This is a genomic window from Rhizobium sp. USDA 4016 (genome assembly GCF_056279705.1).
Genome location: NZ_JBWCCY010000004.1, coordinates 105,001 through 334,072 on the forward strand (window position 1 = coordinate 105,001; position 229,072 = coordinate 334,072).

196 protein-coding genes, 2 tRNA genes, 2 rRNA genes and 7 pseudogenes (2 of these 207 running past the window's edge) are annotated in these 229,072 nt (G+C 60.1%); 116 read left to right on the forward strand and 91 right to left on the reverse strand.

Annotated features, from left to right (window positions below; all coding sequences use genetic code 11):
- The 3 genes from ACZ9DP_RS15795 to ACZ9DP_RS15805 all read left to right on the forward strand — a co-directional run.
- Window positions 1–1,832, forward strand: a 23S ribosomal RNA gene (locus ACZ9DP_RS15795) (it extends 1,109 nt beyond the left edge of the window).
- A 131-nt stretch (window positions 1,833–1,963) separates the two neighbouring features.
- A 5S ribosomal RNA gene (gene rrf, locus ACZ9DP_RS15800) occupies window positions 1,964–2,078 on the forward strand.
- 108 nt (window positions 2,079–2,186) lie between these two features.
- Window positions 2,187–2,263: transfer RNA gene (locus tag ACZ9DP_RS15805), tRNA-Met, on the forward strand.
- 134 nt (window positions 2,264–2,397) lie between these two features.
- On the opposite strand, the gene ACZ9DP_RS15810 is transcribed toward ACZ9DP_RS15805, so the two are convergent.
- Both ACZ9DP_RS15810 and ACZ9DP_RS15815 read right to left on the reverse strand, forming a co-directional pair.
- Window positions 2,398–3,636 (reverse strand): recombinase family protein, encoded by a 1,239-nt coding sequence (locus ACZ9DP_RS15810; protein WP_476202850.1) that lies wholly within the window; start codon window positions 3,634–3,636, stop codon window positions 2,398–2,400.
- Between the two features lie 223 nt (window positions 3,637–3,859).
- Complete coding sequence (locus ACZ9DP_RS15815) at window positions 3,860–4,762, reverse strand: LysR family transcriptional regulator (RefSeq protein ID WP_476202852.1); 903 nt, start codon at window positions 4,760–4,762, stop codon at window positions 3,860–3,862.
- A gap of 109 nt (window positions 4,763–4,871) precedes the next feature.
- Between ACZ9DP_RS15815 and ACZ9DP_RS15820 the strand changes: the two genes are divergently transcribed.
- The 6 genes and pseudogenes from ACZ9DP_RS15820 (at window position 4,872) to ACZ9DP_RS15845 (ending at window position 9,482) form a co-directional block, all read left to right on the forward strand.
- Window positions 4,872–5,954, forward strand: coding sequence for a 4-oxalomesaconate tautomerase (locus tag ACZ9DP_RS15820; protein ID WP_476202853.1), 1,083 nt, complete (start codon window positions 4,872–4,874; stop codon window positions 5,952–5,954).
- Window positions 5,955–6,001: 47 nt separating this feature from the next.
- Window positions 6,002–7,003, forward strand: a complete 1,002-nt coding sequence (locus ACZ9DP_RS15825; RefSeq protein WP_476202855.1) for an ABC transporter substrate-binding protein — start codon at window positions 6,002–6,004, stop codon at window positions 7,001–7,003.
- Window positions 7,004–7,078: 75 nt separating this feature from the next.
- Window positions 7,079–7,850, forward strand: a pseudogene (locus ACZ9DP_RS15830) (ABC transporter ATP-binding protein).
- Window positions 7,834–8,610, forward strand: a complete 777-nt coding sequence (locus tag ACZ9DP_RS15835; protein WP_476202856.1) for an ABC transporter permease — start codon at window positions 7,834–7,836, stop codon at window positions 8,608–8,610. The pseudogene ACZ9DP_RS15830 and the gene ACZ9DP_RS15835 overlap by 17 nt, the downstream one beginning before the upstream one ends.
- 207 nt (window positions 8,611–8,817) lie before the next feature.
- Complete coding sequence (locus ACZ9DP_RS15840) at window positions 8,818–9,237, forward strand: putative toxin-antitoxin system toxin component, PIN family (RefSeq protein WP_372419779.1); 420 nt, start codon at window positions 8,818–8,820, stop codon at window positions 9,235–9,237.
- The gene (locus ACZ9DP_RS15845) at window positions 9,234–9,482 is read left to right on the forward strand and encodes a toxin-antitoxin system HicB family antitoxin (RefSeq protein ID WP_476202857.1); all 249 of its coding nucleotides are present in this window, start codon (window positions 9,234–9,236) and stop codon (window positions 9,480–9,482) included. The genes ACZ9DP_RS15840 and ACZ9DP_RS15845 overlap by 4 nt, the downstream gene beginning before the upstream one ends.
- On the opposite strand, the gene ACZ9DP_RS15850 is transcribed toward ACZ9DP_RS15845, so the two are convergent.
- Window positions 9,394–9,675, reverse strand: a complete 282-nt coding sequence (locus tag ACZ9DP_RS15850; protein WP_476205382.1) for a recombinase family protein — start codon at window positions 9,673–9,675, stop codon at window positions 9,394–9,396. The two genes, ACZ9DP_RS15845 and ACZ9DP_RS15850, sit on opposite strands and share 89 nt — an antisense overlap.
- A 297-nt stretch (window positions 9,676–9,972) precedes the next feature.
- Here ACZ9DP_RS15850 and ACZ9DP_RS15855 point away from each other — a divergent pair, with 297 nt between their 5' ends.
- The gene (locus ACZ9DP_RS15855) at window positions 9,973–11,424 is read left to right on the forward strand and encodes a DUF6880 family protein (protein ID WP_476202858.1); all 1,452 of its coding nucleotides are present in this window, start codon (window positions 9,973–9,975) and stop codon (window positions 11,422–11,424) included.
- A gap of 592 nt (window positions 11,425–12,016) precedes the next feature.
- Here ACZ9DP_RS15855 and ACZ9DP_RS15860 read toward each other — a convergent pair.
- Complete coding sequence (locus ACZ9DP_RS15860; RefSeq protein WP_476205383.1) at window positions 12,017–13,015, reverse strand: LacI family DNA-binding transcriptional regulator; 999 nt, start codon at window positions 13,013–13,015, stop codon at window positions 12,017–12,019.
- A 227-nt stretch (window positions 13,016–13,242) separates the two neighbouring features.
- On the opposite strand from ACZ9DP_RS15860, the gene ACZ9DP_RS15865 reads away from it, so the two are divergent.
- From ACZ9DP_RS15865 to ACZ9DP_RS15890, 6 genes are all read left to right on the forward strand, one after another.
- Complete coding sequence (locus ACZ9DP_RS15865; RefSeq protein WP_476202860.1) at window positions 13,243–14,559, forward strand: MFS transporter; 1,317 nt, start codon at window positions 13,243–13,245, stop codon at window positions 14,557–14,559.
- An 85-nt stretch (window positions 14,560–14,644) separates the two neighbouring features.
- The gene (gene ltnD, locus ACZ9DP_RS15870; protein ID WP_074069792.1) at window positions 14,645–15,580 is read left to right on the forward strand and encodes an L-threonate dehydrogenase; all 936 of its coding nucleotides are present in this window, start codon (window positions 14,645–14,647) and stop codon (window positions 15,578–15,580) included.
- Window positions 15,581–15,591: 11 nt separating this feature from the next.
- Window positions 15,592–16,368, forward strand: coding sequence for a 2-oxo-tetronate isomerase (otnI, locus tag ACZ9DP_RS15875; RefSeq protein ID WP_476202862.1), 777 nt, complete (start codon window positions 15,592–15,594; stop codon window positions 16,366–16,368).
- Window positions 16,369–16,371: 3 nt separating this feature from the next.
- Entirely contained in the window at window positions 16,372–17,652 is a 1,281-nt protein-coding gene (gene otnK, locus ACZ9DP_RS15880) for a 3-oxo-tetronate kinase (protein ID WP_476202863.1), read from the forward strand.
- A 338-nt stretch (window positions 17,653–17,990) separates the two neighbouring features.
- Entirely contained in the window at window positions 17,991–18,311 is a 321-nt protein-coding gene (locus ACZ9DP_RS15885) for a hypothetical protein (protein ID WP_074069789.1), read from the forward strand.
- An 11-nt stretch (window positions 18,312–18,322) separates the two neighbouring features.
- The gene (locus ACZ9DP_RS15890) at window positions 18,323–18,652 is read left to right on the forward strand and encodes a hypothetical protein (protein WP_283069681.1); all 330 of its coding nucleotides are present in this window, start codon (window positions 18,323–18,325) and stop codon (window positions 18,650–18,652) included.
- Window positions 18,653–18,706: 54 nt separating this feature from the next.
- On the opposite strand, the gene ACZ9DP_RS15895 is transcribed toward ACZ9DP_RS15890, so the two are convergent.
- Window positions 18,707–19,342 carry a response regulator transcription factor gene (locus ACZ9DP_RS15895; protein ID WP_074070446.1) on the reverse strand — a complete coding sequence of 212 codons (636 nt, stop codon included), beginning with the start codon at window positions 19,340–19,342 and terminating at the stop codon, window positions 18,707–18,709.
- 441 nt (window positions 19,343–19,783) lie between these two features.
- Here ACZ9DP_RS15895 and ACZ9DP_RS15900 point away from each other — a divergent pair, with 441 nt between their 5' ends.
- Entirely contained in the window at window positions 19,784–20,176 is a 393-nt protein-coding gene (locus ACZ9DP_RS15900; protein ID WP_476202864.1) for a response regulator transcription factor, read from the forward strand.
- Window positions 20,177–20,243: 67 nt separating this feature from the next.
- Here the strand turns inward: ACZ9DP_RS15900 and ACZ9DP_RS15905 are convergent, their stop codons facing one another.
- From ACZ9DP_RS15905 to ACZ9DP_RS15915, 3 genes and pseudogenes are all read right to left on the reverse strand, one after another.
- Window positions 20,244–23,393: a PAS domain S-box protein gene (locus ACZ9DP_RS15905; RefSeq protein ID WP_476202866.1), complete on the reverse strand. Its 3,150-nt coding sequence runs from the start codon at window positions 23,391–23,393 to the stop codon at window positions 20,244–20,246.
- A 175-nt stretch (window positions 23,394–23,568) separates the two neighbouring features.
- Window positions 23,569–23,929: pseudogene (locus tag ACZ9DP_RS15910) on the reverse strand (ISNCY family transposase); the annotation flags it as partial.
- A 44-nt stretch (window positions 23,930–23,973) separates the two neighbouring features.
- The gene (locus ACZ9DP_RS15915) at window positions 23,974–24,885 is read right to left on the reverse strand and encodes a helix-turn-helix domain-containing protein (RefSeq protein WP_074069785.1); all 912 of its coding nucleotides are present in this window, start codon (window positions 24,883–24,885) and stop codon (window positions 23,974–23,976) included.
- Between the two features lie 86 nt (window positions 24,886–24,971).
- On the opposite strand from ACZ9DP_RS15915, the gene ACZ9DP_RS15920 reads away from it, so the two are divergent.
- The 12 genes from ACZ9DP_RS15920 (at window position 24,972) to ACZ9DP_RS15975 (ending at window position 38,891) form a co-directional block, all read left to right on the forward strand.
- Entirely contained in the window at window positions 24,972–26,246 is a 1,275-nt protein-coding gene (locus ACZ9DP_RS15920; RefSeq protein WP_074069784.1) for an ABC transporter substrate-binding protein, read from the forward strand.
- Window positions 26,247–26,320: 74 nt separating this feature from the next.
- Window positions 26,321–27,181 (forward strand): carbohydrate ABC transporter permease, encoded by an 861-nt coding sequence (locus ACZ9DP_RS15925; protein ID WP_092587031.1) that lies wholly within the window; start codon window positions 26,321–26,323, stop codon window positions 27,179–27,181.
- Window positions 27,178–28,020 (forward strand): carbohydrate ABC transporter permease, encoded by an 843-nt coding sequence (locus ACZ9DP_RS15930; protein ID WP_022716007.1) that lies wholly within the window; start codon window positions 27,178–27,180, stop codon window positions 28,018–28,020. The genes ACZ9DP_RS15925 and ACZ9DP_RS15930 overlap by 4 nt, the downstream gene beginning before the upstream one ends.
- Window positions 28,021–28,033: 13 nt before the next feature.
- The gene (locus ACZ9DP_RS15935) at window positions 28,034–29,119 is read left to right on the forward strand and encodes an ABC transporter ATP-binding protein (RefSeq protein ID WP_194728279.1); all 1,086 of its coding nucleotides are present in this window, start codon (window positions 28,034–28,036) and stop codon (window positions 29,117–29,119) included.
- Window positions 29,120–29,161: 42 nt separating this feature from the next.
- On the forward strand, window positions 29,162–31,165 hold the full coding sequence (locus tag ACZ9DP_RS15940) for an aldo/keto reductase (RefSeq protein WP_476202868.1): 2,004 nt from the start codon (window positions 29,162–29,164) through the stop codon (window positions 31,163–31,165).
- Between the two features lie 203 nt (window positions 31,166–31,368).
- A complete protein-coding gene (gene glpD / locus ACZ9DP_RS15945) occupies window positions 31,369–32,886 on the forward strand; it encodes a glycerol-3-phosphate dehydrogenase (RefSeq protein ID WP_476202870.1) in 1,518 nt (505 codons plus the stop codon).
- 42 nt (window positions 32,887–32,928) lie between these two features.
- Window positions 32,929–34,008, forward strand: a complete 1,080-nt coding sequence (locus ACZ9DP_RS15950; protein WP_074069778.1) for an ABC transporter ATP-binding protein — start codon at window positions 32,929–32,931, stop codon at window positions 34,006–34,008.
- Window positions 34,009–34,017: 9 nt separating this feature from the next.
- The gene (locus ACZ9DP_RS15955; protein ID WP_476202872.1) at window positions 34,018–35,088 is read left to right on the forward strand and encodes an ABC transporter ATP-binding protein; all 1,071 of its coding nucleotides are present in this window, start codon (window positions 34,018–34,020) and stop codon (window positions 35,086–35,088) included.
- A 2-nt stretch (window positions 35,089–35,090) separates the two neighbouring features.
- A complete protein-coding gene (locus ACZ9DP_RS15960; protein ID WP_074069776.1) occupies window positions 35,091–35,957 on the forward strand; it encodes a carbohydrate ABC transporter permease in 867 nt (288 codons plus the stop codon).
- Between the two features lie 10 nt (window positions 35,958–35,967).
- On the forward strand, window positions 35,968–36,795 hold the full coding sequence (locus ACZ9DP_RS15965) for a carbohydrate ABC transporter permease (RefSeq protein ID WP_074069775.1): 828 nt from the start codon (window positions 35,968–35,970) through the stop codon (window positions 36,793–36,795).
- Window positions 36,796–36,806: 11 nt separating this feature from the next.
- On the forward strand, window positions 36,807–37,088 hold the full coding sequence (locus ACZ9DP_RS15970; protein WP_476202874.1) for a DUF2160 domain-containing protein: 282 nt from the start codon (window positions 36,807–36,809) through the stop codon (window positions 37,086–37,088).
- Window positions 37,089–37,166: 78 nt separating this feature from the next.
- Window positions 37,167–38,891, forward strand: a complete 1,725-nt coding sequence (locus tag ACZ9DP_RS15975; RefSeq protein ID WP_039846210.1) for an ABC transporter substrate-binding protein — start codon at window positions 37,167–37,169, stop codon at window positions 38,889–38,891.
- Window positions 38,892–39,005: 114 nt separating this feature from the next.
- Here the strand turns inward: ACZ9DP_RS15975 and ACZ9DP_RS15980 are convergent.
- Window positions 39,006–39,769, reverse strand: a pseudogene (locus ACZ9DP_RS15980) (TIM barrel protein).
- A 191-nt stretch (window positions 39,770–39,960) separates the two neighbouring features.
- Between ACZ9DP_RS15980 and ACZ9DP_RS15985 the strand changes: the two are divergent.
- A complete protein-coding gene (locus ACZ9DP_RS15985; protein ID WP_074069773.1) occupies window positions 39,961–41,496 on the forward strand; it encodes a phospholipase D-like domain-containing protein in 1,536 nt (511 codons plus the stop codon).
- On the opposite strand, the gene ACZ9DP_RS15990 is transcribed toward ACZ9DP_RS15985, so the two are convergent.
- Window positions 41,446–42,417, reverse strand: a complete 972-nt coding sequence (locus ACZ9DP_RS15990) for a lysylphosphatidylglycerol synthase domain-containing protein (protein WP_194728272.1) — start codon at window positions 42,415–42,417, stop codon at window positions 41,446–41,448. The two genes, ACZ9DP_RS15985 and ACZ9DP_RS15990, sit on opposite strands and share 51 nt — an antisense overlap.
- Before the next feature lie 65 nt (window positions 42,418–42,482).
- On the opposite strand from ACZ9DP_RS15990, the gene ACZ9DP_RS15995 reads away from it, so the two are divergent.
- From ACZ9DP_RS15995 to ACZ9DP_RS16015, 5 genes are all read left to right on the forward strand, one after another.
- Window positions 42,483–43,271, forward strand: a complete 789-nt coding sequence (locus ACZ9DP_RS15995) for an endonuclease/exonuclease/phosphatase family protein (RefSeq protein WP_194728271.1) — start codon at window positions 42,483–42,485, stop codon at window positions 43,269–43,271.
- A gap of 226 nt (window positions 43,272–43,497) precedes the next feature.
- Entirely contained in the window at window positions 43,498–44,742 is a 1,245-nt protein-coding gene (locus ACZ9DP_RS16000; RefSeq protein WP_372413973.1) for an ABC transporter substrate-binding protein, read from the forward strand.
- A gap of 85 nt (window positions 44,743–44,827) precedes the next feature.
- Window positions 44,828–45,709: a carbohydrate ABC transporter permease gene (locus tag ACZ9DP_RS16005; RefSeq protein ID WP_476202875.1), complete on the forward strand. Its 882-nt coding sequence runs from the start codon at window positions 44,828–44,830 to the stop codon at window positions 45,707–45,709.
- A complete protein-coding gene (locus tag ACZ9DP_RS16010) occupies window positions 45,706–46,587 on the forward strand; it encodes a carbohydrate ABC transporter permease (RefSeq protein WP_239596795.1) in 882 nt (293 codons plus the stop codon). The genes ACZ9DP_RS16005 and ACZ9DP_RS16010 overlap by 4 nt, the downstream gene beginning before the upstream one ends.
- Window positions 46,588–46,591: 4 nt before the next feature.
- The gene (locus ACZ9DP_RS16015; RefSeq protein ID WP_476202876.1) at window positions 46,592–47,707 is read left to right on the forward strand and encodes an ABC transporter ATP-binding protein; all 1,116 of its coding nucleotides are present in this window, start codon (window positions 46,592–46,594) and stop codon (window positions 47,705–47,707) included.
- A 6-nt stretch (window positions 47,708–47,713) separates the two neighbouring features.
- Here the strand turns inward: ACZ9DP_RS16015 and ACZ9DP_RS16020 are convergent, their stop codons facing one another.
- The 4 genes from ACZ9DP_RS16020 to ACZ9DP_RS16035 form a co-directional block, all read right to left on the reverse strand.
- Window positions 47,714–49,957 carry a glycoside hydrolase family 2 protein gene (locus ACZ9DP_RS16020; RefSeq protein WP_476202877.1) on the reverse strand — a complete coding sequence of 748 codons (2,244 nt, stop codon included), beginning with the start codon at window positions 49,955–49,957 and terminating at the stop codon, window positions 47,714–47,716.
- A 50-nt stretch (window positions 49,958–50,007) separates the two neighbouring features.
- The gene (locus tag ACZ9DP_RS16025; protein WP_476202878.1) at window positions 50,008–50,919 is read right to left on the reverse strand and encodes an SMP-30/gluconolactonase/LRE family protein; all 912 of its coding nucleotides are present in this window, start codon (window positions 50,917–50,919) and stop codon (window positions 50,008–50,010) included.
- Between the two features lie 100 nt (window positions 50,920–51,019).
- Window positions 51,020–51,841 (reverse strand): SDR family oxidoreductase, encoded by an 822-nt coding sequence (locus ACZ9DP_RS16030; RefSeq protein WP_476202879.1) that lies wholly within the window; start codon window positions 51,839–51,841, stop codon window positions 51,020–51,022.
- Window positions 51,842–52,037: 196 nt separating this feature from the next.
- Window positions 52,038–53,225: a phytanoyl-CoA dioxygenase family protein gene (locus tag ACZ9DP_RS16035; protein ID WP_476202880.1), complete on the reverse strand. Its 1,188-nt coding sequence runs from the start codon at window positions 53,223–53,225 to the stop codon at window positions 52,038–52,040.
- A gap of 92 nt (window positions 53,226–53,317) precedes the next feature.
- Between ACZ9DP_RS16035 and ACZ9DP_RS16040 the strand changes: the two genes are divergently transcribed.
- Together ACZ9DP_RS16040 and ACZ9DP_RS16045 are read left to right on the forward strand one after the other, a co-directional pair.
- Window positions 53,318–54,340, forward strand: coding sequence for a LacI family DNA-binding transcriptional regulator (locus ACZ9DP_RS16040; protein ID WP_239596807.1), 1,023 nt, complete (start codon window positions 53,318–53,320; stop codon window positions 54,338–54,340).
- A 60-nt stretch (window positions 54,341–54,400) separates the two neighbouring features.
- Window positions 54,401–55,618: an adenylate/guanylate cyclase domain-containing protein gene (locus ACZ9DP_RS16045; protein WP_239596809.1), complete on the forward strand. Its 1,218-nt coding sequence runs from the start codon at window positions 54,401–54,403 to the stop codon at window positions 55,616–55,618.
- 2 nt (window positions 55,619–55,620) lie between these two features.
- Here ACZ9DP_RS16045 and ACZ9DP_RS16050 read toward each other — a convergent pair whose 3' ends face one another.
- The 4 genes from ACZ9DP_RS16050 to ACZ9DP_RS16065 all read right to left on the reverse strand — a co-directional run bounded on the left by ACZ9DP_RS16050 (window position 55,621) and on the right by ACZ9DP_RS16065 (window position 58,955).
- Window positions 55,621–56,400: an SDR family oxidoreductase gene (locus ACZ9DP_RS16050; RefSeq protein WP_022715983.1), complete on the reverse strand. Its 780-nt coding sequence runs from the start codon at window positions 56,398–56,400 to the stop codon at window positions 55,621–55,623.
- A gap of 92 nt (window positions 56,401–56,492) precedes the next feature.
- A complete protein-coding gene (locus tag ACZ9DP_RS16055; RefSeq protein ID WP_022715982.1) occupies window positions 56,493–56,891 on the reverse strand; it encodes a DoxX family protein in 399 nt (132 codons plus the stop codon).
- A gap of 100 nt (window positions 56,892–56,991) precedes the next feature.
- Window positions 56,992–58,140 carry a galactonate dehydratase gene (dgoD, locus tag ACZ9DP_RS16060; protein ID WP_074069761.1) on the reverse strand — a complete coding sequence of 383 codons (1,149 nt, stop codon included), beginning with the start codon at window positions 58,138–58,140 and terminating at the stop codon, window positions 56,992–56,994.
- Between the two features lie 56 nt (window positions 58,141–58,196).
- Window positions 58,197–58,955 (reverse strand): FadR/GntR family transcriptional regulator, encoded by a 759-nt coding sequence (locus ACZ9DP_RS16065; protein ID WP_476202881.1) that lies wholly within the window; start codon window positions 58,953–58,955, stop codon window positions 58,197–58,199.
- 294 nt (window positions 58,956–59,249) lie between these two features.
- Between ACZ9DP_RS16065 and ACZ9DP_RS16070 the strand changes: the two genes are divergently transcribed.
- The 4 genes from ACZ9DP_RS16070 to ACZ9DP_RS16085 all read left to right on the forward strand — a co-directional run bounded on the left by ACZ9DP_RS16070 (window position 59,250) and on the right by ACZ9DP_RS16085 (window position 64,792).
- Window positions 59,250–59,681 carry an OsmC family protein gene (locus ACZ9DP_RS16070; protein ID WP_074069759.1) on the forward strand — a complete coding sequence of 144 codons (432 nt, stop codon included), beginning with the start codon at window positions 59,250–59,252 and terminating at the stop codon, window positions 59,679–59,681.
- Window positions 59,682–59,826: 145 nt separating this feature from the next.
- Window positions 59,827–60,432, forward strand: coding sequence for a TetR/AcrR family transcriptional regulator (locus ACZ9DP_RS16075; RefSeq protein ID WP_476202882.1), 606 nt, complete (start codon window positions 59,827–59,829; stop codon window positions 60,430–60,432).
- 49 nt (window positions 60,433–60,481) lie between these two features.
- Window positions 60,482–61,618, forward strand: coding sequence for an efflux RND transporter periplasmic adaptor subunit (locus tag ACZ9DP_RS16080; protein ID WP_194728259.1), 1,137 nt, complete (start codon window positions 60,482–60,484; stop codon window positions 61,616–61,618).
- Window positions 61,619–61,645: 27 nt separating this feature from the next.
- The gene (locus tag ACZ9DP_RS16085) at window positions 61,646–64,792 is read left to right on the forward strand and encodes an efflux RND transporter permease subunit (RefSeq protein ID WP_476202883.1); all 3,147 of its coding nucleotides are present in this window, start codon (window positions 61,646–61,648) and stop codon (window positions 64,790–64,792) included.
- Window positions 64,793–64,853: 61 nt separating this feature from the next.
- Here the strand turns inward: ACZ9DP_RS16085 and ACZ9DP_RS16090 are convergent, their stop codons facing one another.
- Genes ACZ9DP_RS16090 through ACZ9DP_RS16100 form a run of 3 tightly spaced genes read right to left on the reverse strand, consistent with a single transcriptional unit; the run spans window position 64,854 to window position 67,815 of the window.
- Window positions 64,854–65,765 carry an ROK family protein gene (locus ACZ9DP_RS16090; protein ID WP_283069645.1) on the reverse strand — a complete coding sequence of 304 codons (912 nt, stop codon included), beginning with the start codon at window positions 65,763–65,765 and terminating at the stop codon, window positions 64,854–64,856.
- A gap of 59 nt (window positions 65,766–65,824) precedes the next feature.
- Complete coding sequence (locus ACZ9DP_RS16095) at window positions 65,825–67,159, reverse strand: sensor histidine kinase (RefSeq protein WP_476202884.1); 1,335 nt, start codon at window positions 67,157–67,159, stop codon at window positions 65,825–65,827.
- Window positions 67,156–67,815 carry a response regulator gene (locus tag ACZ9DP_RS16100; protein ID WP_074069754.1) on the reverse strand — a complete coding sequence of 220 codons (660 nt, stop codon included), beginning with the start codon at window positions 67,813–67,815 and terminating at the stop codon, window positions 67,156–67,158. Before ACZ9DP_RS16100 ends, ACZ9DP_RS16095 begins: the two co-directional genes overlap by 4 nt.
- A 264-nt stretch (window positions 67,816–68,079) precedes the next feature.
- Here ACZ9DP_RS16100 and ACZ9DP_RS16105 point away from each other — a divergent pair, with 264 nt between their 5' ends.
- From ACZ9DP_RS16105 to ACZ9DP_RS16145, 9 genes are all read left to right on the forward strand, one after another.
- A complete protein-coding gene (locus ACZ9DP_RS16105) occupies window positions 68,080–68,658 on the forward strand; it encodes an exopolysaccharide biosynthesis protein (protein ID WP_239596821.1) in 579 nt (192 codons plus the stop codon).
- Window positions 68,659–68,797: 139 nt separating this feature from the next.
- Window positions 68,798–69,751 carry a sugar-binding transcriptional regulator gene (locus tag ACZ9DP_RS16110; protein ID WP_476202885.1) on the forward strand — a complete coding sequence of 318 codons (954 nt, stop codon included), beginning with the start codon at window positions 68,798–68,800 and terminating at the stop codon, window positions 69,749–69,751.
- Between the two features lie 142 nt (window positions 69,752–69,893).
- Window positions 69,894–71,204 (forward strand): ABC transporter substrate-binding protein, encoded by a 1,311-nt coding sequence (locus tag ACZ9DP_RS16115; RefSeq protein ID WP_476202886.1) that lies wholly within the window; start codon window positions 69,894–69,896, stop codon window positions 71,202–71,204.
- Window positions 71,205–71,336: 132 nt separating this feature from the next.
- On the forward strand, window positions 71,337–72,209 hold the full coding sequence (locus tag ACZ9DP_RS16120) for a carbohydrate ABC transporter permease (protein WP_028739754.1): 873 nt from the start codon (window positions 71,337–71,339) through the stop codon (window positions 72,207–72,209).
- Between the two features lies 1 nt (window position 72,210).
- Window positions 72,211–73,041: a carbohydrate ABC transporter permease gene (locus tag ACZ9DP_RS16125; protein WP_476202887.1), complete on the forward strand. Its 831-nt coding sequence runs from the start codon at window positions 72,211–72,213 to the stop codon at window positions 73,039–73,041.
- A gap of 18 nt (window positions 73,042–73,059) precedes the next feature.
- Window positions 73,060–74,058, forward strand: a complete 999-nt coding sequence (locus tag ACZ9DP_RS16130; RefSeq protein WP_074069751.1) for an ABC transporter ATP-binding protein — start codon at window positions 73,060–73,062, stop codon at window positions 74,056–74,058.
- 102 nt (window positions 74,059–74,160) lie between these two features.
- Window positions 74,161–75,642, forward strand: coding sequence for a mannitol dehydrogenase family protein (locus ACZ9DP_RS16135; protein WP_194728254.1), 1,482 nt, complete (start codon window positions 74,161–74,163; stop codon window positions 75,640–75,642).
- A gap of 93 nt (window positions 75,643–75,735) precedes the next feature.
- Complete coding sequence (locus ACZ9DP_RS16140) at window positions 75,736–76,425, forward strand: HAD family hydrolase (RefSeq protein WP_074069749.1); 690 nt, start codon at window positions 75,736–75,738, stop codon at window positions 76,423–76,425.
- Window positions 76,425–78,008: an FGGY-family carbohydrate kinase gene (locus tag ACZ9DP_RS16145; RefSeq protein ID WP_476202888.1), complete on the forward strand. Its 1,584-nt coding sequence runs from the start codon at window positions 76,425–76,427 to the stop codon at window positions 78,006–78,008. The genes ACZ9DP_RS16140 and ACZ9DP_RS16145 overlap by 1 nt, the downstream gene beginning before the upstream one ends.
- Here the strand turns inward: ACZ9DP_RS16145 and ACZ9DP_RS16150 are convergent.
- Window positions 78,005–78,859, reverse strand: coding sequence for a MurR/RpiR family transcriptional regulator (locus ACZ9DP_RS16150; protein ID WP_194728252.1), 855 nt, complete (start codon window positions 78,857–78,859; stop codon window positions 78,005–78,007). The genes ACZ9DP_RS16145 and ACZ9DP_RS16150 overlap by 4 nt on opposite strands.
- A 233-nt stretch (window positions 78,860–79,092) precedes the next feature.
- Here ACZ9DP_RS16150 and ACZ9DP_RS16155 point away from each other — a divergent pair, with 233 nt between their 5' ends.
- On the forward strand, window positions 79,093–79,806 hold the full coding sequence (locus tag ACZ9DP_RS16155) for a sulfate transporter family protein (RefSeq protein ID WP_074069746.1): 714 nt from the start codon (window positions 79,093–79,095) through the stop codon (window positions 79,804–79,806).
- 26 nt (window positions 79,807–79,832) lie between these two features.
- On the opposite strand, the gene nth is transcribed toward ACZ9DP_RS16155, so the two are convergent.
- Complete coding sequence (gene nth, locus ACZ9DP_RS16160) at window positions 79,833–80,636, reverse strand: endonuclease III (RefSeq protein ID WP_476202889.1); 804 nt, start codon at window positions 80,634–80,636, stop codon at window positions 79,833–79,835.
- On the opposite strand from nth, the gene ACZ9DP_RS16165 reads away from it, so the two are divergent.
- Together ACZ9DP_RS16165 and ACZ9DP_RS16170 are read left to right on the forward strand one after the other, a co-directional pair.
- Window positions 80,635–81,132: a DUF2244 domain-containing protein gene (locus tag ACZ9DP_RS16165; RefSeq protein WP_476202890.1), complete on the forward strand. Its 498-nt coding sequence runs from the start codon at window positions 80,635–80,637 to the stop codon at window positions 81,130–81,132. The two genes, nth and ACZ9DP_RS16165, sit on opposite strands and share 2 nt — an antisense overlap.
- Before the next feature lie 69 nt (window positions 81,133–81,201).
- Complete coding sequence (locus ACZ9DP_RS16170) at window positions 81,202–82,074, forward strand: methylated-DNA--[protein]-cysteine S-methyltransferase (RefSeq protein ID WP_476202891.1); 873 nt, start codon at window positions 81,202–81,204, stop codon at window positions 82,072–82,074.
- On the opposite strand, the gene ACZ9DP_RS16175 is transcribed toward ACZ9DP_RS16170, so the two are convergent.
- Window positions 82,065–83,051: a sugar-binding transcriptional regulator gene (locus ACZ9DP_RS16175; RefSeq protein WP_194728250.1), complete on the reverse strand. Its 987-nt coding sequence runs from the start codon at window positions 83,049–83,051 to the stop codon at window positions 82,065–82,067. The genes ACZ9DP_RS16170 and ACZ9DP_RS16175 overlap by 10 nt on opposite strands.
- A gap of 323 nt (window positions 83,052–83,374) precedes the next feature.
- Between ACZ9DP_RS16175 and tal the strand changes: the two genes are divergently transcribed.
- Window positions 83,375–84,340: a transaldolase gene (tal, locus tag ACZ9DP_RS16180; RefSeq protein ID WP_074069742.1), complete on the forward strand. Its 966-nt coding sequence runs from the start codon at window positions 83,375–83,377 to the stop codon at window positions 84,338–84,340.
- Window positions 84,341–84,433: 93 nt separating this feature from the next.
- A complete protein-coding gene (locus ACZ9DP_RS16185; protein WP_476202892.1) occupies window positions 84,434–85,102 on the forward strand; it encodes a DUF1345 domain-containing protein in 669 nt (222 codons plus the stop codon).
- Between the two features lie 16 nt (window positions 85,103–85,118).
- Here the strand turns inward: ACZ9DP_RS16185 and ACZ9DP_RS16190 are convergent, their stop codons facing one another.
- From ACZ9DP_RS16190 to ACZ9DP_RS16220, 7 genes are all read right to left on the reverse strand, one after another.
- Window positions 85,119–85,292: a DUF1328 domain-containing protein gene (locus ACZ9DP_RS16190; protein WP_022715956.1), complete on the reverse strand. Its 174-nt coding sequence runs from the start codon at window positions 85,290–85,292 to the stop codon at window positions 85,119–85,121.
- 110 nt (window positions 85,293–85,402) lie between these two features.
- On the reverse strand, window positions 85,403–86,830 hold the full coding sequence (locus tag ACZ9DP_RS16195; protein WP_476202893.1) for a gamma-aminobutyraldehyde dehydrogenase: 1,428 nt from the start codon (window positions 86,828–86,830) through the stop codon (window positions 85,403–85,405).
- A gap of 13 nt (window positions 86,831–86,843) precedes the next feature.
- Window positions 86,844–87,659: an ABC transporter permease gene (locus tag ACZ9DP_RS16200; protein ID WP_074069739.1), complete on the reverse strand. Its 816-nt coding sequence runs from the start codon at window positions 87,657–87,659 to the stop codon at window positions 86,844–86,846.
- Complete coding sequence (locus tag ACZ9DP_RS16205; protein WP_239596842.1) at window positions 87,649–88,617, reverse strand: ABC transporter permease; 969 nt, start codon at window positions 88,615–88,617, stop codon at window positions 87,649–87,651. The genes ACZ9DP_RS16200 and ACZ9DP_RS16205 overlap by 11 nt, the downstream gene beginning before the upstream one ends.
- Window positions 88,614–89,600 (reverse strand): ABC transporter ATP-binding protein, encoded by a 987-nt coding sequence (locus ACZ9DP_RS16210; RefSeq protein ID WP_239596844.1) that lies wholly within the window; start codon window positions 89,598–89,600, stop codon window positions 88,614–88,616. Before ACZ9DP_RS16210 ends, ACZ9DP_RS16205 begins: the two co-directional genes overlap by 4 nt.
- A 195-nt stretch (window positions 89,601–89,795) precedes the next feature.
- A complete protein-coding gene (locus tag ACZ9DP_RS16215) occupies window positions 89,796–90,956 on the reverse strand; it encodes an ABC transporter substrate-binding protein (RefSeq protein WP_074070440.1) in 1,161 nt (386 codons plus the stop codon).
- A 120-nt stretch (window positions 90,957–91,076) separates the two neighbouring features.
- Window positions 91,077–91,985 carry a LysR family transcriptional regulator gene (locus ACZ9DP_RS16220; protein WP_239596845.1) on the reverse strand — a complete coding sequence of 303 codons (909 nt, stop codon included), beginning with the start codon at window positions 91,983–91,985 and terminating at the stop codon, window positions 91,077–91,079.
- Between the two features lie 180 nt (window positions 91,986–92,165).
- Between ACZ9DP_RS16220 and ACZ9DP_RS16225 the strand changes: the two genes are divergently transcribed.
- A complete protein-coding gene (locus ACZ9DP_RS16225) occupies window positions 92,166–92,855 on the forward strand; it encodes a hypothetical protein (protein ID WP_372432607.1) in 690 nt (229 codons plus the stop codon).
- Window positions 92,856–92,909: 54 nt separating this feature from the next.
- On the opposite strand, the gene lysS is transcribed toward ACZ9DP_RS16225, so the two are convergent.
- The 6 genes from lysS to ACZ9DP_RS16255 form a co-directional block, all read right to left on the reverse strand.
- Window positions 92,910–94,406: a lysine--tRNA ligase gene (gene lysS, locus ACZ9DP_RS16230; protein ID WP_455873905.1), complete on the reverse strand. Its 1,497-nt coding sequence runs from the start codon at window positions 94,404–94,406 to the stop codon at window positions 92,910–92,912.
- A gap of 16 nt (window positions 94,407–94,422) precedes the next feature.
- Window positions 94,423–95,880, reverse strand: a complete 1,458-nt coding sequence (gltX, locus tag ACZ9DP_RS16235) for a glutamate--tRNA ligase (protein ID WP_476202894.1) — start codon at window positions 95,878–95,880, stop codon at window positions 94,423–94,425.
- Window positions 95,881–96,072: 192 nt separating this feature from the next.
- The gene (locus tag ACZ9DP_RS16240) at window positions 96,073–97,842 is read right to left on the reverse strand and encodes an SLC13 family permease (RefSeq protein WP_476202895.1); all 1,770 of its coding nucleotides are present in this window, start codon (window positions 97,840–97,842) and stop codon (window positions 96,073–96,075) included.
- A gap of 308 nt (window positions 97,843–98,150) precedes the next feature.
- Window positions 98,151–98,900 (reverse strand): TerC family protein, encoded by a 750-nt coding sequence (locus tag ACZ9DP_RS16245; protein ID WP_194728242.1) that lies wholly within the window; start codon window positions 98,898–98,900, stop codon window positions 98,151–98,153.
- Between the two features lie 100 nt (window positions 98,901–99,000).
- On the reverse strand, window positions 99,001–99,840 hold the full coding sequence (locus ACZ9DP_RS16250) for a GyrI-like domain-containing protein (protein ID WP_476202896.1): 840 nt from the start codon (window positions 99,838–99,840) through the stop codon (window positions 99,001–99,003).
- A 103-nt stretch (window positions 99,841–99,943) separates the two neighbouring features.
- Entirely contained in the window at window positions 99,944–100,618 is a 675-nt protein-coding gene (locus tag ACZ9DP_RS16255) for a TetR/AcrR family transcriptional regulator (RefSeq protein ID WP_239596858.1), read from the reverse strand.
- A 149-nt stretch (window positions 100,619–100,767) separates the two neighbouring features.
- Between ACZ9DP_RS16255 and ACZ9DP_RS16260 the strand changes: the two genes are divergently transcribed.
- From ACZ9DP_RS16260 to xylA, 5 genes are all read left to right on the forward strand, one after another.
- Window positions 100,768–101,982, forward strand: coding sequence for an HlyD family secretion protein (locus ACZ9DP_RS16260; protein WP_476202897.1), 1,215 nt, complete (start codon window positions 100,768–100,770; stop codon window positions 101,980–101,982).
- A 21-nt stretch (window positions 101,983–102,003) separates the two neighbouring features.
- Entirely contained in the window at window positions 102,004–103,593 is a 1,590-nt protein-coding gene (locus ACZ9DP_RS16265; protein ID WP_283069616.1) for a DHA2 family efflux MFS transporter permease subunit, read from the forward strand.
- 131 nt (window positions 103,594–103,724) lie between these two features.
- Complete coding sequence (locus tag ACZ9DP_RS16270; RefSeq protein WP_476202898.1) at window positions 103,725–104,750, forward strand: LacI family DNA-binding transcriptional regulator; 1,026 nt, start codon at window positions 103,725–103,727, stop codon at window positions 104,748–104,750.
- 16 nt (window positions 104,751–104,766) lie between these two features.
- Window positions 104,767–106,221: a xylulokinase gene (gene xylB, locus ACZ9DP_RS16275; protein WP_283069614.1), complete on the forward strand. Its 1,455-nt coding sequence runs from the start codon at window positions 104,767–104,769 to the stop codon at window positions 106,219–106,221.
- A 156-nt stretch (window positions 106,222–106,377) separates the two neighbouring features.
- Window positions 106,378–107,688: a xylose isomerase gene (gene xylA, locus ACZ9DP_RS16280; protein WP_074069723.1), complete on the forward strand. Its 1,311-nt coding sequence runs from the start codon at window positions 106,378–106,380 to the stop codon at window positions 107,686–107,688.
- A gap of 46 nt (window positions 107,689–107,734) precedes the next feature.
- Here the strand turns inward: xylA and ACZ9DP_RS16285 are convergent, their stop codons facing one another.
- Entirely contained in the window at window positions 107,735–108,766 is a 1,032-nt protein-coding gene (locus tag ACZ9DP_RS16285) for a LacI family DNA-binding transcriptional regulator (protein WP_074069722.1), read from the reverse strand.
- A gap of 169 nt (window positions 108,767–108,935) precedes the next feature.
- On the opposite strand from ACZ9DP_RS16285, the pseudogene ACZ9DP_RS16290 reads away from it, so the two are divergent.
- From ACZ9DP_RS16290 to ACZ9DP_RS16335, 10 genes and pseudogenes are all read left to right on the forward strand, one after another.
- A pseudogene (locus ACZ9DP_RS16290) lies at window positions 108,936–110,460 on the forward strand (sugar ABC transporter ATP-binding protein).
- A 73-nt stretch (window positions 110,461–110,533) separates the two neighbouring features.
- Window positions 110,534–111,544, forward strand: coding sequence for an ABC transporter permease (locus ACZ9DP_RS16295; protein WP_074069720.1), 1,011 nt, complete (start codon window positions 110,534–110,536; stop codon window positions 111,542–111,544).
- A 68-nt stretch (window positions 111,545–111,612) separates the two neighbouring features.
- Window positions 111,613–112,563 (forward strand): substrate-binding domain-containing protein, encoded by a 951-nt coding sequence (locus tag ACZ9DP_RS16300; RefSeq protein WP_194728235.1) that lies wholly within the window; start codon window positions 111,613–111,615, stop codon window positions 112,561–112,563.
- A gap of 240 nt (window positions 112,564–112,803) precedes the next feature.
- Window positions 112,804–113,856, forward strand: a complete 1,053-nt coding sequence (locus tag ACZ9DP_RS16305; protein WP_194728234.1) for a sugar phosphate isomerase/epimerase family protein — start codon at window positions 112,804–112,806, stop codon at window positions 113,854–113,856.
- A 165-nt stretch (window positions 113,857–114,021) separates the two neighbouring features.
- Window positions 114,022–115,209: a Gfo/Idh/MocA family protein gene (locus tag ACZ9DP_RS16310; protein WP_476202899.1), complete on the forward strand. Its 1,188-nt coding sequence runs from the start codon at window positions 114,022–114,024 to the stop codon at window positions 115,207–115,209.
- A gap of 295 nt (window positions 115,210–115,504) precedes the next feature.
- Window positions 115,505–116,878 (forward strand): GH1 family beta-glucosidase, encoded by a 1,374-nt coding sequence (locus ACZ9DP_RS16315; protein WP_372432601.1) that lies wholly within the window; start codon window positions 115,505–115,507, stop codon window positions 116,876–116,878.
- Between the two features lie 438 nt (window positions 116,879–117,316).
- A complete protein-coding gene (locus ACZ9DP_RS16320) occupies window positions 117,317–118,390 on the forward strand; it encodes a methionine ABC transporter ATP-binding protein (RefSeq protein ID WP_476202900.1) in 1,074 nt (357 codons plus the stop codon).
- Entirely contained in the window at window positions 118,380–119,045 is a 666-nt protein-coding gene (locus ACZ9DP_RS16325; protein WP_476202901.1) for a methionine ABC transporter permease, read from the forward strand. Before ACZ9DP_RS16320 ends, ACZ9DP_RS16325 begins: the two co-directional genes overlap by 11 nt.
- A gap of 34 nt (window positions 119,046–119,079) precedes the next feature.
- Entirely contained in the window at window positions 119,080–119,856 is a 777-nt protein-coding gene (locus tag ACZ9DP_RS16330; protein WP_074069713.1) for a MetQ/NlpA family ABC transporter substrate-binding protein, read from the forward strand.
- Between the two features lie 171 nt (window positions 119,857–120,027).
- Window positions 120,028–122,235: a bifunctional diguanylate cyclase/phosphodiesterase gene (locus ACZ9DP_RS16335; protein ID WP_476202903.1), complete on the forward strand. Its 2,208-nt coding sequence runs from the start codon at window positions 120,028–120,030 to the stop codon at window positions 122,233–122,235.
- 2 nt (window positions 122,236–122,237) lie between these two features.
- Here the strand turns inward: ACZ9DP_RS16335 and trhO are convergent, their stop codons facing one another.
- From trhO to ACZ9DP_RS16350, 3 genes are all read right to left on the reverse strand, one after another.
- A complete protein-coding gene (trhO, locus tag ACZ9DP_RS16340; RefSeq protein ID WP_476202905.1) occupies window positions 122,238–123,167 on the reverse strand; it encodes an oxygen-dependent tRNA uridine(34) hydroxylase TrhO in 930 nt (309 codons plus the stop codon).
- 80 nt (window positions 123,168–123,247) lie between these two features.
- Window positions 123,248–124,156 (reverse strand): CHAD domain-containing protein, encoded by a 909-nt coding sequence (locus tag ACZ9DP_RS16345; protein ID WP_476202906.1) that lies wholly within the window; start codon window positions 124,154–124,156, stop codon window positions 123,248–123,250.
- Window positions 124,134–124,622 (reverse strand): CYTH domain-containing protein, encoded by a 489-nt coding sequence (locus ACZ9DP_RS16350; protein WP_039846143.1) that lies wholly within the window; start codon window positions 124,620–124,622, stop codon window positions 124,134–124,136. The genes ACZ9DP_RS16345 and ACZ9DP_RS16350 overlap by 23 nt, the downstream gene beginning before the upstream one ends.
- 151 nt (window positions 124,623–124,773) lie before the next feature.
- Here ACZ9DP_RS16350 and ACZ9DP_RS16355 point away from each other — a divergent pair, with 151 nt between their 5' ends.
- The 4 genes from ACZ9DP_RS16355 (at window position 124,774) to ACZ9DP_RS16370 (ending at window position 127,194) form a co-directional block, all read left to right on the forward strand.
- Entirely contained in the window at window positions 124,774–125,412 is a 639-nt protein-coding gene (locus ACZ9DP_RS16355; protein ID WP_476202907.1) for a 2-dehydro-3-deoxy-phosphogluconate aldolase, read from the forward strand.
- Window positions 125,413–125,514: 102 nt separating this feature from the next.
- Window positions 125,515–126,234 (forward strand): tellurite resistance TerB family protein, encoded by a 720-nt coding sequence (locus tag ACZ9DP_RS16360; RefSeq protein WP_239596888.1) that lies wholly within the window; start codon window positions 125,515–125,517, stop codon window positions 126,232–126,234.
- A gap of 64 nt (window positions 126,235–126,298) precedes the next feature.
- Window positions 126,299–126,991 carry a GNAT family N-acetyltransferase gene (locus ACZ9DP_RS16365; protein ID WP_476202908.1) on the forward strand — a complete coding sequence of 231 codons (693 nt, stop codon included), beginning with the start codon at window positions 126,299–126,301 and terminating at the stop codon, window positions 126,989–126,991.
- Window positions 126,988–127,194: a hypothetical protein gene (locus ACZ9DP_RS16370; RefSeq protein ID WP_194728223.1), complete on the forward strand. Its 207-nt coding sequence runs from the start codon at window positions 126,988–126,990 to the stop codon at window positions 127,192–127,194. Before ACZ9DP_RS16365 ends, ACZ9DP_RS16370 begins: the two co-directional genes overlap by 4 nt.
- A gap of 4 nt (window positions 127,195–127,198) precedes the next feature.
- Here the strand turns inward: ACZ9DP_RS16370 and ACZ9DP_RS16375 are convergent, their stop codons facing one another.
- From ACZ9DP_RS16375 to ACZ9DP_RS16385, 3 genes are all read right to left on the reverse strand, one after another.
- Window positions 127,199–128,272, reverse strand: a complete 1,074-nt coding sequence (locus ACZ9DP_RS16375) for a nickel/cobalt transporter (RefSeq protein WP_476202909.1) — start codon at window positions 128,270–128,272, stop codon at window positions 127,199–127,201.
- Complete coding sequence (locus ACZ9DP_RS16380; RefSeq protein ID WP_194728221.1) at window positions 128,266–128,907, reverse strand: DUF1007 family protein; 642 nt, start codon at window positions 128,905–128,907, stop codon at window positions 128,266–128,268. The genes ACZ9DP_RS16375 and ACZ9DP_RS16380 overlap by 7 nt, the downstream gene beginning before the upstream one ends.
- Before the next feature lie 102 nt (window positions 128,908–129,009).
- On the reverse strand, window positions 129,010–129,903 hold the full coding sequence (locus tag ACZ9DP_RS16385) for a LysR family transcriptional regulator (protein WP_022715917.1): 894 nt from the start codon (window positions 129,901–129,903) through the stop codon (window positions 129,010–129,012).
- Window positions 129,904–130,427: 524 nt separating this feature from the next.
- Here ACZ9DP_RS16385 and odc2 point away from each other — a divergent pair.
- Window positions 130,428–131,561, forward strand: a complete 1,134-nt coding sequence (odc2, locus tag ACZ9DP_RS16390) for an ornithine/lysine decarboxylase (protein ID WP_028739747.1) — start codon at window positions 130,428–130,430, stop codon at window positions 131,559–131,561.
- 88 nt (window positions 131,562–131,649) lie between these two features.
- Window positions 131,650–132,240 (forward strand): GNAT family N-acetyltransferase, encoded by a 591-nt coding sequence (locus ACZ9DP_RS16395; RefSeq protein ID WP_194728219.1) that lies wholly within the window; start codon window positions 131,650–131,652, stop codon window positions 132,238–132,240.
- Between the two features lie 40 nt (window positions 132,241–132,280).
- Here the strand turns inward: ACZ9DP_RS16395 and ACZ9DP_RS16400 are convergent, their stop codons facing one another.
- Window positions 132,281–133,237, reverse strand: a complete 957-nt coding sequence (locus tag ACZ9DP_RS16400; RefSeq protein WP_476202911.1) for an NAD-dependent epimerase/dehydratase family protein — start codon at window positions 133,235–133,237, stop codon at window positions 132,281–132,283.
- Window positions 133,238–133,388: 151 nt separating this feature from the next.
- Between ACZ9DP_RS16400 and ACZ9DP_RS16405 the strand changes: the two genes are divergently transcribed.
- A complete protein-coding gene (locus ACZ9DP_RS16405; protein WP_476205384.1) occupies window positions 133,389–134,399 on the forward strand; it encodes a serine hydrolase domain-containing protein in 1,011 nt (336 codons plus the stop codon).
- A 53-nt stretch (window positions 134,400–134,452) separates the two neighbouring features.
- Here the strand turns inward: ACZ9DP_RS16405 and ACZ9DP_RS16410 are convergent, their stop codons facing one another.
- The 3 genes from ACZ9DP_RS16410 to ACZ9DP_RS16420 all read right to left on the reverse strand — a co-directional run bounded on the left by ACZ9DP_RS16410 (window position 134,453) and on the right by ACZ9DP_RS16420 (window position 137,463).
- Window positions 134,453–135,442 (reverse strand): WD40 repeat domain-containing protein, encoded by a 990-nt coding sequence (locus ACZ9DP_RS16410; protein ID WP_074070437.1) that lies wholly within the window; start codon window positions 135,440–135,442, stop codon window positions 134,453–134,455.
- Complete coding sequence (locus ACZ9DP_RS16415) at window positions 135,442–136,548, reverse strand: CobW family GTP-binding protein (RefSeq protein WP_476202913.1); 1,107 nt, start codon at window positions 136,546–136,548, stop codon at window positions 135,442–135,444. Before ACZ9DP_RS16415 ends, ACZ9DP_RS16410 begins: the two co-directional genes overlap by 1 nt.
- 123 nt (window positions 136,549–136,671) lie before the next feature.
- Window positions 136,672–137,463 carry a creatininase family protein gene (locus ACZ9DP_RS16420; protein WP_476202914.1) on the reverse strand — a complete coding sequence of 264 codons (792 nt, stop codon included), beginning with the start codon at window positions 137,461–137,463 and terminating at the stop codon, window positions 136,672–136,674.
- Between the two features lie 87 nt (window positions 137,464–137,550).
- On the opposite strand from ACZ9DP_RS16420, the gene ACZ9DP_RS16425 reads away from it, so the two are divergent.
- The 3 genes from ACZ9DP_RS16425 to ACZ9DP_RS16435 all read left to right on the forward strand — a co-directional run bounded on the left by ACZ9DP_RS16425 (window position 137,551) and on the right by ACZ9DP_RS16435 (window position 140,181).
- A complete protein-coding gene (locus ACZ9DP_RS16425) occupies window positions 137,551–138,063 on the forward strand; it encodes a MarR family winged helix-turn-helix transcriptional regulator (protein ID WP_194728216.1) in 513 nt (170 codons plus the stop codon).
- Window positions 138,064–138,185: 122 nt separating this feature from the next.
- On the forward strand, window positions 138,186–139,208 hold the full coding sequence (locus ACZ9DP_RS16430; RefSeq protein WP_022715909.1) for a LacI family DNA-binding transcriptional regulator: 1,023 nt from the start codon (window positions 138,186–138,188) through the stop codon (window positions 139,206–139,208).
- Window positions 139,209–139,224: 16 nt separating this feature from the next.
- Window positions 139,225–140,181 carry a 2-hydroxyacid dehydrogenase gene (locus tag ACZ9DP_RS16435; protein ID WP_074069700.1) on the forward strand — a complete coding sequence of 319 codons (957 nt, stop codon included), beginning with the start codon at window positions 139,225–139,227 and terminating at the stop codon, window positions 140,179–140,181.
- 5 nt (window positions 140,182–140,186) lie between these two features.
- On the opposite strand, the gene ACZ9DP_RS16440 is transcribed toward ACZ9DP_RS16435, so the two are convergent.
- Both ACZ9DP_RS16440 and ACZ9DP_RS16445 read right to left on the reverse strand, forming a co-directional pair.
- Entirely contained in the window at window positions 140,187–140,699 is a 513-nt protein-coding gene (locus ACZ9DP_RS16440) for a GNAT family N-acetyltransferase (protein WP_246763243.1), read from the reverse strand.
- A 37-nt stretch (window positions 140,700–140,736) separates the two neighbouring features.
- A complete protein-coding gene (locus ACZ9DP_RS16445) occupies window positions 140,737–141,510 on the reverse strand; it encodes a gamma-glutamyl-gamma-aminobutyrate hydrolase family protein (protein ID WP_283069588.1) in 774 nt (257 codons plus the stop codon).
- 293 nt (window positions 141,511–141,803) lie between these two features.
- On the opposite strand from ACZ9DP_RS16445, the gene ACZ9DP_RS16450 reads away from it, so the two are divergent.
- Complete coding sequence (locus tag ACZ9DP_RS16450; RefSeq protein WP_476202916.1) at window positions 141,804–142,910, forward strand: TRAP transporter substrate-binding protein; 1,107 nt, start codon at window positions 141,804–141,806, stop codon at window positions 142,908–142,910.
- An 80-nt stretch (window positions 142,911–142,990) separates the two neighbouring features.
- Here the strand turns inward: ACZ9DP_RS16450 and ACZ9DP_RS16455 are convergent, their stop codons facing one another.
- Together ACZ9DP_RS16455 and ACZ9DP_RS16460 are read right to left on the reverse strand one after the other, a co-directional pair.
- Window positions 142,991–144,553 carry a TRAP transporter large permease gene (locus tag ACZ9DP_RS16455; RefSeq protein ID WP_476202917.1) on the reverse strand — a complete coding sequence of 521 codons (1,563 nt, stop codon included), beginning with the start codon at window positions 144,551–144,553 and terminating at the stop codon, window positions 142,991–142,993.
- Window positions 144,554–144,574: 21 nt separating this feature from the next.
- Window positions 144,575–145,114, reverse strand: coding sequence for a TRAP transporter small permease subunit (locus ACZ9DP_RS16460; RefSeq protein ID WP_476202919.1), 540 nt, complete (start codon window positions 145,112–145,114; stop codon window positions 144,575–144,577).
- 320 nt (window positions 145,115–145,434) lie between these two features.
- On the opposite strand from ACZ9DP_RS16460, the gene ACZ9DP_RS16465 reads away from it, so the two are divergent.
- The 6 genes from ACZ9DP_RS16465 (at window position 145,435) to ACZ9DP_RS16490 (ending at window position 152,026) form a co-directional block, all read left to right on the forward strand.
- Complete coding sequence (locus ACZ9DP_RS16465; RefSeq protein ID WP_476202920.1) at window positions 145,435–147,738, forward strand: putative bifunctional diguanylate cyclase/phosphodiesterase; 2,304 nt, start codon at window positions 145,435–145,437, stop codon at window positions 147,736–147,738.
- 143 nt (window positions 147,739–147,881) lie between these two features.
- Complete coding sequence (locus ACZ9DP_RS16470; protein ID WP_239596906.1) at window positions 147,882–148,634, forward strand: N-acyl amino acid synthase FeeM domain-containing protein; 753 nt, start codon at window positions 147,882–147,884, stop codon at window positions 148,632–148,634.
- Between the two features lie 118 nt (window positions 148,635–148,752).
- Window positions 148,753–148,977 (forward strand): aa3-type cytochrome c oxidase subunit IV, encoded by a 225-nt coding sequence (locus tag ACZ9DP_RS16475; protein WP_074062505.1) that lies wholly within the window; start codon window positions 148,753–148,755, stop codon window positions 148,975–148,977.
- Window positions 148,978–149,075: 98 nt separating this feature from the next.
- Window positions 149,076–150,233, forward strand: a complete 1,158-nt coding sequence (locus tag ACZ9DP_RS16480; RefSeq protein ID WP_476202922.1) for a Re/Si-specific NAD(P)(+) transhydrogenase subunit alpha — start codon at window positions 149,076–149,078, stop codon at window positions 150,231–150,233.
- Window positions 150,223–150,621: a proton-translocating transhydrogenase family protein gene (locus tag ACZ9DP_RS16485; RefSeq protein ID WP_022715897.1), complete on the forward strand. Its 399-nt coding sequence runs from the start codon at window positions 150,223–150,225 to the stop codon at window positions 150,619–150,621. The genes ACZ9DP_RS16480 and ACZ9DP_RS16485 overlap by 11 nt, the downstream gene beginning before the upstream one ends.
- A gap of 10 nt (window positions 150,622–150,631) precedes the next feature.
- Window positions 150,632–152,026 carry an NAD(P)(+) transhydrogenase (Re/Si-specific) subunit beta gene (locus tag ACZ9DP_RS16490; protein ID WP_476202923.1) on the forward strand — a complete coding sequence of 465 codons (1,395 nt, stop codon included), beginning with the start codon at window positions 150,632–150,634 and terminating at the stop codon, window positions 152,024–152,026.
- Window positions 152,027–152,124: 98 nt separating this feature from the next.
- On the opposite strand, the gene ACZ9DP_RS16495 is transcribed toward ACZ9DP_RS16490, so the two are convergent.
- The 6 genes from ACZ9DP_RS16495 to rpsU (ACZ9DP_RS16520) all read right to left on the reverse strand — a co-directional run bounded on the left by ACZ9DP_RS16495 (window position 152,125) and on the right by rpsU (ACZ9DP_RS16520) (window position 158,303).
- On the reverse strand, window positions 152,125–152,592 hold the full coding sequence (locus tag ACZ9DP_RS16495; protein ID WP_476202925.1) for a DUF992 domain-containing protein: 468 nt from the start codon (window positions 152,590–152,592) through the stop codon (window positions 152,125–152,127).
- 264 nt (window positions 152,593–152,856) lie between these two features.
- Window positions 152,857–153,924, reverse strand: a complete 1,068-nt coding sequence (locus tag ACZ9DP_RS16500) for an IS110 family RNA-guided transposase (protein WP_476199890.1) — start codon at window positions 153,922–153,924, stop codon at window positions 152,857–152,859.
- A gap of 189 nt (window positions 153,925–154,113) precedes the next feature.
- Window positions 154,114–155,772, reverse strand: coding sequence for a sensor histidine kinase (locus tag ACZ9DP_RS16505; RefSeq protein WP_074070434.1), 1,659 nt, complete (start codon window positions 155,770–155,772; stop codon window positions 154,114–154,116).
- A gap of 218 nt (window positions 155,773–155,990) precedes the next feature.
- Entirely contained in the window at window positions 155,991–157,055 is a 1,065-nt protein-coding gene (locus ACZ9DP_RS16510) for an NAD(P)/FAD-dependent oxidoreductase (protein ID WP_476202927.1), read from the reverse strand.
- 27 nt (window positions 157,056–157,082) lie between these two features.
- On the reverse strand, window positions 157,083–157,952 hold the full coding sequence (locus tag ACZ9DP_RS16515; protein WP_194728209.1) for a tetratricopeptide repeat protein: 870 nt from the start codon (window positions 157,950–157,952) through the stop codon (window positions 157,083–157,085).
- Window positions 157,953–158,090: 138 nt separating this feature from the next.
- Complete coding sequence (rpsU, locus tag ACZ9DP_RS16520; RefSeq protein WP_003585885.1) at window positions 158,091–158,303, reverse strand: 30S ribosomal protein S21; 213 nt, start codon at window positions 158,301–158,303, stop codon at window positions 158,091–158,093.
- Window positions 158,304–158,670: 367 nt separating this feature from the next.
- Here rpsU (ACZ9DP_RS16520) and ACZ9DP_RS16525 point away from each other — a divergent pair, with 367 nt between their 5' ends.
- The 5 genes from ACZ9DP_RS16525 (at window position 158,671) to ACZ9DP_RS16545 (ending at window position 162,215) form a co-directional block, all read left to right on the forward strand.
- Complete coding sequence (locus tag ACZ9DP_RS16525; RefSeq protein WP_028739741.1) at window positions 158,671–158,880, forward strand: cold-shock protein; 210 nt, start codon at window positions 158,671–158,673, stop codon at window positions 158,878–158,880.
- A gap of 107 nt (window positions 158,881–158,987) precedes the next feature.
- Complete coding sequence (locus ACZ9DP_RS16530) at window positions 158,988–159,290, forward strand: cold-shock protein (protein ID WP_194728208.1); 303 nt, start codon at window positions 158,988–158,990, stop codon at window positions 159,288–159,290.
- A gap of 52 nt (window positions 159,291–159,342) precedes the next feature.
- On the forward strand, window positions 159,343–159,579 hold the full coding sequence (gene rpsU, locus ACZ9DP_RS16535; RefSeq protein ID WP_022715889.1) for a 30S ribosomal protein S21: 237 nt from the start codon (window positions 159,343–159,345) through the stop codon (window positions 159,577–159,579).
- 53 nt (window positions 159,580–159,632) lie between these two features.
- Complete coding sequence (locus tag ACZ9DP_RS16540) at window positions 159,633–159,863, forward strand: hypothetical protein (protein WP_039846116.1); 231 nt, start codon at window positions 159,633–159,635, stop codon at window positions 159,861–159,863.
- A 180-nt stretch (window positions 159,864–160,043) separates the two neighbouring features.
- Window positions 160,044–162,215, forward strand: coding sequence for a CHASE2 domain-containing protein (locus ACZ9DP_RS16545; protein WP_476202929.1), 2,172 nt, complete (start codon window positions 160,044–160,046; stop codon window positions 162,213–162,215).
- Window positions 162,216–162,219: 4 nt separating this feature from the next.
- Here the strand turns inward: ACZ9DP_RS16545 and ACZ9DP_RS16550 are convergent, their stop codons facing one another.
- Window positions 162,220–163,209, reverse strand: coding sequence for a FecR family protein (locus ACZ9DP_RS16550; RefSeq protein WP_476202930.1), 990 nt, complete (start codon window positions 163,207–163,209; stop codon window positions 162,220–162,222).
- 245 nt (window positions 163,210–163,454) lie between these two features.
- On the opposite strand from ACZ9DP_RS16550, the gene ACZ9DP_RS16555 reads away from it, so the two are divergent.
- Genes ACZ9DP_RS16555 through ACZ9DP_RS16570 form a run of 4 tightly spaced genes read left to right on the forward strand, consistent with a single transcriptional unit; the run spans window position 163,455 to window position 168,607 of the window.
- Entirely contained in the window at window positions 163,455–164,708 is a 1,254-nt protein-coding gene (locus ACZ9DP_RS16555; protein ID WP_476202931.1) for a sarcosine oxidase subunit beta family protein, read from the forward strand.
- 26 nt (window positions 164,709–164,734) lie between these two features.
- Window positions 164,735–165,076, forward strand: coding sequence for a sarcosine oxidase subunit delta (locus tag ACZ9DP_RS16560; protein WP_074069685.1), 342 nt, complete (start codon window positions 164,735–164,737; stop codon window positions 165,074–165,076).
- Window positions 165,073–168,066, forward strand: coding sequence for a sarcosine oxidase subunit alpha (locus ACZ9DP_RS16565; protein WP_194728205.1), 2,994 nt, complete (start codon window positions 165,073–165,075; stop codon window positions 168,064–168,066). Before ACZ9DP_RS16560 ends, ACZ9DP_RS16565 begins: the two co-directional genes overlap by 4 nt.
- Window positions 168,059–168,607: a sarcosine oxidase subunit gamma gene (locus ACZ9DP_RS16570; protein ID WP_074069683.1), complete on the forward strand. Its 549-nt coding sequence runs from the start codon at window positions 168,059–168,061 to the stop codon at window positions 168,605–168,607. The genes ACZ9DP_RS16565 and ACZ9DP_RS16570 overlap by 8 nt, the downstream gene beginning before the upstream one ends.
- 58 nt (window positions 168,608–168,665) lie before the next feature.
- On the opposite strand, the pseudogene ACZ9DP_RS16575 reads toward ACZ9DP_RS16570, so the two are convergent.
- The 15 genes and pseudogenes from ACZ9DP_RS16575 to ACZ9DP_RS16645 all read right to left on the reverse strand — a co-directional run.
- Window positions 168,666–168,824: pseudogene (locus tag ACZ9DP_RS16575) on the reverse strand (HIT family protein); the annotation flags it as partial.
- Between the two features lie 88 nt (window positions 168,825–168,912).
- Window positions 168,913–169,401, reverse strand: coding sequence for a MaoC family dehydratase (locus ACZ9DP_RS16580; protein WP_476202932.1), 489 nt, complete (start codon window positions 169,399–169,401; stop codon window positions 168,913–168,915).
- Between the two features lie 89 nt (window positions 169,402–169,490).
- Window positions 169,491–171,474: pseudogene (gene glgX, locus ACZ9DP_RS16585) on the reverse strand (glycogen debranching protein GlgX).
- A gap of 10 nt (window positions 171,475–171,484) precedes the next feature.
- Complete coding sequence (locus ACZ9DP_RS16590; protein WP_476202934.1) at window positions 171,485–173,116, reverse strand: alpha-D-glucose phosphate-specific phosphoglucomutase; 1,632 nt, start codon at window positions 173,114–173,116, stop codon at window positions 171,485–171,487.
- Window positions 173,117–173,121: 5 nt separating this feature from the next.
- A complete protein-coding gene (gene glgA / locus ACZ9DP_RS16595) occupies window positions 173,122–174,564 on the reverse strand; it encodes a glycogen synthase GlgA (protein ID WP_476202935.1) in 1,443 nt (480 codons plus the stop codon).
- A 4-nt stretch (window positions 174,565–174,568) separates the two neighbouring features.
- Window positions 174,569–175,831 (reverse strand): glucose-1-phosphate adenylyltransferase, encoded by a 1,263-nt coding sequence (gene glgC / locus ACZ9DP_RS16600; RefSeq protein ID WP_074069678.1) that lies wholly within the window; start codon window positions 175,829–175,831, stop codon window positions 174,569–174,571.
- Between the two features lie 22 nt (window positions 175,832–175,853).
- The gene (gene glgB, locus ACZ9DP_RS16605; RefSeq protein ID WP_283069558.1) at window positions 175,854–178,061 is read right to left on the reverse strand and encodes a 1,4-alpha-glucan branching protein GlgB; all 2,208 of its coding nucleotides are present in this window, start codon (window positions 178,059–178,061) and stop codon (window positions 175,854–175,856) included.
- On the reverse strand, window positions 178,058–180,520 hold the full coding sequence (locus ACZ9DP_RS16610; RefSeq protein WP_074070433.1) for a glycogen/starch/alpha-glucan phosphorylase: 2,463 nt from the start codon (window positions 180,518–180,520) through the stop codon (window positions 178,058–178,060). The genes glgB and ACZ9DP_RS16610 overlap by 4 nt, the downstream gene beginning before the upstream one ends.
- A 327-nt stretch (window positions 180,521–180,847) precedes the next feature.
- The gene (locus ACZ9DP_RS16615; RefSeq protein ID WP_476202936.1) at window positions 180,848–181,990 is read right to left on the reverse strand and encodes a pilus assembly protein TadG-related protein; all 1,143 of its coding nucleotides are present in this window, start codon (window positions 181,988–181,990) and stop codon (window positions 180,848–180,850) included.
- Between the two features lie 378 nt (window positions 181,991–182,368).
- Complete coding sequence (locus ACZ9DP_RS16620) at window positions 182,369–183,256, reverse strand: transglutaminase family protein (RefSeq protein ID WP_476202938.1); 888 nt, start codon at window positions 183,254–183,256, stop codon at window positions 182,369–182,371.
- Complete coding sequence (locus ACZ9DP_RS16625; RefSeq protein WP_476202939.1) at window positions 183,253–185,673, reverse strand: circularly permuted type 2 ATP-grasp protein; 2,421 nt, start codon at window positions 185,671–185,673, stop codon at window positions 183,253–183,255. Before ACZ9DP_RS16625 ends, ACZ9DP_RS16620 begins: the two co-directional genes overlap by 4 nt.
- Before the next feature lie 14 nt (window positions 185,674–185,687).
- Window positions 185,688–189,011, reverse strand: coding sequence for a transglutaminase family protein (locus ACZ9DP_RS16630; protein ID WP_372414093.1), 3,324 nt, complete (start codon window positions 189,009–189,011; stop codon window positions 185,688–185,690).
- Between the two features lie 110 nt (window positions 189,012–189,121).
- Window positions 189,122–190,504 carry a sensor histidine kinase gene (locus ACZ9DP_RS16635; RefSeq protein WP_074069673.1) on the reverse strand — a complete coding sequence of 461 codons (1,383 nt, stop codon included), beginning with the start codon at window positions 190,502–190,504 and terminating at the stop codon, window positions 189,122–189,124.
- Complete coding sequence (locus ACZ9DP_RS16640) at window positions 190,501–191,178, reverse strand: response regulator (protein ID WP_039846099.1); 678 nt, start codon at window positions 191,176–191,178, stop codon at window positions 190,501–190,503. The genes ACZ9DP_RS16635 and ACZ9DP_RS16640 overlap by 4 nt, the downstream gene beginning before the upstream one ends.
- 116 nt (window positions 191,179–191,294) lie before the next feature.
- Window positions 191,295–193,163: an adenylate/guanylate cyclase domain-containing protein gene (locus tag ACZ9DP_RS16645; protein WP_476202940.1), complete on the reverse strand. Its 1,869-nt coding sequence runs from the start codon at window positions 193,161–193,163 to the stop codon at window positions 191,295–191,297.
- Window positions 193,164–193,303: 140 nt separating this feature from the next.
- On the opposite strand from ACZ9DP_RS16645, the gene ACZ9DP_RS16650 reads away from it, so the two are divergent.
- From ACZ9DP_RS16650 to ACZ9DP_RS16670, 5 genes are all read left to right on the forward strand, one after another.
- Window positions 193,304–194,350, forward strand: a complete 1,047-nt coding sequence (locus ACZ9DP_RS16650) for an ABC transporter substrate-binding protein (RefSeq protein ID WP_074070431.1) — start codon at window positions 193,304–193,306, stop codon at window positions 194,348–194,350.
- Window positions 194,351–194,659: 309 nt separating this feature from the next.
- Window positions 194,660–195,604, forward strand: a complete 945-nt coding sequence (locus ACZ9DP_RS16655; protein WP_074069670.1) for a Bug family tripartite tricarboxylate transporter substrate binding protein — start codon at window positions 194,660–194,662, stop codon at window positions 195,602–195,604.
- Complete coding sequence (locus ACZ9DP_RS16660) at window positions 195,601–196,092, forward strand: tripartite tricarboxylate transporter TctB family protein (protein WP_368359007.1); 492 nt, start codon at window positions 195,601–195,603, stop codon at window positions 196,090–196,092. Before ACZ9DP_RS16655 ends, ACZ9DP_RS16660 begins: the two co-directional genes overlap by 4 nt.
- An 11-nt stretch (window positions 196,093–196,103) precedes the next feature.
- The gene (locus tag ACZ9DP_RS16665) at window positions 196,104–197,621 is read left to right on the forward strand and encodes a tripartite tricarboxylate transporter permease (RefSeq protein WP_039846994.1); all 1,518 of its coding nucleotides are present in this window, start codon (window positions 196,104–196,106) and stop codon (window positions 197,619–197,621) included.
- A gap of 158 nt (window positions 197,622–197,779) precedes the next feature.
- Window positions 197,780–197,950: a hypothetical protein gene (locus ACZ9DP_RS16670; RefSeq protein WP_166677317.1), complete on the forward strand. Its 171-nt coding sequence runs from the start codon at window positions 197,780–197,782 to the stop codon at window positions 197,948–197,950.
- A 104-nt stretch (window positions 197,951–198,054) separates the two neighbouring features.
- Here ACZ9DP_RS16670 and ACZ9DP_RS16675 read toward each other — a convergent pair.
- Window positions 198,055–199,177, reverse strand: a pseudogene (locus ACZ9DP_RS16675) (DUF475 domain-containing protein).
- A 405-nt stretch (window positions 199,178–199,582) separates the two neighbouring features.
- Between ACZ9DP_RS16675 and ACZ9DP_RS16680 the strand changes: the two are divergent.
- Both ACZ9DP_RS16680 and ACZ9DP_RS16685 read left to right on the forward strand, forming a co-directional pair.
- A complete protein-coding gene (locus ACZ9DP_RS16680) occupies window positions 199,583–199,819 on the forward strand; it encodes a hypothetical protein (RefSeq protein WP_074069668.1) in 237 nt (78 codons plus the stop codon).
- Window positions 199,820–199,890: 71 nt separating this feature from the next.
- On the forward strand, window positions 199,891–200,073 hold the full coding sequence (locus tag ACZ9DP_RS16685) for a hypothetical protein (RefSeq protein ID WP_074069667.1): 183 nt from the start codon (window positions 199,891–199,893) through the stop codon (window positions 200,071–200,073).
- Window positions 200,074–200,113: 40 nt separating this feature from the next.
- Here ACZ9DP_RS16685 and ACZ9DP_RS16690 read toward each other — a convergent pair whose 3' ends face one another.
- The gene (locus tag ACZ9DP_RS16690; RefSeq protein ID WP_476202943.1) at window positions 200,114–200,632 is read right to left on the reverse strand and encodes an MgtC/SapB family protein; all 519 of its coding nucleotides are present in this window, start codon (window positions 200,630–200,632) and stop codon (window positions 200,114–200,116) included.
- A 149-nt stretch (window positions 200,633–200,781) separates the two neighbouring features.
- On the opposite strand from ACZ9DP_RS16690, the gene ACZ9DP_RS16695 reads away from it, so the two are divergent.
- Window positions 200,782–201,480 (forward strand): hypothetical protein, encoded by a 699-nt coding sequence (locus tag ACZ9DP_RS16695; RefSeq protein ID WP_194728192.1) that lies wholly within the window; start codon window positions 200,782–200,784, stop codon window positions 201,478–201,480.
- A gap of 3 nt (window positions 201,481–201,483) precedes the next feature.
- Here the strand turns inward: ACZ9DP_RS16695 and ACZ9DP_RS16700 are convergent, their stop codons facing one another.
- Both ACZ9DP_RS16700 and ACZ9DP_RS16705 read right to left on the reverse strand, forming a co-directional pair.
- A complete protein-coding gene (locus ACZ9DP_RS16700) occupies window positions 201,484–201,960 on the reverse strand; it encodes a hypothetical protein (protein WP_476202945.1) in 477 nt (158 codons plus the stop codon).
- 191 nt (window positions 201,961–202,151) lie between these two features.
- Window positions 202,152–202,349 carry a CrpP-related protein gene (locus ACZ9DP_RS16705; protein WP_074069666.1) on the reverse strand — a complete coding sequence of 66 codons (198 nt, stop codon included), beginning with the start codon at window positions 202,347–202,349 and terminating at the stop codon, window positions 202,152–202,154.
- A gap of 315 nt (window positions 202,350–202,664) precedes the next feature.
- On the opposite strand from ACZ9DP_RS16705, the gene ACZ9DP_RS16710 reads away from it, so the two are divergent.
- Window positions 202,665–202,799 (forward strand): hypothetical protein, encoded by a 135-nt coding sequence (locus tag ACZ9DP_RS16710; protein WP_022715855.1) that lies wholly within the window; start codon window positions 202,665–202,667, stop codon window positions 202,797–202,799.
- A 146-nt stretch (window positions 202,800–202,945) separates the two neighbouring features.
- Here the strand turns inward: ACZ9DP_RS16710 and ACZ9DP_RS16715 are convergent.
- Together ACZ9DP_RS16715 and cpdR1 are read right to left on the reverse strand one after the other, a co-directional pair.
- Window positions 202,946–203,020, reverse strand: a tRNA-Val gene (locus ACZ9DP_RS16715).
- Between the two features lie 84 nt (window positions 203,021–203,104).
- Entirely contained in the window at window positions 203,105–203,467 is a 363-nt protein-coding gene (gene cpdR1 / locus ACZ9DP_RS16720) for a response regulator CpdR1 (protein ID WP_003542883.1), read from the reverse strand.
- 190 nt (window positions 203,468–203,657) lie between these two features.
- Here cpdR1 and ACZ9DP_RS16725 point away from each other — a divergent pair, with 190 nt between their 5' ends.
- Together ACZ9DP_RS16725 and hisN are read left to right on the forward strand one after the other, a co-directional pair.
- Window positions 203,658–204,539 carry an N-formylglutamate amidohydrolase gene (locus tag ACZ9DP_RS16725; RefSeq protein ID WP_022715854.1) on the forward strand — a complete coding sequence of 294 codons (882 nt, stop codon included), beginning with the start codon at window positions 203,658–203,660 and terminating at the stop codon, window positions 204,537–204,539.
- Between the two features lie 250 nt (window positions 204,540–204,789).
- Complete coding sequence (gene hisN / locus ACZ9DP_RS16730; protein WP_239596958.1) at window positions 204,790–205,563, forward strand: histidinol-phosphatase; 774 nt, start codon at window positions 204,790–204,792, stop codon at window positions 205,561–205,563.
- A 12-nt stretch (window positions 205,564–205,575) separates the two neighbouring features.
- Here the strand turns inward: hisN and ACZ9DP_RS16735 are convergent, their stop codons facing one another.
- Window positions 205,576–206,550, reverse strand: coding sequence for an alpha/beta fold hydrolase (locus ACZ9DP_RS16735; protein WP_476202947.1), 975 nt, complete (start codon window positions 206,548–206,550; stop codon window positions 205,576–205,578).
- A 403-nt stretch (window positions 206,551–206,953) separates the two neighbouring features.
- Between ACZ9DP_RS16735 and ACZ9DP_RS16740 the strand changes: the two genes are divergently transcribed.
- Window positions 206,954–207,421 carry an Hsp20 family protein gene (locus ACZ9DP_RS16740; protein WP_074069662.1) on the forward strand — a complete coding sequence of 156 codons (468 nt, stop codon included), beginning with the start codon at window positions 206,954–206,956 and terminating at the stop codon, window positions 207,419–207,421.
- A 69-nt stretch (window positions 207,422–207,490) separates the two neighbouring features.
- Here ACZ9DP_RS16740 and ACZ9DP_RS16745 read toward each other — a convergent pair whose 3' ends face one another.
- A complete protein-coding gene (locus tag ACZ9DP_RS16745) occupies window positions 207,491–208,495 on the reverse strand; it encodes a bile acid:sodium symporter family protein (protein WP_476202948.1) in 1,005 nt (334 codons plus the stop codon).
- A 93-nt stretch (window positions 208,496–208,588) separates the two neighbouring features.
- Between ACZ9DP_RS16745 and ACZ9DP_RS16750 the strand changes: the two genes are divergently transcribed.
- Complete coding sequence (locus ACZ9DP_RS16750) at window positions 208,589–209,452, forward strand: LysR family transcriptional regulator (RefSeq protein WP_239596962.1); 864 nt, start codon at window positions 208,589–208,591, stop codon at window positions 209,450–209,452.
- 58 nt (window positions 209,453–209,510) lie between these two features.
- Here the strand turns inward: ACZ9DP_RS16750 and ACZ9DP_RS16755 are convergent, their stop codons facing one another.
- Entirely contained in the window at window positions 209,511–209,999 is a 489-nt protein-coding gene (locus tag ACZ9DP_RS16755) for a BA14K family protein (RefSeq protein WP_239596965.1), read from the reverse strand.
- A gap of 211 nt (window positions 210,000–210,210) precedes the next feature.
- Here ACZ9DP_RS16755 and ACZ9DP_RS16760 point away from each other — a divergent pair, with 211 nt between their 5' ends.
- On the forward strand, window positions 210,211–210,339 hold the full coding sequence (locus tag ACZ9DP_RS16760) for a hypothetical protein (RefSeq protein ID WP_267285075.1): 129 nt from the start codon (window positions 210,211–210,213) through the stop codon (window positions 210,337–210,339).
- Window positions 210,340–210,352: 13 nt separating this feature from the next.
- Here the strand turns inward: ACZ9DP_RS16760 and ACZ9DP_RS16765 are convergent, their stop codons facing one another.
- Window positions 210,353–211,405, reverse strand: a complete 1,053-nt coding sequence (locus ACZ9DP_RS16765; RefSeq protein ID WP_476202950.1) for a threonine aldolase family protein — start codon at window positions 211,403–211,405, stop codon at window positions 210,353–210,355.
- Window positions 211,406–211,929: 524 nt separating this feature from the next.
- Here ACZ9DP_RS16765 and gltB point away from each other — a divergent pair.
- From gltB to ACZ9DP_RS16780, 3 genes are all read left to right on the forward strand, one after another.
- A complete protein-coding gene (gene gltB / locus ACZ9DP_RS16770; protein WP_476202952.1) occupies window positions 211,930–216,651 on the forward strand; it encodes a glutamate synthase large subunit in 4,722 nt (1,573 codons plus the stop codon).
- A 64-nt stretch (window positions 216,652–216,715) separates the two neighbouring features.
- Window positions 216,716–216,889: a hypothetical protein gene (locus tag ACZ9DP_RS16775; RefSeq protein ID WP_156886478.1), complete on the forward strand. Its 174-nt coding sequence runs from the start codon at window positions 216,716–216,718 to the stop codon at window positions 216,887–216,889.
- A gap of 19 nt (window positions 216,890–216,908) precedes the next feature.
- Window positions 216,909–218,363 carry a glutamate synthase subunit beta gene (locus ACZ9DP_RS16780; protein WP_476202953.1) on the forward strand — a complete coding sequence of 485 codons (1,455 nt, stop codon included), beginning with the start codon at window positions 216,909–216,911 and terminating at the stop codon, window positions 218,361–218,363.
- 188 nt (window positions 218,364–218,551) lie between these two features.
- Here ACZ9DP_RS16780 and ACZ9DP_RS16785 read toward each other — a convergent pair whose 3' ends face one another.
- Window positions 218,552–219,763 carry an SGNH/GDSL hydrolase family protein gene (locus ACZ9DP_RS16785; protein WP_194730238.1) on the reverse strand — a complete coding sequence of 404 codons (1,212 nt, stop codon included), beginning with the start codon at window positions 219,761–219,763 and terminating at the stop codon, window positions 218,552–218,554.
- A gap of 88 nt (window positions 219,764–219,851) precedes the next feature.
- Window positions 219,852–221,075 carry a lytic murein transglycosylase gene (locus tag ACZ9DP_RS16790; protein WP_194728184.1) on the reverse strand — a complete coding sequence of 408 codons (1,224 nt, stop codon included), beginning with the start codon at window positions 221,073–221,075 and terminating at the stop codon, window positions 219,852–219,854.
- Window positions 221,076–221,278: 203 nt separating this feature from the next.
- On the opposite strand from ACZ9DP_RS16790, the gene galU reads away from it, so the two are divergent.
- The gene (galU, locus tag ACZ9DP_RS16795; protein WP_194728183.1) at window positions 221,279–222,166 is read left to right on the forward strand and encodes a UTP--glucose-1-phosphate uridylyltransferase GalU; all 888 of its coding nucleotides are present in this window, start codon (window positions 221,279–221,281) and stop codon (window positions 222,164–222,166) included.
- 2 nt (window positions 222,167–222,168) lie between these two features.
- On the opposite strand, the gene ACZ9DP_RS16800 is transcribed toward galU, so the two are convergent.
- Window positions 222,169–223,743: an outer membrane beta-barrel protein gene (locus ACZ9DP_RS16800; RefSeq protein WP_476202954.1), complete on the reverse strand. Its 1,575-nt coding sequence runs from the start codon at window positions 223,741–223,743 to the stop codon at window positions 222,169–222,171.
- A gap of 145 nt (window positions 223,744–223,888) precedes the next feature.
- Here ACZ9DP_RS16800 and ACZ9DP_RS16805 point away from each other — a divergent pair, with 145 nt between their 5' ends.
- Window positions 223,889–224,881 carry a KpsF/GutQ family sugar-phosphate isomerase gene (locus tag ACZ9DP_RS16805; protein ID WP_074069652.1) on the forward strand — a complete coding sequence of 331 codons (993 nt, stop codon included), beginning with the start codon at window positions 223,889–223,891 and terminating at the stop codon, window positions 224,879–224,881.
- On the opposite strand, the gene ACZ9DP_RS16810 is transcribed toward ACZ9DP_RS16805, so the two are convergent.
- The 4 genes from ACZ9DP_RS16810 to ACZ9DP_RS16825 all read right to left on the reverse strand — a co-directional run.
- A complete protein-coding gene (locus ACZ9DP_RS16810) occupies window positions 224,882–225,337 on the reverse strand; it encodes an NfeD family protein (RefSeq protein WP_074069651.1) in 456 nt (151 codons plus the stop codon). It abuts the gene before it with no gap.
- 3 nt (window positions 225,338–225,340) lie between these two features.
- Window positions 225,341–226,351 carry an SPFH domain-containing protein gene (locus ACZ9DP_RS16815; RefSeq protein ID WP_074069650.1) on the reverse strand — a complete coding sequence of 337 codons (1,011 nt, stop codon included), beginning with the start codon at window positions 226,349–226,351 and terminating at the stop codon, window positions 225,341–225,343.
- Window positions 226,352–226,475: 124 nt separating this feature from the next.
- Window positions 226,476–227,510 carry a ferrochelatase gene (gene hemH, locus ACZ9DP_RS16820; RefSeq protein WP_476202957.1) on the reverse strand — a complete coding sequence of 345 codons (1,035 nt, stop codon included), beginning with the start codon at window positions 227,508–227,510 and terminating at the stop codon, window positions 226,476–226,478.
- 123 nt (window positions 227,511–227,633) lie between these two features.
- Window positions 227,634–229,072, reverse strand: partial view of a 5'-nucleotidase C-terminal domain-containing protein gene (locus ACZ9DP_RS16825; protein WP_476202958.1) — the 3' portion only. Its footprint extends 421 nt past the window's final position; the window shows 1,439 of its 1,860 coding nt (coding positions 422–1,860); its start codon lies off the right edge, out of view; the stop codon is at window positions 227,634–227,636.

A 229,072-nucleotide genomic window follows, 5' to 3' on the forward strand; every position in this document is an offset into this window, starting at 1 on the left:
ACTACTCGGCAGACACACGGCGGGTGCTAACGTCCGTCGTGAAAAGGGCAACAACCCTGACCTCCAGCTAAGGTCCCCAAGTCATGGCTAAGTGGGAAAGGATGTGAGGATCCCAAAACAACCAGGATGTTGGCTTAGAAGCAGCCATCATTTAAAGAAAGCGTAACAGCTCACTGGTCTAAATAAGGGTCTTTGCGCCGAAAATGTAACGGGGCTGAAGCCATGCACCGAAGCTGAGGATGTGTAGCAATACACGTGGTAGCGGAGCGTTCCGTAAGCCTGTGAAGGGACAGTCGTGAGACATCCTGGAGGTATCGGAAGTGCGAATGTTGACATGAGTAACGATAAAGAGGGTGAGAGACCCTCTCGCCGAAAGACCAAGGGTTCCTGCTTAAAGTTAATCTGAGCAGGGTTAGCCGGCCCCTAAGACGAGGCGGACACGCGTAGTCGATGGGAACCACGTTAATATTCGTGGGCCTGGTGGTAGTGACGGATTGCTCAACTTGTAAGGTCTTATTGGATTGACCTTGCAGGGACGCGGTTCCAGGAAACAGCTCCACCGTATAGACCGTACCCGAAACCGACACAGGTGGTCAGGTAGAGTATACCAAGGCGCTTGAGAGAACTATGTTGAAGGAACTCGGCAAATTGCACGCGTAACTTCGGAAGAAGCGTGACCCCATTTTGGGCAACCAGGATGGGGTGGCACAGACCAGGGGGTAGCGACTGTTTATCAAAAACACAGGGCTCTGCGAAGTAGCAATACGACGTATAGGGTCTGACGCCTGCCCGGTGCTGGAAGGTTAAAGGGAGAGGTGCAAGCTTTGAACTGAAGCCCCAGTAAACGGCGGCCGTAACTATAACGGTCCTAAGGTAGCGAAATTCCTTGTCGGGTAAGTTCCGACCTGCACGAATGGCGTAACGACTTCCCCGCTGTCTCCAACATAGACTCAGTGAAATTGAATTCCCCGTGAAGATGCGGGGTTCCTGCGGTCAGACGGAAAGACCCCGTGCACCTTTACTATAGCTTTACACTGGCATTCGTGTCGGCATGTGTAGGATAGGTGGTAGGCTTTGAAGCGGGGACGCCAGTTTCCGTGGAGCCATCCTTGAAATACCACCCTTATCGTCATGGATGTCTAACCGCGGTCCGTTATCCGGATCCGGGACAGTGTATGGTGGGTAGTTTGACTGGGGCGGTCGCCTCCGAAAGAGTAACGGAGGCGCGCGATGGTGGGCTCAGACCGGTCGGAAATCGGTCGTCGAGTGCAATGGCATAAGCCCGCCTGACTGCGAGACTGACAAGTCGAGCAGAGACGAAAGTCGGTCATAGTGATCCGGTGGTCCCGCGTGGAAGGGCCATCGCTCAACGGATAAAAGGTACGCCGGGGATAACAGGCTGATGACCCCCAAGAGTCCATATCGACGGGGTTGTTTGGCACCTCGATGTCGGCTCATCGCATCCTGGGGCTGGAGCAGGTCCCAAGGGTTTGGCTGTTCGCCAATTAAAGCGGTACGTGAGCTGGGTTCAGAACGTCGTGAGACAGTTCGGTCCCTATCTGCCGTGGGTGTAGGAATATTGACAGGATCTGTCCCTAGTACGAGAGGACCGGGATGGACATATCTCTGGTGGACCTGTTGTCCTGCCAAGGGCATAGCAGGGTAGCTACATATGGAAGGGATAACCGCTGAAGGCATCTAAGCGGGAAACCCACCTGAAAACGAGTGTTCCCTATCAGAGCCGTGGAAGACGACCACGTTGATAGGCCGGGTGTGGAAGTGCAGCAATGCATGAAGCTTACCGGTACTAATAGCTCGATCGGCTTGATCGTTCTCATTGACAATGCTCATCAAAATGAGCCAGGCGATAAGAAGCAGCATACAAGCGCTTCCCCGCCAATGACGTGTTCAACAAAACGAAGTGAAAACTTCACCAGCTTCTCAAATCGTTGCGCTTCGCTGACCTGGTGGTTATGGCGGGGTGGCTGCACCCGTTCCCTTTCCGAACACGGCCGTGAAACGCCCCAGCGCCCATGGTACTTCGTCTCAAGACGCGGGAGAGTCGGTCGCCGCCAGGTCTGCAAAACGCAACAGCAAAATCACAATCTTCTCAACACAAAACAACGGCCATAGGCCGATATAAACCGGCCGCAACAACAGCGGTCCGTTCCGCTTCAAAACAATAACGCGGGGTGGAGCAGCCCGGTAGCTCGTCAGGCTCATAACCTGAAGGCCGCAGGTTCAAATCCTGCCCCCGCAACCAAAGCTTACGACAAATTCAATGGGCTTCGAGGAAACTCGGAGCCCTTTTTGCGTTCGGAATCTCCCAACACACGGCCAGCACAAACCCCGGTCAGCGATGCATACACCCCATCTGGCGATGGCAGGTCAGCCGCTTTATCCGTGACTAAGCGATCCATGAACTACCGCAGGTTGTGATCCTCTATGTCTGCTACCGTGCCTGGCCATAGAGCCTGGGGCGATCGCCCCAGGCCGTTCTTGTAAGATGATGGCTGGCCGGGGTGGTTGCCCCCAATAAGATGGGAAAGCTGCGATGAACTGCTGCTCCATCAGATCCAAGACCTCCATCGACGCCATGATGTTGGCGATCGAGCCGTGGACCTGCAAGGATGCCGGCTGGTGGCCCGGCGTCTTGCCGATCGCGACGGTCTGGATGAGATCACGCACGATCGGCATCAGCCGTTGCTTGGCGTGTTCGTCGGAATTGTTGCGGGCGAGGAAGAGCAGCTTGCGGATAGCAATCTCGACGTTGGCCGGATTGAACTGCGTCTTCAGCTTCGTGATCTTCTCCTGAAAATCCTCCGCCGGCGCTTCGGCGCTGGCGAGTTCCAGCACCAGCTTCTCCCGCGTTACCTCCAGTTCGTCGAGCTGGTCGTCCAGGATGGCAAGGCGTGGCCGGCCTTCAGCATGGCGGTCGTGGATTTGCTGCATCAGGCTCTTCTGGGTTGCCTTGATCGTCGCAAGCTCGGCGTTCAACGCATCTTTGCGGGAAGGCGCACGCTTCAACATGCCGACTTCATGCGCGATCATCATCTCCGAAATCCGGTCGAAGATATCGAGAGAGTAGAAGGCGACGGGGATGCAGTTCAGCACCCGTTCCTCCAGGTCCTGGCGCTTGATGGTTTTGGTGTTGCTGCAGCATTCGCCGTCAAGCTCGTCGATCGGCAGCCGCTTGCGATGGTTGGTGCAGCTATAGCGGTCCTTGCCGGAGATTGCGTAAGGGCCTCCGCATTCCGCGCATTCCAGCATGCGGCTCAACAGATATTCCGGGCGCTGCGTCGCATTCAGCCGGTTACTCTGCCCGAAATCAAACAGATCACCGATCTCCTTTTGCCGGCTCTTCACGCGCTGCCACAGTTCGTCAGGGACAATGCGCATGGACGGTACATCACTCAGCACCCACTCGTTTGCATCGTTGACGCGGGCAGTTCTGCGCTCGGTGTCCGGGTTCTTGCGATAGTTGCGCTTGTTCCAGACCATGCGGCCGATGTAGCTCTCGGTGTTGAGGATGCCGGTGCCACGGCTGACATCGCCGCGAATGGCCGTGTCGCGCCATTTTTTTCCACGTGGACCGGTAACGCCTTCATTGTTCAACAGATGCGTATAGAGCGGCAATCAAGATGATACGCTCCCCGACAACCGCGACACCAGAGTCTCATCCAGATTGTCGCGCTGATCTCATCCAGATTGCCGCTCTATACAGGCGGCGATCTGGCAATGTCCAATCTGTCATTCGCCGCCGTCACAGACGCCCACCCGCTGGCCGGCATCGTATGGTCGATTCACCGACCATCAGTCGCGAGCCGCGGAAGCAGCGTGTGAGCTAAAAAGTGCGGGCTCAGTTTCTTTCGGCCCACGTCCCAATCAACATGGTCATGAAACGTTCGGCTGCCGGCGAAAGCGTCCCACCGCGACGGCGCACAATGCCGATCGTTCGCGAGATTTGAGGATTGCCAATAGGTCTCGTGACGAGGAACGGGTGCTCTTCCTGTGGTGTAGCGAGTTTCGGCAGAACCGAAATTCCAAGCCCCGCTTCCACCAAACCAAGCGATGTCGAGAGATGCGTGACTTCATAGGACCAGCGCAGTTTCAGGTTCGATTTCGCCAATGCTGCGTCAAGAAGCGTACGGTTGCCGCTCGACCGGTGAACTGTGATCAGTTGATAGGGCGCCAGGTCATCCCATTCAAGATCGCTCTTCGCCGTCAGCGGATGATCCTTGCGTGCCGCCAGCACGAATGGATCTTCGATGAGCCTGTCGAAGATGAGGTCGGGATCTGAAAAGCCCATGATATTGATGCCGAACTCGACTTCCCCACGGGCGACGGCCTGCAGACCGTCGGTGGCCGGCAGATCGAGAATGCGAAAACGAATATTCGGATACTCGGCGCTGAATTGCTTAATGACGGTCGGCAAAAAATAGAAAGCAGCCGTTGGCAGACATGCGATCGTCACAAGGCCGCTGCGCTGAGATCCGACATCGCGCACCGCAAACAGCGACGTGTCGAACTCCTCAAGCATTCGTCGCACCAACGGGATCAGCTCCGCGCCAAGGGCGGTTGTCGAGACATGACGCGTGGTGCGCTCGAGCAAAGGCGCCCCGATTGCCAACTCCAGCTTCTGAATTCGACGGCTGAGTGCGGGCTGTGACAGATTGAGCGCTTCGGCAGAGCGATGGAAGTTTTCCAATTCGACGACCGATAGAAACGCGCGCAGATCCAATATCTCGCAATTAATGCTCACGACGCATCATTCCCTCTGATATTCGCATTTCACATATCAATCGTTTTGCCGCTTACTGCAACAAAGAAGCTGATTGATATTTAAATCACATCAGTATGCGGACACAACCATGAACGACCTGATTTCCATTCCCTGTGTTCTGATGCGAGGCGGCACCTCCAAAGGACCGTTCTTTCTCGCATCCGATCTTCCATCGGATTCGCGTCAACGCGATCAGATCCTGCTTTCGGTCATGGGGTCTGGTCATCCTCTGCAGATTGACGGTATCGGCGGCGGCAACCCCGTCACCAGCAAGGTTGCCATCGTCGGCCCGGCAACCGTGTCCGATGCCGATGTGGATTATCTGTTCGCCCAGGTCCGCATCGATCAGCAGTTCGTGGATACCTCACCTAACTGTGGAAATATGCTGGCGGCCGTCGGGCCGTTCGCGATCGAGGCCGGCCTGGTCAAGGCGGCGACGGGCGTAACCCGCGTGCGCATTCACAACGTCAATACCGGTAAACTCATCGAAGCGGAGGTTCCGACCCCTGATGGCCGCGTCGCCTATATGGGAGATGCCTCGATCGACGGCGTGCCCGGCAATGCTGCGCCGATCGCGCTGACCTTCATGGATGCTGCCGGGGCACGCACCGGCAAGCTTTTTCCCACCGGCAACCCGCGAGACAGGATTGACGGCATCGACGTCACCTGCATCGATTGCGCGATGCCGATGATGCTGCTCGAGGCCGCCGCGCTCGGTGTGACGGGCAATGAATCGGCTGCCGAGCTCAATGCCAACGGGGCAATGCTGTATCGTCTCGAAACGCTACGGCTTGAGGCAGGCCGGCGCATGGGCATGGGTGATGTCAGAAACCAGGTGACGCCAAAGCCGGTGCTGATCTCCAGGCCCAACAACGGCGGCGATCTCGGCGTACGCTATTTCATGCCGCACCAGTGCCACCCTTCTCTCGCAACGACCGGTGCGGTCGGCATCGCCACAGCCTGCATTAGCGACGGAACCGTCGCCTCGCAACTGATCGGCGACCGCAAGCCGCCGGTCGTCCTCGTTCTGGAACATCCAAGCGGTCGTTTGGAAGTAAAACTGGATACCCGCGACGGCAAGACAGTTGCCGGAATCCTGCGGACGGCCCGACGCCTCTTCGAGGGCCGGGTCTTTGCAAAACCTATCGTGCAAATGGTTTGCGCGGCATAATCGAAAGTGGTTGCCGGGAGGGCGCCACGCATCAGGGAGGAATACACATGCGTAAACTCATACTCGCCCTTGCGGCAACGGTCGCCTTCGCCGGTTCGGCTTTTGCGGAACCCGTCCGCATCAGCGTCGGGTCCTACAACCTCAACAACCTGCCCTTCCCGGTCGCAGCTGGCCTAGGTCTCTACGAGAAGGAAGGTCTTGAGGTGACCGTCGAAAACTTCGCATCTGGCGGCTCCAAGACGCTGCAGGCGCTTGTTGCCGGCTCCACGGATATCGCCGTCGGCTTCTACGACCATACGATCCAGATGCAGTCGCAGAACAAGGCGGTCGTCGGCTTTGTCCAGCTTGCGCGCAATTCTGGCCTGGTTCTGGCCGGCGGGAAAAACTCATCCTTCGATCCGACCAAACCGGAAACGATCAAGGGCGCGAAGATCGGCATCACCGCACCGGGATCATCTTCCGACTTCTTCGTGCGCTACTACCTGCAGCGCAACAATCTTTCGGCCGACGACATCTCGCTGATCGGCGTCGGTTCCGGCGCGGCCGCAGTCGCGGCGCTCGAGCAAGGGAAAGTCGATCTTCTGGTCAACTACGATCCCGCGGCGACCTTTATCGAGGCCAAGGGTGTCGGCAAGATTTTGATCGACGCCCGCAGCGGCGAGGGTGCCAAGGAGATCTATGGCGGAATTTATCCGACCTCCGTCCTCTATGCGACGCAGGCCTATATCGATGAAAACCCGGAAACCATCCAGAAGGTCACGAACGCGACGGTCAAGGCACTGGCATGGATGAACACACATAGCGCTGAAGAGATCGTCGAAAAACTGCCGAAAGAATTTATCTCCGGCGACCGGGACACCTATGTGAAGGCCGTCCAGAATGCCAAACCGATTTTCTCGGTGGACGGCAAATTCAGCGAGACCGACACGCAGACGCCGTTGGCTGTTCTCAAGAGCTTCAACGAAAAGGTTGCTGCCGCAACAATCGATCTTTCCAAAACCTACACGAACGCTTTCGTGGACAAGGTAACGGATAAGACCACCAACTGATCCTAGGAGGAGGCCATGTCTTTGGCTGTCGTAAACCCCATGCCTATCCCGACGGGACAGCAAAACGCAAAGTCGATGGTATCGATCGACGCCGTGACAATGTCGTTTGGTTCCTATGTCGCGGTGCAGGACGTCAACCTGGCGGTTGCCGATGGCGAGTTTCTCGCCATCGTCGGCCCGACCGGTTGCGGCAAGAGCACCATTTTGAACGCGATCGCAGGTCTTCTGAAACCCGCGAGCGGAACGGTGACGATCGACGGCACGCCGGTAAAGGGCGTCCAGAACGACATCGGCTATCTCTTCCAACAGGACGCGCTGCTCCCGTGGAAGACATCCATTGAGAATGTCGAGCTCGGACTGATGTTCAGGGGTGTTGCAGCCACTGAGCGCCGCGAGCGTTCGATGAGCTGGCTTGCCAAGGTGGGGCTGAAGGGCTTCGAACACCGCTATCCGCATCAACTATCCGGCGGCCAGCGGAAACGTGTCCAGATGGCGCAAAGCCCTCATTGCCGGTCCCAAAGTGATCCTGATGGACGAGCCCTTCTCCGCGCTCGACATCCACACGCGGCACCTCATGCAGAATGAGTTGCTGCGCCTTTGGCAGGAAGAACGTCGCGCCGTGGTCATGATCACGCACGACCTTGAAGAGGCAATCGCGCTGGGAGACCGCGTCGCCATTCTGGCCGCCGGCCCTCGTTCGAGAGTCATCGAAAGTTTCCCGGTGGATCTCGAGCGGCCACGGGATGTGGCTGAGATCAAACTCGATCCACGCTTTATGGATTTGTATCGCAATATCTGGGCTTCCCTGCGCGGCGAAGTGGAGAAAAGCTATGAACGTCGTGACTGAACGCATTATCCAGCTCGGTATGCTGGTTTTTATCCTCGGCGGCTGGCAGCTCGGCGTGACCGCCGGCTTCATCGATGTCTTCTTCTTTCCAGCCCCGCTGGATATCTTCAACCAAATCGTCAGCTGGATTGTCGACCCCGGCTTCTATCGTCATGTGTCAATCACACTGACGGAGACTGTGCTGGGTTATATCATCGGTACCGGATTGGGCGTCGCGGCAGGCGTTTGGCTCGGTCTCAGCCGCAGCGCGGCGCGGATTCTGGACCCCTTCATCAAGGGTCTGAACGCCATTCCGCGCGTCGTGCTTGCACCGATTTTCGTGCTTTGGCTCGGACTCGGCCTATGGTCGAAGGTGGCGCTTGCCGTAACGCTTGTTTTCTTCATCACCTTCTTCAACGCCATGCAGGGCGTCCGCGAAGTCAATCCGGTGGTTCTCGCAAACGCAAGAATCCTCGGAGCCAAACGTTCCGATCTGTTGCGGCACGTCTATTTTCCGGCGGCGGCAAGCTGGATCCTGTCCTCCCTTCGCACGTCTGTCGGCTTCGCAGTGGTCGGCGCCATCATCGGCGAATATCTCGGCTCCTCTGCAGGGCTCGGTTATCTGATCGCGCAAGCGGAAGGTAACTTCGACGCGGTCGGCGTGTTTGCCGGCATCATCATCCTGGCCATGTTCGTACTCATCATCGACCGAATTCTCGATGTTCTGGAAAGCCGACTCATCAAGTGGAGACCGAACGCCGCGGAAGAAAGAGCGGCGTAGCTAACCGATTCAAGTATCATGTGGTTGGTATGGGGTGCCGCCGTCGGCACCCCGCTCTTTTTCGGCCTTAGGCAGATGGCGCGCGAGAACTTTGCAGTCCGCATTGCCGCCAACGATAATCGGACAGAAGCGCGGCGGATGACGATGTATAACGGGAACCATCATGCAAACATTGACATCCTATGAGATGTCTATAAGTTGCCTGTCATGCGACTTGTTCTGGATACCAATGTGATCGTGGCGGCGTTTCGCAGCCGCAATGGAGCGAGCAACTTGCTTCTGCGTTTCGCTGATCAAGGACTGGTGACACCACTTTGTTCGACAGCGCTGTTTCTGGAGTATGAGGCTGTGCTGAGTCGACTCGGAACCCGGCAGGCGACTGGCCACAGCCTTGAGGATGTCGCTTCGGTGATGAGCGCGCTTGCCGCCATTTCTGAGGGCGTCGATATTTCGTTTCGAACGCGCCCGATGCTGGCCGATGTCGCAGATGAAATGGTGCTTGAGGCTGCCTTGAACGGACAGGCCGAGGCCATCGTGACGCATAATGTCAAGGATTTCCGCCCGGCGCTCGGGCTGGGCGTCACCGTGATAACACCGGGAGAGATCGTCAGGAGACTGAACACATGACGCAGGCCCAACGCTACAAATATCCGCTGCAACTGCCGCAGTCGCTCAAGGAGACGGCGGCACGTCTCGCCATGGAGGACGGCGTGTCGCTCAATCAGTGGATCGTTTCGGCGGTCGCGCAGAAGATCGGGGCCGTGGAGACGGCGAGCGAATTCCTCAAGGCGCGTGCAGGCAAGCGTGGTGCTCTGACAAGCTTGCTGGACACAGCGCCGGATGTGCCGCCGCTGCCGGAGGACACCATTTGATACGATGAGCTACCGGAATGAGTCTGCGCGTTTGAACAGGCCCGGCAATATCCTCCTGGTCGCTCGACAGCCGGTCCATTGCCTCGGCGAGGATCAGGTCGAAGCGGCTGCGTGTGGAGTCTGCGATCAGCGCCTGGATACCAGGACGGAGAAGGGAGGCGCCGGAGATCGCGTGATCGGTATATTCCTCGATAACGCGCTAGCCCTGCTTATCGGCATGAAGCCGGCACATGCGAAGTTGGGAATATCCGGCGGTGTTCGGAGTAGCCAGGCGTGCAACAGAAGGGGTGTTGCGCGACATCGGTGGCGATAGCATAGCGAAATAGCCTGCGAAATGCGCGAGCGGTTCGCGCTTGCGGATATACAGCGTCAACGTGCCGAGAAAGCCATGCCGAAAATGATCCGGTTTCTATTCTCGCTTGCTCCGACAGCGTACCATCTGGCAGAAGACGACTGACATTGATGTCCGATTTGCCGGAACCCATCTCCCATGGCGCGTAAATCTGCAATTTCCATCGATACGCTAACAGAGCTTGGAGCCGAAAAGCTTGCACGGCTGGTGCTGGATGAGGCTGAACGCGACGCCTCGTTCCGCAAACTGGTGTCGGCCGCGCTTGCCGCCCGGAAGGGTCCGGAGGCGATTGCGAAACTCGTGGATCGCAGGCTCGGTGGGCTGGAAAGGGCGCGGGGCTTCATCGACTGGGACAAGGCGCGAACTTTTCGCGACGACCTGGCGGCGACGGTTGTAACCATCTCGGGCGAACTGGGTGAAGCGTCACCCGCCATGGCCATCGACCGACTGTTACGGTTCATCGCCACGCACGAACGGGTGTTTGAGCGGATCGACGATTCCTACGGCCATGTGCAGGACGTCTATCATCAGGCGATCGCGGAGCTCGGCCAATTGACACCGAAGCTGGAAGAAGAGATCGGTCTGCTGCCGGAGAGAATCGTGGAGGCGCTGGGTGACAGCAGCCACGGCTATCTGGTCGATGTGGCGCATGAGGTGGTAGACCATCTGCCGAAGGAGGTCTTGCGCAAGTGGGATGCCGATCTGGCAGTCCTTCAACAGGAGCAGGAAGCGAAGGATGCGAAATCGAAAGACCGCTATGTCTTCTCGAACGCCTCGCAATACCGGGATATAAGGCAACTCATTGCTCACGTGCTCGGCGATCTGGACGGGTTGATCGCGCTTGAGGAAAAGAAGCATCCGAACTTGCAGGATACGATCGGCATGGCGGAACGCCTGCTGGAGGCGGGCAGGGCGCAAGAAGCGTTCGGGTGGGTTCGACGTGAGAAAACCGGTGGACTGAAATATGTGTCGGCGTCCGATCTGGCAGACGGCATGATGCCGCAAGAGGCGACCTCATCGGAGCGGGTGAGCCTTGAGGCGAGGATACTGGAAGCGATTGGCGAAAAGGATGCGGCCCAAACGCTGCGATGGTCGGCGTTCGAGACATCGCTGAATGCCGGTACGTTGCGGGAATATATCGCCGCCCTGCCGGACTTCGAGGAGTTCTCGGCGCTCGACCGGGCTTTCGCCCTTGTTCTCGCGTCGAAACATACCTATCGGGCGCTGGCGTTTCTGGTGGAGTGGTCGAGGCTCGACCTCGCCGCGAAACTGGTGATCGAACGCCGAAATGAATGGGATGGAGGACAGTATTACATGCTACCGCCGGTGGCCGACGCCCTGCAGCACGATCACCCTCTGGCCGCCGTCGTCCTCTATCGCGCGCTTCTCAACGATATTCTCTCTCGCGCTCGCTCGAAGGCCTATCCACATGCGGCGCGTTATCTAAAGAAACTGGATGCGCTTGCCGCCAGTTCAGACGCCGAGGCCACTACCGTCAGCGGGATATCTTCCCATACTTATTATAGTGCCGGTCTGCAAAAGTCCCATGGTCGAAAATCCGGCTTCTGGGCGCTCGTGAAACGAAACTGAAGTTCTCATTGCTCCTGTTCACAAGAATGCACTTCAACAGAAGTTATCCTTGCGTCCGGCCGCTTCGCCATGGCCGAAGGTGGACTTGGCTTACAGCTTGTGCCGTGAAGAAAGGAGCCCATTCGCGAGGGTGAGCACTAAAAGGCGCGCGGCTATCGCTGGTCGACCGCTCCGACGGCGGCCCGCAATCCTGGTACGTGGAATTGCCGGAAAGAAGCCCGGCGCGGAACTCCATTTCTCGACCTACACCATGTCTAAAGTGCCAGCTTCGTATGCGGCGCTCGGCCAATCGCAGGAATCGTTGGTTGTGAGCCCCCGCAACCAAAGCTTACGACAAATTCAATGGGCTTCGAGGAAACTCGGAGCCCTTTTTGCGTTCGGAATTCCCTCAAGCAAAAGCTAGCATAAAAAGCATAAATCCCCGGTCAGCGATGCATTCACCCATACACCCCGTCTAGCGATCGCAGGTCAGCGGTTTATCCGTGACTAAGCGATTCCAGGAATTAGATCAGGTTGTGAAGTTCTATGTCTGCTACCGTGTCTAGTCATAGGCCAGAAGCACCGACGTATATTTTGCCCGCCAGACGTCAAGTCAGGCGGTTGCCCCTTCGATCAGCTCAAATCCGAGATCGATGACCTGGGATGGCGCATTATTGACGACAAGCTGTGCGGCCACCTTTCCGGTCTCAACGCGCGGGGTGCGGATGGTCGAGAGCGGTTGCGGCGTTGCTCGGCCGATATCGAGACCGTTATAGCCGAAAATGGCAAGCTGCGAGGGGATCGATATTCCCCTTGCGAGACAATGAAAATAACCACCAAGCGCCATGTCGTCGTTCGAAAAATACACCGCATCGAGATCTGCGGTCCGGGCGAGCAAGCGTTCCAGCCCCAGTCTGCCGTTCTCCACGGATGATCCCCCCGCGAGAATTTCGCGATCGGCGAGGGTCGCATCGCTAGCGGCGAGCGCTTCGCAGAAGCCGGAAAACCGCTTGCCGGCGCGGGTATCGCGGTTCAGGTCGTGACCGACATAGCCGATGTGGCGATAGCCCCGCTTTAGCAGGAAAGCAGCACTTTCCCGTCCGGCAGCACGGTTGGAAAAACCGACCGCCATGTCGAGAGCATCACCGTCCAGATCGAGCAGTTCCACGATCCGGCAACCGCTCGCGCGCAATCTCTTTACGGTTCCGTCAGTGTGCTCGTATCCCGCCACCATGACTGCCGCCGGCCGCCAGGCGAGCATCGCGGCGGTCAGGGCTTCCTCCTTCTCCGGATCATAGTCGCTGACGGAGAAAACCGCCTGGTATCGGTTTTCCTCCAGAATGGTGCTGGCGCCTCTCAGGACGTCGGGGAAGACGATGTTTGAAAGCGATGGGACGACGAAGGCAACAAGACGCGAACCGGTGGAGGCGAGAGTTCCCGCGATCCGGTTCGGTACATAACCCAGCCGCTCGACCGCTGCCATGACCCGGTCCCGCGTCTTGTCGGAAAAGGAACCGTGGTTGCGCAGCACGCGTGATACAGTGCTCTCGCCGACCCCGGCCGCTTCTGCGACCTCGGCAAGCGTCACTGTAGCCTGATGTTTGAATTCCACGGTCATGCTTGAATCCAACCCTGGCGGCTACCTCAGTGGCGGGCGATGAGAATCCACCATGCCACCATTTTTCACCGCTTTCACCAAGAAGCAAGTTCCTTTTTGGCAGCGCTGCCAATTTCCCTATTGGCAGCGCTGCCAAAATGGTCTAAATAAAATGGCAGCGCTGCCAACATCCCGGCCGGCGTACCGCGGAAGGAGATTTGCGGTAACCCTTGGAGGAAATCATGACGCTGCAAACGCAGGCGCCAGTCGATGGCGTGTACCCCGCACAGGCGGTGGAGGATCGTGCATATGGCAAGGTATTCTGGCGAATCGTCCCTTTTTTGATGCTGTGCTACGTGGTCGCGTATCTCGACCGCGTCAATGTCGGCTTCGCGAAGCTCCAGATGGCGAGTGAACTCGGCCTGTCGGAAGCGGCCTATGGCATCGGCGCAGGCATTTTCTTCATCGGGTATTTTCTGTTTGAAGTGCCCAGCAACGTCATCATGAACAAGGTTGGCGCGCGGGTGTGGATGGCCCGTATCATGGTCACCTGGGGCCTCGTTTCCGCCGCTTTCATGTTCACCTCGTCGGAAACCGTCTTCTATATCCTGCGTTTCCTTCTGGGCGTTGCCGAGGCGGGATTTTTTCCCGGCATAATCTTGTACCTGACGTCCTGGTATCCGGCGCACCGCCGCGCCAAGATCATTACCACGTTCATGTCCGCGATCCCGATATCCGCCATCTTCGGTAATCCGCTTTCGGGCCTGCTGATGGACAGCTTCCACGGAACGCACGGTCTTTCCGGCTGGCAATGGATGTTCCTCATCGAAGCCATTCCGGCCATCCTTTTCGGCGTCGCCACGTACTTCTACCTCGATGATACGATCCGTGCCGCCAAATGGCTGGACGAAGATGAAAAGGCGGTGCTGACGGCCAATATCGAAGCGGAGAACCGAGCCAAGGTCTCGAGCCCCCACAGCATTGCTGGAACACTGACGGACCGCCGCGTCTGGTTGATGTGCCTTATCTATTTCTGCTTCGTGCTCGGGCAGTACGGACTGAATTTCTGGATGCCGTCCATTGTGAAGGCCTCGGGCGTAACCGGAAATCTGAATATCGGCCTGATTTCCGCGATCCCCTACATCTGCGCTTTCGTTGTCATGCTGGCGCTCGGACGCTCCTCCGACAGGTTGCGGGAGCGGCGGTGGCACCTCGTCATTCCCGCCCTCATTGCGGCCGGCGGTTTTGTCGCAGCAGCGACGGCTGCAAGCACGACAGTCGCCATTGCCTGCCTCTCGCTCGCCACCGCAGGCGCCATCAGTTGCGCACCCCTCTTCTGGTCCCTTCCGACGGCGTTTCTCGTCGGTACGGGTGCGGCCGCCGGCATTGCCTGGATCAATTCGGTCGGAAACCTCGCCGGATTTCTCGGGCCGTTTCTGGTGGGTTATCTGAAGGACCTCACCGGCAGCAACAGCACGGGCATGTATTTCCTGGCTGCAGCGCTCGTCGTCGGCTCGCTGGCCGTGCTGGCGGTTCCCGGAAAAACCGTCAATCGCTAAACCTTCCAAGCTGCCGCCCTCCGGAGATCTACGGCTCGAAGGGGGGCGCGCCCGCTAGATTTTCAAAAACCTGGAGAATATCGTCATGGCATCGCATGCTGAAAATCTGGGACAGACGGTCGCTGCCGTGATCGGCCTCGGCTCCATGGGGGCCGGCATGGCCCGGTCGATGAAGCGCGCGGGCCTCGACGTCGTCGGCTATGACATCGCTCCTGCCGCCATCGATCGCTTCGTCGCGGATGGCGGGCGTGGCGCGGCCACGCCCGCCGACGCGGTTCGGGGCGCTGACATCATCGTTTCAGTCGTCGTAAACGGCGCGCAGACCGCGGCCCTATTGTTTGGTGCCGAAGGTGTCGCAAGCCTAATGAAACCAGGAGCCGTATTCATTTCTTCGGCGACAATGGATCCTGCCGTCGCGCGAGACCTGGCACACCAGGTGGAAGCCATCGGCCTACACTACCTCGACGCGCCAATTTCCGGCGGCGCGGCAAAAGCGTCGAGCGGCGAACTGACGATCATGGCGTCCGGCTCCAGGCTTGCCTTCGAAGCGGCTCGCCCGGCCCTCGATGCCATGGCCGCCAAGGTCTATGAACTTGGCGATGCGGCTGGCACAGGGGCAGCCTTCAAGATGATCAACCAACTCCTTGCCGGCGTGCACATCGCAGCTGCGTGCGAAGCGATCGCCTTCGCTGCCAAGCAAGGCCTCGATCTCGATAAGGTCTACGAGGTGATCACGGCGTCGGCCGGCAATTCGTGGATGTTCGAAAACCGGATCCCGCATGTGCTGGCGGGAGATTATACGCCGCTCAGCGCCATCGAGATTTTCGTCAAGGATCTCGGCATCGTTCAAGACATGGCGCGTTCGGAGCGTTATCCGGTACCGTTGGTGGCGGCCGCCTTGCAGATGTACCTTGCCGCTTCAGGTGCCGGTATGGGCCGTGACGACGATTCCTCGCTCGCCCGGCTCTATGCCCAGCTCTCAGGTGCGAAATTGCCTGGCACAGTCAAAGAGTCGCGATAAAGGAGGTAGGTATGCCCATTTTCGCGGCCAACCTGACGATGATGTTTAACGAATGGTCGTTCCTCGATCGCTTCAATGCTGCAGCGGATGCCGGATTTGCCGCCGTCGAATATCTTTTTCCCTATGAAGCCCCGCCGGACGCGATCGCCGAACGGCTAACCCGCAACAACCTGCGGCAGGCACTGTTCAATCTGCCGCCGGGTGATTGGATAGCGGGCGAGCGTGGTATCGCAGCTCTTCCTGGGCGGTTCGACGAATTGAAGTCTGACGTGGAACAGGCACTGGACTATGCGGCGGCGACCGGCGCAAAGCGGCTGCATCTGATGGCAGGGCTTGTCGAGCCCTCTGATACAGAGGCCGCAACCTGCTATCGGCATTCCGTGGCCTACACTGCGGCGCGGCTCGGAGAGAACGGTATCGATCTGTTGATTGAGCCCATCAACGGACGAAACATGCCGGGATATTTCCTCAATGATTTCGGTGCCGCTGAGCGGTTCATCACCGACCTCGGCCTGCCCAATCTAAAGCTTCAGTTCGACGTCTATCACCGCCAGATCCTGCATGGCGACGTGGTCATGGGGTTGCGCCGGCTGCTGCCGATGACCGGCCATATCCAGGTTGCTAGCGTGCCGTCGCGCAATGAGCCGGACGGGGAGGAGCTAAACTACCCCTATTTGTTCGAGGAAATTGACCGGCTCGGTTACGGCGGCTTTGTAGGCTGCGAATATATCCCCCGGGGCCAGACGCTGGACGGCCTCGACTGGTTCAGACCTTTTGCAAGGAGCTAGCGGATGACCATCCTGCTCGGATCGATCGCCGACGATTACACCGGCGCGTCAGACCTTGCCAACACGCTAACGAAGAACGGTCTTCGCACCGTGCAGACCGTCGGCATTCCCGACCCGTCGCTGGTGCTGCCGGATGTCGACGCAGTCGTCGTCTCCATGAAAATTCGCTCCGTCGCGGCCGCTGACGCCGTGGCTGCGGCGACGGAGGCCGAACGATGGCTGCGCAAGCGCGGGGCGGCCCATGTGCTTTACAAGGTTTGCTCGACCTTCGATTCGACCGATGCCGGCAATATCGGTCCGGTGACGGAGGCGCTGAACAATGCTGCCGGCGGCGGCACGGTGCTGGTTACGCCCGCCTTTCCGGAAACTGGACGCACCGTCTATCTCGGTCACCTCTTTGTCGGCGGGCAACCGCTGAACGAAAGCCCGCTAAAGGATCACCCCCTCAATCCAATGCATGATGCCAATTTGGTGCGCGTCATGGCCCGGCAGTCGCGCGGTGCGGTCGATATCGTCGATCTGGCAACGGTCTCGGCCGGAGCCGGTGCGGTAAAGGCGCGGCTTGAGGCTCTGCGCGCCGCGGGCGCGACCGCCGCGATCGCGGATGCGATCTTCGAACACGATCTTGAAACGCTCGGCGAGGTGGCGCTCCAGACACCGGTGTCTACCGGCGCATCGGGCCTCGGTCTTGGTCTCGCCCGCGCCCTTACGCGCTCAGGCCGGGTATCCTCCACGACCGCAGCAACTGCTGACGCCATGCGCCCCGTGGGCGGGCTTGCCGCGATCGTTGCCGGCAGCTGCTCCAGCGCAACGCTCCGGCAGCTAGACGTCGCCGAACGGTCGTTGCCCGTTCTGCGGCTCGATCCGGAAAAACTGCTTGCCGGCCCCGAGGAGATGTCCGCGGCGATTTCCTGGGCCGGAGAGCGCATTTCCGCCGGCCCCGTCGTCGTCGCAGCGAGCGCGTCGACGGAAACCGTTTCCCGGCTGCAATCGCAATACGGACGGGACGCCTCGGGCCACGCGATCGAAACCGCGACGTCGATCATTGCCGAGGAACTTGTGACAAGAGGCGTGCGGCGCCTGGTGATCGCCGGCGGCGAAACCTCCGGCGCAGCGGTCGACAGGCTCGCCATTCCAGCATTTCTGATCGGCCTGGAAATCGCGCCTGGTGTACCGGTGTTGCGAACGGTCGGCAATAAGCAGGGCGACATGCTTCTTGCTCTGAAATCCGGAAACTTCGGAGGCGAGGATTTCTTCACGGCTGCGCTAGCAATGATGCACTGACCTTGGTCATCGGGTCGAGGACTTCCATCGACGTCGGTTCTTGGGGGGTACTATCTAGTCCCGCGTAAAAGCGCACCTAGACCCTCGTATAAGTCATCCCTTCCTCGTTGGTATCTGATCCTTCCTCCTGATCAATAGGCAGGTCCGACAACGTGCTGCTATCGTCAGTATGCATTCTCCCCCGGGGCCGTTTCCCAAAGCGCCATGAATGGACGGGCGGCACATCGGGGAGGCGGAGCCGCCCGAAAAGACGGAAATGCTATTTCACAGCGGCTCAATCTTTCGAATGGGAAGCTTCGAAACCGAAGCTGGTTCAATTCACCATCGAGGTGCGGATCATGAGCAAGGCAGCAGCTATTTTCTTTGCAGTCGTGATCGCTGCTCCGGCAGTGGCGCATGATGCGACGCCAACGGCGGCACAGCCGCACGGATGGACATATCCGTTTTCGTGCTGCAGCGGGATGGATTGCCGCGAGATCCACGATCAATTGGTCCTCGAAGGCCCCCGCGGATATGTCATCAAGCTCACTGGGGAGCTCATAACGCCACTGGATACTCGCATCAAGAACAGTCCGGACGGGCAGTTTCACCAATGCACGGTGGCCGGCGAGCCCACGGGTCGCACCATTTGCCTGTTCGTTCCTCCGCGCTCCTTTTAAGGATTGTCACCATGACACAAGACCTCAACCGCATCGAAATCGATCTGCAGCGCATGTCAGAAGGCTGGACGATAGCATCAGGTTATCCGATCCAGATGCCGCGAGACTATCCATTAGTGCCGAATTTGGACCCTGAAGCGCATTTGATGAGGTTTTCCGTCATGCCGCGCGAAACAATCGCGCCTCTCGGGGGGCAAGCTTTGCAATCCCGGACATCTGCATTTACCCTGTACGCGACTGGGACGCGGTTCGGTCTTTTGTGCTACTCGCTCGGGCTTGTCCGCCTTGTAGAGGACTTTGAGGAGCTTTGCCTTTCGCAGCATTCCGTGACGATACATTAAGGTCAAGCGGTGCCCTCCAAGGACTCTTTTGTCGGGAGGATTGGCCGGGCGGACCTAAGAGCCTTGCGGCTTTCCTGGCTCGAGCTTCAGCTTGTCCGCCATGAGGGCGAGTTCGGGCAAGGACTTGGCACGCATCTTCTGCATGACCTGGCTGCGATGAACCTTTACGGTAATTTCGCTCACGCCCAGATCGGCGGCGATCTGTTTATTTAGCCGACCAATCACCACCATAGCCATCACCTCGCGCTCCCGCGGGGTCAGGCTATCAAAACTCGCACGCAACTTCGCCAACGCTTTTTCATTCTCAATCCAAGCGCGGTCGCGCGCCAGGCCGACGTGAACGGCGTCGAGTAGATCCTGCTCGCGGAACGGTTTCGTCAGGAACTCAATCGCGCCCCCTTTCATCGCCTGGACGGACATGGGAATGTCGCCATGCCCGGTGATGAAGACGATCGGCAGCTGAATATTTCTCCGCGATAACTCTCGTTGAAATTCAAGACCGCTTTGTCCCGGCAGCCGCACATCCAGCACGAGGCAGGTCGGCCCGTTGGGTCGTCCAGACTTGAGGAAGTCGTCCACAGAGGCGAGGAGTTTCACGTCGAAACCGACGGATCGCAGCAGGCTGCCAAGCGCCTCGCGGATCGCCGGATCATCATCGATGACGATGGCGGTTGCTGGCACCTCCCTCATGTCAGCGCACCTCAGGGGGAGCCGGCTCTTGCGGACACGCGGTGTCTGCACCCGCTGCTGCGGCATCGGGGCGAGCCCAACCGACAGAGTGGCGATGCCGCAATGAGAACACTCCCCTCTCTCCTCAGCCGGTGCCGAACCGAAGCTTTCTCGCACATCAGAATGCGCCCTAATTCCCTCAGCCACAAGGCCAGTTATGATGGGATCGGGCTGCCGGCTAAGGCGTTGCACCTCCTGCCATCGCCCGCACGCCAAGCCGGCAGCCAGCTGGACCAAAAACTCATCCTGGCGAGATCGGCTCTTCGCGACGACAAGTCGTAAACAATCTATACCATCGTATAGCTCCCTATGCCTTTGTCGCCCCTGCAGGCTGATGTATCTTACAGCCGCGACCACACCTAGATTTCTGCAATAACGCCTATCGCGAATTTGGAGGCAGCAGTGCCAACGAAGAAGCCTCTAATTGCGATCGTCGATGATGACCAGTCGATGCGCGAGGCCACCAAGGGACTCATGAGGTCGCTGGGATTTGATGCCGAGGCTTTTTCATCCGCCGATGATTTCTTGAAATTCCCCCATCTAAACCGCACGGCCTGCCTGGTAACGGACATCCATATGCCCGGAATGAGTGGGCTTGATCTGCACCGCAGCCTCGTTGCGTTGGGCGAGAGCATTCCGACCGTTCTGATCACTGCCTATCCGAACGAGAATGTGCACGCGCGTGGGTTGGGTCCGGACATTGTCGGCTATCTGGCAAAGCCGTTTGGCGAGCAGGATCTGCTGAAGTGCATCCGTTCTGCGCTAGCGCGCGGTAGCGAGGGCGACAATGATTGATGAGGGGCTGCAGACGCCAGGCTGCACGTCGACGGTGATGCATGAGGTGTCGCCAGGACCCGCCACCTCACACTGCCGGCGTTAGGCCGGGGTGCTCGCCAGGAGCGCTCTCGTCCGGGGCTGAAGGCAGGGTGAATTGAAACACAGCTCCCCAAGGCTCATTCGGCCTGGCCCACAGCCGCCCCCCGTGCGCCTCGATGATCGACCGGCAGATGGCCAAGCCCATGCCCAGACCCTCTGCCTTCGTCGTGTAAAACGCCTCGAACACCCGCTCCACACTCTGCGGTTCCAATCCGACGCCGGTGTCCTGCACTTCGACCAGCACGGCCCCGGATGCGTCGAGTATGGACCTGATCAGCAGCTTGCGTGGCCGGTCCGCGATCGTCTTCATCGCCTCGACGCCGTTCATCACCAGGTTTAGGATTACCTGCTGCAATTGCACCCGGTCGCCCGCAACGCGCGGGAGGTCGTTAGCCAACTCGGTCCGTAGCAGGATCCGATGGCGGCGTATCTCACCTTGGACGAGGGCTACCGAATCTTCGACGAGGCCGTTCAGGTCCACCTGCGCCGTGACAGTGGCTGTCTTCTTCAGGAGCGCGCGCACCCGGCCGATGACTTCGCCGGCCCGGTGCCCGTCACGGACGATGCGCGTCACCGTCTCCCGCGCCTCGTCGAGGTTGGGGGGCTGGCTGGCGAGCCAATGCAGGGCGGCGTTGGCGTTGGCGACCACGGCGGCGAGCGGCTGGTTAACCTCGTGGGCGATGGAGGAGGTCAGGGCGCCCATCGTCGTCACGCGCGCGACATGCGCGAGCTCGGCCTGCGCCTTCTGCAGGGCCTCCTCGGCCCGCTTGCGATCTTCAATGTCGACGAGAAACCCATACCATTTGAGAATGTTTCGGTGCTCATCGTGCAGCGGCACGGCATTTTCAAACCACCAGCGATATTCGCCGTCGGCCGCCCGACGGATCCGCACCTCAACCTCGAACGGGTGGCCCGTGGTCAAGGAGGCACGCCACCTGGACATATACTGCTCAAGGTCGTCGGGGTGAAATCGGGCTTCCGCGCCCCAGCTCGCTCTTGCCGTTGCGTCCAGGGACAAGCCTGTGAACTCCTGCCAACGCCGATTGATGAAATCGACACGGCCGTCGGGCAAGGCGGTCCACACCATCGCCGGAACTGTCTCGATGACCTCGCGAAGCTCTTCTTCACTCCGCCGGGCGGCCTCTTCGGCGCGCTTGCGCTCGGTGATGTCCTCGCACACGATCAGGATGACAGGTCGCTTCTTGATCACCATCGCTCGGGCCGTCTCGCGGACCCAGAGCATCGAGCCGTCCTTGCGTATCTTGCGCAGTTCCCAGCTCATGGCTCGGCCGAGATGTTCGAGACAGGCGGCCGCATGCCTCTGGACGGTTTCTCGGTCTGCCTCGTGAAAGATGTCCTGTACGGGTCGGTTGATCAGTTCGTCGACCGTGTACCCAAGCTGCTCCGCCCCAAAGGGATTCACAGACACGACGGTGCCACTCGCGTCCACCATGAAGTACATCGTCGGATTGTTCTCGAATACGGCTCTCCACTGCTCCTCGCTGTCCCGCAGCGCTTCTTCCACCCGCTTGCGCTCGGTAACGTCCTGGATCGTACCAAACATGCTGTGCGGCCGTCCCGACGCGTCCCTTGTTAGATCGCCCTGGCTGTGAACGATGCGCAGCTCGCCGCTGGGCCGGACGATGCGGTACTCCAAGTCGTAGCGAGATTCGCCACGCACGGCCTCTGCCGCGGCCTTGCTCCAGCTCGAGCGATCCTCTGGATGGATCCGCTCAACCGCTTCGGCAAGACTGACCACCGTGTCTGCGCGCGGCGTCAGCCCAAAGATGCGGTATGTCTCGTCTGACCAGGTAAGACAGTCTGTGCCGAGGTCACGTTCCCAATAGCCGACATGGGCAACGTGTTGCGCTTCTGCGAAGTTGGCCTCGCTTCGACGCAGGCCCTCCAATGTCTCCTTGAGACGGAAGGTCATGAGAGCGAACGCCTGGGCAAGCAGGCCGACCTCATCGTTTCGACGAACCTTGGGCACGTCTCGCCATTCGCCGTTTGCAATCGCGTGCGCCGCCTGCGTCAAGGCAGTCAGCGGCCGCAACGTGCGACCGACCAGCCCTAGTCCGAGGACCCCGAAGACAGCGACGATGACCGTTCCGACGCCTATCGAGAGATAGGCCGCACGATATACAGGCATCAGGAAATCCGAAGCTGGCACCGCTGAGATGATGGTCCAGTTAAGCGCGCCGGTGACAGCGGCGCGATCGACAGCCGCATAGATCCTGCCGCCCTCGGGGTCACTGAAGGAAAACACGTGCGGTCCGGGTGACGAGGACCCGGCGATGCCAGGGTACCGACGAAGGTAGCGGGCGGTTTCGCGAACGATGGGATCGGTCGCCTCTGATGCCTGCAGGCGCAGGTGCCCGCCGTCGGCGCCGATGGTGACGGGTGATACTCCTCCCGACGCGCCAATCAAATGTCCGGTGGCATCGATGATGAAAGCCCTGCCGTTGTCGCCGATTTCGAGCGTCTGCAAGAACCTGGAAAGCTGAGTGAGGATGAGATCGATCCCGCACACCCCGACGAAGTTGCGGTTCTTGTTGAAGACCGGGACGGAGAGCGAGATGCCCAAGATCGGCTCGGCCACACCGAGATAGGGCTCGGTCCAGTATCGCTTGCCCGTCTCCTTGGCCTGCGCGTACCAAATCCTCCGGCGTGCATCGATCGCGCCTTCCGACTTCCGCAATCGGCCGATCCTGCCGCTTGGCAGTGCTTCGAACTCGCGCACGACGCCTGCGCGAAATTTATCGGTGATCAGAAACACGACGCTTGAATCTGCCAATCGCCCGACCGAAACCATCCCGCCGGCCTCGTTGCCGAAAAACATCCAGTCGACATCGGGTTCCTCGGCCAGCAATGCATGGAGCTCCTGTGCGACAGCATCTGGGTCGCCGGGCGATAGGTCGTGACGAACAAGACCATTGGCCAACCGGGAAACCGCTTTGTCGGCGCCGCGCACCAAATGACCGACGTCGCGATGCACAGCATGCGTCACCTCTCGGATCAGGCGCTCGGACATGATCGAGACGATGACGTTTCCCGTCCAGATCCATAGACCGGCCAGGACTAGACTTAAAACGAGAACGACGCCGGCGACGGCGAGGATTAAGTGATTCCGTAACATGATCGCCGAGTTCCCCAGACGGCCAGATGAATATTATGTGTTCCTTATATTGCTCCTATGGCTGGGCGCTCGCAATCCGGGTCTCGCTGATCTGGCCTGGCGCGGGCCGGGGATGGTTCAGGGTTGGCTCAAGGCGGGTCAGATCTATCCCGGCATGCCGGTTGAGACCTCTACGAGCCACCAGCACCCGGTTGATCTCTTCAAGGGTTTGTGGCCGGATCGCGCTGATCGTCTTGTGTAGGACAGACTTCCTCGGGCTCCGCCCCCACGGCTGTCGGGCAAAAGCCCGGAACGGGGCGGACACTTCCACATGGAACGCCAACTCCTGACAACTCAACTGGCGATGCTTGAGCAATGCGCAGCGCGGCACTGCCTCGGCCGACATCCCCCAATGGGTGGTCTCCTTGAGACCATGCCGGGCGTAGTTCCCGCGTCACCAGCCCGGGCAGATCGCGATGCTCATCCGACCATTGCGACATCGCCTTCAATTCACGACCGATCTCCTGTTCGGGCTTTACGCCCGGCAATATCGTGATTCTTCACACCGTTTTAGAAGTTTATGTTTATGGACGGAACCAGTCTAGCTTGCCGGTGCGCCGCTGGATGTGGCGAGGCGAATGTCTCTTCGGAAGTCCGACGGAGACATGCCGGCGATGTGGCGGAAGGATTTGTTGAAGGCGCTGATGGAGCCGAAACCGCTGTCCATCGCCACCTGAAGCACATTGGTATCGTCGGCCATCAGCAATGCCTGGGCGCGGGAGAGGCGCAGCAGATTGAGATATTTGCTGAGCGTCATTCCAGTCGATTTCTTGAAGACGTTCATTGCATATTTCGGATGCAGGTCCGCCGCCCGGGCGATATCGACGGTGTCGATGTCCTCCATGAAATTGGCGGCGATGAAATCGCACATCCTGACTATGCTGCGTGACGGTTGCGCATGGGGCTGATCGGCATCCGTTCCACCGTAGCCGACCACCGTCATCGAATAGGGTTCGAATGCGATGCGCTCGATACGGAGCAGCAACTCGTCGACGGCATGCTGCGCCTTTGCCGGATTGCCCGAATTCGCGTAGCGGAACCAGCGGGAAAAGTTCTCTTTGTCCGCGGCATCGGTGGCAGACGTCAACAGCGTCGAGCCCTTCATCAGGCGGCTGGAGATTTCAGCGGGCAGGCGGAGGCGGAAGAAATAGACAAGCGGCAAATGGGCACCTGCGTAGAGCGAATCTTCCGAGGATTCATCCATCTGATGCGGCTGGCCGCCCCAGAAGAGGCACATGTCGCCAGCCTTTAGCGTCATTTCGTGATCGTTCATGCGGTAATGCACAGTGCCCCGCATGATGTAATTCACCTCCACCTGCGCATGCCAGTGCGGCATCGCCATCACCGGTGGATGAGCATGAAACAGCTGCAGCTCTGTCGGCGAGCCTTCGATGCTGCTTGCGCCCGGTTGATAGATGGCTCTGCTGGCAACCTTACTTTCCGCCAAATTGATATTCCCTTTTTAGGAGACAGCGGCTCCCTTACAGATAACTTAGCCACGTTCGCTAAAGGACGGCAATTGAAAAGGGAGGATTTTCAATGCGCTTCAAACTTATCGGTGCGACCGCTGCGGTCGCACTGCTTTCTTCCGGTTCCGCATTCGCGCAGTCGGGCAATCTCACCATCTGGAGCTGGAACGTCGCGGCATCGGCGCTGAAATCCACGCTCGAAGGCTTCAACAAGCAATATCCCGATATCAAGGTCACGGTCGAAGACCTCGGGAACAGCCAAGTCTTCGACAAGACACTTGCCGGCTGCGCAGCCGGCGGCGACGGCCTGCCGGACATCGTGACGATCGAAAATTTCGAGGCGGAAATCTTCTGGAACCGCTTCCCGGACTGCTTCGCCAACCTGAAGGATCTCGGCTATACGGCGGAAATCCAGGCGAAATTCCCGGACTTCAAACGCACCGAGCTGGAGGTGGATGACGTCGCCTATGCGATGCCGTGGGATTCCGGCCCGGTCGCCGTCTTTTACCGCCGCGATTTCTATGAAAAGGCCGGCGTCGATCCGGCAACGATCAAGAATTGGGACGATTTCATCGCCGCCGGTAAGAAGATTTCCGAAGCCAATCCCGGCGTCGTCATGGCCCAGGCGGATTTCAACGGCGATAGCGAATGGTTCCGGATGATCGCCAACGAGCAGGGCTGCGGCTATTTCTCCACCGACGGCCAGACGATCACGATCAACCGGCCGGCCTGCGTCGCGACCCTCGAAAAGGTCAAGCAGATGAAGGACGCCGGTACGCTGACAGCCGCCATCTGGGACCAGAAAATCCAGGCCAATACCGCCGGCAAGGTCGCAAGCCAGATGTATGGCGGCTGGTACGAGGGCACGATACGCTCAGGCTCGCCGGACCTTTCCGGCAAATGGGGCGTCTACATGATGCCGAGCCTCACGGCTGACGGCCCGCATGCCGCAAACCTCGGCGGTTCGTCGCTCGCCATCAACGCCAATTCCGAAAACAAGGAAGCGGCCTGGGCCTATCTGAACTATGCGCTGGCAACCAATGAGGGCCAGGTCACGATGCTGAAGTCCTTCGGCCTCGTCCCTTCGCTGCTGTCGGCGGTCCAGGATCCTTTCGTCAACGAGCCGCTGCCTTACTGGGGCGGGCAGAAGGTCTGGGCAGATATCCTTTCGACGCTGCCGAAGATCGTGCCGAGCCGCGGGACGGCGTTTCAGAGCGATGCGGACGCGATCTACAAGGCAGCGCAGACGAAGTATTTCGCGGGCGGTTATCCGGATGCGAAAGCTGCACTTGACGATGCGGCCAACCAGATCGCCTCGGCGACCGGCCTTCCGATCGCAGAATGAGCAACCGGCCGGGCGCCTGGCGCGCCCGGCATTCACCTACAAGGTGGCTCGTTTCGCTTGTGAGGAGGAAATAAATGCCGTTCAGGACCCGGAGCGCCTATGCGTTCCTTGCGCCCTATCTGCTGGTCTTCGCGACCTTCTGGGTCTGGCCGATCATCAACTCGTTCTTGATTTCGTTCCAGAATACGCGCGTCAATCCCTGGAAATTCAGCCTTGCGTCGAATTGGGGGCGCCTTTTCGGCGATCCGGCTTTCTATAACGCGCTCTACAACACGCTGATCATCCTGGTCATCCAGGTACCGGTGATGATTGCGCTTGCAACCGTCATGGCGGTGCTCTTAAATTCGCCGCTGCTGAAGGCGCGGCCTCTTTTCCGCTTCGCCTTCTTCGCGCCCGTCGTCGTCGGCGAGGTCGCCTATGCCGCCGTCTTCCGGCTGATGTTCAGCATCGACTTCGGCATCGTCAACAAGCTGATCGGTTCGGTCGGCATCGCTCCCGTTTCCTGGTTCGACAATGCGAACGCGGCGATGGCCCTCGTCATAATCGCCGTTACCTGGCGCTGGGCCGGCTATAACGCGATCATCATCTTAGCCGGCTTGCAGTCGATCCCTGAGGATGTCTACGAGGCTGCGACGCTCGATCGCGTCAGCAAGGTACAGCAGTTCTTTCACATCACCCTGCCGCTCCTGAAGCCGATCGTCCTCTTCTGCGTGGTGCTGTCGGTGATCGGCACGATGCAGCTTTTCACCGAACCCTTCCTCATTACCAATCGCGGCGGCCCCGGCGGGGGCACGGAAACGCTCGGCCTGCTTCTTTACCGGCAGGGCTTCACATCGCTGAATTTCGGCTACGCGTCGGCGATCGCCTACACGATAGCCGCATTGGCGATTGCGATTTCGCTTTTCAATCTCTGGGTGGGGAGGGAGCCGAAATGAAGTCGAGGTCCAAGTCGCAGTCCCTCTTGATGCGCAAGATTGCGCTGCATATCGTGCTGACGCCGCTTGCCATCATCTGGCTCTTTCCGCTCTGGATGATGTTCGTCTTCTCGACCATGCCGGACAATGGCATTTTCAGCCCGGACATCGTGCTCTGGCCGTCGACGAATTTCGTTGAGAATTTCAGGAACCTGGAGGCCGATACGAATTTTCTTCGGGCGATGTTCATCTCGATCACCGTCGCGGTCATCTACACCTTCTTGTCGGTGCTCCTGACATCGATGGCCGGCTGGGCGCTTGCCCGCTATCGATTCGCCGGCCGCTCCGTCGTCACAGCCATCATTCTCGGCACGATCACCCTGCCTTTCGCCGTCGTCGTGATCCCGCAATTCATCATGGTGGCGCGTGAATTCAAGCTGGCGAATACCTGGGTGGCGCTGATCGTCCCGCCGCTCTTCAATTCGCTGGGCGTGCTCTTCATGCGCCAGTCCTTCTCGATGATGCCGAACGAGCTCTTCGATGCCGCCCGCGTCGAAGGCGTCAAGGAGTGGCAGATCTTCCTGCGCATCGCCTTGCCGCTTGCCCGTCCGACAATGGCGGCGCTCTCGATCATTCTCTTCCTGGCATCCTGGAACAACTATCTCTGGCCGCTGCTCATCAATTCCAGGCCCGGAATGATGACGGCGCCGGTGGCTCTTGGAACGCTGATCGGCCTCACCAAGGTCTCCTGGGGCGGCATCATGGCGGGTGCGATGTTGCTGACCGCGCCGATCCTCGTCGTCTTCGTGCTGTTGCAGCGCCACTTCATCGCCGGCATCGCGGCCGGCGCAATCAAATAATAGGGGAGGCCGCATGGCGGAGCTTTCACTCAGGAATGTTGTAAAACGCTTTGGCGCCTTCGGCGTGATCCATGGCGCCAATCTCGACGTGAAGGACGGCGAGTTCGTCGTCTTCGTCGGCCCTTCGGGCTGTGGAAAATCCACCCTGCTTAGGATGATCGCCGGCCTCGAAGATATCTCGGAGGGCGAGATCACGATCGGCGGCAGGGTCGTCAACAATGTCGAGCCCGCCGACCGCGGCATCGCGATGGTTTTCCAGTCCTATGCGCTCTACCCGCATATGACGGTAGCAGACAACCTCTCTTTCGGCCTGCGCATGAACGGCAACCCGAAAGAGGATACCGAGAAACGGGTGCGCCACGCCGCCGAGATCCTGCAGATCAAGGAATTGATGGAACGCCGCCCCAAGCAACTCTCCGGTGGCCAGCGCCAGCGTGTTGCGATCGGCCGCGCCATCGTTCGCGAGCCCGAGGTCTTCCTCTTCGATGAACCGCTCTCGAACCTCGATGCAGAACTGCGCGTGCAGATGCGGGTGGAAATCTCCAGGCTGCACAAGCAGCTCGGCGCGACGATGATCTATGTCACGCACGATCAGACGGAGGCAATGACGCTTGCTGACAAAATCGTCGTGCTGCGTGCCGGCAACATCGAGCAGATCGGCGCGCCGCTCGATCTTTACGACGATCCGGCTAACCAGTTCGTCGCCGGTTTCGTCGGTTCGCCGAAGATGAATTTTCTGGCGGCAGAGGTTGTTGAACGCGATGCATCGAACGTGACAGTCGCCTTGGCGGGCGACAGGAACGTCCGCCTGACGCTGCCGGTTTTGGCGGCAACCGAAAAAGGGGCGCAAGTAACGCTCGGCGTGCGGCCCGAGCATTTTGCCGACCAGGGCAGTGGCGACGCCGACCTCACTGTCGCGGTCGATGTTGCCGAACACCTCGGCAATACCAGCTACATCTATGCGACCGCTGCGGGCGGCCAGCCACTCATCATCGAACGTCCGGAATCCCGTTCTGCAGCTGATCGCGACACGCTCACCGTCGCGCTATCGGCAAAACGCACCTTCCTGTTCGACAGCGCAGGCAATCGCTTGCGCTGACGAAATCCGCTCCCAAGACGAAGATACGAAAGAGGAATAGTCATGAGTTCAGAGCAACCGATCCGCTGGGGCATCATCGGCCCCGGCACCATCGCCCGCACCTTTGCAGACGGCATTGCCCATTCGCGTACGGGTAAACTGGTGGCGATCGCGAGCCGCAATCCGGAAAAGCCCGGCCTTGGCGATGGCTTTCCCGGCGCCCGCATCGTTAAAGGCTATGACGCGCTGCTGACCGATCCGGAGATCGACGCCGTCTATATAGCCACCCCGCATACCGGTCATGCCGAGTGGGCGATCAAGGCGATTCGCGCTGGCAAGCATGTGCTGGTGGAAAAGCCGATTGCGCTTTCGGCCTTCGATGCGGATGCGATCTACCATGAAGCGCGCAAGGCCGGTGTCTTTGCTGGCGAGGGCTTCATGTACCGCCTGCATCCCCAGACGGCGAAGATCGTCGAACTGGTGAAAAGCGGCGTGATCGGCACGGTGCGCATCATCCGCTCAAGCTTCGGTTTCAACATGGGCGGCTTCAAGCCCGAGCATCGATTGTTCGCCAACGATACGGCAGGCGGCGGCATTCTGGATGTCGGTGGCTACCCCGTCTCGATGGCGCGGCTGATCGCCGGCGCGGTTGAAGGCAAGCCGTTCCTCGAGCCGGAGAAGGTTTTTGGCGTGGCGCACCTCGGACAGTCCGGCGTAGACGAATGGGCCTCCGCCGTCTTGAAATTCCAAAACGGCATCATTGCCGAAGTCTCCTGCTCCATCATGGCCCAGCAGGACAATACGCTTCGCGTCATCGGCTCCGAAGGCCGCATCGAGATCAAGGATTTCTGGTTCGCCTCAGGTCACAAGGGCGGCGTTGGCACGATCGAGATTTTCAAGGGAGCCGAGCAGGAAACGATCGAGGTCAAGGAAGACCGCTGGCTCTATTCCTTCGAAGTCGACGCGGCTGGAGATGCAATCCGCGCCGGCGAGAAGGAATTCGCTTCGCCGGGCATGAGTTGGGCCGATTCCACCGGCAATCTTCGCGTTCTCGACAAATGGCGGGCCTCTGTCGGCCTCGAATTTGGTGTCGAGAAGGCGTCAAAGCGAACCACGAATATTGCGGGCGGAGCAGTCCGGCCTGGCAGCAGCATTCCGCAGCGCCAGATACCAGGCATCTCTAAACCGGCCTCCGTCGTAACGCTTGGATTCGAGTTCTTTCCGGACTTTGCGGCCGCCTCGCTGACGCTCGATGCCTTCTACGAGGCGGGCGGCAACGTCTTCGACACGGCCTATGTTTACGGAAGCGGCAAGACGGAGAGTATCTTCGGCGATTGGCACACAAGCCGCAATGTTTCGCGTGACGAGATCGTGCTGATCGGCAAGGGGGCGCATTCGCCGCTCTGCTACCCGGACATGATCGCCAAGCAACTCGATCAGTCGCTCGAGCGGTTGAAGACGGACTATGTCGACATCTACTTCATGCATCGGGACAATACCGGTATTCCGGTGGGAGAGTTCGTCGATGCCATGGATGCCGAAGTCAATCGCGGCCGCATCCGCGGGATTTTCGGCGGCTCGAACTGGACCCGTGAGCGGATGGACGAGGCAATGGCCTATGCGGCAAAGACCGGCAAGAAAGCGCCTGCGGCGCTTTCCAATAACTTTTCGCTGGCCGAAATGCTCGATCCGATCTGGGCTGGATGCGTCGCGGCCTCGGACGACGAATGGAAGAAGTGGCTGAACGAACAGCAGATTCCGAACTTCGCATGGTCCAGCCAGGGCCGCGGCTTCTTCACCGACCGGGCAGGACGCGACAAGCACGACGATGAGGAAATCGTCCGCTGCTGGTATTCCGATCGCAATTTCGGACGCCGCGACCGCGCGAATGAACTGGCAAATAAGCTCGGCCGAAACCCGATCCATATCGCGCTCGCCTATGTGATCGCCCAGCCGTTCCCAGTCATTCCGCTGATCGGCCCGCGCACGATCGCCGAACTGGAAGATAGTCTTTCGGCCCTCGACATCGAGCTTACGCCCGAACAGGTAAAGTGGCTGGAGGGCTAGGAAATCAGCCTGGTTCATGCCGGGTTTCCTACACTCTCATCCGCTTCATAATACGCCGCTACCTGATCGGGTAGCGGCTTTTTCTTATCCTGCCTTGATGCGAGAAACATTCGTTTGACACGCGAATGGTTTTCGTTTTTACTTCAGAAACTTTCGATTTGTGCTGTTGTGCAAATCGACGACGGCGCACGGGGAGGGGTAAAGTGGGCCAAACACATCACGACCTTTTCGTGATTGGCGGCGGGATCAACGGCTGCGGCATTTGCCGGGATGCTGCTGGACGCGGCTATTCGGTGGCGCTGGCGGAGATGGGCGACTTTGCCTCTGGCACGTCGTCTGGGGCGACGAAGCTGATCCATGGGGGCTTGCGCTATCTGGAGCATTACGAGTTCCGGCTGGTGCGCGAATCGCTGATGGAGCGCGAGGTGCTGTGGGCGATGTCGCCGCACATCATCTGGCCGCTGCGCTTCGTGCTGCCCTATCACAAGGGCGGCATCCGGCCGGCCTGGCTGATCAGGCTGGGGCTGTTTTTCTACGACCATCTTGGCGGCCGCAGGCTTTTGCCGCCGACCGCCGTGCTGAACCTGCGCCGCGATCCGGCGGGCCGGCCGCTGAAGCCGGTGTTTGCCAAGGCCTTCGAATATTCCGACGGCTGGGTCGACGATGCCCGGCTGGTGGTGCTCAACGCCCGCGATGCCGCCGACCGCGGTGCGCTGATCATGCCGCGCACCAAGGTGGTGGCGGCGCGGCGCGACAACGGTCTGTGGGAAATCGACAGCTGCGATATGCTGACCGGCGAAAGGCGCCGGCATCAGGCCCGCATGCTGGTCAATGCCGCCGGTCCCTGGGTCGACCAGGTGCTGCGTGCAGCCCTTGGCGAGACCGAGGCCCGCCATGTGCGCTTGGTGCAGGGCAGCCACATCGTCGTCAAGAAGAAGTTCGAGGGGCCGCGCGCCTATTTCTTCCAGAACCCCGACAACCGCATCATCTTCGCCATCCCCTATGAGGACGACTTCACGCTGATCGGCACCACCGACCGCGACTATAGCGGCGATCCCAAGGACGTGCGCATCTCTGCGGAGGAGACCGGCTATCTCTGCGCCGCCGCCAGCGAATATTTCAACGCGCCGGTAACCCCGGACGACATCGTCTGGAGCTATTCGGCGGTGCGGCCGCTCTATGACGACGGCGCCTCGAAGGCACAGGAGGCGACGCGCGACTATGTGCTGCAGCTCGAAGGCAAAGGTGGCGAGGCGCCGCTACTCAATGTCTTCGGCGGCAAGCTGACCACCTACCGGCGGCTGTCGGAGCATGCGCTGGAAAAGATCGGCGAGGCAATCGGCAAGAAGGGCGGCCCGTGGACGGCGAGGAGCCATCTGCCGGGCGGCGATTTCCCGGTCAAGGGCTATGCGGCCGAGGTGAGCAAGCTGAAAGCGGACTATCCGTTCCTTGCCGAGGCCCATGCCCGCCGGCTGGTGCGCCGCTACGGCACGCGCGCCGCAAGCCTGCTCGCAGAGGCCAAATCTATCGCTGATCTCGGCCAGTGCTTCGGTTCCGATCTCTACGAGGCCGAGGTCCGCTATCTCGTCCGCAACGAATGGGCCATCACCGCTCAAGACATCCTGTGGCGAAGGACCAAGAACGGGCTATATCTGCAATTGGATGAAGTACAGAAATTGGAGGAGTACATGGCCGCGATCCCTGCGCAACTTGCGGGATGAAGCGCCATGTCGTCCCCGTCGTGAGGAGGCACGGGAACCGGAATGCTTGAATTGCGGAATGCCGCTAAGATGGTGGGTGGTGAATACCATATTCACCCGACCGATCTGACACTTGAAAGGGGTACGCTGAACGTCCTGCTGGGACCGACGCTTTCCGGCAAGACGTCGTTGATGCGCCTCATGGCTGGACTTGACCGTCCAACCAGCGGCTCCATCCATTTCGATGGCGCCGATGTGACCGGCGTGCCGGTGCAGAAGCGCAATGTCGCGATGGTCTACCAGCAATTCATCAATTACCCCGCATTTACCGTCTATGAGAATATCGCCTCGCCGCTCAGGATCGCTGGCCGGGACGCGAAGACGATCGATGTGGAAGTGCGCAAGGCGGCAGAACTCCTGAAGCTGACACCTTATCTCGAGCGTACTCCGCTCAACCTGTCGGGCGGGCAGCAGCAGCGGACTGCGCTTGCGCGCGCCCTTGTCAAGAATGCAGGTCTGGTGCTGCTCGACGAACCGCTTGCCAATCTCGACTACAAGCTGCGCGAGGAACTGCGCCAGGAACTGCCGCGGATATTTTCCCAGTCGGGCGCGATTTTCGTCTATGCGACGACGGAACCTTCGGAAGCCTTGCTGCTCGGCGGCAATACCGCGACCCTCGATCAGGGAAGCGTGACGCAATTCGGTCCGACGATTTCCGTCTATCGCCGGCCCGCCGATCTGGTGACGGCCAAGACCTTTGCCGACCCACCGCTGAATTTCATTTCGGTTTCGAAAGCAGGCGCGAGCTTTCAGCATAATGGCCTAATCGGTATTCCGGTGCCGGCACATCTTGCGGCAATCGCGGACGGTCCGGTCACCATCGCGTTTCATCCGCATCATCTTGCGCTGGAACCACAGACCGCTGATGCGCCCAAGCTTCGCGCCAGAACGCAGATTTCCGAAATCACCGGCTCCGAGAGCTTCGTGCATCTGGATTACGAAGGGGTGCGCTGGGTTATGCTAGCGCACGGCATTCATGATATCGAGCCGGATACGGATGTCGACGTATTCCTGGACACGCGTCATCTGATGGCGTTCGGCGAGAACGGCCGCGCCATCGCCGCCACGCGGCTAGCGGCATAGGGGGACAGAATGGCACGGATCACGCTCGACCATATCCGCCACGCCTACGGACCCAATCCGAAGACGGACAAGGACTATGCCCTGAAGGAAGTCGATCATGAGTGGACCGACGGCGGCGCATATGCGCTTCTTGGTCCGTCAGGATGCGGAAAGACAACGCTTCTCAACATCATCTCCGGTCTGCTGCAGCCTTCGCACGGGCGCATCCTGTTCGGCGGCCAGGACGTAACGATGCTATCGACGCAAGCCCGCAACATCGCGCAGGTTTTCCAGTTCCCCGTCATCTACGACACGATGACGGTCTACGACAATCTCGCTTTTCCGCTTCGCAACCGGGGTGTTTCGGAGGCCGACGTCGATCGGCGCGTTCGCGAAATTCTCGAGATGATCGATCTTGCGGACTGGGCCAAGCGCAAGGCGCAACGGCTTACGGCCGATCAGAAACAGAAAATTTCGCTTGGCCGCGGTCTGGTGCGAAACGACGTCAACGCCATTCTCTTCGATGAACCGCTGACCGTTATCGATCCGCACATGAAATGGGTGCTGCGGTCGCAGCTGAAGCGGCTGCACAAGCAGTTCGGTTTCACGATGGTCTATGTGACCCACGACCAGACGGAGGCGCTGACCTTCGCCGAGAAGGTCGTCGTCATGTATGAGGGAGAAATCGTGCAGATCGGCACGCCGGCGGAACTATTCGAACGCCCGAGCCACACGTTTGTGGGTTATTTCATTGGCTCGCCGGGGATGAATGTCATGCCGGCGGAAGTTGCCGGCAATACCGTCAAGGTTGGCAGTGAGACGATCAATCTCGGCTACGCGCCGAAAACGAATGGTGCGGCCAAGATCGAACTTGGCATCCGTCCCGAATTCATCCGCCTCGGCCGTGAAGGCATGCCCGTCTCGATTTCGAAGGTCGAGGATATCGGCAGGCAAAAGATCGTTCGCGCGCGGTTTGCGGATCAGCCGATCGCCATCGTCGTGCGGGAAGATGTGGAAATTCCAGCGGATGCGCGCGTCAGCTTCGATCCGGATGCGATCAGCATCTACGCCGGTTCGTGGCGGGTCGGCAGGGAGGGCTGATCATGGAAAAGACCTGGAACAACAAGGCCTGGTTTCTCGTCCTGCCGGTATTGCTGCTCGTCGCGTTTTCGGCGGCCATTCCGCTGATGACGGTCGTGAACTATTCCGTTCAGGACACCTTCGGCAACAACGAGTTCTTTTGGGCCGGCACCGACTGGTTCGACGACATCCTGCATTCCGACCGCTTCTGGGAAGCCCTGCAACGAAACCTGCTGTTCTCCTTCATCATCCTGGCGCTTGAAATCCCGCTTGGCATCTTCATCGCGCTCAACATGCCCAAAAAAGGCATTGGCGTTCCCGTCTGCCTCGTGCTGATGTCGCTTCCCCTCCTCATCCCGTGGAATGTGGTCGGCACGATCTGGCAGGTCTTCGGCCGTGTCGATATCGGCTTGCTCGGCCACAGCCTGGAAGCGATGGGGCTCGACTACAACTATGTCCGCGACCCTATCGATGCGTGGATCACGATCATCATCATGGATGTTTGGCATTGGACGAGCCTTGTCGTGCTGCTCTGCTATGCCGGTCTCGTTTCGATCCCGGAGGCGTACTATCAAGCTGCGAAGATAGACGGCGCTTCGCGCTGGTCCGTCTTCCGCTATATCCAGTTGCCGAAGATGAAGCGCGTGCTGCTGATTGCGGTGCTCCTGCGCTTCATGGACAGCTTCATGATCTATACCGAACCCTTCGTTGTCACCGGCGGCGGACCGGGCAATTCCACGACATTCCTTTCCATCGATCTCGTGAAGATGGCGGTCGGCCAGTTCGACCTCGGACCTGCAGCCGCCATGTCGATCGTCTACTTCCTGATCATCCTGCTGCTCTCGTGGATATTCTACACGGTCATGACCAGCAGCGACGCGAATTCATGAGGAGAGGGTCATGGAAACCACGATGAAATACAAACCCGCCGGCAACTTCTCCTGGGTCGTCTCGACGATCTATATCGTCTTTCTGCTGCTGCCGATCTATTGGCTGATCAATATGAGCTTCAAGGAGAATGCCGAGATCACCGGCGCCTTCTCGCTCTGGCCGCAGAACCCGACACTCAGGAACTACAGGGTGATCTTCACCGATCCCTCCTGGTACAATGGCTATATCAATTCCATCATCTACGTCGTGATGAACACGGTGATCTCGGTGCTTGCAGCGCTCCCGGCGGCCTACGCCTTCTCGCGCTACCGGTTTCTCGGCGACAAACACCTGTTTTTCTGGCTGCTGACGAACAGGATGGCACCGCCGGCCGTCTTCGCGCTTCCTTTCTTCCAGCTCTATTCGGCGTTCGGCCTCATCGACACGCATGTTGCCGTTGCTCTGGCGCACTGCCTTTTCAACGTGCCGCTGGCGGTGTGGATCCTCGAAGGCTTCATGTCGGGTGTGCCGAAGGAAATCGACGAGACTGCGTATATCGACGGCTATTCGTTCCCGCGCTTCTTCGTGAAGATCTTCATGCCGCTGATCGCAAGCGGCATCGGCGTCGCAGCCTTCTTCTGCTTCATGTTTTCGTGGGTCGAACTGCTTCTTGCCCGCACGCTGACGACCACGGCTGCAAAGCCGATCTCGGCGATCATGACGCGCACCGTTTCGGCGGCCGGCATGGATTGGGGCGTGCTGGCTGCTGCCGGCGTGCTGACGATCGTGCCGGGCGCGCTCGTCATTTATTTCGTCAGGAACTATATCGCCAAGGGCTTTGCTCTTGGACGCGTTTGAGGGAGATTGATATGAACTTTTCCTGGATGGCGTGGACGCTGCCCACGGCACTGTTCTTCCTGACGATCCTCGTGCTGCTGATCTGCATGAGCGTGTGGGAATATTTCGCGCCCGGGGGCTCGCCGCGGGTCGGCGTGCTGCGTTTCGAAACGACGCGCGGTGACCGGCTTTTCATTTCGCTGCTCGGTGCAGCATTCATTCATCTCGCATGGCTGGGCCTTGTCGGGCCCAACCTGTGGTGGGCTCTTGCCCTCGCCGTAGTCTACGCCATTGGTGTGTTCCGCTACGTGTGACGGCAGGGTAATACAGATGGCCGGGGGACTGGCCGCCTGAGACGTGAAGACTGCAATCGCAAACCCTGGGAGGATATTATGCGACGGCATTTACTAGCGACAACAGCAGGCATCTTGCTGGCCATGGCGGGCTCCGCCTATGCCGGCATGGATGAGGCGAAAGCCTTTCTGGACAAGGAAGTCGGCGATCTCTCGACGATTTCCCGTGCGGACCAGGAAAAGGAAATGCAGTGGTTCGTCGATGCGGCAAAGCCTTTCGCCGGCATGGACATCAAGGTTGTCTCCGAAACGATCACAACGCACGAATATGAATCGAAGGTGCTGGCACCAGCCTTTACCGCCATCACCGGCATCAAGATCGCCCACGATCTGATCGGCGAAGGCGACGTCGTTGAAAAACTGCAGACGCAGATGCAGTCAGGCGAAAACATCTACGACGCCTACATCAACGACTCGGACCTCATCGGTACGCACTGGCGCTATCAGCAGGCACGCAGTCTGACCGACTTCATGGCGAACGAGGGGAAGGACGTCACCAATCCCAACCTCGACATCGACGACTTCATCGGCAAGTCCTTCACGACGGCGCCGGACGGCAAGCTCTATCAGCTGCCCGACCAGCAGTTCGCGAACCTCTACTGGTTCCGCTACGACTGGTTCAACGACGAGAAGAACAAGGCAGACTTCAAGGCGAAGTACGGCTACGACCTCGGCGTGCCGGTCAACTGGTCGGCCTATGAGGACATCGCTGAATTCTTCACCGGACGTGAGGTCGGTGGTAAGAAGGTCTATGGCCACATGGACTACGGCAAGAAGGATCCGTCGCTCGGCTGGCGCTTCACCGACGCCTGGCTCTCCATGGCCGGCAACGGCGACAAAGGCATTCCGAATGGCAAGCCGGTTGACGAATGGGGCATCAAGGTAGACGAGAACTCGCGTCCAGTCGGCTCTTGCGTCGCACGCGGCGGCGACACCAACGGTCCTGCAGCCGTCTATTCGATCCAGAAGTATCTGGATTGGATGAAGGCCTACGCTCCGGCGGCAGCCCAGGGCATGACCTTCTCCGAATCTGGCCCGGTTCCGTCGCAGGGTGAGATCGCCCAGCAGATGTTTACGTACACGGCCTTCACCGCCGACTTCGTGAAGCAGGGCCTGCCGGTCGTGAACGAGGACGGCACGCCGAAGTGGCGCTTCGCCCCGTCGCCGCACGGCGTCTACTGGAAGGACGGCATGAAGCTCGGGTACCAGGATGCCGGCTCCTGGACGCTGATGAAGTCGACCCCGGACGATCGTGCCAAGGCCGCCTGGCTCTATGCTCAGTTCGTCACGTCGAAGACGGTCGACGTGAAGAAGAGCCACGTCGGGCTGACGTTCATTCGCGAGTCCACCATTCGTGACAAGAGCTTCACCGAACGCGCTCCGAAGCTCGGCGGTCTGGTCGAGTTCTATCGCTCGCCCGCCCGCGTGCAGTGGTCGCCGACGGGCACCAACGTGCCGGACTATCCGAAGCTCGCACAACTCTGGTGGCAGGCGATCGGCGATGCCTCGTCGGGCGCGAAGACCCCCCAGGAAGCCATGGATTCGCTTTGCGCCGAGCAGGAAAAGGTACTGCAGCGCCTGGAACGCGCCGGCGTCCAGGGCGATGTCGGCCCGAAGCTCGCCGAAGAGCAGGATCTCGAATACTGGAACAAGGATGCCGTCGCAAAGGGCAACCTCGCTCCGCAATTGAAGGTCGAGAACGAGAAAGAGAAGCCGGTAACGGTCAATTACGACGAACTGGTCAAGAGCTGGCAGTCGAACTGATCGTCATCGGGGCGGGTCGGAAGAAACGAGGCTTCCGGCCCGCCCTGCAATGGCCGCCGCGACCCGTATGCTTCGATATGCGCGGCGTCATCGCGGCTTGCCAGCGGATCTCTATCAAAGCACGCCAATCGCATTTCTGACCGCCATAACGCCTTGCGTAAGCGGCCGATACTCCATTCCAACGCGTCCTGCGTATCCTCTGTCAAACAGCCAGTCGAGGCGGTGCGCCAGATCGATGCGGCCCGAGCCGGGTTCGTTGCGACCCGGGTGGTCTGCGACGTGTACATGAAACACGCGCGAAATCCGGTCGCCGATCACATCCTCCGTTCGCTCATCATCACCGCCGAATGGTAGATATCGTAGACGATCCCGATTTCGGGGCGATCGATCTCGTCAGCGATTTCGAGGCCTTCGCGGGTGGATTCCAGAAAATAACCGATATGGTCGATGCGGGTGTTCAGTGGCTCGACGCCGAGGCGCACACCCGTGCCCCTCAGGACATCGGCGCCGGCGCGCAGCGCAGCCGTCAGCGCAAGGCGCTGCTCCTGGCGCGAGCGGCCGGGGAGATCGTCACCTGCCTGTGCAATGAGGATAGGAGCGGCGAGCCTCTGGGCGACCTTTATCGAAGCAGCCAGTCCTTCCAGCCACTTTTGCTTGTTGGTGGCATCTGTCAACGGAATCATCGGCTCTGTCACGATGCTGGATACGGCGAGGCCGGTCTGCTTGAGGGCAGCGCAAATCGCGCCGAGATCCTTGTCCGTCCAACGCCAGAACTCGATTGCCGGCAAACCGGCCTTCCTGGCGCGGTAGATGCGGTCTTCGAAACGGTCACCGGGTTCGGCGAACAGCCATTCGATGCAGGCTGAGTATTGGCGCATGATGGTCCCTCCCTGGTGCCTTAGTAACGCGTCAAATGCCTGCAGGCGGCAATGCGGATTTAACGGCTTCCATCGGTCGAGCAGATTGCGGCGGCATCAAGAAAAACAACCGGTGCTTTTGCTCCATCCGGGAACAAGCCGCGTATTTCGGGCGTTTCCAGCGCATAAAATTCAAGGGCGCTGGATAGCGAATGACCGATTTTCGAGCCGTATCCGATAAACGTAAGACAGCCAAAGCAATTGATTATATCACGACGGTCGCGCGCCGGCGCCGTACCGCTCTTCCGGTCATTCCGGGCGGCATTATCCGCAACGGACGAAACGTCTGGCGAACTGGCAAAGCGGACAAGGCGGCTTTTCTGGTTGACGGCGCTGCCTATTTCGCAGCGCTTGATGAGGTTCTGCGGCAGGCAAGACATTCGATCTGGATCATCGGCTGGGATTTCAATCCCGATATCCGGCTGAGGCCACATCAAAGCTCGGAAACGCTCGGCGAACTTCTGCTGGCGCTTGCCGATAAAAATCCATGGCTGCAGATCCGGATTTTGATCTGGGGCATGGGGCCGGTCTATTCCGGCAAATCCTTGAAGCTTTTCAAGGAAAACGGCTTCTCCACACATCCGCAGATCAGCCTGCGTTTCGATCTGCGCCATCCTCTGCGTGGCTGCCACCATCAGAAACTGGTTTCCATCGATGACAGCATCGGTTTCCTCGGCGGTGTAGATTTGACCGCCCGGCGCTGGGATGAGCCTGATCATCGGGCCGACAATCCGCTTCGAAAGGCTCCGGACGGTGTGCCATACGATCCTGTGCATGATATGCAGTCGATGGTCTCAGGCAGCGCTGCGCGGCTGATCGGCGACGTGTGCCGCCGGCGGTGGAAGCAGGCGACCGGCAAGCTGGTCGAAGTAACTCCGCAGGGCGGCGTGTCATGGCCGCATACGCTCCCGCCGGAAATGGAGAATGTGACGGCGGCGATTGCACTCACCGAGCCAGGATGGATCGGCAAACGCGGGCGGTTTGAAGCCTTTCGGCTGACGCGCGATGCCATTAATGCGGCAAGGAAATACATCTATATCGAGACCCAATATCTTGCCTCCTTCGGAGTGGCGCGGGTCATCGCGAAACGCCTCAAGGAGGCAGATGGCCCGGAGATTGCTGTTCTGGTTACGAAGAGTTCACACGGACTGATCGAAAAGCTGGCAATGGGCCACAACCGCGACCGGCTGATCCGCAGGCTGAAGCGCATCGATCGCTATGACCGGCTGCGCGTGATGTACCCGGTGGTCCCGGACGGGAAGGGGGGCGAGCAGGAGGTTGGCATCCATTCGAAGCTTATCATCGTCGACGACCGTTTCATTCGCATCGGCTCTTCGAATCTCAACAATCGTTCGGAGGGACTCGATACGGAATGCGACCTGGCGATCGAGGCGGAAAGTGCTGCTCACCGGCGGGCGATTACGTCGTTTCGCCACCGGCTGATTGCCGAGCATCTCGATGCGACGAGCGAAGCTGTCAAAGAAATGGAGACGGCGAAGCGGTCCTTGCTCAATGCCATAGAGGCGCTGAACATCCGCAAGCGCGGCCTTCGCCACTTTGCGATCGATATCGCGAAAGGCGAGACATCGCCGATGATCGGAACTGCTTTCGTGGACCCCCGGCGACCTTACCGGCCGCTACAGAAGCTGCGTCTGCGCATGAGCCGACTGTTGAGAGCGATCTTTTGACGGTATCTGCTTTGGTTTCGGAATGACGACTTCGCTGATCGCGAAGACCGGCAGGCCGATCAGCAGCGGAATCAGAAAATAAATCACCCTGAAGGCCACCAGTGCCCCTATCGAGGCGGCGCCGGGCAGGACATAGCTGACCGTGGCCTCGATGACGCCTAGACCGCCAGGCACGTGGGTAACGAGGACAGCGATATTGGCGAGCACGTATGCCGTGGCCGTCTGCACGTAGCTCGCCTGGCCTTGTACGGCGAGCATCTGATGCAGGCAGGCTGCGACGAAGATGAAATTCACCGTGCCGATGACGACCTGGCCCAATGCGAGCTTCAGGCGGGGCATTTCGAACGACCATTTCCAAAGATGCAGCGGCATGCGGACGATGGCGGACAGAATGACATAGACTACGGGCAGACTGAGACAGGCGCAGCCAAGCGCGAACAGACTGGCCGGGCCGAGTTTCAGGAGATTTGCGGCATCCTGCGGATTGATGATGAGGGCGATGCCCGCAAGGGCCGAAAGGCCGATGCCTACGGTCACGCCGCAAAACAGGATGACCTTTGCAACTTCTTCGGCATTCAAGCCCCAGCGAGAATAGAAGCGGTAGCGCACAGCGCCGCTGCTCAGCGCTGCAAAGCCAAGATTATGGCCGATCGAGAGGCTGGTGAACGAGGCAATGGCGGCCCTCGGATAGCTCAGCGGCCTGCCGGCGTAGCGCAGCGCCAGCCAGTCGAAGCCGGTCAGGCAGAGGTAGGAGGCGGCCGCAAAGCCGAGGCCTCCGAGAATGCGGGCTCCCGGTATCGTGCGGATCGATTCCAAGACGTCGCTCAAGGTGTAACGGCTGAAGACCCTGTAGAGAAGATAGGCCGCAAGCATCAGGCAGAGAACCAGAGCTACATTGATAAGCACGCGCTTGATGGACATCAATGCCCCGTTTCGTTGGAGTTCCGGAGATGGAACGAAACAGGCTGAAAGCAAGTTCCCCCGGGATGAGCACATTCTCCTCCGTTCTGCCGGAATCGACCGGCAGCGAGCTGAAAATCCTGACCTACAATGTGCATAGCTGCATCGGCACCGACCGGCGGATCGAACCAGCGCGCATCGCCGATGTGATCGCGCAAACCGGCGCGGACATCATTGCGCTGCAGGAACTGGATGTCGGCCGCAAGCGCACGGGCGGTATCGACCAGGCACATGCGATCGCTTCGCTCTTGAAGATGCAGGCCCACTTTCATCCGGCGCTGCATGTCGAGGAGGAGCAGTACGGCGATGCCATCCTGACAGCCATGCCGACCCGGTTGATGAAAGCCGGGCCGTTACCCTCCGTAGGCGAGATGCGGGGGGCGATATGGGTGCAGATCGAAATGGCTGGAATTCATCTGAACTTGCTGAATACGCATCTTGGCCTGCGCGGCATCGATCGGATGCGGCAGGTGACGACGCTGCTCGGCAGGGAATGGATTGGAAGCCAGAAATTCCAGGCGGCTCCCGCGATCATCTGCGGCGATCTCAATGCTGTCCCGTCATCGCCGGCTTACAAAATGCTGGCGCGGCATTTCCGCGATACGCAGCTGCTCGCCGCGCGGCGTCCCCGCCCGACCTATCCCTCCCGGCTGCCGATCCTGCGGATCGACCATATTTTCGTATCGGACGGGATTGGCGTGACATCTGCGACGGTCACCGCGACACCGCTCGTGCGCCGGGCCTCGGATCACCTGCCGCTGCTGGCTACCATATTGCCGGGTGCGGCAATCACGCGAAGGGAAATCTCGTTTTAAGCGGTCACTGGAAGCGCCTGCCGAAGTTAAATATTTTCAATAATTTATACAATAAAGGTCGATTTTTCTCACGAGTCGAGAAAGACTTGACGCCGCTCGTTTTATAACGCTTTAAATTATCAACCGCGACTGGGAGAGTTGCGGGGCATGTTTGCCGCTTCGACTGCGGGAGACATCGGCGGACGAGGAGGGTCTCGCCGCTTTACTTGCGAACGGGAGGAATATCATGCGCAAGTTTTTGGGCTCGGCAGCCGTTGCTGCCGTGATGATGGCAGGTACGGCAGCCTACGCGGCCGAGAACGTGGAAGTCCTGCATTGGTGGACGTCCGGCGGCGAAGCCGCGGCTCTCGACGTTCTGAAGAAGGACCTCGAGTCCAAAGACATCTCCTGGACCGACATGCCGGTGGCGGGTGGCGGCGGCACCGAAGCAATGACCGTGCTGCGTGCCCGTGTTACCTCCGGCAACCCGCCGACCGCTGTCCAGATGCTCGGTTTCGACATTCTCGACTGGGCCAAGGAAGGTGCCCTCGGCAACCTCGACGATATTGCTTCCAAGGAAGGCTGGGACAAGGTCGTTCCGACCGCTCTGCAGAACTTCTCCAAATATGACGGCCATTGGATCGCCGCACCGGTCAACGTGCACTCGACCAACTGGGTCTGGATCAACAAGGCGGCCCTCGATAAGGCCGGCGGCAAGGAGCCGGCAAACTGGGATGAGCTGGTCGCTCTTCTCGACAAGTTCAAGGCACAGGGTATTACGCCGATCGGCCACGGCGGTCAGCCGTGGCAGGATGCGACTATCTTCGACGCCGTTGTCCTTTCGCTCGGCAACGACTTCTACAAGAAGGCCTTCATTGATCTTGATCCGGAAACGCTCGGCAGCGACAAGATGAAGGAAGCCTTCGATCGCATGACCAAGCTCCGCACCTATGTTGACGACAACTTCTCTGGCCGCGACTGGAACCTTGCTTCCGGCATGGTCATCGAAGGCAAGGCAGGGCTGCAGTTCATGGGCGACTGGGCAAAGGGTGAATTCCTGAAGGCCAAGCAGGAGCCAGGCAAGGACTTCGTCTGCATGCGTTTCCCGGGCACGCAGGGCTCGGTGACCTTCAACTCCGACCAGTTCGCGATGTTCAAGGTTTCTGCCGACAAGGTTCCGGCCCAGCTTGTGATGGCTTCGGCTATCGAAAGCCCGACCTTCCAGTCGGCCTTCAACGTCGTCAAGGGTTCTGTTCCGGCTCGTACCGACGTTCCGGACACGGATTTCGACGCCTGCGGCAAGAAGGCGATCAAGGATCTCGCCGAGGCCAACACCAACGGTACGCTGATGGGCTCCATGGCTCACGGCCATGCCAATCCGGCTGCTGTGAAGAATGCGATCTACGATGTCGTTACCCGTCAGTTCAATGGTGAACTGTCGTCGGACGAAGCTGTCAAGGAACTTGCCGCTGCCGTTGCCGCTGCGAAGTAACCGGCATTAGCAGATCCTCACGGCCCGGAACGGCAACGCTCCGGGCCTCTCTTCCAGACAGACGTATCGACGGTGATGCCCGACCATGAACAGTCGCAACCGATTGCAGGATATATTGCCGAGACTGGTGCTCGCGCCGAGCTTCGTCATCGTCCTGATCTTCGTCTATGGCTTCATCGCTTATACCGGCTATCTTTCGCTGACCGACAGCAAGATGCTGCCTTCCTACAATCTCGTCGGGCTTATCAACTACGAGAGGCTCTGGGCGCTGCCGCACTGGTGGCGGGCGATCAGCAATCTCGCGATCTTCGCCTCGCTCTACATCGTCATCTGTTCGGTGCTTGGCCTGTTCCTAGCGATCCTGCTCGACCAGAAGATCCGCGGCGAAGGCTTTATCCGGCCGATCTACCTCTATCCCATGGCGCTTTCCTTCATCGTCACCGGCACGGCCTGGAAATGGTTCCTCGATCCCGGCATCGGACTTGAAAACACCATGCATCTCTGGGGTTGGGAGAGCTTCTCCTTCACCTGGATCAAGGATCGAAATTACGCGATCTACTGCGTCGTCATTGCTGCCGTCTGGCAGTCGTCCGGCTTCGTCATGGCGATGTTCCTCGCCGGCCTTCGCGGTGTCGACAACGAGATGATCAAGGCGGCGCAAGTGGATGGCGCCTCGCCGGTGACGATCTACCGACGGATCATCATTCCGCTGATGCGGCCGGTGTTTCTTTCGGCTTTCGTCGTGCTCGCGCATCTTGCGATCAAGGCCTACGACCTGATCGTGGCCCTGACTGGCGGAGGGCCGGGGCAGGCGACGGAGCTGCCCGCGACCTTCATGTATTCCTACACCTTCACCCGCAATTCGATGGGTATCGGCGCGTCTTCGGCGATCATCATGCTGGCGATGATCTTCTCTATCATCATTCCCTATCTCTATTCGGAAGTTCGCGGGGGCAACAGCAGATGAGCGCACCCAATCCGCAGAACGCGATGTCCCATGACAGGCTGACCCGAGCGCTGATCTACGCGGCGCTGATCCTCTTCGTCGTCTATTACCTGCTGCCGCTCTACGTGATGCTCGTCAATTCCTTTAAGCCGCTGGAGGAAATCCGCCAGGGCGGCATGCTGAACCTGCCGCAGGTTTGGACCGTCGAGCCTTGGATATCCGCCTGGTCGACGGCGCAGGTCGGCGTACAGCCGACGGGCCTCAGACCCTTCTTCATCAATTCGATCCTCATGGTCATACCGGCGGTCGCGATCTCCACGATCATGGGTGCGCTGAACGGCTATGTGCTCACCAAATGGCGCTTTCCAGGATCGAACATCTTCTTCGGGATGCTGCTGCTTTCCTGCTTTATCCCGTTTCAGATCGTGCTTATCCCGATGGCGCGCATCCTCGGCACACTGGGTCTTGCGGGCTCGATCTGGGGCCTGATCTTCGTTCATGTGATCTACGGCCTCGGCTTCACGACGCTCTATTTCCGCAACTATTACGAGGCATTTCCGACCGAGCTGGTGCGCGCGGCGCAGATCGACGGAGCGAGCTTCTTCCAAATCTTCCGGCGCATCCTGCTGCCGTCTTCGGCGCCGATCATTGTGGTATCCGTCATCTGGCAGTTCACCAATATCTGGAACGACTTCCTGTTCGGCGCGTCGTTTTCCGGACCGTATTCAACGCCGATGACGGTGGCTCTCAACAACCTCGTGTCGTCATCCACCGGCGTTAAGGAATACAATGTTCACTTCGCAGGCGCGATCCTCGCCGCCATGCCGACACTTGTCGTCTACATCGTCTCCGGCCGCTATTTCGTGCGTGGCCTGATGTCCGGCGCAGTCAAGGGATAGCCTCATGCCGTTTCTCAAAATCTCCAACCTGCGCAAATCCTACGGTTCGCTCGAGATCCTGAAGGACATCAATATAGAGATCGAGAAGGGAGGTTTCCTGGTGCTCGTCGGCCCGTCCGGTTGCGGCAAGTCCACGCTTCTCAATACGATCGCCGGTCTTGAGCCGATCACGTCCGGCGACATCGAGATCAACGGCCGCTCGGTCGAGGGATTGGCACCGTCTCAGCGCGACATTGCTATGGTGTTCCAATCCTACGCGCTCTATCCGAATATGACGGTCGCGGGGAATATCGCCTTCGGCATGGAAATCCGCAAAGTGCCGAAGGATGAGCGCGAAAAGGCGATCAAGGAAGTGGCCGACATGCTGCAGATCGGCCATCTGCTCGACCGCAAGCCAAGCCAGCTTTCGGGCGGTCAGCGCCAGCGCGTTGCGATGGGCCGTGCGCTCGTGCGCAATCCGCAGGTCTTTCTCTTCGACGAGCCGCTGTCGAACCTCGATGCGAAGCTGCGCGTCGATATGCGCACCGAGATCAAGCGCCTGCATCAGCGTATGAAAACGACGATCGTCTATGTCACGCACGACCAGATCGAGGCGATGACGCTGGCAACCAAGATCGCCGTACTGAAGGATGGCGTGCTGCAGCAGTTCGGCACACCCGCCGAAATCTACAATAGCCCGTCCAATATCTTCGTTGCCGACTTCATGGGATCGCCGGCGATGAATCTCCTCAACGCGACGCTGGAAAACAGCGCCGGCGGCCTGCAGGTTTCACTCGACCGGCCGAACGCCGAAGCCTTAAAGCTGCCGGTTCCGGCCGCAAGCAAGAGCCTCGCCTCCTATGCCGGCAAGAAGGTGATCTTCGGCATTCGCCCGGAAGCGCTGACCGATCCGGACGGCGCCGACCGCAAGGCAAAGTCGCTGGCGGAAGGCGACTGTGCGATCGAGGTGGTCGAGCCCGCAGGCTCGGACACTTTCGCCGTGACGAAGCTCGGCGGCAAGTCGGTCATTGCGCGGCTGCGCGCCGATGCCGGTATTCAGCCTGGTCAGAGCACGCGCCTTGCCTTCAATCTCGACAAGGCGGTGTTCTTCGATCCGGAGAGCCAGCTCCGGATCGCATAGCGTCCGTCAGACGGCCGTTACATGCAGGGTGACAGGTGCAAAGCGGGACGAGACTGCCTCGACCGTAATGTTGCCGGTGAGTCCGGTTGCTTCCAGCCAGAAACCAGCCGTGCCGCCCTGCAGCGGAATAGTGGAGGGGCCGACGATCTTGGCCGGACCATCGACGCGCAGTGTCACGCTGTCATGCAGAAAGGCAAGTCGCTGGCCATATTGGTCTATCACGCGAATGATGACGCGCGTCGTGTCGCGCTCGCGGGCTTTCAGCGATCCGCTGTCGGCCACCACGTCGAGCGTCGTCGGCAGCGGATCGGCAGCAAGCCGCAATCTGGCTACGGGCTGGCTGTCGATATAACCCGTAAACTCGCCGTCGAGCCACTCAAAACCCCACGTGCCAAGCTCATCGGCCGTGAAATGCCGATGGTCCAGCACGACGGGCGGGTGGGGTAGGTGCGAGAAATTTTCACGATCCGGACCGATGCGCTTGGTGATCGAGCCGTATTTCAGCTCGACCTCATCGCAGTTCGTAAGAATGATCAGAGGCAGAACGCCGCCGATGTTGCGCTCCCCGCGCGCCCAGAAGGTCACCGGCTTCATGACGATCTCGTCAGACGGATCGCACTGGCTGGAATAGGCATAGGCGGCGAATTTCGGCTCGCGGAACATGTCGAGCACACCGTGATAGCAGATGCGATCCCCGGAGCCGAAATCCTTATGGGTGTTGTAGTCGAACATGCACCAGCCGATCGCGCCGGCTATTTCCGGATCGCCGTAGGCGGCGTTCAGCACCTCAAGGTGACGACGCACATGCTCTGCCTGGCGCGCTTCCTGATCGTAGATCTTGGTCGGATGCATGTGGCCATTGAACTCGGTAATGAGGTACGGCACCTTGCGATCAAGACCGGTGTTTTCCTGCTGGCTGCGAAGCGCCGTGCGTGGGCGATTGGCGCCGGGCAGTTCTTCGTTGCCGAGGATGAAATCGTTCATCGTGTAGACGTCTTCGAGCAACTCGCTTTCCGTGATGTAGCGCACGCCGCCGGTCTTGCGGGTCGGGTCGAGCTCGCGAGCGAGCCGGTTGGTTTCGGCGTAGAAGTCGTGGCTATCCTGCGATTCGTTGATGCGCACGCCCCAGATGACGATCGACGGGTGGTTCCAGTCGCGTTCGATCATGCGGCGGACGTTGCGGATCGACTCCTGCTGCCATTCCACGTCGCCGATATGCTGCCAGCCGGGGATCTCCTCGAAAACCAGCAGACCGATGCGGTCGCACTGGTCCAAGAACCATTTCGACTGCGGATAGTGCGAGGTGCGGACGATATTGCACTTCAGCACCGATTTCATGATATCGGCATCACGCTCCTGCGCCGAGCGCCCGGCCGCGTAGCCGACATAAGGAAATGCCTGGTGGCGGTTCAGGCCGCGCAGTTTCAGCGGCTTGCCGTTGAGCAGAAAACCATCCGGCGTGAACTCGGCGGTGCGGAAGCCGAAATGCGACGACAGCCGATCCGAGCCGTGGCTGGTTTTCAGGTCGACGGTGATTTCATAGCGCGCGGGGCTGGAAATGTCCCAAAGCGAAATGTCCCTAAGGCTTTCGAAGGAAAGCGTCACGTCTTCGCCCGTCGTATCGCCGCTCGCGGTCGCGATGACGGTGCCGGATGTGTCCTTCAGCGAAGCCGTAACGGTGCCAAGAAAGGCGGCATTTTGCGGGTTGGCGAGATCGCAGCGGACGCGAACGGATTTGACGTCGGAGAGTACATTTGCGGTTTCGATCTTGAGGTTGCGGATCGAAACCGCGCCGGTGACTTTAAGCCAGGCATCGCGATAGATGCCGGCATAAGTGAGGTAATCGATACGGCCGCCGAAGGGCGGGATTGCGGGGTTCTCGCTGCCGTCAATCTTCACGGTGATCAGGTTGTCGCCCTTAACAAGCTTGCCGGTGAGGCGGGCCTCGAAGGGCGTGTAGCCGTCCTTATGAGCGATGATCTCTTCGCCGTTCAGATAGACGACGCTATCGGCCATGGCGCCATCGAAGACGATCGATACTTCGCGGCCTTCGAATTCGGGCAGCCAGCGCAAGACTTTCTGATAAGTAAAGGCGCGCTGATAGATCTTCTCGTCGAAATAGTTGAATGGCAGCTCGACGGCGGTGTGCGGCAGGCTGACGCTTGTCGTGCCGTCGAAAGCGTCGAGAAGCTGCTGGCCGAAGCCTTCGTGGAAACTCCAGGATTCATTGAACGAGACGACGGACCGCATCCCGGACTCCTCTTTAAAGCATGTCTGATTGGCGCGGCCGGCAAAGCCGCTTATGGATATTGTGCGCCATTCGTCGTCGTGTAGATTGAATAAAGCGACTGTGTTGCGGTGATAAACAGGCGGTTTTTCTTCTGGCCGCCGAAGGTGACGTTGGAGACGGTCTGCGGCACCTTGATCTTGCCGAGCAAGGTACCGTCCGGGGCGAAGCAATGCACGCCATCGGCGGCGCTGCTCCAGAGATTTCCGCTGATGTCGAAGCGGAAGCCATCCGGTATGCCGTTGTCGATTGAGCAGAAATAACGGCTATTGGCGAGCTTCTTGCCGTCGATGACGTCGAAGGCGCGGATATGGCGCGGCACGTCATGATCGGCAGAGCCCGAATCGGCAATGTAGAGCTGCTTTTCGTCGGAAGTGAAAGCAAGGCCGTTCGGCTGGATGAAGTCGGTAACCACCGCTTCGACGACGCCGCTCTGCGCGTCGATGCGGTAGACGTTGCGCGTCTCCTGTTCCGGCTCCGCCTTGTGGCCCTCGTAGTCCGATTTGATGCCGTAGCTCGGGTCCGTGAACCAGATCGAGCCGTCGGATGCGACGACGACGTCGTTTGGCGAGTTGAGACGCTTGCCCTGATAGCTGTCGGCCAGCACCGTGATCTTGCCGTCGGGCTCCGTACGCGTGACGCGACGGCCGCCGTGTTCGCAGGAGATCAGGCGCCCCTGACGATCACGGGTGTTGCCGTTGACGTAATTCGATGGCGAACGGAAGACCGAGACGCCGCCATCCGGCACCCAGCGCAGCATGCGCTCGTTCGGTATATCGCTCCAGATCAGGCAATTGAGATCAGAGAACCAGACAGGGCCTTCCGCCCAGCGGCAGCCGGTATAAAGTTCCTCCAGCCTGGCGCTTCCTGCAATCAGGCTGCGGAAGCGGTCGTCGCGAATCTCATAGAGGATATCTTCCGACACTGATTGGCTCCTCCCCAAAGCGATATGCGTTCTTCGTAAACATAAACGGCGATGCGTGCCAGAGCCCGGTGCGGCAAATGCGCCGGGCTCTGGCGATTTTTCAAAGGGCTGCCGCCGGATGCGGTGATCCGTCATATGCGCCCCATATCGACTGGTCGAAGCAGATGACCGAGCCAGTCATCAGGCCGGATTCGGCAGACGAGAGATAGGCGCAGGCGCGGGCAACTTCTTCCGGATCGACGAGGCGGCCGAAGGGCTGGCTTGCCGCGGCCTTCGCCAGCCAGTCGTCGGACGCGTCGTGATATTCTCTCTGGATGCGGTCCTCGCCCTCAGACGCCATCCAGCCGATATTGAGACCGTTGACGCGGATATGGTTTCGAAGCAGCGCATAGGCCGTGTTCTTCGTCAATGTTTCCAGCGCACCCTTCGATGCGCAATAGGCGGCGATAAAGGGCTGGCCGGCCTTGGCAGACATCGAGCCGATATTGACGATCGTGCCCTCGATTTTCTCGCGACGCATGACCTTGACGGTTTCCTGCATCAGAAAGAATGGCGCGCGGACATTGACGGCGAACATGGCGTCGAAGAGTTCCGGGCTTGTATCGAGGACCGTTCCGCGATCGGTAATCGCCGCTGCGTTCACCAGCGCATCGACGCGGCCGAAGGTCTGGTCGCAGACATGGACGACATTGCGCGCGTCCTCGACCTTGCCGAGATCGGCTTTGACATAGACGACCTTGGAGCCGGTTCTCGACGAGATCTCCTCCGCTTTCGCCTTGCCCTTCTGTTCATTGCGGCCGCAGATAACGATGCCTTTTGCGCCGCGTTCCGCAAAGAGCCGGGCGATCGTCGCGCCGAGCCCCTGCGTGCCGCCGGTGACGATCGCGATCTTGCCGTCGAGACGGCCATGGTCGGTGGTCATATGGTTCCTCCCTTGATGTGTGGCGATGATATGCGAATGGCCCCCCGTTGGGCGAGGGCTCGTTTGCTGTCAGTGCGGACGCTCGCCCCTCATCCGTCTGCCGGCACCTTCTCCTCGGTGGGCAGAAGAAACGTGTGGCGGCGATGGTTTGCCCGGAGGATCGGATGAAGGGTCGGCTTGCTCCAGCCTAACCTCCCTAGCTCAACTTCCTCTCCGCCTGTTCGGCCAGCGCCGTCACCAATGCCTGGTCGCTCCAGCCTTGCCTCAACGCCTCATGCATGAGCTGCGATTGCGTCTTCGGGGCAAGGCCGCCGAGGGGCGGGTCGCGGTCAAGATTGGTGGGGAAGGAGTATCCCTCGGCGCAAGCGGCGACGGCATTCGCGATTTCTGCGTCGGAGAGCCTGCCCTTCAGCGCCTTTAGAGCCGGGAACAACTTCGCGCTCATCCGTTCACGGTTTACCGTTTCCATCGCGCGGCCGAAGGCGGACGACACCTGCAGAAGATTGGCGACACGCCTGATATTTGCCGAGCGGTTGGTGCCGGCGGCATGGAAAAGGGCGGGATTGAAGAAGACCACATCGCCCTTTTCGAGCGGCAGCTGGACGTGGTTTTCCTCGAAATAGTCCTTGAACTCCTGCCGTTTCAACGCGAGGTAGCCGGGTACATAGGTCTGGCTGTGTGGCAGGAAGAGCGTCGGCCCGCTTTCGAGCGGCATGTCGCAATGCGCGACCGCGCCCTGCAACGTCAGGACTGGAGAAAGCCGGTGCACATGCGCCGGGAACTGCTCGATTACTTTCGAAGCCTGGAAGCCGAGGTGGTAGTCGCGGTGGGCGGATTGCGCTGCACCGCCCGGGTTTACGCGGTTGACCTGGGCCGTCATCTGGTAGCACGGTCCGAGCCAGGCTTCGCTGGCGATGGCGACAATGGCATTGCCGTAATATTTAGCGAAATTTGCCGGATCAGCGAGGCAATGCTTTTCCAGCGAATTCCAGATGCGGTCATTGGCGCCGGGCTTGGCGAAATGGTCGCCGCCGCCGGTCGAGGTGCGATGCTGCCCCTCGATAAGGTCATCGAAGATCCTGCTGGCCCGATCAATAACGCTCGTGTCCTCATAGGCGTGCTTGAAGACGACCACGCCCGGACCTTCGCCGAAAGCTTCGCATATCTCGGCGAGAACGGCGCGGCGGCCATGCGGATCGGCGATCGCGGCGGTAACCTTGCGGCTCTCGTAGATCAGCACGTTCTTGTCGATCCTGTCGGCCGTCGGATAGTCGGCGAGCAACGTGGTCTTCTCGGCGAGTGCACGAAAATCGCCGAGATCGCAGGCATCCTCGGTCAGCCAGACGCGATCGGCACGGAGTTTCTGTGGGTTATCGGTTTTCATCAGGCGGCTCCTCCATCTCTGATGATGGCACTATACGCCGAGGATGAGCGTGTTATAGATCAGAAATCCATCAAAAAACCATCAGTATGGGCATGGCGCATATATTCCTCGTCAAGGATATTGCCTTTCAAGCGGGGTTGAGCACCGCAACGGTCGATCGCGTCTTGAATGGACGAGGCGGCGTACGGCGCCAGACCGAGATGCGTGTCAGGGCTGCCATCGTTGAACTCGAGAAGCAGCAGACCGGCGCGGAGACCGCGGGACGAAAGTTCGCGATCGATATCGTCATGGAGACGCCGGACCGTTTCAGCACTGCCGTGCGGGCGGCGTTCGAGGCCGAGGTTGCGACGTTCCTGCCGACGGTTTTCCGCTGCCGCTTCCATTTTGCCGAGGTGATGAAGCCGGCCGAGCTGGTCCTGCTTCTCGACCGCATTCGGCTTCGCGGAACGCATGGGATCGTGCTGAAGGCGCCCGATGTCCCCGAGATCGTCGCGGCCGTAGCGCGCGCGGACGAAGCGGGCATTCCCGTTGTCACATTGGTGACGGACCTGCCGAATTCGCTGCGCGCCGCTTACGCGGGCGCGGACAACCGGGCAGCGGGAGAGACGGCTGCCTATCTGATTGGCGAGCGCTTTTCCGGCGCCCCCGGCCAGGTGCTGGTGACGTTGTCGAGCGGCCGCTTTCGTGGCGAAGAAGAGCGGGAAATCGGCTTTCGCCGCCTCATCCGGGACCGCTATCCGCAGATCGGCATTACAGAAATCAGCGAGGGACACGGAACCGATGCGGCGACCGGTACGCAGACGGCACGCGCCATCGCAGACGATCCGGCGATCAATGCCGTCTATTCGATCGGCGGCGGTAACAAGGCGGTTCTGGCGGCCTTCGAGGCGATGCAGCGGCGGATCCTGATCTTCGTCGCTCATGATCTCGATGCCGATAACCGGGCTCTGCTTGCTGCGCATAAGATCGGCTTCGTGCTGCATCACGACTTGCGCATGGACGCCCGCTCTGCCTTCCGGACCATCATCGGCCGCCAGCTTTCGGGCCATCCCGCGGCGCCTTCGCTGTCGACCGTCGAAATCGTAACACCTTACAATATGCCCGTACCCGGCTGAGTTTGTCTTTCCCTTGCCGGCGAAATCGGGGTACAGGTTTCAACAGTGAGGATCGGCGACATGGAATATAGCGACGTCGGAACGGTGGCCGCATGGCTGACGGAACAGGGACTGAAGGGTGCCTCCGAAGTCGAGCTGCTGACCGGCTTTTGCATTTCCTGCCGCGAATTCGGCCTGCCGCTCGATCGCGGCATGGCGCTTATGGATACACTGCACCCGGTGCATGAGGGCCGTGCCTTCCGGTGGGACAGCCAGGAGGATATAGAGACCGAATTCGAATACGGTCCGACCGGCGAAGGCAGTGCGCGGGATAACTGGCAACGTTCGGCCTTCTACTATCTCTGGTCCGGCAAAGAGAGCGAGGTGCGCCGCCGCATCGGCTTCGGCGACCCGACGGATTTCGTCATGCTCGACGAGATGGCCGAAGCGGGCCACACCGATTTCGTCGCCATGGTACATCGCTTCGCCAAAGCTGGTACGATCGGCGAGATGGATTGCTTTTTCTCGCATTTTACGACCCGGCATCCGCAAGGCTTTTGCGACCACGACCTTGCCATCCTGCGCAAGCTGGTGCCGGTCCTGGCGCTGGCAATCAAGTGCATCGCGCTCGGCCGCATCGCGCGGACGATCGCCGAGGTCTATCTAGGCGAGGATGCAGCGAAGCAGGTGCTGGAGGGCAAGATCACGCGCGGCAAGTCCGAGCGAATTTCGGCGGCACTCTGGTTTTCGGATCTTCTGAATTACACCAAGATATCGGATAGCGCGCCGCCGGAAGAAATTCTGCCGCTGCTCAACGCATATAGCGAAGTGGTGATTTCCGCGATCCATGAGGCAGGTGGCGACGTGTTGAAGCTCATCGGCGACGGTGTGCTTGCGATTTTCAAGGATGAGGAGCAATCCGAAGCGTGCCGCGCGGCATTGCGTGCCGAAGGTCTGTTGCGCAAGAGGCTTTCGACGCTCAATCAAGAGCGCGCCGCCGATGGCAGGCCGACGACCGACGTCTATCTCGGCCTGCATATCGGCGATGTCTTCTACGGCAATATCGGCAGCCAGGAACGGCTGGACTTCACGGTCATTGGTCCGGCGGTCAACGAGGTCAGCCGCATCGCGTCGATATGCCGGTCGGTCGATCTCAACGTACTGATGTCATCGGATTTTGCAGCTGCTATTCCTGAGGCTCAGCGCAGCGGCCTCGCCTGCATCGGCCGTTATGCGCTGCGCGGCGTCAAGCGGCCGCAGCAGCTTTACACGCTGGAAACTGCGCGGCTCGGCGGCTGACCCTAGCGCAGCAGGCCTTGGCCGCCATCGATCCAGATCGGTGTGCCGGTGATGTGACGCGAGCGCTCTGTCGCAAGAAAGAGGATGGCTTCGGCGACATCCGCGCTATGCCCTGCCTCGCCGCCGCTGATCGGAATTTCGCCTTCCGGCCAGACGACCGGGATTTCCGTCTCCTCGCGGTGACGGCTTCGGGTATTGTCGCTGATATTGGTGTCGATGGCGCCCGGGCAGACGGCATTGACGCGGATTCCGTGCTTGCCGAGTTCCAGTGCCAGCTGCTGCACCATCGCCACCTGGCCGGCCTTCGTGACGGTATAGGCGGTCGCGCCAGGCGTCGTGAAGGTCCGCGTGCCGTTGATCGAGGAGACGACGATGATGGAGCCGCCGTTCGATTTCATATGCGGGACGGTGAGATGGAGGGTGAGGTAGGTACCGCGCAGGTTGACGGCCATGGTCTTGTCCCACTCCTCCGGCTTCAGGTCGTCGATCGGCGCCCAGACGCCATTGATGCCGGCATTGGCAACGACGATGTCGATGCCTCCGAACTTGCCGAGAAGCGTTGCAATTGCGTCGCGCATCAGGCCCTCGTCGCTGGTGTCGGCCGTCAGCGAGATCGCCTCCCCGCCTGCGGAGCGGATTTCGTCGCGGGTTTGTTTCGCCTCGCGGCCGGTGCGGCTCAAAACGGCAACCCTGGCGCCTTCTGCGGCGAGCTTCAGAGCGGTCGCCTTTCCGATGCCGGAACCCGCGCCGGTGACCAGTGCAGTTCTTCCCTGAAGTTCCATTTTCCCAATCCCTCGTTCGGTTTTGCGTTAGGGCAATGTTCGAATGGGGGGCATGGTTCCGGCGCGGGGGCGAAGTTATCTCGCTGGCGGCCCTAAAGCCTCACCAGGCTGCGGCGGATCGCCCACTTCTCCGGCCCGTGCACGGCGGCAAATAGAAGTCCCGCGAGGAAGCTGAAGTGGTCGATAAAGAAGCCGAATTCCGCCTGGTTATCCGTCCAGCGTGACGGGCCATGAAAGGCGAATGCCAGGAAGACGACATAAGTGCCGGCAAGCAGGCTTGCCTCCGTAAAGAAGACACCTGTTATCAAGGCTAGCGCCAAAGCCATCTCGAAGAAGGCCGCGACCCATGCCAGGAAGCCGGCCATCGGAAAACCGGCGGAGGCGATATAGGTTGACGTGGCGCCCATGTCGGCAAACTTGAAGCCAGCCGCCATGAAGAAGATGAAGCTGAAGATAATGCGTGCGACGATCACTGCGATTGCTCTGGTCATTTGAAATCTCCTCCTGTGAGCTTTCACTATGACGGATGGCGCGCGCTGCCTCCTACACGGTGCAACAAAAAGGGCCGCTCGACGCGACCCTTGTTGGTTCTCACCACTCGGCGAAGCTGCCGTCGGCATGACGCCAGATGGGATTGCGCCAGCGGTGGCCCTGCTTGGCGCGCTCGATGACATAGGCCTCATCGACCTCGACACCGAGACCCGGCCCTTGGGGAATGCTGACAAAGCCGTCGGCGTACTTGAAGACGTCCTTGTTGGAGATGTAGTCGAGGATATCGTTGCCCTGGTTGTAGTGAATGCCGAGGCTCTGTTCCTGGATGAAGGCGTTGTAGGAAACCGCATCGACCTGCAGGCATGCGGCAAGCGCGATCGGCCCGAGCGGGCAATGCGGGGCAAGCGCCACATCATAGGCTTCCGCCATCGCCGCGATCTTGCGGCACTCGGTGATGCCGCCGGCATGCGAAAGGTCCGGTTGGAGGATGTCGACATAGCCGTCGGAAAGCACCGACTTGAAATCCCAGCGCGAGTAGAGCCGCTCGCCCAACGCGATCGGCGTGGAGCAATGATTGGCGATCTCCTTCAGCGCTTCCCTGTTTTCGGAAAGCACTGGCTCTTCGATGAACATCAGCTTGTAGGGCTCGAGTTCCTTGGCCAGAACCTTTGCCATCGGCTTGTGGACACGGCCGTGGAAATCGACGCCGATGCCGATATGCGGGCCGATCGCCTCGCGGATGGTGGCGATGGTCTCGACGGCCTTTTCGACCTTCTCGTTGGTGTCGACGATCTGCATTTCCTCGCAGCCGTTGAGCTTGATCGCCTTGAAGCCGCGCGCGACGACCTCCTTGGCGTTGCGCGCGACGTCCGACGGGCGGTCGCCGCCGATCCAGCTGTAGACCTTGATCCGGTCGCGCACCTGGCCGCCGAGCAGCGAATGGATCGGCTGGCCAAGGGCCTTGCCCTTGATGTCCCAGAGCGCCTGGTCGATGCCGGAAAGCGCGCTCATGTGGATGGCGCCGCCGCGGTAGAAGCCGCCGCGATACATGACGTTCCAGTGGTCCTCGATGAGGAATGGATCCTTGCCGATCAGGTAGTCGGCAAGCTCGTGCACGCAGGCTTCCACGGTCAGAGCCCGGCCCTCGACCACCGGCTCGCCCCAGCCGACCACGCCCTCATCGGTCTCGACCTTCAAAAACAGCCAGCGCGGCGGAACGATATAGGTGGTCAGTTTCGTGATCTTCATGGGTTCAGGCCTCATTCTTCTCGTGTTGCTCTACGGGGCTCGGCCGCCATTTTCAGTCATGATTTGGTTCTGTTGGCCGCTTTCTTGACGGCGGCAAGATCGCGCACCGCAAGATCCAGCATCCGGTTGGCGCATTCGCGTGCCCTTTTACGGTCACGCATCCTGAGTGCCTCGACCAGTTCGCCGTGAACGGCAACTGCGTCCTCGCGGTTTTTAACCGCGACATTCGAGGCGTGCAGGGCATATTTCACCGCAGCGTGAATGGCGCTCGAAAGCCGCCGGAACACCTGGTTGTGGCTCGCGGTTAGCAGCACCGAATGGAACATGATGTCGGCATCGGTGAAGCTTTCCGGATCGTTGGCGCAATCGCGCATCTGTCGCCAGGCGCTGTCGAGATCGGCAATCTCCTGCGCCGTTGCGCGTGCGGCTGCGTATTCGGCGGCCGCAGGCTCGATGGTGCGCCGGGCTTCGAGGATGCAGCCGAGCAGGTCGGAATCCTCGATATGCGGTCCCATCCATTCGAGCACATCGGCATCGAGGATGTTCCAGTCGTCCTTGTCACAGACGGTCGTGCCGATACGCGGCTTGCCGCGCACGAGGCCTTTGGATTCCAGGATTTTCAGGGATTCGCGAACGACGGTGCGGCTGACGCCGTAGATTTCGCAGAGGTCGTTTTCGCGCGGCAGCGGCAGGCCTGCCGGATAACGGTCGGAACAGATATCCTGCGCGATCGAGGCCGTGACGTTTCGGCGCACGCGCGGGCGGCGCTCGGCGCGCGGGTTTTCGCCCTCACCCTGCTGCTCGATGGAGCCCACTGACCTCTCCGCCTCTCGCCTGCGAAGCAAACCGGATCCTACTGGAAATTCGGTTTGCTATGCGACGCCTCCTCGGCGCATGTGCACAATCCTATACTGCAATCATCATACAAAGGCAATTTCCTGGTATGATGATTTATCGCGCGGTCAGGCGGCCGCAGGTCTTCTTCGGGACAAGCTGTCGTCTTCTGCGGATAGAGCCTTATATTGCCGTTTGGGGAGGCTTTGGCCTCTCTGCGGCGGGAAGCGGCACAAGTCCTTTCCGGATGAGTCCAATCGAAACAGGAGGACGGCATGCAGATCAATCGTACAGGTTCGGCTCAATGGTCCGGCGGCCTCAGGGACGGCAAGGGACGGATATCGACACAGAGCGGCGCGTTGAAGGAGTATCCCTATGGTTTTTCGAGCCGCTTCGAAGGTATTCCAGGCACCAATCCGGAAGAACTGATCGGCGCGGCTCATGCCGGCTGCTTCACCATGGCGCTATCGTTGATTCTCAGCGATGCGGGGCTTACGGCCGAAGACATGGAGACTACGGCAAAGGTAACGCTCGAGAGCGTCGAAGGTGGCTTCGCGATCACCGCAATCCATTTGTCGCTGACCGGCAAGGTTCCCGGCGCCGACCAAGCGGCGTTCACTGAGCTCGCCAACAAGGCGAAGGCGGGGTGCCCGGTTTCCAAGGCGCTTTCCGCCGTGCCGATCACACTCGACGTCAAGTTGGACTGATTTCCGCAATGATTGAATTTAAATGCCGCGAGCCGATGCCGCGGCATTTTTTTGGCGGGGGCAGAATCTTGACAAATGATGCCTGATGTTTTACGACTGACGAAATTCAAAATTCGTCAGTCGTAAGTAAGGCTTCTGAAAACGCATGAATGACACCTCAGAAAACATGCTGGACAGTACCCGCCAGGAAAATGTGACGCGCATTCTGGATGCGGCAGAGCGGCTGTTCCGCCACTATGGCTACGGCAAAACGACGGTTGCCGATGTGGCGCGTGACCTCGGCATGTCGCCGGCCAATATCTACCGCTTCTTCGCCTCGAAAGTGGAAATCCACCAGGCGATCTGCGGCCGCATGCTGGCTGCCAGTTACAAGCAGGCCTACGACATCTGTCACCTGCCGATCAACGCCTCGGAGCGCCTGCGACGATTTGTGTATGGCCAGTATCAGATGACGCTCGACACCATGCTTGATGAACAGAAGGTGCACGAGATGGTCGTCGTCGCAATCGAACGCGACTGGCATGTCATCGAACGCCATATCGACAGCATTCATGAACTGATCGCCGGCGTGATCCGCGAAGGGATCGCAGCCGGGGAATTCGCCGAGCAAGATGCCGATGTTGCTTCACGCTGCTTCGGTGCGGCCACCGTGACGCTCTGCCACCCGCAGATGGTGGCGCAATGTCTTGCCAAGACCAACCGCGCGACGGTTGACGAACTCATCGAGTATTCGATCAAGGCATTGAAATAACAGCATGGCCAGGCCGTCAGAAACACACGAAACGATCAGGAGTGCGAAGATGGTTTCGCTCAAGACACGCAATCTGCCGTCCGTTTTCAGCTTCGCGTTTGTCGGCATCATCAGCCTCGGCCTTGCCGGCTGCAGCGAGGCGGAGAAGGCAGAGACGAAGGAAATCGTCCGCCCCGTCAAGGTCGTGGAGATTGCCATGGCCGGCGAAACGCGCGCCCTCGACTATTCCGGGGCTGTAAAAGCACGCATCGAGATGAATCTCGGGTTCCGTGTTGCGGGCAAGATCACGGAGCGGCTCGTCAATATCGGCGATCGGGTGAAGCCTGGGGATGTGCTCGCGCGCATCGACTCCACGGATTATCAGCTCGCGGTGAAGACGGCTGAAGCCAACTTGGCGGCGGCCGAGAAGGGCGTGCAGACGGCAGATCTCGCCAACAAGCGTGCCGGGCAGCTCTTCGACAAGAATGCCACGCCGAAATCGCAGCTCGAGCAGGCTTCGCTTTCCTATGACCAAGCTGTTTCGACGCGCGATGCTGCGATCTCATCTCTAGATCAGGCGAAGAACCAGGTAAGTTACACGGATCTGAAGGCCGATCAGAACGGCATCGTGACCGCAGTCAGTGCGGATACGGGTCAGGTCATCGCCTCCGGTGCGCCTGTCGTCGCCGTTGCCATCGATGGCGAGAAGGAAGTTCAGATCGCGGTGTCGGAAAACGATATTGCCGAATTCAAGCCGGGCAAGACGGTGAAGGCAACCTTCTGGTCGGATGACAAGCTGGTGCTCGACGGCAAGGTGCGCGAAGTTTCAGGCAGCGCCGATCAGCAGTCCCGGACCTTTTCCGTCCGCGTCAGCCTGCCAAATGATCAGCGTGTTCTGCTCGGTATGACGGCGACGATCGAGGCGGATGTTACGAATTCCGATCCCTATGTCGCGGTGCCGTTGAGCGCGCTTGCCGAGAAGGATGGGAAGAAGATCGTCTGGGTCGTCGACCGCGGCGCGGCAACCGTGCACGCGCGCCAAATCCACGTCGGTGATTTCACCGGCGACGGCGTCAACGTCACCGATGGCCTGAAGAGCGGGGATCTCGTTGTTGCTGCCGGAACGCAGTTCATGACCGAGAACCTGAAGGTCTCGGTGCCGGGCGATCAGTCGGCTTCCGCTGAGCCCGCCGGCACCGTTCAATAATTGCTGTCCAGGAGAGGGAATACTGTCATGGACAACTCGACCACCGAGAAACGCTCTTTCAATCTGTCGCGCTGGGCAATCGGTCATCCCAGCATTGCACGCTTCCTCTTCGGTTTGATCATCATCACCGGTGCGCTCGGACTGATGCGCATGGGGCAGAAGGAAGATCCGGATTTCACCTTCCGTGTCATGGTCGTGCAAGCTATGTGGCCGGGCGCCTCGATCCAGGAAATGGAGGATCAGGTCGTCAACAAGATCGAGCGCAAGCTGCAGGAAACGCCGCACCTCGATTTCGTTCGCTCTTACACCCGTGCCGGCAGCGCGATCATTACGCTGCAGGTCAAGGGCGACACGAACTCCGCGGAAGTGGCGGATGCCTTCTATCAGGTGCGCAAGAAGGTCGGCGATATTTCGAACGAGCTGCCGGAAGGCCTGCTCGGGCCCTATTTCAATGACGAATTCGGCGATACCTTCATCACACTTCATTCGATCAGCGGCGACGGCTACTCTTATCCGGAACTGAAGAAATTCGCGATCCAGGCGCGCGACATGCTGCTTTCGACGCGGGGCGTCGAGAAGGCCGTCATCATCGGTGACCAGCCGGAAAAGATCTACATCGACGTTTCCTCCAAGGCGCTTGCCGAACGAGGGCTTACGATCCTCGACCTGCAAAATGCCATCAAAGGCCAGAACACAGTCGATCCTGCCGGCTCTGTCGATACCGGGCTGCGTTCGGTGCGTATTTCCGTCGAAGGCGATGTGAAGAAGGCCGAGGATATTCGCGAACTACGCCTGCGTTCCGGCAACCAGGTGACGCGTCTCGGTGATATTGCCACCGTTACCTCCGGGCTCGAAGACCCCTATCAACGCAAATACCGTTTCAACGGGCACGAAAGCGTGCAGGTCGGCGTGGTCATGGCCAAAGGCTTCAAGGTCACTGATGTCGGCAAGGATGTCGAAGCGACCTATCAGCGCTTCGATGAATCTCTTCCCTACGGCGTTTCCGTCGACCAGATATCCAATCAGCCGGATGTCGTGACCGACGCCATCAGCGAATTCATGCATGCGCTTGGCGAAGCGCTTATCATCGTGCTGATCGTCTCGTTCCTATCGATCGGCTGGCGATCGGGCCTTGTCATCGCGATAGCGATTCCGCTTGTGCTGGCTGCGACCTTCGCCATCATGTACGAACTCGGCATCGACCTGCAGCGCATCTCGCTCGGCGCGCTCATTATTGCGCTTGGACTTTTGGTCGACGATGCGATGATCGTCGTCGAAATGATGGAACGAAAACTGGAAGAGGGCCTCGTGAAGATCGAGGCGGCGAGCTTCGCCTATTCCTCGACCGCCTTTCCGATGCTGACCGGTACGCTGATCACCACGGCAGGCTTCATTCCCGTCGGCTTTGCAGAATCGACGGCCGGCGAATATGTGCGCTCGCTCTTCTATGTGGTCGGCATCGCGCTCGTCGTCTCGTGGTTCGTCGCGGTCTATTTCACGCCGTGGCTGGGTTACATGATCCTCAAGCAGCGCAAGCACGCCGGCGAGCATCATGATGTCTTCGACACGCGCTTTTACCGCCGCCTGCGTACCACTGTCGCATGGGCTGTGCGCCATCGCATCATCGTGCTGGCTGCCACGCTCTTCACCTTTGCGACGAGTCTCTGGGCGTTCCAGTTCATTCCGCAGAACTTCTTCCCGCAATCCTCGCGTCCGGAAATTCTCGTCGATCTCTGGCTGCCGGAAGGCACCAGCATCAGGGAAGTCGAGACGCAGGCAAAGATGCTCGAAGCCAAGATGATGGATGACAAGGACAAGAAGTTCATCGCCACCTATATCGGCGAGGGCGCACCGCGCTTCTTCTTGCCGCTCGACCAGCAGCTTCGCAATCCAAACTTCGCGCAGCTCCTGATCATCGCAAATGACGAACCTGCTCGCGAGCGGCTGATCGTCAAGCTGCGTAGCATCCTTGCGGACGATTTTCCGTCGATCCGCGGCAAGGTCGACCGTCTCTTCCTCGGTCCGCCGACGGGCTGGCCCGTGCAAATGCGCGTCATGGGACCGGATCGCCAGGAGGTCCGCCATATCGCCGATCAGGTGAAGGCGAAGTTTGCCGAAAATCCGCAGCTCGGCGCCGTCCACGACGATTGGCTGGAGCCGGTGCCGGCCATGAAGCTGGTGATCGACCAGGACCGTGCCCGCGCCCTCGGCGTCACTTCGCAGCGCGTCCGCGAGACGCTGCAGACCGCCGTGTCCGGCACGTCGCTTGACGACTTCCGCGACGGCGAAGAGACGGTCTCGATCGTGGCCCGGGAGCCGGATTCCAGCCGTTCGCTGCTGTCGGCCGTCAATTCGGTCTATGTCCCGACCGACTTCGGAGGTTTTGTTCCGGTCTCGCAGGTCGCCAAGGTCGTCCCCGTCATGGAACAAGGCGTCGAATGGCGGCGTGACCGCCTGCCGACGATCACCGTCCGCGGGACGCTGCCAGATGGCATCCAGCCGAACGACGTGGCGATGAAGATGTATGCCGATATGCAGGGCCTGCGTGACAGCCTGCCTGCCGGCTACAAGATCGAAATCCAGGGCGGTGCGGAAGATGCGGCTGAAAGTCAGGCTTCGATCGCCGCCAAGGCGCCGATCATGCTCGTCGTCATCGTCCTGCTGCTGATGGCGCAGCTGCAGCATTTCGGCAAGGCGATGCTGGTGCTCGCGACCGGCCCGCTCGGCATCATCGGTGCCTCTGCCGCACTGCTGATCAGCGGCGCGCCCTTCGGCTTCGTCGCGATCCTCGGCGTGATTGCGCTGCTTGGCATCATCATCCGCAACTCGATCATCCTCGTCGATCAGATCGACCAGGATATCAAGGCGGGCATGGCCCGGCAGGAGGCGATCGTGGGTGCGGCCGTGCGCCGTTTCCGGCCGATCATGCTGACGGCGCTGACGGCAGTTCTCGCCCTTATCCCGATCTCCCGCGGTGTCTTCTGGGGTCCGCTCGCCTACGCGATGATGGGCGGCATTCTGGTTGCGACCGTGCTGACCATCCTCGTGCTACCAGCGGGTTATGCCCTCTTCTTCGGCCGCGAGCCGAAGACGAAGGACACGGAGAGCGAATATGCCAATGCCAACCAGGAAGAGGCGGATGACCATCATCCGCCGGCATTGGCAGCAGAGTGAAAATGGCGGGTGAAATCCCCGCCATTTTCATTTTCCAATCAACCCACTCGAAAAAATGCTCTCAAGCCGCTTCCGCTTTCAGGCCCAGAAGAGCCGCGCCGATGAGGCCCGGCTCTAAACGGCATTCGCTGCGCACGATCAGCGGCCGGTCGAACCTGCGCAGCGTGCGGCCTCTTACGGCCTTGTCGAGTTCGGCAAGCAGCGGCTCGACATTGGAAAGTCCGCCGCCGACCGGGACGATGGTCGCGCCGGTGATATTGACGGTGAGTGCCAAGGGCGAGGCGACGAGATCGGTATAGACGTCGATCGTGCTCGTCGCCTTTTCCTCACCCCGTTGCCATTGCGCGATGATTTCCTCGCTGGGGAAGTCGAGGTCGTGCAGCGTCTTGTGAAGCCGCTCGAGGCCGCGGGCGCCGCCGACTGTATCGACGCAGCCCTTTTGGCCGCAGCCGCAGGGAAGGGCTGGGATTTTCACGGGGGGATTGCCGGCTTCGCAGGCGAGGATCGGGCCGTGACCCCATTCGCCGGCAAAACCGCCCGAGGCGTTGACGAGCCTGCCGTCGGAAACGAGCCCGCCGCCGACGCCAGTGCCGAGGATCGCGCCGAAGACGATGCGGTGGCCGCGCCCGGCGCCAAGTTCAGCTTCGGCCATGGTGAAGCAATCGGCGTCGTTGGCAATCAGGACCGGAAAGCCAAGTTCGGCCTCCAGATCAGCCGCAAGGCTGCGGTTGTGAATGCACGGAATGTTGGCGCATGTCAGCCGTTGCGTGTCCGGATCGACGACGCCGGCAATTGAGAAGGCAAGGCACGAAGGTGTTTCGCTGGTCTCTGCTATGAAGCTGCGGATCGTCTCGGCGAAATCAGCAAAATCATCCTTGGGCGTCGGACGGCGACCCATAGGAACGATATCCGTTTCCGAGCGTGCGATACCGCCTTTGATCGCCGAACCGCCGATGTCGAGTGAGATGATCATGCTTGTCTGCCTCGAAAGTTTCCGCGTCTGCTCGCACCCTTCGGGTGGATTTGCAAGTCCTATGCCGGCAGGTTCACCTTCGCCTCGAAGCCGGAAGTCTCGTCGCTTGCCGGGGAGAGGAGTTCCAGCGTGCCGCCCATCTGTGAGACGATGCGGTCGGCGATCGCAAGGCCCAGGCCGGAACCGGATGCGCTGGTCGTGCCGCGCCGGAAGCGTTTCTTGAGGCCAGCAAGATCGGCTTCCGGGATCGCAGGGCCGCCATTGACGACACGGATGGTCCCGGCCTTATCCAGGCTGACCTTGGCGGGCCGATCCTGGTCGCCATGAAGCAGCGCGTTTTCGATGAGGTTGCGCATGACGATGCCGAAGGCATCCATGTCTGCATAACGGACAAGCTTTGCTCCGGCGTCGGGCACATAGTTGACGCGCCCCTTGGTGCGGCTGTCGCGCTCGTAGTCGCTGACGATCATCTCCAGCACCTTGCTGAGGTCGGCGGCTTTGTCGCTGGCACCGATGCCGGCTTCGGCGCGTGAAAGCTGCAGCAGTTTTTCGGCTAGGCGGCCGAGATCGACGAGCGAGCTTTCGACCTGCCGCGCCCGCGTCCTGGCGGCACCGGCCGACAGTTCTTCGGCCAAGCGCTGGGTCTGTGCCAGCGCGCCGGCAATCGGCGTGCGGAGCTCGTGAGCGCTGTTAGCGGTAAATTCGCGTTCCGCTTCGAGCGCCGACCGGAGACGGGCGAGCAGAAGATTGACCGAGCGAGCGATCGGCTTGATTTCTTTCGGCAGCTCGTCGCCTTCAATGGCCGCCATATTGCCGCTGTCCTTGGTGGCGATGTCCCGGCGTAGCGTTTCGATCGGCTTCAGCGCCCGGCCAAGGATGAGCCAGATGGCGAAGATACTCGCCGGGATCAGCACGATCAGTGGAAGCAGCAGCGTGACGGCGCTTTCGCGCACGGCTTCGCGACGATTGCCGAGGCGATCGGCGACCTGCATGAACAGGGCGCCGTCAGCGGTCGCTTCGGTATAGATGCGCTGGCGATCGTTGTTGTGAAAACCACGGGCGAGTGGCGCATCGAAAGGTTCAGGCGAAGCGTCATCGGAGCGAAGAACGACGTTTCCGAACTTGTCGCGTAGTTGATAGGTCAGATATTCGCGGCTGGCTGGCGTATTCAAAATTGCGACGCCGGAAGGGTCTGTTTCGGCGCGCTGGTTCAGGTCGTCGACGATCAGCGCCAAAAGGCGCTGGGCCGTCTCCTGCTGGGCGCTGTCGAAAAGCTCGTCGAATTCGTGCTGCATCACCTGGATGCCGAGCCCGATCGCGGCGAGCCAGAAGATGACCATAGCACTTGTGAGCGCCAGAATGAGCCGGCGCGTGATGCTCGGTTCGCGTCTCATGCTTCCGCCAGCGTGTAGCCGATGCCGCGGGCGGTCTTGATCCTGTCGCGACCGATCTTCTTGCGCAGCCGGCTGACATAGACCTCAACCGTATTGCTTTCGATCTCCGAGCCGAAGGCATAAAGGGCTTCCTCGATCCGGTCCTTCGGCACGATTGCGCCCGGACGGGCGATGAGCAGATCGAGCACGGCCCATTCGCGGCTGGTCAGCACGACCGGCTCGCCAGCGATGGCAAGCCTGTGCTGCGGCCGGTCGATCTCGATATCGGCAATGCGGATGATAGTCCTTGGATTGGCGTCGTAGCGGCGCGCGACAGCCATGATGCGGGCCTGCAATTCTCCGAGATCGAACGGCTTGACGAGGTAGTCGTCGGCGCCGGCGTTCAGGCCTTCGATGCGATCGGAAATCTGGTCGCGCGCAGTGAGAATTATTACCGGCATTGCCATACCGTCGTCACGCAACCGTTTCAGGAAATCGATCCCTCTGCCGTCGGGAAGCTGCAGATCAAGCAGGATCAGACCGTAGTCCACGGAGCCTGCAGCGGCCTCAGCATCGCCGATCGTACACATCCAGTCGATCGCGTGACCGGCCGCTGCAACGTGATCGCGCACCGCTTCCCCAATCATCTTGTCGTCTTCAACCAAAAGAATGCGCACGCAATCTCTCCTTGCCAAGAGCAGTAGCGCTGCTTTTTGCTAAGGGTCAAGCGAAGGGTGCCGGCGAAAAATCGCCATGCAATGGCCGTGATCCAGAACCCGCGCGGCCATGATGGCGGCGCATTCGACAGAGAAGATTCACATTGGGATGGTATCAGTCGCAGGCCGACGAGCCGGGATGCTATGACAATCGAGGAAATGGAGACATCACGCAGGCGTTTTATCAGGAGTCCGCGCCCGAGGGGGCGACGGCTTTCGGCCATCTTGAGGCAGCTTGCGGGTGACAGGAGCCGTGAGCGCATTTCGATCGGCGATCTTTTCGAGGTGATGGGCGACCGTGCGACCGGTGCGCTCATGCTGGTCTTCGCCATTCCCAATCTGGTGCCGACGCCGCCGGGAACCTCCGCAATCCTCGGCGCGCCGCTACTCTTTCTTGCAGCGCAGCTGACATTCGGGCTGAAGCCATGGTTACCGAAGGTAATTGCCGGCCGCTCGATGAAGCGCGAGGATTTCGAAGCGATCGTCTCGCGCATCCACCGTTGGCTCGCCTTTGCTGAGCGCATGCTGCAGCCGCGGCTTTCTTTCCTCGTCGAGCCGCCTGCCGAATACCTTGTGGGCTTTCTCTGCCTGGTGCTTGCGGTCATCCTGACGCTGCCGATCCCGCTCGGCAACATCCTGCCGGCTTTTACCATCTGCCTGTTTTCCTTCGGCATATTGGGCAAGGATGGTCTCTTTTCGGCGTTTGGAATGGTCATGGCCGGTATATCACTGACTGTCGTTGGCGGCGTGATCTACGGCCTTATCAAGGCTGCGATCTTCTTCGTCACAAACTGGTTTGCCTGAGCGAATATTCGCCCATACGGCCGTTGCATTTTCTCAATGCACTCGACTTTTGCTCAATTTTGTTCTGATCTGGCGCGGCACAGACTCAAAGATATTCGTCCGGCAGAAAGCCGGCCCATTTTACGCGCGGTAGACCTCGATGGCGAAAAGAACCGAGACACCTGGACGGCTGGACGACGCAGCGCGTGCGGGCTGGCTTTATTACGTGGCTGGGCGCACGCAGGACGAGATTGCGTCTGCGATGGGTATCTCGCGGCAATCAGCACAGCGCCTGGTGTCGCTGGCCGTCGCCGAAAAACTCATCAAAGTGCGGCTCGATCATCCGATTGCTGCCTGCCTCGAGCTCGCCAACCAGCTGCGCAAGAAATTCGACCTCAAGCATGTCGAGATCGTGCCGAGCGATCCGGGGTCTTCATCGAGGACGGTCGGCATTGCCGAAGCGGCGGCTGCTGAGATCGAGCGATGGCTCAAGCGGCCGGATCCGATCGTGCTCGCCGTTGGTACCGGCCGCACGCTGAAGGCTGCCGTCGATCAGCTGCCGACGATCGAATGTCCGAATCATCGCATCGTTTCGCTGACGGGCAACATCACGCCGGACGGTTCAGCCGCCTATTACAATGTCATCTTCAGCATGGCGGATGCAGTGAAGGCGCGGCACTTCCCGATGCCGCTGCCGGTGCTCGTCACTTCGGCCGAGGAGCGTGAATTGCTCCATGGCCAGCAACTGGTGCGCTACACGCTTGCGATCAGCGCCCAAGCCGATGTGACCTTCGTCGGTATTGGCGAACTGGGCATCGACGGCCCACTCTGCGTCGACGGCTTCCTGGAGAAGGACGAGATGATGGAGCTGATGCGCGAGGGGGCCGTCGGCGAAATCTGCGGCTGGATTTTCGACGAGGAGGGCAGGCTTCTCGATAATCCGATCAACGAGCGCGTCGCGTCGGCCTCGATTCCTTCACGCGAAACCTCGACAGTCATTGGAGTCGCCAAAGGCAAGCGCAAATTCAAGGCGATAAGGGCCGCAATTGTTGGCCGTCAAATCAATAGCCTGATCACCGATGAACAGACTGCCGATTTTTTGCTCACGTCTTGAGCAAAAAATCATATTTAAAATCAATCGGATAGCTTGTCATTTCGCTATTGCAGCAACGATTCCAATTGACATTCGACGCACTGTAGTGAGTAATTGCTCACGAGCAAAGCGAATGCTCATACCCATCTTCTGGGAGGAAGATATGACATTGAGAACTATTCTGCTGGGCGCCTGCTCAGCATTGGCGTTTGCGGGCATGGCTTCGGCTGAAACGCTGACGATCGCGACCGTCAACAACGGCGACATGATCCGGATGCAGAAGCTGACGGATGACTTCAAGGCGAAGAATCCCGACATCGACCTTGAATGGGTTACCCTCGAAGAGAACGTTCTGCGCCAGAAGGTCACGACTGACATCGCGACCAAGGGCGGCCAGTACGACGTTCTGACGATCGGCACTTATGAAGTCCCGATCTGGGCAAAGCAGAGCTGGCTCCTGCCGCTCGACAACCTGGGCGCCGACTATGACGCCGACGACCTGCTGCCGGCCATTCGCAGCGGCCTGACTGTAGACGGCAAGCTCTATGCGGCGCCGTTTTACGGTGAAAGCTCGATGGTCATGTATCGGAAAGACCTCTTCGAGGCCGCCGGTTTGAAGATGCCCGACGCGCCGACCTGGGACTTCATCGCCGACGCTGCGAAGAAGATCACCGACAAGGACAAGGAAATCTACGGCATCTGCCTGCGCGGCAAAGCCGGCTGGGGCGAAAACATGGCCTTCCTGACGGCGATGTCGAACTCCTTCGGCGCCCGCTGGTTCGATGAGAGCTGGAAACCCCAGTTCGACCAGCCGGAGTGGAAGGACACGCTCACCTTCTACGTCGACCTGATGAAGGAAGCCGGCCCTCCCGGCGCTTCGTCCAACGGCTTCAACGAAAACCTGGCGCTCTTCCAGACCGGCAAGTGCGGCATGTGGATCGACGCCACCGTGGCGGCCTCCTTCGTCAGCAACCCGAAGGAATCGACGGTTGCCGACAAGGTCGGTTTCGCACTGGCTCCGGACAAGGGTCTCGGCAAGCGTGGCAACTGGCTGTGGGCCTGGAGCCTTGCCATCCCGGCGAGCTCGCAGAAGGTCGAAGCAGCTGAGAAGTTCGTCGCCTGGGCAACGAGCAAGGACTACACCAAGCTCGTCGCCGAGAAGGAAGGCTGGCTGAACGCACCTCCCGGCACGCGTACCTCGCTCTATGAGAACGCGGAATACCAGAAGGCTGCGGCTTTCGCGAAGATGACGCTCGACTCCATCAATGCGGCTGACCCGACCAAGCCGACCGTAAAGCCGGTTCCCTATGTCGGCGTCCAGTTTGTGGCGATCCCGGAATTCCAGGGCATCGGCACGGCCGTCGGCCAGCAGTTCTCCGCGGCTCTCGCCGGCCAGGTCTCGGTCGACCAGGCGCTGCAGAGCGCGCAGCAACTGACGACCCGCGAAATGACCAAGGCTGGTTACATCAAATAATAACCTCCTGAGACGGTGGGATCGTTGACCTCCCACCCCTCTGGGCCGCCGAATGCCCGAATAGCGTCGGCGGCCCCTTTTTCTTAGCTGCCCTGCAGCCAGACGCCCCTCGAAACAGGATCGGTCATCGCCATGGCAACGTTACACACCCGCTCCGCAGCGCGAATGATGATCGCACCGTCCGTCGTGCTTCTCTTCGCGTGGATGATCGTCCCGCTTGCGATGACGATCTACTTCTCACTGTTGAACTACAACCTTCTCAGCCCGGGAATGGAGAGCTTCGTCGGCTTTCTGAACTACAGCTACTTCCTGTCCGATCCGGCCTTTTTCGCAGCACTCACCAATACGCTGCTTTTGGTGCTCGGCGTGCTGATCATCACCGTGGTCGGCGGTATCGCCTTCGCCTTGCTGCTCGACCAGGACATCTATGGCCAGGGCATCGTGCGCATCCTGGTGATTGCGCCGTTCTTCGTCATGCCGACGGTGGCAGCGCTTGTCTGGAAGAACATGTTCATGAACCCGGTCAACGGGCTCTTTGCGCATCTTGCCAAGGCGCTCGGACTGCAGCCCTATGACTGGCTGGCAAACGCACCGTTGTTCTCGATCATTCTGATCGTCGCCTGGCAGTGGCTGCCGTTTGCGACGCTGATCCTGCTCACCTCTCTGCAGTCGCTGGACGAGGAGCAGAAGGAAGCTGCCGAAATGGATGGCGCCGGCGCGATATCGAGATTCATCTATATCATTCTGCCGCATATGGCGCGCGCCATCACGGTGGTGATCCTGATCCAGACGATCTTCCTGCTCTCGGTCTTTGCCGAAATCCTGGTTACCACCAACGGCGGCCCGGGCACGCAGAGCACGAACCTGACCTACCTCGTCTATGCGCAGGCGCTTCTTCAGTTCGATATCGGCGGCGCTTCGGCGGGCGGGATCATTGCGGTCATCCTCGCCAACATCGTCGCGATCTTCCTTGTCCGCCTTGTCGGCAAGAATCTGGAGGCTTGAGATGGCTAGAAAAGTTACAACTCAACGCAAGGTGATCATGACGGCGATCGCCTGGACGCTGGCGATCCTGATCTTCTTCCCGATCCTGTGGACGTTTCTTACGAGCTTCAAGTCGGAGGCCGACGCAATTGCCTCGCCGCCGCAGTTCCTGTTCTTCCACTGGACGACGGAAAGCTATGCGGAGGTGCAGAGTCGGTCGAACTATCTCGGCCACTTCATGAATTCGGTGATCATTTCCTTCGGCTCGACGCTGATCGGCCTGATCATCGCGATCCCTGCCGCCTGGGCCATGGCATTCTCGCCGACCAAGCGGACCAAGGACGTGCTGATGTGGATGCTGTCGACGAAGATGATGCCGCCGGTCGGCGCGCTGATTCCGATCTACCTGATGTTCCGCAATTTCGGCCTGCTCGACAGCCGGACGGGGCTGGTGATCGTGCTGACGCTGATCAACTTGCCCATCATCGTCTGGATGCTCTACACCTACTTCAAGGAAATCCCTGGCGAAATTCTCGAGGCGGCGCGCATGGACGGTGCATCGCTTGCCAAGGAAATCATCTACGTGCTGACGCCGATGGCGATACCGGGCATTGCCTCGACGCTGCTTCTCAACATCATACTGGCCTGGAACGAAGCCTTCTGGACGCTGAACCTCAGCGCCTCGAGAGCCGCGCCGCTGACGGCATTCATCGCCTCCTACTCCAGCCCCGAAGGTCTGTTCTACGCCAAGCTTTCGGCAGCATCGACAATGGCAATCGCCCCGATCCTGATCCTCGGCTGGTTCTCACAAAAACAACTCGTCCGCGGCCTGACCTTCGGCGCGGTGAAATAAGACATCAGGGAGAGAAACATGGGCAGCATTACCCTTCAGAGCGTTTCGAAGGTCTTCGGCGAAGCCAAGGTCATCCCTTCGATCGATCTCGACATCCAGGACGGCGAATTCGTCGTCTTCGTCGGCCCGTCGGGCTGCGGCAAGTCCACGTTGCTCAGGCTGATCGCCGGGCTGGAGGACGTTTCCGGCGGCAAGATCGTCATCGACGGCAAGGACGCGACCGAAAAGGCGCCATCCGAGCGCGGGCTTGCGATGGTGTTCCAATCCTATGCGCTTTATCCGCATATGAGCGTGCGCAACAATATTGCCTTCCCATTGAAGATGGCCGGCATGGACAAGACCGAGATCGACAGGAAGGTAAGCGATGCCGCACGCGTCCTGAACCTGACGGATTATCTGGAGCGCAAGCCGCGCCAGCTTTCCGGCGGCCAGCGGCAGCGTGTCGCGATCGGTCGCGCCATCGTGCGCCAGCCATCGGCCTTCCTCTTCGACGAGCCGTTATCGAACCTCGATGCCGCACTTCGCGTCAACATGCGCATCGAAATCAGCGAACTGCACCAGCAACTGAAGACGACGATGGTTTACGTCACCCACGACCAGGTGGAAGCCATGACAATGGCCGACAAGATCGTCGTGTTGAACCGCGGCAACATCGAGCAGGTGGGCTCGCCGCTGGAGCTCTACAAGAGCCCGCGCAATCTCTTCGTTGCCGGTTTCATCGGCTCACCGAAGATGAATTTCATCACCGGTCAGAATGCGGCTGCGCTGAATGCGCATACGATCGGCGTGCGTCCGGAGCATGTGCTGCTTTCGACCGAAAGCGGCGACTGGAAGGGCAGGGTCATCGTCGCCGAGCATCTCGGCTCCGACACGTTCCTGCATATCGACGTCGATGGTATCGGCTCGATTACTGCACGCGGTGGCGGCGATTTCCCGGCGAAGGCCGGGGACACCGTCTACCTGACGCCGGACAAGACGCGCATCCATAAATTCAACGAGGGCGGTCTCGCCATCTGAGGCAAATGCCGGGCGGGGTGAGAATGCAGGCCGGTCAAGGCGTCCGGTTTGCTGAGAGCAGAGCGGCGGATCCGCTCCGCAAGACCTCAAGAGGACTGAAACATGACGTGCAAATTATCGCTGGCAACGCTTACCGATGCGGCTAAAACGGCCGAAATCCCGGCTTATGACCGAGCGTCGCTCACGGCCGGCATCGTGCACTTCGGCGTTGGCAATTTCCACCGCGCCCACCAGGCTATCTACCTCGATGACCTTTTCAACCAAGGACAGGATCACGACTGGGCCATCATCGGCGCAGGCATGCTGCCTTCCGACGCCGCGATGCGCGAGAAGCTTGCCGCGCAGGACTTCCTGACGACGGTCGTGGAGCAGGACAACAACAAGACGGCGGCGCGTGTCACGGGGCCGATGGTCGACATCCTGCCGGTCGGCGATTCCGGAGCCATCGTTGCCAAGCTCTCCGATCCTGCAATCCGCATTGTCTCGCTGACGATCACCGAGGGCGGATACTTCATCGACGCGTCCGGCAAATTCAATCCATCGCATCCGGCGATTGTTGCGGACGGAAAAAACCCGTCCGAGCCGAAAACCGTTTTCGGCCTTATCGTTGCCGGTCTCAAGGCACGCAAGGAGAAGGGCACCGTGCCCTTCACCGTTATGTCCTGCGACAACATTCCGCATAACGGTGCCGTCACCAGAAACGCCGTCTTGGGTATGGCGGAGCTTTCCGATCCGGCGTTTGCCGTGTGGATCAAGGCGAATGTCGCCTTCCCGAATGCCATGGTCGATCGCATTACGCCGGCAACAGGCCAGCGCGAGATCGATTTGCTGACGGATACTTTCGGTATTGAAGACAACTGGCCGGTCTATTGTGAAGAGTTCAAGCAATGGGTGCTGGAAGACAAGTTCACTGCCGGACGGCCAGCGCTCGATAAAGTCGGCGTCACCTTCGTGCCGGATGTCACGCCTTACGAGCATATGAAGATACGCATCCTCAATGGCGGCCATGCGGCGATCGCGTATCCGGCGGCGTTGATGGACATCCATTTCGTGCATGACGCGATGGAAGAGCCTCTGATCCGCGCCTTCCTCGCCAAGCTCGAAAACGACGAGATCATCCCGATCGTGCCGCCGGTGCCGAATACCTCGCTCAAGGATTATTTCGCGCTGATCGAACGCCGTCTTCTGAACCCGAAGATCGCCGACACGATCCCGCGCCTGGCGCAGGACGGTTCGAACCGTCAGCCGAAATTTATCCTGCCATCCACGCTCGACAATCTGCGCCAGGGCAAGGACGTCGTCGGCCTTTCGCTGGTTTCGGCTCTCTGGTGCCGTTACTTCGCGGGCACGACCGACAGCGGCAAGGAGATCGTTTTCAACGATGCTAGTGCCGATCGGCTCCATGCCGCCGCGCTGAAGGCAAAGGACGACCCGGCGGCGTTCCTCGTCTTCGACGACATTTTCGGCGAGGTGTCGCAATCCGAATTGTTCTGCAAGCGTTTTACGCATGCCCTGAAAACACTGTGGGAAAAGCGGACCCGCGCGACCTTGCAGCTCTATCTCGAGGGCAAGCTTGCAGTGTAGGAAATCAACATGGCGGCAATTCCTGCCGCCATTGATCCGGCTTGCGCATGCGCGAGCCGATAACGCGCCCGAACCGAACTCTGGTTGGTCTTCATGGCTGATTCTGAAACACGCCTGGTCATTTTCGATTGTGACGGTGTCCTCGTCGATAGCGAGCCGATCTCCGTCAGCGTGCTCGTCGAGGCGATGAACGACCTCGGAGTGCCGATCACCGAGGAAGAGGTCTATGGGCGCTTCCTCGGCAGGAGCCTCGCGACCGTCATCGAAACGATGAAGAGCGAATATCAGGTGTATGCCGGCGGCGAGTTTCTCGAGCGCATCCGCACCAATCTCTATGCGCGATTCAGGAAAGAACTGAGGCCGATCGAAGGCATAGGTGCGACGATCGAGGCGCTCGACATCCCTTGCTGCGTCGCTTCGTCGAGCCAGGTCGAGCGCATCAGGCTGTCGCTCACCGTCACCGGCCTTATCGACAAGCTACCGAACATCTTCAGCGCCTCGATGGTGAAGAATGGAAAGCCGGCGCCGGACCTCTTCCTGCATGCGGCCCGCGAAATGCACGTCGATCCGAAGAACTGCGTCGTAATCGAAGACAGCCCTGCCGGGATCGAGGCAGCCAAGGCCGCAGGCATGACGGTCTTTGCCTTTACCGGCGGCTCACATGCCAATTTTGCAGGTTATCGTGCCGAACTCGAGCGGCTTTCGCCGGAACGCGTATTTGACGCAATGCCGGATTTGATACACCTTATCCAGAAACAAAAGCTGGATGGGGCTCGCCCTTGATGCATGATCATGTGGTTGCGGTGGATGTCGGCACCGGCAGCGCGCGTGCCGGTGTGTTCGATGCCCGCGGTCGCCTGCTCGGAAAGGCCGAACATGCGATCATCATGAATAGGCCGCGTGAAAATCATGCCGAACATGATTCGGAAAACATCTGGTCTGCGGTCTGCATCGTCGTTCGCAAGGCGATGGAACAATCGGGCGCAGCTCCTGCGTCTGTCGGTGCGATCGGCTTCGACGGCACATGCTCGCTCGTCGTCCGCGATGTCGATGGTGGACAGATCAGCGTCTCGACCGGGGGCGAAAGGCGCTTCGACACGATCGTCTGGCTCGACCACAGGGCGTTGAACGAAGCTGATTTCTGCACGGCAACCGGCCATGCGGTTCTCGATCATTCCGGGCATTTCATGTCGCCGGAGATGGAGATACCAAAGCTGATGTGGCTGAAGAAGAAACTGCCTGGCACCTGGATGAATGCCGGTTATTTCTTCGATCTTGCCGACTTCATGACGTGGAAGGCGACGGGCTCGATTGCCCGTTCGCGCAGCACGCTGACGGCGAAGTGGAATTATCTGGCTCACAAGGAAACGGGCTGGCAGAAAGATTTTCTCGCGCAGATCGGTCTGGAAGACCTGCAGGAGCGCGGCTGTCTGCCCGACGACACAGCACCGGTCGGCACAAGCGTCGGCACGCTCACCCAGGAGGCTGCATCGGCACTCGGGCTGACGACGGATTGCCACGTTTCGGCGGGCCTGATCGACGCCTATGCGGGCGCGCTCGGCACGCTTGCCGGCTATGCGGCCGACCCAACGCAGCTTGAGCGTCAGTTGGCGCTCATTGCGGGAACCTCGAGCTGCATCATTTCGTTCTCCCGCGATCGAAAGCCAAGCCATGGCATGTGGGGACCTTACTACGAGGTCGTCTTTCAGGATTCGTGGCTTGTTGAAGCCGGTCAATCGGCGACGGGTGCGTTGCTCGAGCATATCGTGCGCATGCATGCTGCCGGGGGCGAGCCCACCGCCGCATTGCATCAGAAGATCGTCTCCCGCATTGCGCAATTGCGTGCCGAAGAAGGCGACGCGCTCGGCTCGCGCATCTTCGTGCTGCCGGATTTCCACGGTAACCGGTCGCCTCTTGCCGATCCGCACGCCGTCGGCACTATCAGCGGGCTGACGCTCGATACGTCATTCGACGGACTTTGCGCGCTCTACTGGCGTACGGCCGTCGGCATTGCGCTCGGCATCCGGCATATTCTCGAAAAGATGAAGGAATACGGTTATGTGCCGGACACGCTGCATGTTGCGGGCGGGCATGTGAAGAACCCCGTGCTGATGGAGCTTTATTCGGATGCGACAGGCTGCAGGGTCGTCGTTCCGAAGATGAACGAGGCGGTGTTGCTGGGCACCGCGATCGGGGCGTCTGTTGCCTGTGGCTTACATAAGGATCTCACGACGGCCGGCGTGGCGATGTATCCCGGGGGTGAAGAGCGTGCGCCGGATGCGACAAAGCAGGCTCTGTATGATCGCGAATACCGGCGGTTTCTCGCGATGTATCGCCATCGCGCCGAACTGGACGCGATAAGCTAGCGATTGCCGCTTTCTCCGAGAATGGTGCCGAATTCCGACATTCGCCGCCGGCGTTCGAGCGCCTCTTCGCCTGCCGCGGCAATGACCGATTCCGACAGACAGTCGAGAAGAGCGATCAACGGAGGAAGGTTGTCCTCGTCGGGCGAGCGGGCAGGCGGAAGCGCCAGCATGACGTTGGATTGGTCGGGCAGCCAGTCGCTGTTTTCCGTTGTGATCAGCACGACCTTGTAGCCATATCGCCGGGCGGTTCGCGCCAACAGACGCGCTTTGCCGAAGCGTCGGCAATCGATGATGATCAGGAGGGCGCCTTCGCCACTCGGGCGAGCGAAGAGTTCGGCGAAGCGGTTTGCCGAACCGTCCAGTGCGTGGACGCCATCGCGGGACCGTGTCAGACGGTGGGCGAAATGCGTTGCGAAGCCCGCGAGCCGTACATGCGTTGCAATGAAAACTTCGCGCGCCATGCCAATCATCGCGACGGCTTCGGCCCAGTGCGTCTGAGCGGTCAGATGGTAGATGTGGTGCAGTGCCTGGATCTGCTCGGTGACGAGCAAGGCAAGCGATTTTCCTTCCGAGGCATCGGTCTGCAACGCGTTGAGCGAATTTTGAAGTTGGACAGGAGAGGTGACTGCGGTTTCACGGAAATGGACTTTGACGCTGTCGAGACCCTGATAGCCGAGGGCGCGCAGAAAACGGCCAACCGTCATCGGGCTTAGATCGAGCCTGTCGGCCACGGAGGCAGCGGTCTCGAAGGGAAGGTCGTTCAGGTGCTCGGTAAAATACTTCGCAATTCTGCGCTCGGCCGGCGTGCCTGACTTCACATAGTGTCTGAGCTTCTGAACAAAGTCTTCCACATCAGCCTCCCTGACTTCCCAGAGGCAATTCGCGGATGCGCTATTGGCGAGACTTGCCGTTGCAACTATTTCCGGAAGCTGCGTCCTAGGCTCAAGTTTATATCGAATACTATAGACTATATATTAGTGTGTTATTTTAGACAAGTTTTCCATCGTTGCATGTAGTTTTATTTCGACTTGCCGTCGGGCGTTGAGATTCCTACATGCGCAGATATAACCTGGAGATGCGAAGAATGATCCTCGATGCCGCGCGCCTTGCGTTTTTCAACCTTTTTGCACGGGAAACCCGGTCTGTTTTCTGGAAGGTGCTGGGGCTTACGATCCTGGTTCTCATTGGGCTCTGGTTCGTGCTGCGAAGCCTGTTCATGACTTTGCTGTTTCCGTGGATCGCGGGCTTCTTTCCGGAAATTCCGGATTGGGCCGGCTGGCTGAGCTTCGTCTTTGTCATTCTCGCAAGCATCGGTCTTGCCTTAGGCCTGGCGCTGATGCTGTCGCCCGTGACGGCGTTGATTGCCGGCCTTTTTCTCGATGACGTGGCGGAAGTGGTGGAGAAGCGGGATTATCCCGAGGATACCCCGGGAACGGCGATGCCGATCGGCCCGGCAATCGCGAGTTCACTCAAGTTCCTGGGCGTGGTGATTGCCGGCAATATTGTCGCTCTCCTCCTGCTCTTCATCCCGGGCGTGAACCTGATTGCCTTCTTCCTGGTGAACGGTTATCTGCTCGGCCGGGAATTCTTCGAATTCGCCGCCATGCGCTTCCGTTCGCCGGAGGAGGCCCGGCTCTTCAGGGCAAAGCACGCTTCTACCGTCTTTCTCGGTGGTTTGGTGATCGCCGCTTTCCTGGCCATCCCCTTCCTCAATCTGCTGACGCCGCTTTTTGCGGCGGGCATGATGGTTCATCTCTACAAGCTGATTTCCCAACGGGATCTCGGTTTTCACCGGTAATCAGTTTGAGGAGGCCGAAGGTTCGGCTATTCGACGGCCTCGCCGATCACCTGCGGCGGTAGCTCGACCAGCGGCGCCGGTATGTCGCAGCTCTTTTCCGGCGATTTGCAGAGATCGGCGATCACGCAGCGCTCGCATTCCGGGCGGCGCGCCTTGCACGTGTAGCGGCCGTGCAGGATCAGCCAGTGGTGGGCATGATAAAGGTAGTGACTGGGGATCACCTTCATCAGGCGGTCCTCGACCTCGTCCGGTGTCTTTCCCGGCGCCAGCTTGATGCGATTGGCGATGCGGAAGATGTGCGTGTCCACCGCCATCGTCGCCTGGCCGAAGGCCATCGATAGAACCACGTTCGCTGTCTTGCGGCCGACGCCCGGCAGGCGCACGAGTTCCTCACGCTTCTGCGGAACCTCGCCGCCGAATTCATCGACCAGCAATTGCGAGAGCGCCAGGACGTTCTTCGCCTTGTTGCGGTAAAGGCCGATCGTCCTGATGTAGTCGCGAAGGCGTTCCTCGCCGAGCGCCAACATCTTCTCCGGCGTATCTGCCACCTTGAAAAGCGCCCGCGTCGCCTTGTTGACACCGGCATCCGTCGCCTGGGCGGAGAGTGCCACGGCAACGACGAGCGTGAACGGATTGGTGTGTGCCAGCTCGCCTCTGGGTTCCGGCCGCTGGATCGAGAAGCGGCGGAATATCTCCTCGCGCTCGGCTTGCGAATACGCGGTGCGCACCGGGACGGCCTTGCGGCGGGTGATCACTTTCGAGTTTTGCGGTGTTTTGCGGACGGATTTGAGTTTCGGTTCGGGCATCGACAATCTATACTCATCAGCCATGACGGAAAGCAACGCCGGGCGGGCGAACGAACAGCCTGTTTTTGCAGCCGAACTTTTCCCTTACCGGTCGCTCGGCCGCAAGGGTTTCAGGGTGCTGCTGCTGATTTCCGGTGCCGTCTGTTTCATCTATGGGATATTCTTCGTCGTTACCGGTGCTTGGCCGATCGGCTTCTTCTTCGGGCTGGATTTCGCGTTGCTCTACGGTGCCTTCTGGCTCAACTACCGCTCCGGCAGGGCGCGCGAGGAAGTGACCGTTTCGCGCATCGATGTCGCGGTCCGCAAGTTCGCGCCTTCCGGACGCATGGTGGAGCATCACTTCAATCCCTTCTGGGCGCGTTTCCTCGTCCGCCGCCACCAGGAAATCGGCATTCTTTCCATGCATATTTTTGGCGAGGGCCGGCGGACGGATATCGGCTCCTTCCTCAATCCGGATGATCGCGAAAGCTTTGCCAAGGCCTTCAAAGGAGCGCTTGCGACAGTCAAGCAGCGTATTTAAACGTTGCGCAAGAAACGGGTGGCTTGCGGTGCTCCCCTTGACTATCTCCTTGTTACAAGGAGAAGAACGATGAATATGATCGCCAATCTGAACAGAGACACCACGCCAGAGGGTCCGGACTACGAGACCGTCCGTCAGGTCATCGAACTTATCACCGAGGACTATCGCGACCAGCCGTCGCTGGAGGCGATTGCCGCGCGGCTCAACCAGTCGTCGACGCAGCTTCAGAAGACGTTTACCCGCTGGGCCGGGCTTTCGCCCAAGGCCTTCCTGCAGGCAGTCACGCTCGATCATGCCAAGCGGTTGCTGCGCAAGGAAGACATGCCGCTGCTTGAAACTTCGATCGAGGTGGGTCTTTCCGGTCCAAGCCGTCTTCACGATCTCTTCGTCACCCATGAGGCCATGTCACCCGGTGAATGGAAGGCAAAGGGCGGCGGCCTGACGATCCGCTACGGCTTCCACCAGTCGCCCTTCGGCGTCGCGCTGGTCATGGCCACCGATCGCGGCCTTGCAGGCCTTGCCTTCAGCGATCTCGGCGACGAGGCCGCCTGTTTCGAAGACATGACCTGCCGCTGGCCGAATGCCCAATATGTCGAAGATCGGCAGGCAACCACGCCTTATGCAGAGCGAATCTTCGAGCCCGGAAAGTGGTCTGCAGACCAGCCTTTGCGCGTCGTGCTCATCGGCACGGATTTTCAGGTCCGCGTCTGGGAGAGTCTTTTGAAGATTCCGCTTGGCAAAGCGATGACTTATTCGGACATCGCTAAAGATATCGGCCAGCCGACGGCATCGCGTGCAGTCGGTGCTGCGATTGGACGCAATCCGATCTCCTTCGTTGTGCCATGCCACCGTGCGCTCGGGAAAAATGGCGACTTGACGGGCTACCATTGGGGTCTCACCCGCAAACGGGCGATACTGGGGTGGGAAGCCGGTCAGGCATGAATTTCGGCTAGTTCGAGCAGCGCCTTTGCGGCGCTCTCGTCGGTGATCAGCGTATTGCAGCCGATGCGCCGGATGGTGGCACGGATCGCGACGGCGCGATGTGCGCCCCCTGAAGAGAGCACGATGTGCCGTGCCTTCTTCAGGGTGTCCAGATCGACCGACATCACGCGGCTGTTGATCGAGTGATCGACGGTGTTGCCGTCCTTGTCCAGAAAATTGAACATCGTGTCGCAGACGCAGCCGGCGTCGATCAGCTGCTGCAGTTCGGCCTTGGAAATCCAGCCTTCCGACAGAGATGTCGAATGCGGGCCGATGTCGCCGCAGCTGACGATCGCAAGATCAAGGTCTTCCGCCAGCCGGTAGATCGTGTCCAGTCCGCATTTCTCGATCAGATTGCGCTTCGTCTCGACCGAATCCACGAGCAGCGGCGAGAGGAACATGTAGCACTCAGCGCCAAGTTGGCTTGCAAGCCGCCACGTATAGTCGATGGGGTTTGTCTGGTGCACGGCGACGATGCCGCCTAGCAGCGAGACCACCTTACAATTGGTGCGTCGGGGCGGCCGGAAGCTCGAAAGCGAAGCCGTCATCGTGCGCCCCCAGCCGACGCCGATCGTATAGTCGTCGGGGATCGCCTCGGACAGGAACTGGCCGAGCGCGAGCCCAACGCTCTTTGCGAGACTATCGACGTCGGAACCGACGGGAGCGGGGACAACGATTGCCTCGTCGAGCCCGTAGGCGCGCTCCAGCTTCACGGAAAGCTCGACGCAGTCGCCGATCGAATCGTTGATCCAGATCTGCACCTCGCTGCGCTTCATCGCCTCGTCGAGCAAGCGGATGACCGTCGTGCGGCTTATGCCGAGCTGCTCGGCGACGTCCTTCTGCGTCAGGCCCTGATTGTAGTAGAGCCACGCGGCGCGTAGCCTCAGCGAGGAGGCTTCTGAGTAAGCCGTGTGCGTGCCGCGTTTCAGCTTGGCCACATCTTCTCCTGCTTGAGTTTCACCCTACTTGCATCCGGAGGCGGAAAAAACAGGGCCATTTTCCTTGTTCCTAGCGATAATGACGGGCATGACACTTATGTCAATTGAAATGCACAAATGTCCTTGACTTTCTCATTTCGGAATGGCGATAGTCATTCCCGACACAGTCGTTTGTCCGAGGAGGACAATGTGCGGGCACATGGGAAGGCACGCGTTTTCGCCTGCAGCAAACTCATCTGTCTGTAGACTACCTCATTGCCGGGCGGAGCTCGCGCCGGTCCGCAGCTCAAGTTAGCAGTTCGAGTTCACAAGGGATTTTGACCATGACATCCAAGCTTGACCAACTCCGCGACATGACCACGGTCGTCGCCGATACCGGCGATATCGAGGCTGTCGCCCGCCTGAAGCCGGTGGATTGCACGACCAATCCGACCATCGTTCTGAAGGCGCTCGGAACGCCGATGTTTGCCGATGCAATCAAGGAAGCCGTCTCCTGGGGCAAGAAACAGGGCGGAAACAGCGATGCGGTTGGCGCAGCCGTCGCCGATCGTCTTGCGATCTCCGTTGGTGCCGCCTTGTCGAAGCTCGTGCCGGGTCGCGTATCGACCGAGGTCGATGCTGACCTTTCTTTCGACACTGAAGCATCGATCGCCAAAGCGCGCGGCATCATCGCCTCCTACAAGGAGCGCGGCATCGAGCGCGACCGCATTCTGATCAAGCTCGCCTCGACCTGGGAGGGCATCCGCGCCGCGGAAGTGCTGCAGAAGGAGGGCATTGACTGCAACCTGACGCTTCTCTTTTCCAAGGCCCAGGCCATTGCCTGCGCCGATGCGAAGGCTTTTCTGATCTCGCCCTTCGTCGGCCGCATCCTCGACTGGTACAAGAAGTCGACCGGCAAGGATTACACTGCGGAAGAGGATCCGGGCGTTCAGTCTGTCCGTGACATCTACAATTACTACAAGGCGCATGACATCAAGACGATCGTCATGGGCGCCTCGTTCCGCAACGCCGGTGAAATCGAAGCACTGGCGGGTTGCGACCGCCTGACCATCAGCCCGGCGCTGCTCGACGAACTCGCCAACGATCAGGGCACGCTGGTCCGCAAGCTCTCGCCGGACACGAAGAAGGCCGAGCCGAGGATCGAAATCGACGAGAAGACCTTCCGTTGGATGATGAACGAAGATGCGATGGCAACCGAAAAGCTTGCCGAAGGCATTCGCGCCTTCGCCAAGGACCTGACGGCGCTTCGCACGATGGTCCAGAAGGAATTGCAGCTCGCTGCTGCCTGACGTCTTCATAGAAAACGGCTGAAAGGCGCGGTTGCCAATGGCGGCCGCGCCTTTTTCGTGCTGATATCAATGGCATAAAGCCTGAGGAAAGACATGGCGGATGACGATCAGCGCAGTTCGATAATGACCTATGCCGTCCGGCATCTGAGCATCATCATTGCATTCATCGTGGGCTTGGTCGTTTTCCTGCTTCTCACCTCCCGGGATGTGAACGCCAAGAACGTGCTGGTCGGCTGGAACGTGACGGCCATCGTTTTTACATGTACCAGTTGGCGAAGGATGCTTCGGGCGACAGTCGCGGATATCAGGAAGCGAGCGGAAGATCTGGATTTTTCCGACACCTTCGTACTCTTCTTGTCGATCGCGGCGGCGCTCGCAAGCATTGCTGGCATTGGGCTCGAGCTGCATTCCGTGAAAGAAGCGCCACCTGATGTCGCCTTCGCCAGGGCCTGCGCGGCGGTGGTCACGATCCTGGTTTCCTGGGTTTTCCTCCACACGCTCTTCACCATCCACTACGCCCATCGATTCTACGGCGGACCTGACAAGGGTGAAGGCCTGATTTTTCCGGACAGGATCGAAGAGCCCGTCTATTGGGACTTCCTCTATTTCTCATTCACGATCGGCGTCGCGGCGCAGACGGCTGATGTTGCCGTCTCCACCATGACGATGCGCAAGGTCGCGCTGCTTCATGCAGTGCTGTCGTTTCTCTTCAATACGACGATCCTGGCACTCGCAATCAATGTCGGAGCGAGCCTGCTCTAGGCAAGCCACGCCGTTCTTAGAGAACCGCTTGGCCGGCGATCAGTGCCAGGATCAGGAAGATCAGGAAGATGACGAGGGCGATGCCGAAAAGGACGCGCGCGATCGTTGCGGTGGCGGCTGAGATGCCGGAAAAACCGAAGAACCCGGCAACCAGCGAAATGACGAGAAATATGAGAGCCCATTTGAGCATGGATGTTTCCTCTGCGTTGGATACAGAAGAGGACGCAGGAAAGACCAAATTGTTCCGCCGCAGTTGTCTGCGACGGTCTTGATCACAACTGATACTGGTTGGAATATTACTCAACCATGATTGATCATCACGTGCCGGACGGCGGTGTAATCCTCTAGCGCATAGACGGACATGTCCTTGCCGTAGCCGGATTGCTTGAGACCACCATGCGGCATTTCGTTGACCAGCATGAAATGCGTGTTGATCCAAGTGCAGCCATATTGCAGGCGCGCGGCCGTCTTCATGCCGCAGCTGATGTCCTTGGTCCAGACGGAGGAGGCAAGGCCATAGTCGCTGTCGTTCGCCCAGGCGACGGCATCCTCGACGTCGGTAAAGCGCGTCACGGAGACGACCGGGCCGAAGACTTCGCGGCGGACGATCTCGTCATCCTGCGTGGCACCGGCGATGACGGTTGGCGTGAAGAAGAAGCCCTTGTCGCCTGAGGTCTTGCCGCCGGTCGTAATTTCCATGTGCTTGTGCTCGGCAGCGCGGGTGACGAAGCTTTCGACGCGGTCGCGCTGGCGCTTGGAGATCAGTGGGCCGATCTCGTTTTCAGTGTCCTCGGCCTGGTTGAACTTAATCGAGGAAACCGCCGAGGAGAGATCGGCGACGAACCTGTCGTAGACCTTGGCGTCGGCATAGATACGGCAGGCGGCGGTGCAGTCCTGGCCGGCGTTGTAGTAACCGAAGGTGCGGATGCCTGCGACGACCGCATCGATATCGGCGTCGTCGAAGACGATGACGGGGGCCTTGCCGCCAAGTTCCAGATGCGTGCGCTTGACGGACTTGGCGGCCGCCTGCAGCACCTTCTTGCCGGTCGCGACATCGCCGGTGATCGAGACCATGGCGATCTTCGGGTGGTTGATCAGCGCATTGCCGACACTTTCTCCGCGACCGAGGATGACGTTAACGACGCCCTCGGGCAGGATGTCAGCGAGCAGTTTCGCCATCTTCAGAGCCGTCAGCGGCGTTTGTTCGGAAGGCTTGAAGACGACGGTGTTGCCGCCGGCGATCGCGGGTGCCAGCTTCCAGGCCATCATCATCAGTGGATAATTCCAGGGCGCGATCGAGCCGACGATGCCGATTGCATCGCGACGGATCATCGAGGTGTGACCAGGCAGGTATTCGCCGGAAACCGGACCGTGCAGGTTGCGGACAGCGCCCGCGAAGAAACGGTAGCAATCGACGATCGCCGGGATTTCATCGTTGAGCACGGCGTTGATCGGCTTGCCACAGTTCAGTGCTTCGAGCGTGGCAAAGCCCTGTCCGTCTGTCTCTATGGCATCGGCGATCTTCAGCAGATAGCCGGAGCGTTCGGCGGGTGTCGTCTGCGACCAGCGCTTGAAAGCCTTCCCGGCGGCTTCCACAGCGGCATCGATCTGGCCGAACGAGGCTTCCGGCAGATTCAGCACCGTCTCGCCCGTCTTCGGGTTCAGGATGTGCTCTTCCGTTTCCGTGCCCGTTTCGAAGCGGGATCCAATCAGCATCTGGGTGTCCATGATGTTCTCCCTTTTATTTGCCGGCTCCGGCGATTTGGTCGCCGTCGCGGGTGAGGTAGTAGGCTGCCAGGATCGGCAGGAAGGTGACGAGCACGACGGCCATGGCGACCACGTTGGTGACCGGGCGCTGGCGCGGGCGGATGAGTTCTTCGAGCATCCAGATCGGCAGCGTCGATTGCTGGCCGCCGGTGAAGGTGGTGACGATGACTTCGTCGAAGGAGAGCGCGAAGGCAAGCATGCCGCCGGCAAGCAGCGCGGTGCCGATATTCGGCAGGATGACGTGCCGGAAAGTCTGGAAGCCGTCGGCGCCGAGGTCCATCGAAGCTTCGATCAATGAGCCGGAGGTGCGGCGGAAGCGGGCGACCGCATTGTTGTAGACGACCACGACGCAGAAGGTGGCGTGGCCAAGCACGATCGTCCAGACCGAGAACGGGATGTCGAACAGGCTGAAGGCCGAGCGCAGCGCAATGCCGGTGATGATACCGGGAAGGGCGATCGGCAGAATGACGAGCAAAGAGATGACCTCGCGGCCGAAGAACTTCGTCTGGCTGACGGCGGCAGCACAAAGCGTGCCGAGCACCAGGGCGATAGCGGTGGCGATGCAGGCGACTTGCACAGAAAGGCCGAGGGCTGCCCAGACGTCACGCCGGTTCCAGGCCACGTCGAACCACTGCGTCGTCAGCCCCGGCGGCGGCCACTGGTAGCTCTTCTCCTCGGTGGTGAATGCATAGACGAAGATCAAAAGGATCGGCAGATGCAGGAAAAGCAGGCCGCTCGCGGCTGCGATCTTCAGGGGGAGAGGGGAGCGGTGTCCTCGGTCAGAGCGCATCGAAGGCCCCCTGTTTTTTTGCAAGCCAGAGATAGATGGCCATGATGACGATCGGCACGACGGAGAAGGCGGCGGCAAGCGGCACGTTACCGGCGGTGCCCTGCTGCGCATAGACCGCCTGGCCGATGAAGAGGCGGGAAGAACCGATGATCTGCGGGATAATGTAATCGCCGAGGGTCAGCGAGAAGGTGAAGATTGAGCCGGCGACGATGCCGGGCAACGCCAGCGGGAACAGTACCGTGCGGAAGGACTGGCCCGGCGTGGCGCCGAGATCGGAGGCGGCCTCGATCAGGTTTGCAGGGACGCGCTCGAGAGCGGCCTGCGTCGGCAGGATCATGTAGGGCAGCCAGATATAAACGAAAACGACGAAGGTTCCGAGATAGCTCACCGAAAGCGAATTGCCGCCGACGACCGGCAGCGTGAGAATGGCGTCGAGCAGCCATGAGAGATGCAGTTTGGCGAAAATCCAGGTGAGGATGCCTTCCTTGGCGAGGATCAGCTTCCAGGCGTAAACCTTGACGAGATAGCTCGACCAGAGCGGCAGCATGACACCGAGATAGAAAAACGCCTTCCACTTTCCCTGCGCATAGCGCGCGGCGTAGTAGGCGATTGGGAAGGCGATGACGGCGGATGCGATCGTCACCATGACCGCCATGACGACGGTACGGACGATGATGTCGAAATTGGTTGGGTTCAGCAGCTCGGCATAGGTCGCGAGCGTGAACTCGTAATTGATCAAGCCGGAGAAATCGTCGATCGAGAAGAAACTCTGCAGCAGCAGTGCGATCAGCGAGCCTATATAGATGATGCCGAGCCAGAGCAGCGGCGGCGTCAGCATCAACAAAAGCAGTAGCTTCGGATGGCGCCAGAAGGCGTCCGACAATCCTCCGAAGAATCCGCCGCGGCCGGGCAAGATGGAGGTCGTAACGCCAGGCTTTGTCAGGGCGAGCGCTGTCATGCTGCATCATCCATGTAATGCACGTCGGCCGGCTGCCAAGCCAGGCGCACGCTGGCGCCGATATCCGGCACATTGGCACCTGCGGGTAGTGTGACATGCAGGCGTGTGCCCCTCATGCCGACCGTCAGGCGATACGCGGCGCCAAGGAAACTGGTGTTTTCGACCGCCGCCTCCATGCCGTCGCCGGAGAGATGGATCGCTTCGGGGCGCAGGCTTGCCCAGCGCTTTTCGCCGCCGAGGGACGTCATTACATCTGGCGCGATGACATTCGAGGAACCAACGAAATCGGCGACGAAGCGTGTCCTCGGACGGCGGTAGATATCCTGCGGCGTACCCTCCTGCACGATGCCGCCGTTGTTGAAGACGGCGACGCGGTCTGCCATGGAGAGCGCCTCGCCCTGGTCGTGGGTGACAAAGACGAAGGTGATGCCGAGTGCGCGCTGAAGGCTCTTCAATTCTTCCTGCATCTGCTCCCGCAGCTTCAGATCAAGCGCGCCAAGCGGCTCGTCGAGCAACAAGACCTTCGGCTTGTTGACGAGCGCGCGGGCGAGTGCCACGCGCTGCCGCTGGCCGCCGGAGAGCTGGCCGGGGCGGCGGGCGCCGTAGCCCGGAAGTTTCACCAGCTCCAGCGCCTGTTCGGCCGCCTTGGTGCGCTCTGCCTTACCGATGCCCTTGACCATCAGCCCGTAGGCAACGTTGTCGAGGATGTTGAGATGCGGGAAGAGCGCGTAGTCCTGGAAGACGGTATTGACGTTGCGGCGGTAGGGCGGGACACCGTCTGCCGTTTCTCCGAAAATCTCGATATGCCCATCCGTCGGCTGTTCGAAGCCGGCGATCAGACGCAGGCAGGTCGTCTTTCCGGAGCCCGACGGACCGAGCATCGCGAAGAACTCGCCCGGTGCGATTTCGAGATCGACGCCGTCGACGGCGCGAACCTGGCCGAAATGGCGCGAAACCTGCTGGAAACGGACGGCGGGTGTCATTGGGGTCTCCGAGTTATACATGATGCCCCTCATCCTCCCTGCCGGGCACCTTCTCGCCGCAAGCGCGGCGAAGCGGACTCGCGGCGATGCTCTCGCCCTCGGGGCATTTCGGATAGCGGCGAGAGGTCTTGGGGCATGTCGCCTCTCCCTGCGTGTGGGAGAGGGTTAGGGGCAATCATTCTGCCTGGGTGTTGGCTATCGCCCGCCGATCACGCCGATATAGTCCGACACCCAGCGATGATACGGCACGCACTCACTCTGTGTCGTACATTTGGCAACAGGCGTCTTCCAGAACTTGATCTTGTCGAAGTGGTCGAAGCCGTTGGTGGTGCAGCCGGTATCGGTCAGCAGTTGGTTGCCCTTGCATGCTGCCGGAACGGAGGGGACGGCACCGAACCAGGCGGCGGCATCACCCTGGACCTTGGCGGACAGGGAATGCTCCATCCACATATAGGCGCAGTTCGGATGCTCGCTGTCGGCATGAAGCATTGTCGTGTCGGCCCAGCCGGTGACGCCTTCCTCGGGGAAGGTCGAGGCGATCTTCTGCTTGTCGGCCTGCATCAGGTTCACCTGGAACGGCCAGGAGCCGGATGCGACGACGCCTTCGTTCTTGAAGTCGTCGATCTGGATCATCGCGTCATGCCAGTAGCGGGAGACAAGCTTGCGCTGGCCGCGCAGCAGATCGAGGGCTGCCTTATACTGGTCTTCATTGAGTTCGTAGGGATCCTTGATACCGAGATCAGGCTTGTGGGCCATCAGATACATGGCAGCATCGGCGACGTAGATCGGTCCGTCATAGGCCTGGACGCGGCCCTTGTTGGATTTGCCATCAGGCAGCGTTTCTTCTTCGAATACCACCTTCCAGCTCGTCGGGGCCTTATCCTTGAAGGCATCGGTGTTGTACATCAAAACGTTCGGCCCCCACAGATAGGGCACGCCGTAGTGGACGCCGCCGACGGTATGCCACGGAGCACTCTGGAGGCGTTCGTCGAGGTTTTTGAAGCTCGGAATGAGGTCGGTATTGATCGGCTGCACGCGCTTGCCGGCAACGAGACGCAGCGAAGCATCGCCCGAAGCGGTGACGAGATCGAAGCCACCTTCGTTCATCAGCGCCACCATTTCATCCGAGGTCGCCGCCGTCTTCACGGAAACCTTGCAGCCGGTCTTCTTTTCAAAATCGGTAACCCAGTCGTAATTCTTGTCGGTTTCGCCGCGCTCGATATAGCCGGCCCAGGCGACGATGCTGACCGCACCCTCACCCTTGTCCAAGGCCTTCAACGGTTCGGCAGCAGCCACCTGCGTCACGAAGCTCAAGCTTGCGAGGGCAGCAGTGCACGATTTCAGAAGGTACTTCATCGTCTGTCTCCCGGTTTGTGCCGCTTGTTGCGGCATTTGTTCCCGGTTGAAAGGTGCGCTGAAATATCCGGTTTCGCAAATTCATTTATCAGAAAGACGATATCGGAAATTCCGATATCGTCATCGCGCACGGCCGGATCGCATGGCTTCCGCAATGCCGACGAAATCTCGCGCCGCTTGCGGCAGGCTGGAACCCTTGCGCCAGACCATGCCGACCTGGACGACTGGCAATGAACCGGAGACATCGCGGCTTTCGATCCGGTCGCCTTCCAGCGACCAGGGGCGGTAGACGAGATCGGGAAGCAGAGCGACGCCGGCGCCTGTTGCAACGAGACTGCGCACGGCTTCCACCGACCGGGTGCGGAAGGCGACATGCGGGCGGGCGCCGAGCGCTGACAGCAGCTTGCCGGTGTTCTCCTCGATCTCATCGACCGTCAGCATGATCAGCGGCTCGCGGGCAATGTCGGCAACCGAGATGATGTCGGCCGAAACCAACGGGTGGCCCATCGGCAGCCAGAGACGATAGGGCGAGGTTTCGAGGATCTCCGCCTGCAGCGCCATGCGGTCGCGCAGGTTGGAGATTACCATGACCGCGACATCGAGTTCACCGCCGACCAGCAGATGCTCCAGATAGCCGCCATTGTCTTCGATTGCACTAACCTCCACACCGGGGCAGGCGCGGCGGTACCGCGCCAGAAGATCGGAAAGAACATAGCCTGCGACCAGCGAGGTGACGCCGATATTCAATGTTCCGGAAAGAGCGCTTTGCAGGCTGGAAAAGCTGGCCCGGGCATCGGAGACGCTGGCTAGAATTTTTGTCGCATGCCGGAGGAACTGGTGACCGTTGTGCGTGATCGTCAGGCCGCGCGGGTGGCGTTCGAAGAGTTCGACGCTAAGGTCGGTTTCCAGCTCCTTCAGCGCTTCTGTGACCGAGGATTGCGAGATGGAAAGATTCTGCGCGGCGCGCGTCACCGAACCCTGCTCGGCAACGGCGACGAAATACTGGATCTGGCGAAGGGTGAAGGCCATGCGTGTTTTAGAGCACGGCCAAACGGATCATGGCAAGCACATCGGGTGGCGGACCTTTTTTGGTCTTTAGCCCGAATTGGTATGTTTCTCGAAAGACCACTTAAGCATTCCGAAACGTCGTTTGACTAGCTTCACTCGCATGTATTGCGTTGGAGTTTTTTCGATGGCGGAGCAGTTGGCGTGAAGGCCTTACTGCGCATCTTCCGGCCCTCCCGGAAATTGGTGATTGTAATCGGCGGACTGGCCTTGTTTATAGGCGCTTCCGGCGGTGTTGCCCTTTATATCGGCAGGGACAACATCATCGGCCAGGTGTTGGAAGAGGCGAACGGCGTCTCCTGCACCGATGTCAACCTGGTGACCATCAAGAAGCAGGATCGCGTCTGGATTCGCAAATACATCAAGACCGAGCCGACGGACGGCATGACACGGGTCAAGACGGCGCTCCGCGTGGCGCAAGCCATTTACGCGCAAGAAAGGCCCGATCTGGTACAGGTCGTGGTCCTCGATGAAAACGGTCCAACGCTGCGTTCGGATATTCGTGGCAGGGCGATCGGCGCCGATGTGGTTTATATCCCGCATCCCGACCAGTTGGTCGAAGGGCTGAACGGCAAACCCTATACTGCCCGCTATTACGATGGTCAGGCGAGCGAGAACGGCCTGTTTTTCGGCGAGCGCATCGATTTGCCGGACGAAGAAATCCAGGCGCTGAACGCCTCGTTCAAGCAACGCTCCGATTGCATTGATCCGACGGCTGTCGCTGCAACCGCAGGCGAGGGCAACGAAAAAGGCGGCGAAGGGGACGCACCACCGGATAGCGAAGCCGTTTCTCTGCCAGAAGGCAGCAAGGCTGCTCCTGCCTCCGGCCATTGATCATTGGGCATGCGAAAGGCGGACGACCATCGGCCGTCCGCCTTTTCAATCTGCTCAGTCCGCCTTACTGCGGCGGGCCGGGAAGAGGATGATGTCGCGGATCGAGGGGGAATTCGTGAGCAGCATGATCAGGCGATCGACGCCGATGCCGAGACCGCCGGCGGGCGGCATGCCCTGGTCGATTGCGTCCAGAAATTCCTCGTCCAGCTGTTTTTCCTTTTCGCCGCGCGCGTGAGCCTGCTCCAGCTGTTCGACCATGCGCTTGCGCTGCTCTTCTGGATCGTTGAGTTCCGAGAAGGCGTTGCCGAGTTCCCAGGCATTGCAATAGGTCTCGAAACGCTCGACAAGGCGCGGCTCGCCCGGCACTTCCTTGGCGAAGGGAGAGATGTCCTTCGGGAAATGCGTGACGTGCGCGGGCTGGATCAGCGTGCTTTCGACCTTCTCCTCGAAGATAAAGGCCAGGCATTCGCCCCAGGTTGCGTCCTTCTCGATTTCGAAACCGGCGGCCTTCGTGGCGGCGCGGGCTTCCTCGTCGGTCTTGATCGCCAGAAAGTCGATGCCGGTCGCTTCCTTGACGGCGTCAGGCATCGGCACACGGCGGAACGGGCCTTTGAAGGAGATCTGCTTGTCGACGAAGGTGAATTCCGTGCTGCCATGGACCGAAATGGCAAGCTCGGCGAACATGCGTTCGACGAGGTCCATCATGTCCTCGTAGTCGGCATAGGCCCAGTAGCACTCCATCATGGTGAATTCGGGATTGTGCCTTGTCGAGACGCCTTCGTTGCGGAAGTTGCGGTTGATCTCGAAGACCTTGTCGGTGAGGCCCGAAACCAGCGTGCGCTTCAAAAACAGTTCCGGCGCGATGCGCAGGTACATGTCGAGCTTGAGCGTGTTGTGATGCGTCTTGAAGGGTTCGGCGGTCGCACCGCCGTACACCGACTGCAGCATCGGCGTCTCGACTTCCATGAAGCCGTCATTCTCCATGAAGCGGCGAATGCCGGAGACAATCTTCGAACGCTGCTGGAAACGGAGCTTCGATTCCTCGTTGGTCATGATGTCGAGGTGACGCTTGCGGTAGCGCAGCTCGATGTCGGAGAGGCCATGCCACTTCTCGGGCATCGGCAAAAGCGACTTGGTCAGCATGGTGATCTGTTGCGCGTTGATCGTCAGTTCGCCGCGCTTGGTGCGGCGCACCACGCCGGTCACACCGATGATGTCGCCGATGTCGATCATCGGCAGCAGGGCGCGAGCCTCTTCCGGCGTCGTGTCCTTGTGGCTGAAGATCTGGATCTTGGCCGAAGCGTCATGGATGTCCATGAACATGCCGGAGTTGCGCGAGGAATAGACGCGGCCGGCGACGGTGACGACATCCTGTGTCTCGGTGTCCGGCTCCAGGCCCTCGTATTTCGCAGCGAGTTCGGCATTGGTGATCGTCCGGTGGAAATGCGCCGGATAGACATCGCCGACCTGTTCGCGCAGCAGCTTCAGCTTCTGGGCGCGGACTTCCGTTGCGTCGGAGGAAAGGGTCGCTGTTTCGGTCTTTTCAGTCATGATGCAAACGTCCGGTTCAATTCTTCGGGCCGACGAGGGAGGCGACCGCCTGAGACGCCAGTTTCAGGCGCTGGCGTACGACGGCGCGGCCGAGGATCGCCATGGAATCGAAGAGCGGCAGCGAGCGCGATGAGCCGGAGACGGCGACGAAAAGCGGTGCGACGACCACCTTCAGCTTCTTGCCCATGCGATCGGCAACAGCGCGCAGCTCGGCTTCGATCGACTCGACGTTCCATTCAAGGATCTTTTCGAGGTCCGACTGCACCGTGTTGAGGATTTCCAGAATCTCTTCCGGCGGCGACTTGATCTTGACAAAGGCGGATGGATCAAGGTTCAGGTCCGACTTGAACAGGAAGCCCGTGAGGTCCGGCAGTTCGCCAAGCCTGGAGATGCGCGACTGCGAGAGCGCAAGACCGGCCCTCAGGCGATCGTTTTCCATCGCCCACTGCAGGACGCGATGCTGGAACTCTTCTTCCGAAAGCTTCTCGCGGATCCAGCGGCCGTTCAGCCAATCGAGCTTCTGGATGTCGAAGATCGCGCCCGCCTTGGAGAGGTTCTCCGGGTCGAATTTTTCGGCGAGCTCGTCCATCGTCATCAGCTCTTCGCCTTCAGCGATCTGGACGAAGAAGAGGCCGAGGAAGTTCATCAGCGCCTCGGGGATATAGCCGAGCGCGGTGTAATAGGAGATCGAGGTCGGGTTCTTGCGCTTCGACAGCTTTGACTTGTCGGCATTGCGCATCAGCGACAGGTGCATGAACACCGGTGGCTCGAGGCCGAGATACCGGTAGATCAGGATGTGCTTTGGAACCGAAGCCAGCCATTCCTCGCCGCGGGCGACATGGGTGATCTTCATCAGGTGGTCGTCAACGACGTTTGCCATGTGATAGGTCGGCATGCCGTCGGCCTTCAAGAGGACTTGCATGTCGACCGCTTCCCACGGGATTTCCACGTCGCCATAGACCCCGTCGGTGAACTTGCAGGAGCCTTCGGCGGGGATCTTCATGCGCACGACAGAGGGTTCGCCTGCCGCCATGCGCGAGGTGACTTCTTCTGCCGAGAGGCTCAGGCAGAGGCCGTCATATTTTGGCGGCAGGTTTGCGGCGCGTTGCGCCTCGCGCATCTTTTCCAGACGCTCCGGCGTGCAGAAACAGCGGAAACCGTGGCCGGCGGCAACAATCTTTTCGACATACTCGCCGTAGATATGCTTGCGGTCGCTCTGGCGGTACGGGCCATGGGGCCCGCCGATGTCGGGGCCCTCCGACCACTTCAGGCCGCACCATTTCAGCGCATCCAGGACCTTCTTTTCGAATTCCGGGGTCGAGCGCGTAGCATCGGTATCCTCGATGCGCAAAATGAACTCGCCGCCGTTTTTCTTGGCGAAAAGATAATTGAAGAGAGCGATGTAAGCGGTCCCGACATGCGGCTCGCCAGTCGGCGAGGGAGCGATTCGGACGCGGACGCCGGAAGCTGTCATTTTATGTGCCCGTCAAATAAATGCCGGACGGCTTTCCTGCGAAAGCGACGTTCGGCGGGAAGAATGCAGATCACTGGATCAGGAAACCGGCCGGATAAGGGCATTCTGCCCAGTTCATCCGCCGATTGTCCGTTTGGCTGGCCTTAAGGCCATATTCGACCGCGCACGTCAAGGAAAATGGGCGCCGGGCACTCAAAGCGCAGGCCAAACATAGAGAAGCACGGGCACGCTCACCACGATGATGATGAAGGATAGCGGTAGGCCCAGGCGAGGGTAATCGCTGAAGCGGTAGCCGCCGGGGCCGAAAACCAGCGTATTGCATTGATGGCCGATTGGCGTGAGGAAGTCGCAGCCGGCGCCAATGGCAACCGCCATCAGGAAAGCTTCCGGTTTGTAATGGAGGGCCTCAGCGAAACTCGCCGCGATCGGTCCCATGACAAGGACTGTGGCGGCATTATTGAGGAACGGCGTCACTGCCATGGCGGTCACCAGCATCAACGCCAGCGCGCCGAATGGCGGCATCTGGGCAGCGAAATCGCCGAGCCATCCGGCAATCAGATCGCTGCCGCCCGTGGTCCGGAGCGTATCGGATACCGGGATCAGTGCTGCAAGCATGATCAGGATCGGCGCATCGAGCGACTTATAGACATCGACGAGCGGGATCACGCGAAAGACGACCATGGCGAGCGCTGCGCAGAAAAAGGCGACCGAAACCGGCGTGAGGCCCGCGGCAGTCACGCCCATGGCGGTGGCGAGGATCAAAAGGGGCACATAGCCTCGGCGTGGCGTGCCAAGCATGATGTCACGTTGGGCAAGCGGAAGGCAGGAAAATTCCTGCAGGAAGCCAGGCAGGTTCCTGCGGCTTCCCTGAAGCAGGAGAACGTCGCCGGCCCGAAGCGTCACCTCGCTCAGCCGCTCGGTAAGTTTGTGGCCCTGGCGACTGACGGCGAGCAGGTTGACCCGCCGCCGGTTCCACAGCGAGAGCTGGCGCGCGGAAAGGCCGATCAGCATCGATTCCGCGGTGATGACGGCCTCGATCGACACGAGATTGCCCTCCGCCCGCGCTTCCGGGATGGGCTTTCCGGAGAGCTTCAGCTTCGCATGGGTCACCACGCGATCGAGTGCATCCGGCACGCCTTCCAGCAATATCGTATCGCCGGCCTTCAGCATCACGTCGGGAAAAGGCGACATGCGGGAGTGGCCGCGCAGGATCGCCGTCGCCACGACTTCGCCGTCGCCGAGTTGAAGGAGTTCGTTCAGCTTCTTGCCGTCGAAGCTCGATCCTTCGACAACCGTCGCCTCCGAGAAATAGGTTTTGAGGTCGAGCGCCTCCTCGAGCGAGGGATTCTCGTTCTGCCGTTCCGGCACCAGCCAATGGAAGAAGATCAAGAAGACGACGCCGACAAGGGTCAGGGTCGCGCCGACAGGCGTGAAATCGAACATGGTGAAGGGCGCACCGGTGATCTCCTCGCGCAATCGCGATACGACGATGTTGGGCGAAGTGCCTATCTGCGTCATCAAGCCGCCGAGCAAGGCAGCAAAACTCATCGGCATCAAATAGAGCGATGGTGATCTGCCGGTTTTCCTGGCGAACTGGAAGGCGACCGGAATCATGATCGCCAAAGCGCCGATATTCTTGATGAAGGCAGAGAGCACCGCAACAACGACAAGCAACAGGGCGAGTTGGAGATGCGGCTTGGCAAGATTGGGAAAGAAGCGCTTGATCGCCATGTCGACGATCCCCGAGCGGGCGACCCCGGTGCTGACGACGAGGGCGCTGCCGACGATGATGACGATGTCGTCTCCGAAGCCGGAAAACGCCTTGCCGAAAGGAACGAGACCGGCTGCAACCGCAAGAACGAGGGCGCAACAGGCCACAATGTCGTAACGGAACCGGTCCCAGATGAAGATTGCCATCATCAGGCCGATCACGCCGAAGGAAAGGATCTGTTGGGTCGTCATACCGCTCTGAAGGTTTGGGCCGATTGCCGGATGAACTTGTACGCTTTCCTGGAGCAATCAATGTCATGCAGGATGCAAAGTTCCTATCCCTCACCTCGCCGGGCGCAAATGGTCTTTTCCAGCATCTCGCCGGACAGGGCGGTATCGTTCGATACGCGCCCATTTGGGCGGGCGCCGCCCGTTTTGCGCCGGACATCACGGCAGACGATCAGCGGCTGGTTTCGGCGATCACAGGGAACTCGCCAGGGGAGCGGCCTGAACAAAAAAGCAAAGGGCGCGTTTTTGTCGCGCCCCCCGTTTAAATCTCGTCAATGCCCGCTGGCTTTCTTCCGCATTCGGGCGTTTCTTGCAAACATGTTCAGCACTTCAACCAGCGCCGAGAAGGCCATGGCGGCATAGACATAGCCCTTCGGTACATGGAACCCCATGCCGTCGGCGATGAGTGTGGTGCCGATCATCAGCAGGAAGGCCAGCGCCAGCATGACGATCGTCGGGTTTTTCTCGATGAAATTCGCAAGCGGCGTCGCGGCGAACAGCATGACGGTGACGGCGGCGATGACGGCGATGACCATGATCGGCAGGTGCGGGGTCATGCCGACGGCGGTGATGATGCTGTCCACCGAGAAGACGAGGTCGAGCAGCAGGATCTGGCTGATCGCCGCCGCAAAGCCCGTCGTTGCCGAACTCGCGATGAAATCCTCGTTGTGATCTTCCGGATCGACACTGTGGTGAATTTCCTTGGTGGCCTTCCATACGAGGAACAGGCCGCCGGCGATCAAGATCATGTCCTTCCAAGAGAAGCCATGACCGAAAGCTTCGAAGACAGGTGTCGTGAGCTGGACGATCCAGGCCACGGTACCGAGCAATGCAAGACGCATGACGAGGGCGAGGCTGATGCCCACTTTGCGAGCTTTATCACGATGCTCGACCGGCAGCTTGTTGGTGAGAATGGAAATGAAGATCAGGTTGTCGATGCCGAGGACGACTTCCATGACAACCAGGGTCACCAGAGCCACCCAGGCTGCCGGATCCTGAACGAGCATGATGATATCTTGCATAAGTTGTTTTCCCTCGCGCCATAGAATCTGACGCCCGCAATTTAAGGTGAAGGCGCCAAGAAACAAGCGCGCAGGGGAATATACGAAAGCGGGAAGGCTTTTATTCCTTCACCGGTATCCAGATTTCCGTGATGCCCATGCCGGTATGGGGATCGAAACGCTCGTCGTAGCGTTCGAACATGTCTGGCATCTCGGCGTGCTTGAGACCCGAGGCGGGGAGCCATGTCCCGAAGATATGATGCATCGTTGCCGCAACAGCGGAGACGTGGCCGCGATGGGTGAAGACAGCGTAGCGCTGACCGGGCACTTTTAGCGTCGTAAAACCCTCCGGCAGGTCGCTGGCGTCTGTGACTTCGGCACCTGCCATATAGCGGAACGTTTCGGTTTCTCCTTGGATATGTGTGCAGATGCCATAGGCGGCGTTGCCGCGCTGGCCGGAAATATTGCCGAAATAAGAGTTGAATTTCTGCCAAAGTGAGGGAATCGCGGCATTGCCGCCGTAGCCATAGGCCTCTTGCAGTCCGGCAAAAAGCATTGGCGGTAGGGTTTCGAAGCGGGGTTCTTCAAGTTCGTTGAGGCGTGCGGGGTCCATTTTGATCGGCTCCACTAAAGCGAGGTTGCGGACGTGCCCCTGCTTGCGAGCCGCGTCCGGCGTGATGCCGAACTGGTCGCGAAAGGCACGGGTGAAAGCCTCGTGCGAGCCGTAACTCGCGCCGAGGGCAACCTCGAGGATGCTCGATGAACTGCCGATCAGGGCCAATGCGGCGGCGCTCAGACGACGTCCGCGGAGATAGCCGCTGATCGAGTGGCCGGTGACGAGCCCGAAGACGCGCGACAGATGATAGCGCGACAGACCTGCGGCATCCGAGATATCATCCAGCGAGATATCGCTGGCGGAATGGCTTTCAATAAACCAAATCGCCCGTCCAATGGCACTCATGCACACTTCCTTGGTTGCGGTCTCCTGATTAGAGTAAAACCGGCAAGCAGGTTTGATCGCTTTTGCTGGATTTTAGTGCAACGCCGAAAGAAATCGAAGACGTTCAGGCTGGCCGGTTCTGGTTAACGCCATAGGCGGCAAGGAAGACGCGGATCGCACCGCGGATGATGCGGCTCATCTCCTCCTCGGAGGGAGGACCCGCCATGTCGCCCAAGAGGCGCAACTTGAAGAAGCCTCCGCCGCACAGTTCCAGGAACTGGCGAGCGGCAAGCTCGACATCCTCGATCACAAAATGCCCGGCGGCGACCTGCGCCTTCAGATAGTCGGTGAGGACGGTCCGGATGTTTTCGGGGCCGGTAAAGAAGCGTTGACAAAGGTGCGGCATGCGGTCGCGCACTCCGATGACGGTGCGTATGGCATTGATGACCTTTTCTTCGGTTGTGTGCCGGACGAAGGTCATGCCGAAATCGTAAAGAGCCGTGTCCGGATCGGGATTGGCATTGAGAGCCGCACGCACGCTGGCGACAAAAGCGGCGCGCTCGGTCTCCATCATCGCAGTAAAAAGCTCTTCCTTGTTGGCGAAGTAGACATAAAGTGTTCCTTTCGAAACACCAGCCTCGCGCGTCACATCGTTCATGCTCGCGGCATCGAAGCCGAGTTTCATGAAGACACGCTTCGCCCCTTCAAGGATCTGCCTGCGCTTTGCCGGATCCTCTCCTGCCGCCCATCGGCCGCTTGCGGCCGGGGCTTCGACCGTATCTTTGAAGATTTCTGTCATTGTCTCCTTAACTACGTTCGCAGGTGCGAACATACAAAATCGAACCGCCTGGTTCGATATAACTTGATATGACTTTAAAAAGGTCTTATGTCAACTGAACCGAACCGTTCAGTTCGATCAATGTCACTCGATTTACCCGGTCTTTGCTCATGTCGTCCAACCAGAAATCGAATGTCGCCCGCATTGTCAGCGATTCCGCAAGGGACGAGACGGTGCCGGACGCCGTTGTCCCTGCCGAACCGGCGACTGCGGAAGCTCCGCGTGCCCCTCAGACTGCTCCCGATACGCAGACCGCTCCGGCTGAAAAGAAGAAGCGCCGCGGCCTGGTGCTACCGATCGTGGCGCTCGCTATTCTTGCCGGCGGTGCGTCATACGGCTACGAGTGGTGGACGAACGGCCGTTTCATGGTCTCGACCGACGACGCCTATATCGAAGGCGATATCGCAACGATCTCGCCAAAGGTCACCGGCTATGTCGCGAAGGTGAATGTCGTCGCCAACCAGCAGGTGAAGGCCGGGGACGTGCTCGCCACGCTCGACAACGGCGATTATCAAAATGCCCTCGACCAGGCCGAAGCCCAGATCGCTACGGAGAAGCTGTCGCTGAGCCGCATCGACGCGCAGATCGAAGGAGCCAAGGCAGCGCTTGCTCAGGCCCAGGCCTCCAAGGTGGCTCTTGAGGCGGCAGTCCGTGGCGCTGAGATCACACAGAAGCGCCAGGCGGACCTCCAGGCGAAGTCGGTCGGCACTACGGCCGATCTCGACACTGCCAATATTGCTCTCGACCAGGCCAAGGCCAATCTCGTCGGCGGTGACGCCAACATCAAGTCGGCGGAAGCAAATGTCACCATTCTCGAGGCGCAGCGCAGGGAAGCCGAAGGTTCGGTTCGCACGCTCGAGCTTCAGCGGGACAAGGCAGCCCGCGATCTGTCCTTCACAATCCTCAAGGCACCTTATGATGGCGTCGTCGGCAACCGCTCTGTTCAGGAAGGCGATCTCGTTTCGCCCGGCCAGCGCCTGATGGCACTGGTTCCGGTGCGTCAGCTCTTCATCGACGCCAACTTCAAGGAAACGCAGATCCAGCACCTGGTTCCGGGCTCGAAGGTCAACGTGCATGTCGACGCTTATGACGACCATCCGATCGTCGGCACCGTCGAGTCGATTTCGCCGGCCTCCGGCTCCGTCTTCTCGCTACTGCCGCCGGAAAATGCGACGGGCAATTTCACCAAGATCATCCAGCGCGTCCCGGTCCGCATTGCGCTGCCTCAAGATGCGCTCGACAGCGGCCGCTTGCGCGCCGGCCTGAGCGTCGTCGTCGATGTCGATACCCGCACGGCCCCCGGTAGAGAGCAGGCAGCAAAGTGATCAGCCAGCCGGAGTAGGCCAATGGCTACCACCGCTACAGCAGGCGCCATTCCGGTCGCCGGTTCCGAAGAGCGAATGGACCCGCGCAAGCTCATCGCATTCTTTGCGATGGTGCTTGGCATGTTCATGTCGATCCTCGACATCCAGATCGTCTCCGCATCGCTCGCGGAAATCCAAGCAGGCCTTTCCGCCGGCTCGGATGAGATCGGCTGGGTGCAGACGTCCTACCTGATTGCGGAAGTCATCATGATTCCGCTGTCGGGAACGCTCGCTCGCATCATCTCGACACGCTATCTTTTCGCTATTTCGGCTGCTGGTTTCACGCTGTCGAGCGTGCTCTGCGCAACGGCAACGAACATTGACCAGATGATCGTTTACCGCGCCATCCAGGGCTTCATCGGCGGCGGTATGATTCCGTCCGTCTTCGCGGCCGCCTTCACCATCTTCCCGCCGTCGAAGCGCAGCATCGTCTCGCCTATCATTGGCCTGATCGCCACCCTTGCGCCGACCATCGGCCCGACCGTCGGCGGTTATCTCAGCCACGCCTTCTCGTGGCACTGGCTGTTCCTCGTCAACGTCATTCCCGGTATCCTGGTCGCCACCATCACCTGGAATTTCATCGACTTCGACAAGCCGGAACTGTCGCTCTTCAGGAAGTTCGACTGGTGGGGCCTTATCTCCATGGGCGTTTTCCTCGGTGCGCTGGAATATGTGCTGGAGGAAGGCAATTCGAACGACTGGTTCAACGACAGTTATATCGTCGCCGGTGCTGTGGCTTCCGCGGCAGGCGCGATCATCTTCTTCTATCGCGCTTTCACCGTGGACTTCCCGGTCGTCGACCTCAGAGCCTTTACCAACAGGAATTTCTCCTTCGGTTCGGTGTTCTCATTCGTCATGGGGATCGGGCTATACGGCCTCACCTATATCTATCCGGTCTATCTGGGGCGCATCCGCGGTTACGATTCGCTGATGATCGGCGAGACCATGTTTGTCTCCGGCCTTGCGATGTTCCTCACTGCGCCGATTGCCGGCCGGCTGTCGACGAAGATGGACCTTCGCCTGATGATGGTGATCGGCTTTACCAGCTTCGCGGCTGGCACCTTCGTCATGACCCACCTGACCGAAGACTGGGATTTCTACGAGCTCTTCATCCCGCAGATCCTGCGCGGTTTCGGGCTCATGATGTGCATGGTGCCGATCAACAACATCGCGCTCGGCACGATGCCGCCTTCACGTATCCGTGGTGCCTCCGGTCTGTTCAACCTCACTCGTAACCTCGGCGGGGCAGTCGGCCTTGCGGTGATCAACACCGTTCTCTCCAACCGTCAGGACGTGCACTACGAGCGGCTGCGGGAAAACATGGATTGGGGTAATCCGGCCGCGATCGACCAGATGAACAACCTCACTGCCAACTTCAACTCCTATGGCTTGGACGGGGCTTCGGCCGCGATCAAGCAGATGGTCGGGCTTGCCACCAGACAGGCGATCATTCTCTCCTTCAGCGACGTATTCCTGATCCTGACCGTACTTTTCATGGCCATGATCCTCGGGGTCGCGATGATCAAGAAACCGGAACCCCAGGGCGGCGGCGGTGGCAGCGGAGGCCACTGAGCGTTCGAAGGTTCGAAATGACGGCCGGCTTGGGAGACCATGCCGGCCTTTTTATGGGTGCTAGACAGCCGTTTGAAATTTTTGATTTACGTACATCAAATTTGGCGATAATGGTTTCATCAGGAGGAGCGATGAGGCCTACAGTTCATGATATCGCCGCTGCGGCGGGGGTCAGTCTGGCGACCGTTGACCGCGTTCTGAACCAGCGCCCCGGTGTCCGCCGCATCACGCGCGAAAAAGTGGAAACGGCAATCCGCGAGATCGGCTATGTGCGCGATGTTGCCGCCGCCAACCTCGCTAAGGGCCGCACCTATCCTTTGGTTTTCATCCTGCCCGCCTCGGACAATTCCTTCATGCACGGGCTGCACGCCGAGATCCGCGAAGCGATGATCCGTTCGCCGTCCGAGAGGACGAGTATTCGCACACTGGAGGTTGCCGCCTTCGATCCGGCCGCTCTGGTTACGGCGCTCGAAAAGCTTGCCGATGAACGTCCCGCCGGGATTGCGCTTGTCGCCACCGACGCACCCGAGGTCGTCGCTGCGGTCGACAGGCTCGTGGCCGACGGGATTCCTGTCGTCACGCTGGTTTCAGACCTCACCGGTTCGCGCCGGCATCATTATGCGGGTGTCGACAATATCGCCGCCGGAAGAACCGCAGCGCGTCTTCTCGGACGCTTTCTTGGCGATGCCAAGGGCGAGGTGGCGGTGCTTGCCGGCTCCATGCTGGTGCGCGACCATCGCGAGCGGCTGGAAGGCTTTGCCGCGCTGATGGCGCAGGAGTTTCCGAAGCTCTCCATCCTGCCGGTCCTCGAAGGCCGCGACGATCCGGAACTGGCGCATATGCTGGTCGCCGACGTCTTGTCCAAGCATGAGCGGGTGATTGGCGTCTACAGCCTAGGCGCCGGCAACCGTGGCCTTGTCAGGGCGCTCAAGGCGAGAGTCTCAAGCCGCCCGCTGACAGTCGTCGCCCATGAATTGACCGTCCATACGCGTGCAGCCCTCATCGACGGCACGATCGATGCGATCCTCAATCAGAACGCCGGCCATGAGGTCCGAAGTGCGATCCGAGTTCTCAAAGCAAAGGCCGACGGGCTTGCCGTCATCGATGCGCAGGAGCGGATCCGGCTCGACATATTCCTGAAAGACAATCTGCCGTAACGGCAAGGAGAATGACATGTATCTGGGTCTCGATCTCGGAACCTCGGGCGTCAAGGCGATGCTCATCGACGGCGATCAGAAGATCATCGGCTCGGCGAATGGTTCGCTCGATGTTTCGCGGCCGCATTCCGGCTGGTCGCAACAAGAACCGTCGCATTGGATTCGCGCAACGGAGGAGGCTGTTGCGGGCCTGAAAGCGAAACACCCGAAAGAGCTCGCGGCCGTCAAAGGCGTCGGCCTTTCCGGCCAGATGCATGGCGCGACGCTCCTTGATGCCGACGATAGGGTGCTGCGTCCCTGCATTCTCTGGAACGATACGCGTTCTTATGTCGAGGCAGCGGCGCTGGATGCCGACCCGAAATTCCGCAAGCTGACGGGTAACATCGTCTTTCCCGGGTTTACCGCACCGAAACTTGCCTGGGTCGCCAAGCATGAGCCCGGAATTTTCGCCAAGGTCGCCAAGGTGCTGCTGCCGAAGGACTATCTGCGGCTCTGGCTGACGGGCGAGCACATTTCCGAAATGTCGGATTCTGCCGGTACGTCCTGGCTCGATACAGGCAAACGCAAATGGTCGTCGGAGCTTCTTGCCGCGACGGGTCTCGACGAAAAGCAGATGCCGGCGCTGGTGGAAGGCACCGCGCAGGCAGGAAAGCTGCGCGGCGAACTCGCCGCCAAGTTGGGTATTGCAGGCGACGCTGTCGTTGCCGGCGGGGCAGGGGACAATGCAGCGTCTGCTTGCGGCATGGGCACGGTTAGCGATGGCGCGGCCTTCGTCTCGCTCGGCACGTCCGGCGTTCTCTTCGCGGCGAATGCCGCCTACCTGCCGAAGCCAGAGAGTGCGGTCCATGCCTTCTGCCACGCACTACCCAACACCTGGCATCAGATGGGCGTTATCCTTTCGGCCACCGATGCGTTGAACTGGCATTCGAACGTCACTGGTCAGTCCGCTGCCGATCTCACGAACGAACTCGGCGAGACGCTGAAGACACCCTCTGGTGTCACCTTTCTTCCTTATCTTTCAGGCGAACGCACGCCGCACAATGATGCCGTCATCCGTGGCGCCTTCATCGGCCTCGAGCATGAGAGCAGTCGGGTTGTGCTGACACAGGCGGTGCTCGAAGGTGTGTCGTTTGCAATCCGCGATAATCTCGAAGCGCTGCGTTCGGCAGGCACCGATATATCCCGCGTCACCGCCATCGGCGGCGGCTCGCGCTCGCGCTATTGGTTGGCGTCGATCGCAACGGCGCTCGGCGTTCCGGTCGATCTGCCCGCCGACGGCGATTTCGGCGCGGCCTTCGGGGCGGCGAGGCTTGGGCTGATCGCGGCGACAGGCGCCGAGCCGGTTTCAGTCTGCACGCCGCCGAAGACGGCAAAAACGATCGAGCCGGTCGCGGCTTTGAGTGGTGCCTATGAGGATGCCTACAGGCGCTATCGGGCGCTTTATCCGGCGATCAAATCGCTGGCGCATTGAGGTCGAGGCTGCCCCTCATCCGCCTGCCGGCACCTTCTCCCCGTGGGGAGAAAGTACTTGCGGCGGCGCCTGTCCCCGCTCTCCCCAGCGAAGAGAGGGTAGGGTGAGGGCGCCTGGCTGCATAACCAACAAGAGTGAACCCAAGGAGACAATACCATGAGCACCGGATTTTTCGGCGATATCCAGAAAGTGAAATATGAAGGCCCGGACAGCACCAATCCGCTGGCCTTCCGCCACTACCAGCCCGACGAAATTGTCATGGGCAAGCGCATGGAAGACCACCTGCGCTTTGCGGTTGCCTATTGGCATACCTTCACCTGGCCGGGTGGCGACCCCTTCGGCGGCCAGACCTTCCTGCGTCCCTGGTTCGAAGACACGATGAAGGCAGCGAAACTGAAGGCCGATGTCGCCTTCGAATTCTTCCAGCTGCTCGGCACGCCTTATTATTGCTTCCACGACGCCGACGTTCGCCCGGAAGGCAACAGCTTTGCCGAGAACACGAAGAACCTCGACGAGATTGTCGACTACTTTGCCGAAAAACAGGCTGCGACCGGCGTCAAGCTGCTTTGGGGCACGGCGAACCTCTTCTCGAACCGCCGCTTCATGTCGGGTGCCGCGACCAATCCGGATCCGGATGTCTTTGCATTTTCGGCTGCGACGGTGAAGACCTGCATGGATGCGACGCAGAAGCTCGGCGGCGAAAACTACGTGCTTTGGGGTGGCCGCGAAGGCTATGAGACGCTGCTCAACACCGACCTCAAGCGCGAGCTCGATCAGCTCGGCCGCTTCCTCAACCTCGTCGTCGAATACAAGCACAAGATAGGCTTCAAGGGCACGATCCTCATCGAGCCAAAGCCGCAGGAGCCGACCAAGCACCAGTACGACTACGACGTCGCGACCGTCTACGGCTTCCTGAAGAGGAATGGCCTGGAAAATGAGGTGAAGGTCAATATCGAGCAAGGCCACGCGATCCTCGCCGGCCATTCCTTCGAGCACGAGCTGGCACTTGCCAACGCGCTCGGCATCTTCGGCTCGATCGACATGAACCGTAACGATTACCAGTCCGGCTGGGATACCGACCAGTTCCCGAACAACGTGCCGGAAATGGCGCTGGCCTATTACCACGTCCTAGCAGGCGGCGGCTTCAAGACCGGCGGCACGAACTTCGATTCCAAGTTGCGCCGCCAGTCGCTCGATCCGGAAGACCTGCTGATCGGCCATATCGGCGGCATGGATTGCTGCGCTCGCGGCCTTAAGGCGGCCGCCAAGATGATCGAGGACAGGGCGCTCTCCAAACCGCTCGAGGATCGCTATGCCGGCTGGAACGCCGCTGAAGGCCAGAAGCTCTTGCGCGGCGAATACTCGCTGGAGCAGATCGCCGAGTGGGTTGAAACCAGGAACATCAACCCGCAGCCGAAATCCGGCAAGCAGGAACTGCTGGAAAACGTCGTCAACCGCTACGTTTAAGCAATGCGGGACGGCTGCAGCCTTCACTCGGCTGCCGCCGTCCTTCTTACTTCCTTGTCCAGTTGCGCGAGGGCGCAGAGACCGAGTTGCGGACCACCAGATCGGGTCTGAGCAGGATTTCCGTCTCGGCGGGCTGACCGTCTGACAGGAGCTCGAGCAGGAGTGCCATGGCATGCTTGCCGATGGCAGTGCGTGGCTGGCGGATCGTCGTCAGCGAGGGTGACATGAAGACGGCTTGAGGCACGTCATCGAAGCCGGTCACGGAAAAATCCCGAGGAATATCGTAGCCGCGCGCGCCGAGGCCGATCATCACACCGATGGCGGTCTGGTCGTTGACGCACATGAAGGCCGTCGGCAGGGTATCGCGCATAAAAAGCTGTTCGACCGCCAGCCGGCCGCTTTCGATCGTGCCGTCGCCTTCGAAGACAATTCGAAGGTCGGGACTGACGCCAGCGGCATCCATTCCGGCTTCATACCCCATGCGCCGCCGGCTGTAGGCGAGACGGGTGCGCGAATCGCCGATGAAGGCAATCTTTCGATGGCCCTCGGCAATCAGCAGGTCGACGGCCTTGCGGGCGCCCGCGATGTCGTCCACGCCGACATAGGGAATGCCGCCGTTGAAGACCGGCTCGAAGACGCCGACACTGGGCGGCAGGCGCGCGGTCATGGTCTGGTGGCCGAAGGGCAGGATGCCGGTGAAGAGGATCAGCCCGGCCGCCTGATTGGAATTCAGGAACTTCAGGTATTCGAGGCCGCGCTGCGCATCGTTCTGCGTATGGCCGATGAGAATGCCGTAGCCGTGCGCGCGGGCTTCATTCTCCAATCCGACCAGGATGTTGGAGAAATTCGGGTCGCCGATGTCGGGCGCGACCACGAGAATCATGTTCGAGCGGCCGAGCCGCAGGCTGCGCGCCATCGCATTCGTCGTGTAGCCGGTGATGGCGATTGCCTGGTTGACCTTGAGGCGTGTCGAGTTCGCGACCTTCTCGGGCATATGGATCGCGCGGGAGACCGTTGCAATCGAAACCTGGGCAATTCGGGCGACGTCTTCGATTGTTGCGGGGGTGGAATTCGACACTGCGCTCTGCCTTGGGTCTCGTCTTGACCGGGACACTACACAGACTTCCCCGAAGGTCAAAGGCGACGCTGAAAAATTCTCATGTATGCTATGATGTAAACCTTTACATCGCCAATGTAAAGGTTTACACAGTCGCATAAAGCGGGCGGGAGCCGTTGGGGAGGGAATAATGGGTCCGGAGACCGTCGAAGGTGCGGCGCTGCTGTCTGCAAGGCGAATTAGCAAATCTTTCAGCGGCGTGCAGGTGCTCTTCAGCGTCAATTTCGACCTTCGCGCCGGCGAAATCCATGCGCTGATGGGCGAAAACGGCGCCGGCAAATCCACCCTCGTCAAGATCCTTTCCGGTTTCGAAGAGCCAAGCTCCGGCGAAATCCTGCTCGACGGCGAACCTGTGAAGCTGCCGCCCAATGGTGCCGCAGAGGCGCTCGGCATCGTCATCATTCACCAAGAATTCAATCTCGCCGAACATTTGACCGTCACCGAGAGCCTGTTTCTCGGCCGCGAAGTCACGCGTTTCGGGGTGCTCGACCGCAAGTATATGCGCGCCGAGGCGCGGCGCGTCCTTAATCTCCTCGGCTCGCATGTCGACGTGAATGCGCAGATCAACACGCTGTCGATCGCCGACAAGCAGATGGTAGAGATCGCCAAGGCGATCAGCCGCAATGCGCGGATCGTATTCATGGATGAACCGACCGCGGTGCTATCGCGCGAGGAGATCAACTTCCTGTTCAAGCAGGGTGCGCAAGCTTCGCGACCAGGGAACGAGCTTCGTCTTCGTTTCCCATAAGCTCGACGAAGTCATGGAGCTGACCGACCGGGTGACGGTGCTGCGCGACGGCCAATGGGTGAAGACCTCGCCTACCTCGATCCTCGACGGCGAAACGATCGCTCAATTGATGGTCGGGCGGGAGCTCTCCAGCCTTTATCCCGCCAAGAACGAGCCCGATGTCGACGAAGAGGTCGTCCTCAGCGTCAATTCCGTGTCGACCCACTATGTCCGCGATGCCAGTTTCGAGGTCCGGAGAGGGGAGATCCTCGGGTTTTCCGGCTTGATCGGATCCGGCCGTACCGAGCTTATGGAGGCGATCATGGGTTTGCGCTCGCGCGCATCGGGGGAAGTCACGGTCAACGGTCAGTCCGTGCCTCCGCACGACGTTCATGCCGCAAATCGCGCTGGCTTGGCCTACATGACCAAGGACCGCAAGTCCAAGGGACTGCTTCTCAACTCCGGCATGGTCGCCAACCTTACGCTGCAATCCTTGGACAAGCATGGCCGGTTCGGCTATTTGAGCGCTGCGAGCGAAGCCTCTGCGATGGCAAGGGCCCGGCGCCGCTTCGACATCCGCGTCAGGGACGGCAATATCATTGCCGGCCGCATGTCCGGCGGCAACCAGCAGAAATTGCTACTGGCGAAAGTCATGGAGATCGAGCCGCAGATCATCATCATCGACGAGCCGACCCGCGGCATCGATGTCGGCACCAAGCAGCAGATCTATCATTTTATTTCGGCACTGGCCCGCGATGGTCATTCAATCATCGTGGTTTCTTCGGAGATGCCGGAGGTGATCGGACTTTGCACGCGTATCGCCGTGATGCGCGAAGGTCGGATCGTCGGCATTCTGGAGGGCGATGAGATCTCGGAACAGGAAATCATGCGCTACGCGGCGGGATTGAAAAAAAAGATTGCTGCCTGACCAGGCGAAATAATCCGGTCGAGGCGTAGCGGCGAATTCCCAGGGACAATGGGACGGGAGGTTGGTTTTGAACATGAGTATAAGCGAGGAAAGCAGCGAAAGGGAAAGCCGGCGCCGTTCCTGGCGCGATGTCGATCTTCGGGCGGTCGCGCCCTTCGCGGCGCTGGCGTTGCTTCTCGTGGTCGGGGCGCTGGTCAATCCGAATTTCATCGGCATCACGAACCTTGCCAATGTTGCGACGAGAAGCGCTTTCATTGCCATCATTGCCGTGGGCGCGACCTTCGTGATTTCGGCGGGTGACTTGGACCTTTCCGTGGGGTCGATGGTCGCTTTCGTCGCCAGCCTGATGATCCTGTTCATGAATTCCGGCGCGATCGCCGATCCGGCGCTGATGCTGACGGCTGCCATCGTGCTCACGATCGTGATCGGGGCGTCATGCGGCCTTGCGAACGGTCTCATCACCACCGTTGGTAAGATCGAGCCTTTCATCGCAACGCTCGGCACCATGGGCGTTTATCGCGGTTTGACCACCTGGCTTTCGCAGGGCGGCGCCATCACGCTGCGCGAGCCCGAGCTGCAGTCACTCTATCGCCCGGCCTATTTCGGCTCCATCCTTGGCGTGCCGGTTCCGATCGCCGTGATCCTTGCCGTCACCGGCGTTGCAGCCTTCGTCCTCTACCGTACCCGCTATGGGCGGCATGTCGTGGCGGTCGGCTCCAGCAGCGATGTGGCGCGTTATTCCGGTATCGCCGTCAATCGCGTGCGCACCATCGCCTTCGTCATCCAGGGCCTGTGCGTCGCCATCGCCGTGCTTCTCTACGTGCCGCGGCTTGGCTCGACCTCGGCGACGACGGGCATCCTTTGGGAACTGCAGGCGATCACCGCCGTGGTTGTCGGCGGCACGGCGCTCAAGGGTGGCGCGGGCCGGGTCTGGGGCACGATCTGCGGCGCCTTCATTCTCGAACTCGTCGGCAACATCATGCTGCTTTCGAATTTCATCAGCGAATACCTGATCGGCGCCATCCAGGGGGCGATCATCATCATCGCCATGCTGGTTCAGCGGTCGCTGGTGCGTAAATCGTGAATAGCCGGGTTTATGGGTCGCCCGGTCCTCGATCGACTAGGCCCAGTCATTATTTGGGAGAGAGAAAAATGCGTAAAAAAATTTTGGGGCTGGCCGTCGCCGCCATGGCGGTCCTCACGGGCGTCTCGTATGCCCAGGACAAGAAGGTAACGATTGGCGTTTCCATTCCGGCAGCCGACCATGGCTGGACGGCTGGCGTCGTCTTCCATGCAGAGCGCGTGGCAAAGCTGCTGATGGCCGAACATCCGGGCCTGAACGTCATCGTCAAGACCTCGCCAGATGCCGCAAGCCAGGCAAACGCCGTGCAGGATCTTGCGACACAAGGCATTGATGCCCTGGTCATCCTGCCGTCGGATCCGGATCCGCTCGTCAACGCCATCAAGGAAATCAAGGACGCCGGCAAGTTCGTGGCGCTCGTCGACCGTGCGCCGAGCAACAACGATGATTCCGTTCGCGACCTCTACGTCGCCGGCAACAACCCGGCGCTCGGCGAAGTCGCCGGCAAGTACATCAAGGAAAACACGCCGGATGCAGAGGTGGTCGTCATCCGCGGCCTGCCGATCCCGATCGACCAGCAGCGCCAGGACGGCTTCGACAAGGGCATCGCCGGTTCGAACGTCAAGGTTCTTGACCGCCAGTACGGCAACTGGAACCGCGACGACGCCTTCAAGGTCATGCAGGACTATCTGACGAAGTACCAGAAGATCGACGTCGTATGGTGCCAGGACGACGACATGGCCGTCGGTGTGCTGCAGGCCATCGAGCAGGCCAAGCGTACGGACATCCAGTACGTTATCGCCGGCGCCGGCTCCAAGGACATGGTCAAGAAGGTCATGGACGGCGACAAGCTGATCCCCGTCGACGTTCTCTATCCGCCGGCGATGGTCGCCACGGCGATGGAAATGACGGCAGCAAATTTCTACGATCAGGTTCCGGTGCGCGGTACCTATATCCTCGACGCGACGCTCATCACCAAGGATAACGCCAAGGACTTCTACTTCGCGGATTCTCCGTTCTGATCTTCCGACTGCAATGCGCCCATTCGCAAGGATGGACGCATTTTCTTTGCTTGCGCACGCGCTGCGGTCAAGAATGCGGCACGTACCTCTTGCGGCCTCCAGACAGGCATGATTAGTTCGCTTCAGATTTTCGGCTTTTCAGCTGCATCTGCGCAAGGGCGTGGGCGCCTTGCTCCCGCCAAGCCGCGTGCTGGAAGTCATCATAAACGTTTACGGTCGATCATCAGGGAGGATTCTGATATGAGGACGATCAAAGGGCCCGGCCTATTCCTCGGGCAGTTTGCGGGCGATGCCGCGCCTTTCAATTCATGGGATGCGATCACCAAATGGGCAGCTGATATCGGCTACAAGGGCGTGCAGGTTCCGACCTGGGCCGGTCAGTTGATCGATCTGAAGAAGGCTGCCAGCTCCAAGGATTACTGCGACGAATTCGCCGGCAAGGCGCGGGAAAACGGTATCGAGATCACCGAGCTTTCGACCCACCTGCAAGGCCAGCTGGTGGCCGTGCATCCTGCCTATGACGAGGCCTTTGACGGCTTTGCCGCACCGGAAGTGCGCGGCAATGCGAAGGCGCGGCAGGAATGGGCGGTCGAGCAGGTGAAGATGGCGCTGACGGCCTCCAAGCACCTCGGCATCAAGGCACATGCGACCTTTTCAGGAGCGCTTGCCTGGCCCTTCATCTACCCGTGGCCGCAGCGTCCGGCCGGTCTTGTCGAAACGGCCTTTGACGAGCTTGCCCGCCGCTGGAAGCCGATCCTCGACCATGCCGACTCGTGCGGCGTCGACGTCTGCTATGAAATCCATCCCGGCGAGGATTTGCATGATGGCGTCACCTACGAGATGTTCCTGGAGCGGGTCGGCAACCATCCGCGCGCCAACATGCTCTACGATCCATCGCACTATGTCCTGCAGTGCCTCGACTATCTCGACAACATCGACATCTACAAGGATCGCATCAAGATGTTCCACGTCAAGGATGCGGAGTTCAATCCAACCGGGCGTCAGGGCGTCTATGGCGGATATCAGGGCTGGGTCGATCGCGCTGGCCGCTTCCGCTCGCTCGGCGACGGCCAGGTGGATTTCGGCGCCGTCTTCTCGAAAATGACGGCCAACAATTTCGACGGCTGGGCCGTTGTCGAATGGGAATGCGCGCTGAAGCATCCGGAAGACGGTGCGCGTGAGGGTGCTGAGTTCGTCAAAGCACACATCATCCGCGTCACGGAGAAGGCCTTCGACGATTTTGCCGGCAGCGGTACGGACCAGGCGGCGAACCGCCGCATGCTCGGGCTCTGAGCCTTGCTCCTTTCTTCTCCCTGCGGGAAGAAGATGTCCGAAGGACAGATGAGGGGGCGCAGCGGAGCGACGTCTTGAGCACACAGCGAAAGACTACGTCCGCCGCACCCCCTCATCCGGCTACCGCGGCACCGTCGGCAAACAATCATTTCTTTGGAGGAACCTATGGCAATTGAAGGATCAACGGAACAGGCGCGCGAGCCGCGCATCCGCCTCGGAATGGTCGGCGGCGGAGCGGGTGCTTTCATCGGCGCCGTGCATCGCATAGCGGCTCGCATCGACGATCAATACGAGCTCATCGCAGGTGCGCTGTCGTCGACGCCGGAAAAGGCGATCGCATCGGGCCGCGATCTCGGCCTCCACCCGTCGCGCACCTACGCGAGCTACCGGGAGATGGCGATCCGTGAGGCGAAGCTTAAGAACGGCATCGAGGCGGTCTCGATCGTCACGCCGAACCATGTTCACTACGATGCCGCCAAGGAATTCCTGCGCCGGGGCATCCACGTCATCTGCGATAAGCCGCTGACATCCAATCTTGCCGATGCCAAAAGACTGAAGAAGGTCGCCAACGAGAGCGGCGCGCTGTTCATCCTGACGCACAATTACACCGGCTATCCGATGGTCCGTCAGGCGCGCGAGATGATTGCCAATGGCGAACTCGGCGATATCCGCATCGTGCAGGCCGAATATCCACAGGACTGGCTGACAGAGCCTGTCGAGCAGAGCGGTGCCAAGCAGGCCGTCTGGCGCACCGACCCGGCGCAGTCGGGCGCAGGTGGTTCGACCGGCGATATCGGCACGCATGCCTATAACCTTGCCTCCTTCATCACCGGCCTCGAGCTCGATAGTCTCGCGGCCGATCTCGATAGTTTCGTCGAAGGCCGTCGCCTGGACGATAACGCTCACGTGCTTCTGCGCTTCAAGGCAAAAGGCAAGGAGAAGCCGGCCAAGGGCATGCTCTGGTGCAGCCAGGTGGCTCCCGGCCATGAGAATGGGCTGAAGATCCGCGTCTACGGCACCAAGGGCGGCTTCGAGTGGGTGCAGGCTGACCCCAACTATCTCTGGTACACGCCGTTCGGCGAGCCGAAGCGGCTGATTACCCGCAACGGCGCGGGTTCCGGTGCCGCCGCTGCCCGCGTCTCACGCATTCCGTCCGGCCATCCGGAAGGCTACCTCGAAGCCTTCGCGACGATCTACACGGAAGCGGCGCATGCAATCAATGCGCACAAGAAAGACAAAGCGGTCGCCAAGGCCGTGGTCTATCCGACCGTCGATGACGGCGTGAAGGGCGTTGCCTTTGTCGAGGCCTGCGTTGCTTCGTCGAAGCGGAATGGGGCTTGGGTCAAGGTCTGATAACCAGGTCTTGGGCGAGCCCCTCATCCGGCTGACGCCACCTTCTCCCCGCGAGCGGGGAGAAGGGTATGTGTCGCATCGCTTCATTAGAACGTGCGCTTGCGTGAGAGACGTTCCCTCGCCCGGTTTGCGGGGAGAAGTTAGCGTGAGGGGCGGCGCCTAGTCTGGCTATACCCGTTAGGTCCGCTATTCGTCTGCAACGTTGCAGGATTGACATTTCCACTCTGTACAACGCCGGTTCCTTTGGCTAAACCGCCGCTCGAACGACCAGTCCAGTACCAGACGGGGTTTTCAGATGATCGAGGCTAAGACACTCGCCGCCCGCTTTCCGGGCGATTTCACCTTTGGCGTCGCAACGGCTGCCTTCCAGATCGAAGGTGCCAGTAAAGCGGATGGGCGCAAGGCGTCGATCTGGGATGCCTTCTGCAACATGCCGGGTCGTGTCTATAACCGCCATAATGGCGATGTTGCCTGCGATCATTACAACCGGCTCGAACAGGACCTTGACCTGATCAAGGACATGGGTGTCGAGGCCTATCGCTTCTCGATCGCCTGGCCGCGCATCATTCCGGATGGTACCGGGCCTGTGAATGAAGCCGGCCTCGATTTCTACGACCGCCTCGTCGACGGTTGCAAGGCGCGTGGCATCAAGACCTTCGCGACGCTTTATCATTGGGACCTGCCGCTGCTGTTGGCAGGCGACGGCGGCTGGACGGCGCGCTCCACGGCCTACGCTTTTCAGCGCTACGCAAAGACCGTCATGGCGCGTCTCGGCGACCGGCTCGACAGCGTCGCGACCTTCAACGAACCATGGTGCATCGTCTGGCTCAGCCATCTCTACGGCATCCATGCGCCGGGCGAGCGCAACATGCAGGCAGCGCTTCACGCCATGCACTACATGAACCTTGCGCACGGACTTGGCGTCGAGGCGATCCGCGCCGAGGCGCCGAAGGTACCAGCCGGCCTGGTGCTGAATGCGATGCCCGTCATTCCGGGATCGCAGAGCAAGGCGGATATTGCAGCCGGCGAACGCGCGCATCAGTTCCACAACGGCGCTTTTTTCGATCCGGTCTTCAAGGGCGAGTATCCGAGCGAGTTCGTGGAAGCGCTCGGCGACCGCATGCCCATCATCGAAGATGGAGACATGAAGATCATCAGCCAGAAGCTCGATTGGTGGGGTCTCAACTACTACACGCCGCTGCGTGTTGCCGACGACCCGGCGAAGAACGGCGATTTCCCCTGGACGGCCGAAGCGCCGCGTGCCAGCGACGTGAAGACAGATATCGGCTGGGAGGTTTATGCGCCCGGCCTCAAGCACGTTGTCGAAGACCTCTATCGTCGCTATGAACTGCCGGAATGCTACATCACCGAAAACGGCGCCTGCTACAACATGGATGTGGTCAACGGCGAGGTCGATGACCAGCCGCGCCTCGATTATTACAGCGATCACTTGGCGGTCGTTGCCGACCTCATCAAGGACGGCTACCCGATGCGCGGTTACTTCGCCTGGAGCCTGATGGACAACTTCGAATGGGCGGAAGGCTACAAGATGCGTTTCGGCCTCGTGCATGTCGATTACGACACCCAGGTCCGCACCGTGAAGAAGAGCGGCAAGTGGTACCGGCAACTGGCAAGCCAGTTTCCGGCGGGCAATCACAAAGCGGGTTGAATACCCTCCGCCTCTTGATGAGAAGGCCCGAAAGGCCGTATGGGAGACCCGTCCTCCTTGCTGTTCGTCGTTCGGTCGTTCGCTCCTTTCGTCGCTCACCCCCACCGCCTCGCTGACGCTTGGGCACTTCTCCCCGCTGGGGAGAAGAAGCAAGCGGCGCGCGTTTCGTGAACCAGACAATTGCACAATGGGTGGTTTTTTGCCGCGCTGACCGATTCAAAGAAAAAATCTCTCTGTCAATCGCGACTGGAACTCCGCCATAAAGCATTACATCCCTGCGCATGGCAGCCATGCGCCGATCAAATTGAATCTTCCGGTTGTGCGATGATAAAGACTGCCTCTCTGTTCCGAATGCGTTGCCGAATGCCGGCCTGACCAGACGCGCCGCGTCCCCAGCCATTCAGCGATTGCGGACTTTTTTGAACATCGAGAGCATCCATGCATTCCGACTCTTCAAGCGCGGCCAATGCCGCAAATACCGTCCTCTTCGAAGACGTATCGAAACGCTTCGGCGCCGAGAACAAATCGTTTACCGCACTTGATGCGGTCGATTTCGCCGTCGCACGCGGCTCCATTACTGGCATCATCGGGCGTTCCGGCGCCGGCAAGTCGACGCTGATCCGTCTTGTCAACGGCTTGGAACGTCCAACGAGCGGCAAGGTCATCGTCGATGGCGTCAACGTTCCCGATCTGGACGAGGCTGGCCTGCGTGCGCTCCGCCGTTCGGTCGGCATGATCTTCCAGCATTTCAACCTTTTGTCCTCGCGCACCGCCTTCGGCAATGTGGCGCTGCCCCTGGAAATCGCTGGTTTCGACAGGGACGCCATTCGCACGCGCGTCGAGCCGCTGCTCGATCTCGTCGGGCTTTCCGACAAACGAGACCGCTATCCGGCAGAGCTTTCCGGTGGCCAGAAACAGCGCGTCGGCATTGCCCGCGCGCTCGCCACGCAGCCGAAGCTTTTGCTTTCCGATGAAGCGACCTCCGCGCTCGATCCAGAGACAACCCAGTCGATCCTCGATCTCGTGAAGCGCATCAATGCAGAGTTGGGGCTTACGGTGCTTCTGATTACCCACGAGATGGAGGTCGTCAAAGCCGTGACCAGCGACGTTGCGGTGATCGACAAGGGTATCATCGTCGAGCGCGGCCGCACCTTCGATGTCTTCACCCGGCCGCAACATCCGACGACGCGCGCATTGCTTTCCGGTTTGCCGGGCTCGAAGCTTCCGGCAGCGCTCGCAGCCGGCCTGCGGCCGCACAAGACACAGGGCGGTCGCGTTGCCGTGCGCATCACGTTCTTCGGGCGCACTGCGGAACAGCCGCTGATCTCGCAGCTTATCCAGACGTTGGGTTCGGATATCAACATCATCGCCGGAACGGTCGACGAGATCGGCGGCGAACCCTACGGCTCGCTTATCATCGCCTATGCAGCGGATGATGCGACTTCCGCGAAAGCGGATGAATTCTTCAAGGCGAACGGTCTCGTTGCGGAGGTGCTCGGCTATGTCTACTGATCTTCTGCTTCTCATCGGCAAGGCAACGCTCGATACGCTGCGCATGGTGGCGATCGCCGGCTTCATCGGCTCGCTGATCGGGTTGCCGATCGGCGTGTTCCTGGCGACTAGCGGCCGCGGCGAGCTCTTTCCGGCGCCTTCCGTGAATCGCGTCGTTGGACTGATCGTCAACGCGACGCGCTCGACACCTTTCATCATCCTCGTCGTCGCGATCATCCCTTTCACGCGCCTCGTCACCGGCACGTCGATCGGCACCAAGGCAGCGATCGTACCGTTGACGATCGCAACCATTCCGTTCTTCGCGCGACTCGTCGAAGCCGCCATTCGCGACGTCGACAAGGGCCTGATCGAAGCCGCCCGCGCCATGGGCGCGACCCCGATGCAGATCGTGCGCAAGGTGCTTCTTGCCGAAGCGCGTCCGGCGCTGACACTGGCGCTCACGATGACGCTGGTCAGCCTCATTGGCTATTCGGCGATGGTCGGCGCCGTGGGCGGCGGTGGGCTCGGCGATCTCGGCATCCGCTATGGCTACCAGCGCTTCATGCCGGATGTGATGCTGGTCGTCGTCATCGTCCTGATACTGCTCGTCCAGGCCGTGCAGAGCGTCGGCGATGCGCTTGCCCGCCGCTTCGACAAGCGATCCCGCAAGAATTGATCGAATTGCCCTATAACCCAAGGAGAGAAAACCGATGAAGAAAATCATCCTCGCGGCCGCCTTCGCAGCGGCCTTTGCGACTGCTGCCGCGGCCGAAACCATCAAGATTGGCGTGACGCCGGGTCCGCATGCACAGATCATGGAGAAGGTGAAGGAAGTTGCAGCGCCCAAGGGCCTCGACATCGAGATTCTGGAATTTTCCGACTATGTCGTGCCGAACCAGGCGCTTGCCGATGGCGAGTTGAACGCCAACTCGTTCCAGCACAAGCCCTATCTCGACAACCAGGTCGCCGATCGCGGCTTCAGGATCATTGACGTCGCCTATACAGTCAACTTCCCGATGGGCGTCTATTCCAAGAAGGTGAAGAGCCTGGAGGAACTCGCTGATGGTGCTACCGTGGCGATCCCCAACGACCCGACCAATGGCGGCCGTGCTCTGCTGATCCTCGCCGATAAGGGACTGATCAAGCTGAAGGATGGCGCGAGCCTGAAGGTCGGACCTGCCGATGTCACGGAAAATGCCAAGAATCTGAAGTTCGCCGAACTCGATGCCGCCCAGCTGCCGCGTTCGCTGGACGATGTAGATGCCGCTGTTATCAACACCAACTACGCGTTGGAAGCCGGCCTTGATCCCTCGAAGGATCCGATTGCCCGCGAAGGCGAAAAGGCGCCCTATGTCAATATTCTGGCGGTCAACGAGAAGGACAAGGATCAGCCTTGGGTGAAGACGCTGGTCGAAGCCTATCACAGCGATGCGGTGAAGCAGTTCATCGCCGATACTTTCAAGGGCTCGGTCATCGCAGGCTGGTAAGCGGCGGCCAAAACCGTTATGAAATCAAGCCCTTCCCGTTCCGCGGGGAGGGTATTTCAATGCCCAGTGATTTTCATGGAGAAAAATCACCCGGATGAAGCCTTGTACCGTTTGCTTTAACCGTTTTTGAAGCCTTGACTGGCAAAGTCCCCCGTTATCGGGGAGTAATGTATGCCTGCGTTCTTTAGGCAAAAAAATCAGGCTTCGGGGATCGGCCGCCACGCGACTGTTACGGGTGTGCTTTTTTCCTTTGCGGTTATGGTCGCGGTCGTTACCGTCATGGTGCTGACGGCGCTGTCGCGCGTCACCGATAACGCCAATATTCTCGACGACGAACGTTCGCGTGAAACCACGGCCGGGGCGCTCAAGACATTCGAAGCGCAACTCGGCGCGACGCTGAACGACTATGCCGCCTGGGACGATGCGGCCGTCAATGTCTATGCCCCCGATGGCATGGCATGGACGATCAGCAACTACGGCGAAATGTCCTCCAACAGCGCCCTTTTCGACGTAGCGATCGTCATAGATGACGACAAGAAACCGCTGATGGTCTATCGCGACGGCCAGCCGATGGAGGGCGCGCTTGGCGATTTCTTTGCGCCATCGTTCTGGACGTTGTTCGACAAAGTGAAGGCCGCCGGGCTTGAATCACCGGAAGCCGTGGGTTTCGTCGGCACCAAGAGCGGCATCGCGGCAGTCGGCGTTGCGCTCGTGCGCGAAAAATCCGGCACGCTGAATGCACCTGCGGGGCAGCGCCGCTATCTGATTTTTGCCCGCCATCTGAACGACGAGACGATCAGGAGCCTCGGGGAGACCTATGTTATCCAGGGATTGAAGCTGGTGCCAGCTGCTTACGACGCGCAATATTCCGTGGCGATCGATGATGCCGCCGGCAAGGCGCTCGGCAAACTCGTATGGATTTCGCGTTCGCCGGGCGACATCAGCTATGCACAGGTGCGCCCGACGGTTGTGAAGGCACTCGGTCTCGTCGGGCTGTTCTTCGCTGGCCTGCTCGTGATCGGCTGGCTCGCCGGACGCCGGCTCAAGGCGGAGGAAAACAATGCCCGCGAGGATGCGCTCCGCGATCGCCTCAGCGGGCTGTCGAACCGTGAAGGCCTTGGGATTGCTGTCGATGACGTCGTTGCTAAGGCGAAGCAGACCGGTAAGAACGTACTGCTTCTCTATCTCGACCTCGACGGTTTTAAGGAAGTCAACGATAGCTACGGGCATGGCACCGGTGATCAGTTGATCCGCGCGGTGGCTGCCGGCCTCAAGGTGCTGATCCCAAAGGGCGCGGTTCTGGCGCGCATTGGCGGCGACGAATTCGCGATTGCTTTCCTGTCTGAAGGTGGCAACGCCGATGCCCTGCAGCTTTCGGAACAGATTCTGGATTTCCTGGCGGAGCCGCTGGAGATCGGCCGGCGCGTCGTCGTCATCGGCGCCAGCATTGGCATCGCGATGGCTGCTGGCGGGACGATCGGTCGCGAAGAATTGGTCCGCCGTGCTGATCTTGCGATGTACAAGGCCAAGGAAGCGGGCCGGGCCCGCATGACGCTTTACGATCCCGCGATGGATGCCGACCGCGAGGAGCGCAATGCGCTTGAACTGGATCTGCGCGTTGCGATCGAAAGCGGCGATCTGACGCTTGCCTATCAGCCGCTGATCGATGCCTCTACACATGAGATGAACGGCGTCGAAGCGCTGGTGCGCTGGAATCGTCCCGGCCACGGACCTGTATCGCCGGAAGTATTCATTCCGATCGCCGAAACCAGCGGGCTTATCGAGGCGCTCGGTCTCTTTGTGCTGCGCAAGGCCTGCGAGACCGCCAAGCAATGGCCGGAGCTGCGCGTTGCCGTAAACGTTTCCCCCGGCCAGTTCCGGAATCCGGCCTTTACCGACTATGTTCGCTATGTCCTGAAACAGACGGAGATCGAGGCGGAGCGTGTAACGCTGGAGATCACCGAAGGATACATGATCCAGAATCCGCAGCGAACCCGGCAATCGATCGAGCGGCTGAAGACGCTCGGCGTCAAGATCGCGCTCGATGATTTCGGCTCGGGCTTTTCGTCGATCGGCTATCTCCGCCAATTCGGTTTCGACCGCATCAAGATCGACCGTTCGCTTGTCGAGGGCGTGACCGAAAGCGACAGCCAGCGCGAGATGTTGCAGGCAACCGTCGCGCTTGCCCGCTCACTGGATATTCCGGTGACGGCCGAGGGTATCGAGACAGAAGAGCAGGCGCTCGCCGTTCGTCTCTTTGGTTGCGATTGCCTGCAGGGTTATTTCTTCAGCAAGCCGGTGCCGGCAGACAGGATCACCGAAATGCTTGAAGCACACCGTGCCCTGGACGCGATGCCGCGCCAGATAACCGCTGCCTGAACCTAAGTCCCGATGTGCGTCTGGCCGCGTTTCTTGGCAAGCGCGATCTGCAGTTGCCGCTGGCGATAGCGCAGCCGGTCGTCTTCAGTGCGCGTGTGGTAGCAGCTGCTGCAGGAAACGCCTTCCTCGTAAAGCGGCGACGTGATCTCTTCTGCGGTGATCGGATTGCGGCAGGCATGGCAGAGCTTGTGCTCGCCTTCCTTCAGTCCGTGCTCGACCGACACCCGCTCGTCGAAGACGAAACAGGCGCCATCCCACAGACTTTCCTCCCGCGGAACTTCCTCCAGATATTTCAAGATGCCGCCCTTGAGGTGGTAGACCTCCTCAAAGCCCTGCTCCTTCATGAAAGCCGTCGCCTTTTCGCAGCGGATACCACCGGTGCAGTACATGGCGATCTTCGGCTTGTTGTGCAGGCCGGTGTTCTGGCGCACCCATTCCGGAAACTCGCGGAAGGTCTTGGTTTTCGGATCGACGGCACCACGGAAGGTGCCGATCGCCGTTTCGTAGTCGTTGCGCGTGTCGATGACGATGGTGTCGGGATCGGATATCAAGGCGTTCCAATCCTGCGGCATCACATAAGTCCCAACCACCTTGTTGGGGTCGATATTCTCGACGCCCATCGTGACGATCTCTTTTTTGAGTTTCACCTTCATGCGCAGGAAAGGCATTTTGGATGCGCGGCTTTCCTTGTGTTCCAGGGCGGTGAATTCCGGCTGCGCCCGCAGGTAGGCGAGCACCATTTCGATGCCAGCATCCGGCCCGGCGATCGTCCCGTTGATACCCTCATGCGCCAGGAGCAGCGTTCCCTTCACGCCGTTTTCTTCGCAAAGCGTCTGCAGCGGCGCGCACAGGCTTTCGAAGCGCGGCACGGAAACAAAATGATAAAGCGCCGCCACGAGGAACGGGCTGGTGTGAGTGATGCTGTCGGTCATGCGCGCTGAAATACAGTCTGCAGCGTTTTCGCGCAAGCGTTGCCATTGCGGCCGCAGCTAAGGCTCGACACTTGTCGAATTCAGTTCCGGCTCAACTGCCAGAGTGCTTCAATCCGGTTGGCCTCGCGTTGCGGTTTGTCGGCAAAGACGCGGCCGGCGTCGGCGAGCGCGCTTTGCCGCTCTTCCTGCTGACGGAAGATGATGGCATCGAGCAGGTGGGCGAGATCTTCATTGCGCGTAAAGAGCTGCGGCTCTGCCTCGACCAGTTGCGAAAGCACCGAGAGATCGTTGACGTGGCCGAGCCGTTCTGCGAGATCCTTGGCTGCATCTTGCTTCGCCTTCATCGCGGCGGGCCACAGATTGCGCAGCAGCGTGTGATAGAGCCGGTAGTCATAGGTCCGCTTGCGCAGTTCATGAAAATCCTCGACCGCTGCCGTATCGTGGCATGCATCGAGCGCTGTCCGCCCTCTTCGCAAAGTTCGCCGCCAGCTTTTAGCAAGCATGCGGGCGTTTCTACGGGGGTTGTTCTTGAAAGAAACCTTATCGACTGCGGCGATCGCGTCCTTTAGCGAGATGGCCGTGTCGTGAAGCTTCTGTTCAAGGCCGCTTTCGGCCTCCGCCATCCAGTCACGCCGTGCTTGCAAAATGGTGACGACGCGGCTGAGCGCTTCGCTCTCTACGTCGCCGCGGGCGCCTTTATGCAAATATTCGGCAGTGCCGATCAGGGCTGCTGCGTCCCGGATCGATGAAAGCGATTTTGCGGTGTCGCGCAGCCTGGCATTTTGTCGCTTCTGAAAGTTTGGCACCTCTTTCGCCACGAGCCGGTAAAGAGAGCGCAGCCGCTTCACGTTCTTGCGAAAATCATGGACCGCCTCATCCGCGCCGTCCGGCCGCTCCTCGAGAACGGCAATGGCACGTTCAAGCTGTTCCGTTGCCACTCTTCGGAACTCATCGGTGAAATCGAAATCAGGCCGTATGCGAAAGGGCATCCTGATCGTACTCGAATTCGGTCGCGAGCGCTTGGTTGGAATAGCGGAAATCGCCGGTCACTTCGCGGCCAAGCCAGGCGGGGCGGGAGGGATCGTCATTTTCGGACTTCATCTCCACCTCAGCGATCACCAGGCCGCGATGCGCACCGGCAAAGACATCGACTTCCCAGACGAAGTTGTCATGCGGAACGCGGTAACGCGTCTTTTCGATCACCAGGCCAATGGTGCTCTGCATCAATTCTTCGGCGTCAGAAACGGGGATTTCGTATTCGAACTCGTCTCGGGTCACGGTACTGCGGCCGATCTTGATCGTCAGCCGCGCGCGCTTTCCATCAAGGATGCGCACACGCACGGACCGGTCGTCCATCGAGGCGATGTAACCTTGTCTGAGGATCGATTTCGTCTCGGCCTTCGCGCGCCAGCCGTCGTTGCGTACCAGAAATTTCCGCTCGATCTCTTTCGCCATTTCAGTGAACCTTTTGTGACGATCGCGGTACCGTAACGTAAAACTCCCGGGAGGGATACCCATCTTCTTGCCGCATCTGTTTTGTCTCGACAAAGAGGGTCCAGAGAGGTATTCGGGAGCCCAATTCAATCGTTTAAGGAACCGTGCGGCCATGGGCGAGAAGACAGAAAAGCTCCTTTCCATCCTCAAACTCCAGCCAGTTGTTCCGGTGCTGATCGTCGATGACGTGAAGTCCGGCGTTTCGCTGGCGCGTGCGCTGGTCGCCGGCGGCCTGAAGGCGATCGAGATCACCATGCGCACGCCTGCAGCACTCGATACGGTCCGTGCCGTTTCGCAGGAGGTCGAAGGTGCGGAAGTCGGCGCAGGCACGATCCTGAATGCCCAGCAGTGGGATGCGGCCATTGCTGCCGGCTCGAAGTTCGTCGTCAGCCCGGGGGCCACGCAGGAACTGCTCGACGCCGCTTCGGCATCGCCGGTTCCGCTGCTGCCGGGCGCTGCTACGGCAAGCGAAGTCATGGCGCTTCGCGAAGAAGGCTACCAGGTGTTGAAATTCTTCCCGGCCGAACAGGCGGGCGGTGCCGCATATCTCAAGGCGCTTTCCTCGCCGCTCGCCGGCACCGTTTTCTGCCCGACTGGCGGCATTTCGCTTAAAAACGCCAATGATTACCTGTCGCTGCCGAACGTCATCTGCGTTGGCGGATCCTGGGTGGCGCCGAAGGAACTCGTCGCTGCGGGCGATTGGGACGGCATCACCAAGCTCGCCTCGGAAGCGGCTGCGCTGAAGGCCTGACATTTTCCTGATCGCTTCAGGATGCCGGCGGCTTCGCCGGCATTTGTATTTGTCGATCCGCTTCCTATCTTCAGGTCTGCCTCAACAGGGAGACGATGAAGGATGTTCGACGCGAAGAAGCTTCTTGACCAGTTCCTGGGATCGCAAATACCGGGCGTCGGCGGAAGTGTCCGCAACCGGGCCGGCGATGCCGTCCAGTTGGCCAAGGATAATCCGTGGAAGGCCGGAGCGCTGGCGACCGTGTTTCTCGGAACGAAGACGGGCCGCAATATTGCCGGCAACGCGCTGGCAATCGGCGGGCTCGCAGCTATCGCCGGCCTCGGATACCAGGCCTACAAGAATTACCAGGCGGGCCAGGCACCTGCCACGCCTTCGGATGCCCCTCCGCCCTCGACGCCGGTTCTTCTGCCGGCACCCGCCGATTCAGGTTTCGGTCCGGCTTCGCCTGCTGGCAGCAACGAATTTGCCCTCGTGCTGATCCGCGCCATGATCGCGGCGGCCAAAGCCGACGGGCATATCGACGACGCCGAGCGAGCGCATGTCATGGACAAGATAAAGGCCGCCGACGTCAGCGGCGAAGCCGCGTCCTTCATCGAGCACGAGCTTGCCTCGCCGACCGATCTCGACGCGCTGGTCGCCGCCGCCACTACGGAGGAACAGAAGGTCGAGCTCTATACGGCTTCGCGCCTGACGATCGAGCCGGACTCGCGGGCCGAACGCGGCTATCTCGATCTTCTTGCCGGCCGTCTTGGCCTTGCCGATGCGCTTGTGGACCACATCGAAGCAACGGTTTCCTCCGCCAAGGTTTCCTTGTCACGGTGACATGCAGGCTGGTTGCCTTTCCAGGGCGGCTGGCCTATCCACTCTTCCGACGAGAGGAGTGAGCATGCGCGATCTATCGAATTTCAAGGTGCCGGCACCTGATTATGTGACACTGAAAGGGCGCTACGTGTCGGTCGAGCCCTATGTTCGGGCGGAGCACCTTCAGGCGCTCTGGGACGGCCTCGGCGGCATGGGCATCAACCCGCTGCTTCTCTACTTCGCGCAGGACGATTTTGCCGGCATCGACGATTTCGCCAAGTGGCTTGAGAACGCCTATACCAAGTCTGGCTGGCTCACCCACATCTTCCGCGATACCTCCACCGGCAGGATCGTCGGCATGGCCAATTATATGCGTGCCGACCCGGCCAACGGCGTCGTCGAAATCGGCGGCGTGGCGCACGGGCCGGATATGAAGCGTTCGCCGCTTTCCACCGAAGCGCATTACCTGATGGCCAAGCATGTCTTCGAAGACCTCGGGTACCGCCGCTACGAATGGAAGTGCGACAACAACAACGAGGCCAGCAAGACGACGGCCGCGCGCTACGGCTTCAAGTTCGAAGGTGTTTTTCGTCAGCATATGATCTCCAAGCGCCGCAACCGCGACACGGCTTGGTTCTCGATGATCGACAGCGAGTGGCCGCTGATCAGCGAGGCTTTCGAGACCTGGCTTTCGCCGGAGAACTTCGATGCCCAAGGCAAGCAGCGCCGGCGCCTGCAGGATATCCGTTCCGATCTTGAAAAGGAAAGGCTCGCATGAGCCCCGAAAGCCGTTCTCAGGCGATCGCCGCCGCGACCATCCTCATTTGCGCGGGACTAGTCATCTATTTCCTGCCGACGCTCGTTCTTTGGATCGGCAGCTATTCTCCCGCGCTTGCGGTCATTGCCGGCGCGGCGCTGCTGCTCGGCTTCTTCGCGATATTCTGGCTGAGGGCGCACTATCAGCGAGGCAGGGGGAAATAAGAGCCTACCCCTGAAGCGAGGCGCCGAGCAGCAGCACGCCCATGCAAATCACCAGGACGGCGCCCAGGATTTCGATCGCGTTGCCAATCCAGATCGATCTCGCTGAGCCACGGCCGGAGATGCGGACGGCGGTGCCCTTGGCGGCGACGGCAAGGATCGCGAGGATGGCGACCGTGATGGCCGTGCCAAGCGACATGGCGAGCACAGAAAGAATGCCGCCGAGATAAAGGCCGTTCAGCAGCGAAAAGGTCATGACGAGCAGCGCGCCGGAGCAGGGGCGAAGGCCGACGGCAACGATCGCAGACCAGGCTTCCCGGATACTGAATTTGTCGCCGCCCAGCAGCGACGGGTCCGGCGCATGAGAGCGGCCGCAGGTTTCGCAGGCCATGCCGGCGATGAAGTTATGTCCCGCCTTGCGTGCCTGCTTCTCGCCGAAGGCATAGGCTTCCCTGCGGCTTTCATTGTCCTTCCAGTCGAGCATCATGCTGACCGGACCGGCAGAGGTCTCCACGACTTCACGCTTTGGCAGGCCGCTGATCATCGAACGCAATTTGCGAAAAAGCAGCCAGCCACCGAAGGCGATGACCATGACGAAGCTTGTGATCTCCATCGCATTCGTCGCCTGCGTCAGGGTTATGCCGCTGCCACGCAGGATGAGCCAGGCACCGCCGACGAGCGCCACTGCCACTGCACCCTGAATGAAGGCTGAGATGAAGGAGATCACTACGCCGCGCTTCAGCTCGATTTCGTTGGCGATCATGTAGGAGGAGATCACTGCCTTGCCATGCCCAGGACCGGCCGCATGGAAGACGCCATAGGCGAAGGAAAGGCCGATCAGCGACGCAAGCTGCCACGGGTCTTCACGCATTGCCCTCAGGGCATCCGTCAGCGCGCGGTAGAAGGCCTGCTGTTCGTAATTGATGTAGGCAAGCAGCGGCGCCAGCGGTCCACCTGTCGGCTGGAAACTTGGCTCCGCAGTTCCAATCCCGAGCGGCGATTGCGCATGCGCCACGTTCATGAGCGCCAGCAGCGCGAATGCGGCCGTTGGAAGGAACAGCAAAGCGCTCCGTTTCAGCATGAAACCTCCAGCCTGGTGGCAAAGAGCTTGGACATGTCGGTGCCGGTCGGATCGTTGAAGAAGGCGTCGGTCAGCGACTGCTTGTTTTGAGAAATCACCTGATCGGCGTCCGGCCGCAGCACATCATGCTTGCAGTTCTTGAAGCCGTCCCCGACTGTTGCCAGCTCCTTGTCCGTCGGGAAGTCGATCGAGGTGTAGAGCGTGGGGTCGTAGACGCCGAAGGTGAGTTTGCCCTTCAGCGGCATCTTCTCCGCGGGCTTTACCGCGAAGAACATCAGAAGCTGACCTTCCTTGTAGTCGACGTGAATGATGTCCGGCTTCTGCACGGTCACGTTCTTCCCGTCGATCGTCAGATTCATGTAGTAGTCATAGTCCGAGAGCGACTCGCGGACAGTCTTGCCGACTTCGGCGAGCTCGTTCGGCTCCAGCTTCAGATCGGTGTTCTTGTCGAAATCCATGACGACGGAGGAGGAGAACACCTCGTCGAAACGCCAGACGTTTCGCAACTCCTGAACGCTCCCGTCGGGCGCTGCCACGACTTCGAGCCGAGCTTCCACGAAAATATGCGGGTGTGCCATGGCCGCGGCCGGCGCAAGTAAGATCAGCGCGGCCATCAGGTAAGTGGATTTCTTCATGTGTCTGGTTACCGCTCTGCCCAAATCGGTTGGTGTCTTCTTGCCGGAGAATGGGACGGAATTGGGACCTGCCTCAAGGTGACAAAGTGAATCAGGCCGGCTTCAAGCCTGCTTCTTGAACCAAGCATGGAGGTAATCCACGAAGATGCGCACCTTTGCCGGCAGGTAGCGCCGATGCGGATAAACGGCATAAATCCCGCGATCGGTCGGTATGTAGTCGTTGAACAGCGTCACGAGCCGGCCGTCCTCGATCGGCTTACGAGCGATGAAGTCCGGGATGACCGCAATGCCGATGCCGGAAAGAGCCGCGCGCAATGTCGCATGCGGGCTGTTCACCTCGATCGGTCCGGAAACCGCGACGGCGAAGGACGTGCTGTCCGGATTGTAGAAACGGACGCTTGCCTGCGTGCGCGAGTTCGTATCCACGATGAAGGGAACGTTGGAAATGTCCGTCGGATGTTCGAGGTTCGGATAGCGCTCGAGAAACTCCGGCGTGGCGCAGACGTGGACGCGGAAATCCGAGATCTTTCGCGCGATCATTCCCGAATCTTCTAGCTTCGTGACGCGGATCGCCAGGTCGAAACCTTCTTCGATCAGATCGACGAACCGGTCGTCTGCGGCGATTTCCAGCTGCAGATCCGGATTCTCCTTGGCAAAATCGATCAACGACTGACCGACATCGGCATCGACAAAGGTGCGCGGCACCGAGATCTTCAGCCGGCCTTTGAGTTGCGCGTTGTTCTCGCGGACCAGATCGGCGAGGTTGTCGATCTCCTTCAGAATGTCGGAGGCGGTGCGGTAATAAGTATGCCCGGCCTCGGTCATCGAAAACTGCCGGGTGGTGCGATTGAGCAGCAGGGCGCCCAACTCGTCTTCCAGCTCGCGCACATATTTGGAAAGCAGCGCCTTGGAGCGGCCGGTGCGCCGCGCTGCGGCGGAAAAACCTTCCGCTTCAACGACATCGATGAAGGCGCGTATGCGCGTCAGTGTGTCCATGGCCATCTCCCGTTGTTGCGGAAGATTGAACAAATTGCGCGCAGTTGTTCAATTTATTTTTTGAGCGAAGGGCAAAAAAATTCTTGATTATGACTGCGAATATTCTTATCTCGTCCTCAGCCCAAAGTCGCACGTGCCCATGGGTGTCCGCCGACCCTCGATTAGGTGAGGTCATCGGTAAGGTACCTGGAACTAACCCCTCCAGTCGCTATTCCGGCCAACCGGGAAATGCGAGGACGCCTAAGCAACGACGGTGCGGGCCTTTCTGGTGTCTTCCGGCTTTCCATCAGCCGGGGTTACTGAAGAGGCACACCTTCATTGCCGGAAGTGCGGTTGGGATTTTCCCTCCAATCCATGGCAGACAAAGCCGAACTATGCCGCTGTCGTGGCGTTGGTTCAATATTTGCGCATCGAGCGCTTGCTATGGTTCCGGGGTCTCCACCGGCTGGTTCCAATGCGAGCATTCGTATGCCCTTTGTCCTCCGGTTTTTGCCGGAGCTCTGGAATTGGAAGAGGGAATCGATATGACCACCCAGCGCATCCGCGACTTTCTCGCAACCCGACGTCCCGACGGTCCCTGCCTCGTGGTCGACCTCGACGTCGTGCGCGACAATTTCAACGCCTTCCGTCATGCGATGCCGGACAGCGCGATCTACTATGCTGTCAAGGCAAACCCGGCTCCGGAAGTGCTGAAGCTGCTGGCTTCGCTCGGCTCCAATTTCGATTGCGCGTCTGTCGCTGAAATCGAAATGGCACTGGATGCCGGTGCGACCGCTGCACGCATCTCCTACGGCAATACGATCAAGAAGGAGCGCGACGTCGCCCGCGCCTGTGCGCTCGGCGTCAGCCTCTTTGCGGTCGACAGCCACGAGGAAGTCGAGAAGATCTCGCGCGCCGCTCCCGGCGCCCGCGTGTTCTGCCGCGTGCTCACGGATGGCGAAGGCGCCGAATGGCCGCTATCGCGCAAGTTCGGCTGCGTCCCGCAAATGGCTGTCGATGTTCTTGTCTATGCCCATCAGCTCGGCCTCGAATCCTATGGCGTCTCGTTCCATGTCGGTTCGCAGATGACCAAGGTTGATGCCTGGGATTCGGCTCTTGCCGATGCCAAGCGCGTTTTCGTGCAGCTTGCCAAGCAGGGCATCCATTTGCAGATGGTCAACATGGGCGGCGGCTTCCCGACGAAATACCTTCGTGACGTTCCGTCGGCCGAGGCTTATGGCCGTTCGATCTACCAGAGCCTGCGCGATCACTTCGGCAACCAGATCCCGAAGACGATCATCGAGCCGGGCCGCGGTATGGTCGGCAATGCCGGCGTCATCAAGGCTGAAGTGGTGCTTGTCTCGAAGAAGTCGGACAACGACACGGCCCGCTGGGTATTCCTCGACATCGGCAAGTTCGGCGGTCTCGCCGAAACGATGGATGAGGCCATCCGCTACCCGATTCGCACCGAACGCGACGGCGACAAGATGGAGCCTTGCGTCATCGCCGGCCCGACCTGCGATTCGGCCGACGTGCTCTACGAGAAGAACCTCTACCCGCTGCCGGTGAGCCTCACCATTGGCGACGAGGTTCTGATCGAAGGCACCGGTGCCTATACCACGACCTATTCGGCGGTTGCTTTTAATGGCTTTGAGCCGCTGAAGGCCTACGTCATCTGATCCAGCCGGCCCCGTAGCCAATCGGGGCGGCACCTTCACAATTTCCTTTCGACACCGTCTGAAACGGTTTTGAGTTCGGGAGGCCAAGATGGCCGCTGTTCTTGATTCTGTCCGCGCATTCTTTGCGCCCTCCGTCTTCACCATCGATTCCGAGAATCCGTCGGATGTCGTACCGCGCGAGAACCTGCTCGATCGCGCCATGGGTCCGAACCGCCGCAAGAAGTCGTCGGAGAAGATCCGGCGCGGCCGCATCCCGGCAGAAGGCTTGGCACTTGTCGCGCGCGACCGCGACGGCCATGTCATCGGCACCGTGCGCCTCTGGAACATCGAGGCTGGCGTCAACACCGACGGCACGTCGATCAATGCGTTGCTGCTCGGCCCTTTGGCCGTCGATCCGACCTTTGAGGGCAAGGGTGTCGGTTCGGCGCTGATGCGTGCGGCGATTCTCGAGGCCAAGAACCGCGGACATGGCGCGATCCTGCTCGTCGGAGATGCTGCCTATTACGAGCGCTTCGGCTTCTTTGCCGAGAAGGCTTGCCATCTCGTCATGCCCGGCCCGTTCGAACGCTCGCGCTTCCTGGCGCTGGAGTTGACGGAAGGCTGGCTTGACGGCGCAGCCGGCATGATTGTTCCCTCGGGGCGCATGCTGGCCAAGGCGCCGCTCCGGAAGGCCGCCTGACGGGTCGAGCCTCTCCCTGAAACGGGAGGGGCTTTTTCTTTTAAGCCCTTATGCGCCCTTTCGCGACAAGCCACTGGACCGACTCCTGCACAGCCTGGAGGGAGCTGTGGCGCGGCGTGAACCCCAGCAGACGCCTTGCCTTGTCCATTGAGCAATTCGGGCTCCGGGCGATGTGCTCCCACGTCGCCCTTGCGTCCTCGGCGCTTTCCATTTTCGACCATTCGTCATAGGGGAAAAATTCGAGCTTCGGCTCATGACCGAACCAGCGAAACATCGCTTCGGCATATCCTCTCAACGTCAGTGCCTGGTCGGAAACCGCGTGGAAGCTTTCTCCGGTTGACGCTTGCCAATTGCTGATCGCTGCCATGAACATGCCTGCCACATCGTCAGCGTGAACATGATGAACGGTCTCCAAACCGAGATTCGGCAATCTCAGCGTCTCGCCGCGCGCAATCGTCGAAAAGACGGAAATGTTGAAATGTCCGGCGGGGTTGAGTGGAGGCCAGCCCGGTCCAACGATATGGCCGGGATGGATGAGGGTTGCGGGAAAGGCCCGCCGTCGTGCCTCGCCTAGAAGATAGTCCTCGATTGCCTTCTTCTGCTCGCCATAGTCTCCAAAGGGCGTTTTCGGCGCATCCTCGCGCGTCGGAACCGAAATGGAATGGCCGTGCGTCCAGATGGTGCCGGTGTGCAGAAAATGGCCGACATGGCCATCCAACACTCCCGCCAGATGGCGAGCGCTCTCCAACGTGAAACAGATCATGTCGATGACGATATCGGGCCTCAGTGCGCGGACGGCGGGGCCGAAGCTGCCTTCCTCCTCCATTGGCGCCCTATCCATCTGCTGCCGTTCGACGCTCTGCCATGTTGCGTGGGGACAGTAGGGGTCCGCTTTGCCGCGGCTGATTGCAACGACGTCATGCCCGGCCTCGACAAGACGCGGGACGAGATATGTGCCGACATGGCCAGTTGCTCCGATCACGATTACGCGTGCCATCGTTTTTACGCTCCTGCCGTGTGTTGAGCTGGTCCGGCCAGTATGTTGGGCGGCCGGTCGATAGGGCAAGCAGGATCATAAACTTTCACGTCCGCGTGAATCGGCACTTCGGGCGGATGAATTCTGCGTGGGATTGCGCTAGCTCATGGCGATGACCAGAGCCTTCCTCATATGGTTTGCCCTTTTCCTTTCCGCCGCGCCGGTCTCAGCCCAGCAGGAAAACGATCGCCTTGCGTCGCTGCTCGACAACTTCGCTTCCCGCGAGGAACTGAAATCGCTGAAAACCATCATCATTTCACGTGACGGAAAGATTGTTGCCGAGCGCGGCTATCGCGGGCATACAGCGTCGGAATCGACCAATATCAAGTCCGCCTCGAAAGCGATCGTCTCCGCCCTTGTCGGCATCGCCGTCAGCAAGGGTGTGCTTGAAGGACCGGATCAGAAGATTGCCCCGATCCTGAAGGCGGATCTGCCGCAATCACCCGATCCGAGGCTGAACGAGATCACCATCGGAAACCTGCTGTCCATGCAGGCGGGGTTGGGCCGTATGTCGGGACCGAACTACGGACGCTGGGTTGCAAGCCGAAACTGGGTGCGTTTTGCACTCTCGCAACCCTTCGACGATGAGCCCGGGGGCCGAATGCTGTACTCGACCGCCTCGACACATCTCCTGTCTGCAATCCTGACGAAGGCGAGTGGTAAGACAACCCTTGCCTTGGCACGGGAATGGCTCGGGCCAGTCGAAGGCTTTCGGATCGGCGCCTGGGAGCGCGATCCACAGGGCATCTATCTCGGCGGAAACCAGATGGCCATGAGCGCCCGCTCGTTGCTTGCTTTTGGCGAGCTCTATCGCAACGGCGGCAAGACGCGGGAGGGGCGACAAGTCGTTCCCGCCGAGTGGATTGCCGCGTCCTGGCAGCCGCGCACCAACTCGCGCTTCTCGGGCGATGCCTATGGCTACGGATGGTTTGAGCGCAATCTCGGCGGCGAGGACGTGCATTTCGCATGGGGCTACGGTGGGCAGATGCTCTACATCGTGCCGTCGCTCAATCTGACCGTGGTGATGACCTCGCAGGAAAGCGGGCCATCGGCCCGCAACGGCTATCGCGATGCCTTGCACGGCGTGCTCGGCGAGATTGTCGAAAATGCCCGGACATCCTGACCGGAAGGGATGGCGAAGGCACTCAGCCATCACCATCGGAAGAGTTTGAGCGGTCAGGCCGAGATATCGACGACGCCGCAGTCGCCTGCTTCCGAGGCGAAGGCGAGCAGCTTGCCGTTCTTGCTCCAGCTCATCGCGGTGATAGCGCCCTTTCCAGGGCGGCGGATCAGCGCCTCTTTACTGTCTGCAATCCGCACGGCAAGGATCATGCCGTCGATGAAACCGATTGCAAGGATGTCCTCAGCCGGATGGAACTTGACCGCGGTCGCCATGATGTTGGCGCGCGTGCCGAGCTCCAGCGGCGCCTTGCCCATCGGACCGTCCTTGCCCTGGAAGGGCCAGACGATCGCTGCTGGCGCGCCAGACGAGGCGAGCCACTTGCCCTTGGCGGACCAGGAGAGCGACTTCACCTTGGCCGGATAACCGGTCATGCGCATGTGACGCGCCTCAGCCCCCGGCTTGGCGTCAAGCTTCCAGCCGTGCAGGGCGTTTTCCTGCATGGTGGTCACGAGGAAATTGCCGTCGGGCGAGAATGTGACACCCGTATGCGCGCCCTTCCATTCCAGATCGACCGGCTTTGCATTCATGCCAACCCAGTGCAGCGATACTCCGTTGTAGCGCGCTGCAGCGATGCGCATGCCTTTCGGTGCAAAGGCAAGGCCTTCGACCGTCCGCTCCTCTGTGATTTCCTTAGTGTCGCCATTCGAAAGACGAACAAAGGCGCTCTTTCCATAGGCATAGGCGACGGCACCCTGCGGGCCGGCCGCCACCTGCGAAATCCATTTGCGCGGCACGTTAGCGATCTCGCTGACGCCGGCGTCGGCCGCAATGCGCAACACCTTGCCATCTTCGCCGCCGGAAATCAGGCTTTCGCTATAGGGATCGCGGATGCAGGTGAGCATGCCCTGATGGGCTTCGCAAACCTTCTCGCCGCCATCCAGCCGGTGAAGCGTGCCGGCGGCATTCGCGAAGAAGGGGACATCACCTAAAAATTCGACGGCCAGAATGTGGCCGTCGAGATCAAGCGGGGCAACTGTTGGCATCAGGCCGCGGCCTCGCATGCCTTGAAGGAGGCTTCGAGCTTTTCGCGGTCGAGTTCGCGGCCGATGAAGACGAGCCGCGTCTCATGTTTCTCGCCATCCTTCCAAGGGCGCTGGTGGTCGCCCTCGACGATCATATGCACGCCCTGGACGACATAACGCTCGGCATCGTCCTTGAAGGCGATGATGCCTTTAAGGCGCAGGATGTTCGGACCCTGCGTCTGGGTGATCTTCTGGATCCAGGGGAAGAAGCGCTCGGGGTTCATCTCGCCGCCGCGGAGCGACACCGACTGCACCGTCACGTCGTGGATCGGCGACACCGCGCCGTGGTGATGATGGCCATGGTCGTGATCATGGTGATCATGGTGATCATGATCGTGATCATGATCATGATGATGGTGGTCGTGATCGCAATCCGGGCCACAGACGTGATCGTCGTGCTCCTGCTCCAGGAAGTGCGGGTCGTTTTCCAGCGCGCGTTCAAGGTTGAAAGCGCCCTGATCCAGCACGCGGGCGAGATCGACGCCGGAGCGGCTCGTCTTGTAGACGCGAGCCGACGGGTTGATGGCCCGGACGATATCCTCGATCTGCGCCAGTTCTTCCGGCGAGACGAGATCAGTCTTGTTGATGAGGACGACGTCGGCAAAGGCAATCTGGTCTTCGGCCTCGCGGCTATCCTTCAGACGCAGCGGCAGGTGCTTGGCATCGACAAGGGCGACAACGGCGTCGAGTTCCGTCTTGGCGCGCACGTCGTCATCCATGAAGAAGGTCTGGGCGACCGGCACCGGATCGGCAAGTCCGGTCGTCTCGACGATGATGCCGTCGAAGCGTCCGGGGCGGCGCATCAGGCCCTCGACGACGCGGATCAGGTCGCCGCGCACGGTACAGCAGACACAGCCGTTGTTCATCTCGTAGATTTCCTCGTCCGACTCGACAATCAGGTCGTTGTCGATGCCGATCTCGCCGAATTCGTTGACGATGACCGCGTATTTCTTGCCGTGGTTTTCGGACAGGATGCGGTTAAGCAGCGTCGTCTTGCCGGCGCCGAGATAGCCGGTGAGCACGGTGACGGGGATGGGTTTCTGCTGAGTCGAAATTGCGTCGGTCATGAGAACCTCGAAGAATGGGCTTGCCGCCAAGGGGGCTTTAAACGGACGGTTCCATATAAGGATTTGGACGCGTCAGTTCAAAGGTTTTATAATGTTATAAGATCACATTGTTTTCGGATCGCTCTATTTGAGTTCGGATGTGTCAAACGCATCCACATCCTGCAGCAGCTCCATCAGCCCCTTAACCGCATGGCCGACCAGCGCTTCGCCTTTCTCGACCGTTGCGGCAACGGCGTTTCCGGCCGCGCCTTTGACGTTCAGATCTAGCATCTTCCAGCCGAAGGCGTGCGGCCCGTAGGCCCGTAGATGCTTGAAGCGGCTGGCAAATTCCAGCTGCCTTGAAGCGAAGTTCTCAGCCTTGGACATGGCGACCCTACCGGGATGCAGCGCCAGCATGACCGAGGTTTCGATATCGCCGCCGTGGATGTCGATCGCCTTGTTTTCAGCTGAAATCACCTCTTCCGGCACGCCGAAACGGGTCCAGCTGGTCGCAACGGCCAGCATGTTGAACTTCACCCGCGCTTCGGTTGCGACGATTGTCATCAGCGGTGAATTTCCGCCGTGGGCGTTCAACATCACCAGTTTGCGGCAGCCGAGATCGCGCAGCATTCCGGCAATTGCGAGCCAGCGGTGGATCGCTTCGCTGTAGGTCAGCGTCTTCGTACCTACGACATCCATGTGTTCGATCGAGTAGCCGACCGGTTCTGTGGGCAGGAAAGTGACCGGCAATGTTGAGGGGAGGGCAGCCTTTAGCCTTTCGACGATGCCTTCGGCAATCAGCGTATCGGTTTCGAAGGGCAAGTGCGGGCCGTGCTGCTCATGCGCGCCGAGCGGCAGAACCGCGATCCAGTTCCGGCGATCTTCGGCCGAAAGTGCGGCATCGTTGTCTGCGAAGTTCCGGGCAGGCGCTGTCATCCGGTTTCAATGCCCCTTGTTTATGACGTGAACCTGCGCAATGTCATAACGCAGCGTTGTCACGGCTTAAAGATCAAAGGGATGGCGATGGGGAAGAAGCACAAAGACGGCAAGAAAAACAAGTCCAAGAAAAAGGACCAGACCGAATATACGCTTGCCGATCTTTCGCCGGCTTTGACGCAGGCTGCGCGGTCGATGCGCACGGTCCTCTCCCGTAGTCTGCTTGAAAGCGGCCTTTACGCCGGCCAGGACGGCGTCATTCTTTCGCTTGCCGAAACCGACGGGATGACGGCAGGCGGCCTTGCTCAGAAGCTCGGCGTCAAGGCGCCAACGATGACTCGCACCATCGGCCGCATGGAAGCCCAGGGCTTCCTGGAGCGCAAGCCGGATGCGGAAGATGCGCGGCTGACGAAGGTCTACCTCACCGAACTCGGGCGCGGCAGCGTGAAGGCGATCGAGATGGCGGCGTCGGCCTGCGATCGGACGGCTACGCTTGATTTTTCGGAGAAAGAAATCCGCAACCTCGTGCGCCTTCTAAAGGCGATCGACAACAATCTCCAGGCAGAAGCAGTGCCGTTCGAAGAACCCGACGAAATTTGACGGTCGATTAAAATTCGGTTTGCCTCTCCGCGTTTAATCTTTTAATTAAACATTTTAAGGGGCGCTCTTTTTCCGGTTCCGCGATGCGCTCCACCATCTCGCGCGTTGCCTGGGGAGGATGCGTGGCTCAAAAGATCAAACTTTCGACAATTGCCGAAACACTCGGCATTTCAACGGCAACGGTATCGCTAGCCTTACGCGACAGCCCGCTCGTTGCGGGCAATACGCGGGAAAAGATCAAGGAACAGGCGCGCGCGCTCGGCTATATCTACAACCGCCGGGCCGCAAGTCTGCGTACGTCTCGCTCGGGCATCGTCGGCGTCGTCGTGCACGACATCATGAACCCGTTCTACGGGGAAATCCTGAAGGCGATCGAGAGCGAGCTCGATCGCAGCCGTCATACCTTCATCCTGTCCAACCACTACGATTCGGTCGAGAAGCAGCGCACCTTCATCGAGACGCTGCTGCAGCTCGGCGGCGATGGCGTCATCATGTCGCCCGCAATCGGCACGCCGCCGGAGGATATGCAGCTTGCCGAGGCCAACGGCATGCCGGCGATCCTTGTCGCGCGCTCGATGGAGGGGATGGACCTGCCGACCTATCGCGGTGACGACAGCTACGGCATTTCGCTTGCCACCAATCACCTGATCGGGCTCGGCCACCGCTCAATCGCCATGATCGGGGGAACGGATCAGACCTCGACCGGCCGCGACCGCTATCAGGGCTATGTCAATGCGCTGCGCAAGGCTGAGATCGAAGTCGATCCCAACCTGCGCATTCCCGGTCCGCGCTCGATGCAGGGCGGGTTCGAGGCGGCTGTGCATTTCCTGTCGCTGCCACAAAAGCCGTCGGCCGCCGTCTGCTGGAACGATCTCGTTGCCATCGGGCTCATGAACGGCATTGCCCGTGCCGGTCTTGTGCCAGGCAAGGACATCTCGGTTACCGGCTATGACGATCTCGAGGAAGCCTCGCTCTCGACACCGGCGCTGACGACGGTCTGGAATGGGCAGGCCGAAGTCGGCCGCCTTGCCGCCCGGGCGCTTCTCGATCGCTTGGCCGGCAGTCACGAGCCGGACGGCATCCACCTGATCAAACCCGAGATGCGCATCCGCCAGTCGACAAGCCCTTACAGACCCCGCCAGTAAGACAAGAGGAAAAGCCATGTCCCGCATCGCCATTCTCGTTCCCGGGAAGATACACGAGCGTGTTCTTGCGACCTTGAAGGACCGTTTCGAAGTTGTCGCCGTCGAAAAAAGCGAGACGTTGGAACTCGACGCCGAAACCGCAAACCGCATTCGCGGCGCGGCCGTCAGCGGCGCGTTTCCCGGCAGGTGGATGGATCAGCTGCCGAGCCTTGAGGTGATCGCGAGCTTCGGCGTCGGCTATGACGCCGTGGACGTCAAGCATGCTGCGGAAAAAGGACTGGTCGTCACCAACACACCGGATGTGTTGAACGACGAGGTCGCCGATACCGCGATCGGCCTGCTGCTCAACACCGTCCGCGAACTGCCGCGGGCGGAGAACTGGCTGCGTGAGGGCCACTGGACGACGGGTTCGGCCTATCCATTATCGCGCTTTTCCTTAAAAGGACGGCATGTCGGTCTCTACGGCCTCGGCCGCATCGGCCAAGAGATCGCCAAGCGCCTCGAACCGTTCAAGGTGAAAATCAGCTATCACACACGCACGATCCATCCAGATATCGCCTATGATTATCACCCGACCCTGAAAGGTCTCGCCGGCGCTGTCGATACGTTGATTGCGATCGTTCCGAAGACACCTCACACCCACAAGACGATCGATGCGGAGATCCTTTCTGCACTCGGCCCTGACGGCATTCTGATCAATGTCGGCCGAGGCTGGACGGTGGATGAAGCAGCGCTCGTTTGGGCGCTGAAGAGCGGCGCACTCGGCGCTGCGGGCCTTGATGTCTTCTACGGCGAGCCGGTGGTCCCGGCGGAACTCTTCAGCTTGCCGAATGCGGTGCTGCTGCCGCACGTCGCGTCCGCCTCGATCCCGACGCGCAACGCGATGGCCGATCTTGTTGCCGGCAATCTGATCGAATGGTTTGAGAAGGGCAGGCCGCTAACCGCGGTGCCGGAGACGCCTTCGGCAAGGTAAGGGGCTCAGTCAACGATGCGCCGCGCCATAACGACATCATCGATTTCCTCGCCCTCGTGAATAATTCCGCCCGGAATTCGCCCGACTTGGCTGAAGCCCTCGCGCTCGTAGAAGCGGATCGCGGGCGGATTCTGCGCGCTTACGGCCAGCTCCAGCTGTCTGATGCCGACCTCTCGAGCGTGCCCGGTCAGTCGTTCCAGTAGCGCCGAAGCGGCGCCCAAACCGCGAAAGCTCTTATGCACGTAAACCATAATAATCGTGGCACGGTGGGCCATCTTGCTCGATTGCTGCCGCATCAAGCCCATCATGCCAACCGGTTTTTCTCGGTGGAATGCGACGAACACTGCATTGTTCGTGAGGCGGTGACGCCATTCATCGTTTGTTAGGCTCTCCCAATCGGCGGCGGTGCTCGCATAGGCCGCGGGCTCGGTCTGCAGCGCCTCCAAGCGGATTTGCCGAAAAGCCTCAATATCCTCGGGGCCGAGGAGCCGTATATTGATCTGCCCGCCGTGAGCCACTGTCGATACCTGTCGTTCTGTCGTGCAACCGGAGCGCCTAGGCCTTAACCTTCATGGAGACATTCTTAGTCGCCGCATATTCCCTTGCCGCATCCCCGAAGGCCGCAAAGATCTGGTTCGAGGGCTTGTCGGTTTCGGCCCAGTATTCCGGATGCCACTGCACGCCGACGGCAAAGGCTTTGGCGTCGATGACGGAAACGGCTTCGATCGTCCCGTCTTCGGCGATCGCCTCCACCTGTAGGCGAGGCGCCGTCTTGGCGATTGCCTGACGGTGCAGCGAGTTCACCAGGACTTCGCCTGGACCGATGATGCGGGCGATGCAGGAGCCTTCCTTGACGAAAACGCTCTGGCGGATAGCATACATTCCGTCGCGATCGACATCGGCTGGCTTCCTGTGGTCCCAGATGCCCTCCTGCTCGTGGATTTCACTGGCAAGGGAACCGCCGAGCGCGACGTTCAGCTCCTGTATGCCGCGGCAGATCGCCAGCAGCGGGATGGCTCGATCGATTGCACGGCGGATGAGGGGTATGGCCGTTGCGTCACGCGCGGGGTCGAAGGGGCCATCGCTCTCGCGAGCCTCGGCAGCGTAGAGCGATGGATGGACGTTGCTCGCCGAGCCCGAAACCAGCAGTCCATCCACTCGGTCAAGGATTGCGTCCGTGTCATAACCTTTTTCGAAGGCAGGAATGATGAAGGCCATGACGCCCGCAGCGTTCAGCGCCGCGCGTACATATTGATGCTGGACGGCATGCCAGTCGGCGCCATCGAGGGTGCGGGTATCGGCAGGAACGGCGACGATAGGCTTCATCATTTTTGGTCCGGAACGCTCTCGATTTTTCTATTGTGAAAACCGAGATCGGCCTCAAAGTCAACTTCTCGACGCAATCGCGGGCCAAATTGCGGCGATCTGCGCCATTCAAGCATAGAGACCTTGCTAAACTGCTGATTTTCGATGGAAACACGTCATTCGCCAAATTGCTGTCGTGTTGCCAAAGTCTGATCGACTAAAGCTTGAAACACACGCGGCCGCATGCTTAGCTCGCCTCCATTGCTGCGGGTAGGGATGAAATTGTCCGCGCATGCCATCTGTACGGGAGGTTTTTGATGGATCGTCGTTCGTTTATTAAGAAGGCCGGAACTGCGGGGGCAGGTGCCGTTGCGGCAAGCGCACTCGCCGCGCCGGCGATCGCACAGGAGAATCCGAAAATTTCGTGGCGCATGACCTCTTCGTTCCCGAAGAGCCTGGACACGATCTTTGGCGGTGCGGAAGATATCGCCAATCACGTCGCCGACGCGACCGACGGTGCCTTCAAGATCCAGCCTTTCGCAGCCGGCGAAATCGTGCCCGGCCTGCAGGCGGCCGACGCCGTCAGCTCGGGTACCGTTGAATGCTGCCACACCTGCTCGTACTATTTCGTCGGCAAGGATCCGACCTATGCAATCGGCACGGCCATTCCCTTCGGCCTCAACGCCCGTCTCACCAACGCCTGGTTCTTCGAGGGCAATGGCATCAACCTGATGAACGAGTTTTATGCCACGCAGGGCATGTTCGGTCTTCCGGCCGGCAATACCGGCGTCCAGATGGGTGGCTGGTTCCGCAAGGAAATCAATACGCTGGACGACCTCAAGGGCGTCAAGATGCGTATCGCCGGTCTTGCCGGGCGCGTCATGGAAAAGCTCGGCGTCATCCCGCAGCAGATTGCCGGCGGTGACATCTATCCGGCGCTCGAAAAGGGCACGATCGACGCGTCCGAGTGGGTCGGTCCCTATGACGACTTGAAGCTCGGCCTGCACAAAGTCGCCAAGTACTACTACTATCCGGGCTTCTGGGAAGGCGGTCCGGCGATCCACGCTTTCTTCAATCTCGAAAAGTGGAACAGCCTGCCGAAGCACTACCAGACGATCCTCGCCGACGCCTGCACCTATTCCAATACCAGGATGATGGCGAAATACGATATGAAGAACCCTTCAGCGCTGAAGCAGCTCGTCGCCGAAGGTGCAACACTGCGTCCCTTCAGCCAGGAAATTCTGGAAGCCGCGTTCCAGGCTTCAACCGGTCTCTATGGCGAGCTCTCGGCTTCGAACCCATCTTTCAAGAAGATCTATGACGACCAGACCGCATTCAAGCGCGATGCTTACCTCTGGATGCAGCTTTCGGAATATACGTTTGACACATTCATGATGATCCAGCAGCGATCGGGCAAGCTCTAGGCGGCTTGGAACCCGTCTGCGCGTTCATCGCATCGCCGACAGAAGCCCCGGATGGAAATCCGGGGCTTCTTCATTTGCATTCAATTGATCTTTGGAGGTTGGCTGAGATCGGGTGGCGGTGCTGGTTGTGCCGGATTGGCCGGCGCGGGCGTCGCAGGGGCTGGCTGCTGACCGGGCAGGCCGTTCAGTGGCGGCAGGGTGAGACCCGGGATCTGTGGTGTACTGCCGCCACCGCCAGGCGCGGGCGGCAGCGAGAGCTGATTGTCGCCGAAGCCGGGTATCTCGATCTTGATCGTGTTGAGGTCCACGGCCGGACCCTTGTTCAGCCAGTAGGTCACGGATTGCGGCCAGAAGATCACGATCGCGACGAGGATGAGCTGCATGACGACCCATGGGATCGCGCCCATGTAGATATCCCGTGTCTTCACGTCACGGCTGGCGATGGAGCGCAGATAGAACAGCGCGAAGCCGAAGGGCGGGTGCATGAAGCTCGTCTGCATGTTCACGCAGATAAGCACGCCAAACCAGATCAGATCGATACCGAGCGCCGAAGCGACGGGTGCCAGCATCGGAATGACGATGAAGGCGATTTCGAAGAAATCGAGGAAGAAGGCGAGGACGAAGATGAAGAGGTTGACGAAGATCAGGAAGCCGACCGGACCGCCCGGGATGCCGGACAGCATGTGCTCGATCCAACGCGAACCATCCATGCCCTGAAAGACGAGGCTGAAGCAAGTCGAGCCGATCAGGATCATCACCACCATCGAGGTGATATGCATCGTCGATGTCATGGCTTCGCGGACCAGCGGCCAGGTCAGGCGGCGGTGGAGCGCTGCAAGCACGATCGCGCCCACGACACCGAGGGCGCCGGCTTCCGTTGGCGTCGCAAGCCCCATGAAGATCGTGCCGAGCACGAGGAAGATGAGGATAATGGAAGGCACCATGCCGGCCAGCACCTTCATCAGCAGTGCCCAGTTGAACTCGCCGCGCACCTCCTTCGGCAGCGGCGGCATCAAGCCTGGCCGGAAGATGGACAGGAACAGGATGAAGCCAAGGAAGATCGCGACCTGCAGGATCGAAGGGCCGATGGCGCCGAGATACATGTCACCGACTGATCTGCCGAGCTGGTCGGCGAGAACGACGAGCACGAGGGAGGGCGGGATGACCTGGGTGATCGTGCCCGACGCGGCGATGACGCCGGTCGCCAGCCGCGGATTGTAGCCGTAGCGCAGCATGATCGGCAGCGAGATCACGCCCATGGTGATGACCGATGCCGCGACCGTGCCGGTGATGGCGCCGAGAACAGCGCCGACGAGGATGACGGCGTAGGCGAGACCGCCAGGAACGGCGCCGAAGAGCTTGCCGGTTCCCTCGAGAAGATCCTCCGCAAGGCCACACCTTTCCAGAATGGCGCCCATGAAGGTGAAGAAGGGTATGGCAAGCAGCAGGTCGTTGGAAACGATGCCGAACACGCGAAGGGGCAGGGCCTGCAGGAAGGCCTCGCTGAAATGGCCGGTTGCTATGCCGATGACCCCGAAGAAAAGGCCGACGGACGCGAGCGAAAAGGCGACCGGAAAGCCGTAGAGCATGAAGATGACCATGCCCAGAAACATCGCCGGCGGAATGATACCGAAGTCAAACAAGTCCGTTCCTCCCGGAGAGCTTTATTGCAGGGGCTTTTCGTATTTCGTTTCGAGCTGGATGTGGCCGCGCACCGCGGCGATCCTCTTGATGAGTTCCGAAATGCCCTGCAGTGCCAGGAGTGCGAAACCTGCGAAAAGAATAAGCTTGACCGGCCAGCGGATGAGCCCTCCGGCATTGGCGGATATCTCGCCCTGCTGGAAGGCGATCACGAAATAGGGCCAGCACAGGAAAGCCAGGAAGGAGCAGGCCGGGATCAGGAAGACGATCAAACCGATGATATCGATCCAGATTCTGGCCCTGTCGGAAACCGATCCGTAGATTAGGTCGACGCGCACGTGCTCATTGTTGCGCAGCGTATGAGCCGCCCCGAGCACGACGACGTAGGCAAAGAGATACCATTGAATCTCCAGCCAACCATTCGAGCTGTAATTGAAGAGATAGCGGACGACTGCATTGCCGGCGCTGATGAAGCAGCACGCAAGCACCATGTAATCCGCGATTTTCCCTATGAATTGGCTGACGCTGTCGATCAGCCGGCTGACGCTTAGAAACGCCGGCATGCCTTTCCCCTTACTCTGCCTTTGCGGCAAGTTCTCACTTTTGAAATTTGTGTAAACTACGGTTTCCGAAATTGAAAGAATAAACGGCCGTATAGGATTTTAGTCGTAGACATAGAATGCGGCGGTTTAGATGCTGGCTGTACAACCGGCAACTTAAGCGCGGATCATTTTTCCATGAACTTCACTTCATAGCTGTGAATTTCGCCATTAATCTTGAAATTCTCTCTTGGGTTTTAGAAAAAACAACCAAACAGATAGGGTCAAGGCAATCAATTTTTAAAAGGTTCCCCGTATCATCCCGGCGCACAGGGAAAGTATGGATGAAACCACATAGCCCGAACAGGGTCCCTATCGATGTGTATCTGTCGTTTGTGAGTTCTCTTTCGGGGAACCGCATGACGCTGCTCGCCGGCGTCATCGTGCATGTGGCAACTTTCCTGGCGGTTGCAGCTAAAACACAGTCTTCCATCTATGTGCTGCTGTCGGCTGCCGCCCTCCTGGTCTTTTGCGTCCGCATGATCACCTTCCGGCGGTTCGATCGCGTGGAAAAAGAGAAACTGTCGCGCGCCGGCATCGAGCGCTGGGAGCGCGTTCTCGTTGCCGGTGCGGCCTGCACTACAGCCATCCTCGGCATCGGCAGCGGCTATGCCATCTTCGTCGTGCATGATTCCTTCGCGGAGCTTGCCTGCATTTCCGTCACCATGGCGACCATGGTTTCCGTCGTCGGCCGCAACTACGGCTCGCGGCTGGCAGTTGACCTGCAGACTTTCTCCTGCTGCCTGCCGATGATCGTCTGCAGCCTGATGGCGTTGGATTTCTATCGCGGCATCCTCTCCATCTTCCTTATTCCTTTCTGGCTGACGACGCGGGCGATGGCGAACGGCGTGCGCGAGTTCCTTTATGAGAACGTCATCGCTCACAGGCAGATCTCGCTGATTGCCGATCGTTTCGATACTGCGCTCAACAATATGCCGCACGGTCTCGTGATGGTCGATCCGTCGAACCGTATCCAGGTGATCAACCGGAAAGCCTGCGAGCTTCTCAAGATCGGCGATCCGGACCGGTTGAAGGATCGCGACCTCGGTGCCGTCCTGCGTTACGGCGCGCGCTATAGCTTCATGGATGCCTCGCAACCGGAACTGATCCTGCGGCAGCTGACACAGGTTGCCGAGGAAGGCCTATCGCGCACCCTGATCCATTTTCCTGAAAGCCTATCGCTGGAATTTTCCGCGAAGCGTCGTGCCGACGGCGGCGCCGTTCTGATCTTCGAGGATGTGTCGAGCCGCGTGAAGGCGGAGCAGAAGATCCTGCATATGGTCCGCTTCGATGCTCTGACCGGCCTGCCGAACCGAGAATATTTCGGTCATCTCGTAAAGGAATATATTGAGCGCCACCCGAAAAGGCGTGGGCCGCTTGGTTTCATGGTCCTCGACATCGACGAGTTCAAGCACGTTAACGACATGCGCGGCCACATCACCGGCGATCACCTGCTCTGCGCGATCGCGGCGCGGATCAAGGACGAAGCAGGCAATGCCATCGTCGGCCGCCTCATGGGCGACCAGTTCGTCATCTTCTTCCCGCATGCCAAGAACAACGAAGCGCTCGATGCCGAAATCCGCCGGATGCATGCCGACATTCAGGGCAATTATGAAGTGGACGAGGTCACCTTCCTGGTGTCGCTCAGCGCCGGCTACGCGATCCTCGAAAGCAATGCATTTGCAATGGAGGAGTGGAGCATCAAAGCGGACCTCGCCCTCTTTGAAAGCAAGTCACGACTGCGCGGCGGCATCACCGGCTTCGAACACGAAATGGATGGCCGCTACATCGAGCAGCAGAAGCTGAAAGCAGACTTGCGCGAAGCGGTGGCTGCGGGCGCGCTCAGCGTCGCGTTTCAACCGATGTTCAAAGCCGATGGGACACGCATCGAATGCGCCGAGGCGCTGGCGCGCTGGGTCCACCCGGAAAAAGGCGCCATTCCGCCGGACGTTTTCATCCGCCTCGCCGAAGAGATGGGCATCATATCGGACATCACGCGGTTCATCCTTTTCAAGGCCTGCAGCGAATGCATGACCTGGCCCGACCACATCGCGATATCGGTCAATCTCTCGGCACGCGACCTGCGTGACAACGATATCCTCACCGTCGTTTCGGAAGCGCTTTCAACATCCGGCCTCAAGGCGTCGCGGCTGCATCTGGAAATTACAGAAAGTTGTCTCATCGACGAGCCTGCGGCGGTGCGCGCCATCCTCGCGGAATTGCGCTCCCACGGCATCACCATAGCGATCGATGACTTCGGCACGGGCTTCTCCAGCCTTAGCTATCTCGACACGTTGCCGCTCGATATCGTCAAGATCGATCGCTCCTTCGTTCGCAATATCGCGGAAGACACGCGCCGTCTGAAGCTTTTGTGCGGTACTGTCAATCTCGCCCGCGAGCTCGGGCTCAAGATCGTCATCGAGGGTGTGGAAACTGTTGAGCAACTGGCCTTGCTCAACAAGCATCGCAGCGCGGATCTCGTGCAGGGCTATGTCTTCTCTGCGCCGGTGCCCTCAAAGGAGATCGGCATCCTTTCGCAAGCACTCAGCCGTCGCGTCACCCAGCGCCGCCGCAGCAAGGTCGCCTGAGCCCGGATTGCCGCCATCGAAACAAGAGCCCAGTTATCCGGGTCTGTTAACCTTAATAATTCAAATACGTCCGAAACTTTTGATACTTCTTGCTCTTTGCGCGCCCAGATATGATTAATGGCCCGTTAACGGCGGGAACATCAATGGCGTCAATCCCTTTGAATACAAGTGACTTTTCAAGAAAGCTTCTCGAAATTCTGGACAATGTCGAATATCGCCGCATCGAAAGCAGCGAGGACATGGAGGATGTCGAACGGTTGCGCTGGAAGGCCTACAAGGCCCATGATGTGCTGGCGCTCGCCCCAAAAGGGCTGTTGGACGATACCGATTTCGATAGCCATGCTTATGTCTTCGGTCTCTACTATTACGGCGAACTGGTCAGCACGGTCCGACTTCACTATGTAACGCCGGACCATCGCGTCAGCCAGTCCGCCGGCGCCTTTCCTGAGGCGATCGATTCGCTTCTGGATGCAGGGCTGACCTTGATCGATCCAGCGCGCTTTGCGGCCGATCCGGAACTGACCGCCGACCTGTCGTGGATTCCCTACCTGACGCTGAGGCCAAGCATCGTTGCGGCGGCGCATTTCCGTGCCGACCGCGTTCTTCAGTTTTGCCGGCCCCCGCATGCCGCTTTCTACAAGCGGGTCTTCTATGCAGATACCATCGTGCCCGGCCGGCTGGCGAAGAATTACGGAATCGACATGACGCTGATGGCGACGAATGTGATCGAGGTTGGTCGAAAGCTTCTGACGCGCTATCCCTTCTTTATTTCCAGCGCCAGCGAACAGCGCATGATGTTTTCCCGCGGCCCCGACAGCAGGCTGCCATCGCTCACCATCATCCCGACCGCGCGCTTTGTGCCGGAAGGCCAGTTCGGCACCGATCTGCCGCTCTGAGGCCGCGCTCATGAAATGCCGCAAAGCGTACCGGCTGCGGCATTCTCATGCATTGCGCTTTTCCCAGGCTTTGTGTAAGCCCTGAATGGGATCATGGCATTCAGGGAGACGAAATTTCATGGCCGAAGAACACAACGGACCCGTCGAAGTCGGCGCGCCGATGGACTACAAAGAACATGAACAAACCTACAATCTGTTCATTTCGGCTGCGAAATACGGCACGATGTTCCTCATCGCCCTGCTGCTTGGCATGACGGCCGGTTTTTTCACCAGCAGCGGCTTTCTCGGCGGCCTCCTGGTTTTTCTCGTCATCTTCGTTGCCGGCATCGTCCTGCTGCGCTGACTGCAGCAGGCGAGGAGCGGCATTTCCGAAATTTTCGAATAGGTGCTTGGCCTGAGCGGTGAGCCCGCGGTGGTTTGGCTGACCCGAGGAGGGGGCAGTTGGGCAATATCGTTTTCATTACAAAAGAATCGAACGGTTCCGAGACACGCGTTGCGGCGTCTGCCGAAACTGTAAAGAAGATGGGGAACCTCGGCTTCGACATCGTGGTCGAGGCAGGTGCTGGGGTTTTATCGCGCATACCGGACAGCGAATTCGAGGCTGCAGGGGCGCGGATCGGCTCGGCTGGCGATGCGGCAACCGCGGATGTGGTGCTGAAAGTGCGCCGCCCGACGGAGGCGGAGATTGCCGGCTACAAGAGCGGCGCGGTCGTCATCGCGATCATGGATCCCTATGGAAACGATGAGGCGATTGCCGCGATGGCGAAGGCAGGGCTTTCAGCCTTCGCGATGGAACTGATGCCGCGCATTACGCGCGCCCAGTCCATGGATGTTCTTTCCTCACAGGCAAATCTCGCCGGCTATCAGGCCGTCATTGAAGCGGCGTCTGTCTATGATCGCGCCCTGCCGATGATGATGACGGCCGCCGGCACCGTTCCGGCCGCCAAGGTCTTCGTGATGGGTGCAGGTGTGGCAGGCCTCCAGGCGATTGCGACGGCGCGCCGCCTCGGCGCTGCGGTCTCGGCCACCGACGTTCGCCCCGCCGCCAAGGAACAGGTCGCCTCACTCGGCGCCAAGTTCATCGCCGTTGAAGACGAGGAGTTCAAGGCAGCCGAGACGGCGGGCGGCTACGCCAAGGAAATGTCCAAGGAATACCAGGCGAAGCAGGCAGCCCTCGTTGCCGAGCATATCGCCAAGCAGGACATCGTCATCACCGCGGCACTGATCCCCGGACGCCCTGCGCCGAAGCTCGTATCGCGCCAGATGCTGGCTTCGATGAAGCCCGGCGCCGTTGCCGTCGATCTTGCGGTCGAGCGTGGCGGCAATATCGAGGGCGTGGTTGCAGACGAGGTCGTCGATGTCGAAGACGTCAAGGTGATCGGTTTCGCCAACCTGCCGGGCCGGGTGGCCGCCAGCGCTTCGGCGCTCTATGCCAAGAACCTCGTCACCTTCCTCGAGACCATGCTCAACAAGGAGACGAAGAGCGTCGTCCTCAACCTCGACGACGAACTCATCAAAGCGACCATGCTGACCTATGCAGGCGATGTCGTGCATCCGGCATTCGCGGGGACGAAGAAGGGGATAGCTGATGGCCAGTGAAGCAATGGACAAGGCGCTGGAGCAGCTTGACCAGGCGGTCAACGCAGTCGTGGCGGCGGCCGCGCAGGCACCGGAAGCGGCAAGTGCGGCAACGGGCGGGGCGATCGATCCCTTCATTTTCCAGTTCGCGATCTTCGTGCTGGCAATCTTCGTCGGTTATTACGTCGTCTGGTCGGTGACGCCGGCGCTGCATACGCCGCTGATGGCCGTCACCAACGCCATCTCTTCAGTCATCGTCGTCGGCGCGCTGCTTGCAGTCGGCATTTCGGCAAGCGGGCTTGCGACCGGTTTCGGCTTCGTCGCGCTCGTTCTCGTCTCGGTCAACATCTTCGGCGGTTTCCTCGTCACGCAGCGCATGCTGGCGATGTACCGCAAGAAGGACAAGTGAGGCCGGACGAATGACCAATATCGCAGCTTTCCTCTACCTCGTCTCCGGCGTGCTTTTCATCCTGGCACTGCGCGGCCTCTCCCATCCGGCCACCAGCCGCAAGGGCAATCTCTACGGCATGATCGGCATGGGGATGGCGATCCTCACGACGCTGGTGCTGGCAACGCCTTCTTTTGCCGGCTTCGTGCTGATCGTGCTCGGACTGGCGATCGGCGGCGGGGCGGGCGCCTATATCGCCCGCGTCATCCCGATGACCTCGATGCCGCAGCTGGTGGCGGGCTTCCACTCGTTGGTCGGCCTGGCCGCCGTGCTGGTTGCTGCCTCCGCGCTTTATACACCGGCCTCCTTCGGCATCGGCGATATCGGCTCGATCCATGGCGAGGCGCGTATCGAGATGGCGATCGGCGCCGCGATCGGGGCGCTTACCTTTACCGGCTCGATCATCGCTTTTTTGAAGCTTGACGGGCGCATGTCCGGCAAGCCGATCCTGCTTGCCTTCCGGCATATCATCAACATCGGGCTTTTGGTGCTGATCGTCTTCTTCATCATCGGGCTCGCGGCAACCGAAAGCCATTTCGATTTCTGGGCGGTCGTGGCGCTTTCGCTGGCGCTCGGCGTGCTGCTGATCGTGCCGATCGGGGGCGCCGACATGCCGGTCGTCGTCTCCATGCTGAACTCCTATTCGGGGTGGGCGGCAGCCGGTATCGGTTTCACGCTCGGCAATCTCGCTCTGATCATCACCGGTGCGCTGGTCGGCTCTTCGGGTGCGATCCTGTCCTACATCATGTGCAAGGGCATGAACCGCTCGTTCATATCCGTCATTCTCGGCGGCTTCGGTGGCGAGACCTCTGCAGGGGCTGCGGACAATTCCGACAAGACCGTCAAGCTCGGCTCGGCAGAGGATGCCGCCTATCTGATGGCGAACGCTTCCAAGGTCATTATCGTGCCGGGCTACGGCATGGCGGTTGCCCAGGCGCAGCACGCGCTTCGCGAGATGGCCGACAATCTCAAGAAGGCCGGCGTCGAGGTCAAATACGCAATTCATCCGGTCGCCGGCCGCATGCCCGGCCACATGAACGTGCTGCTGGCCGAAGCGAACGTGCCTTATGACGAGGTCTTCGAACTCGAAGACATCAACTCCGACTTCGGCCAAGCCGATGTCGCTTATGTCATCGGTGCCAACGACGTCACCAATCCAGCGGCGCGCGATGACAAGACCTCGCCGATCTACGGCATGCCGATCCTCGATGTCGACAAGGCCAAGACCTGCCTCTTCGTCAAGCGTTCGCTCGGCTCCGGCTATGCGGGCATCGACAATACGCTGTTCTACAAGGATGGCACGATGATGCTGCTCGGCGATGCAAAGAAGGTCACCGAGGAGATCAACAAAGCGATCGGCCACTGAGCCAAGGCCCGGCTTCGAGCCGGGCTTTTATTTCAAGCGATGCCAGCCGAAGAAAAAGGCCCGCCTAAGCGAGCCTTTTTCCATCTCCGCCGACCTTGTCAGGTAGCAGCGGGCGCCAGCGTCATTTTCTCCACGCCGATTGCGAGATTGAGGCCCTCCTGGGCCTGCACATTCAGCGGTTGCAGCATGAAAGCCTTGTTGGTGCCACCGGCGATCACCTTGGCACCGGCACCTGCACCCAGGCTGGCATCGGCGCCGATCCCGTAGTATTCACCGGCAAGTGCAAATTCCGGAATGTTTGTGCCGGTCTTGGCAAGAACCTGCCAGATCATAACGCTTTTGCCGGTCTCGCCGATATCCAGGCCAAATTTCTCGATCTTGCCGGCATAGACGGCTTTCGGGCCGCCTCCGGCAGGCGTGTAGGTGCAGATCAGATTCTTCTGCGAAGTGATAATCAGCCCCTGACCGCCTTCCGATCCGCAGACCAGACGGCCGAGGCTGATATAGTTCGCAGCGCCTGCCGGGCTTGCAAAGACTGCTGCCGCCGCTGCCGTTGCTGCGATCATCATGTGCTTGAAAGAACACAAGGGGCAAAAAGCCTTCAACTGGCGGCTTTCCTTGGGTTCGGTTAGGTTTTGACCGGCTTTCTTCGCCGATCGGCTAAGTCTCTTCCTTCCGCTGGACAGAGTATTGCCGTCCGTCGGTTCTCGTACCAATCTCCAATGCGTGACCTAATGCGTTAGCTTCGGTCACAGAGTGACGTTCGGCTCCCGGTTTCCCATTCTCCTTCAGGAGCGCAGCCCAGTCCTGCCGGGCTCGCTAAACGGCCATCAGGACAACCGGGATATCGTCGACGCGCTTTCCATGGGGCTGTCACCGCGCCGCTCGTAAGCGCGCTGGTCACGCAGAATCTGGAAGGCGATCGTCAAAAGCTTGCGCGCGATGGCAACACGCGCCTTGTTCACTCCTCTGAACTTCAATTGCTCATACTGGGCGCGCAGCTGCGCATCGCTGGCGATGGCCGGGGCGACCGCCTCGACGAAAGCCCAGCGTAGCCACTTGTTGCCCTGCTTGATGATCTTGCCGTGAAAGGTCTTGCCGCCGGAGGAATAGGTCGACGGCACCAGTCCGGCATAGGCGGCAAGCTTCTTCGGGTTGCGAAACCGCGCTAGGTCGTCGATCTCGGCGTCGATCAGCCGGGCGAAGAACTCGCCAATGCCAGGGATCGTCTTCAACAGCCTCACATTGGTATTGGCCTTGGTCATTGCCCGGATCGTTGCTTCCGACTGCTTGATCCGCACGTCGATGTCGCCGATGAAGTCGAGGCCACGGTCGATCTGGATGCGGTCGATCTCCGAGACCTTCACCTGCGCCAGCTGAATGCGGCCGGCCTTGCCGAACAGGTCGCCGAGCTTCTTCAACTGTGCCGTCTGCTCCGGATAGCGATCAAACACCGTGACGATACGGTTCTTCGTCATCGTCCGCAGCCGCACGTAAAACATCCGCTCACGAAGGGCGACGCGCAGCTCGCGGGCTCGCTCTCCAGGAGCCCAGGCCTCCGGCACCAGGTCGGCTCTGAGCAGATGCGCCAGCACCGTCGCATCGATCTTGTCGGTCTTGATCTTGGCGTCGGCGATCGCCTTGACCTTCCAGGGATGGGCGAGAACGACATCATCACAAATGTCGTCGAGCCAATCGTAGATCACCATCCAGTTGCGGGTGGCCTCGACAACCGCATGCGAATTCTCCCGGTAGCGTTCCAGAAACCCACCCAGAGACTGGCGGTCGTTCTTCACCCGGCCGGATCTCAGCGTCTTGCCATTGCTGTCCTGCACCACCAGGTGGCTATAGGATTTGTGGTAGTCGACGCCGATATGGTAATTATAAGAGGCAGTCATGCTTCCAACTCCTTTATTGAGATCTTGCGAACCCCAACAAGGTAAGCCGAAAGGCTCGAAGCGTGACTGTCCCTCGACCATCACCTGCATCTCAGTGATCCGTTCTATCGGTGAAGGCGGCCTCTTTCATGTCACCTCCTTTCGGATGACCTATCGGAAACGAATTGATCCTTTTGATTGTTCCGGCCGTTATTCGCGCTCCAGCGCGCTACGCGGCGCTGTCAGGGTCCAGATCAGGCCCTGCGGCAGGTAGTCTACCTGCACCGATCCGCGGAAGGCCGCTGCAGCATGCGTCTTGATGACAGTGGTTCCAAAGCCGGAGCGGGACGGGGTAGCGACTTCGGGACCGTTCCGTTCCTCCCAAATAAAACGGAGCATTGCCTCGGACTGATCCTCGACCTGGATATTCGCCCAGGAGAAGGAGACGCGGCCCTGCGGCACTGAAAGCGCACCGTATTTCACCGAATTGGTAGCCAGTTCATGCAGCGTCAGGCCGAGGTTCTGGACCGCCTCCGGCTTGACCACAAAATCCTCTCCGGAAATCTCAAGCTGTTCTGCCGCCTGCGGGAAGGCCTCCAGGTGAATGTCGATGACCCGGCGGAGCGAGGCACCGGACCATTGCTCGCTTGTCAAAAGCTCGATCGAACGGACGAGCCCGTCGAGGCGATCGGAAACGGCCGACTGGAAGCCTTCGACGCTGTCGGCCTGTTTGGCGAGTTGGCGCATCATTGCCTGGGCCAGCGTGAGCAGGTTCTTCGTTCGATGCACGAGCTCATGCATAATGAAATGCAGACGGTCTTCCGTCTGGCTGCGATCGAACGAGGCATTGGACAGAGCAACGGCGACCTGGTTTGCCTCGATGACGCTGGTATCGATCGGCGCCACGATTTGGCCCTCGCCCATGCTGCTTGCCATGTCGGCGATATCGCGGATCGTAGTGCGCACCTGCCGCGCCACGGCATAGGCCGCGAGCACGGCGACCAGAAGCAATGCGATGCCGCCGACGATCAGGAAACGCCATGTCGTGAGGATCGATGCCTGCGCCGTGGCAACCGGTCCCCAGACCACCGTTTTCCAGGACCAGCCGGGAATTTGGGCATAACCGAGGAGTTGATTCGGCAGAATATCCTCGTCCTCGAAGACGCCGCGCGAAGCGATAAGCGACGGCAGGATGCGCGTGTCGAACGGCGTTCCGGGGGCAATGCTTGCCATGCCGCTCGAAGCCACCACATGGCCGCCCTGATCGATCACCGCAGCCGACCAACCCGACGCAAGCCCTTCGGTCGTGACAAGTCTGGCGAGGTCCTTGGCGTTCTGGGTTACGATCAGGGCCGCGACTTGACCTGCATCCAGCGGCATCGTGACATTGTAGACCCACTCGCCGCTTGTCGCTCCCTTGAAGACGTCGGATGCTTCGATACGGCCGGACTCGATGGCCGATTCCATTGCCGGGATATTGGCTGTCTTGCTGAGCGGCGTGCCGAAATCACGGCGCGTGTTCAGTAGCTGCTGACCGCTTCGGTCGACGGCGATCACGTAGAGTGTATCGCCGCGCAGGGCCGTTTCGGTCCGCTCATGAAACGAGGCGAAGTCGTTGTTCTCGAGTTCGGGCGAGGTTGAGAGCAGACGAAGTGTCGTCGCCATGTCCTGCAACTGCCGGTCGATAGAGCGAGACAGGGTCAGCGCGTCTTGCGCCGTCTCGCGCCGCAGCGTCGTCCGCTGATTGTCCTCGAGCTGCAAAAGCAGGAGTGTGACGAAAGCAAAGATCGGCACGGCGATCGAGACCGCCATGGCAACCAGATAGGTGCCGATCGAAGCCTTGGGAAACAGCCGCGTGCGCAGACTCATGGGCATAATCTTTGCAGGCTTTCGACGGCGAATGGCCCGGCCGGATTTTCGCAAACAGTTACGAAAGCAAAAAACTGCATCGCCGTTAGTGCCCTCAACGCGTTCGGATTCCCGATAGCCTGCTATCGAAGCAAGGACATGTTAGGGGCAGGGGAAAGTGGTTGCAACACACTAAAACATGCTGACGGAAGAATTGTAATGGTCATACAATTGTGCCGTCAGGCGAACCGGGAGAGCCGAAATGATCGGAGGCTTGCGTCAGTTGCGCCTGACAGAATCTCGTTTGCCGCCAGCGTGCCGACCAACGGAGCAAGCGTTACGCCGGAATGCATAACGGCGATGTAAAGGCCGCCGATGCCGCAATTGCCGATGATCGGGAAGCCGTCTCGCGGCGTCGGGCGATATCCAACAGTGAGGAAATCCATTGTCAGCGCGTCGCTTTCCAAAAGGCTGGCTTTGACCTTTGCAAAGAGAGCGGCCGCGGTCGCCTGGCGGTCTTCGCCCGGATCGCTGCCGCCGAAGTCGCTGCCCGCGATGATGCGCCCCTCGGTCGTCTGGCGCATATGCAGTTCCGTCGCAATCACCAGGCCCCTCAGCCGTTTCTCGAACGGGCGGGAGTGAACGATCAGGCCGGGCGGCGCGTCAATCGGCAGCGTGATCCCGGCTGACGCGGCTATGGGAACGGATCCTGCGCCGCAAGCGAGGACGACATGATCCGCATCGATCAGACCTTGCGACGTCACGACGCCGGCAATGTGATCTCCGCTACGGATGAGGCTGCGAACGGCAGCGCCGATGAATTTTGCGCCTCGCGCTTCGGCATCCGCCAGCATCATGCGCGCGGCTGCGATCGGCTCGACTGCGCCTTCCTCAGCGACAGCGAGGGCGAAATCGGGTGCATTACTGAGATAGGGTTCGCGGCGGGAGATCTCACTGCGCTCGATGCGCTTGATGCCGTAGCCCCAGCCGCCGTGCTCCTTCGCGTAAGCTTCGAGTTGATTGCGGGGCAGGTCCCAGCAGATGCCGCCGCACCAGGAAAGCGGCAGGCCCGGAAGCTCCGCAGCGAGCCGCTTCCACTCCGCCATCGAGCGGCGCCGGAAATGAAAGTAGAATTCGGGGTTTCCCCAGCTGGCATTGATCCAGGCGAAGGAATTGGGCGTTGCGACGCCGCCGGTTTCTTCGGCGATGACCGTCACAGCAGCACCGGCCTTCGCCAAATGCCAGGCGATCGAGGCGCCTATGATACCGGCGCCGACGACGATCACATGCCGTTTCGCCGCCATCGCTGTTTTCTCCGTGATCTGCAGATATCAGCCGCTGGTTGCAGCGCCGACGCGGGCCAGGCCGTCGCGGGCCGGCTGGTATTTCGGGTCCAGGCCGATCGCGTGGCGATAGGAGCGGGCCGCCTTCTCCTTGTCGCCGCGGCGCTCATAGACGAGCGCCTGGTTGGCCCAGGATTCGGCGATGTTGCCGTTGAGCTCGATCGCATGGTTGAAGTCGGCGAAGGCATTGTCGTCGTCATTCAGCGCGAAATAGGAAATGCCGCGGCCGTTATAGGGCTCGGGCGAGTTCGGTGACAGCGAGATCGCCTTCGAGAAATCGTCGATCGCTTTGTCCTGCTGATTGCGCTTCTGGAAAATCAGGCCGCGATTGTGATAAGCGCGGCCATCCGTCGTGCCGAGCTGGATTGCGCGGGCGAAATCGTTGAATGCCGCATCGTCCTGGCTGGCCTGGCGATAGACGTTGCCGCGGCCGATATAGGCGACGTCGTAGCTCGGGTTGATCTGCAGCGCGGCGTTATAGTCGGCGATCGCCTGTTGCTGCTGGCCCATGTTGCGATAGACGAGCGCGCGGTTGGCATAGGCCTGGAAGAAGCGCGGATTGATCTGCAGGGCGGTATTGAAGTCGTTCAGCGCGGCCTTGAACTGACCGGCACGGCCATAGGCCGAGCCTCGGACGTTATATGCTTCCGGATCACGCGGATTGGAATTGATCACCGAGGTCAGCGAGGCAATGTTCTCTTCGGAACCCTGAGCCTTGTCGAGGCGGATCACAGCATCGGAGGTGTTGTCGGTCTGGCAACCGGCAAGGCCGATTGCACCAAGGACTGCAAGCACCGGCAGCAGCGTCGCTTTCGGCGCGCGCAAGGACCGGGGCGAGGTGAACAAGAAATCAGCCATTCGTGCGCTTCCCCCATGCGTCATATCCGGGGGCAATCGGATATGCGATCTTCAGCAGCAAAAATAAAAAGGCGGCGGCGACACGTAATCGCCCCCGCCAACATGCATCTGAAAACGTCGAAATAACGACGGCACCGTTTAGCGTGCGACCAGACCTTCGCGCTGTGCCCGCTTGCGAGCCAGCTTGCGAACGCGGCGAACAGCTTCGGCCTTCTCGCGGGCGCGCTTCTGCGACGGCTTCTCGTAGTAGTCGCGCATCTTCATTTCGCGGAAAATGCCTTCGCGCTGCATCTTCTTCTTGAGAGCGCGGAGAGCCTGATCGACATTGTTATCGCGGACGAGTACCTGCACGAGAATCACGTTCCTTTGGTTTTGGTTGACACCAGCGGCGGCACAGCGCCAGGGCAAAATTATACGGTTCGCGCGACCGGAGCCTCGCGATTGGTGATGCGGGATAACAGATCGATGACACGAAGTCCAGACTGATATGGCGATCTGCGGAAAAAATGGCCGATAAACCTTCCGCCTGCTTGGCGGATGCGGTGCCCAGAAATGCATTTGCTATTGCGGTATGCAGAAATACCCCTATATATGAGCCTATCGAATATTGCTTGTGACCTTTGTCACGCGCTGAGCGCTCTGTCAGATTTCCTCTCAACTCTCGATAAGAGCCGGCGAATAATTTCCCGGCAGTGCAGCGATTGAAAGGAGATCGTTCATGAATTCAGGCACGGTTAAGTGGTTCAATAGCGCCAAGGGCTTTGGCTTTATTCAGCCGGACGATGGTTCGACTGACGTATTTGTTCACATTTCCGCCGTGGAGCGTGCCGGCATGAGCGCGTTGTCCGACGGGCAGAAGGTACGCTACGATCTCGTCCGGGACAAAAAGTCCGGCAAGAACGCAGCGGATAATCTTCAGGCCGCGTAATTTGTCATTTGCCACGGCTGACCACGGATGTACTGGCAGCGGGCTGAATGACGGGAAGAGGTCGGGTAAAACGCCCGGCCTTTTTGACATTTTGAAAGAGCACCGTGATGCCAAAGCCGAACTATAAGGCAAAGCCGACCTATAAAATAGGTGACTTTGTCGTGCTGAAGTCCGGTCTCACCCGAACGGCCGCTGCCGACAGGCGATGCGAGGTCGTCGGCATCCTGCCGAACGACCATGGACATGTACAGTACCGTGTTCGGTTCGAGGCCGAAAACTTCGAGCGCAGGATAACAGCGCTTGATATCGACGCGACCGAATCGCCGCCGCGGATTTCAGGCGCTCACGTAGCCCAAACTTCCAATGCCGAGCCTTGGCTGAAGACGTCCAGCATCAAGGTTCGAAAGTAACGCCTCCCCTCGTTAACGATACGGCATGCCATTGCCGCGAAAGGATAAGATTTTGCAGGTTCTCGTCAGGGACAACAATGTCGACCAGGCTCTTCGCGTTCTCAAGAAGAAGATGCAGCGCGAAGGTCTGTTTCGTGAAATGAAGGCGCGCAGCGCCTACGAAAAGCCATCCGAGAAGCGCGCCCGCGAAAAGGGCGAAGCTATCCGCCGTCAGCGGAAACTCGCGCGCAAGAAGATGCAGCGCGAAGGTTTGCTGCCGATGCCCAAAAAGGCCGCAAACACACGTTGAGTGTCTCTTGCGAGCGTGGTTTTCAAAATCGCGAACCATCCAAGGAAAAGTGAATGACTGCCACAAAGGACGCATTCTTCAACGCCACGAAGATGTCGGCCCGCGACAAGGCGGAAGCCACGGATCACACGGCGCGGGCGATTATTGCAGACGAAGCAAAACTGCGTGAAAAAAAGACGGAGAAGCTGAAAGCCCTCCGTCTGCAGCGGCAGGCCGAAGCTGAGCCCGAACTTCCGGCTCCGAAAAGAAAGCGCAAGGTTTCAGTCAAATCGGCCGGCCAATAGGTCTTTGCAAACCGTGGTCCTTCCCCTTGAAGGCGTCTGCCTGTCCGATTCCCACGCGCTCCAACACAATCTCTCTTTATGCTGCGTGCCAGTTCTGCGACAGGATGGCGTTCGGCGCTAAAGCGGCGTAGCCTTTCTTCGCTGCTCAGCGGCTTGCAGCGTAGGGGGCGCCATCGGTTCATGACACGCGCGCAGCAAATCGGTGTCATCATCGGCTTGGCGATTGTTGCCGTGCTCACGCTGCTGCGGGCCAGCGATCCACAGCTGCTGCGATCGATCCGCGATGTGACCTTCGACGAATACCAGCGCCTATCGCCGCGGTCCTTCGAAGAGCTGCCAGTTCGGGTAATCGATATTGACGAGGCATCGCTACGCGAATTCGGCCAGTGGCCGTGGCCGAGAGACAGGCTGGCTCTGCTCGTCGACAGGCTGTCCGAGATGGGTGCGGCGGCGATCGCTTTCGACATTCTCTTTGCCGAGCCCGACCGGCTTTCGCCACGTACTGTCGTCGGCAATGTGTCCGGCATCGATCCGTCGCTGCTGTCGCAATTGCCCGACAATGACGAGATTTTCGCCGATACTATTGCTGATAAGCCTGTCGTGCTCGGCTTCGGCTTGACCAACGAGGGAACCTATCGCCCGTCCGTCAAGGCAGGCTTCGCCTTCACCGGCGAGAGTCCCGTCGGCGCACCCCCGCATATCAATGCCGCAACGCCGTTACGTCCGCGCCTTGAAGCGAACGCCGCCGGCATCGGTCATATCAGTCTCAATCCGGGCAGCTCTTCGTCGGTCGTGCGGGCAGTTCCGCTGTTTCTGACGGATGGGGAGCAGCTTTATCCGAATCTGGCGCTGGAGGCACTGCGTGTTGCGCAGGGTGTCTCGACCTATGTGCTGGCGGGTGCTCCGGATGCGGCCGGCGTCATGGTCTCAGTCAAGACAGGCGATTTTGTCGTCCCCGTGACGGCGGCCGGCGAGTTATGGCTCTATGTCAGCCCAGACCGTGCGGAGAGATATGTCTCCGCGCGGCATGTGCTTGCAGAAAAAGGTGCCTCGGCCGAAGTCAGCGCGGCGATAAACGGAAGTATCGTCTTTATCGGCACATCGGCCGCGGGGCTGCAGGATATCCGTGTCACGGCGCTTGGAGAAAATGTGCCGGGGGTTTCGCTGCACGCGCAGACCCTCGAGCAGATTTTGAACGGCCGCTATCTGTCGCGGCCGGACTGGGCGGATGGCCTGGAGATATTCGCCATCGCAGTGCTTGGCAGCCTTTTGGTGATCCTGACGACCTTCGTTAGCCCGGCGGTAGCCCTAGCCTGTGGTTTGGCGATTACTGCGCTTGCTGTTGTCGCCTCGTGGCTCTGCTTTTCCTACGCCGGGCTTCTTTTCGATCCGTTGGCTCCGATCATCAGCGGATCAGTGACGCATTTCGCCGCGACGTCGTTCCGCATTCTGGTGATCGACCGGGAACGGCGCGCGGTTCGCCGCGCCTTCGGGCAATATCTGTCACCATCGCTTCTCTATCGTATCGAGCATACGCGCGACGCACTGCGCCTTGGCGGCGACGATCGGCAACTGACGGTCATGTTCGTCGACGTGCGTCATTTCACCGAAATCAGTGAGCGGCTTCCGCCGAGGGCCGTGGTCGGATTCCTGAACACGCTGCTCGACGCACTGAGCCGCCATGTCGTCGCCAATGAGGGCACGCTCGATAAGTTCATCGGCGACTCGATCATGGCCTTCTGGAATGCGCCAGTCGATGTCGCCGATCACGAGACGAAGGCGGTGCGCGCCGCTCTGGCCATGCGGGAAACGCTTGCCGAGCTCAATGCTGCCGATGCCTTCGGCTTTGGCAAGGATCAACCGGTGGGCATCGGCATCGGTATCCATACCGGTGTTGCCTGTGTCGGAAATATGGGAGCCGAAACGCGCTTCAATTACTCGGCCGTCGGCGATGCCGTGAACGTTGCTGCGCGGATCGAATCCTCCTGCAAGGAAATCGGCTTCGATATTCTGATTTCGGAGGACACAGCGCGGCTGCAGTTAGGTGCTGCGCTGCTTGAGGCGGGCACCATCGGCCTGAAGGGAAAGAGCAGCCGGACGCGCCTATTCGCCGTCGTCGGGGATGAGCGCGTGACGCAATCGGCCGAATTTGCAGAGCTGCGGCAGCTCCACAATCAGCTTGTCGAGGCATTTCGCTCGCGCTCGCCCGACACGCGCAGGATCGTCAGTGCCATCAGGTTGAAGACCAAAATGATCGCTCCCGGCCTGGCGGAATTTTATCGCCGGATTTCCCGCAGGGCCGATCATTTCCGTGATGAACCGATTTCTGAGGAAGCGCGTCCCGCAGAATGACCTATCAGCGATGGTGGTTCCGTTCGCCGCGATCCCTATCGCGGTCCTTGCCATGGTGATGGTCACCCTTGTCGCGGTCTCTGTCTTGATCGCCCCGGTGGTGATCATGTGATTTATGCGGCCTGTCGTGGTCATGCGGCTTGTCCGGCTTATGCGGCCCGTCGGGCTTGTCGGGCTTGTCCGGCTTATGCGGCCTGTCGGGTTTGTCGGGTTTGTGTGGTCTATCGGGCTTATCCGGCTTGTCAGGTTTATTCGGTTTCTCCGGCTTCGGTTCCGGAGGCGAGACGGCCGGCGCCTGGCGCTGAAGGTTATCGGGCCGCTGCAGTGCCGCCGTCAATCCGCAGCCGCCGCCCATCATGCCGGAGAGCGACTGACTGCCGGAAAGGAATGGGAGGGCGCGTGGCGTTCCCAGTCTTCGAAGGACGCCCTGGTTTACGCGCGCCACATCCGTCATGTTGCCGTTGGGTGTCGCAACGACACAGTCGCAACGGCGTGTCAGTTGCCGGCAGCCGCCCGGGCCGCAAAACTGGGCGGCGCCATTCAGCATGACGACGGCCGTCGTTCCATCCGGGCCGACATAGAAATCGAAGGCGGTGCCACGCACGCCGATCGTGCCCGCAGGTGTCAGGATCTGATAGGCGGACGATTTCGAACTGCCGCTGATCCAGCGGAAAGTTCCCTTCGCTGCGCGGATGCTCAGCTTTTTCACCGATTGAGAGTCATCGAAGATGTATTTGTCGATGACGACTGACGAACCCCAGCCGACCGCAAGCTTGGTGCCGTCACGGAAGAGAAACTGGCCGAGACCGGATTTCGATGTACGAATGCGCTCGTCGCGATGGACTGCGGCATTTACGGTCAGCGGTCCCGTTTGACCGGTCACTTCCGTCTTGATGCGGACCGCCTGGCCAACCTGCTCGGCTGCGGAGGCCGGCATGGAGCTGGAAAGCACCGCGCTGAACACCGTGGCTGCGGCAAGACGCACATACGACATGGGAACACCCCTAGGAATAGGAATATTAGCATGTGATTTCGCGTCTCGTCTTCCTGCCCTCTTGGGTTAGTCGGACTAATCCGGTGCGGGTGGGCGGATGCGGCAACCTCAGTGTCATCAGCACTTGTTCCACCCATGTCAAACAAAAGCCCGTTCGCGTCGCAAAAGAAACGTTGTGCCGCATTTCGATTTGCGATTTGTATGGCCACGAAGAAAATGCCTTTCCCTGAAGGAGATGAAGGCGGATGCGGAAATACTCGGTTTTTGCCGTGGCACGGGAAGCGCTCAGGGGCCACAAGGGCTGGGAGAGGCAGTGGACTTCGCCGGAGCCGCGTGCGCAATACGACGTTATTATCATCGGCGGCGGCGGGCATGGTCTGGGAGCAGCCTACTACCTTGCCAAGGAGCACGGCATCACCAACGTCGCGGTGTTGGAAAAGGGCTGGCTCGGCGGAGGCAATACCGGCCGTAACACCACCATCATCCGCTCGAACTATCTCTATGAAGAGAGCATGCACATCTACGAGCATTCGATGAAGCTCTGGGAGAACCTGTCGCAGGATCTGAATTACAATGTGATGTATTCGCCGCGCGGCGTGATGATGCTCTCGCACAACATCCACGATCAGCAGTCCTTCAAGCGGCATATCCATGCCAACCGGCTCTATGGCATCGATAATGAATGGCTGACGCCGGAGCAGGCGAAGGCTTATTGCCCCCCGCTCGATATTTCCGCAGCTGCACGTTATCCGATTAACGGCGCCGCCTTGCAGCGCCGCGGCGGTACGGCGCGTCATGATGCGGTCGCCTGGGGTTATGCCCGAGCGGCGTCGGATCGCGGCGTTCACATCATCCAGAATTGCGAAGTCACCGGCATCCGCCGCGGACCGGACGGGCGGGTTGTTGGCGTCGAAACCAATCGCGGCTTCATCGGCGCGAAGAAGGTCGGCGTCTCCGCGGCCGGCCACTCGACGACCGTGATGAAGATGGCGGACGTGCGCGTGCCGCTGCAATCGAGCCCGCTGCAGGCGCTGGTTTCCGAACCACTGAAGCCGATCTTTCCCTGTGTCGTCATGTCGAACACGGTGCATGCCTATATCTCGCAGTCCGACAAGGGCGAGCTCGTCATCGGCGCTGGCACGGACCAGTATAATTCCTATTCGCAGACAGGCGGCCTGCAGATCATCACGCATACGCTTGATGCGATTTGCGAGCTCTTCCCGATGTTCCGCCGCGTGAAGATGATGCGCTCCTGGGGCGGCATCGTCGACAATACGCCGGACCGTTCGGCGATCCAGTCGAAGACGCCGGTTCCGGGGCTCTATGTCAACTGCGGCTGGGGAACGGGCGGCTTCAAGGCGACGCCGGGTTCGGCCAATCTCTTTGCGGACCTGATCGCCCGCGACGAGCCGCACAAGTTCAATGCCGGATTGACGCTGGATCGCTTCCGCACCGGACGGCTCATCGACGAAGCGGCAGCCGCCGCCGTCGCGCACTGACCACGCACTTCCGACAAGGGAATCCAATGCTACTGATCTACTGCCCATACTGTCAGGAAGAGCGCTCCGAGCTCGAATTCCGTGGCGCTGGCGACGCGCATATTGCGCGGCCCCAGAATATCGCTTCGATTTCCGACGAGGAATTCGAGGCGTATTTCTTCCTGCGCGACAACCCGAAGGGTCTGATCTTCGAACGCTGGCGGCACATCCACGGCTGCGGCCGTTTCTTCAATGCAGCGCGCGACACCATCAGCGACAAATTCATCATGACCTACAAGGCAGGCGAGCCAAAGCCTGAAATAGGCGCTGCGAGCGTCCCGCACGCCCCCGTCGAAACCTATGAAGCGACGGAAGGAGAGGCGAAATGAGCGGCGCGAACCGAATTCCAGGCAAGGGACGCCTGACGCCGGCGAGAACCGCCCGCTTCACTTTCGACGGCAAGAGCTATACCGCGCTCGAAGGCGACACCGTCGCTTCGGCGCTGATCGCCAACGGCGTGCATCTCGTCGGCCGCTCCTTCAAGTACCACCGCCCGCGCGGCATCCTTTCAGCCGGTGCGGAAGAGCCGAATGCGCTGATCGACGTTGCCCGAGACTCGGCGCGAAAGCAGCCGAACGTGCGCGCCACGGTTCAGGAAGTCTTCGACGGTATGATCGTCAAGTCGCAGAACCGCTTCCCGTCACTTGCTTTTGACGTCGGTGGCATCAGCGATCTGCTTTCGCCGTTCTTTGCGGCGGGATTCTACTACAAGACCTTCATGTGGCCGAAGGCCGCCTGGAAGCATGTCTATGAGCCACTCATCCGACGTTCCGCCGGTCTCGGCGTCGCGCCGACGGAAGGGGATCCGGATCACTACGCAAGCCGCTATGCGCATTGCGACGTGCTCGTCGCCGGTGCGGGCGTTGCAGGTCTCTCCGCTGCCCTTGCCGCGGCTGAGACGGGCGCCCGCGTCATCATCTGCGACGAGCAGGCGGAATGCGGCGGTGCGTTGCGCTTCGACTGCGGCGTGAAGATCGACGGCATCGAAGGCTACGTCTGGGCGCAGCAGGCGGCTGCTAAGCTGAAGGCGATGGACAACGTGCAGGTTCTGACCCGCACGACGGCCTTCGGCTACTACAACCATAATTTCATCGCTCTTGCCGAGCGCGTGACCGACCATATCGCCAAGCCGGGCCGTGACCTGCCGCGCGAGCGTCTCTGGCAGGTCCGCGCCAAGCGGGTGATCCTCGCCAGCGGTGCAATCGAGCGGCACATGGTATTCCGAAACAACGACCGTCCGGGCATCATGCTGGCGTCTGCCGCGCGCATGTACCTGAACCACTACGGCGTCGCCGTCGGAGCCAAGGTTGGTGTCTACACCGCCCATGACTCGGCCTATGAAGCCGCTTTCGACCTGAAGCGTGCCGGCGTGGCAATCGCTGCGATCGTCGATTGCCGCCAGACGCCGGGGGCTGCAGTTCTTGCCGAAGCGCGTTCGCTCGGTATCGAGGTGCTGGCTGGACAATCGGTCATCAATACTTCGGGCAAGCTCCGCGTCTCATCGATGACCGTCGCCCGCAACGGCGGCGGCTCGCCGCGCAAAGTTGCGGTCGACGCATTGCTGGTTTCGGCCGGCTGGACGCCGTCGGTGCACCTCTTCTCGCAGTCGCGCGGCAAGGTGAAGTTCGAGCCGGAAAGCCAGCGCTTCCTGCCCGGCACCTATGCGCAGGACTGCCTGTCGGTCGGCGCGTGCAACGGCACGGACGGCCTGCAGCAGACGATCGAAGAGTCTCTTGCGGCCGGCGAGCTGATGGCGCAAGCCGTCGGAAAATCGGGCAGTGGCAAGATCAGCATCTCGGCCGAGCAGGCCTATGACTGGACAGGAGGTATGATCGGTGCTGCCGAAGGTGCCGGCCCGGAGACGAGCGCCAAGGCCTTCATAGACTTCCAGCACGATGTCTGCGCCAAGGACATCCGTCTTGCGGTGCGCGAAGGCATGCACTCGATCGAGCACATCAAGCGCTTCACGACGAACGGCATGGCCTCCGACCAGGGCAAGCTCTCCAACATGCACGGTCTGGCGATCGCCGCCGAAATGCTCGGCAAGGAAATCCCGCAGGTCGGCCTCACGACCTTCCGTGCGCCCTATACGCCGGTCACCTATGGCACGCTGATCAGCCATTCGCGCGGCGAGCTCTTCGATCCCGCGCGTAAGACGCCGATGCATCAGTGGGAAGCGGCGCATGGCGCTGTGTTCGAAGACGTCGGCAACTGGAAGCGGGCCTGGTTCTATCCGCGCGCCGGCGAGACGATGCATCAGTCGGTTGCCCGCGAATGCAAAACGGCTCGCGACATCGCAGGCGTTTTTGATGCCTCGACGCTCGGCAAGATCGAGGTCGTCGGCCCGGATGCGGCCGAGTTCATGAACCTGATGTACACCAATGCCTGGGACACGCTGAAACCCGGCAAGTGCCGCTATGGCATCATGACCCGCGAAGACGGCTTCGTGTACGACGACGGCGTTGTCGGGCGTCTTGCGGATGACCGTTTCCATGTCACGACGACGACAGGCGGCGCGCCGCGCGTTCTTCATCACATGGAAGACTATCTGCAAACGGAGTTCCCGCACCTGAAGGTGTGGCTGACCTCCGTTACCGAGCAATGGGCTGTGATTGCCGTGCAAGGTCCGAAGGCGCGCGAGATCGTCGCGCCGCTCGTTGAGGGGCTCGATATTTCCAACGAGGCCTTCCCGCATATGAGCGTTGGCGAGTGCAAGGTCTGCGGCGTACCTGCGCGCCTCTTCCGAGTGTCGTTTACTGGCGAAGTCGGCTTCGAAATCAACGTTCCAGCCGATTTCGGCCAGTCGGTGCTGGAAGCTGTCTGGGCAAATGCCGAGCCGCTCGGCGCCTGCGTCTACGGCACCGAGACGATGCACGTTCTTCGCGCCGAAAAGGGCTATATCATCGTTGGACAGGATACGGACGGCACGGTCACGCCGGATGACGCAGGTCTTTCCTGGGCCGTTTCCAAGAAGAAGACGGATTTTGTTGGCATTCGGGGGCTGAAGCGTCCCGATCTCGTCAGGGAAGGCCGCAAGCAGCTTGTCGGTCTCGTTACGAAGGATACGAAGCTGGTGCTCGAAGAGGGCGCACAGATCGTCGCCAATCCGAACGAGCCGAAGCCGATGACCATGCTTGGTCATGTAACCTCGTCCTACTGGTCGGAAAACCTCGGCAAGTCCATCGCTTTCGCGCTGGTCGCCGGCGGCCGGGCGCGCACAGGCGAGACTCTTTATGTACCAATGCCGGACAAGACGATTGCCGTTGAAGTGACGGACATGGTGTTCTTTGACAAAGAAGGAGGCCGGATCAATGGTTGATGTGGCAATTCGCAAATCCGCTCTTTCCGGCAACCACGGCGGTTCTGCCACTGTTCGGCTGACGCCTGCGCCTGCGGCGAGCCGGGTGGCGCTGCGGGCGCCGGCAGCTTCGCTCAAAGCTCTTTCATCGGCTCTCGGCGTCACGATCCCGGATGCGCCGAAAACCTCGGGCCGCGAGGGTGGACGTTCAGTGCTCTGGCTCGGCCCCGACGAATGGCTGGTGATCGATGAAGACGGCGCAGATCTGATGGCCTTGTTATCAGGTGTCAGCCTCCTTCATTCGGCGACGGATGTCTCCCATCGCAATGTCGGCATCATCGTCTCTGGCCCCGGCGCCGAAGCCGCGCTTTCGGGCGGCTGCCCGCAGGACCTGTCGATCGGCACATTTCCGGTCGGCGCCTGCTCGCGCACGCTGTTCGGCAAGGCGGAAGTCGTGTTCTTCCGCACCGAGGACGATACGTACCGGATCGAATGCTGGCGGTCGTTTTCCGACTATGTCTTCGGTCTGCTGGCCGAGGCGGCAGAAGATGCGGGGCACTGACACGCCGGCCGTGAAATCGCGCGAGAGCGGCTAAGGACGCAAAGCCGCTTTCAGCAATTCAATGGCCGCTGAAACTGATCGCGGGCGGAACTGCGCGTTCGCAAAATTCCCGCCATACGAACAGCGTTAACTTCGCGCCATCAAAGGTCTTGGCGGGATATTCGGCAAGGTCCTCAAGGATCCGATATCGGGCATCCTCCCAGAAGAGTGTCTCCACCAACGCCGAATTCATCCTGTGGTTTACAATCCAGCTCCCGGTTTTCGAGGATATTAAACTGCGCGGGGATTTCCAAAGAGCCTGCTCCTCAGGGTTCCTCCGGCCGGTCCTTCGGATCGAACTGGATGATGGTGATCCAGTTCGCAGTAAGCGCGGGTTTCTTCTCGTTTTCGATCTCGATGGACACTTCATATGTGGTCATCAGCATGCTGGCGCCGCGGAAGCGTGCGTCGGCGAGGATGAAATGGCCGCGGATGCGGGTGCCGGATTTGACCGGCGCCATGAAGCGCACCTTGTCGAATCCATAGTTGATACCCATCGTCTGCTCGCGGATTTTGGGCAACGCATTGTAATTCATTGTGGAAAGCAGAGAGAGCGTCAGGAAACCATGGGCGATCGTGCCGCCGAAGGAGCTTTCGGTTGTCGCGCGGGCCGGATCGGTATGGATGAACTGATGGTCGTTGGTGGCGTGCGCAAAAGCGTCGATCATCGCCTGATCGACAAGAATCCAATCTGAAAGCCCTGTTTTCGTGCCAATGAGCCCGCGGACTTCCGCGAGCGAAATTTCCCTGACCATAAATTCCCCATGAAAAAAGCCGCCTGCTCAATTGCTTACAGTGGATTTATGACAATTACGACAACGATTCACATTCGTTGCGGCTTGAATCAATTCCCGACGCAAAAGATGGCCGACCGCGGCGGAACGATCACGGCCGCGCCAAGCTTCTCGGAGTTGCCGGACGCGCTCAACAGCCGCCACGCGGCAGTGTCTGGGGGCGGGAGGACGAAGTCCATCGCATTGTTCGATCGGTTGAAAAGCACGGCCAGACGCACCTGTCTGCGGCTGTCGCGGTCGCGCGTTGTGAGCAGCATGCCGAGCGTGGAAAGATTCGCAGTCTCCCACTCTCCAACGGTCATCGGATTGCCCGAGGAGGATATCCATTCGACATCGCCGTTGCCGTCGAAGAAGCCGGATTCGGAGAAGACGGAGAAGCGCTTTCGCAATGCTGCCACGAAGGCGGTGTGGGCGATCAATTCTTCATCCAGCGCCTCCCAGTCGACCCAGGTGATTTCGTTGTCCTGGCAATAGGCGTTGTTGTTGCCGCGCTGTGTTCGCCCGCCTTCATCACCCGCCGTCAGCATGATGCTGCCGCGGCTGGCAAAGAGCGTCGAGATCAGGCGCCTTCAGATCGCCACGGCGCTTCTTGATGATATCGGGATAGCGCGTTTCGCCCTCGATGCCGTTGTTCCACGAATGGTTCTCGTTGTGGCCATCGCGGTTTTCCTCGCCGTTTGCTTCGTTGTGCTTATGACTGTAGGCAACGAGATCCTTCAGCGTGAAACCGTCATGGGCGGCGAGGAAGTTGACGCTGCGCGTCGCCGTTCCGCCGTTTCGCAAGAAAATGTCGGAGGAGCCGGCCAGTGCTGTTGCGAGCGGCCCGGTCTTCCAGTCGTCACCGCGCCAATAGCAGCGGATATCGTCGCGAACGCGGTCGTTCCATTCGAGGAAGGGAGCTGGAAAATTGCCGAGTTGATAGCCGCCCGGACCGATATCCCAAGGCTCGGCGATCATGATGCGCTCGGCGAGCACGTCATCGTCGAGGATTGCGCAGAGTGTCCCTCCATGGGCCTCGAAGCCGTTTGCCGTGCGGCCGAGAACAGGCGCCAGATCGAAGCGGAAACCATCGACGCCGGCGCCGAGGACGAAATGTCGGAGGCTATCGATGATGAGCTGGCGGACATAGGGATGATCGCAGGCGACGGTATTGCCGGTCCCGGTGTCGTTGACAAGCTCGCCGGGCCGGCCGGGCAGATGCCGGTAGAAGGAGCGATTGTCGAGGCCGCGCAGCGACAGCGTCGTGCCGTAACGGTCGCTCTCGCCGGTATGGTTGAAGACGAGGTCAAGAATGACGCCGATGCCTTCGACCCGAAGCTTCGCAACCGTATCGCGCAGTTCGGCCATGCCGCCCGGCGCGAGGCGCGGATCGAGCGCCATGAAGGCAACGGGATTGTAGCCCCACCCGTTCGCTAGTCCGAGCGGCGGCAAATGGCGCTCGTCGATCCAAGCGGTGATCGGCATCAGCTCGACGGCATCGACACCGACCCGCTTGAGATGAGCAATCACTGAGGGATGGGCAAGGGCGGCGACGGTGCCGCGCTGCGTCTCGGGAACGTCCGGGTGGAGGATCGTGAAGGGTTTGACCGCGACTTCATAGATAAAACCGCCTGGCTTGAAGAGGGGTTTCTCCAACGTCACTTTCGTATCGCGGGTCACCATCGCCTTCGGCATCAGGTTCTGCGTGTCTTCGCCGAAGATGCCGAGACGCGGATCATGGCGGAGCGGCCGGTCGAGCTGTTTGGCGTACGGGTCGACCAGAAGCTTGGACGGATCGAACCAGAGACCGTTTTCCGGAGCATAGATGCCGTCGGCCCGTAAGCCGTAACAGGCGCCTTCCTTCAGACCGTCGACGAAAAGCCGGTGCACATGGCCGGTTTTTTCGCGCGCCATCGGCAGGCGCGCGAGTTCCTTGTTGCCGGTTTCATCGAAGAGGCAGAGCTGGATCTCTGCGGCATGCTGCGACCAGACGGCGAATTCGACGCCGGTTTCGAAAAGGATCGCGCCCCCTTTAGCCCTGTTGTCCGCCCGCATGAGCCTCCGATCAGGTGATCACCGAAGGTGCATCACGGCCCGTGTGCTTGCGGATGTCCGCGATGCTTTCCGCGGCGGCGACCAGGTCGGCCAGCGCCTCCTGCGTCTCGATGTTGTGCCGGGTCGAATCTGGCTCGTAACGCTCCAGGTAAAGACGTAGCGTCGCACCGGACGTCCCGGTGCCGGAGAGGCGGAACACGACTCGCGAGCCTCCCGAAAAAAGAATGCGAATACCCTGATGTTCGCTGACCGACTTGTCGACCGGATCGTGATAAGCGAAGTCGTCCGCTTTTTCGACGGTCAAGCCGCCGAAGGTCTTGCCCGGCAGGGCTGCAAGCTGGCTGCGCAAATTATCGATCAGGCCGTTTGCAGCGTCGGTATCCACGCCTTCATAGTCATGGCGGGAATAGTAGTTGCGGCCATAGGTCTGCCAATGCTGGGTAACGACGTCCTGAACGCTTTCGCCGCGGACGGCAAGGATGTTCAGCCAGAGGAGTACGGCCCAGAGGCCGTCCTTCTCGCGGACGTGGCTGGAGCCGGTTCCGGCGCTTTCCTCGCCGCAGATCGTTGCCATGCCGGCGTCGAGCAGATTGCCGAAGAATTTCCAGCCGGTCGGCGTTTCATACATGCCGATGCCGCGTTTTTCGGCGACGCGGTCGGCAGCACCGCTGGTCGGCATGGAGCGTGCGATGCCTGCCAGGCCGCCGGAATATCCCGGCGCGAGATTGGCGTTGGCTGCGAGGATCGCCAGGCTGTCTGAAGGGGTGACGAAGATGCCGCGGCCGATGATGAGGTTGCGGTCGCCATCGCCGTCCGAAGCGGCGCCGAAATCGGGCGCGTCCTCGCCCATCATCTCGTCATAGAGTTCCTTGCAGTGGACAGGGTTCGGATCCGGATGATGCCCGCCGAAATCCGGCAGCGGCATGAAATTTCGCACCGAGCCGAGCGGCGCGCCAAGACGGTTTTCGAAGATTTCCTTGGCATAGGGGCCGGTAACGGCGCTCATCGCATCGAAGGCGATTCGGAAGCCGAGGCTGATCAGATTGCGGATCGCGCCGAAATCGAAGAGCTCCTCCATCAGCGCGGTATAGTCCTCGACCGAGTCGATGACCGAAAGCATCATGCCGCCGGGCAGTTCTTCCTTGCCGATGCGATCGAGGTTCACGTCCGGGAAATCGGCGATCTTGTAACTGTCGATCACCCTGGTGCGCGCATAGATCGCGTCGGTGATCTTTTCCGGCGCCGGCCCGCCGTTGTTGACGTTGTATTTGATGCCGAAATCTTCGGTCGGGCCGCCGGGATTGTGGCTGGCAGAAAGGATAATGCCGCCGAAAGCCTTGTATTTACGAATGATGTGCGAGGCAGCCGGGGTCGAAAGAATGCCGCCTTTGCCAACGATGACCTTTCCAAAGCCGTTGGCGGCGGCCATCTTGATCGCCTTCTGGATGACCTCGCGATTGTAGTAGCGTCCGTCGCCGCCAATGACGAGGCACTTGCCCTGATAGCTTTCCAGAGAATCGAAAATCGATTGGATGAAGTTCTCAGCATAGTTCGGCTGCTGGAAGACCGGGACCTTCTTCCTGAGACCCGACGTGCCGGGTTTCTGGTCCTGGTAGGGCGTTGTGGATACAGATTTGTTCATTTCTGTCACTTGCCTTTCGGGGCGAGGCTTGAATAGAGGGCAGCGTAGCGCTCGGCGCTCTTCTCCCACGAGACATCCGATTTCATGCCCTGCTTTTGCAATTGGGTCCAGACTTTTTGGTCCGCGAAGAGATGTAGTGCACGCCGGATTGCCTGCAACATACCCTCTGCGGTGACGGGAGAAAACTGTATCCCCGTTGCGACTTTCGCTGCAAGCGCGGCGTGATTGGCATCGATCACGGTATCGTTGAGACCGCCGGTGCGTGCCACGATCGGCACGCAGCCATAACGCAAGCCGTAAAGCTGGGTGAGACCGCAAGGTTCGAAACGCGAAGGAATGATGATGGCATCGCAGCCGGCCTGCATCAGGTGCGACATCGGCTCGTTATATCCGATCGAGACGCCGATGCGGCCGGGATGACGGGCGGCTGCGGCAAGCAGCGAGCCTTCAAGCGCTGGATCGCCGGAGCCGAGGACGGCAAGCTTGCCGCCGAGGGCGACGATTGCGTCGCAAGTCGCAGCGATCACGTCCATTCCCTTTTGCCAGGTAAGGCGGCTGATGATGCTGAAGATCGGCGCGCCGTCATCATGCAGGCGGAAGAATTCGGCGATCGATTTGCGGTTCTCTTCGCGATTTTTAAGTGTCGTGACGCCGTAATGTGTGTGGACGACCGGATCGGTTGCCGGATTCCAAACTTCAGCATCAATGCCGTTGACGATGCCGTGCAACACGTCGCGGCGGCTGGCGATGACACCTTCCAGCCCCATGCCGAACTCGTTCGTCAGGATTTCCTCGGCATAGGTGGGGCTTACGGTGGTGATCGCGTGCGCAGTCTGAAGGCCACCTTTCAGGAAGCCGATATGGCCGTAATATTCGATGCTTTCGGTCGAGAACGCATGCGGCGGCAGGCGCAGGCTCGGGAAGATGTCGGCGCTGAACTGGCCCTGGAATGCCATGTTGTGGATTGTCAGAACGGTCGGCAGCTCAGGCGTCGGATAGTAGCGCATATAGACCGGCGTCATGGCGGCTTGCCAGTCGTGGGCATGTACGAGGTCCGGCCGCCAGTCCGGCATCAGGCCCGCGGCGATTTCGGCAGCCGCCAGCGATAGCGCCGCGAAACGCCGCCAGTTGTCGGCATAGTCCTTGCCCGTGTGGTCGAGATAGGGACCGCCCACGCGATCGTAATATGCAGGAGCGTCGAGAACGAGGATATCGAGGCCTTCATATTCCACTTCCAGCACCGTCGCGGGCGCTCCCAGCAGATCATCGAACTGCAGGCGAACGACCGGATCGCGAATGACCTTCATGACTGCCGGATAGCCGGGCATGAGGGTCTTCGTCTCAATGCCGAACTGCTTGAGTGCGATTGGCAGGGCGCCGGCCACGTCGGCAAGGCCCCCTGTTTTGATCAAAGGGAAGACTTCGGACGCAACCGAAAGAACTTTCATATGTTCAAAGATCCAACTTATCGAGCATCGGTTGCGTAATCAGGCAAATACCGCTTTCCGTCCGCCGGAACCGCTTGGCATCGAGTTCCGGATCCTCGCCGACGACAAGGCCCTCCGGAATGACGACGCCATGATCGATCACGACGTTTTTCAATTGCGCGCGCCGGCCGACCTTCACGCTCGGAAGGACGACGGCTCCCTCCAATTTCGAATAGGAGTTAGCGCGAACACCGGTGAAAAGAAGGCTTTTGTGAAGCGTGGCGCCGGAGATGATGCAATCGCCGGCGACGACCGAGGAAGTGGCCGAGCCACGGCGGTCTTCGTCGTCGTGGACGAATTTTGCCGGTGGTGAGATTTCCGCATAGGTCCAGATCGGCCAGGATTTGTCATAAATATCAAGTTCCGGGACGATCGCCGTCAGATCGATATTCGCCTGCCAGTATGCTTCGATCGTTCCGACATCGCGCCAATAGGGTTCGTGCTCGAAATCCGAGCGGACGCAGGACTGGCCGAAGCGGTGCGCGACCGCCTTACCGTTCTTCACGATATAGGGGATGATATCCTTGCCGAAATCCTTGCTGGAATTCGGATCGGCTGCGTCGCGGCGCAATGCGTCGATCAGGAACTTGGTGTGGAAGACGTAGATCCCCATGGACGCCAGCGCAAAATCAGGTTTGTCCGGAATGCCTGGCGGATTGGCGGGCTTTTCGACGAAATCGATGATCCGGTCGGCCTTGTCCACATGCATAACGCCGAAGCCGACGGCTTCCATGCGCGGCACTTCCAGGCAGCCGATGGTGACATCCGCGCCCGAATCGACGTGCTGCTGCAGCATCCACTCGTAATCCATCTTGTAGACGTGATCGCCTGCAAGGATGACCATGTACTCGACGCCGTAATCCTCGATGATGTCGATGTTCTGATAGACGGCGTCGGCAGTGCCTTCGTACCATTGCGTTTCCGAGACGCGCTGGCTGGCCGGCAGGATGTCGAAGCTTTCGTTTCGCTCGGGACGGAAGAAGTTCCAGCCACGCTGCATATGGCGGATCAGAGAGTGAGCCTTATACTGCGTCGCGACGCCGATGCGGCGGATGCCGGAATTCAGCGCGTTCGACAGTGCAAAGTCGATGATACGTGATTTGCCGCCGAAATAGACCGCCGGCTTGGCGCGCCGGTCGGTGAGTTCCTTGAGGCGGCTCCCCCTGCCGCCGGCCAGAACATAGGCCATTGCGTCGCGGGCAAGTGGCTGAATGCGCTTTTCTACCATTGTCTACTCCTCCCACCAGTCTTCAAGTCTCAGGTTCAAGCATGATCGTCGCCAGCGGCGGCAAGGTGATCGACGCAACGATGCTGCCGCCGGCGTTGACGGCCTGCACGCGCCCGCCATTTCCCTTGCCGCTGCCGCCGTAGATATCGGCATCGGTATTCAGGATTTCCCGCCAGCGGCCTTCGAGCGGCAGGCGGATGGAATAGTTCTCGCGGTAAGCCGGCGTGAAATTGGTGATGACGGCGATCGGCTTGTGTTCCGGTGCCTTGCGTAGCCATGCAAAGACGGAGTTTTCGTGATCGTCGGCGATCAGCCATTCGAAACCGTCGCCTTCGCAATCGCGCGCGTGCAACGCCGGCTTGGAGCGGTAGGTGAAGTTGAGGTCGCGTACGAGGCGGCGCATGCCTTCGTGCATGCGGTATTGCAGCAGGTTCCAGTCGAGCGAGGTTGCCTCGCTCCATTCGCTCCATTGCGCAAATTCCTGGCCCATGAAGAGCAGTTTCTTGCCGGGGTAGCCCCACATGAAGGCATAGTAGGCGCGCAGGTTTGCGAATTTCTGCCAGTCATCGCCAGGCATCTTTGCGATCAGCGAACCTTTGCCGTGCACCACTTCGTCATGGGAGAGTGGCAGAACAAAGTTTTCCGAATAGGCGTAGAGCAGGCCGAAGGTCAGTTCGTTGTGGTGATGCCTGCGATATATCGGATCACGCTTCATGTAGCTCAGCGTGTCGTGCATGAAGCCCATGTTCCACTTGAAGCCGAAGCCGAGGCCGCCTTCATGCACCGGCTGCGAGACCTTCGGCCAGGAGGTCGATTCCTCGGCAATGGTCATGACGCCCGGGTGCTCGGCGTAGATGCGGGTGTTCATGTCCTGAAGGAAGCGGACGGCCTCGAGGTTTTCGTTGCCGCCGTATTCGTTCGGAATCCATTCGCCGTGGTTGCGCGAGTAATCGAGATAGAGCATCGAGGCGACGGCATCGACACGCAGGCCGTCGAGATGGAATTTCTCCGCCCAATAGAGCGCGTTGTTGACGAGATAGGATTGAACCTCGGTACGGCCGAAATTGTAGATCGCCGTATTCCAATCCGGGTGGAAACCTTTGCGCGGATCCTCATGCTCGTAAAGTGCAGTGCCGTCGAACCAGCCGAGGCCGTGTTCGTCGGTGGGGAAGTGCGCGGGCACCCAGTCGAGAATGACACCGATGCCGACCTTGTGGCAGCCGTTCACGAAACGCGCAAAACCTTCCGGTTCGCCGAAGCGGGCGCTCGGCGCGTAAAGGCCGGTGGTCTGGTAGCCCCATGACGGATCGTAGGGATGTTCGGTGATCGGAAGGAATTCGATATGGGTGAAGCCCATGTCGACGCAGTAGGGGATGAGGCTGGAAGCAAGCTCGTCCCAGGAGAGGAAGGAACCATCCTGATGGCGCTGCCATGAACCGGCATGCACCTCATAGATCGAGATCGGTTGGCGGCGCTTGTCGGTTTCGCTCCAGTGTTTGAGGTGGTCTTCGTCCTGCCATTCCTGCAGAAGTTCAGGCGCAACGACGGAGGCCGTCTTCGGACGAAATTCGCTGCGCCGCGCAAAAGGGTCGGCTTTCAGCGGCAGGAGAACGCCGTCATGGCCGCGGATCTCGAACTTGTAAGGGACGCCCGTCGGGACATCCGGCGCAAAGATTTCCCATATGCCGGCGCTGGCGCGAAAACGCATCACATGTCGGCGTCCGTCCCAATTGTTGAAATCGCCGACGACGGAAACGCGCTGGGCATTCGGCGCCCAGACGGCAAAATGGATTCCCTGCGCGCCTTCGTGCTTGATCCAGTGCGCCCCCATCTTGTCGAAGAGGCGGAGATGCGAGCCTTCACGCGCGTAGTAATCGTCCATCGGGCCGAGCACGGGGCCGAAGCTGTACGGGTCGGTGACGGCCCATTCCGCATCGTCGCGCCGGGCGCGGTAGCGCACCGGCTGCCGTTTCGCCAGCGCGACCGGGCCAGCGAAAAAGCCATCCGGATGGAGCTGCGTCAGTTCGCCAATGACGCTGCCGTCGAGGGTCAAGGCGGTGACTTCTTCGGCGCCGGGAATGAAGCAGCGGGCAGCGTAGCTGTCACCTGCCTCATGCACGCCGAGCACAGCAAATGGATTAGCGTGCGAGCCGGCAAGGATTGCCGTTATTTCGTCTGCCGAAATTTCCCAGGGACGCTTTACTTCAAGGGCGACTTTCGGCGTTTTCATCCGGCTCTCCAGATTTCATCGGCATACTGCCGGATCGTGCGGTCGGAGGAGAACCAGCCCATTCGCGCGGTATTGTTGATGGTCTTGGCATACCAGGAGGACGGCTTGTTCCAGATCTGGTCCACGTCCCGCTGGGCGGCTGCATAGGCGTCGAAATCGGCGGCGACCATAAACCAGTCGTGCGAATAAATGCCATCGATCAGCTGGGCGTAGCGATTGCGGTCATCCGGCGAGAAGACGCCGCCGGCAATCGAAGCCAGCGCCTGCGACAGTTCCCGGGAGCTTTCGATGATGGCGCGTGGGTTGTGTCCATCGGTGCGGGCATCGGCGACTTCATCGGCGCGCAGGCCGAAGATAACGATATTGTCGGCGCCGACATTGTCGCGCATTTCGACATTCGCCCCGTCCAGGGTGCCGATCGTGAGCGCTCCGTTCAAACCGAACTTCATGTTGCCGGTGCCGGAGGCTTCCATGCCGGCCGTCGAAATCTGCTCGGAGAGGTCGGCGGCGGGCACCATGACCTCGGCAAGCGAGACGTTGTAATTGGGCACGAAGACCACTTTCAGGAGGCCGCGGACGGCCGGGTCGTTGTTGATCGTGCGGGCGACGTCGTTGATGAGCTTGATGATGAGCTTGGCATTGTGATAGCTCGGCGCCGCCTTGCCGGCAAAGAGCTTCACACGCGGCACCCAGTCGAGTTCGGGATGCGAGCGGATCTGGTCGTAGAGAGCGACCGCCTCGACAACGTTGAGCAATTGGCGCTTGTACTCGTGGATGCGCTTGATCTGAATGTCGAACATCGCGGAAGGATCAAGCTTCACGCCCATGCGGCTGGCGACAAGATTGGAGAGCGCCACCTTGTTCGCGCGCTTCACGGAGCCGAACTTTTCCTGGAAGCTCGGATCGGTGGCGAATTTTTCGAGCGGCTTGAGCTTTTCGGCGTCATCCATGAATTCGTCGCCGATCGCCTCGCGGATAAGGCTGGTGAGTCCGGGGTTGCATTGCTGCAGCCAGCGGCGTGGCGTGATGCCGTTCGTCTTGTTGTTGATGCGGTTCGGATAGAGCTTGTGCAGGTCCGCAAAGACCGTGACCTTCATGAGTTCGGTATGCAAGGCGGATACGCCGTTGATCGAATGCGAGCCGACGAAGGCGAGATTGCCCATCCGCACCCGGCGGTCGCCGCTCTCGTCGATCAGCGAGATCGCCCGGATTTCGGTGTCGGAGAAGTTCTTTTCCCTGCGGGCCTCAAGCAGAATCTTGGCATTGATCGCGTAGATCAGCTGCATGTGACGCGGCAGCAGCCGTTCGAAGAGCGGGATCGGCCAGGTCTCGAGAGCTTCCGGCAGGAGCGTGTGGTTGGTGTAGGAAATCGTGCGGCGGACGATATCGAAGGCCTGCTCGAAATCCATGCCGTGAACGTCACAGAGCAGGCGCGTCAGCTCGGCAACCGAAACGGCGGGGTGCGTGTCATTCAGCTGGATCGCCACCTTGTCCGGCAGCGACGTGAAATCGTCATACTGCTGCAGGTGGCGGCGCAGGATGTCCTGAAGCGAGGCGGAGGAGAAGAAGAATTCCTGGCGAAGGCGCAGCTCCTGTCCGGCGGGCGTCGCGTCTGCCGGATAGAGCACGCGCGTCAGGCTTTCCGCCTTGTTGCTTTCGCGCAGAGCACCGATATGGTCGCCGGCATTGAAGGCGTCGAGCAGGATCGGGTCGATCGGCTGGGCCGACCAGAGACGCAGCGTGTTGACGCGCTTGCCGCGCCAGCCGACCACCGGTGTGTCGAAGGCAGCGGCAATGACGCGCTCTGCCGGCTTCCAGACATAGCGCGGCTCGCCTTCGGCATTGTTGGCGACGTCGACGGTGCCGCCGTAGCCGATTTCATAGGCGCTTTCGCGACGTTCGAATTCCCAGGGGTTGCCATGCGCGAGCCAGCTTTCCGGCAATTCCACTTGCCAGCCGTCGGCAAGCTGCTGACGGAAGAGGCCGTGGACATAACGGATGCCGTAGCCATAGGCCGGCACTTCGACCGTTGCCATGCTTTCCATGAAACAGGCCGCGAGGCGCCCGAGGCCGCCGTTGCCGAGAGCAGCATCCGGCTCGAGGCCGGCGATCACGTTGACATCGACGCCGAGGGAGGCGAGCGCATCGCGCACCTGCTCCATCAGGCCCATGTTCGTGACGGCATCGCGCATCAGGCGACCGATCAGGAACTCAAGCGACAGGTAGTAAACGCGCTTGTCGCCTGTCGCGTAGACCTTGCGCGTCGACTCCATCCATTTGTCAATGATGCGGTCGCGAACGACGAGGATAGTCGCCGTCAGCCAGTCATGCGGCTTGGCAACTTTTGCATCTTTGCCGATGCGGTAAGTCAGGCGTTCGATGATTTCTTCGGCTAGAATTTCCGGGCGGGAACTGCGCGGGGCGGGAGAAGGGATGGTCGGCTTGGAAACGGGGTTCATCGTCATATCTCGCCAAATTTGATTTAGTTTCAGTGCGTTACGTCTGACGAAGCCGACTTTGCACGCACGCCGGTCACGGCAGTTTATGCATCGTTACCAAGCACTTGCAACAAGGGATTTAGCGAAAGCAAAAATTTGCGAAACCGTCGTGTTCACCGGCATAAGGGACTTGATTTCAATTGGTTTTCCCGGTCTGATGCGCGAGATTAGCCCTAAACGAAAAGCCGCCCCGGTTTGTTCCGGAGCGGCTTTTCCTTTGAAAGGATGAGCGCCGAATTTTATTGGGTCAGGCGTATGCTCTGTTTGGCGGCCGATGAGCCGATTATCTTAAAGGCCGCGACGAGCGAGGCCATGTTCTCGGCTGCGAAATAGGTTGAAGAGCTCGTCGCGCAGTAGCTTAGCAGCGCCTTGCCGCGATCGGGAGCCATGAACGCAACCGTATAGACCGTGATATTTTTGTCGCGCGCCAAGTCGCACCATTTTTTTGGTTTCAGTATCGGCTGACGTGTAATTGTTGTTGCCGTCCGTCATGAAGACAATGTATTTGTCGGGTGTCAGGCCGTTCTTGTTCAAATGCGCTGTATTCTCGGCCGGGTCGATAATCTTGTCATATGCCGTCTTAAAGGCATCGCTTGAATCTGTCCCGCCTGTCGCGGTCAGAGCGTGGACGTAGGTTGACACGGCAGACGTTCCCCAGGCCAGGTCCAACGCCGACTGCATTTCGATATTGTAAGAGACGCTGCCCGTGCGGACGTATTGCAGATTGGGATCGGCGGTATTCAACTGGGTCAGCAGGCTCGAAACGGCCAGCTTCAATGCCTCGATCTTGGTGTAGTAGTCCGTAACGGTTCGATCGCAGGTCTTTGGGTTCTTTCTCGAGCCACAGTTGTAACTTTCCGTGTACGTATGCGAGGTCGTAGTATCCTCGGCCATCGAGCCCGAACGGTCGAGCACGAGATACATCGAGAGCGAGCTCTTTGTGACGGTGTTTTCGGTGCTGCTCTCTGTCTTGGACAATGAGCCGATTTCCGTGCTTTCCTTGCCCAAGATGCGCATCAGCGCGCTATTGCCCATGTTGTAGGCAGTTTTGACCTCAACTTTGTAAGTCTTGCCGCCCGAACCGGATGCGGTTTCTGTGACAACAACAGACATTGCATCCTTTAGGGCCGCGATGGTGTCGGAATCGTCAATGTAATTTGACATCTGGCCGATGACAAAGTTCTTGGCAAGCTCCTTGGCACCGTTCACATCGACCTTTTCGGCGACGAGCGCGGAGGCTGCAGCCAGCGCAGCCGAATCGGAGGCTTCCTGCAACTGACGTTGCGAAAGCATCATGTTGGATACGTCGACGGCGAGCCCGGCGGCGCCAATCGCGACTGGCATCAAAATCGCCGTCATCATGGCGAAATTGCCGGAACGATCGCGTAAGGCGCGCGTAATGTTGGCGCGCAGAAAAGATATGGGAGACATCATGTCACCTGCAGCAAGAGAGGGTTTATACTGTCTCCATATCTACAGCGCGGTTGTTACCACAGGTTTTAAGGTAATCGTTAAAATTGCAGATACCTTGCGATTTTGGGACATGATCTACTGCGTTTGCCGGATAACCTTCTCGCCAAGAGGACAGCTGGCGCTTTTGCGCATTAACGTCTGTGGCGGCGGGTTCTGCGTCAGTCCTACACACTTTCCCTGGCCATCGGCTCATTCCGGCACAGAGGCCAGGAAGACATGCGGATGCTTCCGCCAAGGTCGGTTGATTTCGGGATTCAGGCAGTCAAAAAGATATGAGACAGGGTTGTCTTGCTGGTCTCGAGGCTCCAGGAAGCAGCGGCTATTCCTGTCTTCCGATCACTTGATCGGAATGACGTCGACGGCCTGCACGGCGTGATGGCCGCCGTAGCTTTTCAGGACGCCGATGACAGGGGCGACGTCGGAATAGTCGCGGCCATAGGCGACGACGATGTGGTCGGTGCCGGCGGGCATGTCGTTGGTCGGGTCGAGTTCGATCCAGCCCAGGGTTTCACCGCACCAGACACGGACCCAGGCATGCATGGCGTCAGCGCCTTCGAGCCGTTCCTTGCCGGGCGGTGGGATGGTCCGCAGGAAGCCGGAGACATAGCCTGCCGGGATGCCGAGGCTGCGGAGCGCCAGGATCATCACATGGACGAAATCCTGGCAGACGCCGCGCTTCAGGGTGAAAGCGTCGAGAGCCGTGGAATCTACCGTCGTTGCTTCCGTATCGTAGGTGAAATCCTTGTTGATGCGGGTGCACAAGGCATTGGCGATCTGCAGCACGGTAAGGCCGGGCGGCGCGCAGTCCCGGGCATAGTCCGAAATGGCGCGGGTTTCCGTGAGACGAGGGCTGCTGGCGATGAAATGATGCGGAGAGTCAGGCTCCAGCGACCAGACGCCGGCGACCTCCTTCGGCAGGCGGTCGAGATCCGGTGAGAAATCGGCGGCGATCGAACGGCTATCGACCTGCACGCGGGCCTGCATGCGGATATCCAACGTCTCGTGCGGCGACCGCAGCAGGATGGATGTTGCCGGATGGAGGAAGAAATCGGTGAAATGCGATTGCTCGTCCGGCGACGGAGATATGGTAATCGAGCCTGCGACCAGCCGCTGCCGGTCGGGCAGCGAAAGCGGCATCAGCCGAATGATGTGACGCGCGCCGGAAGCCGGCGTGTCGTAGGTGTATCCCATGTGCAGGGTGAGGTCGTAGAGCACGGCGGTCACCCGAGGTAGGTCTGGGCGAGAAGGTCGGACAGCAGCTCGAGCTCGCGTTCAAACTTCTTGTAGAACTCGCCGGTCATCGTTTCCGGCGTCATGACGGCGAGGCCGGAATGCAGGCGCATGGCCTCGCGGTAGAATGGCGACATCTGGCCGTTGACGAAGGCGTTCGGCAGCTGCTCGACCTCGCGATGGATCTCGTTCATCTGGAAGAGAACCGAACGTGGGTTTAGCGGGTCGAGCGCCAGAAGGTCCGTGACGGTCAGGCGGGCGGTGTTGACGTTGTACCGGCGGCGGTGGGTCATGACGCTATCGCCGATTTCGAGCAGCATATCCAGCGCGCCATCAGGGGCATCGGGGCCGGACATGTGGCCGAGAAGACGCGTCATGTGCAGGCCGCGCTCGATATAGCGACCGAGCGAGAGGAAGCGCCATCCGGTGAAGCGATACATGTTTTCATGCACGAGACCTGCGAAGCCCGCGAGCTTGCGCAGCAGGATCGTCATGGCATGGCTGGCGTCGTCGCCCGCTGCAACGCTGACATGGAAGCGGTGCGCGGTCTTGGCTAGGTCGTTCAGGGCCAGCCAGCCATCCGGCGAGAACCGGTCGCGGATATTACTGGCGGAATAGACGGCGCTGTCGATGTTGCGCAGGAGCGTTTCGGGCACGGCTTCTTCCGTGCCGATGTCGACGGCAGCGAGATATTCCGAAACATCGGCAAGCAGCGGCTGACTCGGATCGGCAGCTTCGGCGTAACGGGCGTGCCAGGCGCGAAGGATGCGCAGCGCTCCTTCGGCGCGCTCGATATAGCGGCCGAGCCAGAAGAGATTGTCGGCCGCCCGACTTGGCAGGCTGCCCGGCATGTTGCGGGTGAAGCTTCCTTCGGCAGGCAGAAGGGTATGGCGCTCGACCGGCTTGTCGCTGACGATCCAGACGTCTGCCGCCGCGCCGCCCGACTGCATGGCGATCGCAGCGGCGTCATCGCCGGCGCCGATGCGGGCAAAGCCGCCCGGCATGATCTGCCAGCCATTCGCCGTGCGAGCGGCGAAGACGCGAAGCGACATCGGCCGCGGCGTCAGCTTTCCGTCTACCCAGGCCGGCGTCGTCGACAGCGTGACGACTTCCTGGCCGACGAGTTTCGGGCCGTCGGAGTTCAGCCAGTCGGTGATCGAATCCTTTGCCGTTGCGCGCAGCGACGAGCCGAGGACGGACTCGCCGCTATCGTCGAAGAAGGGAGCGCGCGAATAGGCGGGACCGATCACCATCTTCTCGATGTTCTTCGCGACGTGTTCGCGCTCCTCCTTCTGCCCGCACCACCAAGTGGCGATCGACGGCAGGTACAGTTTTTCGCCAAGCAGGCGGCGACAGATCGTCGGCATGAAAGCGAGCAAGGCGCGCGTCTCGAGGATGCCGGTCCCGAGAGCATTGACGATCGTCACCGATTCAGCACGCAGTGCCTCGACCAGACCGGGGGTGCCGATATGCGAATTCTGGTTCAGCTCCAGCGGATCGGCATAGGCGGAATCGAGGCGCCGCCAGAGGACGCCGATCGGCTTCAGGCCAGCCACCGTGCGAACCATGACGCGGCCATTGACCACCGTCAGATCTTCGCCTTCGAGAAGCATGAAGCCGAGATAGCGGGCGATATAGGCGTGTTCATAGTAGGTTTCGTTTGCCGGTCCGGGGGTCAGAACGCCGATGCGGTCGTCGCCGGAATGTTTCATCGTCTGCAACGCATCGCGGAAGGCGCCGAAGAAGGAGGCGAGACGGTGAACCGGGGTTTCGGCATAGATATCGGAGAAGGCGCGCGTGGTGGCAACGCGGCTTTCAAGCGCGAAGCCTGCACCTGACGGCGCCTGTGTACGGTCGGCCAGAACCCACCAGTTTCCGTCCGGGCCGCGGCCAATCTCGAAGGCGCAGAAATGCAGGTAGTGGCCGGTCGCCGGCTTTACGCCTGCAAGCGGGCGTTGGAATTCCGGGTTGGCGGCGATCAGGCCAGGCGGCAGGAAGCCTTCGTCGACCAGCTTGTTGTCGCCATAGATATCGGCAACGATCGCCTCAAGCAGATCGGCGCGCTGCACCAGGCCGGCGGAAAGCGCCTGCCATTCGCGCTCGTCGATCAGGACCGGGATATGCGACAGCGGCCAGGAGCGCTCGCCGGTGCCCTTGCTGCCATAGGCGCGGTAGAATACGCCGGCATCGCGCAGATAGCGGTCGGCTCGGGCGAAGCGCTCGGTCAGTTCCTTCTCGGGAATTGCCCCGAAGCCCGCAAGAAAGCGCTGCCAGACCGGGCGGATGGCGCCGTTGTTATCGACCATCTCGTCGGCAATGCCGGGCAGGGGCGCATAGCCGAACGCCGCATCGTTGCCGCCGCGGCTTGGAACCTCGTCCCTACGTTTCTCCATTGCCGGTTTCTTGCCCATTAAAACCTAGCTCGTCAAATGCCTGCCGGCCTGCGGAGATCCAGCGTCAGCGGGAATTCCGGCGAACCGATCTCGGCGCGCGGAATGAAGCCGCCCGCCGTATGTCCCCACGGTTCGAATCGGGAGAGCCGCCTTGCTTCCGCTTCGTTGCCGTTTACCGGGAAGGTGTCATAGTTGCGCCCGCCCGGATGGGCAACATGATAGATGCAGCCGCCGATCGAACGCTTCGACCATGTATCATAAATGTCAAATGTCAGCGGCGTATTCACCGGCAGGACCGGATGCAGGCCCGAGGCCGGCTGCCACGCCTTGAAGCGGACGCCGGCGACGGACACGCCGGACGTCCCTGTCGGTGTCAGCGGCACCGTTCGGCCGTTGCAGGTGACGGTGTAGCGCGAGGAATTACTGGTTTCGAGGCGAACCTGAAGTCGTTCGACCGAGCTGTCGACATATCGAACGGTGCCGCCAATCGCGCCTTCCTCGCCCATGACGTGCCAGGGTTCGAGCGCCTGGCGAAGCTCGAGTTTCGAGCCCTCGTATTCCACTTCGCCGCAGAAGGGGAAGCGGAATTCGAGTTGTGCCTTGAACCACTCCGGGCTGACCTCGAAGCCGTTTTCTTTGAGATCGGCAAGCACATCCAGGAAATCGGCCCAGACGAAATGCGGCAGCATGAAGCGATCGTGCAGGGAAGTGCCCCAGCGCACGAACTTGCCGTCGGCGGGATTTTTCCAGAAGCGGGCAATGAGGGCGCGGACCATCAATTGCTGAGCGAGCGACATGCGCGCATTCGGGGGCATTTCGAAGCCGCGGAACTCTACGAGACCGAGACGTCCGGTCGGCCCATCCGGCGAAAACAGCTTGTCGATGCAGATTTCGGCACGGTGGGTGTTGCCCGTCACGTCGATCAGGAGATTGCGGAACAGGCGGTCGGTCAGCCAGGGAAGCGGCGACGGGCCGCGGCCGGGTGCGGGCACCTGGGCGAGGGCGATTTCCAACTCGTACAGGCTGTCGTGCCTGGCCTCGTCGATGCGCGGCGCCTGGCTGGTCGGTCCGATGAACATGCCGGAGAAGAGATAGGAGAGCGAGGGATGCCGCTGCCAGTGCAGCACGAGGCTCTTCAAGAGGTCGGGCCGGCGCAGGAACGGGCTGTCGTTCGGATTTGCGCCGCCGACGACGACATGGTTGCCGCCGCCCGTGCCCGTGTGACGGCCGTCGATCATGAACTTGTCGGCGCCGAGACGCGTCATCCGCGCTTCTTCGTAGATCGCGGTGGTGATTGCGACGCAATCCTGCCAGTTCGAGGCGGGGTGGATATTCACCTCGATGACGCCTGGATCCGGTGCGACACGAATGACATTGATGCGCTCGTCCTGAGGCGGCGAATAGCCCTCGATATGGACGGCAAGCCCAAGTTCGGCCGCTGCGTTTTCGGCGGCTGCGATGAGTTCGAGATAGTCTTCAATGCGCTCGACGGGCGGCATGAAGACGCAAAGCCGGCCGTCGCGCGGCTCGACCGATATCGCCGTGCGAACCGCCCCGCCGATTTCGCCGAGCGTCTGTTCCACACGGCTCTGGCCGCTCTCGTCGCGCTGGAAGGAGGCCTCCGGCATGGCGCGGCCGGCGGGCACGAAAACTTCGGGCAGGGGCTGGCGCGGGATCGATGGGTCGGCGATGTGGATATAGGGATATTGCGATGGCGGCACGTAAGGGAGCGTACCAAGCGGCAGACGGTATCCGACAGGGCTGTCGCCTGGGACGAGGAAAATCTTGCCGCGCCGGGTCTGCCATTTCTCGCTGATCCAGCGGTGCCCTGAAGCCTGAGCATTCCAGGCTTGAACGGGAAGGATATAACCTGTCGGAACCGTCAGGCCACGTTCGAAAACGCGGGCGATGCGGTTGCGTTCTTCCGGATCCTTCAGCTTGGAGTTCGACGGATCGACATTTTCGGGAAGGCTTCCCTCCTTGACGATCCACTCGGCGGGATCCTCATAGGCCGGCAGCACCATATCAGGCGTAATCGCCAGCTCGCGCGCGATGCCGGTGAGCAGCCGCTCGGCGTCTTCCGCCTTGGCGACGGTGTCAGCGCCTTCTACTGCGATCAAATCCGGATTCTGCCAGATCGGCTTTCCGTCCTTGCGCCAGTAGAGTGAGAAGGTCCAGCGCGGCAGGCTTTCGCCGGGATACCACTTGCCCTGTCCGTAATGCAGGAAGCCGCCCGGGGCGAAGCGCTGGCGCAGCCTGCGGATCAGGCTGTCGGCTTTCTCCCGCTTGGTCGGGCCTACGGCGGCGGTATTCCACTCTTCGGATTCGAAATCGTCGATCGACACGAAAGTGGGCTCGCCGCCCATCGTTAAGCGCACATCTTCTGCTTTGAGGATACGATCCACTTTTTTGCCAAGTGCGTCGAGCTCGTTCCAGCTCTCCTCGGAGAAGGGCTTGGTGATGCGCGGATGTTCGGCGACACGGGCGACCTTCATGTCGAAGGCGAACTCGGTATTGGCTTCGCCGAAATAGCCGCCGGAGATCGGGGCGGCGTTGCTATAATGCGGGGTTGCGGCGAGCGGGATGTGGCTTTCGCCGGTGAGCAGTCCGGATGTCGGATCGAGGCCGACCCAGCCGGCGCCGGGTAGATAGACTTCGGCCCAGGCATGCAGGTCGGTGAAATCGACCTCCGTACCGGAGGGGCCGTCAAGGGCCTTCAGGTCGGGCGTCAACTGAATGAGGTAGCCGGAGACGAAGCGGGCGGCGAGGCCAAGGTGACGGAGAACCTGAACGAGCAGCCAACTCGTATCACGGCAGGAGCCTCTGGCGCTTTCAAGCGTGTCCTCCGGCGTCTGGACGCCGGCCTCCATGCGGATGACATAGCCGATCTGCTGCTGCAGGCGGGCGTTGAGGCCGACGATCATGTCAACGGTCGGCTGGCCCGGCGAATAGTCGAGCGTTTCGAGGAAAGCCTTGAGCCGCGGGCCGGGGGCCTCCGGTTTCATGTAGATCGAGAGGTCTTCCTGGATCGTCTGCGGATAGTCGAAGGGCCATTTGGTGGCCTCTTCTTCGACGAAGAAGTCGAAGGGGTTGTAGACCGTCATGTCGGCGACGAGATCGACCTCGATCTTGAATTCGGTCACCGGGTCGGGAAAGACATAGCGAGCAAGATAATTCCCGTAGGGGTCCTGCTGCAGGTTCACGAAATGGTTCGACGGCGTGACCTTCAACGAATGACTGAGCACGTGCGTTTTTGAATGCGAGGCGGGCTTGAGGCGGATGACCTGCGGCCCAAGGCGGACCGGCCTGTCGTATTTGTAGTGCGTCAGATGATAGATACTGGCTTTGATCGACATATTTTGCCTTGTCCGACGCCACATCGTTATGCGGCATTTGCTGTTCCCGACGCGATAGTGTGCAATGCAACGAAAGAAAGCAAGGCGGAAAGGTTAACGCCGCGAAGCCTTTACGACACTTTTGCAAAGGCGACGGCGGCTTTGAGCCCCTTGCCGCTGGTCGCAGGCGAGAGCGTGAGCGTCGCATTGAAAAGATTGGCGATTTCCTCGACGATCGGGAGGCCGAGGCCGGCGCCCGGCGCCTCGGAGTCGTTGCCGCGCGAAAAGCGGCGGCGCACGGCGTCGAGCTTTTCCGGCGCGATACCGGGACCATTGTCTTCAACCTCGAGGCGTACGGTTTCGCCATCCTGCGCAATCCGCACGGTAACCTCGGCGCTCTTGCCGGCATATGCGATGGCGTTGCCCGCAAGATTGCGCAGCAGCTCGCCGATCAGCAGGGGTTCGGCGCGGATCATCGCATGTCCATCCCCCTCAAAGCCGAGATCGATACCGGCCTCCGCGGCTTGAGGGATCAGTTCGCCGGTAATCTCCTGGGCGATGGCGGCGATGTCGATCGTCGAGGCCGCCAGGGCCTCCTTGGCTGTTGCGGCGTCGATCTTTGCCATCAGCAGCAGCTGGGCGAGAATGCGTTCGGCGTGCGCGACGGCCTGGTCGCCTTTCAAGGCCGAGTCCTGCGCTTCAGGCAGCGTTGCGGCGCGGGCGGAAAGCGCGAGCTGAGTTCGGATGATGGCAAGCGGTGTGCGTAATTGATGGCTGGCATTGCCGGTGAAATTCCGGAGTGCGTCAAGGGCTGACTGCAGGCGCACCATGAAGCTGTTCACCGTATCCACCAGTGGCTGCACCTCGCTCGGTACCGATTGCTCGATCGGATGCAAGTCGTCCGGGCTGCGCTCGCCGATCGCGTCCCGGAGCTTGTAGAGCGGGCGGAGCGCGACCGTGACCGAGATCCAGACGATCACGGCTGCACCGGCGATCATGAAGGCAAGGCGGACAGCCGAACGGAAAAGGATCGCGCGTGCCAGCTGACGGCGGGCGATCGTCGTTTCCGCGACGGTGACAACAAACGGAACCGAGCGGATGCCGGTTGAGGCGGAGCGCTCCAGCGTCGCGACGCGGATCGGCTCGCCGCGGAAAATATCGTCTGCGAAGACGGCTGCGTCGCCCTTGGTTTCCTTGAGAACCGGAAGCGCCTGGTAGCCGGTAATGAATTTGCCGGGCGGACCATCGACGCGGTAGAACACCCGGTCCTGAGCGGCCGATGTCAGCATTTCCAGCGCGACATAGGGAATGTCGACTTCCAGAGCGCCGTCTTCTGCCACGACGACGCGCTCGGCAATGGCGAGCGCCGAACCGGCAAGCACACGGTCTGAAACAATGTTCGAGGTCTCGACCGCCTCCCGGTATGTGTCGGCGAGCGCCAGCGTGCCGATGATGGCGGTGGAGATCAGCAGCCAGAAAAGCAGCCGGCGCCTCAGCGAATAGGCGGCTTTCATGAGGCCTCGGGAAGCTTGTCGAGATAGTAGCCGATGCCGCGCGCGGTCTTCACGGTCAATCCATGCGGTGCCAGGCGCTTGCGCAGCCGGCTGACATATTGCTCGATCGCATTGGTGGAAATGTCATCGTCGAAGGCCGTCAACGACTGGGTGATTGCCTCTTTGGACACGACTTTGCCGGCACGCATGAAGAGGATTTCAAGCAGTCCGACTTCGCGAGCGGGAATATCAAGCTGCATATTGCCGGCGGAAAAGGTGCGGGACTTGAGGTCGAAGGACACGCAGCCGTACATCACCGTCGCCGAATGCAGGCCCGCCTGGCGCCGGAGCAGCACGCGCACGCGCGCCTCGAATTCGGTAATGTCGAACGGCTTGATAAGGTAATCGTCGGCGCCGAGGTCGAGGCCTCTGACCCGCTCCTCCGGCGCTCCGCGTGCAGTCAGAATTAGGACGGCCGCCTGGTTCTGCCGGGCGCGCATGCTGCGCAACACGTCCAGCCCGTCCATCTCGGGCAGGTTGAGGTCGAGGATCACGAGATCGAAATTTTCCGCCGCGATGACTGCATTGGCGGATGCGCCGTCGTGGACGACATCGACGGCATGCCCCGTACCGCGCAAGATCGCGGACAGGCCGTCGGCCAGCGCGATATTGTCTTCGGTAAGGAGAATGCGCACGGGTGGTTTCCTGTTGTTCAACAAAGAAGATTACAGCCCGTGAATGGGGATGTCATCAGCGGCAAAAGAAAACCGGGCGTCATTCAATCAACGCGAGTTTGGCGGCCTCAATTGCTCTATTCAGCGACCTCCCGGGGTTGTTCCTCCTGCGCTGCCAGCAGGAGTTTCTGGAAGCGCTGGTCGCTGCGGATGTTATCCAGATCGGAGTCGTTATCGAACCATTTGATGTGGTAGACCGAGCTTCGCGGCATCAGCCTCTCCAGAATATCAATCGCTTCGTCCACGTCGCCGAGGACGGAGTAGACGCAAGCGAGATTGTATTGCGCAACGATGTCGTCGGGATCGATCGCGATGGCGCGGGCGGCCCAATCCCTTGCCCTCGCCCTGTCTCCGAGATGCGCCAGCGCCAGGGCGCCGCGATGGGCCGGTCCTGAATTTTCCGGACTGAGATTCAGTGCGCGTTCCGCTCGCAGCAGCCCGAGCTTGGCCCAGTTTTCCGTATCCGACATGCGGCCGAGCGAGCGGTGGGCGCTCATCAAATGAATGGGTGAGACATAGTCGTCCGTGCGGATGTGCGCCGCGCGCGTGAAGTAGCGGACGGCGTTGGCGAAATCGCCGCGCATGAAGAAGAATCGCGCATAGTGGAAGTTCGCTTCATAAAGATTGGGTTCAAGTGCAAGTGCCCGCTCGAAGGCTGCAATGGCCTGCTGATCCTGGCCGTTCTGATGCAAGGCCAGACCTCGGGAGGCATGGGCCTCCGCGAGATCAGGATCGAGTTCGAGGGCGCGGGCGCTCATCTGCAGGATGTTTTCGAGAGGGACATTTTCAGGGTCCCAATCGCGTATGGCCGCATCGCAATCGGCAATACCCGCATAGGCGCGCGCATAATCAGGATCCAGCTCGACAGCCTTGCAGAACATCCTGCGGGCAAGCTGCAGATACGACTTCGTCCAGGTGTGCGATAGCTGGCGGCCTCGCAGGTAGTAGGTATAGGCCTCGATATTGGCCGTGGGTTCGGCGGCGATGGCCTTCTTCTCGGCCGGCAGGAGTCGGATCTTGAGCTGGCCGACGATCGAATTGGTGATCTCGTCCTGGATCGCGAAGATATCGGTGAGATTCCGGTCGTAGCGATCGGCCCACAGATGGTCGCCGTTCGCCGTATCGATGAGATGGCCGGATATGCGCACACGCGCGCCGGCGATGCGGACGCTACCCTGGAGAATGTATCGCACGCCAAGTTCGTGGGCGAGCTGCTTTACCTTCAGCGAACTCCCTTTATAGGTGAAGACAGTGTGCCGCGGCACGACGTGCAGACTCGATATCTTGGAGAGGTCGGTAATGATGTCTTCCGTGATGCCGTCCGCGAAATACTCCTGCTCGGGATCGCCGCTCATGTTGGTGAAAGGCAGAACGGCAATAAAGCAGGTATTGCGGGTTTGGTCGTCCGACGCACCGGCCGTTGCAGAAGGCGGATCGAGGAGAACCGTGAACACCGACACAGTCTGCTTGATGTTCTTCAGAGATTGCTCACCTTGGAACTCGAAACCGATATTGAGGCGCGTGCCGACCTGATCGCGAACCGAGCCGGAAACGACAATGCCACCCGGCGAAGCAAGGCGCTCGAGCCGAGCAGCGACGTTTACGCCGTCGCCGAAGACGTCGTCGTTCTCGATGACAACATCGCCGAGATTGATGCCGATCCGTAATTCGATGCGCTGATCCTGCGGGACGTCTTTGTTGCGCACAGCCATCTCGCGCTGGATTTCGACAGCGCAGGCGACAGCGTTTACCACACTTTGGAATTCCGCGAGCATTCCGTCGCCGGTCAGCTTGAAGATGCGCCCTTTGTAGTCGGAGATCCTGACATCGATCAGTTCGCAGCGGTGGCGGTTGAGCGCCTGCAGGGTACCGGTCTCGTCGATACCCATCAGACGGCTATAACCCACCACGTCGGCAGCGAGTATGGCACTCAGCCGTCGTTCCAATATCCCCTCCATACGGTTGTCTAAATTAGCTTAGCGTCTTTTAATGCTCTTGTCGCGTTGCGAGACAGCGCCCGCAATTACTCGTCCTTGCCCGCTGAAGCGTGGTGATGCATTCTGCGCTCATGAGGAGACTTCTGGTTCTGCTGCTTCTGCTCTGTCCCGGTTTTGCAGCCGCGGATCAGGCCTTTTATCCCGCGAAATCCGGCAAGGCTGATGCGCGGGTGCTGACGGTTTATTCCTCGCTCGACGAGCCTCTCGCCCAGCCGATGATCCATGGCTTTCAGGAAGCCAATCCGGATGTCGCCGTGCGTTATGAAGACATGCTGACGGGCGAGATCTATGACCGGATCGTGCGGGAGACCGATGCCGGGAAGAAAACGGCGGATTTCGCCTTTTCATCAGCGATGGACCTGCAGGTCAAGCTCTCCAACGACGGCTATGCGCAGGTCAGCAATCTGCCGATGAGCGGACAATGGCCGAAATGGGCAAACTGGCGCAACACGGCCTATGCACTCACCTTCGAGCCGGCCGTCTTCGTCTATCACAAGCCGAGCTTCTTGCATGAACCGGTGCCAAGTTCACGGGCGGAATTCGTCGATTACCTGAAGCGCAAAGGCAACGCGGTTTACGGCCGCATCGGCACCTATGACATCGAACGCTCCGGCGTCGGCTTTCTGTTCATGGCGCGCGACCAGGAGCAGTTCGGGGACATCTGGTCGGTGATCCGGGCGATGGGGGCTGCGGGCGTCAAGCTCTATTCGACGAGTTCGGCGATCCTGGAGAGGGTAGCCGACGGGCGCTTCGTGCTCGGCTACAACATTCTCGGCTCCTATGCGGCGGACTGGGCGTCGCGGCACCCCGATGTCGGCATCGTGCTGCCGAAGGATTATACAGTCGTGATGTCGCGCATCGGGCTGGTGCCGCAGGCTGCCGCGGAGCCGGAACTCGGGCGGCAATATCTCACCTTCTTCATGTCGAAGGAAGGACAGACGATCATGGCCCGAAAACTCCAGATCCCGGCGGTCAGCCCCGAGGTTGCGGGCGAGAATACGGCCAACACCATGCAGGAGCTTCTCGGCGCCCAGCTCAGGCCCGTTCCGGTCAGCCCGGGCCTGATGGTCTATCTCGACCAGGTCAAGCGCGCGCGGCTGATCGCCCATTGGAACGAGGTGCTGCGGACACAGTAGGTGGGATAGCGTTCGCACCTACCTGCTTTATTGGAGCGGAGTTGGGATGCACGCCACCGGCATAACCGGGCGCTCATGCTTGAATTACGGCAAAAAAGTGTCCTTGGTGCTGGATATCCTGCCGATGTCAGCTAAATGACAGCTTGATGTGGTGCGGTTCTGGTACTTCTCTTCGTGGAGGCGGAGAGTAGACGTTTCGGGAGGAGTCTCCGTCGCTATTGCGGACCATCAATGTCCGCTGCCCGGCAACGCTTCTCGATTCCCTTGAGAACAATACGCGGCGCTCACCGCGATCACGGAGGACACATCGTGAAGCATACTTTCCTTGCTACGCTTTTCGCAGCCGCTATCGCGCTGCCGGCCTATTCGGCCGACTACACCATCATGGCGCCTGCCGCACCCGGCGGCGGTTGGGATCAGACGGCCCGCTCGCTGCAGACCGTCATGCAGAAGGAAGGCATCTCTGGCAATGTTCAGGTTCAGAACGTTCCGGGCGCCGGCGGCACCATCGGTCTGGCGCAGTTCGCCAGCCAGAATAGCGGCAATCCGAACGCCCTGATCGTTGGCGGCTATGTCATGGTCGGCGCGATTCTCACCAACCAGTCACCTGTCACGCTGAAGGACGTCACACCGATCGCTCGCCTGACCGGCGAGTATGAGGCCATCGTCGTTCCGGCATCGTCCGACATCAAGACGATGGGTGACCTCGTTGCCAAGCTGAAGGCTGATCCGGGCTCGGTGTCCTGGGGTGGCGGCTCGGCCGGCGGTACCGACCACATCGCGGTCGGTCTCATCGCGAAGGCCTCCGGCGTCGATCCGACGAAGATCAACTATGTCGCCTTCTCGGGCGGCGGTGAGGCGCTTGCCGCTATCCTCGGCGGACAGGTGACGGCCGGCATTTCAGGCTATGGCGAGTTCGAATCGCAGGTGAAGGCCGGGCAGCTCCGCCTGCTCGCCGTCTCGAGCGATAAGCGCATTGACGGTGTCGACGCTCCGACACTGAAAGAATCTGGCGTCGATGTCAGCGTGCAGAACTGGCGGATGGTCGCCGCCGCTCCCGGCCTGACGCCTGAGCAGACGGCTGCCGTCACCGCTGATTTCGACAAGCTTTCCAAGTCGGCAGGCTGGCAGGAAATCCTAAAGACGAAGGGCTGGGCCGACACATACCTCGCCGGCGATGCCTTCAAGGCGCAGCTCGAGAAGGACGTCTCCGCAACCGAAGGCATCCTCAAAGAGATCGGGCTTGTTAAATGAGCAGGGGCAACGCACCCTTGGCAACGAAGCGCCGCCCGGATTGGGCGGCGCTGATCATTGCTATCTGTCTTTTCGTCGTTGCGGCCGTCATGCTTTGGGACGCCACGCATATGAGAGCGATCGCCCAATATGCTCGCATCGGCCCGGCTACCGCGCCCAAGGTCGTGGCGTTCGGGTTGATCGGCCTCGGCATCTGGACCGTCTTCGAGGCGTTGCGCAATGAGTTTCCCGAGCGGGAACATCAGGAAGTCGCTCCCGTCATCTGGATTGTTGCTGGTCTTGCAGCGCAAATGCTGCTTCTGAAGACGGCCGGCTTCTCGATTGCCACAGGCATTCTCTTTGCCTTCACGGCGCGCGGCTTTGGGCGTCGCAAGCTCTGGCTTTCGATCCCGGCGGGTATCGTCTTAAGCTTCGTCGTCTGGATCATTTTCTCGCAGCTGCTGCAGCTTACGCTGCCTGCCGGACCCTTCGAGAGACTCTTCTTCTAGGATTGGATGCGATGAGCACCTTCGAATTCCTCTTCCAGGGCATCCTGGTCGCCATGCAGCCGATGAACCTTCTTTATGCGTTCGTCGGTGTCACGCTTGGCACCGCGGTCGGCGTTCTGCCGGGCATCGGCCCGGCGCTGACCGTTGCCCTTCTTCTCCCCGTCACCTACAAGCTCGACCCGGCCGGTTCGCTGATCATGTTTGCCGGTATCTACTACGGCGGCATGTATGGCGGCTCGACGACCTCCATCCTGCTCAATACGCCGGGTGAAAGCGCCTCGATCGTGACTGCGCTCGAGGGTAACAAGATGGCGCGCGCGGGTCGCGGCGGTCCGGCGCTGGCGACAGCGGCGATCGGTTCGTTCGTGGCCGGCCTCATAGCCACGCTCGGCCTTGCCTTCATCGCGCCCTACATCGTCAAACTGGCGCTGATCTTCGGGCCGCGTGAATATTTCGCTCTGATGATACTCGCCTTCGTGACCGTTTCGTCCGCTTTCGGCGATTCGGCGCTTCGCGGGCTGACGTCGCTTTTCATCGGCTTTGCGCTGGCGATGGTCGGCATCGATCAGCAGACCGGCCAGGCACGTCTTTCCTTCGGCATTCCGGATCTTCTGGACGGCATCGAAGTGACCACGCTTGCGGTTGCCATGTTCGCGATCGGGGAGACGCTCTATATCGCAGCCCAAGGCAATCGCGGCGAGGACAAGGTCGAAGCGGTCAAGGGTTCTCTTTGGATGACGGCCCAGGATTGGGGCCGCTCCTGGAAGGCATGGCTGCGTGGTACCTTGATCGGCTTCCCGATCGGTGCAATGCCGGCTGGCGGGGCCGAAATCGGCACGTTCCTCTCTTACGCGACCGAGAAACGCCTGGCGAAGAACCCCGAAGAATTCGGTCACGGTGCGATCGAAGGCGTAGCAGGCCCGGAGGCGGCAAACAACGCATCGGCAGCCGGCACGCTGGTGCCGCTCCTGACGCTCGGCCTGCCGACGACGGCGACGGCGGCGATCATGCTCGCCGGCTTCCAGCAATACGGCCTGCAACCCGGTCCGCTGCTGTTTGCGAACAATCCGCAGCTCGTATGGGGCCTGATCGCCAGCCTGCTCATCGCCAATGCCATGCTGCTGGTTCTGAACCTGCCGCTGATCGGGCTTTGGGTCCGCCTGCTGACGATCCCGAAGCCCTGGCTTTATGCCGGCATCCTGCTGTTTGCGACGCTTGGTACCATCGGCGCCAATCCCTCGGTGTTCGAGCTCGGCATGCTGCTCGCGTTTGGCGTACTTGGCTATATCATGCGGCTCTTCGGCTATCCGATCGCCCCGGTGGTTGTCGGCTTGATTCTCGGGCCGCTTGCCGAACAGCAGCTCCGCCGGGCGCTCGCCATCAGCCAGGGCGATGTGACGACGCTTGTCACGTCGCCGATCGCAGCCGGGTTGCTGATCGTTGCGGCTGCCGCCTTCATCATCCCGTTGATCTTGAGAATACGCGGCCGCGGCGAAGTTCTTTCGCAACTTGCTGCAAGCGAAGACTAAAGAAGAACAATACTGCTCGAACCCTTTCTTGCGGCCGGCCCTGAAACATGGGCCGGCCGCTTGTTTTTGCATGGCAGGCCTGAAATCCCGTCACTTGTGGAAAATGCTGCAGCGCATCATGTATGAGGTGTCAATAATGAAGCAAAGCGAGAAAGACAATGTCCTCCTACAGCAAGTCCATTCGGGAAGGTTTCTTCGGCCGGGCCTTCGCAGTCATCGGCGCCGCAAATGCTGTAAGCGCTGCATTCGAAGCGGGTCGCCGTCCGAAGCCCCGGGACCTCAAGGTTCTCGGTATCGCACCGGACGCCTTCGACCATTTCGGCCGTTAATTTCCCGATACATCACGCATGAAACAGCCCGCAACCGGTTGGTCGCGGGCTTTATTTTTGTCCGTCAGGCCGCAACGCATGCAAACGCTGCGGCTTCGGAAATGTCAGGCCTCCAGCCGCTCGCGGGCAGGTGAATGGACTTCGGCCTGCGCCTTCGCTGCTGCTTTCGCACGGGCTTCCCTCCGCTTGTTGTGGCGGATCGAGGACCAGAGCGAGACACCGATGAGCGCTGCACCGCCGAGACCGGTGACGACTTCCGGAATGTGGAAGAGGGTCTGGACGTACATGATGATCGCAAGGATCAGGATCGCGTAAAACGCGCCGTGCTCCAGGTAGCGGTAATGCGTCAGCGTTCCGTTTTCGACGAGCATGATCGTCATCGAGCGTACATACATCGCGCCGATGCCCAGACCGATGGCGATGATGAAAAGGTTCTGCGTCAGGGCGAAGGCGCCAATGACGCCGTCGAACGAGAAGCTTGCATCCAGAACCTCAAGATAGATGAATGCGCCAAGCCCACCGCGTGCCGCTTCTGCCATGGCCTTTTGCGAGGGCGTCCAGCAGTGCGCCAATGACTTCGACCACCAGGAATGTGACAAGACCGTAGATCGCGCTGTAGACGAAGGTCGTCGATTCTTGGCCTTCAAGCAATGAAGCGAAAGTGAGGATCAATAAGAGAACGAAGGCGATTTCGATGCCTTTGACCGTGGCACCGCGCGACATCAGTTTTTCAACAGAGACAATCCAATGGACGTCCTTCTCAGGGTCGAAGAAGTAAGAAAGGCCGACCATCAGAAGAAAGGTCCCGCCGAAGGCGGCGATTGGCAGATGGGCTTCGTTCATGATGCGCGCATATTCAGCCGGTTGCCGTGCGGCGAGGATCACGGCGTCGATCGGGCCGATACTTGCGGCTATCGCCACGATTGCCAGCGGAAAGACGATGCGCATGCCGAAGACGGCAATGATAATGCCCCAGGTCAGGAACCGATGCTGCCAGACAGGCGTCATTTCCTTGAGCTTGTTGGCGTTTACGATCGCGTTGTCGAAGGAGAGGGAAATCTCCAGCACGGCCAGAACCGTGCAGATAAAGAAGATAGTCGCCATGCCGCTGATCGTGCCGGTTGACTGCCAGCCCAGCAAAGCGCCGAGCGCCAGGCCAACGGCCGTGATGATGAAAGCCCAGCGGAAATAGCCGAGCGTGGATTGATGGCTGATGGGTTGCTTCATGGCCGCACCTCTTTGATGCGGACATCGTTCTTGAAGGATGATGTGAGTGAAAAACGCGGCATATCGTAAGGGATATGCGCGCGAGGCATTGTGAGCTTTTTCATCGAGTGAAAATCCGCCGGCTATTTGCAGGCGGTACCGACATCACGAGAGCGCCGTAAAAACTCTCGCCAGAGGGGCCCGGCACCAGTGTTTGTCCGGCAGCCGATGCTTTTGCACGGGGGGCAACCATGCGCATCGTTTTGGCCGCGGACAGCCTTCTAGGTAGTCAACCTGTGGCGCCAGTCAAGGCGGCCGCAGTCTGCGCCGAAGCTTTTCTTTGGAACCATGCAGTCGCCCGCCCGTTAGGCTCTGGTTGAGCAATGGAACGCCATTGCCGGCGCGATAAAAAAGGAGGGACCACGAATGCAGACTTCGACCCATTCTCCCGACAAGCGTACGGAAGCGGCAGACCGCATGAAGCGGGCAAAGCCGAACCGCATGCAGAAGGTGCAGGTGCTGCCGCCGCACCATGTCGATCTGACGCTGCCGCAGACGCCGATGGACGACATTCACGTTCCGGCTCATGTGACCGGCGGCGATCTTTCAAAAGGCGGTCCAGACCTTGCAGCGTCCAAAGGCCGCAAACGGCGCGCCGAATGATTTTTCGGGCGGCGCGGGAACCGACGTCGGGGCTTTTGCATTTAAGGCCCGGACAAAGATGTGAGGACTCCATGACGACTGATCTCGTGCCGCAGGACATCTATCTGAAACACGAAAACGAGTGGCAGGCCCTCAAAGAGGCCTCCGAGAACGGCATTGACATCCAGAAGCGCGAAACGGCATCCGGAATTATTGCTCATGGCGAAACGAGCGCGCCTGGAGACAAGGACAGTTCGAGAGGGAAGACTGGCTAATTCTCATCGCCGATAGCGCGCCCGGCATACCGGGCGTTTTTTATGAGTCGGCATCGTCTTCGGGTGGCGGCTGCTTTCCGGAATTCCGCTCCAGGCGCTGCTCCATCTTACCCAGAGCAAAGAGCACGCAGACTGCTGCCGCCGTCGCGAAGAAGGCAACCGGCCAATAGCCGAAGCCGATGGCAAGGCCGATGGCGCCTGAGAGCCACATGCCTGCTCCCGTCGTCAGGCCCTTCACCCTGCCTCTGGAAAAGACGATCATGCCCGCGGCCAGAAACGCGACGCCCGCCGTCACGGCCTCGATGACGCGCAGCGGGTCGATGCGGACCTGCTGATCGTTGGCAAAGCCCGGCATATGCACGGATTCGATGGAAATGATGCCGAAAAGCGCTGCCGCAAGACTCACCAGAATATGGGTCCGCAGTCCCGCTGCATGGTTTTGCGCCTCGCGTTCGAAGCCGATGATGCCGCCCAGCACAATCGCGCCGATGAGCCGGGCAAAGATCACCGGGTAATGAATGCGGGATTCAGGGAACATGTCGGCAAAAACGATATCCATGGAAAAGGCGCTCCCTTCGGTGAACATTTCTTCGCGGGGCTAACGTCTTCTGTGGCTCTTTGTTCGTCCGCTTCGACGTTGCGGCTCCATGCCAACCTTTCGGAAAGGATTGGGAGGCGATAATCGGCCCATCACGGGATTCGGACCAGATGGCTAGAACTGCAACTCGCGGCCGCCGCCGCAAATCATCCGCAAAATCGAAGGGCAGGGGCCATGGTGGAGCCTTGCCCTGGCTCTTCGCCGGTGTCGTTGCCGTAGGCAGTATCGCGCTTTACGACAACTGGAAGAGCGTGCGCCCGATTCTTGCCTCACGGGCGCCGGACACAGCCGCGATTACCGCTGCAATCAAGGCGGATTCGCCGAAAGCGGCTGTCGCCAAGAGCGCGCCGAGGCAGGCCATTGCTTCGCAGCCGCAGCGTCCCGTGCCGCCCGAAGCCGTTCCTGTTCCTGCCGCGCAGCCTGTGAAGCTCTCCTCAACGGCGACCTCACCCGCCGGCCCGCAAAACGCGCGCGCCGCCTTCGGCTATTGTGGGCAGGGGGAGCATATGAACTGCGTCGGAGACGGTGGGATATTCTGGTACAAGGGCGAGAAGATCCTGGTCGCGGACATGGTAGTGCCGGATGTCGGCGCCGCGCGTTGCGAAGGCGAGCGGAGGATCGGCTTTGCCGCAAAATCGAGGCTGCTCAAATTTCTGAATGCCGGGCCCTTCATCATGAACGCTGCCGGCAAGCCTGCCAGTTCCGGTGCGCCGCACGTGATTTCGCGCGGCGGCCGCTCCTTGGGCACTCAACTGATTACCGAGGGTCTTGCCCGCAAGCCTGGCGCCGCCGGTGGGTGGTGCGCCTGAGGTCTATTTCTGCTTCGGAGCCTTACCGCTGGTGCGGAAACTGCCGGTAAAGGCCGTATCCTTGCTTTCCGCGGAGCATTCGATCACGACCGGCTTGCCGCCGTAAGGGTTGCCGAATGTGCAGGTGCCTGCCACCTTGACCTGGCCCGTCATCTTCTCGCCGACGCCGGTTGTCACCATCTTGAGCGGAATCCTGGCATTGCCATTAGATGCCGGCTTGATCGCGGTGCCATCGCCCTGGAAGCCAAGCATCTTCCCGCCTGAGGTGAAGATGAAGGTCACCTGGCCGTTCGGCAGTCCCACGCTGGCGAGTTCGCCCTTGCACCCCTTCGTTGCATCCACGTTGCCAACGACGAGCTTTGCGCATTTGCCTGTAAGGATCGAAACGCCGGCGCCTGGAAAGTTCTGGGAGGCGGCGTTGGCGCCGGAGGCGAAAGCTGCGGCGGAAAGCGCCGCAGCTGCAATCACTGTCAGTCTCATCTGTTCAGGAATCCTGTCATGCTGGTTTACCGGACGGGGGTCGCATGTTTCTGTGTCCGAAATTTGCCGCGCTCAAAGAAAAAACGGGCCGCTGCAGGGATAGCGGCCCGTTCTGGGAAGCGTGGCCGTCAACAGCGACGGCCGGCCTCTGTATCTTACCGCTTGCGCGGGGCCTTCGCCCATTCAAACGCTCAGTGGCACCGGCTGGCGTCCTCGACGGCCCAACCGAAGCGCCATGCCTCGTAGCGGGCGTACCAGACTTCAAGCTCCCAAGCATCACGGATCGGCATCAATTCCGGTCGCGACATGGGATTGTCGCTTAAAGCGTAGCCGAGGATCCGGTCGCGTATTCCGCGCTCCTGCATGTCGAGCAGTTCTTCGATATTCATCGCTTGCCCCCAACCGCCGGCCCCTCAGCCAGCCTTCCCAAGCAAACATTTCTCTTTGCTAATGTCCAGCCCGCCGGCGTCGATTCCCGCTATTCACAGGATTAGCTCGAATGGAGCAATACCTCCTTCGCGATCAAAAACCCTCCTTCTTCCGGCTTATAAGCACCCGCGGGAAAAGGAGAGACTCTCCAAAATGTGTTGTAAAAATATCGTTAAAATGCCCCGTCACAAGTTTTTGTTCATCTCCCGTTCAGAAAACGGTTTTGGAAAACCCCGATATGGGTCAAGCTGTCCGTGTGAATAAGGAGATACTGAATGATTCGATTGACCGCGGTGCTGACGTTGTTCTCAGTTTATGCGTTCACGATGTTTTTCATCGCAGCAATCCCTGAGACGCCGAACTTGCAAACCGCAGCAACTCTATCTGAAGACGCCACGCTTACGAAGTAAAGTATCTGATGGGGTTTTGGCTGGCTTGTGTGAGCCGTGTTGGGCAAGGGCGCAGTGTTGCGTCAACGCACGACTGCTCACGTCCTGGAAGATAACTCGTCAATCAGCGGTTTGACGAAGTCCTCTGTAATTTCAAGAGGATCGAATGGTGGGCGTGACAAGGATCGAACTTGTGACCCCTACGATGTCAACGTAGTGCTCTCCCGCTGAGCTACACGCCCATCCGATGGCGGCGCATAGATCACAAAACCTTGGGAGCCGTCAATAGGCTTTTTTGAAGTTTTGTGACCCGCCGCCCGCAAGCCTTATGCGGCAAGCATTTTGTTCACTTCATCGACGAGATCGCGAAGATGGAAAGGCTTGGAAAGCACCTTTGCATCCTTCGGCGCCTTCGAATCAGGGTTCAGTGCAACGGCCGCAAAACCGGTGATGAACATGACCTTGAGGTCCGGGTCGAGCTCGGTCGCACGGCGTGCGAGCTCGATGCCATCCATTTCCGGCATGACGATATCGGTCAGGAGCAGGGAGAAGGGCTCTTCCCGGAGCCTGTCATAGGCGCTTGCGCCGTTATCGTAGGAAAGAACCTTGTAACCGGCCTTTTCGAGCGCCTTTACCAGAAAGCGGCGCATGTCGTTGTCGTCTTCAGCGAGCAGTATCTTCTGAGTCATTATCCAGACCGATTGGTGAATAGGTTTTTGGTGGGAGGCGCCAGCTATTTACACTAGACTTTAGCCAGTAAACAACCGGTGAATTGCCTGCCCAAGGCTGTCATCCCCGCTACATAGTATGGACTTGCAGTGAGGCAACTGGCAACATGGGCGCAGCAGCCGTCCTGTGACATGGTTAAGAGGGAAAAAGGTGCCGGAAATTCGCGAGTACGAGCTTTTTGAGATCCGTGAGCCCGTGTCGCAGACCATTCCCTTCGTTTACAATTCTCCCCACAGCGGCCGCATTTATCCACCGGAATTTATCGCCCAGTCGCGGCTCGAAGGCATCTCCATCCGCCGGTCGGAGGATCACTATGTCGATGAGCTCTTTTCAGCCGCCAGCCTGCTTGGCGCCCCCCTGCTTCTCGCCAATTTCCCGCGCGCCTATCTGGATGTGAACCGCGAACCTTACGAACTCGACCCGCGCATGTTCGATGGCCTGTTGCCGCCATATGCGAACATCAATTCGCTGCGCGTGGCAGGCGGGCTCGGCACCATTCCGCGCATCGTTGCCGAGAATATGGAAATCTATGCCCGGCGGCTGCCGGTGCAGGAAGGGCTCGATCGGGTCGAGAGCATCTACAAACCCTACCACGCCGCGCTGCGCCGGCTGATTGCGCGCACCCACGTGCAATTCGGCTTCGGCGTGCTGATCGATTGCCACTCGATGCCGGGCAATGTCCGCGTCGCAGGCAGCAATGCGCGTCCCGACTTCATCATCGGTGACCGGTATGGTACCAGCGCATCGGCCGAACTTTCGCGTACGGCGATCAGTATTCTCGAGGAGATGGGTTTTACCGCCATCCGCAACAAGCCCTATGCCGGCGGCTTCATCACCGAGCATTACGGCCGGCCGGCGCGCGGGCTGCACGCCCTGCAGATCGAGGTGAATCGGGCGATCTACGTGGACGAAGTGACACTGGAAAAGCACACGGATTTTCCGCTGATCGTCAACGCCGTCACAGGCTTCATGCGGCAGATGGCCAGCTACGTGGAGCAGTTTGCAACCGATACGGCGCTTGCTGCCGAATAAGCTCCCGGACAGTCGCTCAAAAAAGAACCGCGCTATTCAGCGCGGCTAAGTCTAGGGAGGAAACACCCAAGGAGGGTATTTACAGTCAGAAGACTGTATGAAGAAGCTACTGCTGCGCTGCACAATTGTCAATCATTATTTTGCAATGCAAAATCTTTAGGCAGATATCGAGAAAATGCCTGGTAGATTTGCATTCGAACGCAACTCCGCTAAGAAATGCGTGCCACACGGCCCAGAAAACGGATCATCCATGCTTCCTGACCGCTCGTTCTTCAATCGCCTGGCGGAAGCCGCCAAGGCCGAGACACTGCCGCGATTCCGATCCGGCCTCGATGTGACGAACAAGCTTTCGAGTGGCTTTGATCCCGTTACCGAGGGCGATCGGGCAGCGGAAGCGGCAATCCGCAAGCTGATTGAAGAGCATTTTCCCAATCATGGCATTCTTGGCGAGGAACACGGCAATGTTGGCCTGGACCGTGATTATGTCTGGGTCATCGATCCTATCGACGGCACGCGGGCCTTCATTTCCGGCGTGCCGGTATGGGGAACGCTGATCGGGCTACAGAAGAACGGCCGGGCGATCATGGGCATGATCGAGCAGCCCTTCACCGGCGAGCGCTATTTCGCGGATGAGAACGGCTCGATCTATTGCGGACCGGAGGGCGAACGGCGCTTGAAGACACGCGATTGCGGCACGCTTTCGAACGCGATCCTCTTCACCACTTCGCCGCATCTCTTCACCGGCTTGGAAATGGAGAAATATCGTGAGATCGAACGCCAGGTCCGGCTCTTCCGCTATGGCACGGATTGCTATGCCTACGCACTTCTCGCGGCCGGCCATGTCGATCTCGTGATCGAAAACGGCCTCAAGCCCTACGATGTCGGCGGGATCATTCCGGTGATCGAAAATGCGGGCGGCATCATCACGACCTGGGACGGCGGGCGGCCCGAAAACGGTGGCTCGATCATCGCCGCCGGCAGCCGTGCTGTTTACGACCAGGCACTTGCGATCCTGCAGCGCTAAGTCGCCATCCGTTTAGACGCCGAATCCTTCGACCTCTTCAGCGGTCTCGGCGTCGCTGCCTGGAATAAACGCATGGAACGCGGCGAGTGCTGCGGCGCGGTAGGCGTCGCGCTCCTGAAAAATCTCGTGCCGCGCGCCATTGATGGGCACGAGCTGGGCTGCGCGGAAATAGCGCGAAAGCCGTTCCTGCGCGATATAGGGCACGACGCCGTCGCGGGTCGGGGCAATGACGATCGTCGGGATGGTAATCGAAAAGAGGTGGCTCGGCATGAGTACCTTGTCGATCGCCTTGAAGGATTCATGGACCCAGCGCGCGGTCGGTGGGCCGAGCATCAGTTCCGGATGCTCCCTCATCATTGCAATGTTGCGCTCGAAACGCACCTCGTCCGATGTCAGCGGATTGTCCTGGAAAGGAAGCTCCCGTAGCTTGCGGCTCAATGGCAGCGAGCCAAATCCGAGCGAGCAAGCCGTCGCGGCCAGGCGGCGGATGGTCGATGCGGACGCTGCCTGGCCGATCAGGCCGATGAAGGGCGCGGAAAGCACCATGCGTTCAATGCGTGTTGCAAGATAGGGGGCCGCCGAAAGCGCAATCAGGCCACCGGTCGAATGGCCGAGCAGGTAGAAGGGCAGGCGGGTGTCGGGCAGCACCACCTTTTCCAGAAAGGTGTCGAGGTCTCGCTCGTAATCGGAAAAGCGCCTCACATGGCCATGCTGTCGTTTCTTGATCAGCCGTGGCGAGCCGCCCTGGCCACGAAGATCGAAGATCGCAACCCAGAAGCCCTTCGCCGTTAGATCGCCGATCGTCTCGAAATATTTCTCAATGTATTCGTTGCGTCCCTGCAGGATGACGACCGTGCCTTTTGCAGCAGGGGCATCGGAGCGGAACACCGCATAGCGCAGCTTCCAGCCGTCATGCGTCTCGAAATAGCCTTCGATACGGTTTTCCGGGACCGGATTGTCAGGTGTCGAAATAAGGACGCTGTCCATGAGCCGCTGCTTTCGATGCCGCCTTGAGTCTAGGGGATAATGCACGGAGACGGAAAATCAACTGTTAAGCGCGGAGCGAATAAAAAGAGACCGGCGGGGCGATGTGAGGGGTGCCCGGCGCCGGCCGTAAAATCGGACTGAAGAAGAAGGGACGATGCACTTCAGCCATCGGGCGGTTTAATCACCCGACAGTTACTACTTCTACAGAGGTGCTGCTGAACGCATGCCGAACCTCGCGTTCATGCCCCGTTCACCGGGCTTCAAAAGGGTCTTGAACTGCGGAAGGTCGATCACCATCTGAATTCTGCGGGTGCCAAACGGGTCCGCTGAACCGTCCCGAAGCCGCCGAATATGGGGTTTCAGGGGCATTATCGCAACACGTCGCTTCCTTAAGGAGGACATCATGCGTCACGTCGACTTTTCTCCACTCTATCGTTCGACCGTCGGTTTCGACCGTCTCTTCACCATGCTCGACAGCCTGGCTCAGCCGGATCAGGGCAATACCTATCCGCCCTACAATATCGAGCGCACCGGTGAGAACACCTACCGCATCACCATGGCCGTTGCCGGTTTCGACGAAAGCGAAATTTCCATCGAGGCTCAAGCTCACGCGCTGACCGTCAAGGGCGTAAAGAGCGAAGAGAACGCCGAGGGCAGTGAGTTCCTCTATCGCGGCATTGCCAAGCGCGCCTTCGAGCGCCGCTTCCAGCTTGCCGATCATGTCGAGGTGACCGCCGCTTCGCTAAAGAACGGCCTGCTTCATATCGACCTTCTTCGCAGCATCCCCGAAGCCATGAAGCCACGCAAGATCGCGATTGCCGCAGAGCCGGTAAGCGCGCCGAAGGCTATCGAGGCTCAGGTCGCCAACTAACCGATCCCTCCCAGGATAGGAAAAGACAGGCGGCGCTCCGTTGGGGCGCCGCTTTTTTTAGGCTGCGGATCAGGCTGGGCTCGCAGCCTCTTCAGCTTCCTCTTTTGTTATCCGATGCGCAGCCGCTGCGGCATATTTTTGCGCGATCACCGCGCAGACCATCAGCTGGATCTGGTGGAAGAGCATCAGCGGCAGAACGATGGCACCGATCGACTGGCCGGCGAAAATGACGCTCGCCATCGGCACCCCACTTGCCAGGCTCTTCTTCGAGCCGCAGAAGGTGATGGTGATCTCGTCGGCCTTGTTGAAGCCGACAAGGCGGCTGCCATGCATGGTGAGCGAAAGGACGATTGCGAGCAGCAACATGTCGAGCACGACGACGACCGCGATGTCTCTTACCGAGAAGGTGTGCCACAGGCCCTCGACGACCGCCGTGCTGAACGCGAGATAGACGACCATCAGGATCGATCCGCGATCGACCGGCATCAGGATTTTCTTCTTCGCGCGGATCCAATTGCCTATCCAGGGCTGCAGGATCTGGCCTGCCACGAAGGGAGCAAGCAATTGCAGCAGGATCTGCTCCAGCGCGTCCCAGGAAAAGCCGCCATGGCCGCCGACGGAAAAGAGCAGGCCGACGAGAAGCGGCGTCAGGAACATGCCGAAGATGTTGGAAGCGGAGGCCGAGCAAATGGCGGCCGGCACATTGCCGCCTGCCATCGAGGTGAAGGCGATCGAGGATTGCACCGTGGATGGCAAGACGCACAGGAAAAGGATGCCGAGGTAAAGCGGCTGCGGCAGGATCGAATCCGGGATGAGGCCGAGCGCCATGCCGAGCAGCGGAAAGATGGCGAATGTCGTCAGAAGAATGACGAGGTGCAGCCGCCAGTGCAGGATGCCTGCAATGACGACGTCGCTGGATAGCCGGGCGCCATGCAGGAAGAACAGCAGGGCGATGGCAAGTCCGGTGGCGACGCCGAAATAATCCGCGAAAATGCCGCTTGCCGGAAGCAGCGAGGCAAGAATGACGGTGCAAACGAGCAGGATCGTGAAGGTATCGGGCAAGAAGCGGCGCATGATGCTTTCTCGGCATTTTCAGAATTTCGTTGTTTTGTCGCCCATTATGAATCAGGATGCAAGGAATAACAGTTATCGCGAATTGGGATGTCCATGCTTGATCTCACGCAATTGCGCAGCTTCGTTGCCGTTGAGCAGATGGGCAGCTTCACGCTCGCTGCAGAGCGTTTGGGTCTCGGTCAATCGACCGTCAGCCAGCACGTCCAGCGGCTGGAAACTTCACTCGGGCGAAGGCTTCTCGCGCGCGACACCCACAAGGTCGTGCTTACCGGAGATGGCGAGGCGCTGCTTTCGCATGCGCGCCTGATGCTTTCGATCGAAGGGCAGGTTCAATCGCTTTTCAAGGAGAACAGTCTGCGCGGCCGCCTCCGCCTCGGCGTCTCGGAAGACTTTGTGACCAGCCAGCTCCCGGCCGTGCTGGAGGATTTCGTGCGGTCGCATCCATCGGTCGATCTGGAGTTGACAGTCGCGTTGTCGGGTGCGCTTTACGAGATGCAGGACAATGGCGAGATCGATCTTGTGCTTGCCAAACGCCGGCTCGGCGATGCCCGCGGCCGGCTTGTCTATCGCGAGCCGCTGGTCTGGCTGGCGCGCGATCCGGACCATGTGCTCGCACAAGGGCCGCTGCCGCTGATCGCCTTCCCGCCGCCAAGTGTGACGCGCAGCATTGCGCTCGAGGCCCTCAGCCGAATGCAGGTGCCTTGGCGGATCGTCTGCACCTGCGGCAGCCTGAGCGGGCTTACGGCCGCGGCGCGGGCGGGAATGGGAGTACTGGTGCAGCCGCGCAGCATGGCCCCCTCGGGATTGAAAGAGATCGGCACGGCAAGGCTGCCGCTGCTGGAGGATGTGGAATTCGTGCTCGTGCCGCGCAAAGGGGCCGATCAGGCGCTGGTGTCGGCGCTTTCGGAGGACATTCTTGGGAAGGTGCGGGGTCTGCGATCGGGCGCACAAAAATAGAAACCCGCCAGGCGGCGGGTTTCGGGTGCTTGCCGATCAAGTTTCGGTTGCTTGCCGATCAATAGGGCGAAACGCACTGCCGGCGCGAGCCATAATACGGCTGGAACGTATTATCCCAGGCCCTATAGGAGCGATATCGGCTGTAGCACCAGCGCGTATGACCGTTGCCGCCATAAGCATAGGAGGACGGGGGACCATAGTAGCGTGGCTGAGCCAACGCACCGCCGACGATCGCGCCGAGCGCCAATCCGCCGATAATTGCGGCGGCGTCGTTGTCATTGTCATAATCGCGATACCGGCGGCCATAATATCTGTTGGAGCGATAACCACGAGAACCGCCATAGTATGCGCCGCGATTGCTACGCATACTCTTAAGATAGCGGCGCCTAGCAAAATTGCTCCATCCGCTCCAGTCGCGATCCCGAACCTGCTCTATGTTCGATACGACTTTCGGCTTTTCGAGATTGATCGCAGGAAATGCCTCGGCAGGCAGAACACTTGTCAAGGCAGTCACAGCTGAGATGAGCACGACAGCTAACTTTTTCATCGCTTTTCACCTTTCTAGCTATCAATGAAGTTGTTCCCGAAAGGTTCCAGCAGCAGCGGACGAATTTTAAACGGCGGTCGCTGTCAGCGGTTAACCGGTTGCCTGCCATTTTAAGCCCCTCTCAACCTTGTCGCTTAGCTATTTGGTTAGATTCCGGCTTCTACGTTAGGACCCAATCTGGTCGTCGTTCGGGGCAAGAAAGGACGGACCGATGATGTATGGCGCACTATTCGTATCCGGGCTGGTGGCCTGTGTAATGATGATCCTTGTGATCGGGCACGAAGCGGAAAAGGCGGATCACGGTGCCCCGCAATCCGCCGTCTACGGCCATCAGAACTAGGTGCTGCCGGGCTTTATGCCGCCAGGCACTTCAGGAAGCCGTCGACATCGGCTCTTGTCGTGGCGAAGCTGGTGACGAGGCGGATCAGCGTCTCGTTGTCGTTAACGAGGTCAGGCGTTGCGGCCGGAATCGGCCACTCGTAGAACGTCGCCCCCCTATTTTCAGCAGTTCTCGCCGCGCTCTTGGTGACGACGGCGAAGACTTCGTTGGAGGCGGTGGGCCAGGCGAGCCTGGCGGAATTGCTGGCGCCGATGCCGCCACGGAGGCCATCGGCCATGCTGTTCGCATGGCGGGCAAGATCGAGCCAGAGATCGTTGTCGAAATACGCGTCGAACTGGGCGGCGATGAAGCGCGACTTGGAAAAGAGCTGCGCCGCACGCTTTCGGATAAAAGGCATCTCTTTGGCCTGATCCGAATGAAAGAAGACGATCGCCTCCGCGCACCAACAACCGTTCTTGGTGCCGCCGAAGGAAAGCATGTCCACCCCGCGTTTCCATGTCATTTCGGCAGGCGTTGCGCCAAGCGCGACGAGCGCATTCGCGAAGCGGGCGCCGTCCATATGAAGAGCCAGGTTCCGCTTCTTTGCGATGGCTGAAATCTCGCCGATTTCCGGCAACGTGTAGACCGTACCAATCTCGGTCGCCTGGGTGATGGTGATGGCACTGGCGCGGCCGTGATGCACGGCATCTTCAGGGAAGCCTGCTATCTTCGCCGAAAGCCTTGCCGGATCGATCTTGCCGGACGCACCGGGCACGGCAACAAGGCGGGCGGAGCCGGAGAAAAATTCCGGTGCGCCGCATTCATCCTCGATGACATGGGCCTCCGAATGACAGAAGGTGACGCCGCCGGGACGCTGGACGCTGGCGAGCGAAAGGGAATTCGCAGCCGTACCCGTCGCGACAAAGAAGACGGAGACTTCACGCTCGAAGACCTCGCAAAAGCGTGCCTCGACTTTTTTATCGAGATCGCTGGTGCCGTATGCGGACGCGAAACCGGCGGAAGCCGAGAGCAGGCGTTGGGCAATAGATTCATGGGCGCCAGCCCAGTTGTCGGAAGCAAAATACATGGAAGAACCGTTAGGGAAATGTGGGGTTGGCAAGTTCGGCAGGGACATTACGCCAAAGCTTCACGCGATCAAACATCTGCGTCGCAATGCATCACAAAAATTGAATTCCGCAATCAATAAACAAAATAGTGCGGCGCCGGGTAATTTAATTTCGTCATTTTCGTCAGTTTGGCAATCTTCCGTCGCAAATCGACGATTTTTTAATCGCGCGCTCTTGCGGAGCGCATAGGTTTCTGGCATAGAACTGATGAATTAGGACAGTGTTGCTGTCCTATTTTGGCCTTTACGACCGAAGAGGCGCCGAAGGCCCTGACCTTTGCAGGGTTTCACGCTATAGTCCACTCGAGCGCAGCCTTGGCAGCGCTGCGGCGACTGGCAGGCGCGGAGCGCGGCGGCTCGCTTTTGGCGGGCCAACGCGACCGGATCTTCGATAATGCAACAGCGCTGTCACGCGCCGAACCCCGTATCAAGGGACGGCGCGCGACAAAGAGACGCCCGCTCGCGGGCTTTGACAGGAGGGAAAGATGACGAAGACGCCATCCACGGGTTTTGACCAGTTCGCAGCAGCAGACGCGCGCGCAACGGCCAATACGCGTAAATCCGCCTCCGGTTTGCCGCGAAAACAGGGTCTATACGATCCGCGCAACGAGCATGACGCCTGCGGCGTCGGCTTCGTCGCGCATATGAAGGGCCAGAAGTCGCACCAGATCGTCAAGGACGGCCTTTTCATCCTCGAAAACCTGACGCACCGCGGTGCCGTCGGTGCTGACCCGCTGATGGGCGATGGCGCCGGTCTTCTCGTGCAGATTCCCGACCGTTTCTTCCGTGAGGAAATGGCAAAGCAGGGCGTCATCCTGCCGAAGGCCGGTGAATACGGCATGGGCCATATCTTCATGCCGCCCGACGAACAGCAGATCGAGCACTTCAAGAAAGTGATCCAGGATGTGATCACCGAGGAAGGCCAGGTCTTCCTCGGCTTCCGCGACGTGCCGGTCGACAACTCGTCGCTCTCCAAGGCGCCGGATATCGCCGCCACCGAACCGCATCATGTTCAGGTTTTCATCGGTGCCGGCGAGGATGCCGCGACGAACGACGAGTTCGAGCGCCGCCTCTTCACGCTCCGCAAGGTGATCTCCAACCGCATCTACGACGAGTTCGAAGGCGAGGAGAGCAACTTCTACCCGGTGTCGCTTTCGTCATCCACCGTCGTCTACAAGGGCATGTTCCTCGCCTATCAGGTCGGCGCTTATTATAAGGACTTGTCGGACCCGCGATTCGAAAGCGCGGTTGCCCTCGTGCACCAGCGGTTCTCGACCAACACCTTCCCGTCCTGGAAGCTGGCGCATCCCTATCGCATGGTTGCCCACAACGGTGAAATCAACACGCTGCGCGGCAACGTCAACTGGATGGCGGCGCGTCAGGCGTCGGTGTCTTCGCCGCTCTTCGGCGAGGACATTTCCAAGCTCTGGCCGATCTCCTACGAAGGCCAGTCGGACACAGCCTGTTTCGATAACGCGCTCGAGTTCCTCGTGCGCGGCGGCTATTCGTTGTCGCATGCGGTGATGATGCTGATCCCGGAAGCCTGGGCCGGCAACCAGTCGATGGCGGCTGAGCGCAAGGCATTCTACGAATACCACGCTGCCTTGATGGAGCCATGGGACGGGCCGGCTGCTGTCGCCTTCACCGACGGCAAGCAGATCGGCGCGACGCTCGACCGCAACGGCCTGCGTCCGGCGCGCTATCTCGTCACCAATGACGATCGTGTCATCATGGCGTCGGAAGCAGGTGTGCTGCCGGTTCCGGAAGAAAACATCGTCCAGAAGTGGCGCCTGCAGCCCGGCAAGATGCTGCTGATCGATATGGAAGAAGGCCGCATCATCTCGGATGACGAGGTGAAGTCGCAGCTTGCGACCCAGCATCCCTATCGCAGCTGGCTCGACCGTACTCAGCTTATTTTGGAAGACCTGAAGCCGGTCGAACCGCGTGCGCTGCGCCGCGATGTTTCGCTGCTCAACCGCCAGCAGGCTTTCGGCTACACAACTGAAGACACGAGAATCCTGATGTCGCCGATGGCGACGACGGGTCAGGAAGCGATCGGCTCGATGGGTACGGATACGCCGATTTCGGCGATGTCCGACAAGTCGAAGCTACTCTACACCTACTTCAAGCAGAACTTCGCCCAAGTCACGAACCCGCCGATCGATCCGATCCGCGAAGAGCTTGTCATGAGCCTGGTTTCCTTCATCGGGCCGCGGCCGAACATCCTCGACCATACCGGCATGGCCAACGCCAAGCGTCTCGAAGTGCGCCAACCGATCCTGACCAACGGCGATCTCGAAAAGATCCGCTCGATCGGTCACACGGAAGACCGTTTCGATACCAAGACACTCGACTTCACCTATGATGTCGAGCGTGGTGCCGAAGGCATGCCGGATATGCTCGACCGTCTCTGCGAGCGCGCCGAAGCGGCGGTCAAGGGCGGCTACAACATCATCGTGCTCTCCGACCGTCAGATCGGGCCAGATCGCATCGCGATCCCGGCGCTGCTTGCGACCGCTGCCGTCCACCATCACCTGATCCGCAAGGGGCTTCGAACGTCGGTCGGTCTTGTCGTCGAGACCGGCGAGCCGCGCGAAGTGCATCACTTCTGCCTGCTCGCGGGCTATGGTGCTGAAGCGATCAACCCGTATCTCGCCTTCGACACGCTGCTCGACATGCATGCCAAGGGCGAATTTCCGAAGGAAGTGGACGCCAGCGAAATCGTCTACCGCTACATCAAGGCGGTCGGCAAAGGCATCCTCAAGGTCATGTCGAAGATGGGCATCTCGACCTATCAGTCCTATTGCGGTGCGCAGATCTTCGATGCGATCGGACTGCAGTCGGAATTCGTCGACAAGTATTTCTTCGGCACCGCAACGATGATCGAAGGCGTCGGGCTGGAAGAGATCGCCACGGAAACCGTTGCTCGCCATACGGCCGCCTTCGGCCGCGACCCGTTGCTTGCCAGCACGCTCGACATTGGCGGCGAATATGCCTTTCGCATGCGTGGCGAAAGCCATGCCTGGACGCCGGACGCTGTTGCAGCCCTTCAGCATGCCGTTCGCGGCAATGCCGAGGATCACTACCGCGAATTCTCCGAAATGGTGAACACCACGGCGCTGCGCATGAACACCATCCGCGGCCTGTTCAAGGTCAAGAGCGCAGAGCAGCTCGGCCGCAAACCGGTATCGATCGACGAGGTCGAACCGGCTGCCGATATCGTCAGGCGCTTCTCGACGGGTGCGATGTCCTTCGGCTCGATCAGCCGCGAGGCGCACACGACGCTCGCAATCGCCATGAACAAGATCGGCGGCAAGTCGAACACCGGCGAAGGCGGCGAAGAGTCCGACCGCTACATGCCGCTGCGCGATGGCTCGATGAACCCGGAACGCTCGGCGATCAAGCAGATCGCTTCGGGACGCTTCGGGGTGACGACCGAATATCTTGTCAATGCCGACGTGCTGCAGATCAAGGTCGCGCAGGGTGCAAAGCCCGGCGAAGGCGGCCAGCTGCCGGGTCACAAGGTCGATGCGACGGTCGCCAAGACCCGTCATTCGACGCCCGGCGTCGGGCTGATTTCGCCGCCGCCGCATCATGACATCTATTCGATCGAAGATCTGGCGCAGCTGATCTACGACCTGAAGAACGTCAACCCGACGTCCGACGTCTCGGTCAAGCTCGTCTCGGAAGTCGGCGTCGGCACGGTCGCCGCCGGTGTTGCCAAGGCGCGCGCCGACCACATCACCGTTGCCGGCTTTGACGGCGGCACGGGTGCGTCGCCGCTCACTTCGCTGAAGCATGCCGGCAGCCCTTGGGAAATCGGCCTCGCCGAAACCCAGCAGACGCTGGTGCTGAACGGGCTGCGCTCGCGTGTCGCCCTGCAGGTGGACGGCGGCCTGAAGACCGGCCGCGATGTCATCATCGGCGCGCTGCTGGGCGCCGACGAGTTCGGCTTCGCAACCGCGCCGCTGATTGCCGCGGGCTGCATCATGATGCGCAAGTGCCACCTCAACACCTGTCCGGTAGGGGTTGCGACGCAGGACCCGGTTCTGCGCAAGCGCTTCAAGGGCACACCCGAGCACGTCATCAACTACTTCTTCTTCGTCGCCAACGAAGTGCGCGAAATCCTGGCCTCGCTCGGCTTCACCAAGCTCGATGACATCATCGGCGCTTCGGAACTGCTTGAGAAGGACGAGATGCTGGCGCACTGGAAGGCCAAGGGGCTCGACTTCAGCCGCATCTTCCACAAGGTCGATGCAGCAAAGGAAGAGACCTACTGGACGGCGCGTCAGAAGCACCCGATCGACGACATTCTCGACCGCAAGCTGATCGAGAAGGCCGAGCCTGCGCTCTCCTCGAAGACGCCGGTCGCCTTCGAAGTCGATATCAAGAATGTCGACCGTTCGGCGGGCGCCATGCTCTCTGGCGAGGTTGCGAAGCGCTACAACCACCGCGGCCTGAAGGACGACACGATCAACGTCACACTCAAAGGGACAGCCGGTCAGTCGTTCGGTGCCTTCCTCGCGCGCGGCGTCACCTTCACCCTCATCGGCGACGGCAACGACTATGTCGGCAAGGGCCTTTCGGGCGGCAAGATCATCATCCGGCCCCCGGAGAACTCGAAGATCGTCGCTGAAGATTCCATCATCGTCGGCAACACCGTGCTTTACGGTGCGACTGAAGGCGAGTGCTACTTCCGCGGTGTCGCGGGCGAGCGTTTCGCGGTGCGCAACTCAGGCGCCATTGCCGTTGTCGAGGGCGTGGGCGACCACGGCTGCGAATACATGACGGGTGGCGTGGTGGTCGTGCTCGGCGCAACGGGCCGCAACTTTGCCGCCGGCATGTCCGGCGGCGTCGCCTACGTTCTCGACGAGACCGGCGACTTCGCCAAGCGCTGCAACATGGCGATGGTCGAACTCGAACCGGTTCCCGAAGAGGACGACATGCTGGAGAAGCTGCACCATCACGGCGGCGATCTCATGCACAAGGGACGCGTCGACGTCTCCGGCGACATGACGCGTCACGACGAGGAGCGCCTTTACCAGCTGATCTCCAACCATCTGCACTACACGGGCTCGACCCGCGCCAAGCAGATCCTGGACAACTGGGTCGACTATCGTCCGAAATTCCGCAAGGTCATGCCGGTCGAGTACCGTCGTGCGCTCGAGGAAATGGAGCGGAGCCGGATGGGGATCGCCGCGGAGTGAGTGCTCTAAATCGCTAAATCAGCCACCGCTCTGACGAGCGGCATGGAGGATGCTGGAAAGAACGATGATGAAAAATCGGTTTTCGCTGCTTCATTCCTTCATCTCTCTGTGCCTCGCTGTCGCAGTTTCCGCCGGAACCTCTTTTGCCGGCGGCGGCCTTGAAACGGAATTCGTAGCCCTGGGCGCAGTCATGGGACTGGCCTACTGGTATTGGGGACCTTTGGGTCTTGGGCTTTAAGATGATGAGGGACGAAAATATGGGTAAGGTCACAGGGTTTCTGGAAATCGACCGGCAGGTGGCGAAATATCAGCCGGCGTCGGATCGTATCCGGCATTTCCGCGAATTCACGATCCCGATGTCGGACCAGGAAGTGCAGAAACAGGCCGCGCGCTGCATGGACTGTGGCATCCCCTATTGCCATGGCCCGACCGGCTGCCCGATCCATAACCAAATTCCGGACTGGAACGACCTCGTCTACAACAACAATTGGGAAGCGGCGATCCAGAACTTGCATTCGACCAACAACTTCCCGGAGTTCACCGGTCGTGTCTGCCCGGCGCCCTGCGAAGAAGCCTGCACGCTGAACCTCGAAGATGCGCCGGTTGCGATCAAGACGGTCGAGCAGGCAATTGCCGACAAGGCTTACGAGCTCGGCTTCATCCGTCCGCAGCCGGCAACGGTCCATACCGGCAAGAAGGTCGCGGTCATCGGCTCCGGTCCCGCTGGTATGGCGGCTGCCCAGCAGCTCGGCCGCGCCGGCCATGAGGTCCATGTCTACGAACGCGAAAGCCGCCCTGGCGGCCTGCTGCGCTACGGCATTCCCGACTTCAAGATGGAGAAGAACTTCATCGATCGCCGCGTCGAGCAGATGAAGGGCGAGGGCGTTACCTTCCATTGCGGCGTCAATGTCGGCGTCGACATGAAGGTCGAGCAATTACTGTCCGATTACGATGCCGTGCTTTACTGCGGCGGCTCCGAAACGCCGCGCGAAGCCGGCATTCCCGGTATCGAATTTGCCGGCGTCCATGACGCGATGCCCTATCTCGTGCAGCAGAACAAGCGTGTCGGCCGCGAAAACATCGACAGCGTCGGCTGGGCGTCGGACCCGATCCTGGCGGGCGCCAAGCATGTGGTCGTCGTCGGTGGCGGCGATACCGCTTCGGACTGCGTCGGCACGGCGTTCCGTCAGGGCGCTGTGAAGGTTACGCAACTCGACATTCGTCCGCAGCCGCCGGAGAAGGAAGACAAGCTCGCCGTTTGGCCGTTCTGGGCAACCAAGATGCGCACCTCTTCGTCGCAGGCCGAAGGCGCCGTCCGCGAGTTCCAGGTGGCGACGCTGGAGTTCATCGGCGAAGACGGCGTGCTGACAGGCGTCACGTGCTGCGAAGTCGACGAGCGCCGCAAGCCGGTTCCCGGTACGGAATTCGTCATCAAGGCGGATCTCGCCTTTATCGCCATCGGTTTCCGCGGACCGTTCACTGACAGCGTGCTCAAGGAACTGGACGGCAAACTGACGCTCAACACCGACCGCCGTGGCTCGACCAATGTCGTTGCCAACGACCACGACTACAAGACTTCGGTCGACAAGCTATGGACGGCAGGCGACGTTCGCCGCGGCCAATCGCTGGTCGTCTGGGCGATCCGCGAGGGCCGCCAGGCAGCGCGTGCGATCGATGAAGCGCTGATGGGCTCGACGGTTCTGCCGCGCTGATTGCTCTCGCTTAAAGCCGAACAGAACGCGCTGCTCGCAAGAGGTTGCGGGCGGCCGATCTATTGATCAGTCTGTAGGGCATCTGTTCAAGGGCTTCGAAAGGCGAGGCTCGACCGACTTCGAGTTCGAAGGCGAGCGTCATGAAAATTTCATCTCCATGCACCGTCGCTCGGGCAAAGAACTGAAGCTTATTTAGCCGAGACCTGCTTCGGCTCTTTCAGGGCCGGAAGACTGTAGTCGTCCACGCGTCCTGCCGGGGCCGGCTCCATCTTGCCCTCCTGCACCAGCATGTCGCGTGGCGAGTTCGCCAAAGTGGCCGGAGGCTGCCTGCCGCCGAGAAGCTCAGCTCCTCCATCGAGATTGGGGTCCGAAAGACTGATCGGCTGCGTATGCGCGACCGGGTCCGACGGCAGACCGAGATGGGGCAGGTTGCTGGTGTCGAGGCGCACAAGGTCGGGACTTGCCTGGGTGCCGAGAAGGCGGCGGGCCGGCTTTTCAACGTAGAAGGCGACCTTGCGGCGTCCGGCCTGTGTCAGATTGATGCCGTCCGAGGTGCGCAGGCGCACCTGCTGACCATTGATGTCGGAACCGGTAACGACGAACTGTCCGTTCTCGTCCACGAAGCCATCCCAGATGTCGACGAATTCGCCACCGATGCTTTCCACCTGCTTGCGATAGAGCTGGTTCATCTGAACGGCGTCGGCCGTCATCGAGGGCGATTCGAAAGCAGGGAGTCCGACCCAAAGCAATGGTATCTTGCGGTTCGTTATTTCCTTGCCGAAGTTCAGCACACGCTTCTGATACTCGCCATACCAGGCGTCGGTGCGGAACTTCTCCTTGGCGCCGCCGATGACCATCTGCTGCCGGTCGTTGGCGCCGATCATGACGACGACCATCGCCGGCTTCAGTTCGTCCATTATCTTCAGGAGCTGTTCGGGCCAGTCGTAATAATCGTCGCGCACCAGGCCCGAAGAGACGTTGCCTCGGGCCTCTACGATCACGCCGGGCGAAGTCTTGAATGCTTCCGTCATGCCATCGCCCAGGCCGCTTGCGAGAAAATCGCCGACGATCAGGATCTTTTGGGCATTCTCGAGTTTCTGGACCACCGGCTCCTGAAGGACGGGCGCTACAGGCCGCGCAGTGGCGACGGTTGGAGGTTTGGGCGCAAGCGGTGTCCGTTTGCGCTGACGCTGCGGCGGGCGTCGAACCTCGGGCGGCGGCGCATAATCTTCGTTGATGTAGCGGCGGCCGGTGAAGAAATCGAAGATCGAGCGGCGGTAGTAATAGCGCTCCTGCGCGTCGGCAAAATCAACGGGCGCGGTGATGCCGAAGGAAAGCACCAGAGCGGCGGAAAGCAGCGTCCTCCAGCCCAGTTTCAGCCTGTCACCCGATCTACGCATCGTCATGCCCCATATCTCGCGACATTTTCGCATGGAGGGGACACGCACGTCCACTCTCCATGAAAGCTATGTCGCGGATTTCTCCTTTCTAGCGCCGGAGCGCATTCAGGAGCGGGAGCGAGGGTTTGCCATCGGCCTGCATGCCGAGGCGTTCTTGAACCGCCGAAATTGCGGCTTTCGAACCTGAACCGAAATTGCCGTCGACCTCGCCGTTGTAATAGCCGAGTGTCTTCAAGCGATTTTGCAGCTCGAATTTTTCTTTCATGTCGAGCGTGCCCTCCGGGCGCGGCCAGCGCTGTTTCATGCCACCATAACCGGCAATTTCATCGGCAAGCAGGCCAACGGCGAGCGCATAGCTGTCGGAAGCGTTGTATTTCTTGATCGTGAAAAAGTTCGCGGTCATCAGGAAGCCGGGACCGCCGGCGCCAGCCGGCATCTTCAGCACGGCCCTTGTTGAGCCGTCTCGAAAACCCTTGCCGTTGGGGCGGGTGACGCCCATCGCTGCCCATTGCGCGATCGTATGTGTCTTGCCTACCTGCTTTGCGAGGCTCGCCGGAACCGAGACTTCGTAGCCCCAGGTCCTGCCGGTGTCCCAGCCGTTCTTTGCGAGAAGGTTGGCCGAGGTCGCAAGTGCATCCGGCACGGAATTCCAGATGTCGCGATGACCATTGCGGTCGGCATCGACGGCATAGAGCAGATAGCTTGTCGGGATGAACTGCGTATGGCCCATGGCGCCTGCCCAGGATCCTGTCATGCCATCGGCAGAGATATCACCGTTCTGCAGGATCTTCAGCGCAGCGACGAGCTGCTTCTTGGCATATTTGGAGCGGCGGTCGTCCGCATAGGCAAGGGTTGCAAGCGCGCGTGGCACATAGTGCAGCCGGTCGTCCTTTGTGAGGACTGCGCCGTAGTTCGATTCCATCGACCAGATCGCCAGTATGATGTTCTTGTCGACGCCGAAATGCCGTTCGATCGCCGTCAGCGTCGACGCATGCTTTGTGGCCATTTTGCGGCCAATCTCGGCTGTGTAGGGGTTGACGCGGGAGTCCACATAGTCCCAAATCTTGGTCGTGAATTCCGGCTGAAAGGTCGCCTTTTCAAGGACTGTCGGGTCCGGTTCGGTCACGCCTGCGAAAGCTTTCCGATAGGTTGCCTTGCTGATGCCATTTTGCGCGGCAGTTTGATAAAAGTCCGCGATCCACTTCTGGAACCGCTGGTCGGCCGCCGCGCTATCGGGAGCCAGACCTGCGGAAGCGGTCACCATGAGGGCGAGAGCAAGACCACGAAGGGAGTATTTGCGGTTCTGGGTCATCGGCAGTCGTATCCGTCATCTTCGTTGCACGTGCGGCGGAGTTGCAGTTTCCGGCCAAACCCGACACTACCGGAACGGAGTCAACAAATTCTTTACCATGACCGGCTTCTCCCGTCATCCTTTGCAAAACGGTAGCGATTCTAATCTAGTTCACCCTAAATAGCTTGAGTGTAAAAGCGATCCAGCCCCCCCAGGAGGTCTAAGTGGGACAGCAGAAAAAAGTTCGTAAAGCGGTATTCCCGGTTGCAGGTTTGGGGACACGCTTCCTCCCGGCCACCAAAGCCGTTCCGAAGGAAATGCTGACTGTCGTCGATAAACCGATCATTCAGTATGTGATCGACGAGGCGCTCGAAGCCGGCATTGAACACTTCGTTTTCGTGACCGGCCGCAACAAGCATATCATCGAAGATTATTTCGACATTCACTTCGAGCTCGAGCAGACGCTGCGCGAACGCAGCAAGCAGGCGGAAATGACGCTGCTCGCCAATCAGCTTCCGAAAGCAGGAACGGTCAGCTTCACCCGCCAGCAGGAGCCACTCGGCCTCGGCCACGCCGTATGGTGCGCCCGTGAGATCGTCGGCGACGAACCTTTCGCGCTGCTGCTGCCGGACATGATCATGAAGAATGAAGGCAAGGGCTGCATGAAGGGCATGATCGATCTCTATGCCCAGAGCGGCGGCAACATCATCGCCGTCGAGGAATGTGCTCCGGAGCAAGCGCATAAATACGGCATCGTGGGAGCCGGCGAACCGGTCGGCGAGGGCTTCCGCATCACCGGCATGGTCGAGAAGCCGGCCAAGGGGACGGCACCTTCCAACTTCTTCATCAACGGCCGCTACATCCTGCAGCCGGAGATATTCAAGATCCTCGAGACGCAGGAGCGCGGCGCCGGCAATGAAATCCAGCTGACCGACGGCATGCTGAAGCTGCTCAAGGAACAGGATTTTGCAGGCTACCACTTCCGCGGCACGACCTATGACTGCGGCGCGAAGGATGGCTTCATCCTGGCCAATGTTGCCTTCGCACTCGAACGTGCGGATATCCGCCCGACCGTCGAAGCCGGTTTCAAGGCATTGCTGAAAGGCCTTTGAGCCTAGCGTTTCAGCTTGAGACCGACGCCGGCTCGCCATTGCTGCGAGTCGGCGCCCACATCGCGCGTCGTCAGCTCGTATCCCAGCGTGCTGGTGAAATCGAGATAGCGGTTGATGTTCCAGGTGAGCCCGCCGCTCGCCGTATAGACCGTCTCGTCGCTGCTGCCGCCGGACGGATAGTCCCGCAAAGTCACCCCACCCAGCACCGTTGCCTGGAGATTGTCGCGCAGCTGATGCGTGACCGCCGTTGTCAGTTCGTGCGAGATATAGCCGCTCTGACCAGCTGTCGTTGAGGGTTGGATGCTGGTCGATAGATCAAAACGAACGTCGGTTCCACGCAGCGGCGACCAGAGGAGGTTTGCATCGACGGTTGCGGTATCGATCGGTTCGAGGCGGCTATCGTCAAAGGTTGCGGTTTCGTAGCCGAGACCGACTTCACCCTTCAACTTTTCTCCCAGATCGACCTCGACGCCAGCTTTGGCGCCGTAGCTGTTGCCGGAGCGCGCAAAACCCGCCGAATCCCGGGTTTCGTCGTAGACAGTCTTACCGACCGAGGACTCGACGAAGGGAATGAGGGCCGGCGAAAGCTCATAGCCGACACGGGTCCGAAATGTGCCGGACGTCTGGTCGCGGTCGCTGAGCGAGATCCTCGTGCCGTTCGAAAGCACGGCGTCGGAGTAGATGGTCCGGGTCAGATCGAGTGCCGCGGTACCGCGCAGGATGCCGAAGCCGCGCTCGATGGATGCGCCGGCTGAGAACTCCTGCACATCCGATTGCTGCTCGGCATCGGCGATTGCGTCAGGATCGTCGGTATCTTCCCGATAAAACCGGTATCCGCCCTTGATATGAGCGACCGTATCGTCCGGCAGGTCGAGTCGAAGGTCCCCGTCGATGTCGAAGGCGGGCTGTTCTTCGCCGGTACCGCTGACATTGCGCTGCCAAGTGCCCTCACTCGTGACGATCAGTTGATGGAGCGCCCAGTCGGAGGCAAGCGTTGCGTGGGCGTCGGTTTGGAGGAAAGCGCGCGTCTCCTTTGTCTCTCCGTCCTTCGTCGTTTCGGTGTTGATCGACTGGGTAACGGAAGGGCGCAGCACGAAGGTGCCGATGCGGATGCCTGGCGTCTCCTGACCTGAGAGGTTTTCCTCCGGCTTGCGTGGCGCCCTTCTGTCATCGATTGCCGGTTCGCGGGTATTCAGGCGACGAATGTCCTCATCGAGAATGGAGCTGGTCGTCTCGCCGGACGGATCCTGATCAGTCGTCCCGGTTGCCATCGTTGTTCCGGCTTGTTGGTTTGAGCTGGGCGGTGTGCCGCTCATTCCATCGGCTGAGGGATTTGCGATATCGCTACCGTCGGCTGCGCCATTGGCGGGCAACTGCTGTGCATTCGGCGAACTGCTGTAGGACTGCGCGCTAGATGCAGACGAATAGCCGGATGTGCCGCTGCCGGTGCTGTTTTGCGCGGACTGAGCAAAACCAGGGTGAGGTGGAAGAAACAAAGCGAAGCAAGCGATAGAAGACACGGCAAAGCGCGCCGCGCAGAGCGGCGTCAAACTGCTCGTCTCTCTTTCCTTGGCCATCCGGATTCCGCGCGTGGCATGCTTCAATTCGTTACCCGAACGTAAAGCCTCGTGGTTAATCATTCGTTGCGGCCGCGAGGCTCTGTTCACAGGTTGCAAAGCAACGTGGGTAGACACCTCAAATGAAAAGCGCTAACGCAGGACCATGAGAAAAGCAGTCAAACTTGTTGAGAACGGTGTGCTCGAATCCGCCAAGCGGACGATCGAGACGGAGAGACGCGGACTGGAAGCGCTGGAGCGCGCCTTGAGCGACGGTCTGTGGGAGCCGTTTTCTCAAGCGGTGGAGACGATCGGCAGTATCAGCGGTCGTGTCATCGTAACGGGTGTCGGCAAAAGTGGACACATCGGAACGAAACTGGCTGCTACCTTTGCTTCGACGGGCACGCCTGCGTTTTTCGTTCACGCTGCGGAAGCCAATCACGGCGACCTTGGGATGATCGCGAGCGACGATCTTGTGCTCGCCATATCCAAGGGCGGCGAAAGCGCGGAACTGCGCAGCATCATTGCCTATACGCGCCGATTTTCCATCCCCCTGGTCGCGCTCACGTGCAGCGAACACTCGTCGCTGGCGACGGCATCCGACATCGTACTGCTGATCCCGAACGAACAGGAAGCATGCCCGAACGGCCTTGCGCCAACGACATCGACATTGATGCAGCTCGCCCTCGGGGACGCGCTCGCGATCGCGCTGCTTGAAGCGCGCGGCTTTACGGCGCGGGATTTCCATGTCTTCCATCCAGGCGGAAAGCTCGGCGCCAGCCTGATGCATGTCGGCGACGTCATGCATACCGGCGACCGCGTCCCGCTGGTGGCGAAGGGGACACCGATGCCGGAGGCGATCCGCGTGCTGTCGCGCAAGCATTTCGGCTGCGTCGGCGTTCTGGACGAGGACGGGCGGCTCTGCGGCATCGTTACCGAAGGTGACATTGCCCGTAACTTGACGCGCAACCTGTCCGAGCTTTGCGTCGACGACGTCATGACGCGCACGCCGAAGACGGTCAGGCCGACGGCGCTTGCGACAAGCGCGCTGGCATTGCTGGAGCAGTATCAAATCGGCGCACTGATCGTCATCGATGACGATAACAAGCCGGCCGGCCTGGTGCATTTTCACGATCTCTTGCGGATCGGCGTCGCCTGATCAGAGCGGCTCGACCGTCAGGTCGCGCCCGTTGCTTGCGACCACCTTCACCTGCGTTCCGATGGGGAGGTTCGGGCCTGTCACCCGCCAGATCGTATCATCGATGCGAATGCGGCCGCGGCCTTCGGCGATCGGTTCTAAGAGCGTTGCCGTCCGGCCGACGAGACTTGCGCCCCGCTGATTGAGGAAGGGTTCGTCGGTCGCATCATGGCGAAGCGTCAGCCGGCGGCCAAGGAATGTCGCAGCAACGGCCAGGATGGCAAAAAGGATGAGCTGCGTTTCCCAGATCCAGAAGGCGGCATTCCAAAGCAGCAGCGACAGAACGCCGACGGCGAGCGCGGCAAGACCGATCCAGACGAGGAAAAAGCCCGGCACCATCATTTCGGCGGCAAGCAGCGCCAGGCCCACAATCCACCAGGTCCATGGTCCCAGTTCGGCAACGACGCGTGTCAGCATTCGTCAGCGCTCCGGGGCCTGGTTGAAGGGATTGACCGGCGGGGTCGTGCGCGGCGGCACTTGACGCGGCCGCGGCGGGGAGGGCGGACTATTGCCGTCGCCGAAGACCTCCTTAGCGATTGCACCGATACCGCTCAGCGAGCCGATAATGGATGAGGCTTCCATCGGCATCAGGACAATCTTGGAATTGCCGGCCGTTCCGATGGCAGACAGCGCCTCTGTATATTTCTGCGCGACGAAATAGTTGATCGCCTGCACGTCGCCGGCGGCGATCGCCTCGGAGACCATCTTTGTCGCCTTGGCTTCGGCCTCGGCCAGACGCTCTCGGGCTTCCGCTTCGCGGAACGCTGCCTCGCGCTGGCCTTCTGCCTCTAGGATTGCCGATTGCTTGGCACCTTCGGCGCGAAGGATCTGAGCGTTGCGCGAACCTTCGGCTTCCAGAATTTGGGCACGCTTCTCACGCTCGGCCTTCATCTGCCGCGCCATGGCGTCGACGAGATCGGTCGGCGGACGGATGTCCTTGATCTCGATACGGGTGACCTTGATGCCCCACGGCTGCACGGCATCATCGACAACCCGCAGCAGCCGGTCATTGATCGCATCGCGGTTGGACAGGAGCTCGTCGAGGTCCATAGAGCCCATGACGGAACGGATATTGGTCATCGTCAGGTTAAGAACGGCGTTTTCGAGATTGGAGACCTGATAGGCTGCCTGCGCGGCATTCAGGACCTGATAGAAGGCGACGGCATCGGCGGCGACCGAGGCGTTGTCCCGGGTGATGACTTCCTGGGTGGGTACGTCGAGCACCTGCTCCATCACATTCATGCGGGCGCCGATGCGCTCGATGAAGGGCGTGATGATGTTGAGGCCGGGCTCCAGTGTGCGCGTATAGCGGCCGAAGCGCTCGATCGTATAGCGATAGCCCTGCGGCACCGTCTTGATGCCTGCAAAAAGCACAAGGATGACGAAGACGACGAGAGCAATAACGACGATATCGAACCCGCCTAAAATCATCACTCTCTCCTTCATCGCCTATGATCGCGGCGATCCTATTCAACGAGCGGGATATTCACAAGCGCACGCCAAGGTTTTAAACAGCAGCCCGAAGACCGGGGCGCGGCTGGCAGCAGACGTCCGACTAGACCCAACCCAGTAGTTCGCGGCGCACGACCTTTTCCAGCACGCGCATCCCGTCCTCACTGTCGTTGAGGCACGGAATATGCGCAAACTTCTCGCCTCCGTTTTCATGAAAGGAATGGGCCGCCTGCTCGGCAATCTCTTCCAGTGTTTCCAGGCAGTCGGAGACGAAACCGGGATTGAGAACGGCGATGCGTCTGACGCCGTCTTGTGCCAGCTTTTCGACGGTCTTGTCGGTATAGGGCTGCAGCCATTCTTCCGGCCCGAAGCGGGACTGGAAGGTTATCATGAACTTCTCCTTCGCAAGGCCGAGCGTTTCGCGAAGCAAGTGGCCTGTCTTCTGGCATTGGAAGAAGTAGGGATCGCCCTGCTCGGAATAGGAGAGCGGGATGCCGTGAAACGAGGCGAGGATCACCTCCGGTTCCCAGTCGAGCCCCGCAAGATGCTTTGTCACCGAATTGGCGAGCGCTTCGATATAGGTTTCGTCGTCGTGATAGTCCGGCACCGTGCGCAATGCCGGCTGCCAGCGCATCTTCAAGAGATGCTGGAATGCCTTGTCGTTGACCGTGGCGGTCGTCGCTGCCGCATATTGCGGATAGAGCGGGAAAAGAACGATGCGGTCGCAGCCTTCCTCTTTCAGTGCGTTGATGCGCGAAGCGATCGAGGGCGTGCCGTAACGCATAGCCCAATCTACCTTTACATTCGGCAGGTCCTTCAGACGCGCGGCCATGAGATCGGACTGGTTGCGCGTATAGGTGCGCAGATAGCTCTCGTTCTTATCCTTGTTCCAGATCGTCTCGTAGGCCTTGCCGACCTTCTGCGGGCGGGTGTTCAGGACGATGCCGAAGAGGATCGGGTACCATTTCAACGGTGACCATTCGATGACGCGCCTGTCGGTCAGGAATTCGCGCAGATAGCGCCGCATCGACGTGTAGTCGGTGCCGTCGGGCGTGCCGAGATTGACGAGAAGGACTCCGACCTTGCCGAATTTGACCGGAGGATGCTCCGCCGGGAGGTATGAAGGTGCAATGGTCATCTTGGCCCCAACGTTTGATAGTCCCTTCCCGCTCATAGGCAGCCGGCGCGGTGGTATATCCCTATAAGTGGAAAAACCGGCCCGGGAAACCCCGGACCGGTCTTCAACATCCAGACTATCGCCTTACTTCGCGGGAACCTGCAGCTCCTTGCCGACCATCAGGCGACGCGGATCGGGATCGCCGTTGGCTTCGGAGATTTTCTTCCAGAGCTCGCCATCGCCGTAAAACTGCTTGGCAAGATCCCAAAGGGTATCACCTGCGGCGATGACATGGCTTGCCGGCGTCACCGCAGCCGGTGCGCTGGCAGCTGGCGCAGTTGCGGCTGGAGCTTGAGCGGATGGAGCAGCCGGCGCGGCAGGTGCAGCGGTCGCAGCCGGGGCGGCTTCCGCTATGCGGCCGTCGGTGTAGGGCTTGTAAGGGTTATGGGCTGCCAGATATTCGACCGTCACGTCGGCGAGATCCGGACCGAAGTCATAGGCATTCTTGCCGGCTGTTTCGAAGATCGAATAGCCATCCCCGCCGGCGCGCATGAAATTGTTGGTGACGACCCCGTAGGTCTTGGCCGGATCGATCGGTGCGAATTTGTCACCCTCCTTGACCTCAACGCCGCTGACGCGGCTGCCCGCCGGCTTCGACTTGTCGAAGCTGTACTTCAGGCCGGCGACCTGCGCGAAGCGGCCGGCGCCCTCGTCGATCTGGCTGACACCGTTTTCTAGCGCCGTGACGATGTCTGCGCCCGTCAGCTGGAAGGTGGCCACCGTGTTCTGGAACGGCAGCACGGTGATGACTTCGCCCTGGGTGATGTCGCCGCCGTCGATCGAGGCGCGAAGGCCGCCGCCGTTCTGGATGGCGATCTGTATGCCCTGGTTCTTCGTGCGGTCGAGCATGGCATCGGCAACGAGGTTGCCCATCGAGCACTCCTTGACGCGGCAAACGGTGCGGTCGCCCTCGATCGGGGCTTCGGACGAGCCGATGACCTTCTTGCGGAGTTCTTCGATCGGTTTCGCCAGTTCCTGGATACGGGCAACAAGGGCCGGGTCGGGCGTGAAGGAGGAGTCGATCAGGATCGGATCGCCGTTGGCGCTCTTGACGACGCCGCTGTCGTCGAAGTCGACGACGAGATCACCGAGATACTTGCTGTAGGATGCCGCCTGCACGACGGGCACCTTGTAGCCGCCCGGATTGTCCACCATCGTCGGGTAGGGGCCTTCCGCCTTCGGATCGGTGTTCGAAAGCAGGCTGTGCGAGTGGCCGCCAACGACGACATCGACATCCGGAATCTTGGCGATGGCTGCGAGGTCGCGCGGATAGCCGACATGGGTGAGCGCGATGATCTTGTTGATGCCCTGGGCCTTCAATTCCTGGACAGCTGCGCTGATCGTCTGGACGTCCTCGGCAATCATCACTTTGGGGCCGGGAGAGGAAAGCTCTTCGGTATCATTGGCCACGGCGCCGACGATGCCGATCTTCTGCCCGCCGACATCGAGCACCAGCGAAGGCTTGATGCGATCGCCGAGCTTCGAGCCGTCGGCGGCAAGGACGTTTGCGGAAATAACCGGGA

What these genes read in the sequence shown, in the direction of transcription:
- ACZ9DP_RS15820 (WP_476202853.1), top strand. Translation starts at nt 4,872, where the DNA reads ATGAACGACCTGATTTCCATTCCCTGTGTTCTGATGCGAGGCGGCACC.
- ACZ9DP_RS15825 (WP_476202855.1), top strand. Translation starts at nt 6,002, where the DNA reads ATGCGTAAACTCATACTCGCCCTTGCGGCAACGGTCGCCTTCGCCGGT.
- ACZ9DP_RS15835 (WP_476202856.1), top strand. Translation starts at nt 7,834, where the DNA reads ATGAACGTCGTGACTGAACGCATTATCCAGCTCGGTATGCTGGTTTTT.
- ACZ9DP_RS15840 (WP_372419779.1), top strand. Translation starts at nt 8,818, where the DNA reads ATGCGACTTGTTCTGGATACCAATGTGATCGTGGCGGCGTTTCGCAGC.
- ACZ9DP_RS15845 (WP_476202857.1), top strand. Translation starts at nt 9,234, where the DNA reads ATGACGCAGGCCCAACGCTACAAATATCCGCTGCAACTGCCGCAGTCG.
- ACZ9DP_RS15855 (WP_476202858.1), top strand. Translation starts at nt 9,973, where the DNA reads ATGGCGCGTAAATCTGCAATTTCCATCGATACGCTAACAGAGCTTGGA.
- ACZ9DP_RS15865 (WP_476202860.1), top strand. Translation starts at nt 13,243, where the DNA reads ATGACGCTGCAAACGCAGGCGCCAGTCGATGGCGTGTACCCCGCACAG.
- ltnD (WP_074069792.1), top strand. Translation starts at nt 14,645, where the DNA reads ATGGCATCGCATGCTGAAAATCTGGGACAGACGGTCGCTGCCGTGATC.
- otnI (WP_476202862.1), top strand. Translation starts at nt 15,592, where the DNA reads ATGCCCATTTTCGCGGCCAACCTGACGATGATGTTTAACGAATGGTCG.
- otnK (WP_476202863.1), top strand. Translation starts at nt 16,372, where the DNA reads ATGACCATCCTGCTCGGATCGATCGCCGACGATTACACCGGCGCGTCA.
- ACZ9DP_RS15885 (WP_074069789.1), top strand. Translation starts at nt 17,991, where the DNA reads ATGAGCAAGGCAGCAGCTATTTTCTTTGCAGTCGTGATCGCTGCTCCG.
- ACZ9DP_RS15890 (WP_283069681.1), top strand. Translation starts at nt 18,323, where the DNA reads ATGACACAAGACCTCAACCGCATCGAAATCGATCTGCAGCGCATGTCA.
- ACZ9DP_RS15895 (WP_074070446.1), bottom strand. Translation starts at nt 19,342, where the DNA reads ATGAGGGAGGTGCCAGCAACCGCCATCGTCATCGATGATGATCCGGCG.
- ACZ9DP_RS15905 (WP_476202866.1), bottom strand. Translation starts at nt 23,393, where the DNA reads ATGTTACGGAATCACTTAATCCTCGCCGTCGCCGGCGTCGTTCTCGTT.
- ACZ9DP_RS15920 (WP_074069784.1), top strand. Translation starts at nt 24,972, where the DNA reads ATGCGCTTCAAACTTATCGGTGCGACCGCTGCGGTCGCACTGCTTTCT.
- ACZ9DP_RS15925 (WP_092587031.1), top strand. Translation starts at nt 26,321, where the DNA reads ATGCCGTTCAGGACCCGGAGCGCCTATGCGTTCCTTGCGCCCTATCTG.
- ACZ9DP_RS15930 (WP_022716007.1), top strand. Translation starts at nt 27,178, where the DNA reads ATGAAGTCGAGGTCCAAGTCGCAGTCCCTCTTGATGCGCAAGATTGCG.
- ACZ9DP_RS15935 (WP_194728279.1), top strand. Translation starts at nt 28,034, where the DNA reads ATGGCGGAGCTTTCACTCAGGAATGTTGTAAAACGCTTTGGCGCCTTC.
- ACZ9DP_RS15940 (WP_476202868.1), top strand. Translation starts at nt 29,162, where the DNA reads ATGAGTTCAGAGCAACCGATCCGCTGGGGCATCATCGGCCCCGGCACC.
- ACZ9DP_RS15950 (WP_074069778.1), top strand. Translation starts at nt 32,929, where the DNA reads ATGCTTGAATTGCGGAATGCCGCTAAGATGGTGGGTGGTGAATACCAT.
- ACZ9DP_RS15955 (WP_476202872.1), top strand. Translation starts at nt 34,018, where the DNA reads ATGGCACGGATCACGCTCGACCATATCCGCCACGCCTACGGACCCAAT.
- ACZ9DP_RS15960 (WP_074069776.1), top strand. Translation starts at nt 35,091, where the DNA reads ATGGAAAAGACCTGGAACAACAAGGCCTGGTTTCTCGTCCTGCCGGTA.
- ACZ9DP_RS15965 (WP_074069775.1), top strand. Translation starts at nt 35,968, where the DNA reads ATGGAAACCACGATGAAATACAAACCCGCCGGCAACTTCTCCTGGGTC.
- ACZ9DP_RS15970 (WP_476202874.1), top strand. Translation starts at nt 36,807, where the DNA reads ATGAACTTTTCCTGGATGGCGTGGACGCTGCCCACGGCACTGTTCTTC.
- ACZ9DP_RS15975 (WP_039846210.1), top strand. Translation starts at nt 37,167, where the DNA reads ATGCGACGGCATTTACTAGCGACAACAGCAGGCATCTTGCTGGCCATG.
- ACZ9DP_RS15985 (WP_074069773.1), top strand. Translation starts at nt 39,961, where the DNA reads ATGACCGATTTTCGAGCCGTATCCGATAAACGTAAGACAGCCAAAGCA.
- ACZ9DP_RS15990 (WP_194728272.1), bottom strand. Translation starts at nt 42,417, where the DNA reads ATGTCCATCAAGCGCGTGCTTATCAATGTAGCTCTGGTTCTCTGCCTG.
- ACZ9DP_RS15995 (WP_194728271.1), top strand. Translation starts at nt 42,483, where the DNA reads ATGAGCACATTCTCCTCCGTTCTGCCGGAATCGACCGGCAGCGAGCTG.
- ACZ9DP_RS16000 (WP_372413973.1), top strand. Translation starts at nt 43,498, where the DNA reads ATGCGCAAGTTTTTGGGCTCGGCAGCCGTTGCTGCCGTGATGATGGCA.
- ACZ9DP_RS16005 (WP_476202875.1), top strand. Translation starts at nt 44,828, where the DNA reads ATGAACAGTCGCAACCGATTGCAGGATATATTGCCGAGACTGGTGCTC.
- ACZ9DP_RS16010 (WP_239596795.1), top strand. Translation starts at nt 45,706, where the DNA reads ATGAGCGCACCCAATCCGCAGAACGCGATGTCCCATGACAGGCTGACC.
- ACZ9DP_RS16015 (WP_476202876.1), top strand. Translation starts at nt 46,592, where the DNA reads ATGCCGTTTCTCAAAATCTCCAACCTGCGCAAATCCTACGGTTCGCTC.
- ACZ9DP_RS16020 (WP_476202877.1), bottom strand. Translation starts at nt 49,957, where the DNA reads ATGCGGTCCGTCGTCTCGTTCAATGAATCCTGGAGTTTCCACGAAGGC.
- ACZ9DP_RS16030 (WP_476202879.1), bottom strand. Translation starts at nt 51,841, where the DNA reads ATGACCACCGACCATGGCCGTCTCGACGGCAAGATCGCGATCGTCACC.
- ACZ9DP_RS16035 (WP_476202880.1), bottom strand. Translation starts at nt 53,225, where the DNA reads ATGAAAACCGATAACCCACAGAAACTCCGTGCCGATCGCGTCTGGCTG.
- ACZ9DP_RS16040 (WP_239596807.1), top strand. Translation starts at nt 53,318, where the DNA reads ATGGCGCATATATTCCTCGTCAAGGATATTGCCTTTCAAGCGGGGTTG.
- ACZ9DP_RS16045 (WP_239596809.1), top strand. Translation starts at nt 54,401, where the DNA reads ATGGAATATAGCGACGTCGGAACGGTGGCCGCATGGCTGACGGAACAG.
- ACZ9DP_RS16050 (WP_022715983.1), bottom strand. Translation starts at nt 56,400, where the DNA reads ATGGAACTTCAGGGAAGAACTGCACTGGTCACCGGCGCGGGTTCCGGC.
- ACZ9DP_RS16055 (WP_022715982.1), bottom strand. Translation starts at nt 56,891, where the DNA reads ATGACCAGAGCAATCGCAGTGATCGTCGCACGCATTATCTTCAGCTTC.
- dgoD (WP_074069761.1), bottom strand. Translation starts at nt 58,140, where the DNA reads ATGAAGATCACGAAACTGACCACCTATATCGTTCCGCCGCGCTGGCTG.
- ACZ9DP_RS16070 (WP_074069759.1), top strand. Translation starts at nt 59,250, where the DNA reads ATGCAGATCAATCGTACAGGTTCGGCTCAATGGTCCGGCGGCCTCAGG.
- ACZ9DP_RS16075 (WP_476202882.1), top strand. Translation starts at nt 59,827, where the DNA reads ATGAATGACACCTCAGAAAACATGCTGGACAGTACCCGCCAGGAAAAT.
- ACZ9DP_RS16080 (WP_194728259.1), top strand. Translation starts at nt 60,482, where the DNA reads ATGGTTTCGCTCAAGACACGCAATCTGCCGTCCGTTTTCAGCTTCGCG.
- ACZ9DP_RS16085 (WP_476202883.1), top strand. Translation starts at nt 61,646, where the DNA reads ATGGACAACTCGACCACCGAGAAACGCTCTTTCAATCTGTCGCGCTGG.
- ACZ9DP_RS16090 (WP_283069645.1), bottom strand. Translation starts at nt 65,765, where the DNA reads ATGATCATCTCACTCGACATCGGCGGTTCGGCGATCAAAGGCGGTATC.
- ACZ9DP_RS16095 (WP_476202884.1), bottom strand. Translation starts at nt 67,159, where the DNA reads ATGAGACGCGAACCGAGCATCACGCGCCGGCTCATTCTGGCGCTCACA.
- ACZ9DP_RS16110 (WP_476202885.1), top strand. Translation starts at nt 68,798, where the DNA reads ATGGCGAAAAGAACCGAGACACCTGGACGGCTGGACGACGCAGCGCGT.
- ACZ9DP_RS16115 (WP_476202886.1), top strand. Translation starts at nt 69,894, where the DNA reads ATGACATTGAGAACTATTCTGCTGGGCGCCTGCTCAGCATTGGCGTTT.
- ACZ9DP_RS16120 (WP_028739754.1), top strand. Translation starts at nt 71,337, where the DNA reads ATGGCAACGTTACACACCCGCTCCGCAGCGCGAATGATGATCGCACCG.
- ACZ9DP_RS16125 (WP_476202887.1), top strand. Translation starts at nt 72,211, where the DNA reads ATGGCTAGAAAAGTTACAACTCAACGCAAGGTGATCATGACGGCGATC.
- ACZ9DP_RS16130 (WP_074069751.1), top strand. Translation starts at nt 73,060, where the DNA reads ATGGGCAGCATTACCCTTCAGAGCGTTTCGAAGGTCTTCGGCGAAGCC.
- ACZ9DP_RS16135 (WP_194728254.1), top strand. Translation starts at nt 74,161, where the DNA reads ATGACGTGCAAATTATCGCTGGCAACGCTTACCGATGCGGCTAAAACG.
- ACZ9DP_RS16140 (WP_074069749.1), top strand. Translation starts at nt 75,736, where the DNA reads ATGGCTGATTCTGAAACACGCCTGGTCATTTTCGATTGTGACGGTGTC.
- ACZ9DP_RS16145 (WP_476202888.1), top strand. Translation starts at nt 76,425, where the DNA reads ATGCATGATCATGTGGTTGCGGTGGATGTCGGCACCGGCAGCGCGCGT.
- ACZ9DP_RS16155 (WP_074069746.1), top strand. Translation starts at nt 79,093, where the DNA reads ATGATCCTCGATGCCGCGCGCCTTGCGTTTTTCAACCTTTTTGCACGG.
- ACZ9DP_RS16165 (WP_476202890.1), top strand. Translation starts at nt 80,635, where the DNA reads ATGACGGAAAGCAACGCCGGGCGGGCGAACGAACAGCCTGTTTTTGCA.
- nth (WP_476202889.1), bottom strand. Translation starts at nt 80,636, where the DNA reads ATGGCTGATGAGTATAGATTGTCGATGCCCGAACCGAAACTCAAATCC.
- ACZ9DP_RS16170 (WP_476202891.1), top strand. Translation starts at nt 81,202, where the DNA reads ATGAATATGATCGCCAATCTGAACAGAGACACCACGCCAGAGGGTCCG.
- tal (WP_074069742.1), top strand. Translation starts at nt 83,375, where the DNA reads ATGACATCCAAGCTTGACCAACTCCGCGACATGACCACGGTCGTCGCC.
- ACZ9DP_RS16185 (WP_476202892.1), top strand. Translation starts at nt 84,434, where the DNA reads ATGGCGGATGACGATCAGCGCAGTTCGATAATGACCTATGCCGTCCGG.
- ACZ9DP_RS16190 (WP_022715956.1), bottom strand. Translation starts at nt 85,292, where the DNA reads ATGCTCAAATGGGCTCTCATATTTCTCGTCATTTCGCTGGTTGCCGGG.
- ACZ9DP_RS16195 (WP_476202893.1), bottom strand. Translation starts at nt 86,830, where the DNA reads ATGGACACCCAGATGCTGATTGGATCCCGCTTCGAAACGGGCACGGAA.
- ACZ9DP_RS16200 (WP_074069739.1), bottom strand. Translation starts at nt 87,659, where the DNA reads ATGCGCTCTGACCGAGGACACCGCTCCCCTCTCCCCCTGAAGATCGCA.
- ACZ9DP_RS16205 (WP_239596842.1), bottom strand. Translation starts at nt 88,617, where the DNA reads ATGACAGCGCTCGCCCTGACAAAGCCTGGCGTTACGACCTCCATCTTG.
- ACZ9DP_RS16210 (WP_239596844.1), bottom strand. Translation starts at nt 89,600, where the DNA reads ATGACACCCGCCGTCCGTTTCCAGCAGGTTTCGCGCCATTTCGGCCAG.
- ACZ9DP_RS16215 (WP_074070440.1), bottom strand. Translation starts at nt 90,956, where the DNA reads ATGAAGTACCTTCTGAAATCGTGCACTGCTGCCCTCGCAAGCTTGAGC.
- ACZ9DP_RS16220 (WP_239596845.1), bottom strand. Translation starts at nt 91,985, where the DNA reads ATGGCCTTCACCCTTCGCCAGATCCAGTATTTCGTCGCCGTTGCCGAG.
- lysS (WP_455873905.1), bottom strand. Translation starts at nt 94,406, where the DNA reads ATGACTGAAAAGACCGAAACAGCGACCCTTTCCTCCGACGCAACGGAA.
- gltX (WP_476202894.1), bottom strand. Translation starts at nt 95,880, where the DNA reads ATGACAGCTTCCGGCGTCCGCGTCCGAATCGCTCCCTCGCCGACTGGC.
- ACZ9DP_RS16240 (WP_476202895.1), bottom strand. Translation starts at nt 97,842, where the DNA reads ATGACGACCCAACAGATCCTTTCCTTCGGCGTGATCGGCCTGATGATG.
- ACZ9DP_RS16245 (WP_194728242.1), bottom strand. Translation starts at nt 98,900, where the DNA reads ATGCAAGATATCATCATGCTCGTTCAGGATCCGGCAGCCTGGGTGGCT.
- ACZ9DP_RS16250 (WP_476202896.1), bottom strand. Translation starts at nt 99,840, where the DNA reads ATGAGTGCCATTGGACGGGCGATTTGGTTTATTGAAAGCCATTCCGCC.
- ACZ9DP_RS16255 (WP_239596858.1), bottom strand. Translation starts at nt 100,618, where the DNA reads ATGACAGAAATCTTCAAAGATACGGTCGAAGCCCCGGCCGCAAGCGGC.
- ACZ9DP_RS16260 (WP_476202897.1), top strand. Translation starts at nt 100,768, where the DNA reads ATGTCGTCCAACCAGAAATCGAATGTCGCCCGCATTGTCAGCGATTCC.
- ACZ9DP_RS16265 (WP_283069616.1), top strand. Translation starts at nt 102,004, where the DNA reads ATGGCTACCACCGCTACAGCAGGCGCCATTCCGGTCGCCGGTTCCGAA.
- ACZ9DP_RS16270 (WP_476202898.1), top strand. Translation starts at nt 103,725, where the DNA reads ATGAGGCCTACAGTTCATGATATCGCCGCTGCGGCGGGGGTCAGTCTG.
- xylB (WP_283069614.1), top strand. Translation starts at nt 104,767, where the DNA reads ATGTATCTGGGTCTCGATCTCGGAACCTCGGGCGTCAAGGCGATGCTC.
- xylA (WP_074069723.1), top strand. Translation starts at nt 106,378, where the DNA reads ATGAGCACCGGATTTTTCGGCGATATCCAGAAAGTGAAATATGAAGGC.
- ACZ9DP_RS16295 (WP_074069720.1), top strand. Translation starts at nt 110,534, where the DNA reads ATGAGTATAAGCGAGGAAAGCAGCGAAAGGGAAAGCCGGCGCCGTTCC.
- ACZ9DP_RS16300 (WP_194728235.1), top strand. Translation starts at nt 111,613, where the DNA reads ATGCGTAAAAAAATTTTGGGGCTGGCCGTCGCCGCCATGGCGGTCCTC.
- ACZ9DP_RS16305 (WP_194728234.1), top strand. Translation starts at nt 112,804, where the DNA reads ATGAGGACGATCAAAGGGCCCGGCCTATTCCTCGGGCAGTTTGCGGGC.
- ACZ9DP_RS16310 (WP_476202899.1), top strand. Translation starts at nt 114,022, where the DNA reads ATGGCAATTGAAGGATCAACGGAACAGGCGCGCGAGCCGCGCATCCGC.
- ACZ9DP_RS16315 (WP_372432601.1), top strand. Translation starts at nt 115,505, where the DNA reads ATGATCGAGGCTAAGACACTCGCCGCCCGCTTTCCGGGCGATTTCACC.
- ACZ9DP_RS16320 (WP_476202900.1), top strand. Translation starts at nt 117,317, where the DNA reads ATGCATTCCGACTCTTCAAGCGCGGCCAATGCCGCAAATACCGTCCTC.
- ACZ9DP_RS16325 (WP_476202901.1), top strand. Translation starts at nt 118,380, where the DNA reads ATGTCTACTGATCTTCTGCTTCTCATCGGCAAGGCAACGCTCGATACG.
- ACZ9DP_RS16330 (WP_074069713.1), top strand. Translation starts at nt 119,080, where the DNA reads ATGAAGAAAATCATCCTCGCGGCCGCCTTCGCAGCGGCCTTTGCGACT.
- ACZ9DP_RS16335 (WP_476202903.1), top strand. Translation starts at nt 120,028, where the DNA reads ATGCCTGCGTTCTTTAGGCAAAAAAATCAGGCTTCGGGGATCGGCCGC.
- trhO (WP_476202905.1), bottom strand. Translation starts at nt 123,167, where the DNA reads ATGACCGACAGCATCACTCACACCAGCCCGTTCCTCGTGGCGGCGCTT.
- ACZ9DP_RS16345 (WP_476202906.1), bottom strand. Translation starts at nt 124,156, where the DNA reads ATGCCCTTTCGCATACGGCCTGATTTCGATTTCACCGATGAGTTCCGA.
- ACZ9DP_RS16350 (WP_039846143.1), bottom strand. Translation starts at nt 124,622, where the DNA reads ATGGCGAAAGAGATCGAGCGGAAATTTCTGGTACGCAACGACGGCTGG.
- ACZ9DP_RS16355 (WP_476202907.1), top strand. Translation starts at nt 124,774, where the DNA reads ATGGGCGAGAAGACAGAAAAGCTCCTTTCCATCCTCAAACTCCAGCCA.
- ACZ9DP_RS16360 (WP_239596888.1), top strand. Translation starts at nt 125,515, where the DNA reads ATGTTCGACGCGAAGAAGCTTCTTGACCAGTTCCTGGGATCGCAAATA.
- ACZ9DP_RS16365 (WP_476202908.1), top strand. Translation starts at nt 126,299, where the DNA reads ATGCGCGATCTATCGAATTTCAAGGTGCCGGCACCTGATTATGTGACA.
- ACZ9DP_RS16370 (WP_194728223.1), top strand. Translation starts at nt 126,988, where the DNA reads ATGAGCCCCGAAAGCCGTTCTCAGGCGATCGCCGCCGCGACCATCCTC.
- ACZ9DP_RS16375 (WP_476202909.1), bottom strand. Translation starts at nt 128,272, where the DNA reads ATGCTGAAACGGAGCGCTTTGCTGTTCCTTCCAACGGCCGCATTCGCG.
- ACZ9DP_RS16380 (WP_194728221.1), bottom strand. Translation starts at nt 128,907, where the DNA reads ATGAAGAAATCCACTTACCTGATGGCCGCGCTGATCTTACTTGCGCCG.
- ACZ9DP_RS16385 (WP_022715917.1), bottom strand. Translation starts at nt 129,903, where the DNA reads ATGGACACACTGACGCGCATACGCGCCTTCATCGATGTCGTTGAAGCG.
- odc2 (WP_028739747.1), top strand. Translation starts at nt 130,428, where the DNA reads ATGACCACCCAGCGCATCCGCGACTTTCTCGCAACCCGACGTCCCGAC.
- ACZ9DP_RS16395 (WP_194728219.1), top strand. Translation starts at nt 131,650, where the DNA reads ATGGCCGCTGTTCTTGATTCTGTCCGCGCATTCTTTGCGCCCTCCGTC.
- ACZ9DP_RS16400 (WP_476202911.1), bottom strand. Translation starts at nt 133,237, where the DNA reads ATGGCACGCGTAATCGTGATCGGAGCAACTGGCCATGTCGGCACATAT.
- ACZ9DP_RS16405 (WP_476205384.1), top strand. Translation starts at nt 133,389, where the DNA reads ATGACCAGAGCCTTCCTCATATGGTTTGCCCTTTTCCTTTCCGCCGCG.
- ACZ9DP_RS16410 (WP_074070437.1), bottom strand. Translation starts at nt 135,442, where the DNA reads ATGCCAACAGTTGCCCCGCTTGATCTCGACGGCCACATTCTGGCCGTC.
- ACZ9DP_RS16415 (WP_476202913.1), bottom strand. Translation starts at nt 136,548, where the DNA reads ATGACCGACGCAATTTCGACTCAGCAGAAACCCATCCCCGTCACCGTG.
- ACZ9DP_RS16420 (WP_476202914.1), bottom strand. Translation starts at nt 137,463, where the DNA reads ATGACAGCGCCTGCCCGGAACTTCGCAGACAACGATGCCGCACTTTCG.
- ACZ9DP_RS16425 (WP_194728216.1), top strand. Translation starts at nt 137,551, where the DNA reads ATGGGGAAGAAGCACAAAGACGGCAAGAAAAACAAGTCCAAGAAAAAG.
- ACZ9DP_RS16435 (WP_074069700.1), top strand. Translation starts at nt 139,225, where the DNA reads ATGTCCCGCATCGCCATTCTCGTTCCCGGGAAGATACACGAGCGTGTT.
- ACZ9DP_RS16445 (WP_283069588.1), bottom strand. Translation starts at nt 141,510, where the DNA reads ATGATGAAGCCTATCGTCGCCGTTCCTGCCGATACCCGCACCCTCGAT.
- ACZ9DP_RS16450 (WP_476202916.1), top strand. Translation starts at nt 141,804, where the DNA reads ATGGATCGTCGTTCGTTTATTAAGAAGGCCGGAACTGCGGGGGCAGGT.
- ACZ9DP_RS16460 (WP_476202919.1), bottom strand. Translation starts at nt 145,114, where the DNA reads ATGCCGGCGTTTCTAAGCGTCAGCCGGCTGATCGACAGCGTCAGCCAA.
- ACZ9DP_RS16465 (WP_476202920.1), top strand. Translation starts at nt 145,435, where the DNA reads ATGAAACCACATAGCCCGAACAGGGTCCCTATCGATGTGTATCTGTCG.
- ACZ9DP_RS16470 (WP_239596906.1), top strand. Translation starts at nt 147,882, where the DNA reads ATGGCGTCAATCCCTTTGAATACAAGTGACTTTTCAAGAAAGCTTCTC.
- ACZ9DP_RS16475 (WP_074062505.1), top strand. Translation starts at nt 148,753, where the DNA reads ATGGCCGAAGAACACAACGGACCCGTCGAAGTCGGCGCGCCGATGGAC.
- ACZ9DP_RS16485 (WP_022715897.1), top strand. Translation starts at nt 150,223, where the DNA reads ATGGCCAGTGAAGCAATGGACAAGGCGCTGGAGCAGCTTGACCAGGCG.
- ACZ9DP_RS16490 (WP_476202923.1), top strand. Translation starts at nt 150,632, where the DNA reads ATGACCAATATCGCAGCTTTCCTCTACCTCGTCTCCGGCGTGCTTTTC.
- ACZ9DP_RS16495 (WP_476202925.1), bottom strand. Translation starts at nt 152,592, where the DNA reads ATGATCGCAGCAACGGCAGCGGCGGCAGCAGTCTTTGCAAGCCCGGCA.
- ACZ9DP_RS16500 (WP_476199890.1), bottom strand. Translation starts at nt 153,924, where the DNA reads ATGACTGCCTCTTATAATTACCATATCGGCGTCGACTACCACAAATCC.
- ACZ9DP_RS16505 (WP_074070434.1), bottom strand. Translation starts at nt 155,772, where the DNA reads ATGAGTCTGCGCACGCGGCTGTTTCCCAAGGCTTCGATCGGCACCTAT.
- ACZ9DP_RS16510 (WP_476202927.1), bottom strand. Translation starts at nt 157,055, where the DNA reads ATGGCGGCGAAACGGCATGTGATCGTCGTCGGCGCCGGTATCATAGGC.
- ACZ9DP_RS16515 (WP_194728209.1), bottom strand. Translation starts at nt 157,952, where the DNA reads ATGGCTGATTTCTTGTTCACCTCGCCCCGGTCCTTGCGCGCGCCGAAA.
- ACZ9DP_RS16525 (WP_028739741.1), top strand. Translation starts at nt 158,671, where the DNA reads ATGAATTCAGGCACGGTTAAGTGGTTCAATAGCGCCAAGGGCTTTGGC.
- ACZ9DP_RS16530 (WP_194728208.1), top strand. Translation starts at nt 158,988, where the DNA reads ATGCCAAAGCCGAACTATAAGGCAAAGCCGACCTATAAAATAGGTGAC.
- ACZ9DP_RS16540 (WP_039846116.1), top strand. Translation starts at nt 159,633, where the DNA reads ATGACTGCCACAAAGGACGCATTCTTCAACGCCACGAAGATGTCGGCC.
- ACZ9DP_RS16545 (WP_476202929.1), top strand. Translation starts at nt 160,044, where the DNA reads ATGACACGCGCGCAGCAAATCGGTGTCATCATCGGCTTGGCGATTGTT.
- ACZ9DP_RS16550 (WP_476202930.1), bottom strand. Translation starts at nt 163,209, where the DNA reads ATGTCGTATGTGCGTCTTGCCGCAGCCACGGTGTTCAGCGCGGTGCTT.
- ACZ9DP_RS16555 (WP_476202931.1), top strand. Translation starts at nt 163,455, where the DNA reads ATGCGGAAATACTCGGTTTTTGCCGTGGCACGGGAAGCGCTCAGGGGC.
- ACZ9DP_RS16560 (WP_074069685.1), top strand. Translation starts at nt 164,735, where the DNA reads ATGCTACTGATCTACTGCCCATACTGTCAGGAAGAGCGCTCCGAGCTC.
- ACZ9DP_RS16565 (WP_194728205.1), top strand. Translation starts at nt 165,073, where the DNA reads ATGAGCGGCGCGAACCGAATTCCAGGCAAGGGACGCCTGACGCCGGCG.
- ACZ9DP_RS16570 (WP_074069683.1), top strand. Translation starts at nt 168,059, where the DNA reads ATGGTTGATGTGGCAATTCGCAAATCCGCTCTTTCCGGCAACCACGGC.
- ACZ9DP_RS16580 (WP_476202932.1), bottom strand. Translation starts at nt 169,401, where the DNA reads ATGGTCAGGGAAATTTCGCTCGCGGAAGTCCGCGGGCTCATTGGCACG.
- ACZ9DP_RS16590 (WP_476202934.1), bottom strand. Translation starts at nt 173,116, where the DNA reads ATGAACAAATCTGTATCCACAACGCCCTACCAGGACCAGAAACCCGGC.
- glgA (WP_476202935.1), bottom strand. Translation starts at nt 174,564, where the DNA reads ATGAAAGTTCTTTCGGTTGCGTCCGAAGTCTTCCCTTTGATCAAAACA.
- glgC (WP_074069678.1), bottom strand. Translation starts at nt 175,831, where the DNA reads ATGGTAGAAAAGCGCATTCAGCCACTTGCCCGCGACGCAATGGCCTAT.
- glgB (WP_283069558.1), bottom strand. Translation starts at nt 178,061, where the DNA reads ATGAAAACGCCGAAAGTCGCCCTTGAAGTAAAGCGTCCCTGGGAAATT.
- ACZ9DP_RS16610 (WP_074070433.1), bottom strand. Translation starts at nt 180,520, where the DNA reads ATGAACCCCGTTTCCAAGCCGACCATCCCTTCTCCCGCCCCGCGCAGT.
- ACZ9DP_RS16615 (WP_476202936.1), bottom strand. Translation starts at nt 181,990, where the DNA reads ATGTCTCCCATATCTTTTCTGCGCGCCAACATTACGCGCGCCTTACGC.
- ACZ9DP_RS16625 (WP_476202939.1), bottom strand. Translation starts at nt 185,673, where the DNA reads ATGGGCAAGAAACCGGCAATGGAGAAACGTAGGGACGAGGTTCCAAGC.
- ACZ9DP_RS16630 (WP_372414093.1), bottom strand. Translation starts at nt 189,011, where the DNA reads ATGTCGATCAAAGCCAGTATCTATCATCTGACGCACTACAAATACGAC.
- ACZ9DP_RS16635 (WP_074069673.1), bottom strand. Translation starts at nt 190,504, where the DNA reads ATGAAAGCCGCCTATTCGCTGAGGCGCCGGCTGCTTTTCTGGCTGCTG.
- ACZ9DP_RS16660 (WP_368359007.1), top strand. Translation starts at nt 195,601, where the DNA reads ATGAGCAGGGGCAACGCACCCTTGGCAACGAAGCGCCGCCCGGATTGG.
- ACZ9DP_RS16665 (WP_039846994.1), top strand. Translation starts at nt 196,104, where the DNA reads ATGAGCACCTTCGAATTCCTCTTCCAGGGCATCCTGGTCGCCATGCAG.
- ACZ9DP_RS16670 (WP_166677317.1), top strand. Translation starts at nt 197,780, where the DNA reads ATGTCCTCCTACAGCAAGTCCATTCGGGAAGGTTTCTTCGGCCGGGCC.
- ACZ9DP_RS16680 (WP_074069668.1), top strand. Translation starts at nt 199,583, where the DNA reads ATGCAGACTTCGACCCATTCTCCCGACAAGCGTACGGAAGCGGCAGAC.
- ACZ9DP_RS16685 (WP_074069667.1), top strand. Translation starts at nt 199,891, where the DNA reads ATGACGACTGATCTCGTGCCGCAGGACATCTATCTGAAACACGAAAAC.
- ACZ9DP_RS16690 (WP_476202943.1), bottom strand. Translation starts at nt 200,632, where the DNA reads ATGGATATCGTTTTTGCCGACATGTTCCCTGAATCCCGCATTCATTAC.
- ACZ9DP_RS16695 (WP_194728192.1), top strand. Translation starts at nt 200,782, where the DNA reads ATGGCTAGAACTGCAACTCGCGGCCGCCGCCGCAAATCATCCGCAAAA.
- ACZ9DP_RS16700 (WP_476202945.1), bottom strand. Translation starts at nt 201,960, where the DNA reads ATGAGACTGACAGTGATTGCAGCTGCGGCGCTTTCCGCCGCAGCTTTC.
- ACZ9DP_RS16705 (WP_074069666.1), bottom strand. Translation starts at nt 202,349, where the DNA reads ATGAATATCGAAGAACTGCTCGACATGCAGGAGCGCGGAATACGCGAC.
- ACZ9DP_RS16710 (WP_022715855.1), top strand. Translation starts at nt 202,665, where the DNA reads ATGATTCGATTGACCGCGGTGCTGACGTTGTTCTCAGTTTATGCGTTC.
- cpdR1 (WP_003542883.1), bottom strand. Translation starts at nt 203,467, where the DNA reads ATGACTCAGAAGATACTGCTCGCTGAAGACGACAACGACATGCGCCGC.
- hisN (WP_239596958.1), top strand. Translation starts at nt 204,790, where the DNA reads ATGCTTCCTGACCGCTCGTTCTTCAATCGCCTGGCGGAAGCCGCCAAG.
- ACZ9DP_RS16735 (WP_476202947.1), bottom strand. Translation starts at nt 206,550, where the DNA reads ATGGACAGCGTCCTTATTTCGACACCTGACAATCCGGTCCCGGAAAAC.
- ACZ9DP_RS16740 (WP_074069662.1), top strand. Translation starts at nt 206,954, where the DNA reads ATGCGTCACGTCGACTTTTCTCCACTCTATCGTTCGACCGTCGGTTTC.
- ACZ9DP_RS16745 (WP_476202948.1), bottom strand. Translation starts at nt 208,495, where the DNA reads ATGCGCCGCTTCTTGCCCGATACCTTCACGATCCTGCTCGTTTGCACC.
- ACZ9DP_RS16750 (WP_239596962.1), top strand. Translation starts at nt 208,589, where the DNA reads ATGCTTGATCTCACGCAATTGCGCAGCTTCGTTGCCGTTGAGCAGATG.
- ACZ9DP_RS16755 (WP_239596965.1), bottom strand. Translation starts at nt 209,999, where the DNA reads ATGAAAAAGTTAGCTGTCGTGCTCATCTCAGCTGTGACTGCCTTGACA.
- ACZ9DP_RS16760 (WP_267285075.1), top strand. Translation starts at nt 210,211, where the DNA reads ATGATGTATGGCGCACTATTCGTATCCGGGCTGGTGGCCTGTGTAATG.
- ACZ9DP_RS16765 (WP_476202950.1), bottom strand. Translation starts at nt 211,405, where the DNA reads ATGTATTTTGCTTCCGACAACTGGGCTGGCGCCCATGAATCTATTGCC.
- gltB (WP_476202952.1), top strand. Translation starts at nt 211,930, where the DNA reads ATGACGAAGACGCCATCCACGGGTTTTGACCAGTTCGCAGCAGCAGAC.
- ACZ9DP_RS16775 (WP_156886478.1), top strand. Translation starts at nt 216,716, where the DNA reads ATGATGAAAAATCGGTTTTCGCTGCTTCATTCCTTCATCTCTCTGTGC.
- ACZ9DP_RS16780 (WP_476202953.1), top strand. Translation starts at nt 216,909, where the DNA reads ATGGGTAAGGTCACAGGGTTTCTGGAAATCGACCGGCAGGTGGCGAAA.
- ACZ9DP_RS16785 (WP_194730238.1), bottom strand. Translation starts at nt 219,763, where the DNA reads ATGCGTAGATCGGGTGACAGGCTGAAACTGGGCTGGAGGACGCTGCTT.
- ACZ9DP_RS16790 (WP_194728184.1), bottom strand. Translation starts at nt 221,075, where the DNA reads ATGACCCAGAACCGCAAATACTCCCTTCGTGGTCTTGCTCTCGCCCTC.
- ACZ9DP_RS16800 (WP_476202954.1), bottom strand. Translation starts at nt 223,743, where the DNA reads ATGGCCAAGGAAAGAGAGACGAGCAGTTTGACGCCGCTCTGCGCGGCG.
- ACZ9DP_RS16805 (WP_074069652.1), top strand. Translation starts at nt 223,889, where the DNA reads ATGAGAAAAGCAGTCAAACTTGTTGAGAACGGTGTGCTCGAATCCGCC.
- ACZ9DP_RS16810 (WP_074069651.1), bottom strand. Translation starts at nt 225,337, where the DNA reads ATGCTGACACGCGTCGTTGCCGAACTGGGACCATGGACCTGGTGGATT.
- ACZ9DP_RS16815 (WP_074069650.1), bottom strand. Translation starts at nt 226,351, where the DNA reads ATGATTTTAGGCGGGTTCGATATCGTCGTTATTGCTCTCGTCGTCTTC.
- hemH (WP_476202957.1), bottom strand. Translation starts at nt 227,510, where the DNA reads ATGACCATTGCACCTTCATACCTCCCGGCGGAGCATCCTCCGGTCAAA.